Raw genomic sequence first — 230,686 nt, 5'->3', positions numbered from 1 at the left:
AGCCCGCCATGTGATGTCGTGAACGGCCATTGTGCTTTCAAATGTATTTCTCGTTCCACTGCCCAGTTCCCGCAAAATAAATTCCTCATGCTCAAGCTCTTTCGGAGCAACCGTTAATCGTTTTGAGAACGGATGAGTTTTTCCACAAATGAGCACCAGTGTATCCTCGGCAAAGGGCTTGCTTATAAGGTCGGCTAATGTAAGATCGCCTTCAACGAGCCCCAGATCTAATTTATCTCCCATTATTAGCTTTTCGATAGATGTAGTGTTATCCTCAACCACTTCAACCGAAACATTCGGCAGCAATTGTTTAAAGGAGGAGACAAGCTTCGGCAGCACATATGCGCCGATTGTGACGCTGACGCCAATTCTAAGCCTACTGTTGTGGTTAAGAGAACGCATTTCAGCTTCAGCGTCACTGTGCATCCGTAAAATATGGCGAGCATATCCGAGCAGCTTTTCTCCAGCATGGGTCAGGTATAGCTTTCTCGCCAAACGCTCAAACAGTCGAACATTGTAATGCTGCTCCAGCTCTGCTATTGCTTGGCTAACAGCAGGCTGAGACATAAAAAGCGCATTAGCTGCTGCTGTCATATTTAAATGATCGCATACCGCGATAAAAATTTGAAAATGTCTTAATGTCATATTTCGGCTCCTCTATCCGTTAAACGGTCGTAAGCAATTGCTACTGAAATACCCTCCGTCCAAGGATATTCACTAGTAATCTATAAGTAATTACTTATTATTACAATCATAACGATATATTTTACTTATTTCAAGCTGAGCCGTATGCTAGTGGTACATACGTGATGGGGGTGTACAAGATGACTGTTCAAACAGAATCTACAAAAAGCTCAGCTTTAACCGATTCATCTCTGGCATTATCTGCAAGGGGGGACGCTGCAAAAAAGCAGCGCAGCTTTGCCGAGAAGCACTCATTATTGCTTGGGATCGGCTTTACACTTGCAGTTTCAGTAATCGGCTGGGCCGCTTCGCTGCTTCCTGGCTTTGATCGGCTTGGGCCATTGGCTTGCTCAATTGTTTTAGCTCTCTTATACCGGTATTTTTGCGCGTATCCAGAAGCACTGCGTCAAGGCATTCAGTTCAGCTCAAAAACATTACTTCGACTAGCCATTATCTTGTTCGGCTTGAAGCTGGATATTCATCTTGTACTGAATGAGGGGCCAGGCTTGCTGCTTAAAGCAGCACTGGTCATAGTGTTTGCAGTCTTGCTTACAACATTGTTAGGCAAGCTGTTTAACACAGATCCTGCTATTACGTTGCTGCTTGGCATTGGTACTGGCATTTGTGGGGCCGCAGCGATTGCTGCTGTTTCGCCCATTTTGCGAACGAAGGATGAAGAGACAGCTATTGGGGCAGGGATGATTGCTTTAATTGGCACTATATTTGCAGTTGGCTATACGTTGCTGAGACCGCTGCTTCCGCTGGACGATCTTGAGTATGGGGCATGGTCAGGCATCAGTTTGCATGAAATTGCTCATGTCGCGCTTGCCGCAGCTCCGGCAGGGCAGGAAGCGCTTGCCGCGGCATTGCTCGCCAAATTAAGTCGGGTATTATTGCTTATCCCGTTTTGTTTCTTACTATTGGCTTGGCAAAAAAATCGACGAGATGGAGCGGAAAGGAAGGATGTAAAGCTGGAGTTTCCCTCGTTTTTGCTAGGCTTTGTTGCAGCCAGCCTGGCGGGCAGCTATATCTTTGTTGACGATATCGCTATTCCGCCGACGATTATGAATGGCATATCAATTGTTACAACGCTCTTGCTGTCAATGGCAATGGTGGGACTTGGTCTGAATGTAAACTTAAAGCAGCTGCGCACCAAGGCTTTGAAGCCTGTGCTGGCGATGCTGCTTACATCGGTGCTTCTATCTGTATTAACTTATCTATGGCTGTGAGCTCTTCTTTACAATTTCCAGAAAAGCACTCATTTGTGGTGAAATCCAGCGCTCGGGATGGTAGCATGCATAGATCATGCGCGGCTCATCTATGCCGGACAAAGCGGCGTAGGCTAATTTGCCCGAAGCGATTTCTTCCTCAATCGCCATATGCGATATAAAGCTGACGCTGTTTCCTAGCAAAAGCGTGCGTTTAATCGTCTCCAGAGAATCCAGCTCCATCCCGTTTGGCAGCTGAATTTGCTGGGTTTGCAGCCATTGCTCGGTCATTTTGCGTGTAGTGGATTCAATGCCATGAAACAGAAACGGATAAGCGGCAATTTGCTCAGGTGAAATGCTATGTTCAGCGGCGACAGCTTGGGCTAGTGGGTGATTGGCGGCAAAGGCGACAACCAGCCGATCCTCGCAAATCGCCTCGCATTTCAAGCCGTCAGTATGATCGGTTTGCTGCGCGGCAATAAAGCCGAGATCGATTTGCCGCTCGGACAGCATTTGCCGGATGACAGGAGCTGTGCGAATCGTCAGCTTAATTTCGACCTCCGGGTACGTCTCGCGAAAACGATGAATCCATCTCGGCATCAAATATGTTCCTGCCACGTAGCTCGCTCCGATATGAAAGGTTCCTCGCTCCGGAGAGCGCTGCTCGGCCATAACCCTTCCTGCCTCAAGGCCAAGCGAACGAATTTTTTGCGCATAGTGCAGCAGCGCTTTACCCGCGCGTGTTAGCTTGTACTTCCCGCCATATACCTCGAATAGCGGCACACCGTATTGCTCCTCCAGGCTTTTCATATGAAAGGTGACCGTAGGCTGCTTGACGCCAAGTGCTTCTGCTACTGCCGTAATTTTTTTATGCTGATCCAACAAAACGATAATATCGAGCTTTATAAAATTCATTGGACACACCCTCCGATCCATATGCTTGGATTATAGAAAAAATCTATGAAGATGTAAAGATATTAATAGTTTATTTAATATACATTTAACACTATGAAAATATCTCGCTGATGATTGGCGTCTAAGCTAGTACTAAGGCGTGTCTGAAAATCCGCTCAGTGGCCCCTTTCACCGCCTTTTCGCCCCTGCTTCGTTCCGTTTGCTTGCCGTACGCCCGGTACGCCTTCCCAAACGCGCCTTGCATGGAACGAAAATTCGGCAAAATGGGCTGTCCTCGGAGTTCTCAGACACGCCCTAGCAAGACGATATGAGATAGGAGTGAAGCGCATGGAGGTGGAATTGCGCGGCGTTAGCAAAGCCTTTGACGGGACAACTGCACTGCAGCCAATCGATCTGACGATTAGCTCAGGGTCCTTTACAACCTTGCTGGGACCTTCCGGCTGCGGCAAAACGACTTTGCTGCGATTAATAGCCGGTCTGGAACGGCCTGATCGTGGATCGATTCGAATTGGCGATAAGCTCGTTTTCGATGCCGAGCGCGGGATTTATATGCCGCCGCAGCAAAGAGAATTGGGCATGGTGTTTCAAGATTTTGCCTTGTGGCCGCATATGACAGTTTATGAGAATGTCGCTTTTGGCTTGAAGGCTCGCGGACGAGGCAAGGAGGCTTCAGCTCAAGTAGCCAGAGCGATTGAAGCGGTTCGTCTGCAAGGCTTTGAAAAAAGGTATCCGCATCAGCTTTCTGGCGGACAGCAGCAGCGTGTGGCGTTCGCACGGTCGATCGCTTCCCAGGCGGGGTTAATTTTATTCGATGAGCCGCTAAGTGCGCTTGACGCATTGCTGCGGGATGAGATGAGGGAAGAGCTTGTGCAAATGGTGCGCGAGCTCGGCGTAACAGCCGTCTATGTGACGCATGACCAGACGGAAGCGATGTCGATGTCCGACACGATCATTGTGATGCGGCAAGGCGAAATGCTTCAGCGCGGCAAGCCAGAGGACATTTATCATACGCCTGTTCATCCATTTGTTGCCCGCTTTGTCGGCCGCTCCAATTGGATAGAAGCGGACAGACAGCTGGTAAGGCCAGAGCATGTTCAATGGACTGCGCAGCCTGAAGCTCGTACTTTCACTGGAGTTGTCACGCGTGTTTCATATTTGGGAGATCGCTACGAGGTGACGATCAAGCTTGCCAACGACAGCATTTGGACCGCTTATCATCATGAGCGAATCGCAATTGGCGATCAGGTTCAAGTAGCGGTAGCCAAGCAGCATATTCACTCGTTGGAATCAGCGAGCGATCTCGAAGCCCCATCAGTCAAGCAAGAAGAGCAATACCAACTCAAGGAGGTTATTAACCGATGAAAACTGTAAATCATACACCAATGAAATTTGTATCCTGGCAATGGACGTTAGCAGTACTGCTGCTGCTTAGCAGCCTGCTGACTGCTTGTGGCGGAGCAAACAATTCAAACAGCAACATTGGGAATCAAAACGGAAGCAATGCCGCAGCAGGAGAAGCAACTCCGGCAGCGAACAATGGAAACTCTTCGCAAGAGCAAACGCCGACAGCACCTTCCGGAAAGGTTGTTGTCTACACAGCTGGACCAGAAGGATTGGCTGCCAAAATTAAAGAAGGCTTTGAGGCAAAGTACGGAATTACTGTTGAACAATTTGATGGAACGACAGGCAAGGTGCTCGGACGCCTGGAAGCTGAAAAAAGCAATCCGGTAGCAGATATCGTTATTTTAGCGTCCTGGCCGTCTGCGATGGCGATGAAGCAGGAGGGCTGGACACAAGGTTATCCTGAAGCAGCCAATGTGGACAAGCTTCAGCCGGACTGGGTTGACAGCGATTATCATTTGTTTGGCTATAGCGCTTCTGCTCTAGGTATTACGTATAATACGAAGCTCGTTTCCGAGCCGCCGACTGATTGGTCTGATCTTACTGATCCGAAATGGGCTGGTGCGGTAAATATTCCAGATCCTTCTTTGTCAGGCTCTGCTTTGGACTTCATTTCAGGCTACTTGAATGATAAAGGCGAGGAAGAGTGGAGCTTCTTCAGTCAGCTTAAGGAAAATGGCGTAGCGATGTCCGGTGCAAACAAAGAAGCATTGGACCCGGTTATTACTGGTGCGAAAAGCATTGTAATGGCAGGTGTCGACTATATGGCTTATAGCGCCAAGGCGAAAGGCGAGCCTGTAGACATTGTGTATCCGGCAAGCGGAACGGTTATTAATCCGCGTGCGGCGATGATTATGAAAACTTCTCCGAATCTTGACAATGCGCGTCTGTTTATCGATTATTTGCTGTCTGATGAAGCACAAGCGCTTGTTACAGGCGCCTACCTGCTGCCTGGCAGAGCGGACATTAAAGCAGACAACCGCACCAACACTGAGGATATTAAGCTGCTGGACTATGACTGGAACTGGATGAGCGAGCAAGGCGAAGCAATTAGTGCAAAGTTTTTGGAGCTGTTCAAGTAAACGATGAGCAAATCATATCGTGGGGAACTTCGGTTCCCCGCAACCTCTTGGCTTATGCTGCTGGCATTTCTACTGCTTATATTGCTAGTAGGGGTGCCTTTAGTTATGGTGCTGCTGCACAGCCTTTTTCCAGACAGTGTATTTGATATGCTCGCTCCATTCAAGGTACTGTCCAATCCAGGCTTATTCTCTTACTTTTGGAATTCCATTGTGCTCGGAGCTTGGGTTGTACTTGGCTCAACCTTGCTCGCGCTGCCGATGGCCTTTTTATCTGCCAGAACGACAATCGGCCGACATGCCTGGCTCGATGTTGTGCTGATCATACCTTTTATGACACCGCCGTATATTGGCTCGATGGGCTGGATTCTTTTTATGCAGCGCCGCGGCTTTGCAGAGCAGCTATTTCCTGCAGCAGCGAAGCTGACGCCTCACTTTTTCAGCTTATTCGGCATGGTTGCCATCATGAGTCTGCATTTGTTTCCGTTTCTCTACTTAATTTTGCGCAATGCGCTGCAGCGGATTGGCGGTTCACTGGAGGAAGCGGGCAGCGTACATGGCGGCGGCGTATTTTATATGCTGCGTCGAGTCGTATTTCCATTGCTGCTAGGCAGCTATGCGATGGGTGCGTTGTTGATCTTTGTAAAAACAATCGCAGAATTTGGAACACCTGCGACCTTTGGCCGGCAAATTGGCTTTTATGTGTTGACTAGTGAAATTCATCGCTATACGTCCAACTGGCCGATCGATTTTGGTACGGCTACCTCGCTTGCCTCGGTGCTGCTCGGAGCCTGCCTTGTGTTTTGGTATATTCAAAATATAATCAGCCGCCGCTATCAGTACAATACGCTTGGCGGAAAAGGCATGCGCACCCGCATCCTGCCGCTGCGCGGCTGGCGGGCTGTTTTAGGCTGGGGCTATACAATCGGCTTGCTGCTTTTATCAATAGCGATCCCTTATTTTTCAATTATTGCGACCTCGCTGCAAAAGCTTAGAGGAGATGGGCTGGCCTGGCATAATGTGACGTTGGCCCATTACGGCGAGCTGCTGCGGCCAGGCTCCAAGGGCTGGCAGGCGTTAATGAACAGCCTCGGTCTTGCTGGCATCGCGGCAACCGTAGCGGTGCTTATCGGCTTATTTCTCGTGCTGCAAATGGGCAGCATGAAGCGCTGGACCGAGCGCGGGCTTGATATGCTCAGTCTGCTGCCGAACACGGTACCAGGCATTGTAATCGTAGTCGGGCTGATTCTGTTCTGGAATGCGCCATGGATGCCGCTGCCGATTTATAACACGTATTCGATGGTCGTTCTAACCTATGTTGTCTTTTATTTGCCTTATTCGGTGCAGTATATTAAAGCTTCCGCCAGCCAAATAGACGGCAGTTTGCTTCAGGCGGGCAAAGTGTTTGGCGGCAAGCCGCTTTATATTTTTCGCAGAATTGCGCTCCCTCTACTAGTGCCTGGCGTGCTGGCAGGCTGGATGATGACGTTCACGATATCAGCCAGAGAGCTGGTCGCTTCGCTGATGGTGCTGCCGCCTTCGATGCAGGTAACGGCTACGTATATCTTTAGCCAATTCGAGCAGGGAGAGGTTTCGCTAGGCATGGCCATGGCTGTTGTCTCTGTCGGCTTTACAACGCTTGTGCTCGTTATTATGAATCATCTGGGGGCTGACAGAAAGTGAGGAAGCTTATGCAAGAGCAAGTTAAGATAGACGTTTGGGGAGGAGCGGGAGAGCATGGCAGAGCCTGCTATCGCGTACAGGCAGGCGAGCACTCTGTTCTACTCGATTGCGGTGGCAAAAAGGAGCAGGGCGGTCTCTACCCGAGCATCGTTCCGGAGCAGGCTCAAGCGCTGCAGGCTGTGTTTCTCTCGCATGCGCATGAGGATCATATGGCTGCGCTGCCGCTGCTGCTCAAGCATGGCTATGCCGGAGACATTTGGCTGACAAGAGAGACGCATCGTCAGCTGTTCAAATACGCCAATGCCTGGCGAAACTACGTTGAAAAGCACGGGAAAACACTGCCCTATGCTTATTCCGACTGGGACCGGCTGAGCTGCCGCTTCCTTGATGAAGAGGCTGAGCAGGGAGAGTGGCTGACCATTAAGCCTGGACTTAAAATGTGCTGGGGGCCGAGCGGTCATTTGCCTGGCGCGGTTTGGCTGCTGCTGGAGCTGGAGGGCCAGCTCATTTATTATTCTGGTGACTACAGCAGCGAGTCGGCAGTGCTGCAGGCTGCTTTGCCTGACCAAGCACTGCTCGCAGGCCGAAAGCTTGCGGCTGCGATTGTTGACGCCGCATACGGTGCTGCGCAGTCCAGCCAGCAGTCGCTAGTGCAGGAGCTGCTGCTTAAAATAGATCAGGTATATCAGCGCGGCGGTCATATTTTGCTGCCTGTGCCGCTATACGGAAGAGGTCTTGACCTGCTGCTCGTGCTAAATGAGCAGCTTGCGCATATTCCACTTGCTGCTGAAGCCTCGCTAGTGAAGGAATGGGAGCGGTTATTGCAGGCAGAGGATGCTTCTTTATGGCTGCGGACTGGCAGCCAGGCCAGGCTTCGCCATGCGCTGAGCAAGGTGCGTACTGTTGCAGCGGCGGAGGAGCGGCAAAAGCTTGTCACAGATGAACCGCCGCATATTATATTGGCGCCTGACGCGATGATGCTCGCTGAGCCAGCCAGCAGCTATGGAAAGCTGCTGATGGACGACGCTCAACATGCTATTTTGTTCACTGGTCATGTCAGTGCGGATGTGGCTATGCCGGCAGCGATGAAATGCGAGGCTGCCAGCTATCTGTATAAGGTTCATCAAGGCTTGCCGGATGTTCAGCGAATGCTTGGCGAGCTGAAGCCGCAGCAAGTGCTGCTTGTGCATGCGAATGCAAAGGCGACTGAGCAGCTGGTGCATGAGCTGAAGCAGCTAGGCTTCGGTGCTCAATCCGAGCACTTTTTTTTGCCGTATCGGCAGTCATAAAATTTACCTAAAACCTGTAAAAATAATGATAACTGTTGTATAATAGTACTAATTCACTAAGCGGGGCAGGACAAGTCTGCCATCAGAGCTCAAGCTGAAGATAGCGAAGGAGGGAACAGTTCCATGTACATTCAAACCAATATAATGGCTAGCAACATACTGAGAAACTATCAGATGCACCAAGCCTCATTTGCCAGATCGATGGAACGGCTTTCCACAGGCTATCGCATTAATAGAGCAGCTGATGATCCAGCTGGCCTGGCCATATCGGAAAAAATGAGATTTCAAATCAACGGAATGAAGCAAGCATCGAGAAATATTCAGGACGGCATTTCCTTGGTGCAAACGGCGGAAGGGACAATGAATGAAGTTCACGCGATGCTGCAGCGGATGAACGTGCTGGCCAATCAAGCGGCCAATGGTACGTATGACGATACGCAGCGGGCGATGCTGCAGCTGGAATTCAATCAGCTGCGCGAAGAAATTTTTAGTATTACTGGCGGAGCTAATTTTAACGGGATACCCCTGTTGAATGGAGATAAATCACTTGATCCAGACAACAATAAGCATGGCTTAACCTTGCAGGTCGGCAGCGGTGCAGGCGATACTATGGTGATGGATATGCCGAATGTACTAGCGTCATTGAGCGGCATCGCCGATTTGGATATTTCCACGGCAGAAGGGGCGCGAGGTGCGCTGCAGTCGTTGAAGGATGCCGTAAACAATGTGTCGATGGATCGCGCCAAGCTTGGTGCTTATCAAAACCGCCTGGAGCATCGCTACAATTATGTAATGAACAATATCGAAAATTTAACCGCAGCAGAATCTCGGATAAGAGATGCAGATATGGCGGAAGAGATGACCACTATGATTCGTTCACAAATGATGATGCAGGTATCTACTTCACTGCTTGCTCAAGCCAATGCGATGGCAAGAAACATATTAAAGCTGCTGGAGGCAATATAGCATTAATGCCGCCGTTGTCAGGTCTTGATTCGGATCAAGAAGCTGGCAGCGGCTTTTATTTGCTTAGGGCGTGTCTGAAAGCCCGCTCAGACACGCCCTAGGCATGCAAACATGCTTTGCAAATTTCAGATTGACAGCGTTTATTGGTGATGACATAATAACGTTGACGATGAGCTGCAGCTAGAGCCATTAACATCAACTCATTTTTGTATGCGCATACATTTCATATTTTTCTCGTCGTCGATGCTATAACAAATGATAGGGAGAGTTGATAATGAAGAAAATGGCAAAGCAGTTATGTAAGGTGTTATTATTTTTTGTGCTACTTGTGCAAACGTTTGCGTATTCCGGGCTTGATGTAAATGGCGGACAGTTGAATTACGCCCAGGCCGCGGCAGTCAGCGATTATGGCTTGCCGGCGAAAACGGATGAAGGCGTTATTCTGCATGCGTGGAATTGGTCGTTCGATGCAATCAGAAGCCGTTTGCCGGAAATTGCCGCAGCAGGCTACAAGTCGATTCAAACCTCACCGATTCAAGGGACTAAAGAAAATACAATGAACGGCAGCAGCTGGTGGGTGCTGTATCAGCCTATTAATTTCAGCATCGGCAATGCGCAGCTAGGCTCAAGAGAGCAGTTCAGACTGCTGTGCGAGGAAGCAGAACGTTACGGCATCAACATAATAGTTGACGTTGTAGCCAATCATACGGCTAATGCAGGAGGTGGTTCACTGCAGTACACGCCTGCCTATAACGTAGATCCGTGGCTGCGCAATAATTCTAATTTTTGGCATGAGGCAAGAGGCGTCGACAATTGGAATGACCGCTGGCAGGTGACGCAGTGGGGCATCGGGCTACCGGACTTGAATACAGCGAATCAACAGCTGCAGACCAGCATCATCGCCTTTTTGAACGATGCGATAGCGCTTGGTGCAGACGGCTTTCGCTTTGATGCTGCCAAGCATATTGAGCTGCCATCAGATCCATATGGCGCATCGAACTTTTGGACGAATGTGCTTGGCTCGCTCAACAATCGCTCCAATCTGTACATCTATGGTGAAGTGCTGCAGGGTGGAGCCGACGCTTTTGCGCAGTATGCGAACTACATGGATGTTACGGCTTCCTACTATGGCAACAATATTCGCCATGCAGTCGGCTTCAACAGCAGCAAAAACGTCAACCTCGCCAAAGATTTTAATGCTGCTGGCGTAGCGCCCTCCCGACTGGTGACCTGGGTAGAGTCGCATGATACGTATGCCAATGACAGCAATGAGTCTACCTATATGAACGAATGGCAGCTTAAAATGGGCTGGGCAATGGTCGCTTCAAGAGCGCAAACGGTTTCGCTGTTTTTCAACCGTCCTGCGGGCAATGGGAAATTTGCCGCGAGTTTGGGAAATGCGGGTAATGATTTGTGGAAGGACCCGGATGTAGTTGCAGTAAACCAATTTCATAATGCAATGGCGGGCGAGGGAGAATATGTAAGAAATCAAGGCAATGAAATTCTGCTGGTTGAACGCGGCACGAAAGGCATAACGATCATTAATCTTGGCGGCGATGCTTATATTGACCAGCCAACCAATCTCGCGAGCGGCACCTATTCGAACAAAGCGACTGGCGGCGGCAGCTTTACAGTAGCAGGCGGCCGAATTACTGGAAATATTGGCGGCGGAAAAATAGCTGTTCTATACGAGCAGCAGCAACCGGAAACACCTGACCCGAATGCGGCGATCGTGGTGCATTATTATAAACCGGCAGCGTGGGGCACTCCAAACATTTATTACTATGATGATTCTACAGCTCCTGTAAAAGAAGGAGCTGCTTGGCCGGGCACGGCGATGACGAATCAAGGCAATGGCTGGTATTCGTATACGATCAAGGGCTGGGATCGGGCACGAGTAATTTTCAACAGTAACGGACAGCAAACGCCAGCCGCTCAGCAACCAGGCTATTTGCTCGCTAACAACGCATGGATTAAGGATGGAACCGTCAGCTACACGGCGCCAGAGGAGCAAGAGGAAGAGGCCAATGTCACCTTCCATGTGCAAAATGCGACGACTATGCTCGGACAAAACATATATCTGGTTGGCGACATCGCTGAGCTGGGCAGCTGGAATCCGCAGCAAGCTGTTGGTCCGGGCACTACGACGAATTATCCGACGTGGAGCTTTACGGTCAGCCTTCCGGTAGGAGAGACAATCCAGTTTAAAGCGATAAAGAAGGATTCGAGCAATCATGTCATGTGGGAATCGGGCTCAAACAGAAGCTATACTGTAAGCGCTAGCAATCCAAGCGTTAGCTTCAGCTTTAGACATTAGCTAGCGGTATGGAAATAAGCTTTAGTTCTGCTGGTCATAAGCTTAAATAAGCGATAAAATAAGGCATACAAGATATTTATAAAATTGGGAGAGTGGAGGGCGGAGCATGACTTTACAGCAATTGAAATACGTGCTCGAGGTGAACAAGCATGGATCGATGAATGAAGCGGCACGGCACCTGTTTATTTCTCAGCCGAGCCTGTCCAACGCAATCAAGGAGCTGGAGAAGGAGCTATCCATTACGATCTTTGAGCGGACCAACAAAGGGATTACGTTGACGCAGGAAGGTGTGGAATTTTTAAGCTATGCGCGCCAGGTTGTCGAGCAGGCGGAGCTGCTGGAGATGAAATATTTGAATGCCGCACCGTCGCCGCAGCATTTTTCCGTCTCGACCCAGCATTATGCATTTGCAGTAAATGCCTTTGTACAGCTTGTGAAAGAGCATGGTCAGCAAAAATACGAGCTTGCGCTAAGAGAAACGAAAACGTATGAAATTATCGAGGATGTTAGAACGATGCGAAGCGAGATCGGCATCTTGTTTCTAAATGATTTCAACCGCAAGGTCATATCCAAGCTGCTGCGCGATGCGAATCTTGAATTTCATACGCTGTTTGTCGCCACGCCGCATGTCTTTATTAGCATATACAACCCGCTTGCCAAGCGCACCTCCGTCACGATGCAGGATTTGGAGGAATATCCGTATTTGTCGTTTGAGCAGGGGGAATACAATTCCTTTTACTTTTCAGAGGAAATTCAAAGCACCGTATCCCGGCCGAAAAGCATCAAGGTTAACGATCGGGCTACACTGTTTAATCTGTTGATCGGCGTCAACGGCTACACCATTTCGTCAGGCGTGCTCAGCAAGGATCTAAACGGCAATGAAATTATTCCTGTACCGCTGGAGATCGACGATCATTTGGAAATTGGCTGGATCGCCCATCGCAATGTGACGCTGTCTATTTTGGCAGAGGCATATATTGAAGCGCTCAAGCAGCAGGTGGAGCAGGAAAAATAATGTTCGGGCATAAAAAAACGGGATCGGCGTCGTAGATTGGCGCTATCCCGTTTTTGCATGTTTATATGGCTGACACCGCTCTTATGGCAAGCCAAACTTAGCTTATTGCGCGGAAGCCCGCTTAAACTGGCTGCTGTACAGCTCGTAGTAGCGTCCTTTAGCAGCAAGCAGCTGCTCATGCGTACCGCGCTCAATAATTTGTCCTTGATCTATAAATAGAATCTGATCAGCCTCGCGGATCGTGCTAAGCCGATGGGCAATGACAAAGCTCGTTCTGCCCTGCAGCAGCTTGGCCATCGCTTGCTGAATATGCATTTCCGTTCTTGTGTCGATATTGCTCGTCGCTTCATCGAGAATAAGAATAGCAGGATCAGCCAGCAAGGCGCGCGCAATTGTAATAAGCTGGCGCTGCCCTTGGCTAAGATTGCTGCCTTCCGCTGCAAGTACCGTCTCATACTGCTGAGGCAGCTCGACAATAAAGCGATGCGCATTGGCTGCTTGAGCCGCTTCAATAATTTCTTGCTTCGTTGCGTTCAGCCTGCCGTAGCGAATGTTTTCATAGATTGTGCTGGAAAACAGATGCGCATCCTGCAGCACAATGCCAAGCTGTGAGCGCAGCTGGTCCTTATTGAATTGCTGCAGCGGCATGCCGTCAATCAATATACAGCCGGACTGAATGTCATAGAAGCGAGTCAGCATATTAATGATCGTCGTTTTTCCAGCGCCTGTCGGTCCGACAAGCGCGATTGTCTGTCCAGCCTTGGCGTGCAAATTAATGTCCTTCAAAATCGTCGTATGCTCGTTATAGCCAAACGAGACATGCTCGAAGGTTACATCGCCAGTTATCCGCTGCGTGTTCGCTTCCGCTTCTGTTCCATATTCATCCTCTGTGTCGATTACTTCGAAGACACGCTCCGCTCCTGCAATACCCGATTGAATCATGTTGAACTGATTGGCCAGCTCATTGATTGGCCGCTGAAACTGCTTGGAATAATTAATGAAGGCGACGATGACGCCGACTGAGGTCCATTCCTGGAACGCCATCCAGCCGCCAACTGCTGCGATAATGGTGAAGCTCGTATGATTGAGCACATTCATTACAGGGCCAACAAGCCCGGCATAGATTTGAGCTTTAATACTGGCTGAGGTAAGGCGTTTATTTTTATCGGCGAACTGTCTGGCAGCGTACTGCTCGCGCTGCGCCAGCTGAATGGCCTTCTGACCGGCAATTGTTTCTTCAATAAAGCCGTTCAGCTCGCCAAGCTGCTTCTGCTGCTCCGAGAAATGCTTTCTCGTAAAGGAAGCAACGTATTTCGTGAACAGCATGACCAGAGGTATCGTTACCATACATAGAAGCGTCAGCCACACATTCATATAAAGCATGAATGCGACCGATCCAACTAACGATATAATGCTGGAAATGATGCCCGTTGTGCTTTGATTAAGGCTGGCGGATACATTTTCAATATCATTGGTCGTGCGGCTCATCAGCTCGCCATGCGTCCGGCGGTCAAAAAATGAAACCGGCAGGCGCTGCATCGCTGCAAACAGCGTTGTACGCATGCGCTGAACCGCCAGCTGCGCTACCTTGACCATTACCTTTTGCTGCAGCCACGTAAACCATGACGCCCCGCCATACAGTAGGAGCAGCAATGCAGCGAGCTTCATCAGACCATGCCAGTCGCCCTTCATAATAAACATATCAATCGACAGTCCTAGCAAATAAGGTGTAACAAGATTAAGCAGTGTTGCAATAATGGTAAAGCTGATCACGGCAACGATGCCGCGCTTGTAATAGCTTAAATAATGCCACAGTCTTTTGATCGTGCTCCAGCTATTGACAGGCTTCGCTTTTTCCATTCGATTAGCCTGCGCCGTATTGCCGCGCATGCTGAAATCCGGGGGAGCAGAAGTTTTATTAGACATAGCTAGCCTCCTCGCTGCCAAGCTGAGACTGATAAATTTCCCGATATTCCGCCGATTGAGCAAGCAGCTCTTGATGGGTGCCTTGCGCTGCAATTTTTCCTTGATCAAGCAGCAGGATGTGATCGGCGTCAAGCACCGAGCTTATTTTTTGCGCTACGATAATAACGGTGCTATGCTTCATCAGCTTGGCAATGCCTTGTTGAATGCAGGCTTCGGTTCGCATATCAATTGCACTGGTGCTGTCATCGAGGATAAGCAGCTTAGGCTTGGCTAGCAGCGCGCGAGCGATTGCAATCCGCTGCTTCTGACCGCCTGACAGATTGACGCCGCGCTGTCCGAGCGTTGTATGATAGCCTTGCGGAAAGCGTGCAATAAATTCATCTGCCTGAGCGGCGCGGGCTGCAGCGATAATTTCCTCCTCTGTCGCATCAGGCTTGGCCAGCGCGATATTTTCCGCTATCGTGCCCGTAAACAGAATGCTTTCCTGCAGCACATAGCCAATTTGCGAGCGCAAAGCTGCCAAAGAGTAGCTTGTCACTGGCCGATGATCGATATAAAGCTCGCCCTCAGTGGCTTCATAGAGTCTTGGAATTAAGGAAATCAAGGTTGATTTTCCTGAGCCTGTGGCGCCGATAATCGCCAGCTTTTGCCCGGCGTTGATCGAAAAGCTAATATGCTGCAGCTGATAGGCGGTTGATTGCTCCTCATAGCGAAACGACACATTGCGGAATTCAAGATGCCCTGCAATAGCCTCCTCGACGCTTCCCGCATCCTCGATCTCGGAGCTTGTGCGCAGCACCTCGACAATGCGGTCGCTGCTCACCTTAGCAGCGCTTAATCGCACCAAATGATTGGCTACCGCCGAAATTGCAAACAAAAGCTGTGTCACATAGTTGATATATGCGACGAGCAAGCCGATCTCAAATGAGCCGTTAATAACGTCGCGGCCGCCCAGCAGCAGCACAGCGACGATGCTGACGTTTAAAATGATGGACAGCAGCGGACCGTTAAGCGCAATCAGCGTCTGCGCCTTAATGCTGTAATCGGTAAAGCTTTCGTTTGCTTGCCCAAAGCGCTCCTCTTCATACTGCTGACGGACAAATGCTTTGGCTGCGCGAATTCCAGTCAAATTTTCCTGCAACACCGTATTCATGCGGTCGAGCCTGCCCTGGACCTTGGAAAACAGCGGCATCGTTGCTTTAATAATGAGCGCCATTACGATAAATAGCAGCGGAACGGCAATGGCGATAATAACCGACAACTTCAAGCTGATATATACCGCCATAATTAAGCTGCCCACTAACAGAAGCGGAGAGCGTACAAGCACGCGCAGCAGCATTTGCACCATGTTTTGCAGCTGTACAACATCGTTCGTCAATCGTGTAATAATCGAGCCGGACTCCAGCGTGTCCATATTGCGGAAGGAAAATGCCTGCACCTTGCCAAAAAGGTCACTGCGCAAATCGGCACCGAAGCGCATGGATGCGATCGAAGCGAAAATTGTGCAGCCTACTCCGCCGATCAAGCCAATCAGTGCAGCTCCTATCATCATTAAGCCAGAGCTGATAATGTGCGACTGATCTCCGGCAACAATTCCTTCATCAATAATGCTGGCCATCAGCATCGGCTGCAGCAGGTCCATCGCAACCTCAATGACCATAAGCAGTGGAGCAAGCAAGGCGGCCACCCAATGCGGTCGCAAATATTGAAAAATATGCTTCATGTTCAATTCCTTTCTCTAAAGTTCAATGCTACCGTTCGTTTGTTCTTAACTATTTTACTATTAAAACAAATATAGTTGTACTGAAATTGTGCAAGTAGTGTAAATCTTCATGAATGAAGTGTATTCAGCCTGAGCCGTTCATTTACTACAATGAAAAGAAAATAGATTTGATGGTAGGAGATTGGAGGCAAAGCGAATGAGGAAACCGATTATAGGGGTTCTGCCGCTTGTGGATGAATTTAAGTTCAGCTACTGGATGCTGCCTGGCTATATGAAGGCGATAGAGGAAGCGGGCGGGATTCCGATTATGCTTCCATTAACGAGCAATTCAGCAATATTGGAGCAGCTGGCGACAGGGCTCGACGGCCTGCTGTTTACAGGAGGACATGATATTAACCCGGAGCTGTATGGGCAGGAGGCGACCCCGGCCTGCGGCACAATTATTTCAGAGCGGGATGAGATGGAAAAGCGGCTGTTTCAGCTGGGACATGCGCTTGATTTGCCAATGCTCGGCATTTGTCGCGGCATTCAATTGTTCAATGCATTGCTGGGCGGGACATTATATCAGGATTTGCCAAGCGAATTTCCTTCCGAGCTTGTCCATGCGCAAAAGCCGCCGTACCATATCCCGGCGCATGAGGTTAAGCTGGAGCGCCGCAGCAGCTTGTATCGCCTGCTAGGCATAGATAAGCTGAAGGTGAACAGCTATCATCATCAGGCGATTCGCAGTCTTGCTCCCGGCTGTCAGGTGATGGCGCGGGCAAGCGATGGGATTATTGAAGCGATTGAGCACCCGGGGTATCGCTATTTATTGGCTGTTCAATGGCATCCCGAATTTTCATACGAGCATGACGAGGCGAGTCAAAAGCTGTTTGCGCAATTTGTGCAGGCTGCAGGCTCGGCTAAATAATCGAGCTTAATATGAGGGCTTGTTCAGATTGTCAGTTTTACTGACTTTTTGAGCAAGTCTTTTTTTGTATTGCCGCAGCAATCGTTTTCGTTATGCACTACTTTCAACAAACTTTCAGCTTGTCATAAGCTGCTCTTCAGCAACATGCCCTAAGCTAAGCATATCGCAAATGACAGAAAAGGGAGCTTGCAGCAGTAGAAATGACCTGCCGCTGCAGCTTAGCAAGGGAGGACGAGGTTATATGAAGCGCAAGTGGATCTATATCGCCTGCTTGCTGGTGCTGCTGATCGGCATTATTTTGTACGGATTAGCCAAGCGCTATCTTATTCCGCAGGTCGAGCTGGATCTTGATCAGCAACAGCAGGCACAGCAAAATGATTCAGACCAGTCGAACGAAGAGAATCCGATCAATCAATCGCAGCAGGAGCAGGCCGAATACGATGACTGGAGCTATCAGGATGAGCATATCCAGATTCAAATTAGCCAGCATGAGCAAGGGAGCGGGGACGATCGCATTACCTATTATGTTGCTGATGTGGAGCTCAGTGACGCCGCTTATTTGCAGACGGCGCTTGCCCATAACCAATTTGGCCGCAACATTGTTGATTACACCTCGGCGATTGCTGCTGATCACGCTGCGATACTGGCAATTAACGGCGATTACTATGGCTTTCGCAGCGACGGCATCGTCATTCGCAACGGACTTTTGCTGCGCGATAAAGGTGCTCGCACAGGCATGGCTATTTATAAGGATGGCACTGTTCAAAGCTACGATGAAACAAAGGTAAGCGGCGAGCAGCTGATCGCTGACGGCGCTGTGCATACCTTTTCATTTGGCCCTGTGCTAGTCGAGAACGGAGTTGCTAATACGGATTTCGATCATGTCATGATTGATACGAATTTTGGCAACCGTTCTATTCAGAATGCGAACCCGCGCACAGGCTTCGGATATATTGCGCCAAACCATTATGTATGGGTTGTCGTGGATGGGCGCAAAGAGGGCTATAGTCGCGGCATGACGCTGAATGAATTTGCTCAGCTGTTTGAACAGCTGGGTGCGCAGCTTGCCTATAATTTGGACGGAGGCGGCTCGTCTACGCTGGTATTTATGGACAGTGTAGTCAATAACCCGCTCGGTAAGCAAAAGGAGCGCGAGGTTAGCGATATTATTTTTATCGGTCAATCTGCAGCAGAGGGGGAGTAGGCGATGATTGTAATTATCCCGGCATATGAACCGGATGACCGGCTAATCGAGCTGTGTACGCGGCTGAAACAGCTTCCGCATGAGGAGCTGTTGATCGTCGACGATGGCAGCGGAGAAGACTATCGGCATATATTCGCTGCTTTGGCCGCACAGGGCTGTACCATTTTAACGCATACGCTCAATCAGGGAAAAGGCGCTGCACTTAAAACCGCATTTCAAGAGCTGCTGCAGCGCCAATATGATGGTGTCATTGTATGCGCCGATTGCGATGGCCAACATGCGCTGCATGATATTATGGCAGTGGCAGCGGCGGTTAGCGCGCCAAAACAAATTGTGCTTGGCACAAGAGTGTTTGTCGGGGCTGTGCCGTTTCGCAGCCGCTTTGGCAACCTGTTTACGGCTGCCATTTATCGTTATGTTACGGGTATTGCGATCAACGATACGCAAACCGGACTGCGCGCTTGCTCAGCCTCGCTGCTGCCATGGCTGTGCAGCATTAAAGGCGATCGTTTTGAATATGAAATGCGCATGCTTATGCAGGCTGCCGAGCAGGGCGTCGAAATGGTGGAGGTCACGATTGAAACGATCTATCTGGAGCATAATAAATCCTCACATTTTCGTCCAATAAAGGATTCATTGCTTGTCTATTGGCCTATTTTGAAATTTGCGGCTGCTTCGCTAATCAGCTTTTTACTCGACTTTGTCGTGCTGCTGGTGCTGTATACGCACACGGATCAGCTATTGATTTCGGTAATGATTGCGCGTGCGATCAGCTCGTTATGCAATTTCACCTTAAATCGTCAGCTTGTTTTTTTGCAGGGCAAGAAAAGCTCGCTATATTCCTCTGTATGGAAATACTTTAGTCTGGTCATTCTTAACGTATTGTGCAACTACGCTCTGCTTTATGTGCTGACTGCTTGGCAACTTGTGCCGTTCGTACCTGCCAAGCTCGCTGTGGAGGCCCTACTATTTCTTTTTAGCTATTGGGTGCAGCAGCGGTATATATTTCGTACACGCTCATAGCAATGTGGCGTTGGCAGTGCTATAATACGAATACTGTCATTTTAGTTTAAGAAGGAGAGACTGAATGTTTACAATTAAGGAATATACGGTTGAGACGGTTGCTGATCCATTCAAAATTTTAAGCGGTGAGCGTTTTGAATTTTTAATTGATCTTGAGGTAGAGGAAGATGATGAGCTGCATCATGAGGCAGGCGTTAAGCTGCGCGTTATTTATGCAGTGGAGAACGGAGCGGGCCGCATCGTAAAATATGAATTTTTAACAGCCGACACAGGCAAATATATAGACATTGAAATGGAAGACGACGAGCTTGCAATGGTTGCGCAGTTTTGCGATGAAAACTATGGACAAGCCTGAATACCGGCTCAATTGCATTGCATTGCATTGCATTGGAACTTCAAGCCCCACTTTGTGGGGTTATTTTTTATTGCAAAATAAAAGACGCTTCGAGATTAATATTCGAAGCGTCTCGACAGATGAACATCGGAACCGTATTTTTCTTCCAGCAATGAAAATTGCTGCTCGATAAACTGTCGCAATTCCTTCAAGCGCGAAGTCATCGGTCGCAATGTATCAATCTTTTGTCCATTTACAATGACATCATAAACGATCATTTTATTCCCTCCTCCTTTAAGCTTATGCTCAGTATAGAGGCGGATTGTTAAAAGGACATTAAATTGACGTCAAAAGGATGTAAATTATTGCTGCTTTGCTCTTGTTGGTTTAGGCGGTTTATTGCGCTTCTCCTTAAATCGCGGAGCAACGTAGTTGCGCTTGCGGTCCCGGTAAAAGGTCCAGCCGGCGATAAAGCCTGCGCCAGCAGCAAACATAATCAGACCTAGTAAAAATTTGCCCCATTCAAAGCTGGACCTTACAGCATCATCTCCAAATGAGCTCCAATATAGAAATAACGAATCCTTCATTTTAAGGAAGCCGAAGCAGGCGACAATGCCAGGAATGACGAGCAGCAAAATGGCAATTAGTCGTTGAGTAATTAATTTCATGGACGAGCTCCTTCTTATCATTAATTCAATTCTCCATCAATTGACACTATCGTACCATAAAAAGCTAGCCTTTTTAATACTATACTAGAAATGTGCGTGATGGAGCAAAAAGAGGTACAATAAGGAAATGGTTCATGATCTTTATTGTATTTGAATTTGTATGATCTCTTATATGATGGAGGGTTTTAGGATGGCGATTCAGGTTGATGTTGCAATTTTGGGCGGGGGCCCTGGCGGATATACAGCGGCAATCCGAGCTGCGCAGCAAGGCAAATCAGTAGCGATTGTGGAAATGGACAAGGTAGGCGGGACATGTCTGCACCGCGGCTGTATTCCGAGCAAGGCGCTGCTAAGGAGCGCAGAGGTTTATCGCACCATTTTAACCGCTGCCGACTACGGGGTGGAGCTGCAAGCGGATGTAAGCGGCTTTCAATTCAGCTCGGTGCAGCGTGTCAAGCAGGATAAGGTAACGCAGCTATACAAAGGGCTGCAAGGGTTAATGAAGCGCAATGGCATTCAGATGATTAAAGGAAAGGCGCGGGTTATCGGTCCTTCTATTTTTTCACCGCGCAGCGGAGCGCTCGCTGTAGAGCTGGAAAATGGAGATATGGAATCGGTTGTTGGCCAGCAGCTTATTATCGCTACAGGCTCAAGACCGCGCAATATTGCTGGCTTGGAGCCTGATGGCATTCGTATTTTAAGCAGTGATCATGCGTTGGAGCTGGACAAGCTGCCTGACAGCATGTTGATTGTTGGCGGCGGCGTAATCGGTGTGGAATGGGCTTCGCTGCTGCATGATTTTGGCGTCAAGGTGACAATCGTCGAGCTTGGAGCAAGACTGCTGCCAGGCGAGGATGCGGAAATATCATTGGAAATGACGCGCCAGCTTACGAAGCGCGGCATTCGCGTCTTGACGAGCGTGCAGCTTGAGGTGGACAGCTTCGTTGCAACAGATCAAGGCTTTACCATTTCGGCGCAAACCGCTGAAGGCAAGGTTGTGCTGGAAAGCAGCCAGATGCTGGTTTCGATCGGACGGATTGCCAATTGCGACGATATCGGGCTGGAAAACACCGATGTTCGCATAAAGAATGGCGTGATAGCAGTTAATGATTTTGGTCAAACCTCCGAGCCGCATATTTATGCGATTGGCGATGTCATCGGCGGCGTTCAGCTTGCTCATGCGGCGGCGCATGAAGGCATTATTGCTGCTGATCATATTTGCGGCAAGTCCGTCATTCCAGTCGCACATCATCAAATTCCGCGCTGCATCTATTCTTTTCCGGAAATTGCCTCATACGGCTACACGGAGGCGGCAGCGATCGCGGCAGGCTATGAATTGAAAAAAGCAAAGGTGCCGTTTGCCGCAGTTGGCAAGGCGGTCGTTTCAGGGCATACAGAAGGATTTGTGAAAGTAATTGCCGATAAAGCAACGGATGATATATTGGGCGTACATATTATCGGCGAGCATGCCACGGAGCTCATTTCCGAAGCGGCGCTGTCAGGCTGGCTTAATGCCGCGCCTTGGGAGGTCGGAGCAATGGTTCATCCGCATCCGGCGCTATCGGAAGCAATTGCTGAGGCGATGCTTGGCGTGGATGGCCGTTCAATTTCATTATAAATGTCACATATTAATTTGTGGATCATAGGAGTATAATAGAACTATGACGTGGTATTAGTACCAGGTTTTAATTTGTTAGAAGAGGAGGAAGATAATATGTCTCTATTGTCTTCGACAGGTCAGCAGGAAAAACATCAGCGATTGGGTTTGAACGATGAAACCTTGGTTGCGATGTATACGCAAATGCTCACAGCAAGAATGTATGATGAGCGAATGATGTTAATGCAGCGAGCAGGTAAAATCAACTTTCACGTGTCTGGAATCGGCCAAGAGGTTGCACAGGTTGCTGCTGCCTTCGCGCTTGATCGAAACAATGATTATTTTCTTCCTTACTATCGTGACTATGGCTTTGTGCTTTCGGTTGGCATGACCTTGCGCGAACTGTTTTTATCTGCTTTTGCCAAAGCGGAGGACCCGAACAGCGGCGGCAGACAAATGCCAGGACATTTCGGCAGCAAGCGGCTTAGAATTGTAACGGGCTCCAGTCCGGTTACAACTCAGGTTCCTCATGCAGTAGGCTTTGCACTCGCGGCAAAAATGAAGCAAAAAAGCTTTGTCAGCTTCGTTACATTTGGCGAGGGCTCAAGCAATCAGGGAGATTTTCATGAGGGCTGCAACTTTGCTGGCGTGCATAAGCTTCCTGTCATTTTGATGTGCGAGAACAATCAATACGCAATCTCGGTTCCTGTACATAAGCAGGTAGCGGGTAAAATAGCAGATCGCGCGCTTGGCTATGGCTTTCATGGCGAGCGTGTCGATGGCAACGATGCACTGGAGGTGTATCGCGTCATTAAGGAGGCGCGCGAGCGTGCGATTCGCGGCGATGGCCCGACCTTGATTGAGGCGATGATGTACCGAATTTCACCTCATTCCACATCCGATAACGATTTGGCGTACCGTACGAAGGAAGAGGTTGATCATTACAAAGCGATGGATGGGCTGCCAAGATTCAAGCTGTATTTGCAGGAGCTTGGTCTATGGAACGAGGAACTGGAGCAGCAGCTGCGCGAGGAAATCAAGCGCCAGCTCGATGATGCCAGCAGCTACGCTGAAAAAGCGCCATTCCCTACGCCTGAATCAGTGCTTGACCATGTGTATGCTGATGATCGCAAGGAGGCGAACCGATAATGCCAACGATGAACTATATAGATGCCATTACTTCAGCGATGAGGGAAGAAATGGAACGCGACGATAATGTGTTTGTGCTTGGAGAGGATGTTGGCGTCAAGGGCGGCGTGTTTACAACAACGAAAGGCCTGTATGAGCAGTTCGGCGAATTAAGGGCGATGGATACGCCATTGTCTGAATCGGCAATTGCAGGCGTTGCGATTGGTGCGGCAATGTACGGCATGCGTCCGATAGCGGAAATGCAGTATTCTGATTTTATGTTCCCGGCGACGAACCAGATTATAAGCGAAGCGGCGAAAATTCGTTACCGCTCCAATAATGACTGGAATTGCCCTGTCGTAATTCGTGCCCCGATTGGCGGCGGCGTGTTTGGCGGCTTGTATCATTCGCAATGTCCAGAGTCTGTATTTTTTGGTACGCCTGGCTTGAAAATTGTGGCGCCGTATCGTCCATACGATGCCAAGGGCTTGTTGAAGGCGGCAATTCGCGACGAGGATCCTGTCCTTTATTTTGAAAACAAAAAAAGCTATCGTCTCGTAAGCGGCGAAGTGCCTGAAGATGATTACATTGTAGAAATCGGCAAGGCTAATGTGCTGCGCGAAGGCGACGATATTACTGTTATTGGCTACAGTCTGCCGCTGCGCTTTGTCGAGCAAGCAGCTGAGGAGCTGGCGGAGGAAGGAATTAGCACGCATATTCTCGATCTGCGTACGATCCAGCCGCTCGACAAGCCAGCAATTATAGAGGCGGTCAGACGTACAGGCAAGGTGCTTATTGTCCATGAAGACAATAAGACGGGCGGCGTTGGCGCTGAGGTAGCGGCGATTATTGCCGAAGAGCTGCTGTTTGAGCTGGATGCGCCGATTATGCGCCTGTGCGGTCCTGATGTGCCGGCGATGCCAATCAATCCTCCAGGCGAGAAGTTTTTCTTGCTGAATACAGAAAAGGTTAAGGCAGCCATGAAGCAGCTAGCTGAGTTTTAATCCTGCCTATCCTGTAAGGAGTTGAACGAAAATGAGTGTTATAACTGAAATTAAATTGCCGCAGCTGGCTGAATCTCAGGTGTCTGCGACGATTGACCGCTGGCTGAAGCAGCCCGGAGAATGGGTTGATGTCTACGAGCCTATCTGTGAGGTCAATACAGACAAAGTTAACGCAGAAATTCCGTCTACAGTGGCAGGCAAGCTGACGAAAATATTGGTTGGAGCGGGCGAGGATGTGCCTGTAGGGACGGCGATCTGCATTATTGAAGCTGAAGGCGGCGAAGAGGAAGTGAAAACTGACGCGCCGGCAGGTGCAGGTGCTGAATCTGCCAATGCTGCTTCTGCCAGTGCTGCTTCTGCCAGCTCAGCTTCTGTCAATGCTGCGAGTGCTGCTGAAGTAAGATCTACATATGCAGCAGGTGCAGGCGATTCTCAGGCTGCGCCGCGAGCTGTGCAGCCGCAAGCCTCGGAAGCTGCTTCCATGCGCAACCGTTATTCGCCAGCAGTGCAGACGCTGGCTGCGCAGCATGGCATCTCGCTGGATCAGGTTCAAGGAACAGGCATGGGCGGCAGAATTACGCGCAAGGATGTGCTTGCATTTGTTGCATCTGGAGCACAGGAGGTTCGCAAGCCTGAGGATATGCAGGACAATGCTTCGATGCAGGTACGCTCTAGCGGCATCCATTTGTCGGAAATGCCGCGCATACCGAAGATTGAAATCGATGATGCCTACGTGCAGGGACGCGGCGAAACCTATATTGATGTAACGCCGGTACGCAATACGATTGCACGCAATATGCGGCAAAGCGTTAGCGAAATTCCGCACGCATGGACGATGATCGAGGTCGATGTCACCAATCTCGTACTGCTGCGCAACAAATACAAGGACGAATTTAAAAATCGCGAGGGCGTTAACTTAACCTATTTGGCTTTCCTGATTAAATCGGTCGTCAATGCGATTCGCGATTTCCCGATTATGAACTCAGTTTGGGCAGTTGACAAAATTATTGTGAAGCGCGACATTAACATTTCGCTGGCAGTCGGCACAGAGGATTCGGTGATGACGCCAGTTATTAAAAACGCTGACCATAAAAATGTTGCGGGCATCGCCAAGGAAATCGAGGAGCTGGCGCGCAAAACGCGCGAAGGCAAGCTGACGCTGTCTGACATGCAGGGCGGAACCTTTACGGTAAACAATACGGGCTCATTTGGCTCGATTTTATCTTACCCGATTATTAACTACCCGCAGGCTGCGATTTTGACATTTGAGTCGATTGTGAAGAAGCCGGTTGTTATCAATGATATGATTGCTGTGCGTTCGATGGCTAATATTTGTTTATCGCTTGATCATCGCATTCTTGACGGCGTCATTTGCGGACGGTTTTTGCAGCGCGTGAAGGAAAATTTGGAAAGCTTTAATCTGGAAAGCTCCATATACTGATATAATAAAGGTATTGTTGAAACAAAGGAGTATACAATCATGACAGAAGCGAAAGCAAGCACTACACGCAACATGTTGGACGCTCGTTATATCGGTATGCTTGACTATAAAGAAGCATGGGATTTGCAAAAAGCATATGTGCAGGAAATCGACAAGGGGGAGCGTGCGGAAACGCTGCTCCTTCTTCAGCATTCACCGACCTATACGCTCGGCTCGGATCGCCATCCCGAGCATTTGCTGCTGGATGAAGAGACGCTCAAAAAGCGAGGCATATCCGTGTATAATATTGATCGCGGCGGTGACATTACTTATCATGGTCCAGGGCAGTTAGTTGGCTACCCGCTTATTTATCTTGATGCAGCAGGCCTCGATTTGCATGGCTATTTGCGCAAGCTTGAAGCGGTCATTATCGACTGGCTGGCGCAATACGGGATAGAAGGCGGCAGAAAACCGGCATATACTGGCGTATGGGTGGGTGATGAAAAGATCGCGGCGATCGGTGTGAAATTCAATAAAGCGAAGCAAAGACGCGGATTTATTACGAGCCATGGCTTTGCGCTCAACATTAAGTCGGGTATTGCCGCTGAAGGCTTTAGCGGAATTGTCCCATGCGGGATACAAGAGTATGGCGTCACTTCATTTAACGATATAACGAAAATGAATATGACTGTGGAGGAAGCTGCGGCACAGATTGCGCCGCTATTCAAACAACGCTTTAATTTTGCCTAGGCAGGCCCCGTCTTACATGAAGATGGAGCCGATACCTGCAAATAATGTAGTGATGAGAAGTGCTGCTGCGACGATAATAGCAACGATTTTTATTAGTTTTTGCTGACGCATAGTTGTACATTCTCCTTTCAAATTGGATGGAATTGAACATTACAATTTCTATTGTATACGAAATTGTGGAATGGAGGAAACAAAATGGTACAAGAAAAACGATTAGTTCAACAATTTTTCGAACTTGTTCAGGTCGACAGCGAGTCAGGCAATGAAGCGGAAATTAGCAAGCTGCTGAAGCAGCGTTTGCAGGAGCTGGGGTTAACGGTTACCGAGGATAATGCGAAGGAAATTACCGGCCATGGCGCGAACAACTTATTTGCGGTGCTGGAAGCGAGTGCGGATGCTGTGGAGCAGCCGACGATTTTATTTACATGTCATATGGATACTGTTACGCCTGGCAACGGCATAAAGCCGCAGCTGGACGAGGACGGCTACATTCGATCAGATGGGACTACGATTTTGGGAAGCGACGACAAGGCGGGAATCGCAGCGCTGCTTGAAGCGATTCAGGTCGTTAAGGAAAGCGCCAGCCCGCATGCTCGCGTGCAGGTAGTCATTACGGTCGGCGAGGAGTCAGGCTTGCTTGGCGCACGCGCCATCGATCCCGCCATGCTGGAGGCTACATACGGCTATGCGCTGGATTCTAATGGAGACATCGGAGATATTGCTGTAGCGGCTCCAACACAAGCGCATATCGTCATTGAAGTTTTCGGGAAATCAGCTCATGCCGGCGTCAGCCCGGAAAAAGGCATCAGTGCGATTCAGGTTGCCGCCAAAGCGATCAGTGCAATGAAGCTGGGGCGAATTGATGAGGAAACGACAGCGAATATTGGGCGCTTTGAAGGTGGCGGCCCAACGAATATCGTGTGCGACTATGTCAAGCTTGTTGCAGAAGCGCGCAGCATTAAGCAGGAAAAGCTGGACGCTCAAGTTGCCCATATGAGGCAAGCAGTGGAGGAAACGACAGCTAAATTTGGCGCAACCTCAAATTTTAAAAGCAATATTGTGTATCCGGCGTACTGCCATACCGATGACAGCGACGTTGTCAAGCTGGCCAGCCGCGCCATCACTGCAATTGGCGCTACACCACGCACCTTCCATTCTGGAGGCGGCAGCGACGCGAATATCTTTAACGGCTTGGGCGTACCAACGGTCAATCTCGCGGTTGGCTATGAGCATATCCATACAACCAACGAGCAGATTAAGGTGGAAAATTTGGTGAAAACGGCAGAGCTTGTCGTTGAGCTTATGAAGCAATCGGCTCAATTTAAAGCTTAACGATTGAGCTTCGTCAAAAACAAACAGGCACTTTATGGCTGGCTGCAGCCAGACGGCTAGCTTTTTTTACGGCTTGTGCGACCCGATAGATATTGTGTAACGGTCGCCTTGCCGCCGTCATCCTGCAGCAGCGCATGAAGTGTTTTTTTTATTTCGCCTGCTTTTCCAGACAGTGTCATTCGATTTTGATGGATATGTTGCTTGATCATATAGGCTCGCTCCTTTCATTTGTTCCAGCTTATGATTGGAGGAGCGGCATTATGTCAGCTTGTCCGAAAAAGCAGTTATTTTAATGCAGTAACGAATTGGAGGAGAATTTTATATGGAAAAGCGCAGTGAGAAAATTTGGCATGAGCCTACGTTAGCAACAGAGCATATCTTTAAAGGGAAAATAATCGAGCTCCAAGTCGATACAATTGAGCTGCCTGACGGCAGAACAGCAACGCGCGAAATAGTACGTCATCCTGGTGCCGCTGCGGTCATTGCTTTGCATGAAGGCAAGCTTATTGTCGTTGAGCAATATCGCAAGCCGCTCGGCAAAACACAAATTGAAATTCCTGCCGGCAAGCTTGACCCGAATGAAGAGCCGCAGCTTGCTGCTGTTCGCGAGCTGGCGGAGGAGACGGGCTATGTGGCCCATTTTGTCCAGCTGCTGCAAAAGTTTTATACTTCACCAGGCTTTGCGGACGAGCTGCTGTACGTCTACTTTACCGATCAAGTTACAGCAGGCGAACAGCATTTGGATGAGGACGAGGATGTCATCGTAAGGCTGATTACGCTGGAGGAAGCAGACCGCTATATTGCCTCAGGCCAGATCAGCGATGCAAAAACGCTGCTTGCTGTATACGCCTGGAAGCTGCTGCAGGCTACAGGCAAGCTGCAATAATCATTTGTGCATGAATCGTTTTGAATGACAAGTACGAATTGCGTGCCTGCCTGCGGCTGCTGCAAATATTACTTCGCCATGCATAAGCTCTATCAATCTAGCATAGTAGTAAAGAAGAAGCTAGATTACAAGGAGCGAGTGCAATGCAAAATCAGTGGAGTAAGTGGATTTACTTGGCGATCGTCATGCTTGCGGGGGCAATATGCGGCAGCATTTTTCTGCAGGCTTTGCCAGCTGCGCAGCAGGAGGAGCTGAATCAGGGGCTGGTCAGCTACGTGGCTTGGATGAACCAGCCCGCCGCGGTCGATCAATCGATGCTTTTCTGGGACACCTTTTTCAAGCATGTAAAGTGGGCTGCAGCGTTGATTGTGCTCGGCATTTCGATGATCGGCATACCTTTCATCGTCGTGCTTGTTTTTATGAAGGGCTTTCTGCTGGGCAGCTCCATTTATATGCTCGTACAAGCATTCGGCAGCGAAGGGATATGGCTCAGTCTGTTTACGATTGCGCCGCATAATATGATTACGCTGCCCGCTATTATTGTGTTAAGCGGAGCTGCATTGTCGTTTGCCGGTTTTTTGTTCAATCAGCGCATACGCAAGCAGGGTGGCGTTATGTCGGAGCAGCTTATCAGCTTCTCAACCATCGCGATGGCGATGCTGCTGCTGCTCGCTTGTGCGGCGTTAGTAGAGGTCTATGTGTCGCCGCTGCTGTTAAATTGGTACGCCGCAGGCGGCTCGTCATTATGATCGCTGCCAGACCAGCAATGGTCGGTTAAATCTTGCAATAACGTTTGACTTCTACCTGAAAAAGCTAATATAATGAAAACATATTTTAGAAGATGTTCAAAAAGCGAGATTTTTGAACATATCCCTAGTAGGAGATGTAGGTAGGAGGACATTAATGGAAGCCCAAATTGATAAAATTAAACAGCAGCTTCAAGCTCAGGGCTACAAGTTAACTCCGCAGCGTGAGGCGACACTACGGATCTTGCTTGAGAACGAGGAAGATCACCTTAGCGCAGAAGATGTTTTCCTGATGGTGAAGGAGATTGCCCCAGAAATTGGACTGGCAACTGTGTATCGCACCTTGGAATTGCTAACAGATCTACATATTGTTGAAAAGCTGAATTTTGGCGATGGTGTAGCAAGATATGATCTGCGTGGCGATACGAATCATCACCATCATCATCATTTAATCTGTGTGCAATGCGGCGTCGTAAGCGAAATTAAGGATGATTGGCTGCTTCCGCTTGAAGAACGCTTGCAAGCGCAATTTGGATTTGAAACACTGGATCATCGGCTCGATTTTCATGGCATATGCAAAAACTGCCGTGAAAAGAACGATCAGAAATCATAACAGGCCCTGCTTTTCCACCTAATGGGATTGCAGGCCTTTTTTCTTAGCGCCTGGGCGTGCCAAGCATCATAATTTGCATGTGGACAACATATGGTCTAGTAACATGTGCAAAGAAGGAGGCTTTCAAATGCCAGCGATGAAGGAATTGGTAGGGCGCTTTCTGTTTTTTTTGCTTTTTGTTGTATTATTAGTTGTAGTGACAGCAGCCTATCAGTGGCTGCATAGCCTTTTCAGCTTTGGTTCGCCATATGATATGCCAAGCGGAGATGCTGTCAAAGTGTTTCATAGCGGCAGCACTCTTGAACAGTACAGCATACCGGATCGACTGATTTGGTTTTTTCGTTATGGTGAATAAAATTTGGGAGCATGGCAGCAATAAGCAGTAAGCAGTAAGGAGTGGCAGGATGCACGAGCAGTTTTACGAATATTTAAATGTTTTGAAGCATGAGCGAAAGCTTTCCGTCAATTCCTATCAGTCCTATGAGCGTGATTTGTTGAAGTTTTTCGGGTATCTCGAGGATCAGGCGGTTACGAGATGGAGCGGCGTACATAAGCATCATTTGCTGAAATATGTAAATACTTTAAAGGAAGCGGAGCTCAAGCCTTCCACCATTGCTCGCCATATTGTGTCGATTCGCGCATTGTTTCATTATTTAATGCTGCAGGATCATATCTCGTATGACCCTACCATTTATCTTGAGTCCCCCAAGCAAAAAAAGCAGCCGCCTCGTACGATTACGCAAGAAACGACAGAAAATTTGCTGAATGCGCCAGACACCTCAAGCGCAAGTGGTTTGCGTGATAAGGCGATGCTAGAGCTGCTTTACGCAACAGGCATTCGCGTTTCTGAGCTAGTTGCGCTCAATATCGAGCAGGTTCACTTATCGCTTGGCTTTTTGCAATGCATCAGTCCAAGCGGCAAGGAGCGCATCGTTCCATTCGGCAGCTACGCCAAGCAAGCTGTGGAAGCGTACTTGAGCAAGGGCAGAGAGCAGCTTGCTACAGAACGAACCACGCCAGAGGTGCTGTTTTTAAACCATTTAGGCACGCGCATGACTCGTCAAGGCTTCTGGAAGCTGCTGAAAAAATACGGTAGCGAAGCGGGGATCGAGGAAGAACTGACACCCCATACACTGCGCCATTCCGTAGCTGCCCATTTGCTGCAAAATGGAGCAGACGTGCACGCAGTACAGGAGCTGCTTGGCCATGTAGATATTTTAACAACGATGAAGTATGCGAATTTACCGAGAAAAGCGATGAAGGACGCGTATAAAAACGCACACCCCCGCGCTTAAATAAAAGGAAGAGGTAGTTTAAAAAGTCCGAAGTTGATTACGAAGCTTAGCGTTGCAGCATAGTCGGCATCGAATATGGCAGGCTACCGAAAGCTGCGGTGCTCACGTAGCTTATGCCTTCGCTGCGCTCCTCGCTTTCTAGTATCCGGCCATCTTCTCGGTACTGAACTCCGAACTTTTTAAACCACGATTGGAAGATGTTGTTTAAAAGCTGGACTTTGATGACGATGCGATTGCGCTGTAGCTTAGTCTACAGCGAATCTTGAACGCTAGCGAAAGATTATGCTTCCGAGGTATGTTTCCTGCGGAAACATTTAGGTGCTCACGTAGCTTGTGCTACGCTGCGCTCCTCGCTTTATACTAGCGTCCAAGCTTCTTGGTCCTGCCATAAAAAAAGCTACAGCGAAGGAGCAATGCATACCGAAAAACGGAGTGTGTCGCCTTTAACATCGTAATACAACCTATAAATATTCAAATAAGAGCATTGCGATTTAAAAAGCGACTTGAGGATGCATTGCTCCGGAGCGCTGAAAAACGGAGTGTGTCGCCTTTAACATCGTAATACAACCTATAAATATTCAAATAAGAGCATTGCGATTTAAAAAGCGACTGGAGGATGCTTTACTCCGTAGCGCTGAGGATGAATTTAATTTTGATAATAAAGGAGCAGCCTGTTATGAAGTTTAATCGTGTAGCAGTAATCGTGTTGGATAGTGTCGGGATTGGCGAGCTGCCGGATGCAGCGGAGTTTGGCGATGCAGGCAGTCATACGCTGGGGCATATTGCCAGGGAATACAGCATGCAGCTCCCTCATTTGCGGGCGCTTGGTCTGGATCGCATCGCGCCAATCCATAACTGGCAGCCGGATGAGGCTGCGCCAGCCAAAGCGTATTATGGAAAAATGGCAGAGGTGTCTGTTGGCAAGGATACGATGACGGGCCATTGGGAGCTGATGGGGCTGAAAATTGAGAAGCCGTTTCAAACTTTTCCAGATGGATTTCCACAGGAGCTGCTTGAGGCGTTTGAGCAGCGCACGGGTCGGAAGGTAATTGGCAATAAAGCGGCGAGTGGTACAGCTATTATTGAGGAATTAGGCGAGCAGCAAATGGAAACGGGTGCATGGATTGTTTATACGAGTGCTGACAGCGTCTTCCAAATCGCTGCGCATGAGGAGATCATTCCGCTTGAAGAGCTGTACAAGGCTTGTCAAATTGCCAGAGAGCTTACGATGGAGGAACGCTTCTCGGTTGGACGAGTAATTGCTCGTCCTTACGTTGGGCAGCCAGGCAGCTTTACGCGGACGCCGAATCGCCATGATTATGCCGTGAAGCCGCCTCAGCCAACGGTGTTGAATGCGCTGCAGGACGCAGGGCTCGATACGATTTCTGTCGGGAAAATATACGATATTTTTGATGGCGAAGGCATTAATCAATCTAATCCGACGAAAAGCAATGCTGACGGTATTGAAAAAACGATTGCGCTGCTCGATACGAATTTCAAGGGCTTGTTGTTTACGAATCTTGTAGATTTCGATTCGTTGTATGGCCATCGCCGCGACCCGATTGGCTACGGCCAGGCGCTTGAGCAGTTCGATCAAGCAGTTCCAGCGCTGCTGGAGCGAATTGGCGAGCAGGATCTGCTCATTATTACTGCCGACCACGGCAATGATCCAACGCATCCAGGGACAGATCATACGAGAGAATATGTTCCGCTGCTCGTTTATAGCCCGGCATTCCAGGCGCCAGCACATTTGGAAACTCGAGCAACATTTGCTGATCTGGGTGCGACGATTGCACAAAATTTTGAAGTTGCGGCTCCGCCAACGGGGACAAGCTTTTTACATCTATTGCAGTAGGGCTGAAGCCGTTTCATTACATACTTAGGAGGAGAACTATGAGTCAAAGCAAGCAAATTAAAGAAGCAGCGCAATATATCGAGCAGAAGCTGAGCATCAAGCCGGAGATTGGATTGATTCTCGGCTCAGGTCTGGGAGTTCTCGGCGACCATATTGAGAATCCGATTATTATTCCGTATGAGCAAATTCCTCATTTTCCTGTATCAACGGTTGAAGGACATGCCGGCGAGCTAATGATTGGCACGCTGTCTGGCCGACAAGTAGTGCTAATGCGAGGTCGCTTTCATATGTATGAAGGATATGGACCTGAAACGACTGCCTTTCCAGTTCGTGTCATGAAGGCGTTGGGCGTACAGGCTTTAGTTGTAACGAATGCTGCAGGCGGCATCAATGAAAAGTTTGCTGCAGGCAACTTGATGCTTATTTCCGACCATTTGAATTTGACAGGGAAAAATCCGCTGATCGGGGCTAATGATGCTGCGCTTGGCGCACGTTTCCCGGATATGTCGGAGGCATACAGCAAACGCTTGAGAGCGGTAGCCAAAACGGTTGCTGCTGAAAAAGGCATCGAGCTGGTAGAAGGCGTATATGCAGGACTGCTGGGACCTTCCTATGAAACGCCTGCGGAAATTCGCATGCTGCGAATTTTAGGTGCAGATGCAGTAGGGATGAGCACCGTTGCAGAAGTTATTGCAGCTCGCCACAGCGGCATTGAGGTTATAGGGATTTCCTGCATTAGCAATATGGCGGCGGGCATTTTGGATCAGCCTTTGTCGCATGAAGAGGTTATGGAAACGACAGATCGGGTAAAAAATCAATTTTTAGAGCTTGTAACGTCATTAATCGCCAAAATATAATGTTTTTGTCACAGAATGTTCACAGATTAGCTGCCCTAATGTGACAACCTTCGTACCGTTAGTCGTCGTATAATGTCCTTAATCTAGGGTGTTTTGTAATTTGATAGGTGAGGATGGTTATTGAAGGAAATGGACAGTCAACTGAATATGAAAATCGAGATGTTACGCAAGCAAATGGAGATGACAGCAGCGCAAAAAGGCAGTCTTTTGCACAAGGACGTCATTGCGATTAGTCAGCTATTGGACGAGCATGTACTACGAGCACAGTACATGAAGAAAAAGATGCCGCTGTACGAATATGCGCTGTAAGCCTTCACCTAATCACTCATAAGCACAAACTGGAGGAAACGATGAGAGCCGTAGATTTCATTCAACAGAAGCGCGATGGGAAAGAGCATTCCGCTCAAGAAATTCACGAGTGGATTGAACGATATTGCAAGGGTGAAATACCTGACTATCAGATGTCGGCATGGACCATGGCCGTCTATTTTAATGGCATGACGGACAAGGAAGTAGCTGCGCTGACGCTGGCGATGGCCAAGTCAGGAGATCAGGTCGATTTATCTGCGATCCAGGGCATTAAAGTGGACAAGCATTCGACAGGTGGTGTCGGCGATAAAACAAGTCTTATTATCGCTCCGATTGTTGCAGCAGTCGGAGTACCAGTGGCAAAAATGTCGGGTCGCGGACTTGGACATACTGGAGGTACGATTGATAAGCTTGAATCGATCGAAGGATTTCATACTGAGCTGACTCAGAAGCAATTTGTCGAGCAAGTGAATTCAATTGGTGTCTCCTTAATTGGTCAGAGCGGGGATTTGGCTCCTGCAGACAAAAAGCTGTATGCATTACGCGATGTAACAGCGACAGTAGAATCGATTCCTCTCATTTCAAGCTCTATTATGAGCAAGAAAATTGCAGCTGGTGCAGATGCAATTGTGCTTGATGTGAAGACGGGAAATGGTGCATTTATGAAGACGCTAGAGGACAGCATCGAGCTGGCCCAGGCGATGGTCTCAATCGGTACTGAGACAGGCCGGGAAACAGCCGCTATCATTAGCGACATGGATCAACCGCTAGGCTATGCAATCGGCAATGCGCTGGAGATTAATGAGGTCATTGCGACGTTAAAGGGTAATGGACCTGTTGATTTGACAGAGCTATGCTTGACGCTGGCTGCGCATTTGGTCGTGCTGGGTAAAAAGGCTGCAGATCCAGACGAGGCAAGACTGCTCGTTGAGCGCGCATTGCAAAGCGGCGAGGCGCTTGAGAAGCTTCGTCAGCTCATTGCAGCTCAAGGTGGCGATGCAGCGGTTGTGGACGAGCCTGAACGGCTGCCGCAAGCTGCATTCACTTATGAGGTGAAATGTGAACGTGATGGCTATGTTTCAGCAATTGCCGCCCAAACGCTAGGCTTGGCGGCGATGAAGCTGGGCGCTGGCCGCGCGACCAAGGAGGATGCAATCGATCATTCGGTTGGCATTGTTCTTGGCAAAAAGGTTGGAGAAAAGGTGTCGCAAGGTGATGTGCTTGCTATTATGCATGCCAATGCTGAGCTTGATCCACAGCATGAAGCTGTGCAGATGACGCTATCCGCATTTGCCATAGCAGAGCAAGCTCCAGCTGTGCGACCGCTGCTGCAAGCCATTGTAACGAAGGCTGGCGTGCAGCGATTGTTGGAGTAGACGGCAACAGCGAAGGAGTAAGCATTCGAAAACGAAGTGCTGCATAGGCAAGAAGCAGGGCGTCCGGATGGTCAGGTTTAACTGACTTTCTGGACGCCTTTTTGCTATGCACATAAAACCAATTGGCAAATCGCACACTGATACAAAGGAGGATTTGCTAATGACACAACTTAAACTCGAAGCAAAGGCGGTTGCGCTGCTCGAAAAGAAAATAGAACTGATACGCACTGCAAAAGGAGCGATTTATTTAGTAGGGCCTATTCAGCTGCCGGTCAATTTATATGATAACATCGTTATCTTTCAATGGTACTGCTGGCTGAATTGCGATGAGGTAACGGAGGATTATGAACGAATTATTGAAAAGCTGTCGTCGTTGACGCTGGCTGAATTTCAACAGTCGAGCGTGCTCGCTTACGGGGATTTTGCACATGCTGATGACGCTCTCGTGCGCTTTCATTCGATATGCCATACTGGAGATATTTTCGGCAGCAAGCGCTGTGATTGCGGCTTTCAGCTTAAGCAATCGATGCAGAAAATTGTCGACCACGGCGATGGTGCGCTGTTTTACTTAGCCAATCATGAAGGACGCGGAATCGGCTTGTTCAGCAAAGCGATGGCTTATGTCCTCCAGGAGAATGGCTATGATACGGTAGAAGCGAACGAAGCGCTTGGCTTTGTCGATGACTCGAGAAACTATTCTGATGCCATTCAAGTATTGAAGGCGTTGCGCACAAAGCCGGTAACCTTGCTTACAAATAACCCGCGAAAGCTGGAAGCGCTAAAAGAAGCGGGCATGCCGTTGGCAGGACGTACCGCCCTATGGGGCGATGTGTCCAAGTACAATGAAAAATATATATCGACAAAAAGGAATCGCTCTGGCCATATGGGAGAAGACGAAACCTGCTGCAATGACTAGTTACTGTGCAGCTTAAGCAATTTCCTGTTTAACCCTAATACGACCAAACTATGGAATAAAAAACGATGAGCACGTCAATAATAAATAAGTAAGAATAAGAGAGACTATTCATAATGAACCAGCTTGAGAAGTTTAGGAGGGACATTAGTTGAAGAAATTTACAGTTACAATGTTAGTCATCAGTATGTTGCTCATTCAGTTTGCTAGCGCGCAAACGGTTATGGCCGAGGAATCCAATACGCCTAATGCCGCAGAAAATAAGGGCAATGCTGGGCCGGCACTAGCAAATAGCGCAGTTTCAGCGATTGTGATGGATGCCGATAGCGGTACGGTTATCTTCGAAAAGAATAGCCATCAAAAATTGCCGCCGGCTTCGATTACGAAAATTATGACGATGCTGCTCGTTATGGAAGCAGTTGACCAGGGCAAGCTTAAGCTGTCCGATATGGTATCGACTAGCGAAAGAGCTGCCTCGATGGGCGGGTCTCAAATTTTCCTTGAAGTAGGCGAGCAGATGACCGTCGAGGAAATGCTAAAGGGAGTGGCGATGGCGTCGGGCAATGATGCTTCTGTAGCGCTGGCAGAAAAGCTTGCCGGCACGGAGGAGCAGTTCGTTGCGATGATGAACGAACGCGCCAAGCAACTGGGCTTGAAAAATACTCATTTTATGAATTCCAACGGGCTTCCTGTAGAAAATCATTATTCCAGCGCTTATGATATTGCGGTTATGTCGCGAGAGCTGATGAAATATGATTTAATTCGTTCCTTCACTGGAAAATACCAGGATTATTTGCGCAAGGATACAGAAAAGCCGTTTTGGCTTGTCAATACGAACAAGCTGGTTCGTTTTTATGATGGTGCCGACGGTATTAAAACAGGCTATACAAGCGAAGCAAAATATTGCTTGTCAGCTTCCGCTATGCGGGATGGCATGCGTGTAATTGCGGTTGTGATGGGGGCGCCGTCCACCAAGATCCGCAATGCGGAAGTTACGCAAATGCTCGATTACTCATTTGCCCAATATATGAATTACCCGCTTATTAATAAAGGCGAGGTAATCGGTTCGCTCGAGATTGAAAAAGGGATGGAGCGCAAGCTTGACATCGTTGCGCCGCAGCCGTATAGCGTGCTTGTTAAGCGTGGCAGCAACACCGATCAGATTCACTATGTGCTTGATATGGATGAATCGATCAAGGCGCCGGTTATTGAAGGGCAGCCAATCGGCAAGCTTATGATTTATCAAGGCGACTCGCTCGTTAAGGAATATGAGCTGCTGTCTCCGGCTACGATTGATCGCAGCAACTGGTGGAGATTGCTGAAGCGCTCGACAAAAAGCTTGTTTCACTAAAATTTTTATATAGTTTTGACGCTTTTCTTCTAGTTTTGTCAACGGGCAGGAAATATCAATTTCGCTGTTGAATCCTTACTCTATCATCTTATGCAGCTATTGCTTTGACACCAACCAAACAAAGAGGAGCTGAGCGAGTCGTGAGTGTGATAGCGAATATTGAGCGCAATCAAAATGCTATAATTGTCCGTTTAAGCGGCGAACTGGACCATCACAGTGCTGATCGAGTACGAACCCTGATTGAAGAAGCGATGATGAAGGATAATGTAAAGCATCTCGTTATGGACATGCAGGAGCTGACCTTCATGGACAGCTCCGGTATCGGCGTCATATTAGGGCGGTACAAGCAGGTAAAGGCAAAAGGCGGGAAGCTGATCATTTGCAATGCAAATCGTTCAGTCAATCGCTTGCTCGAGCTGTCAGGCTTGTTCAAAATTATCGAACGGCATGACGATGAAAACAGTGCGCTTTCAAGCCTGGAGGTGGTATCATGAGCGTCATTAATAAGTTTTCTTTAACCTTTAGTGCGCAATCCTGCAATGAAAGTTTTGCCAGAATGGTTGTGGCCAGCTTTGTTGCATATCTTGATCCGACGCTAGAGGAGCTGGAGGATTTGAAAACCGTTGTTTCAGAAGCGGTTACGAACTGTATCATTCATGCCTATGACAGTGATCCGACCAAGGAAATTCTAATGAACGGGATAGCCGAGGACGGAAAGATTACGATCGAAATAATCGATCATGGCGCTGGCATTGAGGATACAGAGCTGGCTCGCACACCGTTGTTTACAACGAAGCCTGATGAGGAACGATCAGGGATGGGCTTTACCATTATGGAAAATTTCATGGATCATTTCGAAGTCAGCAGCACGCTTGGCGGCGGTACAAGAATTACGATGATGAAGCGCATTGCATCAAAAAAAGCGCTCTTTAACTAGGGCATAGGGGTTGAACCTCATGAATGTGGATATGAAGCAATCAGCCCAGCCTTATCTGGACGACGCTGAGGTTAAACGCTTGATTGCACTGTCGCAGGCAGGCGATATGAGCGCAAGAGATCGGCTCGTCAATTCTAATATTCGGCTCGTTTGGTCAGTCGTACAGCGCTTTATGAATCGCGGCTACGAGCCTGAGGATTTATTTCAGATTGGCTGCATTGGGCTATTGAAGTCGGTAGATAAATTCGATTTAAGCTATGACGTGAAATTTTCTACTTATGCGGTACCGATGATTATCGGCGAAATTCAACGCTTTCTTCGTGATGATGGGACGATTAAGGTTAGCCGTTCACTTAAGGAGATGGCTAACAAGGTTCGCAAAATGAAGGATGAGCTATCGAAAACGATGGGACGTTTGCCAACGATTTCTGAGGTAGCTGAGCGATTAGGAATTACACCAGAGGATGTCATCTTCGCGCAAGAGGCCAACAAGCCTCCAACTTCCATTCATGAGACTGTGTTTGAGAATGACGGAGATCCAATCACGCTAATGGATCAAATTGCCGATGAATCGCAGGAAAATTGGTTTGACAAAATGGCGCTTGCTGAAGCGATTGAAGGCTTGAGCGAGCGAGAGCGCACAATTGTCTATTTGCGCTATTTTAGAGACAAGACGCAGTCCGAGGTGGCCAGTCGCCTGGGGATTTCCCAGGTACAGGTGTCGCGTCTTGAGAAAAAAATATTGAAGCTGATCAAGGACCAGATTGCTTTGTAGGAAAGACAGCAGTGGTCAACGCAAGTTCGTGAAAAGAACGTATGTCGCTTATACAAGAAGAGGGCTTATTCAGATCGTCAGTTTGCTGACTTTCTGGACAAGTCCTCTTTTTTCTGTATAAAATTACAAATTTGCTCAGCATAAATGATAATATAATCTATGGAGATAGAATTTGGTAATTAACGGGGAGGGAAGACATGAAAAAGTCCGATCGAATCTGGAGATGGTCTGGCTTCGTAATTGGAAAGTTGTCCGGTGCTGGATTTGCCTTTTCTTTGTGCGCGCTATATATTTTGCATTCTTCAAGCTATGACATGTATGAATTTTCAGAGTATTTATCCTATCCTCTTCTTTGGATCATACTTTATGTTTACGGTGTCATTTGTTCCTTTGTTATAGACTTGCTAGCATTTCGCTTTCCTAGAATAATTGGAAGGTTGAAAGTTGTCTTGTACGTTTTGGCGGGTTTTTCCTTCTTTTTTATTCAGGGAATTAACGTTTACACTGTCGTAGCGGGTATCGTCGGTGCGTTGTGTGCTTTGTTATTTTACGGTGGAACCATCTTGTCACATCAAAATCGCCTTTTTAAATATGGATTTGCTTTTGTGATTCCGCTTGCTATTATGATTATTTCAACCATTGATTTTACAGAAAAGAAGGGTTGGCAAGAGACAAGAACAGATTCAACTTACGAAGCCAGCTTCGGATACTTTAATGGTAAGCATGAAATTCCTATTGAGGTTGAAAGAGGAGAAACTCTTACCTTTAGCGTTTCAGTATTAAATAAAAATGGTGGTGGTCACGGCTACCATATCCGAACAGATGGTCATCCCAGGGTTGCAATGAGAGAAGCAGGTGCTGATCAGTTGTCGTTTCGTTCAGAGGAAGGTGGAACATATCGAATTGTCGTAACTGGTGATCATTTAAAAGGTTCGATACGGATCAATTGGGAAGTCTCAGGTGGAAAGTAAAGGGGCGTGCATGCAAAAAGCTATTAAAGAAGCTTGCTCAGAACAAATTCTGGCATTTTTATTATGCGATAAACGATCTTTATAAAAATAATAAAGATCTGTAATAAATACAGATCTTTATTATTGCAATCTAAAGTTCCATTAATAATTTTACTGAATTTTTTAAATCACTGTCAAATAATTCTTTCTGATTTGCATTAATATCGACCCAATACAACATGAGAACATTATTGTAACTATAAACAATTACCTCGTGTTCATTTAAGTTCATTTTCTCTAACTCTAATCGTCCAGCTTCTTGGTCTTCTTTAGAGTTATATATATATACAGTTAGTAATTCCTTAAAAATTGAATCCGCCATTGGTCTTCCGATCCTAAATGATGTAGGCTCTTCCCCATTTAAAATTAAGCGCGCATAATCTAAGAGATCATTGGGGAGTAACTCTAAATTACTCTTTTTAACAGCTTCTTTGACCTCATTCAAGGTTAAATTTTTTGATGTATCACTTCGTTTGTTTTCATTTCCACAACCTACCATCATTATTGTAAAAATCAAACTCAAAAGCCCTATTAGAATATATTTAATCCTCATCATCTCGCCCCCTTATATTATAAAAAACGTTAAATAGATGTATTATGTTTCAACGTTCCTTAAATTTCAGTATAAGAATACATTGTGAAAAGTATGTAAAGCAACGTCGTCGTTTCTAGATATGTTTAATCTATAGTACACAGATAAATGTATTAGCGTTCAATTGATCATTCTACGCTACATGCAACAAGGCAGTTGGTGTTCACTAAACTAGTGTACATATGCTGGTTATGAAAAATTCCTACAGCACAATTTTTTAACCTTTTCTAGAATTTAAATAGCAATTGCTACTTTCTTCCGTTTCAATGAAGGGATCGTCATTCACTTGTTCAACTTTTCAATAAGTCTGTAGTCATATCTGTTTCGACTTAACAGCAAAACTTTTTATGCCATGTTTTCTTTTTCTCGGCTAATGCTTGACAACAGCGAGTACTATAGGGCTTTCAACAAATATCTAGCCATTTTGGGTATATAAATAAAAGACCTTAAATCAACATTTTGATTGAATTAAGGTCTTTTAAGATTATTGATACATATATTATCTTAAGGCTTCTGGTTTTTTTCTATTCTTTGCAGCTTCTGAAATTTGTTCTTTAAAGTCGTTTACACCTAAATGATTATCTGATTTCATTAAAGTTGATAATTTATCTGACTTAGAGGTCACTATTTGGTCGTTCACTACTTGAAACTTACCTGCATTTCCATTAAGTGGCCAATATCCTTCTTCCGGATGCTTTTGAAGTAAAAAGACATACTCTTCGCCTATTGACACTAATGAAGAGTCCTTCTCATTTCCATGTTGTAATAATTTTATCTCTTTTTCAACAATCTCACCATCAATGACCTCCGAAACTTGAATTATTGCTGGTGTGACTGGAAATTCAAAAGGTACTTTAGTAGGCAATCCAGAATCTTGGATATATGTTTCCTTTTGTTCAATTACCTTACCGACTACAACTGCATCTACAAAATACATATATTCTTCTAAATCAGTTGTTGGGATCTCTGAACCGAAATGGTGCGCTTGATCCTCTTGCTTTGATTGAAAAGAATATACAATAAACGCAGCGCTAACACCAACAAGTATACTTAACAAGATAGGATAAATTTTTTTGATATATAGACTCATTAGCTCATCACATCCTTTTATCTAATACTTACCATTTATTTGACCTGCATCATAAGTAGTTACCGTATTAGTTCTTTTTGCATTACCCTGCAGATGCATAACTGAAGTAGAACTTGACGTTGTATGTTTTAATCCTGCAACGTGACCAAGCTCGTGAGTAATAGTTCCTGAAGCTTGTGCGTTATTTCCAGTAGGGTAATACTCCTCACTAAAGTACACACCTGCATAATCAGCACTAGTACATAAAAGGTCTGGATCGCCTGCGTTTGTATTACATGCACTTCCACCACTAAATAATTGTGCCCAACCATACCAACTTCCCCAGCCATTCCTCTTCCAAGTGTCTTTGTCAACTGAGTACATGTCAACTGTTGAAGATGAAAATGCTGTAGTTGTTATATTTACACGAGCAGTACTTGAATTCCAATTTGAAATTCCAACAGAATAACGATTGCCCCAGTCACCAGTAAGATAAGTATTACTTGTTTTCAATTGTACCGTTTTATTCGTAACATGAGACCAGTTAAGATTGAAAGTATCTGCTATTGCTGTCGTTGCTATAACAAATGAAATAATTGAAATTGAAAATAAAAATAGTAATCTTGGAAACTTAATCGCTTTCATTAATGCACACTCCTCCATTAAATAAATTAAGGTTTTTTGAATGATTCACACAATTCTCCTTTCTTTTTCAAATGATAAATTATGACTTAAAGAGGTTGTCCCGATGACTGTTTTGGAATTTTTTAACCCCACACCTACAATTTACCATGAATCACAATAAATCCTCGCGATTAATAACGAAGCTGATTAATATTATCTTAAGTGTAGTTTTTATCGCATTAAATTTTACAGTTATGATATAAAAACGACAAGTCATGAAAAAAACTATTTATTTTTACGCATCGTTTATTATGAATATGATGTAAATGGAAATTTACTAACCGTACGACAAACAGAGCAGTAAAAATAAGTATTGAAGAAACAATATACCCTTTAAAAGGAGCAAGTCGATTATGGTCCAACACGGCCATAATCGACTTGCCTTTTTGTTGTTGTTCAGGAAATTTTGCAGTGTAAGAATTGTGAATAACCATGTAGAAATAACTTACGGTAAGACGGCAAATACGTACATTTTAGCGTTGAAGGGTGTTTGTCCCACACTTAATTTTATCATCGCTCATATTGATAATAATTACCATTCCAATGAATGTTGCGTGTAGGCATGTATTACGGACATGCCCTGCGCATGCAGCGAACCGAGCATGGAATTGGTACGTCAGGTTATTCGCCTCGGCTAATGCTGAGAGCTCAATAGAAGTAAAGGAGAATGGTTTGTATGTCAAGCGAAGAACAACATGTACTGAACTTGCAGGAAGCTGGTCCAACAGGCCCTACCGGTCCAACGGGTCCTACTGGACAAAGTGGCTTAAATGGACAGAATGGTTATAACGGAGCGACCGGCCCAACGGGTCCGACAGGCGCAGGAGCGCCAGGGCCAACCGGTCCGACAGGAGTACCAGGTAACACCGGCCCAACGGGTCCGACAGGCGCAGGAGCGCCAGGTCCAATCGGTCCGACAGGAGCACCAGGTAACACCGGCCCAACGGGTCCGCAGGGAGATACAGGTCCACAAGGTCCACAGGGAGATACAGGTCCACAAGGTCCGCAGGGAGATACGGGTCCACAAGGTTCGCAGGGAGATACGGGTCCACAAGGTCCGCAGGGAGATACGGGTCCACAAGGTCCGCAGGGAGATACGGGTCCACAAGGTTCGCAGGGAGATACGGGTCCGCAAGGTTCGCAGGGAGAGACTGGGCCAACGGGCCCGCAGGGTCCAACCGGAACGGCCGGGTTCGGCAAAACCTACACGTTTCCTGATTACACAATAGATTTAACGCAGGGCTATGATACTCCGCAGACTGTGTTTGATCAGTCCTTTGCAAGTGATCTGGTGGAAGGGCAAAAGTATAAAGCAGAGCTATTTTGTTATTTCGACCCGTCTCCTAAAAACAGCTATAGTGGTCCATGGACTACTCAGATTCAATTTTACGGTTTGGATGGTCTTAATCTATACTACCAAACATTTTATATAGATTCTACTTGGAATGGGGGCTTTTTAGTATTCACTGCTTGGGGAACCTTTACTCAAAGTCAAAGCACTAAGCTGAGTTTTACGGTTTCTACCGGGGTTCATTCTGAGAATCTTGATAGTGTAGCTGTAAGACAAGTTCGTTTAGCGATAACTCCTGTATCGCAATGATCCAATTCGAAATGGCAGACAGCATTGGTGTGCTTTATTGTGTTGGCTTAGAGAGCTCGATTGCTGGCTGTACCGTCCCCCAATTGTTAGAGTTGATCTGGCAATTGGGGTGTTTTTTTCTTTCCTTTTTGTTTTCGTCCTGCCAGCGAGAGGATAAAAATCCAGGCTTTGCTCATACTAAGATGAGGTTATCCACATTTTAGAGGAGGAGTGCCTATGGCTGTTCCATCGACCTCTATCTACCTTCGCCTTAAGAAGCGAATCAGTATAGGCAAGTTTCAGGAAGTGAAGCTTAGCGATGCCGCCCATGTTTTAGTAGAGGATAAAACGATTGAGCGGCAATTGAAAAATATGGTGGTATACAAGCATCGACAGCAGGATGGCAACCGCTGTGTCATTGATTTGCTGCAAATTATCGATTTAATCAAGCGGCGCTGGCAGCATGCCCAGATTGAAGTATACGGCGATCCGCAAATACTGGTGATGATTTCTGAACGGGTTGGCAAGCCGCGCTATTTGCTGCTCGTTATTTGCTGGCTGCTGCTGTTTTGCGGCTCTGGCTTGACGCTTATGAATTTCCACGCCGATGTCAATATGAAGGATACTCATATCCGTATCGTAGAGCTTATTACAGGGGAGCATGTCGATCATCCGCTTTGGTTCCAAATTCCGTATTCGATAGGTGTTGGGGCTGGCATGGTGCTCTTTTTCAATCATATTTTCAAAAAGAAATTCAATGAAGAGCCCAATCCGTTGGAAGTGGAAATGTTTATGTACCAGGAAAATGTAAATACCTACGTTATTGCAGAGGAAATTCGCAATCGAGGCAAGCGGGAGCGGCAATCTGTAGGGGAGGAGGGCTATGATTAATGCAGCTTTAGTCGCGACTACCGTGTTCTTAGCGCTAGCTGGCGGGATCGTCGTCGGTACGAGCTTTGTCGCCTTGCTCGTCATATTTGACTTGATTCCCAGACTTGCCCAGCTTTCAAATGCCTACCACCTGTCCTTTGTATTCGAGGCTGCTGTCATTAGCGGGGCGCTATATTTTACGGTTGCTGATTTTTTCGACCTCGGCATCAAGCTGCCTTATGTTGCAACCAGTACGCTGTCAGGCTTATTCAACGGTATGTTTGTCGGCATGCTGGCAGCGGCGCTGACCGAGGTTATGAATGTGCTGCCGATATTGGCCAAGCGCTTGCGGCTTTCGGCAGCGATGGTCGCTTTGATGATGGCCATGGTGCTGGGAAAGTTAACGGGCTCGCTTGTTGACTGGCTATTGTTCCAATGGTAGGCCAGAAATGTTTATAAAAGAGGAGAGGTGTTCATGATGAAGGATCAGGATCAACAGCAACCAACGGAGGGGCATTCATCATTTCATCCATCGCAGCTGTCTTCACAGTCTATTGAAGAGCAGGAGCTTGACCCTAGCCGCTCTGGCTACCGCAATATTGTCGAGAAGGGCGTTTGGCTTTCTCCAGAGAAGGGGCAGGCAGGAGAGCAGGGGGATCAGGAAAAGCAGCAAGGGAGCCAGCAAAAGCAAGGGCAGCAGAAGGATCAGATGCAAACTGCGCCCAAGGAGCCGATTCCTACCTCGCTCGATGAAATTTTGCAGCGGCTTGAGGCAGATATCGGCTATAAAACAAGCTTTGATATTGCGGTCAGAGAAATGAAGATTGGCCATACGCGGATTGCGATGCTGTCTATGAGCGGGCTTGTTAATTCGTCCATTATGCTGGAGGTGCTGAAGCGGCTGTCGTTTTTGCAGGCGCATCAGATTGCAGCAGATGCGTTGGAAAGCTTCTTTACATATTATATTCCATCTGCGCAGGTGCGTAAGGAAGATGATTGGCACTTGATTCTGGCATCGGTTATGGGCGGAGAATGCGCCTTGTTCGTAGACGGGGAGCCTGTTGCGCTGGCGATAGAGGTGCGCAACTTCCCGGCTCGCGGTCTGGAGGAGCCTTCACTGGAAAAGGTCGTTCGCGGCTCCAGAGACGGCTTTAATGAGACTTTGATGGTAAATGTGTCGCTCGTGCGGCGCAGATTGAAGGACCCGAAGCTGCGCTATGAGCTGCTACGCGTAGGGGCGCGGACGAAAACCGATGTCTGTATCGCTTATATCGACGACATTGTCGACAAGCAGCTGCTGCAGGAGGTTAAGCGCAAGATTGAAATGATCAAAATTGACGGCTTGCCGCTTGCCGACAAGCAGCTTGAAGAAGCAACGATTAAGCGCGGCTGGAATCCGTTCCCGCTCGTCCGTTATTCCGAGCGTCCGGATACCGTCTCTTCTCATTTGCTGGAAGGTGCAATTGCTATTTTTGTCGATACATCGCCAAGTGTCATGACGCTGCCTGCAACCTATGCCGATTTGATGCAGCATGTGGAAGAAAACAGGCAAACGCCGCTCGTTGGTTCTTATTTGCGATGGGTAAGGTTCCTTGGTATAATTAGCTCCTTGCTGCTGCTGCCGCTTTGGCTGCTGTTTGTGCAGTTTCCGGAATACCGGCCAGAGTTTTTGAACTTTCTCGGACCTAAGGAAACAGGAGCAATTCCACTGGTGCTGCAATTTTTAATAGCAGAAATCGGGGTTGACCTGATGCGGATGGCATCCGTTCATACGCCAACCTCGCTGGCAACGGCCATGTCGCTTGTCGCCGCAATTCTCATTGGCGATATCGCTGTGCAGACAGGGGTATTTGTCAATGAGGTCATCCTTTATATGGCCGTTGCGGCAGTCGGCATGTTCGCCACACCGAGCTATGAGCTCGGACTCGCCAATCGTCTCGTAAGGCTGCTGCTCATTATAACTGTAACAGCGTTTGGGCTTGCAGGCTTGATCATTCCAGCGACAGTGATTACGGTCGCCCTGGCGATGGAGCGCTCTGTCAACCGCCCATACCTGTGGCCGCTCATTCCTTTTGATCTAAAATCTGCTATAAATATTCTCATTCGCAAGCCAGTGTTGTATAATCGTACTCGACCAAATATTATGAAGCCGCAGCAGTCGGAGCGGATGCCAATCGATGATGAACAGAAACAGGATAATGATGGCACAAACTAAAAAATACAAACTAGTTGCGAAAATATCCATTTCGTCATCATTTCGATTTAAGGTATACTGTTAGTAATGATAAAAATGGGTCTATCTATATCGATAGAGGAAAGATGAGGGGAAAATGTATTTACACGGAACAAGTAAAATTAATGATAACGGTCACTTGGAAATCGGTGGCGTAGATGTTGCAGATTTGGCAGCGAAATTCGGCACGCCACTATACATTGTAGATGAGGCGCTTGTGCGTCAGCGCGCGCGCGAATATGTAGATGCATTTACTAAAACAGGCTTGAAGTTTCAGGTTGCTTATGCCAGCAAAGCTTTTTCTGTAAAAGCAATGTGCGTGTTGGCCGAGCAGGAGAACCTGTCGCTTGACGTCGTTTCCGACGGCGAGCTGTATACAGCTATTCAAGCAGGCTTCCCGGCAGAGCGCATTCACTTCCACGGCAACAATAAAACCGAGGAAGAAATTAATATGGCGCTTGAAGTGGGGATTGGCTGCTTCGTAGTGGACAACTTCATCGAGCTTCATATGCTGGATGAGCTTGCAGCTAAGAAAAATAATGTTGTGAACGTATTGCTGCGCATTACACCGGGCGTAGAGGCGCATACACATGACTATATTTCTACTGGACAGCAGGACTCCAAGTTCGGCTTTGACCTTGGCAATGGCTCTGCGCGCGAGGCAGTGGTGCAGGCTAGCCAGCTGGCCAATTTGAAGCTGCTTGGCGTTCATTCTCATATCGGCTCGCAAATTTTCGAGGTAGAAGGCTTCCGCATGGCTGTTGAGAAGGTTACACAGTTTGCTGTTGCAATTCGCGACGAGCTGGGCATTCTATTCTCGGTCATCAATGTTGGCGGCGGTTTCGGCATTCGCTATGTTGAAGGCGATTCTCCATTGCCGATTGCTGAATATGTAAATGCGATTGCCGATGCGATCAAATCCAACTTTACGGCAGCAGATTATGCATGGCCTGAAATTTGGGTTGAGCCAGGCCGCAGCATGGTTGGCGATGCAGGTACGACGCTTTACACGGTAGGCACAAGCAAAAACATTCCTGGCGTGCGCAAATATTTGGCGGTTGATGGCGGTATGACAGATAATCCGCGTCCTGCACTTTACCAATCGCAGTATGAAGCGGTTTTGGCTAACCGTGCTAATGAGGAAGCGACAGAACTCGTATCAATCGCGGGCAAATGCTGTGAAAGCGGCGATATGCTGATTTGGGATTTGAAGCTGCCAGAAGCTAAAACTGGCGATTTGCTGGCTGTATTCTGTACAGGCGCATACAACTATGCGATGGCGAGCAACTATAACCGTATTCGTCGTCCAGCGGTTGTGTTTGTCAAGGATGGTCAAGCAGATCTCGTTGTTCAACGCGAGTCGCTTGACAATATCGTATGCAATGATGTAATTCCTGAGCGTCTGCAAAAATCTTCACTTGCGAAATAGGCTGGAAATTGGTAACGTTATGTTATCAGAAGAAGAAAGGTAGATGTGATGAATGGCAAAACAAGCGAAAATTAAATTAGCTGCAGGCGGCGAGGTTGTACTTGACCTATTTGAGAAGGATGCACCGAACACGGTTGCCAATTTCGAAAAGCTTGCTAACAGCGGTTTTTATAATGGTCTGATTTTCCACCGTGTCATCCCTGGCTTTGTCGCGCAGGGTGGTTGTCCTGAAGGACGCGGCACTGGCGGTCCAGGCTATACAATCAACTGTGAAATCAATCCGAACAAGCATGAGCGCGGTACGCTGGCAATGGCGCATGCTGGCCGCAACACTGGCGGCAGCCAGTTTTACATTTGTTATCAGCCGCAGCCGCATCTGGACGGACAGCATACTGTTTTTGGCAAGGTTGCCAAAGGCATGGAGTTTGTTGATGCGCTGTCTAATGGCTCGCAAATGGAAACAGTTGAAGTTTACGAGGTTTAATGTTAAAGTAATAACAATCGAATAATAAGCAAGCTCCTTCGGGGTCGGGTGAAAGTCCCAACCGGCGGTGATCTGTGAGAGAAGCAGCAACGCTTCTCTCACGTAAGTCCGTGACCCAATTTATTGATAACGATGAATTGGCTGATCTAGTGCAAGTCTAGAACCGACAGTAAAGTCTGGATGGGAGAAGGAGAATTTTTTGACAAAGCTGCTTCGTAGGCTTTTTTTCGCATACGGATAAAGCAGGCTTATTTTGTGTATGATATGTGCACAATTTCACAAGTGACATAGCGCCTTTATTTTAAAATACAGGTGGATCTATGTTTGTTTGTTGTCGAAACTTTTACGTTCTCCCCCCGAATGGCAGTTTGCCGTTTGGGGGTTTTTTGTTGTGATCGAAGTGATCAATGACGAATACTACATGGATTTGGCCATCTCAATGGCAAGTAAAGCGATCGGTCAAACGGGAATTAATCCGGTTGTTGGCTGCGTCATTACGATGGATGGCAGTATTGTCGGAATGGGCGCGCATTTGCAGCGGGGAGAAGCGCATGCCGAGGTCCAGGCTGTAAAAATGGCAGGAGAACGAACGATAGGCGCAACTGCTTACGTCACGCTGGAGCCATGCAGCCACTTCGGAAAAACGCCTCCTTGTGCAAATTTGCTTATTGAACGCGGCATTAGCCGTGTCGTTGTAGCCGCACTGGACCCGAATCCGCTCGTGGCGGGAAGTGGCATCAAGGTATTACAGCAGGCGGGCATAGAAGTGAAGGTAGGTGTGCTTGAGGCTCGCGCCAAAAAGCTGAATGAAATATTCAATCACTACATTACGACGAAGCGGCCTTTCGTAACCTTGAAATCAGCCTCCACTCTGGACGGGCGGCTAGCTACGAAAACGGGGAGCTCGCAATGGATTAGCGGCGCTACAGCACGCGCTGAGGTACACACGCTGCGCCATCAGCATCAAGCGATTATGATTGGCGTCAATACTCTGCTGCAGGACGATCCATCCTTGACAACGAGACTCGAGGTGGAAGCAAAGCAGCCAATCCCGATAATTGTCGATGCCAAGCTGCGGACGCCTGCGAGCGCCAAAGTAATTCAGCATAGCGGACAGCGGGCAATTGTGCTCACAACCGAAGCTGCAAGTCGCGATCACGAACAACAGCTGCAGCAATATGGCGTTACGGTCGTTCGCTGTGGTGCTGGCGAGCAAGTCGATCTTCACGCAGCTATGCAATGGCTTGGCGAGCATGAAATCAGCTCGATTTTGCTGGAGGGCGGCGGCAAGCTTAATGGAGCGATGCTGCAAGCAGGCTTCGTAAACAAGCTGGTGCTTTACTATGGAATGAAAATTGTCGGCGGCGCCGATTCGCCTGCGCTCTTCGATATGGCGGGTGTTGAGCTGATGCAGGACGCTTATACGCTGGAAGAGGTAGAAGTGGCGCAAGTTGGTGAAGATATTCGTATTATCGGCTACCCGCGCTATTCAAGCAGCCAGCAATAGCGCAAGCAAGGGGGAAGTGATATGTTTACAGGTTTAATAGAAGAGATTGGCCATATTAGCCATGTAACGAGCAAAGGGGAAGCGATGCTGCTCACTGTCCAGGCGAGCAAGGTGCTTGAGGAGGTGAAGCTTGGCGACAGTATCTCGGTTAATGGAGTTTGCTTGACTGTTACTAGCTTCAACAGCTCCAGCTTCACTGCTGATGTTATGCCGGAAACCTACCGTCGCAGCTCGCTGTCCTCGTTAAAAAAGGGCGGAGCCGTTAATCTTGAACGAGCGATGCAGATCGGCTCCCGCTTCGGCGGACATATTGTGCAGGGGCATGTGGATGGCTTGGCAACGATCAAGTCGAGCTACGAGGATAGCAACGCTGTCGTTTATACGCTGCAGCTGCATGATCGTGAGCAGCTGCGCTATATTATCCCGAAGGGCTCCATTACGATAGACGGCATCAGCTTAACCGTTGTCGATGTTGCAGAAGAAGCGGTCACTGTATCGATTATCCCGCATACATTGGCGCAAACCGCGCTGCAATACCGCAAGCCAGGAGAAATTGTTAATATCGAATGCGATATTATCGGCAAATACGTTGAGCATTTGCTAGGCTTTCAAGCTAGAGAGGCAGGCAAGCAATCGAAGCTATCGGCAGCATTTTTGCAAGAGCACGGCTTTATGTAAACTGCGAGGAGGAGTGAAACAGCATGGAACAAGAGCAAATTGTGTTTGACAGTATCGAGCAGGCGCTTGAGGATTTAAAGCAAGGGAAGCTTGTAATCGTCGTTGATGATGAGGATCGGGAAAATGAAGGTGATTTGGTAGTGCTGGCGGAATTCGCAACAGCGGACGCGATCAACTTCATGATCAAGGAAGCAAGAGGCCTTGTCTGCGCGCCAATTACCGAGGAGCGGGCTGCAGAGCTGGATTTGCCGCCAATGGTCAATCATAATACCGATTACCACGGAACGGCCTTTACCGTTTCGGTCGACCATAGCTCGACTACAACAGGAATTTCTGCCCATGAGCGGGCGATGACGGTGCAGGCGCTGATTGATGAGCATACGAAGCCGCAGCATTTTCGCAGACCGGGCCATATCTTTCCGCTCATCGCCAAAAAAGGCGGGGTGCTGCAGCGTGCAGGCCATACGGAAGCGGGAATTGATCTTGCGCGATTGGCTGGCTCCAAGCCCGCTGCTGTCATCTGCGAAATTATTAAAGAGGATGGAACGATGGCGCGGCTTGATGACTTGATCAAGTTCAAGCAAGAGCATCAATTAAAGCTGATTACAATTAAGGATCTTATCTCATATCGCAGCCATACAGAGAAGCTGGTCAATCGCGAGGTTTCCTGCAAGCTGCCGACTGACTTTGGCGAGTTCCGCATAGTTGCCTATACGAATGTGCTGGACGGCAAGGAGCATGTGGCGCTTGTTAAAGGAGAAATTGATTCCAGCAAGCCGGTGCTGCTGCGTGTTCATTCCGAATGCTTGACGGGCGATGTATTTCATTCGCATCGCTGCGACTGCGGACCGCAGCTTGAAGCTGCTTTGCAGCGGATTGAGCAGGAAGGCAGCGGCATTGTGCTGTATATGCGCCAGGAAGGACGCGGCATTGGCTTAATTAATAAGCTGAAGGCGTATGTGCTGCAGGAGGAAGGTCTTGATACGGTAGAGGCGAACATAAAGCTGGGCTTCCCGGCTGATTTGCGGGAGTACGGCATCGGCGCACAAATTTTACGAGATTTGGGCGTTAAGCAAATTCGCTTGCTTACGAACAATCCGCGCAAAATTAAAGGGCTGGAGGGCTATGGCCTTGAGGTTGTCGAGCGCGTTCCGATTCAGCTGCAGCATAATAAGGACAATGAGAAGTATCTGCATACGAAGCAGGAAAAGCTTGGCCATATGCTAAATTTTTAAGATTTCTTATAAAAGTAATGCTTTTATCGCAAATAATTATTAAAATAAGAAAGGAGAAATTAAAATGGCATTTGTATACGAGGGCAATTTAATTTCGCAAGGATTAAAATATGGAGTTGTAGTTGGACGTTTCAATGAGTTTATTTCCAGCAAGCTGTTGTCAGGCGCGCTTGATGCATTCAAGCGTCATGGCGCAGAGGATGCGGACGTTGAAGTTGCGTGGGTACCGGGAGCATTTGAAATTCCGCTTATTGCGCAAAAGATGGCTGAAAGCGGAAAGTATGATGCAGTAATTACGCTTGGTGCTGTTATTCGCGGCGCAACGCCTCACTTCGATTATGTGTGCAACGAGGCGGCAAAAGGCGTTGCAGCGGTTGGCCTGAAAACAGGCGTGCCGACTATTTTCGGCGTGTTGACGGTTGATTCCATCGAGCAGGCGATTGAGCGTGCGGGAACGAAAGCAGGAAATAAAGGCTATGAAGCTGCCGTTACAGCAATTGAAATGGCAAACTTGACGAAGGTGCTGCAAGCCTAGTTGAGTGAAGTAACAGGAGGTTGAAGCGTGTCGGTACTTTATAAGCTGGATTCTTTCGAGGGTCCGCTCGATTTATTGCTGCATTTGATTGATCGGGCAGAGATCGATATCCATGAAATATCCATAAGTGAAATAACGACGCAGTATATGGATTATTTGCATGCCATGAAGGAATTGGAGCTGGACATAACAAGCGAATTTTTGGTGATGGCCGCTACGCTGCTTAGCATTAAAAGCCAGCAGCTATTGCCAAAGCCTCCTGTATTTGAGCATGAATATGAAGAGTGGTATGATGAAGGACCTGATTTGCGGGAAGAGCTTATCCAAAAGCTGATTGAATATCGCAAGTTTAAGCAAATCGCTGAGGAGCTGAAGGAGAAAGAGTTCCAGCGTTCGCTTGTTTATTCGAAAGAGCCTGAGGATATGACCGTATATATGAAGGAGCAAATCGTAGATCCGCTGCAAGGGATAGAGCTGTCTGATATCGTTAATGCCTTTCAGAAGGCGTTGAGACGGGCAAGCCGTCGAGATATGATAGCTACTGTGCAGCGTGATGAAATATCGGTCAAGGATCGCATTCGCGATATTGTAGAGGTGCTGAAGCAATTTGAAACGGTACGCTTCTCGAAGCTGATTCGCGATCATATGGCCAAGCATGAAATTGTCGTGACGTTTTTATCTATTCTTGAATTAATGAAGATGAAGCATATCCGTTGCTATCAGCACGGACTCTTCGACGATATTGTGATCCAGTGGAGAGGAGAAGGGGCTGTAGATGGAATTTCAGAAATTGAAATCGATTATTGAGGGACTTTTATTTATGGCAGGTGATGAAGGGCTGACCAAGCGCCAGCTTGCCGATATTATGTCCATCGATGCGGATTATGCTGAGGAGCTGGTGCTTGATTTGCAGCGCGATCTTGAGCGAGAGGAGCGCGGCGTGCAAATTGGCATTATTGCCGGAACGTATCGGCTGACGACGAATCCTGATCATGCCGAGTATTTCGAGCGGATGGCGTACACGCCTACCAGAGCGCAGCTGTCGCAAGCAGCGCTGGAAACGTTGTCGATCGTTGCATACAAGCAGCCGATTACCCGTGTTGAAATTGAAGAGATTCGCGGTGTCAAATGCGAACGGGCGATTCATACGCTCGTTGCCAAGGATTTGATCGAGGAGGTTGGCCGAGCTGATGCGATCGGGCGGCCGATCTTGTACGGCACGACTAAAGCGTTTCTTGACAGCTTTGGCCTCGCCTCTATTAAAGAGCTGCCGGAACCGAAGGAGGTTTCGCTTGAGGATGAGGATTTGGAGGAGCAAACACAGCTATTGTTCGAGCGCTTTGAAGGACGTCAGATGACGCTGGATGAAGTTAAGGACTAATTTATTCATAATCATTCATATTCTACATAAGACTGGTTCATACTATGGTCGATGTTTACAAGCAATTGCCTTTGAAAGCTGATGCTTATAATGCATAAAGCTTTAGAAGTCGTTCAAAAAGCCGAACTTTTTGAACACGCACTGGGAGGTTCTGTATGCTTTCTTTTATTGTAAACGACTGGCTGTTATGGATCGGTCTTTTTTTTATAGCTATAGTTGCCATATTATGGTTTACGGATGTGAATATTGAGCTTTCTGCTCGCCGCAGGAAAGAGGATGATGAAGCGAAGGCAAAGCTTACTGCGCTGTTTGGTTTGGTTTCCTTTACATTTAAAATGCCGCAATTTCGCTTGAATCGTCGCGGGATTGGAATAAAGGTCAATAAGCCAAATGGTTCGGATGACAAGGTAGAGCTTGAGCTGCGGGAGGCGATTACGCAATATCAAATTTGGAACGAGGCCATTTCGATTGTGCGCGAGTTTAGACAATGGTTCATAAAGCTGTTGAGCAAAATCGAGCTGTCTAACTGGAAATGGCGCAGCGCAGTCGGGACAGGAGAAGCGATGTCTGCGGCGATAAGCTGCGGCATGCTATGGTCAGCCAAAGGCTTATTGTTTGGCAATTTGTCGCGCTATGTAAAAGTGATGGACACGCCAGAGGTGGAGATTGAGCCTCGGTTTCACCAAAAGATATTCGAAAGTGAATGGTCCTGCTCTTTGAAGCTGAAGGTAGGTGCGCTCATTATTGCCTCAAGTTATTTGCTGCTGCATGCGACAGCCTTTCGTAAAACGAGGCATTTGTGGAAAACACTTATTTCGAAAGCATAGCCAGAACTTTCCCCTAATGAAGACCGCTAATAACGAGCACACTATATGCGCAAATACTTTTTTCATCAAGGAGTGAATGACTGTGACTGCAAATAATATAGAGGGCTTGGTTGGCGTTTCCTTAGGTCAAATTAAAGAGATGCTTGGTATTAATACAATTGTTGGCGATCCGATTCATACCCCTTCAGGCGACACGATTCTGCCTATTTCACGCGTAGGTGTCGGCTTTGTTGCGGGCGGCAGCGAGCTGCGAATGGATCAGGAAGCAGATCGTGAGCATGCGTTGAACAGCTCTTCCATGCCGTTTGGCGGTGGTAGCGGCGGCGGGGTTTCGATTACACCAATTGCATTCCTCGTTGTTGGGGCACAAGGAGTTAAGGTTGTGCCGCTTGACAATCAAACGCATTTGATTGATAAAGTAATCGATACAGCGCCAGCGATTATTGACAAAATGTCTAGCATGTTCGGCTCAAGCTCAGCTTCCAATGCTTCCTCGGGCTCAGCTACGTCTGGCTCCAGCAGCACCAGCATGCAAAATATGCAAAACAGCAGCATGCAAAGCGGCAGCTCGGACCCAAGCCTGCAATAATCTTTGCTGCTCGAATGAGATCACGAATAAAATTACGAATAAAATAAGTGAAAAAACTTTAGCGCATAGTGAGCCTGATTCACTGTGCGTTTTTTATTTGGTTTTTATTATGGGCTGCAGCTAACGGCAGCTTATTCATAAGAAAGCAGATTAAGGAAAGCAGTGAATGCTCGTCTACAATGGCAAGACCTTGCATATACTAAGACAAGACCTATGGGAGCATAATCAAAGAGATCATGAAAAGTTTAGACGATGCTTCCGAAGTACTTTTCATGTACATGGGAAGCATAATCAAAGAGCATCATGAAAAGTTTTAGGAGGACAACTATGAACAAGCAGCTAAAGACGATGATTGCCTTTATAGTAATAAGCTTATGTATATCAAGCAGCCTGGCCGGACAGACAGCGGTATATGCTTCACCGCCTTCTATTGGAACTAACGCATATGCTTCAGCCATTATTGATGTACAATCCGGAAGGATTTTATATAGCAGCAATGGTGATGTTGAAACAAGAATTGCAAGCTTGACAAAAATTATGACGGCTATTGTAGCGATCGAGCATGGAAATTTGGCGGATAAGGTAACGGTATCGCGACGGGCAGCAGGCAAGGAAGGCTCATCGATTTATTTAAAGCTGGGCGAGGAGATGACGCTGTCAAATTTGCTGTATGGCTTGATGCTTCGCTCAGGCAATGATGCTGCTACTGCCATCGCAGAGCATATCGGCGGCTCGGAGGCAGGGTTTGTGTTCCTGATGAATCAAAAGGCGGAGGAGCTTGGCTTGACGCATACACAATTTCGCAACCCGCATGGCTTGGATGCTGATGGACATTACTCGTCAGCTAATGATTTGGCCAAATTAACCGCCTACGCGTTGAAAAATAAAATTTTTGCGGAAATTGTGAAAACCAAGTACAAGCAAGCGCCAAACCCGTACGAGAAATGGAATTATACATGGCGCAACAAAAATAAAATGCTCAATATGTATGAAGGCGCAGATGGCGTAAAAACGGGCTACACCAAAAAAGCGTTTCGCTGTCTTGTAAGCTCCGCCACTCGAAATGGACAGCAGTTGGCCGTTGTGACGCTTAATGACGGGGATGATTGGCGCGATCACCAGAAGCTGCTGGATTGGGGCTTCAAGCATTATCCGCTGTCGCATTTGGCAGAGGCAAAGCAGCTTGTTCCTGGCAGCAACCTGGTTTATGGCACAGGCTTTAGCTACCCGCTTGAGGAATCCGAGCTTGATAAGGTGAAGGCAACGGTAGCTTTACTTGACCAACGCAGCGTCCATTACAGCCTTGGGGAAAGAGGCCGCATGAATTTTTACCTCGATGGCGAGCCGATTGGCACAGTGCCATTGTATGAGAAAGGAAGCGCGCGCATTAAAATGCTCGACAGTCGCGCTGCGGAGGAAAGCTTTACACAGTTCCAAAAGCTGAATCAACAGCAGGAAGGCTGGTTAAATAAGCTGAAAAGCTGGTTCAAATAATTTTATATAACCACTGTACGATCATGTAGGGGGAGGCATGACGATGGTCAATTGGATATGGCTGTTTTTAATCGTAATTAGTGTTGTTTTTGGCTTGATTAACGGGGATATGGATGCGATCACGCAAGCTGCATTTGATGGAGCGAAATCCGGTGTAACCATCAGCTTTGGCTTGATCAGCATTATGGTGTTTTGGCTTGGCATGATGAAAATAGCGGAGGAAGCGGGATTGCTGAACAAGCTGTCTCGCTTGCTCTATCCGTTTGTGCGCTGGCTGTTTCCGGATGTGCCAAAAAATCATCCTGCACTGGGCTATATTATGAGTAATTTGAGTGCAAATTTGTTCGGCTTGGGCAATGCGGCAACACCTATGGGGATCAAGGCAATGCAGGAGCTGCAAAGCATCAATCCAGACAAGCATACTGCGACACCGGCAATGTGTACGCTGCTCGCTTTAAATACATCAAGCATTACTATTGTGCCGACAACACTAATCGCGATTCGCATGAATTATAATTCGGCAAATCCGGCTGAAATTATCGGGACGACGCTGGCAGCTACCTTTATTGCTACTGGAGCTGCAATTTTGGCGGATCGCTGGTATCGAGCTCGAGACAAGGGACCGCCAGTTACATATCCATCTGCAACCAGCAGCTCCCCTAATATCGGGGGTGAGGCGCATGGTTAATTTGTTCTCGCAAATTTCGGCCTATATGATTCCAGCAATAATTGTTTTTATTCCGTTGTATGCGATGGTACGCAAAAAGAAGCCGGTATATGAGCTGTTTGTCGATGGGGCCAAGGATGGCTTCGACACTGCCATAGGCATAATCCCTCATCTGGTGGGCATGATGGTTGCAATCAGCATGTTTCGCGCTTCAGGCGCGATGGATGCGATGCTGATGGCAGTAAAGCCGCTGTTTGACTGGTTTGGCATCCCTAGCGAAGTGTTGCCGCTTGGCATATTGCGGCCGATTACAGGCGCAGGCTCACTCGCCTTTACCGCTGACCTGATTGCGACACATGGCCCGGATTCAATGATCGGCAGAATAGCTTCTACCATACAGGGCAGCACAGATACTACACTTTATGTGTTGACCGTATATTTTGGAGCGGTGGCGATTCGCAATTCAAAATATGCTTTGAAGGTAGGCTTGTTTTCAGATTTAGTCGGTTTTGTCGCCGCAATTGTGATCTGCATGCTTGTATTTGGATAGCCTGTCTTGTGCTTTTATCCAGTAATCGTTATGATGGTAGATGAGGTGAACATAGTTGGAACGATTGCAAAAAATATTAGCCCAAGCGGGCGTTGCTTCTCGGCGAAAATGCGAGGAGCTGATTTTGTCAGGAGCCGTTGAAGTCAATGGAGAGCCTGTCACAACTCTAGGAACAAAAGCAGATCCAGCAGTGGATGTCATTACGGTTAATGGTCGGCCAATTCGCAGTGAGAAAAAAATATATGTCATGCTGAATAAGCCAAAGGGTGTTATAACAAGCGCCAAGGACCCGCAAGGCCGCAAAGTGGTATCGGACTTTTTGCCGGGCATTAAGGAAAGAGTGTACCCCGTTGGTCGATTGGATTATGATACAGAAGGCTTGCTGTTATTGACGAATGATGGAGAGTTTGCCAATTTGCTTACTCATCCCAAGCATCATGTGCCTAAAACGTACCTTGCAACTGTTAAAGGCGTTCCGCATGGAACAGGTCTCGAACAGCTGCAAAAAGGGGTCATGCTGGAGGATGGGATGACTTATCCTGCAGATGTGGAATATCATGACGTCAATATGGACAAGAATGAAGCTACAATCCGCATTACGATTCATGAAGGCAGAAATCGTCAGGTGCGACGAATGTTTGAGGCAATCGGACATAAGGTGACCAGGCTAAAGCGTATCCGCTTTGGCGAGCTTGGTCTGGAAGGGCTGCCGCGCGGAAAATTTCGTCATCTTTCAGAGCAGGAAGTAAAAATGCTGCTGAATGAGGCACGTAAGTCACATAAAGTTCAAAAATAAGAAGAGACGACGGCATATCGTGCCGTCGAATTTTCGTTATAATGATAATGGGCTGCGTGTGCACTAACTTAGTAGCAAGGTGTGATACATAGTGGGTAAAAATCGTAAAAAAGTACAGGTTGTTGTCCTGCTGCTGGCACTGCTGCTTGGCGGCTATGCGATTGTTCAAAGCTTTACGTCAAATGACAGCGGTTTAGTGAAAGAAGGACAACAGGTGCCGGAATTTCGCCTTGCAAACCTGCAAGGAGAGCCTGTTGCATTGGAGGATTATGTAGGGAAGCCCGTAGTTATTAATTTTTGGGGTACATTTTGTGAACCGTGCATAAGAGAAATGCCATCTTTTGAACGCCAACACGAGCAGTGGAAGGACCAAGGTGTCGAAATTTTGGCGATTAATCTAAGCGAGGACACGCTTACAGTATCAAATTACGTGAAGAAGCTTGGCGTAACCTATACGATACTGCGGGATGTGAACCGAAAAACGGAGAAGCGTTATGGGATTCGTTCATATCCGACCACCTTTTTTGTCAATCGCGATGGAACATTATCCTCTGTATTTGTCGGAGAAATGAAAGAGTCTCAGATCGAGGAGCGAATTTCAAAGATCGTACAGCAATAGTATATGCTTTCGAAGTACTTTTCATGTACGTAGAAGCAGCATCAAAGAAGGTTCATGAAAAGTTTAGTCTGATCTTTCGAAGTACTTTTCATGTATATAGAAGCCGTACCAACGAAGGGTCATGAAAAGTTTTAGGAGGTTGTTCCGTGCTATTACCAGTAAACACCAAATGCGAATGCGGTCATCAGAATGCGGTCGGAACTGTGCTGTGTGAGTCATGCGGCAAGCCGCTTGAGAAGGAGCTGCTGGAGTCCAACGAGCCGCTGGAGATGCGCTATGATGGTGTGGCGAGACGATCGCAAAAAGCTAACCCGGATTATCTTGATAAGATATGGAACTTCTTTTCATCCGTTAAAATTGCCATCTATCTCATCATTATTACGTTTGTAGGGGCGATGCTGGGAACAATTTTTCCTCAGGCCTCAACCTTTATTTCCAGTACGTTTGATCCAAGCGTTTATTATGCAGAGCAGTACGGCTTGCCCGGAAAGATTTATTATTTTCTAGGTCTGCATCGAACCTACACGAGCTGGTGGTTTATTACACTGCTTGTCATGATTGCTACATCGCTTGTTATTTGCAGTATCGACCGTGTGCTGCCGTTGTATCGGGCGCTTAGCAAGCAGCAAATTCGCAAGCATCACGCCTTTCTAAAACGGCAAAAAGCGACCTACAGCACGACGCTTGCGGAAGATGAGGCAGAGTGGACGAAGCAGTATGGACAAGCATTGCGCAAAAAAGGCTATAAGGTGTTTGTCGACGAATCGGGTACAGCATTGCTGGCGGAGAAAAATCGTTTCAGCCGCTGGGGGCCGTATATTAACCATATCGGGCTCATTCTGTTTTTGCTGGCTGTGCTGGCGCGCAGTATTCCCGGCTGGAATGTTGACCAATATGTAAGTATTGCGGATGGCGACACTGTTCCGATTGTAGGCACCAATTATTATGTGAAAAGTGAAGGATTTAAAATCGAGCTATATGAAAATGAAGAGCTTCCTGAAGAACTGAAGGATAGCGGTCGCATCAAATCGTTCAAGACAGAGGTTGTGCTTTATGAGTGCTCGGCGAACTGCAATGATGACTTTGAACAACCGACGCTGACAGAGGTGCATCAGCATACCATTCTCGTCAATGATCCGCTTCGCTATAAGGAGCTGAAGCTGCATCAATTCGATTTTAATTTGACGCCGCGCATTAATGCGGTTTCTCCGATGGTTGTCAATGTGCAGACAGGGGAGAGCTACGGCCCATTTCATCTGAAGATGGTGGAGCCAGAGCTTCACTATGAGGTTGGTCCATATACGTTAGAGCTGATTGATAAATATATGGATTTTGCTATTAATAGCGAAGGCGAGCCGATTACATTGAGCAGCAGTCCGAATGCACCGGCCTTTATATTTAACATTAAAGGCCCGGGGCTTGCCGAGGCTGGAGAAGTATTTATGTACTTCCCGCTGGAAAAAGACAAGGTTCGCTTCTCTCAGGATACGATTAATCGCGAGCTGGCCAATAAAGTAGCGATCAAGGTGGAAGGGATGGAAAACGTAGATTTCTCAGCGGCGACCACCCACTTGAATGTGCGAATTGACAAAGCAATTAAATATTTATGGATTGGTGCCGTAATTAGTATGATTGGCCTTGTGATGGGGACGTATTGGCAGCATCGCAGAATATGGCTGCGCATCGATGATCAGCAGCTGACCTTGGGAGCTCACACAAATAAAAACTGGTATGGCTTAAGAGCGGATATTGCTTATGCATTAAAGCATTGTGGCATTGAGCTGGATCCGAAAAGTCTTGACAATGGGGGACATAAAGGATGAATTGGTTAGAATTTAGTAGTTCAAGCCTAGGTGTTGCATTTTTTCTGTATGTATTTGCAACGATCTTTTATATGGTTGCAATCGCAGGAAAGAAATGGGGCAAAAAAGATCCGAAGCTGCATGAAGCACGCTGGGGGAAAATAGCGTTTATTACTTCGACGCTTGGTCTTGTGGCACATTTGCTGTTCTTCTTTACACGCTGGATTGGCAGTGGACAAATTCCTACGAGCAATATGTATGAGTTTATTACGCTGCTTGGCATGACGATCATGATTGCCTACACGATCATTTACTTTATTTACAAAAAGCTGCTGCTAGGCATGTTTGCTTTGCCACTTGCGATTATTGTAATCGCTTATGCATCTGTATTTCCGTCTGACGTACAGCCTTTAGTTCCGGCGCTGCAGTCACATTGGTTAAAAATTCACGTCACAACGGCTGCGCTTGGCGAAGCATTTTTCGCTGTAGGCTTTGCCGCGGCTTTAATGTATTTGCTAAGAACAATTGACTTTAAGGATAAAACGAAAAACGGCAAGCGCGCACAGCGCTGGCTTGAATTTACGCTAATTTCTATTCTTGTCGTTATCGGCTTTATTATCGCTGCATTTGGCTTTAAAGGAGCCGGCTATACGGCAAGCTTTCAACAGGAAAATGCTTCGGTATCCCAATTAGGAGAGATTTCTACAACTACTGAAACAGTAGAGTATACAATGCCTCCTATTTTCAAGCCGTACAATAGCGAAGCAATCGAAGTAACCCCGTTTTTAGGCATGACGGACGGCTTGTTTGAAACACCATCCTGGTTCAACGGTGTCAATTCTGGCCGCAAGCTGAATACGGTAGTGTGGTCGATTATTGTTGGGCTGCTGCTTTATGGTATAATTCGAGTTATTATTAGAAAACCGCTTGGTGCTGCGATTCATCCGGCGCTTGAAGGGATTGACCCGGATGATCTTGATGAAATCAGCTACCGGGCGATCGTAATTGGATTCCCGATCTTTACACTGGGCGGCCTGATCTTTGCGATGATATGGGCAGAAGAAGCTTGGGGGCGCTTTTGGGGATGGGATCCGAAAGAGGTTTGGGCATTAATTACGTGGTTATACTATAGTGCTTATTTGCACTTTAGATTATCACGCGGCTGGCAGGGCAAGCCGTCTGCATGGCTTGCTGTTATCGGATTTGTCATCGTATTGTTTACGCTTGTCGGTGTCAATCTATTAATAGCCGGCATGCATTCTTATGCAGGTGTTGAATAATAAAGCGAATGGATTGAGAGGGGTGCAGGTCAATGTCAGATTATTTTAACAGGATTCTAGTCGTTGATGATGAGGAACGGATACGCCGCTTGTTAAAAATGTACCTTGAGAAGGAAGGTTATGAGATTGAGGAAGCAGAGGATGGCGAGACAGCGCTAAGCCTGGCGATGAATCGCGATTATGCTCTTATATTGCTCGATGTTATGCTTCCGGGAATAGACGGCATCGAGGTTTGTACGAGATTGCGTCAGGTTAAGGCTACTCCAATTGTTATGCTTACGGCAAAAGGAGAGGAGATGAATCGCGTACAAGGCTTCGAGGTTGGAGCAGACGATTATGTCGTTAAGCCTTTCTCTCCACGAGAAGTGATCTACCGTGTCAAGGCGATTTTGCGCCGCTCATCGGCTACAGCCTTTTTGACGAAGGAAATGAATACATCGAACAGCATTGTATTTCCGCATCTCATTATTGAGCATGATGCTCATCGCGTAACAGCAGGTGGACAAGAGGTGAGCCTGACTCCGAAGGAATATGAGCTGCTTCATTATTTGGCTATCTCTCCTGATAAGGTGTTCTCGCGTGAAGAGCTGTTGAAGGATGTTTGGAATTATGAGTTTTTCGGTGATTTGCGAACCGTAGATACACATGTTAAACGGCTGCGTGAAAAATTGAATAAAGTTTCAACCGAAGCGGCAAGCATGATTACAACCGTTTGGGGTGTTGGCTACAAGCTTGAGGTGCCGAAGTAAATGAAATGGCTGCGAAAGCTTTTTAACATGCTCTGGCATAGCGTGGTCGGCAAGCTGTGGGTTACGATTATGGTGCTCGTTGCAGTCGTGCTCGTTATTCTTGGCGTATTTTTGCTGCAATATATCGATGTTTCCTTCGATGAAAACGCCAGCGACATCAAGATGCTGTTTATTATAACAGCGATTATCGGCTTTTTGCTGTCCACGTTTTTTGCGTTCTTTCTATCAGCGAAGCTGCAGCAGCCATTGCTGCAGCTAAAAGATGCAGCCGTGTCGATTTCAAAAGGAAATTACTCGACTAGAGTTCATATTATGTCCTCGGATGAAATTGGCCAGCTTGCTGTAACCTTTAATGAAATGACTGAAAAGCTCGAGAAGCTGATTCATGATTTGAATCATCAAAGCAATCATTTATCTAATGTGCTGCGCAGCATCGGTGACGCGGTTATAACCTTTGATGCTAACGGCGAGGTCATTCTTACAAATCCGCAGGGACATATGCTGCTGCAGCAATGGCAGTCGATTGAGGATGAATGGATTGTTGAGGAAGGCTTGAACTATCCTAAAGTGCCTGCGCCTTTGCGGGAAAATTATATTAAAGTGCTTCATCATGGCAAGGATTGCACGGATAAGCTTCATGTGCAAAGCTATGTATGGTCGGTCGTATTTACTCCGCTTATGTCGGGGGAGAAAATGCGAGGGGTTGTCGCAGTTATACGCGATGTCACTGAAGAGCACAAGGTTGATAAAATTCGTCGTGACTTTGTTGCGAACATTTCGCATGAAATTCGCACACCATTGCAAATGCTGCAAGGCTACAGCGAAGCGCTGCTGGATGATATTGTCGCCTCGCCGGAAGAACGGCAGGAGCTTGTTCAAGTCATCCATGACGAGTCAGTGCGAATGGGCCGTCTCGTTAATGATTTTCTTGATGTGGCTCGCATGGAAGCAGGTCATATGAATATGAAGCATCAGCTTGTTGATGTTAGTCAATTGCTTGTGCGCGTTGCCAGAAAGTTTTCGGTGTACGCCAAGGAACGCGACATTGAGCTCGTATTCTCACCATCTAGCGAGCAGCTTGTGCTGCAGCATGCCGATGAGGATCGCTTGGAGCAGGTCGTAACCAACCTGATCGACAATGCTTTTCGCCATACAGATGCCGGCAAACGAGTTTTCATTGAATCTTCAGCGGTAACTCTCAATCAGCAAGCATTTGTGCAGCTGAAAATTAGAGATGAGGGGCATGGCATCCCGGCAGAGGACATCCCTTATATCTTCGAGCGCTTCTACAAAGCGGATAAAGCGCGCAAGCGCGGCTCGAGCTCGGGTACAGGGCTTGGACTCGCGATCGTAAAAAATATTATCGATCAGCACCAAGGCAACATTGCTGTCGACAGCATGGTCGGGCAGGGGACTAGTTTTACTCTCCTGCTTCCAGTAACAATCCACGAAACCATTTAGAAGATGTTTAAAAATTGGACTTTGATGACGATGTAACGCTTTGTTGAGTATTCGACGTCGAATCTTGAACGCTAGCGAAAACTGCGGTGCTCACGTAGCTTTTGCCTACGCTGCGCTCCTCGTTTTCTACTAGCGTCCAAGCTTCTTGGTCCTGAAAGCCCAATTTTTAAACTTCGATTGAAAGAAGATGTTTAAAAATTGGACTTTGATGACGATGCAACTTCTCTGTAGCGGATTCGACGTCGAATATGGCACGCTAGCGAAAACTGCGGTGCTCACGTAGCTTTTGCCTACGCTGCGCTCCTCGCTTTCTACTGGCATCCAAGCTTCTTGGTCTTGCCTTCAAAAAAGCTACAGCGGAGGAGCAAAGCATCCGAAAAACGAACGTGGGTCGCCTTTAACATCGTAATGCAACCTTAAAAAATATAATAAAAGCATTACGATTTAAAAAGCGACTGGAGGATGCTTTGCTCCGGAACGCTGAAAAACGAACGTGGGTCGCCTTTAACATCTTAATGCTACCTTAAAAAATATAATAAAAGCATTACGATTTAAAAAGCGACTGGAGGATGCTTTGCTCCGGAGCGCTGTAATCGACCAGATTGGACAGTTTTTGTTGTTTATCGAGGGTTAGTTCCAGCAGGATAAATTGAATTGCGTCGAGATAGACAGGAAAAAGTGGAAAGATATTGTTTAACGTGGAACAAAACAAAGCACCAGAGGCGCTGTAAGCCGCTCTGGTGCTTTTTAAGTTGTTGGATTATAGAATGACTTCCTTTGCAGTAAGAAGCTCTGGAAGGTCTGTTAATTGCTTAAGAACTTCTTTTGGTGTGCCTTTGTCAACGCGCAGCACCATAATTGCAGAGCCGCCTTCGTCTTGACGTCCAACCTGCATTGTTGCGATGTTGACATCGTTGCTGCCAAGCAGTGTGCCTACGCGGCCGATAATGCCTGGCTTGTCGTTATGAGAAATAAGAATAAAATGACCAACTGGCGTCAAGTCGATGTTGTAGTTGTCAATTTGTACGATGCGCGCGCCATAGCCAGCAAGCAATGTTCCCGCTGCGGAGCGAGTTTCCTTGTTCGTACGCAACGTTACAGTTACCAGATTAGTAAAGGTATGTGCAGCGCGGGATTTGTTTACGACAATATTGACAGAGCGCTGCTTCGCAATATGCATGGAGTTGACTACATTAACTGTATCCTTGCCTAGGTAGTGAGATAGCACACCGCGAACAATATAGCGAGTTAGCGGCTGTGTATCAACCTCGGACAGCTCGCCAGAGTAGCTGACTGTAATGTCTTCTACAGCTCCTTCTGTGCTTTGTGCAATGAAGGTGCCAAGCTTTTCGCCAAGCTCAAAATATGGCTCAAGCACTTTGCGCACCTCTGCAGGGATCGGAGGCATATTTACAGCATTCATAAATGGCTCGTCACGCAAAATGTGCAGCACTTGCTCAGAAACGTCGATCGCTACATTTTCTTGAGCTTCAATAGTGGAAGCGCCAAGATGAGGCGTAACGATAATTTTTGGATGATTCAGGAACGGATGATCAGCAGCAGGCGGTTCTGCTTCAAATACGTCAAATGCTGCGCCGGCAACAATGCCAGTATCAATTGCTTCCACAAGCGCGCCTTCGTCAATAATACCACCGCGCGCGCAGTTAATAATGCGCATGCCGCGTTTCATCACTTCAAATTGTGCTTTGCTGATCATATGCTTAGTCTCAGGAGTTAATGGTGTATGAACCGTCATGAAATCCGCATTGCGCACAATTTCATCAACCGTTGCCAGTGTAATGCCTTGCTGTTGGGCACGCTCCTCAGTCAGGAACGGATCATAGCCCATAATGTTCATGCCAAATGCTTTAGCGCGCTTTGCAACCTCGCTGCCGATACGACCCATACCTAAAACACCAAGTGTTTTATTGCGCAGCTCAACGCCAAGGAACGATTTGCGATCCCATGTGCCTTCAGTTGTTTTTTTGTAGGCTTGCGGAATGTGGCGAGCCAATGCCATCATCATAGCAAATGTATGCTCACAGGTTGTAATTGTGTTTCCGTCAGGCGCATTAATGACAATAACGCCAAGCTTTGTTGCTGCTTCAAGGTTAATATTGTCCACGCCGACTCCAGCACGACCGACAACTTTAAGCTTTTTGCCAGCTTCCAATATTTTTTCAGTTACGGTTGTTTGACTACGTACAAGCAAAGCGTCGTACTCGCCTATAATCGATACTAATTCATCCTCAGATAGACCAGGTTTCTTTTCAACAATGATATCTGGCGCATCAACTAGCTGTTGAATACCTTGGTCGCTTATCGGATCAGATACTAGAACTTTAAACATGACAATAACTACCTCCTGGATGTGCGATAAATGATCGCGATTAGTATAAGAAGATGTTCAAAAAGCCCAACTTTGATGACGATGTAGTCACAAGTTGCTTAGTCGGCGTCGAATATGGGGTTCAGCCGAAATGTACGGTGCTCACGTAGTAGGTATCTACGCTGCGCTCCGTCATTTCTAAGCTTCACCCCATCTTCTTGGTCCTGAAAGCCGTGCTTTTTGAACACTCACTATAAACAGAAAAACTCTCGTGCCGCATCGATGAAGGATGTGGGCGAGAGTTTCATCAACGAACATAACGGTCATTCTTATTCTATAGCAAGAGCACTCATAAAATCAATGCTCTGAGCAGAACAAAAAACGAAATTTCGATATCAAAACACGAATTTTGTTGTGAATTGCTCACAATTGTCACATTGCTTTGGCTAGTCGACTTTTGGATAGAAAAATGGAATTTGTGGTAAAAATTCCTCTGTGTACAATTTGCTGCGATGCAAATTATAATCGCCAGGACGTACTGCGCTTGTATTCAGCAGCAGCGTAATGACATCTGCAACGCTTGAGATCTCCATGGATTCCGCTTGTCCAGAGGCGATAAAATGATCGATGCTGCCCGTTAAATCATGCGGCAAATAGTCGGCAAATATTTTTTTGTCCAGTACGTAGCTAGCGATAATTTCATTTTTAACCAGCAGCGGATAGTCGCTCCATGCCTCGAAGCTAATGTTAACATTTTTGTCGATTTCGCTTGGAATGTTCGGATCTATTGATGCTCCCCATTGCAGCATTGAATTGTAGAAATGCTCTTGTCCCGTTAAAGCTTGAGAGACAGCAGCTATGTATGATTCATTGTTTTGCAATGTATTTATAATATCCTCGTAGCTTTCAGCTTTCTTTCTTTGCAGGGCAGAGGCTACCTTTTCAAACTGGTTCAAGCTGCGGATATAGCTTTGCTGAGCTTGACCTAGCAAACCTGCATGCTGTAAGTTAAAGCTTGCAGCTTCCTCTGCTTTTTTACTTGCTTGACCTTCGATTTCCCTGTAAAGTGAAGCTACATTGCTTATTTCATCATTGGCGATTTTGCCTAGCGCTTCAGTCCAGCTAAGCTGAAATTCCCGGTACGGAGAATAGACAGTCAAGTAGAAGGTGACGAGATCCTGCTGCTGGTAAACATATTCCGAAGCGGGAGTTTCCGGCTCCATTAAATGAGCATATTTTTGTTCCATTTTTTTGCTGCCTAGATTTAAACCGAAAAAAAATGCAGCAACAGCAAATACAAGCATAACTAGAAATAAAGTGCTAAACAGCATGGCATTGCGAGAAAATCTTTTGTCCATTTGATTGCTCCTTTTATGTCAATAGTTGATTATACGTAGATCGGAAGTGGAACGGTGAAGAAATTTAAAATAAAATTTAGAAAAATACAATTTCGCCAAGTGTCGATAAATGAGCTGGATGATCGCGTATTATTGCTGAACTTATACCTTACCCAAGCGCTTACTCTTATTATCGGTTTAATATGGGTATTTTTTCAACAGCAAAATCTGTTTTCATTATTATCGATTCCAGATTCGATAGCAAATGTTTTTTTATGGGGTGGAGGATTAGCGCTGGCAGCTGTAGCAGTGGATTTGCTTTTATCGCGCTTTGTGCCGGAGGAGCTGTCTGACGATGGCGGCGTTAATGAAAAAATATTTGCCAATCGTCCAGTCTGGCATATTGCGCTCATTTGCCTGGTTGTCGGATTTTGCGAGGAATTGTTGTTTCGTGGAGCTGTGCAGCATGCGTTCGGTCCATACTGGACGAGCATTATTTTTGCCGTAATACATGTACGCTATTTAAAGCACTGGATTCCAACAGGTCTCGTATTCTGCATTAGCTATGCGTTAGGATACATTTATATAAAAACGGGTACAATTTGGGCGCCGATGTTTGCACATTTCCTGTTTGATTTTATAATGGGATTAATGATCAAATATAGGAGGGAAACATAAGCAACGATGAGTAGAAAAGAAAAGTTCAGTCGAAGCGCGCGGAGGAGAAAACATCACGAGACTGGCAATCCTATTCATAATGAGCTAGAGGAGCAAGAAAGCAAGCTTCCGCCTCGAGCGAAGAAACATCCCTCCAGTAAAGCGAAGCTTACAAAGCTTTATTATAATGTCGTGTTTGTATTGTTTGTCGCGCTTGTTATTTTTTTGCTGTGGTATGGGAATAGCTATTACTCGTCTACAAATGGAGAAAACTAAGTCATTTTTGCCTAAACCTAACTTGTATGAATTGCTGCCAGGGCGGTCAACCTACATGTGAAGTCTTAATAAAAGAGAGGTGTTCAAGGTGAGAATGACCAGCTTTATTGTAGGCAGCGTGCTCGGTATGGCGGGCGCTATGGTGCTTATGCAGCGCAAGCCGAATATGGCAAAGGCTGTTCAAAGCGCGATGACGGATATGAAGGGCAATATGGTCTCGAAGGCCGTCTCTAAATTTACCAAAAGTAATCAAAGCCAATCGCAAATGGGCCAGCAGCAAAAAGCTAAAGCAAACGGCCAAGCGCAGTCTGCAAGCAATCATCAACATCATCCAACCAATCATCAAATGAGTGTCTCCATGATTGAAGGCATAATTGATAGCGATCCTCAGCTGCAATCGGTTGTGGAGGAAATAAAAAGCGATTCAAAATCAGTACAGCATTAACCAATAGAAGCAACTGTATTGAGCTGACTCACCAGAGTCAGCTCGTTCAATCTTTAATATTTGAAACGAATTAATAATTTGGGCGTATTAGCTTGTAGCCTGTATACATATTTTTTGTGAAAGTAGTGCAATAGCAAGCAAGACATGTTAAAGTAAACATATGGCTATTGTATGTAGAATTGGTCACAAACTAATTTGAAATACATAAGCTATAGTCAGATGCTGCAAAGGAGGATCCTGTCATGAAGATCGAAAGACTGGGTCAGGACAAGATAAGGATTTTCCTGACTTACGACGATTTGTTGGAGCGGGGTATCCAAAAGGAAGACATGTTACGAGAGCCTCCGAAGCTACATGATCTTTTTATGGAACTTATGGAGCAAGCTTACAATGAGCTTGGTTTCGAGGCTAGTGGCAGACCATTGGCTGTTGAAGTGTACGCAATGCCGGCACAAGGCATGTTTGTTGTTGTGACACGAGGCAAGCGTGGCAGTGATTCTGTTGACGGCTTTGGTGAGGAAGACGATTTGGACGATGATATTTATGACCTCGATGTTACGATGGAGCATAGCGATATCATTATGTATTCTTTTAACGATTTTGAGCATGTCATCTCGGTATGTAAAAGTTTGAAGGCTTCTCAGCTGACTGAGGGCGGAACATTATATTCCTATAACAATAAATGGATATTGTCTATTGAACCATCAGATATAGAAGCATCAAGCTTTAACTCTGTAGTGGCAGTGCTTGCTGAATACGGTGATGCCACCTCAGTAACCTATGCTATGCTTGAAGAATACGGAAAAGTCATAATGGCTGAAGAAGCTGTGAGCCAAATTTGCACTCACTTTCAGTAATATACGTACGACAGGAAAAATTAAAGAACATTGACTACAAAAAAGTCAATGTTCTTTTTTTTATTTTTCGTTATAATGTAGCTATAGGGAACTCTAAATTTATGTACCGCTTCTTGGTGCGCAATGAAAGCAGGAAAGTGAATGGTAATTTTCTCCATTTTGACAGCAGCATTAGCGCCAGGTTTATCTTTGCTTACTTATTTGTATTTAAGGGATAAGTATGAGGCTGAACCGATTCATATGGTGTTGAAGGTATTTCTAATCGGTATATTCCTCGTTGTACCGATTATGGTATTGCAGCGCGGCGTGGAAATATGGCTTGGCGAAGGCAACTTCGTAATGGCCTTTATTCAATCATCGGGCGTAGAAGAATTTATTAAATGGTTTGTTTTGTTCCATCTGCTGTACAATCATACAGAATTTGATGAGCCGTATGATGGAATTTTATATGCTGGAGCACTATCGCTTGGCTTTGCGACAACTGAAAATTTGCTTTACTCCATTTTTATGCCGGCAGATTTTGGCGCGATGCTGCTGCGTGCGCTGCTTCCTGTATCGGGGCATATGCTGTTTGGCGTCATTATGGGCTATTACCTGGGCAGGGCGAAGTTTTCCGCCAGCCGCAGCAAAAAGAAAATGTTTTTGCTGTTATCGTTAACCGTGCCGCTTATTTTGCATGGCTTGTATGACTGGATTATCGTCACGCGCGAGCATGATTGGATCTTTGCCATTGTGCCATTTATGCTACTGCTGTGGGTATTTGGTCTATCCAAAATGAAATCGGCGCATATCAAATCTCCTTTCCGTTATGTTCGGCCTAAGGATGAGATTAATTTATAGTTTATTCGTCCATACTATATCTGAATATGTTTTGAGATGTTTGAGGAGGATATAGCATGGAAAGAGTAAAGGTGCTCATTCGCTGCCGAGTGTGCGGAGAAAAATATATTCTTCGAGGCCGCAAAGAAAAAGACAGCTATGAGACAGGCTTTAAAATGTGCGTTTGCGATAATGCAGAAGATCTGGAAATCGAAGAGCATCCAATGTGAGCAATTCATGTATAAAGCTTCCTTCATCAATCCAAACTAAGCATAGATTGGAATTGAAGGGAGCTTTTTGTATGTACAGACGGCTAAGTATGATAATGTTTCCGCTTATGACGGTTTTGTTTATAGGAGCGCTGTATTGGGGATATCAGGAGCATCAGGAGAAAAATTCTGTGCTGCTTAAGGCGGAAAATAGCTATCAGCGAGCATTCGGTGATTTGACCTATTATGTTCATAAGCTAAATGATCAGCTAGGCAATACGCTTGCTGTTAATTCGACTTCATTGGATTTCCACCGCAAAGGCCTGGTTAATGTATGGCGCATTACGAGCGAGGCGCAGCACGCTGTCAGCCAGTTGCCGTTGAGCTACGTCCCATTCGCCAATGCTGATAATTTTTTGTCGCGCGTCTCTAATTTTGCTTATAAAACAGCAGTACGCGATTTAAATAAGCAGCCGCTAAGCGACGAGGAATTTAAAACATTGCGATCACTGTATGACAGCTCAACGAAAATTTCCACGCAGCTGGGCGATTTGCAAAACAATATTATGAGCAGCAGCCTGCGCTGGATGGACGTAGAGCTTGCACTTGCTGCAAATGAAGAGGAAACGACAAATCCAGTAGTAAGCAGCTTAAGAACGGTAAATGAGGACGCTACCAAATACGCGGAGCTCGATTGGGGGCCTGCGGTGAACAGCATGTATACAGATGAAACGATAGAAATGCTGAGCGGCAGTCCAATTACCGCAGAGGAAGCGGCTGAGTTGGCGGCCAAATTTGTTGGTACGGAAGTGTCAAATATCGACATTACGGAAAATGGCCAGGAATCGAGCTATCCTACCTTTACAGCAACCGTCAAGGATGATGCTGATGGAGACAAAAAGCTTACGATTACAGCAAAGGGCGGTAAGCTGGTAACCTTCTCGCATTATCGCGATGTGCAAGGCACGAAGCTGTCGCTGCAGCAAGCGGAGGAAAAGGCGGGCGAATTTGCTGAACAGCACGGCTATCATAATATGGAGGCTGTCAGCTATGATGAATATGATCATACCGGTACCTTCACCTTTGTCCATGAGCTTGACAATGATACGCTAGTTTATCCGGATAAAATAACGGTTAAGGTTGCGCTGGATGATGGAGAAATTGTCGGCTTTCAGGCAACAGAGTATGTTACTAACCATCGAGAGCGGCAAATTGGCGAGCCCTCGGTAAGCTTGCAGCAAGCGCGCGGCGCCTTGAATCCTGAATTGCAGGTACAAGAGCAGAGAATGGCGATTATAGACGGCGATCTTGGCGAGGAAGTGCTGTGCTATGAGTTTACCGGAGAAATTAATGAGCAAATTTATCGCATTTATATTAACGCTGAGACTGGTTTAGAGGAAACGATCGAAAAAATGAGCCGCGCTGATCAAAAAGTGTCCAGTTAGCTAGAAGTTCATATAGCTCCTCCTGTACGTAAGTGGTATAATAGCCATTGCGGAGGAGGAGTTTTTATGCTTGTGCCAAAGGTAAGCCAGGTTGTCTATTTTCAGCTTAAAGATGATGCATCGGATGAGCCTGTGGAATATAAAACAAGAGTGGCTGATGAAGACGAAAGCTCGCTCATCATTGAGCTGCCTATCAACACAAAAAATGGACGCTTGAAACGACTACATATAGGCGATGCGCTGCACGCTTCCTTTATTACCAATACCGGGGTAAAGCATTTTTTTGAAACATATGTGACTAATGTTAAAGAAGGCGAGCTGCCGTTTTTTGTTATTGCCAGACCTACAGAGGAATCGATGACCTCGATTCAGCGCCGTAATTTTTTTCGCATCGACATCGAAGTGGATCTCGCTGTGCAAACTGAAAAGGGACAGCGCTACGTATATAGAACGTCCGACATAGGCGGGGGCGGCGTCTCATTTATTATTGATCGCCACGAGTCCTTCGAGCCAGGAGAAAAGCTTGGCTGCTGGATCGTGCTGCCACATCGCAACGGAAATATTGAACATAGCTGCTTTCAGGCGGAGGTGCTGCGCCAAAAAGAACTCGAGACGGGACGCAAGATGGTCATGGTAAAGTTTGATGAAATTGCAGAGCAAGAGCGTCAGCGCATTATTCGATTTTTATTTGAGAAGCAAATTCAATTTCGCGACCGCTAAACGTTGGGCTATGAATAATTGCTAATTTGGCGGAAAGGATAATATTATCATCCAGGTTAAGTAACAGGAGGGTATGATGGATCCTTGGCGAAAATATAGAAAATGGATTGATCAATACAGCTTGCTTGCATTAAAGATAGTAGGAATCAGCTTGCTTGTTTTGTTTCTGATTCAAGGTCTGATGCAATTTGACGCGGTACGGCTGCTGCTTGTACCGACAGAGCATTGGGAAGGTAGACCGCTGCTAGAGCCATAGTTTTGCATCAATATTGGAACTGTGGTATAATATTTAACGATAATTGCAGGCTCTGCCTGCTTTTTGTTTGGCTTCATCTTGAGAGGAGTTGCCCATTGCTATGACGTTGACGAAAGTTGATCGCATCAACATTGCGATCGATGGTCCTGCAGGAGCTGGCAAGAGCACAGTAGCCCGTCAAGTCGCTGCACAGCTTGGCTACGTGTATGTCGATACAGGAGCGATGTATCGTGCGGTAACACTGCTGGCGCAGCGGAAAGGGATCGAGCCGTCTCAATCGGAAGCGCTGCGAGCGCTTGTTCGTGACATTGATTTGCAGCTCATACCAACAGCAGCAGGACAAATGATAATGCTACATAATGAAGATGTGACAGAGCAGCTGCGTTCGAGAGAAGTAACCGCTCAAGTTTCACACTACGCTTCTAATGAGCATGTTCGTACAAAATTGGGAGAAATGCAACGCCAGCTTGCTGAGCAAAAAGGCATTGTGATGGATGGCCGCGACATCGGTACCCATGTATTACCTAACGCCGAGCTTAAAGTTTTTTTAACAGCCTCGGTCGAGGAGCGGGCAAGACGAAGACATCGGGAATTGACAGAAAGCAATTATGTGCCTCTTAAGCAGCTGGAGGAAGAAATCGCTGCCAGAGACAAGCTTGATGAGACAAGAGAAATAGCGCCGCTAATTCAGGCTGGCGATGCAATCCTGCTGGATAGCAGCCATATGAATATTGAAGAGGTGGTCGCTTACATTGTGAAGCTCAGTCAATCCAAGCTCATGGAGGTAAGTCAGTAGATGTCATATACGATTTTCAGATTTTTATTACGCGTTATTTATCGTCTGCTGTTTCGGCTTAAGGCAGTCGGAACAGAGCATATCCCAGCTGAGGGAGCCGTTATTATTGCATCCAATCATATCAGCTTGCTGGACCCGCCGGCAGTAGGCGTATTAATCAAACGAAAAGTGCATTTTATGGCCAAAGAAGAATTGTTCAAGGTCCCGGTGTTCGGGCCGTTGATCAGATCATTTGGCGCTTATCCGGTCAAACGCGGCGGAGTAAGCATCGACGCGATCAAATCATCGATCAATTTGCTTAAATCAGGCATGATGGTAGGGATTTTCCCGGAAGGCACGCGTCAAAAGGCAAATGATCCAGATGCCGCTGCAGGCGCGAAAAAAGGAACTGCGATGATCGCTTTGCGCAGCAACGCAACGGTTGTACCAGTCGCGATTGTTGGCAACTACAAGCTGTTCCGCCGTACAACGATTGTTTACGGCAAGCCTGTTGATATTAAGGCAGTAACAGCCGAGGAAGGCAAAGATATTTACGAGGCTGTAACGGAAGAAATTATGCGGCATATAAACAAGCTAAAAGCTTCAGTGTAGTTTTAATGCTGAATACCTTCCAATGGGTTGATGTATTGAGCTTTAAAAATATAGTGGGTAATGAATTGAGGAGGTTATTTTCATGTCAGAAGAAACTAAAGTTCAGGATTCTGCAGTGGAAGAATCCAATCAGGCTGCGCTTGATCAAATGGTCTCATTGAAGAAAGGTGACACTGTTAAAGGCACAATTGTAAAAATTGAAGACAACGTAGCATACGTAAGCGTTGGATATAAATATGATGGAATCATTACTCTTCGTGAACTGTCATCTGTACCCGTTGAGCAAGCTACTGACGTTGTCAAGGTAGGTCAAGAGGTAGAGTTGAAGGTTCTATCCATCAATGACAGCAAGGAAACGATGACGCTGTCCAAGCGTTTGGTAGACAATGAAAAGGGCTGGGATGACATCGAGAAGCATTTTGAGCAAGGCGATGTGTTCGAGGTTATTGTTGCAGACGTCGTAAAAGGCGGCCTGGTCGTGGATGTAGGGGTGCGAGCATTTATTCCTGCATCTATGGTTGAGCGTCATTTCGTTGAGGATTTCAGCGATTACAAAGGTCGTACGCTGCGCGTTATCGTCAAAGAGCTTGATCGCGAAAACAACAAGGTCATTTTGTCGCAAAAAGATGTGCTAGAAGCAGAATATGAGCAAGAAAAAGCTGCCAAGCTGGCATCCTTGCAGGTTGGCGAGGAGCTGACAGCAACTGTGCAACGCATAACTCCGTTCGGTGCGTTTGTTGATATCGGCGGCGTTGACGGACTTGTGCATGTATCCGAAATGGCTTGGGAGCATGTGAACAATCCAGCTGACGTTGTAAGTGTTGGGCAAGAGGTTAAGGTGAAGGTGCTTAAAGTTGAAGCTGAGAAAGGCAAAATCAGCCTGTCTATTAAAGCGGCTCAACCAGGACCTTGGGAAAAAGCAGCTGGGCAATTTAATGTCGATGATGTAGTTGAAGGAAAAGTGAAGCGGATCGCGACTTTTGGAGCGTTTGTTGAGATTGCTCCTGGCGTCGAAGGGCTTGTACACATTTCTCAGCTAGCTTATCGTCATGTTAATTCTCCATACGAGGTTGTTAAAGAGGGTCAAGAGGTTCAAGTGAAAATTCTTGAGTTCAATCCTGCTGACAAGCGTGTGAGTCTTAGCATTAAAGCTACGCAAGAGGCTCCTGTTCAAGAGGACGCGGAAGCTGAAGTCCCAGATATGAAGGAAATCAATAACCCTGATGTAAGCTTAAACGGCAACAATATGAGCTATTCCTTGGCAGAACGCTTTGGCGATAAGCTTAGCCAGCTTAAGTAAGCAGAAGCTTGATGTGTTGAAGCCTCAACCTGGTGGATGATGGAACCGGGTTGAGGCTTTTTGCTTGCCGAGCAATAATTGCGCTTTAAACCGCACATATTATGTAGGGGTGATCGCAATGATTGACGGTTATTGGACAGCGCTTTCGACAATTATGCTGTTCATCTTGTTACTGACAGGCTGGGGAGGCTGGATCAACAAGCGGCTCAAGCTTGTGCTGCTGCTTCCATCTATCGCATTTATATGGCTTGCAGGCTTTAACCAATGGCATGTTCAATTGGAGCTTGGCAATAAAGTATTGTTGATCAACCTGTCCTTTGCCGCGGTTAGCCTTCTGCTGCTCATATACGTTTTGCTTCAATCGCCCAAGCTGGATATTCAGCTCATCGCGCTCTATACCGCAGTGCTGGGGCTTGGCTTGACGATGGTGCGTGCCTTCATTATGTTTTCTCCCTGGGCCGGAGCCCATATTCCTTACTGGTATGTGCCGCTGCTTGGCGGCATTTTGCTAGGCTTGCTTAAGCTTAGCGTTGCCGAGCTGGCGTTCATTACATATGGGGGGACGGCTTTGGCCGAAATATTGCTTATATGGCAGCAGCGCGGTGAATATAAAGGAGCGATCGCCAATCTGCAGTGGTGGGATATGATCGCTTTATCCTTGCTAAGCATCATCGTCGTAAAATTAATTGCGGCAATGCTGCATAAAATAACGTTGCTTTTTGCACAAATGCTTGGAAAAAGGATGAAAAGTTAGCCATTTTCATGCTTTTTTGCTATGATGGGTAACGAAAGCATGATTAATATCTGTTTTATGAAAAACTAAGGAGTGGAATTTACCGTATGGCAAAACCCGTAATCGCAATTGTCGGGAGACCAAATGTGGGCAAATCAACGATTTTTAACCGCATTATTGGCGATCGACTTGCAATTGTTGAAGATAAACCAGGTGTTACGCGTGATCGGCTGTATGGCACGGCTGAATGGAACGGCAAGCCGTTCAGCATTATTGATACTGGTGGTATTGAAATCGACGGCGAGGACGAAATTATGCGCTCAGTGAAAGCACAGGCTGAGCTGGCAATCGCTGAAGCCGATGTCATAATTTTTATGGTGGACGCGAAGGCTGGCATTACGCATGCAGATGAAGAGGTTGCGCAAATGCTTTATCGCTCCAACAAGCCCGTCGTACTGGCCGTCAATAAAGTAGACAACGATAACCGCCAGGAGGACATCTATGAATTTTACTCACTCGGCTTTGGCGAACCGATTGCGATTTCCGGAGCGCATGGACTGGGCATTGGCGACTTGCTTGAAGCAGCGACCACGCTCATGCCAGAGCCTGAGGAGGATGAATACGAGGACGATGTCATTAAAGTGGCTTTAATCGGCCGTCCTAACGTCGGAAAGTCATCACTTGTCAACGCGCTGCTTGGCGAAGAGCGAGTGATTGTCAGCAATATCGCCGGAACTACGCGCGATGCAATTGATACGCCGTTTGAGGTTGACGGTCAAAAGTATGTACTGATTGATACCGCAGGCATGCGCAAGCGCGGCAAGGTATACGAATCTACGGAAAAATACAGCGTTATGCGTGCGATGAAGGCTATTGAGCGTGCGGATGTTGCGCTCATTGTTATTAACGGCGAGGAAGGCATTATCGAGCAGGATAAGCATATAGCCGGTTATGCGCATGAAGCGGGCAAAGCATCGATCTTTGTTGTGAACAAATGGGATGCAGTAGAAAAGGACGATAAAACGATGCAGCATTTTACAACGAGCATTCGCGACCAGTTTCTGTTTATGACCTATGCGCCAGTTGTATTTCTGTCTGCAAAAACGAAGCTCAGATTACATAAGCTGCTGCCTGTAATCAATCATGTATCGGAGCAGCACGCGATGCGCATCCCAACGCATTTGCTAAATGATATCGTTTCTGACGCGGTGGCAATGAACCCTGCGCCTACAGATAAAGGCAAGCGCCTGCGGATCAACTACGTGACTCAGGTTGCGACGAAGCCTCCAACGATTGTTTGCTTTGTCAATGATCCGGAATTGATGCATTTCTCCTATGAGCGCTATCTCGAAAACAAAATTCGAGCAGCGTTTGATTTCGAAGGCACACCAGTGCGCATCTATTCTCGCAAAAAATCTGATCAGGACTAGGGGAGAGAGCATTGTTATCATTATTAGCGATTGTGATTAGTTATCTAGCAGGTTCGATTTCTTTTAGCATCGTTATTGCCAAGCTAGTTAAAGGCATTGATATTCGCAATCATGGAAGCGGCAATGCAGGCGCAACGAATACGCTTCGCGTGCTCGGCATTGGCCCGGCAATTCTCGTGCTTGCACTTGATTTGCTGAAGGGGATGGGCAGCGTTGCGCTTGCACGCATCGTATCGGAGCAGGATTGGCTGCCGGTCGTATGCGGACTTGCAGCGATTATCGGTCATAACTGGCCGATTTGGTTCAAATTCAAAGGCGGCAAAGGAATCGCCACCGCAATTGGCGTTTTGTCGGTGCTCGTATTCATCCCTGCCCTGATCGCGGGAATTATTGCGATTTTAAGCATTGTTTTTACCCGATATGTATCGCTTGGCTCTTTGATTTTTACGTTTTTGACGCCAATCTTTGTTCTATTCCTGCAATTCAATTGGGCGAATTTGATCGGAACCGTTATTATTTGCATTTTTGCATTCATTCGTCATCGCTCGAATATCGTGAAGCTTTGGAATGGAACTGAGAATAAGCTAGGAAGCAAGAAAGGAGCTTAGTGCTATGCCGAATCCACAGATGAAAGGAAAAGCGGCGGTGCTTGTTGCAGGAAGCTGGGGAACCGCGCTTGCATACGTGCTTGCCTGCAATCATTACGAGGTTACAATGTGGACGCGCACCGAGGCGCAAGCAAAAGAAATTAGTACACAGCATCATAATGAAAAATATTTGCCGAATCGCGTACTGCCTCCCAACATTACGGCAACGACTAATATGCAGCAAGCGTTAAGCGGGGCCGAGCTGACGCTGTTTGCCGCGCCATCAAGCGCTATGCGTCAGGTGGCGAAGCAGGCTGCGTCCCATGTAGAAGCGGGAAGCATTGTCGTGCATGCGACAAAGGGCTTTGAGCCTGAAACGCTAAAGCGCATGTCCGTTGTATTGTCCGAGGAGCTTGGCCGGGCGCAGTCAGAGATTGCAGTAATTTCAGGACCTTCTCATGCCGAGGAGGTTATTCTGAAGCTGCCGACAACCGTTGTTGTTGCGGCGGAGCAGGAGGAAGTAGCGGAGAAGGCTCAAGAAGCGTTTATGAATTCCTCGTTCCGCGTCTATACGAATAATGATGTGGTAGGGATTGAGGTTGCCGGTGCGCTGAAAAACATAATCGCGCTTGCGGCTGGCTTGATTAACGGGCTGCAGCTCGGCGACAATGCCAAGGCTGCTCTGCTGACCAGAGGCCTGGCAGAAATTTCGCGGCTGGGTGTGGCAATGGGTGCCAGCCCGCTCACATTTATTGGCCTGGCAGGTGTTGGCGATCTTGTCGTCACGGCGACAAGCCAGCATAGCCGCAACTGGCGAGCCGGCTACATGCTCGCTGACGGCACGCCGCTCAATGTGGTGCTGGAACGAATGGGTATGGTTGTAGAAGGCGTGAAAACGACGCGTGCGGCCTTCCAGCTGGCAGCGCAGTATGGCATCGAAATGCCGATAACAGAGCAGCTCTATGAGGTACTGTTCAATGATCAGCCGCTTGATCGGGCAATTGAGGTATTGATGGGGCGCACGAAAACGAATGAAATGAACAACTAGGATAGCTAGGCCTTTGCTTGGGTAACCAGATAGCTTATCTCCACATATGATGTACTGAAATGTGTAGATGAGGAGGTAAGAGCATGTCGAAGGATTTATCCAAAGAGGTTCTGGGCGCCATCAAACGTAAAACCGGCAAAAACATTTCAGCAAATTCTGTAGGTAAGGTAGCGAGCACTGTTCAACCAAACACCTTGGAAAATGAAGCAGAGCTGAAAAAGCTAATTAGACGAGTGGCTGATATGGCCAACATTAAGCTGTCTGACGCCAAGCTCAATGATGTTGCCAAAACGATTCAGTCGAGCGGTATGAAGTCGTCTAATCTCGAGGCCCTAATGAAAATGATGATGAAATAAGGCTGAATGTTGCCGCATAGGAGCGTTTTCTCCACAAGGAGGAAGCGCTCCAGTCATGTATGCTGCCTGTGAGCTTTGTCACATTCTAGCAGTGATGCTATAATAGACAGGAATAGCTACTACATAATGGAATAGGGGAAATTAGATTCATGGATCCAATGACGAAAATGTGGGTTTCATTAATAGGCATCGGCTTGATGGCAATTGCAGCATTTTTGATTACGTTTGCACGCTACAAGACGAAGGGTGTTATTAAATTTGTGCTGTCATTAATCGCATTTTTCAGCTTGATAATCGGATTTTTTCTAGGAGTAATTTCAATTATTTAATATAGAACGCAGAGCAGGAGTTGTACACTATGATTGAATTGACTGGACGCAGCATTACAAAAAAGGTTGAAGCCGAGGAAGGGTTAACCATACTCGACCATGCCATAAAGCATAAGGTGGATTGGAGCTTTTCTTGTACGCGAGGCACCTGCGCCAGATGCCGCTGTTTAATCGTGGAAGGCGCAGAATACCTGGAAGATATAACTGATGAGGAATGGGATCGTTTGGAGCCTGAGGAGTTTGATGAGGGCTACCGCTTGGGCTGTCAGGCAGTTGTAGCGAGCAAGGATGCCGTTATCGTTGCTCGCAACAAAACATATTTTTAAAATTGAGAGTTCAAAAAGCGCGGCTTTCAGGACCAAGAAGATGGGGAGAAGCTTAGAAATGACGGAGCGCAGCGTAGATACCTACTACGTGAGCACCGTACATTTCGGCTGAACCCCATATTCGACGCCGACTAAGCTATTTGTGACTACATCGTCATCAAAGTTGCGCTTTTTGAACTTCCTCTAAAGAATTGATTTTGGAGGTGTTCCTGATGGAAGCTGAAGTAACGTTTCTGCCGCTCGCTCGTTCTGCCAAGGTTCGCTCAGGCACAACTGTTTTGCAGGCAGCTCGCAAGGCTGGAGTGGCGATTGCAACTCGCTGCGGCGGCAACGCCTCCTGCTTTATGTGCAAGGTGCAAATTGAAGATTGGAGCAATCTGGCTCCGATGAAAGACAATGAGCGCCGCAAGCTTGCTGGCCTCGAGCAGTCTAACACAAGATTGGCCTGTCAGGCAGTACTGAAGCAGGGGCATACGGTTGTGCAGCTACCGCCGGATCCGTTTCGCGCAGCGATTGCCAGGCAGCTTCAACGCCAGCAGGAAGAAGATACTTTATGGTAGGGGTAAATGAATATGAGAAATAACCAGGGAACAATAAACCTGCTCAAGCTGTCGATTACAGCTACGCTGCTTACGCTGCTGCTTTCCGGCTGTCTCTACCCGCAAACCGACTCGTCTCCGACTGACGTCGTGTCGAAGGAAGCAATCCGCAATGTACAAGCAGCTGTTGATCAATATTTGGCCGAAAAGTCGGTTCTGCCTATTCATAATAGCGATTCCACGGTAGATCGCTACGAAAAGTTTCGCGTTAATTTTGATTTGCTGAAAAAAGAGAGCTATGTAGAGCATTTGCCAAGTTCATCCTTTGAAGGCGGCGGCAATTTTTATTACTTAATCTTAAACGAGGAAACCGATCCGGTCGTTAAAGCGCAAAACATCTATTTAACGCAAAAGGTCATCGATTTGCAGCGCAAGGTTGATGACTACAAGAGTCAGCACGGTAATTTGCCTATGACGGACAAGCTATATGATGGCTTCTACGGCATTGATTACAAAGCACTGAACATGAAAACGCCAGAGGTGCATAGTCCATACTCAGGGAGCATCGCTCAGCTTATGCTAAGCGAAAGCGGAACAGTCTATATCGATTATGCAAGTGATATTTACCAAGCGATGCTTGCTAATCCTGAACTGGAAATAAGCGAGGAACAGGATTTGCGAGCGCTGCTTATCGAAAAAAGCGACTATGTGCCGGTTAAGGGGGCTGTGTACAGGCTACTAAACAATGAACCAGTCCCAATAGAGCGGTAGTTTAAAAAGTCCGAAGTTGATTACGAAGCATGGCGTTGTAGCATAGTCGGCATCGAATATGGCAGGCTACCGAAAACTCCGGTGCTCACGTAGCAAGTGCCTACGCTGCGCTCCTCGCTTTCTAGTATCCAGCCATCTTCTCGGTACTGAACTCCGAACTTTTTAAACCTCATTGGAAGGGGTAGTTTAAAAGCAGGACTTTGATGACGATGTGTTGCGTTGTAGCGTAGTCGACGGCGAATCTTGAACGCTAGCGAAAACTGCGGTGCTCACGTAGCTATTGCTCTACGCTGCGCTCCTCGCTTTCTACTAGCGTGCAAGCTTCTTGGTCCTGCACTCAAAAGCTACAGCGGAGGAGCAAAGCAATCCGAAAAACGAAGTGTGTCGCCTTTAACATCGTAATGCAACCTTAATAAATATAATAAAAGAGCATTACGATTTAAAAAGCGACTGAAGGATGCTTTGCTCCGCAGCGCTGCCTTGATGAAGATGCGTTGCTTCCTAGTGGATTTGACATTGAAGATTGAACGCTATGTTTCTTAGTTTTTTAGCATTGCTTTATACGCGCTGCTGCCCTTTGGGTGGCGGCGCGTTTTATTTTGCTGCCCAATCATAATCTGTCAAGGCTAAGAATATAACGATAGAGTGATACATATATTTCAGTCTTGGAAGAGAGATAGCCGGAAAATTAAAAAAATCCCAAGCTATCGGAATATTTGGACAAAGCAGACATAAGATATTACAAGTCCAATAAGTATGTACGAGTTGCGTCGCTGGCCTGCCCTTTTGTCCGGTGGATGGCGGCGAACCGGAAAATCAATTGGGAGGGGATATTCAGTGAATAAAGTAGATATTTTCAAGGACATTGCCGAAAGAACTGGCGGGGATATTTACCTCGGAGTCGTCGGTGCAGTCCGTACAGGCAAATCAACCTTCATTAAAAAATTTATGGAGACCGTGGTACTTCCCAACATTCCAGTAGAGTCAGAGAGAGTCCGCGCCGTTGATGAGCTTCCGCAGAGCGCCGCAGGTAAAACAATTATGACGACTGAGCCCAAATTTGTGCCGAATCAGGCGGTGCAATTGCGAGTGTCCGAGGGCTTGGAGGTTAATGTAAGGCTCGTGGATTGCGTAGGCTATGCAGTCGATGGAGCTAAGGGCTATGAGGATGAAAACGGCCCGCGCATGATTACAACTCCTTGGTTCGATGAAGCGATTCCATTTCAGGAAGCAGCAGAAATCGGCACACGCAAAGTAATTCAGGAGCATTCTACATTAGGTGTAGTCGTTACGACAGATGGCACGATTGCTGAGATCCCTCGCAGCTCATATGTGGAGGCTGAGGAACGCGTTGTAGAGGAACTGAAAGAGGTTGGTAAGCCATTCGTGCTAATTGTCAACTCTACTAAGCCTCGCAGTGAAGAAACGCTGGCGTTGCGTCAGGAGCTTCAGGAGAAGTATGATATTCCGGTTATTGCCTTAAGCGTTGCAACGATGAATGAGGAAGAAGGATTGGCTGTACTGCGCGAGGTGCTCTATGAGTTCCCGGTTCATGAGGTCAATGTTAATTTGCCAAGCTGGGTAATGGTGCTGAATGAGCAGCACTGGCTGCGTTCCAACTTTGAAAATTGCGTGCGCGATACTGTCAAGGATATTCGCAGATTGCGCGATGTTGACCGCGTGGTCGGTCAATTCATGGAATATGATTTTATTAGCCGCGCTGGACTTAGCGGCATGGATATGGGGCAAGGAGTTGCCGAAATTGACTTATACGCGCCTGACGAGCTCTATGATCAAATTTTGATGGAAGTCGTAGGCGTAGAAATTCGCGGCAAGGATCACCTGCTTGCACTTATGCAAGAATTCGCGCATGCGAAAAAGGAATACGACCGCTTTGCAGAAGCGCTGGAAATGGTAAAAACGACTGGCTACGGTATTGCTGCACCTTCGCTTGCTGAAATGGCGTTGGATGAGCCAGAGCTGATCCGTCAAGGCTCGCGCTTTGGTGTAAGATTGAAGGCTACCGCGCCATCTATTCATATGATTCGCGTTGACGTAGAATCTGAGTTTGCACCAATTATCGGCACAGAAAAGCAAAGCGAGGAGCTTGTTCGCTACTTGATGCAGGACTTTGAAAACGACCCAATCAAAATTTGGGAGTCTGACATTTTCGGACGCTCGCTGCACAACATCGTACGAGAAGGCATTCAGGGCAAAATCGCCATGATGCCGGACAACGCACGCTACAAGCTGCAAGAAACATTAGGACGCATCATTAATGAAGGCTCGGGCGGACTAATCGCGATCATTCTATAGTCAATAAGCATCCACAACGAAAAGTTGGGCGGAACATTCCGTCCAACTTTTTGTTGTTCAATTTAATAAAGAAAGCAGCGAAGCCCATACCCGCAACTTTCAAATAAGCTGCAAGACGCTATAGCGGAGGAGCGCTGACTTTATCCGTTCAGCCAGTTAAAGCGAGAGTGATGCTTGTTCAAATAAGCAAATTCCAAATTAAGCAGCACAGGAAATAGCAGGCGCCCGTTCATTTCAAGCGGTGCCGCGACTTGCTTGAATGGAATTCTGTAACGCTTGCATAAACAGCTTAGCATTTGCTCGGTTGCTAAAGTAGCCGCATGGGTGAGCCCGAATTTTTCAGCGTGGTTGACAATATGGCTTATCATATAGGTCTCCAGCTTTCCACGATGTGATGCCAGCACACCGAAACCGTCTACAAAAATGGTAGTCCTCTGATTAAGCTCTGGATAGGATAAAAAGAGCATCTTCTTCAATTTGTCCACATGATTAAAAGGAATTAGTTCTAAAGTTCCTAGCACTTTCTCCTCATCCGTACTATGCTCAATAAATATGATCATTTTTGCTTCAGGACTCGGATATTCCATTTTATATCCTAATTCATCCCAAATCTGTCCTTTTAGCTTAATAAATTGGCGAAGCTGCAGCATAGATTTGACATGAATGTAACTGTAGTTCATTGGATTGCCTCCCTGAAAACTTTACATCTTACAGCATATGTACAAACCATTCAACTTGTTTCGTACAAATGTTTAATTACAATACTTGTTTTTGTACTTGCCATGTATTACTATGGTTTTATTGTAAAAAGGTATATATTTCTAGAAAACGGTCATTATGAGTGATAATAGGGTACGTTAAGGAGGTGAAGAAATGAATAAAACAGATCTAATCAATCAGGTTTCAGAGCTTTCTGGACTTTCTAAGAAGGATGCAGGCAAAGCGGTTGATGCTGTGTTCGGCGCAATCAGCGAGGCATTGCAAAGCGGAGATAAAGTTCAACTAGTAGGCTTTGGAAATTTTGAGGTTCGTGAACGCCAAGCTCGCAAAGGTCGCAATCCACAAACTGGAGAAGAAATCGATATTGCAGCTAGCAAAATTCCTGCCTTCAAGCCTGGCAAGCAGCTTAAAGACATGGTTGCCCAATAAATAATTTGAAAAGCTACAGATCCATTATGCGACCTGTAGCTTTTTTATATGATATAATTGCACAATGCAGAATAATCCAATATAATGCTTTGAGAATGCTTGTATAGAGAAAGCGAGGGAATGAGATGGAGCAACAGACAGGCGATTACATTGTCATTAAAGCGAAGGACGCTGGTGTTACCGTTATGGGTTTAACACGAGGTCAAGACACTCGATTCCATCATACTGAAAAATTGGATAAAAACGAAGTGCTCATTTGTCAATTTACCGATCACACTTCTGCCATAAAAATTCGTGGCAAAGCACAAGTAATGACACGGTACGGAGTCGTACATACAGATGAATAAACGATTGTAGAATCGTAATCCCAGTGCCATTGCTGGGATTTTTCTGTATAAACTGTTGGATTAGCGAATATTGTGTACAAGTTAGCCGTAAACTGTATTAGAGGAAGTTCAAAAAGCTGGACTTTGATGACGATGCATCGCTTCGTGGTTTAGTCGGCGGCGAATCTTGAACGCTAGCGAAAATTCCGGTGCTCACGTAGCTTTTGCCTACGCTGCGCTCCTCATTTTCTACTAGCGTCCAAGCTTCTTGGTCCTGAAAGCCCAGCTTTTTGAACCTCGATTGGAAGAGGAAGTTCAAAAAGCTGGACTTTGATGACGATGTAACTTCTCTGTAGAGGATTCGGCGGCGAATCTTGAACGCTAGCGAAAATTCCGGTGCTCACGTAGCTTTTTGCCTACGCTGCGCTCCTCATTTTCTACTAGCGTCCAAGCTTCTTGGTCCTGAAAGCCCAGCTTTTTGAACCTTTTATTGAAAAGAGGAAGTTCAAAAGCAGGACTTTGATGACGATGCGGTTGCGTTATAGTGGAGTCGACGTCGAATATGTCACGCTACCGAGTGCCATCTTCTTGGTCCTGCACTCAAAAAGCTACAGCGGAGGATGCTTTGCTCCGGAGCGATGTGATGTTTTTATTTAAGTTGATGAGAGTGAGCGATCGATTATGAAGCAAGGATTTGCTTTAGTTAAGGGGATGTTGGCGGCGCTGATTGTGATGCTGCTTGTTTTGTCTCTTAGCCGCTATCTTGATCTTCCTGCCTCGCGTGATGAGCATTTGGCAGCGATGACCTATCATAAGCGCGAGCCGCTTACTAATGAAAATTTGGTCGATGTGCTGTCCGAGCATATTAATACGAGCACGTTAAAGGCGATCAGGCTGCAGCATGAGAGGATCGACGTGGATCTGCTGCTGCATAGCGATCAGCCAGTTCACGAGCAAATTTATGATACGGTTCCGCTCTACGTTGCTTTAGCGTTTCATTATGGCAGCAACATTGAGCAGCTGTCGATTACGGTGCTGCGTGAAGGCCGAAAACATGGAGAAACGCTGCAGCTAATGCAGCTGACGGTACGCGGCGACGATGCTTGGCTGGAGCAGGGCGTGCAGGCGCTTGAAGGGGTTGCCTGGCTAGAGCAGCCGCTGTGGATTGAGCGATTGCGCATTCATAAGTCGATATTGTGGCAGCAGCATTATGAAGTGTAAATCCAGTCATACGGCTGTCACAACCTTTCTAGGAATAGAGACGAATCTATGCTATAATAATTTTTATTGTAAAGAGGAATGTTACCTATTTTTGTTCGGAGGCTTCATCAATGAAAAAATACCGTGTAGCTGATGCTGCCGCACCTTATGTCCAATATGATATGATTCACCTACATACTGAGCTTCCTGCATATGCGGAGCCCAGATTGCAGTTGCTATTCGGTGCCCTTAGAAGCTCGAAGCAAAGCAGAGAGCGTTCAGAGCTGTTCAATCTAGTGACAGCTTTGGTTCAGCTTGGAATGGATACACATGATCTTATCGATACGGAAACAGGACAACGGACGGAGAAGCAAATGCGCTCCAGGCAACTTAAGATTTTAGCAGGCGATTATTTTAGCGCAAGATTTTACCAGCTATTGGCTGCCGCAGGCGAAGTAGAGCTGATCGGCTTGTTAAGTAAAGCGGTTGCAGATGTTAATCGCTTGAAGATTACGCTTTATGAAAAGGTGCAAGCGGCCACGCTAACCGCGGAGGAATATCTAAGTAGCAGAATAAATCTTAAAAGTGAGATGTTCTTGCCTTTTTATCGTTATTTTGAGGAGCCGCTGGCGGAAATATGGCAGGAGCTGCTGCATTATGTTTCTCGCTTTGAAGTAATTTATGAGGAGCTGAAGGACAGCGTCACTGCCGGCGGCTTTGCACGCAGCTTTGCATATTGGTCGTTGCTCGGTGCAATCAGTCCCGCTGAGGAGAAAAGCTTGCTGAAGCAGGACAATTATGAGCATTTGCTTGAGAAGCACAATATACGCCGCTATTTGATGGATACGCTGCATACCGTATACGATGCCGTGCATAAGCTGCTGGAGAGCGAGCATTTCACAGAGCTAAAAAAAGAGCTTCATCATTTGATGGAGGAAATGGCGTTGAAAGTGGCTAAATATTCTATGAAACGAGTGGAGGCACAATGAGTTCGAATTCTATGCAAAATTCCAAAAGTCATGTACATGACCTGTTTGAAAATATTGCACCGAAATACGATAAAATGAACGACATTATGAGCTTCAGACAGCATAAGGTGTGGCGTAAAAAAACGATGCAGCTTATGAATGTTCAGCCTGGGCAAACTGCGCTGGATCTGTGCTGCGGAACTTGCGATTGGACGATTGATTTGGCGAGAGCAAGCAAAACAGGGAAAATTATCGGTCTTGATTTCAGTGAGCAAATGCTTGCTATTGGCAAGCGTAAAGTAGTGGAAGCAGGCCTGGATGCGCAGGTTGAGCTTGTTCAAGGCAATGCAATGGAGCTGCCGTTTGCTGATAATTCATTTGATTATGTAACAATAGGGTTTGGCCTGCGCAACGTTCCGGATTACAAGCAGGTTGTTTCCGAAATGCTGCGCGTCGTTAAGCCAGGCGGAAAAATTGTATGTCTGGATATGTCCAAGCCGCAAGCTCAGCCCTTCAAAAGCATTTATTACTTTTACTTTGAGAAGATTGTTCCGTTGCTGGGCAAAGCATTTGCCAAGCGTTTTGCCGCCTATAAATGGCTGCCTGATTCGCTGCAGCTGTTTCTTGATGCCAAGGAGCTTAAGGCTTTGTTTGAGCAGGTAGGAGCCAAGGAGGTATATGTGAAAAACTTCTTCCTGGGCGTTGCAGCGCTGCATATTGGGAAAAAGTAAGCAGCTTATGCTGAGCAATGATCAGTCGCAACAGTAAGGGTGAGGACATGAAGTTATTGGAAATCTACGCAAAAATGAAAGGCGATATCAACAAGATTGAAACAGAGCTCGAGCGTGTCGTGATGGACGAGCAGCCACTGCTTTCAGAAGCAGCACTGCATTTGCTCAAAGCGGGAGGGAAGCGAATTCGCCCCGTTTTTGTGCTGCTTGGCGGTAAATTCGGCGAGTACAGGCTGGATGATCTGAAAAAGGTTGCCGTCACGCTGGAGCTGATACATATGGCTTCACTGGTGCATGATGATGTAATTGACGATGCAGAGACGAGACGAGGTCAGCTAACCGTAAAGTCCAAATGGGATAATCGAGTCGCGATGTATACAGGCGATTACATCCATGGACAAGCGTTGTCGCAAATTGCGCAAATTTCCAACCCTAAGGTGCATCAGATGCTTTCCAAAGCGCTGGTTGAAATGTGCATCGGGGAGATGGAGCAAATTCGCGACTTTTTCAACACTGAGCAATCCGTACGTCATTACTTGCTGCGCATTCGTCGCAAAACCGCGCTGCTGCTGGCAATTAGCACACAGCTCGGCGGGATTGTAGCGGGCTGCAGCCCGCAGCATTACAATGCGCTGTATCGTTACGGCTACAATGTTGGCATGGCATTCCAGATTCGTGACGATTTGCTTGATTTGTACGGTACTGAAAAACAGATTGGCAAGCCGCCGGGCTCAGATATTCGCCAAGGAAACATTACACTTCCGGTCATTTTGGCATTGCAGGATATTACGGTGCGCGAGCCGCTGCTTGCTGAAATTAAACGAATTCATCACGAGGGCAGTGGAGCAGACACAAGAGCTGCAATCGAATACGTGCGCAGCAGTGCCGGAAGCCAGCTGGCAGATGAGCTGGCTAATCGATATATCGCCAAGGCGCTAACCATTTTGGAGGAGCTGCCTGCCAATTCAGCACGCAAAAATCTCGTAGAGATTGCTCAGTTTGTCGGCAAGCGGAATTATTAATGAGCGTTCAAAAAGCACGGCTTTCAGGACATCGTCATCAAAGTTGCGCTTTTTGAACTTCCTCTATTAATGAGTAGAACATCCTTTATATACTAGACGCTCTAAAGGAAGGGACACGACATATGGATAGAACATTTTTAATGATTAAGCCTGATGGTGTTCAGCGCGGCTTGATAGGCGAGCTTGTAGCTCGCTTTGAGAAAAAAGGCTTGAAGCTTGTTGCAGCAAAATTTATGAAAATAACGCCTGAGCTGGCCGAGCAGCATTACGGCGAGCATAAAGGCAAGCCATTCTATGAGCCATTAGTAGACTTTATTACATCAGGGCCTGTTTTTGCTATGGTGTGGGAAGGCGATAACGCAATCGCCTTGACGCGTGCCATGATTGGCAAAACGAATGCCGTTGAGGCAGCGCCGGGCACGATTCGCTCGGATTACGCAGTACATACGAATTTTAATCTTATTCATGGCTCGGACTCACCTGAAAATGCTGCTAGAGAGATTCAAATATTTTTCAGCGAGCATGAGCTGATTGACTATGAACATAGCATTCAGCGCTGGATTTAGGCTGAACACGGGGGCATGATGATGTCGGACGATTTGGACTTTATTCGATTTATAGAAAATATTAAGAAAAAAACAGCGATTGATTTATCGTTGTACAAGGAAGCTCAGATGAAGCGGCGCTTGACGACGCTTCGGCTAAAGCATGGGCATACGACGTTTGAATCGTATTTTCAGGCGCTTGTCGCCCAGCCTGCAATGATGGATGAGTTTCTTGATCGCATGACGATCAATGTCTCGGAATTTTGGCGCAATCCCCAGCGCTGGGAAGTGCTGCGCAGCAAATTTTTACCCGAAATGATCAGTCAGTACGATAAGCTGAAAATATGGAGCGCGGCTTGCTCGACAGGCGAGGAGCCCTATACGCTGGCGATGATTCTCGATCAGTTGAGTATGCTGCACAAAACAGAGCTGCTCGCTACTGATCTTGATCAAGGCGTACTGGCAAAAGCACATCAAGGCTTCTATCTCGACCGCTCGGTGCGGGATGTGCCGCCTGTCTTTCTCAACAAATATTTTCATGAGGAAGAAGGCGTATACTCCGTAGTCGATTCGCTTAAGCGGGCAGTCAAATTCAAGCAGCACAATATGCTGTACGATCCATTCGATTCCGGCTTTGATCTGATCGTATGCCGCAATGTGATGATCTATTTTACAGAGGAAGCAAAGAATGAGCTGTATCATAAATTCGCCAAGGCATTAAAGCCGGGCGGTATTTTGTTCGTTGGCAGCACCGAGCAAATTTTTACACCGTCGCAATACGGCTTTGAAACGGCAGATACATTTTTTTATCGCAAATTATAAGAGCAATCATAACATCGTTATTATGGCGAGCGCCGAGGCAAGAAACAGGTCTGCTCGCCTTATTTGTTGCACCCTGTATTTTCTTGTCAAACTAGCAGGGCTGTACTATAATGAGCAAAGATATTTACGGCTTTACAATGATCGCAGGAAAATTGTTCTGCATGTTTAAGGAGGAGCTAGTTTTGAGTTTACGTTATTTGACAGCGGGTGAAACCCACGGTCCTCAATTGACCGCCATTATAGAAGGATTGCCTAGCAATTTGACGCTTGATTTTGAAGAATTGAACTTTCAGCTGCAGCGCCGTCAAAAGGGTCATGGCCGCGGCCGCCGCATGCAAATCGAAAAGGATACGGCGGACATTGTCGGTGGCGTGCGTCACGGTAAAACAACAGGCGCTCCGGTAGCGCTGGTCGTCGTTAACAATGACTGGAAGCATTGGACCAAGGTGATGAATATCGAGCCGATTGAAGGCACGGACGAGACGAAGCGTCGCGTACATCGTCCACGTCCAGGTCATGCTGATTTGAACGGCGGATTGAAATACAATTTGAAGGATTTGCGCAACGTGCTGGAGCGTTCCTCTGCGCGTGAAACAGCAGCGCGTGTTGCTGTAGGCGCGGTTGCCAGACAGCTGCTTGCCGAGTTCGGCATTAAGGTTGCCGGTCAAGTTATTCGCATCGGTGAAATCGAAGCGCCGCAGCATAATTTGCCGATTGACGAATTGATTGCGCGTACTGAAGAATCGTCTGTACGCGTCGTTGACAAGGAAACGGAAGAGAAAATGACCGCCTATATCGACCAAATTAAACAAGAAGGCGATTCAATCGGCGGCATTGTTGAATGCATTATCGAAGGCGTGCCAATCGGTCTAGGCAGCCATGTGCAGTGGGATCGCAAGCTGGATGGAAGAATTGCGCAAGCGGTTATGTCGATCAACGCATTCAAAGGTGTTGAAATCGGCATCGGCTTTGAAGCAGCGAAAATTCGCGGCTCACAGGTGCACGACGAAATTTTGTATACGCCGGAAAAAGGCTATCATCGCGCAACCAACCGTCTTGGCGGTTTTGAGGGCGGCATGACAAACGGAGAGCAAATTGTAGTGCGCGGGGTAATGAAGCCGATTCCAACGCTTTACAAGCCGTTGCGCAGCGTTGATATTGATACGAAAGAGGAGTTTACTGCTCAGGTTGAGCGTTCCGACAGCTGTGCCGTGCCGGCTGCAAGCGTTGTAATGGAGCATGTAGTGGCATGGGAGGTTGCGCGTGCGTTCCTTGAAAAATTCGGTGGAGATTCAATCGAGGAAATTCATGCTAACCTTAAAAACTATCAAGAGCAATTGGAGAGATACTAATATGCGTCAGCTTAACGTAGAGCTTGGCGAACGCTCCTATCCAATCTATATCGGGGAGGGCCTCCTGGATGAGGTCTCTTCTTATTTCGTAAAGCATGGCATCAGCCAAAAATCTCCACTGATGATAATTACGGATGAGAAGGTCGCCCCGTTTTATCTCGAACATTTAACGGAGCGCCTGAGCGCAGGCGGCTTTAAGGTGGTCAGTGCGATCGTAGCATCAGGCGAACAGTCCAAATCGCTGGCGAATTTGGAGCTGCTCGTAACTAAGGCGCTGGAGGGCGGTCTGGATCGCAAGTCGGCGATTGTTGCGCTCGGCGGCGGTGTAGTAGGGGATCTTGCCGGATTTGTGGCAGCCTCTTATATGCGCGGCGTGAAGTTTGTTCAAATTCCGACGACGATACTGGCGCATGACAGCAGTGTAGGCGGCAAGGTTGCGGTCAATCATCCATTGGCTAAAAATATTATTGGCGCTTTTCATCAGCCTGAATTCGTGCTGTATGATCTTAAAACGCTGCAAAGCTTGCCTGACCGCGAAGTAAAGGCAGGACTGTCGGAGGTCGTCAAGCACGGCTTGATCTGGGACAAGGAATTTGTAGATTGGTGCATTGCCAACGCTGGTGCAATGGTCAGCAAGCAGCCTGAGGCGCTCGGCTATGCGCTGTATAAAGGCTGCGGCGTTAAGGCGCAGGTCGTCTCTGAGGATGAAAAGGAATCAAGCTTGCGCGCGATTTTGAATCTCGGTCACACGATTGGTCATGCATTGGAGGCTGTCGCGGGCTACAATGAGCTGCTGCACGGTGAAGCGATCTCCATAGGGATGATTGGCTCCGCCAAGCTAGGCGTGCGCTATGGCGCATCTGAGGACCTTTTGCGCGTTACGGCTTTAGCGCTTGAAAGCTGTGGTCTGCCAACACGCATTCCGGCTCATTATGATACAGATGCAATATTGGCAGCGATGATGCACGATAAAAAGTTTTCTGAAGGAACGGTAGTATTTGTAGTGCCGGTTGAAATCGGCAAGGTTGAAATTAAGCCGGATGTGCCGATTCAATGGGTGCGTGAAATTATCGAAGAGCTTAAGCAGGAGGATTGAAAATGACAGTTCGGGGAATTAGAGCGGCAGCTACTGTTGAAGCGAATGAAGCGAATGAGATTAAGGCGGTCACGCTTGAAATGGTAACGAAGCTCGTTCAGGAAAATGATGTAAACCCAGAAGACATTGCCAGCGTATTGATTACGGTAACGAATGATCTCGACGAAGCGTTTCCTGCGCAAGCCATTCGCCAGCTACCAGGTTGGGAGCTGGTGCCGCTTATGTGTGCGCTGGAGGTGCCTGTGAAAGGCAGCCTGCCAAAATGCGTACGGCTTATGGTGCTGGTCAATACGGAAAAAGCTCAGCAAGAAATCAAGCACATCTATTTGGGTGGAGCAAAGGCGCTGCGCCCGGATTTGGCGAAGTAAGGTTGGCATTGACAGTGCCTGGCGCGATAGAGTATAGTAAGTGTCAGATGAGTAGAGTTGAGTTAGATGAGATAGGTTTATGAGATGAGTTTTAGAAGGATAAGTATATGCGCATCACTATTGCAGCAGTTTGTTTGCAGTAGGGCATGTGCTGTTGTTTTTGTACTTATTTTCTATTTGATCTTATAATGTCAACGGCTCCCGCTCATAGCGGGGGCCTTTTTTGTTACATAAACCTGCTCGCGACGATTATAGACAAGGCAGAGAGCCTGGAAAGTGAGAGTGTTGCCGATGAATACGGAATTAAAGCAAGTGATTGCAATGGCAAGCAAGTACAATCTTATTCCAATTGTACGACGAGTGATGGCTGATACAGAAACACCAATTCGCTTGTTTAAGCATTTTGCGAAAAAAGAGCATGCGTTTTTGCTGGAGAGCGTCGAGGGCGGAGCAAAATGGGCACGCTATTCCTTTATCGGCAGTGATCCATTTTTAATGCTGTACGGCAAAAACGGCAATATGGTGCTGGAGCAGCAGGGGCACAAGCAGATTGTTCAGGAGAAGCCGCTCGAGCTGCTGAAAGCAAGGCTGCGAGCATTCCGTACGCCGGCTATCGCTGAGCTTCCGCCATTCACAGGCGGAGCGATTGGATTTTTCGGCTATGATTTGCTGCAGTATTACGAGAAGCTTCCAGCCCATCGCATTGATGACATGGATATGAACGACATTCAGTTCATGTTCTGTGATCAGGTTATCGTATTCGATCATTTGAAGCAACAGCTTTTGCTCGTGAGTAATGTTCATATAGCAGAGGGAGCAACGGATCGCCAAATCGAGGCTTCATACGATGCCACCTTGGCGAGAATCGATGGGCTCATTAAAGAAATTCGTCAGGTCAATGTCGCCACAGACATTCCAAACGGCACGCTCGACATGGACCCGGAGCTGGGCGACATTCAGTCAAATGTAACGAAGGAGCAATTTATTCGCAACGTTAACCAAGCAAAGGAATATATTCGCGCTGGCGATATTTTTCAAGTCGTGCTGTCACAGCGCTTTAATATTGAAACAACAGTTGATCCGCTGCATGTGTATCGCGTGCTGCGCGTCATGAATCCATCGCCTTATATGTACTATTTGAAGATGGGCGAGCAAGTTATCGTCGGAACATCACCAGAGGCATTAGTAAAGGTTAACAATGGCAAGGTGGAGACTCGTCCGATTGCTGGCACCCGCCCGCGCGGCAAAACGGTGGAAGAGGATAAGCAGCTTGAGCAGGATTTGCTAGCTGATGAGAAGGAAAAAGCAGAGCATTTGATGCTAGTCGATCTTGGCCGCAACGACATTGGCCGCGTTGCCAAATACGGCACGGTACGCTGTGATTCCTTTATGGAAATTGAACGCTATTCGCATGTGATGCACATCGTTTCCAATGTGTCGGGCGAGCTGCGCGAGGATAAAGATTTCTTCGATGCCTTTATTTCCTGCTTGCCTGCCGGCACCGTATCGGGAGCTCCAAAGCTGAGAGCGATGGAGATTATCGCAGAGCTGGAAAATGAGGCGCGCGGCGCATATGCGGGAGCAATTGGCTATCTTGGCTTCGCAGGCTCGATGGATGCGTGCATTACGATCCGCACCATTATTTTCAAAAACAATCGCGCTTATGTACAGAGCGGAGCGGGGATTGTGTGGGATTCCAATCCGGAGAGTGAGTACATGGAAACCGTCAACAAGGCAAAAGCGATGCTAAAGGCAATTCGCGCCGCTGAGCTTATGTTTTCTCCGGCAGGGCAAGCACAGTCTGCATCAGCATTAAATTCGGATTATGAGCTGGTTGAATAGTCGATAAAAGGTTGAGGAGGTAAGAGGATGAGTGAGCAATTAAGCATGCAGGGAGCAATCAACAAGCTGGTAAATGGCATAAGCTTGACCAGGCAAGAAGCGCAAGATATGATGCGGCAAATCATGAGCGGAGAGGCGACTTCTGCACAAATTAGCGCGGCTGCAATCGCATTGCGGATGAAGGGTGAAACGAAGGATGAAATTGCAGGGTTGGCCGAGGTAATGCGCAATTTCTCGGCGCATGTCGAGAATAGCCATAACGGTCTGCTGGATACATGCGGTACGGGCGGATCAGGAATTAGCAAATTCAACATTTCCACTGCTTCTTCGCTTATTGCCTCGGCAGCAGGCATTTCGGTCGCCAAGCATGGCAATCGCGCAATGTCTGGAAAGAGCGGCAGTGCGGATGTGCTGGAGGCATTAGGCGTCAATATCAACATTACGCCGCAGCAAGCGAAGGAATGTCTTGAGGATGTCGGTATTTGCTTTATGTTCGCGCAGCTCTATCACCCGTCACTGAAATATGCCGCTGCGCCGCGCAAAGAAATCGGCACGCGCACGATCTTCAATATGCTCGGGCCGCTTACCAATCCGGCGAATGCCGATCGCCAATTGCTGGGCTTGTACGATGCAAGCAAAACAGAGGTTATTGCCGAGGTGCTGCATGAGCTGGGCATCGTGCGGGCGCTCGTTGTAAGCAGCGACGACGGACTGGACGAGATTAGCATTTCCGCGCCAACGAAGGTTTCCGAGCTGAAGGACGGCAAGGTTACGACCTATTCGATTACGCCAGAGGAGCTTGGTCTCACTCGTTACCCGCTGACGGAGGTATATGGTGGCGAGCCGGTGGTCAACGCGCAAATTATCCGCGATATATTTGACGGCAAGCGCAAAGACGGGTATCGTGAAATCGTACTGGCTAACGCTGGAGCCTGCATTTATTTGGGAGGCCTTGCGGACAGCCATCGTGAAGGAGTGCAAATTGCTGCTGAGATTATTGATTCTGGCAAAGCAGCGCAAAAATTAACGCAACTTATCGAGAAGACGGGTGAAGTAAGCAATGTTTCTTAATCGAATCGTTGAAACGAAAAAACAAGAGGTTGCCGAGCTGGCAAAAACGTTGAATAAAGCTGAAGCGGAGCAAGCTATTGCGCAATTGCCGCCATGTCGCGGCTTTGAGCAGTCGCTACGCGAAGGAAGCCGCAACCGCGAGCTCGCTTTAATTGCCGAGGTGAAGAAGGCTTCACCGTCCAAAGGGCTTATCCGCGATGATTTCCATCCAGTAGAGCTCGCACGCGCATATGAATCAGCGGGTGCGGACTGCATCTCGGTGCTGACAGACGTGCAATATTTCCAAGGCAGCAATCAATATTTGACTGATATTGCGCAAGCGGTTAAGCTGCCGCTGCTGCGCAAAGATTTTATTATCGACGAGCTGCAAATTTACGAGGCGCGACTGATTGGCGCAGATTGCATTCTGCTCATTGTTGCGATTTTATCTGATCAGCAGCTGAGCGATTATTATGATCTGGCGAAAAAGCTGGGCATGGATGTATTGGTTGAGGTGCATGATGAAGCTGAGCTGGAGCGGGTGCTCAAGCTTAATAAAGCGACGCTGATTGGCATTAACAACCGCAACTTGCATACGTTTGAAACGAGTCTGGAAACGACAGCGAAGCTCATTAAGCGAATGCCGCCTCATGTACTTAAAATTAGCGAAAGCGGCATATTAAGCCGTGAGGATTATCAATATGTGCGAGCTGCTGAAGCGGAAGGGCTGCTCATTGGCGAGCATTTTATGCGCCAAGGCGATGTAGCGGCTGCGATCGAGCAGCTTATGGGCAAGGTGCTGCGATGAGCCAGACGAAAAAGCCGAATCAAGCTCCGAGCATTAAAATTTGCGGCTTGCGCGACGAGTCAACGATTGCGACGATGAACGGCTTGCCGATTACGGAGGTCGGGCTCGTCTTTGCCCCAAGCAAGCGTCAGGTGACAGTGGAGCAAGGGGGCAGACTGGCTGAAGCCATTAAAAAGCTTGCTTGCCGCGACGGCTTGGCGCCCCGCGCAGCAGGTGTGTTTGTCAATTTGCCGCTGCAGGATATGATTGAGCTGCTGGAGCAGGTACAGCTTGATATTGTACAGCTGCATGGACAAGAAGCGGTGGACTATTATCGTTCCCTTAGGGAAGCTTATCCACAGCTGGCGCTTTGGAAGGTTGTATCCATTAAAGCGGAGACGGCTCAGCCGGACAAACAGCAAATTATAAATGAGCTTGCGCCCTTTGTTCCTTATATCGAGCGGCTATTGCTTGATGCGCCGGGCGGGGGCACAGGCAAGCCGTTCAATTGGCAAGCGATCTCGATCTATAAGGAAGCAGCGCAGCAGCTGGGTAAGGCACTCGTTGTGGCGGGCGGTCTGCATGCTGGCAATGTAGGCGAGCTGCTGGGGCGCTACAGCGTAGATGGGGTAGACGTCTCCAGCGGTGTTGAAACGGACGGCGTAAAGGATAGCGACAAAATAACCGAGTTTGTTAGAAAGGTGATAGAGGCATGACACAATTACCAGATTCCAATGGACGCTTTGGCCCATTTGGGGGCAGATATGTACCGGAAACATTGATGAACGCCCTGCTTGAGCTTGAAGAAGCTTATTTGCATTATAGCAAGCAGCAGGATTTTAAAGACGAGGTGCTGGATTTGCTGTTCCGCTATTCGGGCAGACCAACCTCCTTATATTATGCGAAAAATTTAAGCGAGAAGCTTGGCGGCGCTAAAATTTATTTGAAGCGCGAGGATTTGAACCATACGGGTGCGCATAAAATCAACAATACAATCGGACAAGGTGTGCTTGCCAAGCGAATGGGCAAAACAAAAGTTATTGCGGAGACAGGTGCAGGACAGCATGGTGTTGCCTCTGCAACGATCGCGGCGCTGCTTGGTCTGGAATGCAAGGTGTTTATGGGCGAGGAGGATATGAAGCGCCAGCAGCTTAATGTATTCCGCATGAATTTGCTGGGCTCGGAAGTTGTGCCGGTTACAAGCGGCACCCGCACGTTAAAGGATGCCTGCAATGAAACGTTGCGCTATTGGGTTAGCAACGTCAATGATACGTATTATATTTTAGGCTCGGCTACGGGACCGCATCCTTATCCGATGATGGTGCGCGACTTCCAGCGCATTATTGGCGACGAATCGCGCGAGCAAATTTTGAAATACGAGGGCAAGCTGCCTGATTATGTTGTAGCTGCGGTTGGCGGCGGCAGCAATGCAATCGGCATGTTCTATCCATTTATTGAGGATGAAGGCGTTAAGCTGCTGGGTGTTGAGGCTGCCGGTCGCGGCGTTGACACAGCGGAGCATGCTGCAACGATGACCAAAGGGCGTCATGGCGTATTCCAAGGCTCGATGAGCTACGTGCTGCAGGACGAGCACGGACAGGTGCAGCCAGCGCATTCTATTTCGGCGGGGCTTGATTATCCGGGGATTGGTCCTGAGCATTCCTATTTGAAGGATTCTGGCCGTGCGGATTATGTGCCGATTACAGACCAGGAGGCGTTGGACGCTCTGCAGGAGCTTTCTCGCACCGAAGGCATTATCCCTGCGCTTGAGTCGGCTCACGCGATTGCGCAAACGATTAAATTAGCTCCGACCCTCAATAAGGATCAAGTCGTTGTTGTCAGCCTGTCGGGACGAGGCGATAAAGATGTTGAATCGATTATGGGATACCTTGGAGGGAACTAGAATGAACTTAATTGATCAAAGGTTTGCAGAGCTGAAGCAACAGCAAAAAACAGCGTTGATTCCGTTTATTTCCTGCGGAGATCCTACGCTTGACGATACGATTGACATTATTAAGACGCTGGAGGAAGCGGGAGCCGATATGGTTGAGCTCGGCGTGCCGTACTCTGATCCGCTTGCCGACGGGCCTGTTATTCAGCGCGCTTCCGAGCGGGCGCTGCAGCATGCTGTAACACTTAAGGATTGTATTGAGCTGGGCAGCAGACTGCGCCAGCAAGGCGTCAAGCTGCCGCTTATTTTATTTACGTACTACAATCCTATTTATCAATTTGGCTTGCATGCATTTTTCGAGCTGCTTAAGCAGCATGACATTAGCGGATTGATTGTGCCGGATTTGCCAATTGAGGAGGATCAGGAGCTGCGTCAGCTTGCTGAACACAACAATATTCACCTCATCCCGCTTGTCGCGCCAACATCGAATGAGCGCGTTACACGCATTACAAAGCAAGCGAAAGGCTTTGTCTATTGTGTTTCTTCATTGGGCGTTACCGGTGAGCGCTCCGACTTCCATGCGGAAATTGACCAATTTCTAAATCTGGTTAGAAGCGCAAGCGATGTGCCGATTGCAATCGGCTTTGGCATTTCCTCGCGCGAGCAGGTGGCTCGCTTTGAGCAAAAATGCGATGGTGTCATTGTCGGCAGTGCGATTGTACGCACGATCGAAAGCAATGTGCCGCTGCTGCGCGACCCGGCTACGAAGGCAGAAGGACTGGCCAACATCCACCGCTTTGTTGCAGAGCTTAGAGGCTAAATAAAGCAAAGCCTATAGCTATAAACCAAGTGTGCAGAACCGGCAATGATCTGTTTATTCCCAGTATACGGCCATTATAAGGATAAAGTGAAGCGCAAGCTGCTGCGGGTTAGCCCCGCCAGCTTGCGCTTTTTAAATGCAGAACCATCTGATATGTAAAGATTTGCTTTAAATGCAGCCGCAGTTGTGAGAAAATAATAAAAAGCAGTCGTTAATTAACGCTTTAAAGTAACTATGATAAGAGGTGAACGGCTCATGCAGCCAAAACAAAACATTATGCACTTACCTGTTTATCAGCCAGGTAAGCCAATTGAAGATGTAAAGCGTGAATTGGGTTTGGACGATGTGATTAAGCTCGCTTCCAATGAAAATCCGATCGGCTATTCTCCTAAAGCAAAAGCAGCAATGCTTGATGAAATAGATCGATTAAACATTTATCCAGACGGAGCAAGCGTTGAGCTGACAGCTGTTCTTGCGAAAAAGCTGGGCGTTGCGGAAAATCAGCTTATTTTCGGCACAGGATCAAGCGATATTATTTTAATGATTTGCCGTGCTTATTTGACATCTGCAGACGAGACGGTAATGGCAGATGAAACGTTCTCGCAGTACAAGCATAACTGCGAGGTTGAAAATGCAAAAATTGTTGAGGTTCCGTTAAAGGAAGGCAAGCATGATTTGGATGCGATGCTTGAGGCGGTTAATGAGCGCACGAAGGTGCTGTGGATTTGCAATCCAAACAACCCGACTGGCACAATTGTTGAGCATGAGGAGCTCGTTCAATTTTTAACCAAGGTGCCGGGCCATGTGCTTGTCGTGCTGGATGAAGCATATTGCGAGTATGTAACGGATGAGCAGTATACAGACGGCACGAAGCTGCTTGAGCAATTTCCTAACCTGGTCGTATTGCGCACATTTTCTAAGGTATACGGCTTGGCTGCGAACCGTATAGGCTACGGAATTGGGGCTGCGCCTGTTATTAGAGCAATCAATCAAGTGCGCGAGCCGTTCAACACTGGCCGCTTGGCGCAAGTAGCTGCAAAGGCCTCTTTGCTCGATGACGAATTTCTGACTCGCAGTCGCGCTGCAAATTCGGCTGGACGGGATTATTTGCACGCGCAGTTTGACCGTATGGGCCTGCAATATTTTGAAGGTCATGGCAACTTTATTATGGTCGATGTACGAACACCGTCGATGCAAATATTTGATCGTTTGCTGCGCAAAGGCATTATTATTCGCGCTGGCTGGAAGCACTACCCGAATTCAATCCGTGTATCGGTTGGAAACGAAGAGCAAAATGCCAAGTTTATTCAAGCTCTTGAGGAAGTGCTGACAGAATTGGCGGTGCTACAGTAGGAAATGAAAAAAGTTGCGATATTTGGTGTTGGGCTTATTGGTGGTTCAATTGCACTTTGCTTGAAGGGACAGCCTGATGTAACTGTAGTTGGCTATTCCAATCGCGAGTCATCAGCGAAAAAGTATGTACAGCGCGGGGTAGTCGATTATGCAACGACCTCAGTCGAGGAAGCTGCATTGGATGCTGATTTTATCTTTTTATGCGTGCCAGTCGGCCTTATGGATGATTATATTAGTCAGCTTTGCAGGCTGCCGCTCAAGCAAGGCTGCATTGTAACCGATGTTGGAAGCACGAAGGCGTCCGTCATGGCCTCTGCCAAAGCCTTTGCCGGCACGTCTGCCGTCTTTATTGGCGGCCACCCGATGGCAGGCTCAGAGCGTTCAGGCGTCGAGGCAGCGTCAGGAAGGCTGCTGGAGAATGCGTTCTACGTACTGACGGCAGATGCAGACACACCTGCACAGGCAATTGCTGATCTGGAGCAGCTGCTCTCCTATACACGCGCACACATTGTAAAGGTGGATGCTCGTCAGCATGACACGATTGTCGGTGCGATCAGCCATTTGCCGCATATTATTGCGGTTGCGCTTGTCAATCAAGTACGGCAGTACAATGAAAGCAACGGCTTGTACGAGCTGCTGGCTGCTGGCGGTTTTCGTGATTTGACGAGAATTGCTTCTGGCGATCCGCCGCTCTGGCGCGATATTTTGCTGGACAATAAGGAAGTGCTGCTCAAGCTGATTACTGACTGGCAAATAAGCATTGATCAATTCCGCGTCATGCTTGAAAATAATGACGGCGAAGCTATTATGCGTGCTTTTCAGGAAGCAGGGGCGTTTAGAGGGAAAATGCCGGAGCGTCGCAAAGGCATTTTGCATGCTGTCTACGATTGCTATGTCGATGTGCCTGACCATCCAGGGATTGTTGGCTCAATTGCTTCAGAGCTCGGAAAAGCTAATATTAACATAAGCAATATTCAAATTATTGAAAGCCGCGAGCAAATTCCAGGCGTGCTTAAGCTGAGCTTCCGTACGCAGGAGCAGCTTGATGAGGCGATAGAGCTGCTGGGCAAAAATGGCTACCACGTAGAATTGTAACCTCAGAGCCGCGGTATAACAGCGCTGTATAAATGCGACATAAACGAGCAGGTTGTTTCACGAGCTATTGTGAGACAGCCTGCTCGTTTTCTTTTGGCTAATTTTTCTAATATAGAGAATAGTGAAGTCTCGACAACAAACGATTTTTTAGAAAAAAAAAGACCACTCATATGAGTGGTCTGTGTTCAATTCGGAACACAATTGTTATTGGATAGGAGTGGAGAGAAACCATACTGTACTTTTATTATATGTATACGCTTCCACTTTGTCAATAAGCGCTTTCATTTTTTTGCGAAATATATTTATGAGCATTTAGCCTTTTAAAGCTGTGCGTGCTTTCGCTTAGAGCGTTTCTGTACAAAAGTATAATGTGAAGGGTTAAAGACTGAAGTTTGTAAGGTGTTTTTTAGATATGGGTTGAATTACAATATTAGTAAATAATTCATTTTGGTGGTTTTTGTTAAACTTTAAGGATCAAAATTCATTAAGTGGAAAAGTACAGAAAAGGAGGGAGATCGAGTATTGCTTACTCAATTCTTATCTAATTTTCTATTTATCGTTTTCTTCATTTCCGGTGTATCAAAGCTACTATCTATACGGTCATTTCAAGTAACCATCAATCAATTTGGCATGTTGAGACGTTCAACTCGACTCATATCATGGGCAGTTCCTATGTTGGAGATCTTAATTTCGTTTATGTTTCTAGGGAAACATGCAATTGCTACGTTAGGAGCAGTTCTTGCTTTGGTTTTAATGCTAGCATTTTCAATGATCACTTTTATTGCACTGAAAAGAAAAATTGATTCCTCCTGCAACTGCTTTGGAAAATTAATGAATAGCAAATTTGGATTAGGAACTGTACTCCACATTATTGTTTTAAGTCTGGCAGCATGTTATGTGCTTATTTATCCGAAAACGATTGAATTTAGTTTAAAGGAAACTATTTCAAGTATGCTTATTTCGGTTGGCATCGTTGTTATGTATAGTTTGATTTTAGAGTTCAAGGATGCGTCCCGGATGAATTAAATATACGCATTTTGCATAACCAAGAACTCCCAAGAGTACAACATACAGTGAGATATGAGAAAAGGGGTATTTCTATGTATTTATTTTGGATTTCTTACGGGCTGAATTGGTGTATTGTTGTTTTACTTTGGATTATGTATATGAAGGGGAAAAGTAGTCGTTCGACTAATCCAGATCCCCAAGCACTAGCAGAAAAAAATTTGATTGGCTCTATATTTCCAATACAAATATTTAAAACAGTCGATCAAAGATTTGTCAGTACAACGAGCAGAGAATATACGGTGCTTTTTTTTGTTACACCAGAGTGCGATGGCTGCAAAAAAATAATAACGGAACTTGAAGGAATCTCGGGTATTGACCAAGACAATTTAATTATGATTAGTTTTGGCGAGGAATCAGATGCCAAAGCGTTAGTAGAGAATTTAAAAATCAGGCAACCAGTCACTGCCTATGATTTCAAGTACGTAGAATTATTTGGCGTTAATATGCTGCCATATGCCGTAATTGTTAATGCTAATGGGATTGTCATAGCAAAAGGAGAAATTGATTTTCCAAGTTCTTTGGCAAAAATGATAGACAATCTACCCTCATTTTGATTGAATATGCGATTGTTTAAATGTGGGAGGTGTAAGCATTGCTTATAAAACTTGAAGTCTTATGTTTATATCTATTTTTCAAGTTTAAAATTCGTCGTAATGGATACAACGAAGTACGCAAATATTTGGTTAGCAGCAATAGCAAGTCTTATAAAAGTCTTGACAAAAAAGCCGAAGCTATTATTTCGGTTATAAATTCGAATATTGATGCTTATGAAAAATCAAATATATGCCTTTATAAGAGTCTTATTGGTTATTTAATGCTTAACCGTCGAAACTACAAGGTTAACATTAAAGTTGGAATAAAATTCCCTCCTTTTGCTTCACATGCATGGTTAGAGCATGATGATAAAACAACTATTTTTGGAGAAGATTCAGATCGTTATTTAACACTAAACTAAGTTCACAGTTTTTGGGGTTAGGAAATATATTGTAAAGGATTTGAGGACTAATGAAATTTCGTAAACCTACTTTAACGCGTATTGGAAATTTTTCTGAATTAACTCAGGGAAGTGGCAGGAGCAAAACAGAGTCTAGTAGTGCATGTTCAATTGGCTTTGGTGGTGTGAGTTGGTGTAAAACAACTTATAGCTATTACAGCTAATCACTTTGTTTTCTTTCGTCTTAAGGCAATAATTTGATTTTATCCTAACCCCAATTTTTCCTGAAAGGAATATATGCATAATGAAAGCACATACAAAGATTATTAATTTTTTGGTGTTACTTATAAAGGTATCACACCCATCAATAATTTTAGCTTTAATTATGGGTATTATTTTACCGTTATTGCAAGTAAGAGTTTTAGTGCTTACCTCAGAGTTCATCGATGTTTTGGTAGCAGAATTTGAACAAAAACATTTACTAAATAGTAAATTAATTATGCTGCTTATCGTTATATGCTCTTTGTTTGTAACAGAATGGATTTTGCGTCTTTCATTAGATTTTTCAAGAGAGAAAATGATGCAGAATATAAAAGAGCATATTATTGAAACCACACATAAAATGAGTTTCTTAACGTTTGAAAGTGAAGTTGTAAAAAGAAAATTATCGGTCATTAACGGCAGATTAACTAATTCACTGCCAATGATTTCAAATGGTTTAATTGACGGAATTACTTTATCAATACGAATAATTTCATTGGTAGCTATCATTAATCATTTATTGGGATTTGCTATTGCAGCTTTATTAATTATTGCATTTATTCCAATTATAATTATTAAGATAAAAGTTGCACGAAAGGGAAGAGATTTAGATTGGGCTAATTCGTCTAATCTAGAGAAAAGTAATTATTATAAGGGAGTACTTTTGAATACTCAATTAGCAAATGAGCTGTATTTATATAAGTTGAAAGATTCCTTAACAGCCCAATGGAAAACCTATAGAGCATTATCGTTGGAAAATGAAAACACACACTTTCATCGATTAAATAATCTTAATCTTGCCAGCCAACTTATACTACTTACTTGCATTTGTTTATTTATAGTTATGATACCTTTAAGCAAACATAGCATCCTCTCTATAGGGAGTGTATTTTTTCTAATAGGTGCCAGCCAACAGATTTTTAATGCTGTTCAACGTATCGTAGATGTAATGATCTCTTTAATTGATGGAATTGAATTATACGAATCAATTAATTTATCTGTATATGTAGAAACAAGAGAAAAGAAAGTAGTGACTGATCAAAGTATCGCACTAGATCCTATTATTCAATTGGACCGTGTATATTTTAGATTCCCTCACGCAAAATTTGATGCCTTGTCGAATTTATCATTAAAGATTAACAAAGGGGAATTTGTAGCGATTGTTGGTGCCAATGGATCTGGTAAAACAACTCTGTTTCACATTTTGCTTGGATTGTATAAAAACAGTAATGGTAAAGTAAGCGTTAATGGTGAAAACCCCTATGAATATACTACCAATGATCGTTCACAGATGTTCACAGCTGTATTTCAGGACTTTACTAGATATTATGGATTAACGATAGATGAAAATATTAAATTGGGTCGCGAGGTATCTTTAAATGAAAAAATAGACTTTACATTTTATGATACTGAACTAAAAAACACAATTGTAGGAAATTCATTAGGCGGTGTTGACTTATCGGGAGGGCAGTGGCAAAAAATAGCAATAGCCAGAGCGCTTTCATCCAATAGCGAAATTGTTTTGATGGATGAGCCAACAGCATCTTTAGATCCAATTATCGAATATGATTTATTTAATCAGCTGTTAGGTTATTTTAGAGAAAAAACGAGTATTATTACTACACACAGAATGGGAATTAGTATGCTGGCAGACAAAGTTGCTGTATTGGATAAAGGTACAGTTGTAGAATTTGGCACTCCAACAGAGCTGCTGCAGAAAAATGGATTGTTTAGCCAAATGTATCATGCTCAAGCAGATTTGTATAAAGATTTGGGAGGGATGAAAGCATGATTGCCTTCTTGAAGACATTTAAGCGAGCAGTAGATCGTTTGGATCGTAATAAATATCAAGTAATTGTTGTGATTTTAAGCAGTATTATTATTGAAGCGACACTTCCCTTAATATCAATTTTGCTTATTAGTAAAATTGTAACGATGTTAGTAAGTCCACAGATAAGTCCTCAAGTCTATATTCATATCTTATACTATTTTATTTTGACGATGCTGCCTCATGGGATTGCTTATGCTAGAGAAAAGTATCTGGTTGGTCTTAGAAGCTTACTAACCGTCAAGATGGAAAAATCATTACTACATAAAGTATTATCTACTTCGATTCCTACCCGTAACAGTATTGATTTCTCTAATTCATTAACTAGGTCAGAATATTCTTTAGTTCCAGGACAGATTATGAACCTTATAAAATTCACGTCAGAAGCAATGGTTGGATTGATAACATGCTTGGTTGTTTTAATAAATCTTTTTGTCATCCATTGGTCAATTGCAATTGTAATAGTAGTGTTGTTTTTTGTAACAGATCGCTTTTTATATAAATCTAATGCTAATTACTGGTCATTAATCTTTGGGCAATCGCTAAAACATCGAATGACTCAGAGCATTGAGTCTTCATTTTTATCTGACAACGGGAATAAAGAATTAAGAATACTTGGTCATTTTGGTTGGCTAAAGGAAAAATGGAAGGCAACGTATAAAGATTTGCTTCGTGAAAAATGGCTTGGGTATGTAAAAAGTCAAACGACGCTATCATCTTTGAATTTTACGCTATCATTAATCCCACTTATTGTAGCCCTATTATTGACACACTTTTTAAATCAGCAAAGCACAGTGCAAGTCATTGTACTATTTAAAAGTCTTGAAGTAATTGTAGGTTATTTCTTTGGTTTTACGAACGACTTGCGTGCATCCAGAGAAGCAATTATTCAATTTACAGAAACTGATAAGTTTTTAGAAGCTGAATATGAAAAAGATCAAAGATGCTTCCTTGCAACTAAGAAAACTTCCAGCATCGAAATGAGTTCTGTGTCCTTCAGATATCCAAATACAGAAAATGATGCATTGAAGAATATATCTTTGTCTATAAAGGCAGGAAATATCGTATGCGTTGTAGGTGAGAATGGATCTGGGAAAACTACGCTCGTTAATGTAATGCTTGGTTTATATCCGGCTCAAACTGGTAATATTCACTATGATGAGGGGAGAGTCGAACTGCCATTAGCATCAAGTATGTTTCAACATTTTTTAAAGCTAAAGACAACCCCGAGAGATAATATTGTTTCCGGAGATGTATCAGATAGGGACAATAATCAACGATTGGAAAGAGCGATTAAAAAAGCAAGCGCAGAATTTATTTATATGAAGGGGGTAGATATTCAACTTGGCCATCAATTTGGAGGTATTGAGTTATCTGGGGGTGAATGGCAAAAGCTTGCTTTAGCTCGAGCAATGTATAGTGAGCATAACTTAGTAGTGTTTGATGAACCCACCTCAGCGATCGATCCATTAACAGAACAACAGCTTTATTCAAAAATAATAAATGAAATGAAAGGACACACCATTATTTTAGTTTCGCATCGTTTATCAGCGGCAACAATATCTGATGTAATCATTGTTATGAACAATGGAGAAATACAGGAGGTAGGTACACATTCTGAACTCATGAACAAAAAAGGGAAGTATTACGACATGTTTACGAAGCAGGCACAGTCATATCAAATCATAAATGAAGGGGCGGTATAAATAATTTGTTGAACTCTGAAACAGTAAAGGTTATCGAGCAATTCAAAATGCTAGAAAAACTAGAAGAACAAAGCCAAAACTACTTAAAGCAGATTCTGCCGATCGGTAATGCCATCGTTCTTAAACTTACAAAGGCATGTAACTTAAGATGTGTATATTGCTACTCATGCGGTGGAGAAAATAATGATTTGATGAAAGTGGAAACAGCACTAAAATTAATTGATCAAGTCGCATATGCCAATAAAGGACCAATTAGTGTCGCCTTCCACGGAGGAGAACCTCTGCTTGCAAAAAAGGCACTAAAGAGTATTGTCTCAGCTGTATTAGCTCGTCCTTATGCATATAGAATCAGATTTATAATCCAAACGAACGCTACTCTGATTGACAAGGAATGGGCAGATTATATTAAAAAAATGCGAATATTGACAGGAGTAAGCTTAGACGGCATTCAAGAAGTGAATGATTCATTAAGATATGATATACATGGAAAAGGCTCTTTTAATCATGTAATAGGAGGAATGAACCATCTTAAAGAGAACGAAATTCCATTTGGGCTTTCAACAGTACTAACCAGGAAAAATATAGATAATGTCATTTCAATTTTAGAATTATGTAAGGAATATAAGATCAGAAATGTAAGATTCGATTTATTTTTGCCTTTTGGTTATGGGAAAACTCATGATCTTGCACCAGAGTTGGATGAATATCTTGAAGTTAATAAGCAGATGATAGCATGGTTAGTTGAGCATAATAAAAATAACCCTGATCTCTCTATCACTGAGTCCAATTTACAGGGGATTCTTCATAATTGTGTAAATAAAAACGAAAGAGGCTCAATGTGTACTTCTTCTCCATGCGGAGCTGGAGTAGAGCATATAGGCTTGGGAGCTAATGGAGATGTATATATTTGTGACTTGCTTTACGGAGAAGGCAATTACAATTTAGGTAATATTAACGAAAAATCCTTATATCAAATATGGGTAGAAAAAAAACATATATTTGAACGTTTTCAAACTCCTCATACTGAGAGAGTAGAAAAATGTTCAAAGTGTTCAATCAACACAAGTTGCTTTGGTGGTTGTCCTGCACAAGGAATTTCTTTTTACGGCGAAGCTGCTTGGAGCCGAGAAAGTGTACTTTGCGGATATTATGAAAAAATAATTCCGTATCTCTATAGCTTGCTTGATTCGGGAATAGCTCCAGAATTACTAGGGGTGACCTCAAAAAGTAGCTGTAGAATATGTACATCATAAAAACGATAGAAACGATGTGATAAAATGCGATATGCAATATCTGAAACAATTAAGAAAACAGAAACTGATAACGAATTAATTATTCTTGATATTACATCTGGAGAATTTTATGGATTAAATGATATTGGAAAAATTATTTTTAACTTTATCGAACAGGGGAAAAATAATGAAGAGATATTGTTTTCTTTAAGTCAGATGTTTGACATTGCTTGTAACAACATTAGATCAGATGTAGAGGAATATTTAAATTATTTAGCTGACATAGGAATCATTAGGCCACTATTCGAAAGCTAGAGCGTTACTTCTTAATTAGTGAGGTATAAAAATGTTTAATTATATTATTTATAATAAGGTAGTTGAAAGCGAAATTGAGCTCCCTTGCAATCAGTCTTCTTACACTTTAGGCTGTAATAACGATAAAACTATTGTTATTTACTATAAGCGAGATAGTCTGTGTGAATTTGATAGTATAGGCTTAGTAGCAGAGAAGCATGCTGGCTATATAAGAAGCTATGCGGTTAATGATGGTATTTTAATCTGTGCTTCTGCATCTATAAAGATACACATCAATCAGCAAGGGACGACCATAACTGTTGATGCTCCGGCAGACAAGCTAAATGAATGTAAGTTATTTATCATAGGAATTGTTTTTTCAATATGCTTAATTTTCCAAAATATTATTCCCTTACATGCTGCTGGATTAGCCTATAACGAAAAAAGTTTTGGTTTAATGGCGTTATCAGGTTCTGGAAAATCGACAACACTAATGTCTCTACTAAAAAATGGATTTAATTTCATCAGTGATGATGTATTGCCGCTTTCAACGTCTACTAACGGGACTAAGGTTTACCCTTCTAAATCTATCCCAATAAAGCTTTGGAAAGAAACTTTGGAATATTTTGATATAGAATGGCAAAACAAAAATAACATTATAGATAATATTGATAAGTTTTGGGTTGATGTTCAACCTAACCAAAAAATAATGAATGAAACCAACTTATCGGTTGTATTTTTATTGCATCCTTTAGTGGATTTATGTGGTGATAATGTTGAAATACATAAAGTTAGTCCATTTCAGGGTATCTCGATGTTAATTGAGAATACACATGGTCTATGGACTCTCCCTGCTTCTTACCATAATTCTTTATATCAAAGCTACTTTAATCTCATATCCACAGTTCCTATCTATATCATTCGCTATGAAAAATCATATAGAAATTTATCTAGAATCAAAGAAACAATAATTACAACACTTGAAGCGGGGAGAGGATAGCAGATGTATTTTTTTTGTGGTTGTCTCCAATTTAGCTCACAGCAATCAATTGATAGAACTCGTTTTTTTGAATCTATGGTAGAAGAAGGGGACTTGCTGCTCGGACAAAATTTTAACATCGGTTCAAAAATGTTTAATTATCGAGATAGTCATATATTACTAACAGTTAAGCAACCTGATTTTCACATTAGCAAGTCTGCAATTGCTTACAGTGAACAATACATAATTGCAGTAGATGGATTAATCTATGAAATTGATGGCACTGAGTTAACAGGAGCAGCAACCAATATAGCGAGTATAATTCTTAAACTAATTGAAAACGGCGGTATAGAAACACTAAAAAGGGTAAATGGTGATTTTGTTATAACTGTAATTAAGCGGAAGGAACAAGTTCTATATCTGTATAGATCACCATTAGGAGTTAGACCAGCAGTTTACTTTTGGGAGAGAGGAAGTGAAGTGATATGGTCTTCTTCCTTGAATCAGTTAGTAAAACATCCTGTAGTCGTACCTACTTTCAATTATGATTATATTATAGATTACTTTACTACTCCTACAAGAACTAATCTGAAAAACACGCCTTACAATAATATATTTCATGTTATTCCAGGTGAGTGTGTCAAAATCGATGTAAGTAATGTGATTTCAGAATTTATAAAAAAACCAGAGTTAATTTCATTATCAGGCAGAGATAATAATTCGATTCTTGAGCATTTTAGAGATACATTTTTTAAATGTGTTGAGAGTAGATTAAACAACTCAAATGGCGAGATTAGTATCGCTCTAAGTGGAGGCATTGATTCATCGGCTATTGCCTGTGCAGCACAGCGAATTATTGAAGATAAAGGTAAGGATATCAAATTGACGTTGAATCATATTTTACATCCGGGGGAGGGGAATGAGCTACCTTATGCACAAGAGGTTGCAAATAAATTGGGTTTAGAATTGAATGTTACACTAGTAGAATCAACGGGGATGTTTGAAGATATAGATTTGAACCAGGGCACTCTGTTATTAGAACCTAGCGATGCAATTTTTGGTTCATTAAATGTAAAAAGAACATCAAATGAGAAAGCGATTATTAATATGACAGGAATGGGAGGAGACCAGATTTTATCAGGTAATCCTCATTATATTCTTGGACTCATACAAAGAAAACAATATTCTAAAAGTTTTAAAGTAATGCGTGAAGTTTCCAAGGAATATCAACAGAATCTATTATATGTAATGTTTACAACGGTTTTGAAACCACTACTTAATAAACCTTCGTACGGTCATGAGTTGATGTTTGGAATGAATTATCAATTGTTTACTCCTTCTTTTATGCAGAAATTGAAAAATTCATCTTTTAGGTTTGATGTTTCCACATCCCTACCAACCGATACCCAATATGATGTAGAGCGTATCATTTGGAATGAGCAATGGGTTGGTTTAGATGGCTTTCATGTTTGCAACGAGCGACATCCATTTTTAGATATGAGATTAATTGAGCTATGTTTATCTTTGCCCTACAACTACAAGCAAACTCTAAGAAACAATAAAATAATATTAAAGGAAGCTTTGAAAGATATTATGCCCCCAGCTATATACCATCGTATAGGAAAATCTCCGCACTACGGATCTATAAATGAAACGTTGATAAGGTCTAATTTGTTAGAAGAGATACTTAAGAAATCAATGCTTATTAAGTTAAACGTTGTAGATCCAACAAAATATAAAGAATTATTGGGTTATTTTACTTACGGATCGCTTCAAGATCCTGTAGGGATATTAAGAGTATTGGCCATAGATATATGGTTAATAATGAATTCCAATTTAATTACTTGAAAAAATTGAAATGAGGGTAGTAATGACTAAACAGAAAATAAATGATCTACTACAAAAAATATTGGACTTTTATTTACTTAAGCATGGTGAACCAGCTAAAGATAATAGTGAGCTTGATGGAATGTTATTAAAAGCATTAATGAAACATAAACTGATAGGGAGAATAGATACCGCCAACATACAGAAGCTAGAAAATGGCGACACCTTAGGTTTAGAATTTTTTCTTGAATTACTAATTGAAAAACGTACTATAGAGACAACTTTTGAGAAGCATTTATGTGCAATTCAAGAAATTATCCAACAGTTTAAATTAAGAGGCATCAACGAATTTCCAATAGTAATTAAGGGAGTTTCTGTTTTTGGACTAACCAATGTTACTGATAGTATAAGAAGAAGTGGTGATATTGATCTAATCTATTCTGATACAGCGTTATTAGAATCTGTATTATTAGAGCTTGGGTATAAAAAAAAGGAAAAATTTAGTGATCATGAATATTGTGAAATGTATAATGAGGAAATGATTATTGAGATACATAATTATATTCCGATAATGAATTATTCAGAGGCGAGCAAGAAAAAGGCCAAAAATGCATATTCGCGTAATACTAACATTTTTTTTGAATTGTCTAGTATAGAAACTGAGAAAATTTATTATGATGACATTATTCATGCAAGGCAATCATGTCATTTATTTGATGAGGAACTAATTCTAAATGTACATTATCAATTAATAATTCTTAGTGCTCATATTTTTAGAAACTTTGTAAGTTCACAATTCAATTTTGCATCTAATATTATCATTGCTGAATTGCTTGATATTATTGATCTTCTAAATCATAGTTCATTTAGAATGGAACGTTTTGAAACTGTTGTAAAAGAAACAAGTAGCAGTCATTCCATTCAATTTGTAGGTTACTTGTTAGAAAGATTATTTGGAGAGCCAAGGTTTAAGGAGCATTTTTCGAACAATACTGACAAAATTACATTATTCCCCAAAATTTTGCAATGGTCAGGCGCGATGTACATTCCGTTGAAGACGGAAGAATTTATTTATTATAGTTTACACGAAATGATAGAAAATTTGGTGATTGAAGAAGTTCATCTTGATTTGCATCACCGAGAAAATGATATTTCTAATATTCAAAGATACAATTCACATGGTTTGCAAAATATAAAAGCGGTTACTGTTAAGCTTGATAATAGTGCACTCATTTTTGTAATAAAACTGATGGATTCTACTATTGACCAACGGTATGAAGTTTTTGAGATTTTTATTGCAGGGGAAAGATGTTGTTTCATACTTGAAGATGACGTAATAACAGATGAGGAGAAGCCCGTAGGTTGCTCATGGATTTTATTGGATAACTGTACTATCATGATTTCAATACCTATTGTACTAACAAATGTTTATAAGAATTCAGAATATTGTCTTGTTATTAGCGTTTCGAGATGGGGAACTGGTCCGGTATCAACTTTTCTTCCTATAAAGCTATTGAGGAAAGAAGATTAAACTCAATTTTATAATTAGGACTTGAGAATATGTACAGTCGATAGAAAATTGTAATTATTCTGCTCTCACTATCGTGTTATTGCTACCGTGATAGAGATAAAATAGTAGGGCATTGTCAACAATCTGAAACCACTCATTGAGTGGTCTTTTTTTGCCTCTTTTTTCGATCATGTGTTATCCTATAAATAAGTGTGCTTTTTTTCTATCTTTTCTTTCTATGAAAACTATTTTCAAAGGCAACAACAATTATTTATGAATATATGAGCGGATGACGATGAATAAATATAGATTCATAACGATAGCAGTACCGAAAACGCAACTTTTAGCTCCAAGTGAAGTATATGTATATGTACCTCCTTGGGATAAATTGCAGGTGGAGGAGGTTCGCCTGTTATGACTGATTCCCAGCTTATACGAGAGATTAAGGATGGCAATGTCGAGCTCTACTCGGAGCTGATGAATCGCTATCAACGAAGAATTTTATCCTTTATTTATCATATGCTGAAAAGCGCCAAGCTAGAGGCAATCGCAGAGGATTTGACATCTGAAACGTTTTATAAAGCTTATAAAAGCTTGCATACGTTTCGCGAAATCGATGCGACCTTTTCGACGTGGCTGTATACGATAGCAAGAAATACGGTGTTGAGTGAGCTTCGCAAGCGCAAGGCAGCTACCGTTTCCATAGAGGAAGTTAATATTGAACCGATGGTTTCAGGAGAGGCGACGCCTGAGCAGCAGCTTTTGTTAAATGAGCGAATGCATCTTGTGCGCAGAGCGATCGATCAATTGCCTGAAAAGCAGCGGGCCGCTATTATTTTACGTGAATACGAACAATTGGACTATCAAGAAATCGCAAACATACTAGGACAGTCAGTCAGCTCAGTCAAGTCATTGCTGTTTAGAGCAAGAGCGAGTATAAAAGTTCAGCTGGAGCCTTATATCGTTCAAGACACTGGTGGTCATGACTTAGAAAGGATGAATCGGAAATGAATTGTAAACAAGTAGATGAACTTCTTCATAAGTATTGGCAGCTAGATGAAGAGAATCCACTCCGAATTGAAATTGAAGCGCATTTGTTTGACTGCGAGCAATGCGCTGCCAAATTAGATTTGGAAACAATTGCATTTCCAGTTCTTGAATGCGAGGAGTCGACCGCCCCTTTTTCGTCTGAGCAAAGCCAGTCCATCAGCAGTACGGTGATGAACCGCATTTATGAGGAAGAGTCGTGGTTCATGCCGATTTCCACCAAACGTTATCAGTTTACGAAAAGCTTTCGCCGCAATGTTTCGATTATTATTGCAAGCTGCTTGGCGATGTTTTCCTTAGCGCTGTTTGTATTTGTTTATGATTATTACGACTCGGCTTCCTCCGTGCAGAAAACGACAATATCAGGCTTGGTAGATGTGGCCAATGCCGCCGCAACAACTCATATACATACTTCTATTTACAGCAGCTCAATTCCGGTTGCGAGCATAAGTGAGCCGATTGTGATGCAGGTTGTTCCTACTTTTCCCCAGTATTATGTTGCGCTATCCTTTGTAGGGATTGTGTTGACGTTGTTAGTAATGAGCTGGTTTACAAGAACCAGACAATGAGAGGATGTTTAAAAAGACTGGACTTTGATGACGATGTGGTTGCGTTGTAGCGTAGTCGGCGGCGAATATGTCACGCCACCGAAGGCTCCGGTGCTCACGTAGCAATTGCCTACGCTGCGCTCCTCGCCTTCTAGTATCGTGCCATCTTCTTGGTCCTGAAAGCCCAGTTTTTTAAACTTCGATTGGAAGGGTTGTTTAAAAAGACTGGACTTTGATGACGATGATTGGCGTTGTAGCTTAGTCGACGTCGAATCTTGAACGCTAGCGAAAACTGCGGTGCTCACGTAGCAAGTGCCTACGCTGCGCTCCTCGTTTTCTACTAGCGTCCAATCTTCTTGGTCCTGAAAGCCCAGCTTTTTAAACTTCATTGGAAGATGTGGTTTAAAACACTGGACTTTGATGACGATGTAATTGCGTTGTAGCTTAGTCGACGGCGAAGATGTCACGCTACCGAAGGCTGCGGTGCTCACGTAGCAAGTGCCTACGCTGCGCTCCTTGCCTTCTAGTAGTCGTGCAATCTTCTTGGTCCTGAAAGCCCAGTTTTTTAAACTTTGATTGGAAGGGTTGTTTAAAAAGACTGGACTTTGATGACGATGTAGTCGCGTTGTAGCGTAGTCGGCGGCGAATCTTGAACGCTAGTGAAAACTGCGGTGCTCACGTAGCATTTGCCGCGGCTAGCGCTCCTCGTTTTCTACTAGCGTCCAAGCTTCCTGGACTTTCATTCAAAAAAACTGCAATGAAGAAGCTACAATCGCTTCGTAGCATACGCAACAGCAAAGAGGGCCCCAGCGGAGGAGCAAAGCAACCGGAAAACGAAGTGAGTCGCCTTTAACATCGTAATGCAACCATTAAAAATTAAAATAAGAGCATTACGATTTAAAAAGCGACTGAAGGATGCTTAGCTCCGGAGCGCTGAAAGATGGCAATCAAAAAGCCCTGCTAGAGGAAGCTACAATCGCTTCGTAGCGTACGCAACAGCAAAGAGGGCCCCACCGGAGGAGCAAAGCAACCGGAAAACGAAGTGAGTCGCCTTTAACATCGTAATGCAACCATTAAAAATTCAAATAAAAGCATAACGATTTAAAAAGCGACTGAAGGATGCTTAGCTCCGGAGCGCTGAAAGATGGCAATCAAAAAACTCTGCAATGAAGAAGCTACAATCGCTTCGCAGCGTACGCAACAGCAAAGAGGGCCCCAGCGGAGGAGCAAAGCATCCGAAAAACGAAGTGAGTCGCCTTTAACATCGAAATGCAACAATAAAAAATATAATAAGAGCATTACGATTTAAAAAGCGACTGAAGGATGCTTAGCTCCGGAGCGCTGATTTAAAAAGCGACTGAAGGATGCTTAGCTCCGCAGCGCTGAAAAGCCGGATTTGCTTATGAACTTACTAAATGATTAAGGTGGATATAGATCATGCTAATCGGATTGGTGCGTCATGGAGAAACAAGCTGGAATGCTGTTAAGCGTATTCAAGGGCAAACAGACATTCCACTTAATGAAAATGGAATCAGGCAGGCTAAGCTGCTGGCAGCGAGGCTGCAGGCGGATGATCGTATTTGGGATTATGTTATTACAAGCGATTTGCAGCGGGCGGCGGCCACTGGGCAATTTATTGCTGATGCGCTTGACATACCTGTATTGCCGCCTGATCAACGCCTGCGTGAGCGGTATTTTGGCGAGGTGGAAGGAACGACGTTAGAAGAGCGAGTTGAGCGCTGGGGCGAGCAGTGGAAGGAGCTGGAGCTTGGCGCGGAGTCTGATGAGCTGATGCGTGCAAGAGGCCTGGAATTGCTTGAAGAGCTCTATGGACGATATCCGAAGGCGAACATTTTATGCGTTTCGCATGGCAGCTTCATCGCTCAGCTTCTACTGGCGATTTTTCCGGAAATTGAGGATCAGCGAATTGACAATCTATCCTATTCGATTCTGCGACGCAACGCGGATGGTTGGGAATTACTGCAGCATAATTGCACGAAGCATTTGAATGCTGCCGATTTGCAATAATCGGGGCGAAGCGGCAAAACAGGTGGTTGCTTTATGCAACCGCCTGTTTGAATTGGGCAACAAATGTTGCCCGCTTTTAAAAATTACGTTATCATTATGGTCATGTCTTTTTGATGAGAATTATTACAGGAAATGAGGATTTTAGCATGTCTGTTAGATTGGAGCAGGCTCGCACCATACAGCAGCAGGGCGCGCTTTCGTTGCGCGATGCGCTTGGCGAGCTTTCTAAGGATGCACTTACGACTATACGAAAAAATGCATCTGTAAAAAATGTAAGTAAATTAAATCGTGAGCAACTCGTTGATGCGTTAGTCGAACAATTGCCGCAAAGCTTATCAGATGAGCTGCCAACACTTCTCGCTATGATGGATGAGGAGCGGGTAACACTGCTTGAGCATGCAGCCGCTAAAAACGGCTTGGTTGCGCTTGGCGAGGGCTGGACGGAGCTGATGACGCAATATTGGCAGGAGCTGGGGCTTCTATTCAAACGTACGTCTGATCAGCGTGAAGTAATGGCTATGCCAGTGGAGCTTATCCCGGTTGTGAAGCAGCAGTTGTCTAAGCTTGACCGCAAGCATATTGCGCTTAACACAACCTATCTAGCTGTTGTTAAAGGCATGATTTATTACTACGGAGCATTAACGCATGAGCAAGTAGGAGATATGACGGCGCGCTATCCGATGTTTGAGCAGCTGCAGGCTCCATATATGCATATTATTATTAACTACCGCCATTATCGTGCTGATCTTGGCTTAAATGAGAGCATGGTGCATCATTATGCCATTCCTGATCCATCATTAATCGTGCGCGAGCAAAGCAAACGCGAGGATTTAAGCTTTGCCAGCTTTACGGTGCATCAGCTGCAGCAGGCAGGCAAGCCGCATTTTACTGACCGTACGGAGGCGCATCGCTTGCTTGTAGAAGCATTAATGCAGCAGTTCAAGCTGCCTCAGTTTGAAGCGACTGTCGTAGCCGACCAATCCGAATTTGGCATTCGTGCAGGCTTGCAGCTGCAAGAGCTGATGGAATACGTGCGCCGTGAACTGCAGCTAAACGATGATCATCTGCAGCAGCTTTTGCCGCGACTTATTATTATGTTCAATAACACACCGCAATGGTGCTTAAAGGGCTATTGCTCGGCACAGCTGTCGAAGGATGCTCAAGCAGTTAAGTCCGAAGAACCAGCTAAACCACCAGTCCAGTTAGGTCGCAATGACGTTTGTTACTGCGGCAGCGGCAAAAAATATAAAAAATGCTGTATGAACAAGCATTATTAAACTTACGTATCGTCCTTTCTGAAATGATAGCAAGCTAGCTTTCATTTACAGAAACGGGCGATTTTTTTATGCACAATTAAGCCCTTCTTCAGTTTCAGCTGCAGGAATAATTTTGACCAATAGTATGAAAGCTTGAAAATTACCAATACTATGACTACAAGATTGATTGAACAACGAGATTACTATTGACAGGAGAGGAGACGATATGAATTTATCTGAAATGCTTAGCTATGCCGACATTACACAGCTTTCATCGATTGCGAGACAGTATGGATGTGAGTGCAGTGGTCATTCCAAGCATGAATTAATTCAATCTATTCTGTCCAATGTGCATCGAAAAGAAGTGATCTATCATTCGCTTGAGCAGCTGCAGCTGGAAGAGCTAAGGTTTTTGAACTATTTATTGTTCGAGAATATCGAGGCGTTCAGCCTTGAGGACTTGCTGGCTCGCGTCCAGCAATGCCGCTTTGACACCGAGCTGCAGACGCAAGCTCAAGCTGTGAAGAAGACAGAACTGCAGATGCAAGCTCAAGCTGTGAAGAAGACAGAGCTGCAGGTACAAAATCAGGCAGCAAAGAAGGCAGTGACCGCCCAGTCCGGCAAACGGAAAAAGGGCAAGGCAGCAGCTCCGCCAGAGCCGCCTAGCCCGCGCGAAATGATCGCTCGCTTCAAAAGTCAAGGCTGGCTATTTAATGGCCATCGCGCGCATGATCGTTATTTGTTCCATGTTCCTGTCGATTTCAAGGAAAGCTATCGGCAATCGCTGCTAAGCAAGCTGCAAAAGCAGGCTGCATATTGTGAAGCGCCGCCTCATATCGAGGATGAAAGCGGCAGGCTGCTTGAGGATATGGGCATGATGCTGGACTATATCGCCAAGCATCAGCCAGGTGCGGCAGCGGATGGTGTTCTGCATCGCCGTGCTGTGCAGCAGCTTAATGAGGCATGCAGCATTAAGGATGAGCTGCCAGGCAAAGGGGCATGGAAATTCGGCTACGGCAAAGGCTTCGGAGAGCTGCCAGAGCGGATGACGCTAATGTATGATTACATGTGGAGCAAGAAGTGGATTTTGCTGGAGCAGGACCGCATTGTCATCAACGAGACAATTGCACCCAAGGAGCATATAATGCCAATAGGCGAGCTGAACAATATCGTGCTCCATTGGCTGAAGCGCTATCGCACGCCGATCCCAAATGTTCGCGCCTTAGTCTACTGGCTCATCATCCTTTCCAGCAGCTGGTGCAGCTTGCAATCGCTTGAGCGGTTGCTGCTGCCATTGATCAAGCCATACTATTTTGATTCAGCCGTACATGTTTTGCATAAGCGTCTCGTCAAGCCGCTGAAGCATTTTGGGATTTTACAGGTTGGTTATAGCGAGCATGACGGTATGGTGCTGCAGGCAACCCATTATGGAAGAAGACTGCTGTCAGAGCTTTATACGTAGCGTTGACAATCGGGAGGCTCACTGGTAAAATTTCACTACATTTTACAAGGAGCTGATCTCATGCTTATTCCATACCAAGCGAAATATCCTCAGCTTGCTGCTGATGTTTATGTTGCTGAAGGCGTTAAAATTGTTGGTGATGTGCAGATTGCTGCAGAAAGCACAATTTGGTTCAATGCAGTGCTGCGCGGAGATTTGGCCCCCATTATTGTTGGAAAGCGCTGCAACCTTCAGGATGCAGTTGTGGCACATGTTAATACTAATCAACCGCTCATTGTCGAGGAAGAGGTTTCTGTAGGTCATAGCGCCATTATCCACGGCTGTACGATTGGCAAGGGCAGCTTGATCGGAATGGGCGGCATTGTCCTTAATGGAGCAGAAATAGGTGAATATGCTTTAATAGGAGCGGGTGCTGTCGTTACGGAAAATAGCAAAATTCCGTCCTATACTTTATCACTCGGAACGCCAGCTAGGGTTGTTCGTGAACTTAATGATGCCGACCTCGAACGAATGAAAAGAACAATGGAAAGCTATGTATTCAAAGGATACGAGTATAGGAATCAATAGCACCCCAAGTGGAGGTGTTTCGTATCGATAAAATGAATATACAATATGAAGCGATGCTTGGTCTGACAGCAGAATTGATACTGGATGAAGCGATTCGCAATTACCAGCGCGATAAGCTGCAACGGGCAATTGACGAAGCATTGGCTTCAGGAGATGAAGAGCAGTTTTATGAGCTTACAAAAAAGCTTCAGGAGCTAGAGCCATAAGAAAGTGTTCAAAAAGCCGGCTTTTTGAACATCCTCTATAAGCAAAAATAGCAGGCCGCCAAAGAAAACATATAGTGTGATTGCAAAAAGCTTGGCTTTTTGCAATCCTTATATAGTATTTGGCGGCTTTATTATGTATGATGGAATAGGAATGAAGGCATGCTCTCGAAAGCTGCCGTCCATAACCTGAGAACGATGATCATGAAAGCGCATGAATGGTTTAGGAGGAGAGCAAGTTGAAGTTTAGCGAGATCGAAGCAGAGCAGTGGGAGGAGCTGAGGCCTTATCTGGACACATGCCTGCTGCCGGTAACAGGGATGACTGGGGCTGAATCGCCGCTGGAAGCAACCCAGTGCCTTGAGGATTTGCGAGATATTATGGATTTGATTGAAGTGCCGTACCGCGGCAGAGTTGTAACCTACCCTGCATTGCATTATATGAGCGAGCCAGAGCATTTTCAGCAGGCACTAAGCAGCTATTGCAGCAGACTTAAGCAGCAAGGCTTCAAGTATATTATCTTGATTACGGCAAAAACTAATGTAAGGTTTCAAATTAGTGAAGCAGATTTGTGGATAACACCTGATGAGGATGGAAATTTGCCATCTGACGCTGATATAAATTCAAAAATTCGCGAGCTGTGGCATTCATAACCTTACATAAATTATCGTTTCATGTATAATTTGGTTTATATGAGGGCAAAACAATTGCAATACTGTGTCAATTGTGACAAAATCATAACAAATTATTGAACGACATTTCCTTATTGTCGCAAATGTCCTGCCAAATTCTTGACGGTATTTGGTAGCTAGGCTATTATATTTATGTCCTAGTTCGTCATATGGTTTTGCATACGGCAAGACGGAAGAATTGGTTGGCAAAGGGGGTTAGAACAGAAAATGAGTAACCATGAACATCAAGATTCGAAGCATCAACCAGCCCAACGTAACGAGATGTCCCGTCGTCAGTTTTTATCTTATACACTTGGCGGCACAACAGCGTTTATGGTAGGCGGTGCGGTGTTGCCGATGGTTCGCTTTGCAGTAGATCCATTACTGGCTAAAGGTGGCGGCGCTACGCTAGTAAAGGTAATTGAAGAAAGTAAAGTTACCGAAGAACCTCAAGAAGTGAAATTCAAGGTCAGTCAGGTTGATGGCTGGTACAAGAGTGAAACTGAGAAAGTGGCCTGGATTTCCAAAGACGCGAGTGGAAAGGTGTTTGCGCTTTCCCCGGTTTGTAAACATTTGGGATGTACAGTATTTTGGAACACACATGGAAGAAATGAGTATGATTGCCCGTGTCACGATGCACGCTATTCCAAAGACGGTAAAAATATTACCGTTGCGAACTCACCTCTTGACGAATATGAGGTAGACATTCAGGATGGCGTTGTATATCTGGGCGGTATTATACCAAACACTAGAGCATAGGAGGGCGTAAATTAGATGTTTAAAAGTATTTACAACTGGATAGATGAACGTCTTGATATTACGCCGCTTTGGAGAGATGTTGCCGATCATGAGGTGCCAGAGCACGTTAACCCAGCACATCACTTCTCAGCTTTCGTATATTGCTTTGGTGGCTTGACGTTCTTTATTACAGTAATCCAAATTTTGTCGGGAATGTTCCTGACGATGTATTACGTTCCAGACGTAATTCATGCTTACGCAAGTGTTGACTACCTGCAGCATCAAATTCCTTTTGGTAAAATTGTTCGCGGTATGCACCACTTCGGAGCAAGCTTAGTAATCGTAATGATGTTTTTACATACACTGCGCGTTTTCTTCACTGGCTCCTACAAAGCGCCTCGTGAAATGAACTGGGTAGTTGGGATGCTTATCTTCTTTATTATGTTGGGTCTAGGCTTTACAGGATATTTGCTTCCTTGGGACAACAAAGCTTACTTCGCAACTAAAGTAGGTGTTGAAATCGCCGCGTCTGTACCTTATATAGGCGATTACATCGCTTCCTTCTTATACGGTGGAGACATTGTAGGTGCGCAAACGCTGACAAGATTTTTCGCAATTCACGTATTCTTCTTGCCAGGCGCTTTGATTGCAATGCTTGCAGCGCACTTTATTATGATCAGAAGACAAGGTATTTCCGGTCCACTATAATAGAAGGGAGGCTGTAAAGATGGCACACGGTCATAAATCAGATGAAAAAGTTGTCTACGTTGGCGATTCTCGCGTAAAGAAATCAGGTCGCATAGATGGAACGCCACCAGACTACACTGCTTTTCCGGGCAAATCGGAAGCCTTCATTCCAAATTTCCTTCTTAAAGAGTGGATGGTAGGCTGCGTCGTGTTGGTTGGTTTCCTGGTATGGGTAATGGCTGAGGCTGCTCCGCTAGGTTATCCGGCGGATCCGACTAACGCTTCCTTTATTCCGATGCCAGACTGGTATTTCTTGTTCTTGTATCAATTTTTGAAATACCCTTACGTTTCGCAGGATTATGTCTTGCTTGGTACAATCGGTGTTCCAGCGATTATGTTTGGCGCGCTATTGCTAGCTCCTTTCCTTGATACAGGCAAAGAGCGTCGTTTCTATCGTCGTCCGATCGCTTCTTCCTTAATGCTGCTTTCGCTTGCTGCTGTTACGTACCTTACCGTTGTATCCTGGTCTCATTATCAGGATCAGCTTGAAGAAAAAGGGATTGTACCAGAGCATCATGAGCGTGCTGAAAAGGTGCGTGAAGCGCTTGAGCGTGGTGAAGAGCGTCCAAGCTTCTTGAAAACAGATGCGACACCAGCTCTTATTGAAGCTGATGATCCTGCATTTTCGATTGTCGAAGCACAATGTATTAGCTGTCATGCTGCTGATCTAGGCGGTGGAGCTGGTCCATCCTTGATCGGGATTGGTAATCGCTTAAGCTCTGAGGAAATCGCAGAAATTATTACACATGGTACAGAGGGCGGTATGCCTGCATTTGAAGGTATGATTTCTGATGAAGAGATTACTCAGATTTCAGAGTGGCTGGCGAAGCAAACGCAATCTTAATAACACATTTGCTCAATAAGACCCTGTCGCATTGCGACCGGGTCTTTTTTGAAGAAAGGAATTTGCGATGAAGCTTTCTTTTTTTTTCAGCTCGGCATTTTTACTTAATCGACATTTTTTGTGGCTACTGTTTATCGTTAATTTCGCCGGGACGATATACGGTTATATGTGGTATGAAAATCAGTTGCTTTGGACGATAGAGCAGAAGGAAAGCTGGATGCTGCCGTTTGTTCCCGACTCGCCAACGGCCAGCTTGTTCTTCTCGCTTTCCATTCTTTATTTGTTATTCGCACCACAAGGCAAAAGCCCGTTTGTTCGTTGGGCACAAATGATTATCAATGCGCTTGCTGTCGTCTGTTCAATCAAGTACGGCGTCTGGGCGACTGCAATCATTATTGCTGGAGCGTTGCAGGGGGAACCGCTAAATTGGCAAAGCTACATGCTGATGGCTTCACACTTGGCTATGGCGGTTGAGGTTACCCTGTACGCGAGATTTATGAAGCTTGGCACAATCAGCTTTTTACTGGCGACAGCGTGGCTGCTGCTGAATGATACGATGGATTACACCTTTGGCATCTACCCTTGGCTGCCTTCAACGCTGCAGGATAATGTTGACGCTGTAAAGCTGTTTACTTATTTATTGTCGCTGACCAGCCTTGTTATTGGCTACATTAGCTGGAAAGCAGCAAGGAAACAAGCATAACTTGTCCGCCATCCCCATATGATGAGAATAGGGGGGATGGTTATGAGATTTCGCACTTGGATTATGGCGTGTCTTTGTGTATGCTGCATTATTGGAACTGCGGCTACAGTGTTCGGCAAAGACTTGAGCATTTTGCCTAATGAGCACAGCGCCGCCGAGAAAAGACTGGTAAAGCTTGAAAACACCATTGCCGAGCTGTATAAGCAAAGCAATGATTACCATAAGCAAGAGGTATTCCGTTTGCTGCAAAGCTTGAAGCATCAGCTGGACGAGCCTGAGCTGCTGCAATTCGGTACGGCTAATGCATGGATAATGATGAAGTCCGATGTGCTTGCTGCGGAAAAGGCGCTGGTTGCCGGAAAGGCAGGCATTGTTTGGCGCGAGCCGGTTAACCGTTTGCGACTTGCAGTGGACGCCTTGCTGCAGGCTGAGCATGGGCCGTGGCTGCAATATGAGTCATTAATGCTTGATGATTTGCAGTCGATTCGCAGAGCAAGCCGTTCCAGCCAGACACATGCTCCGGAGATGACAGCGATCTATATAGAGAAACTGTTTGAGCGGATTGGCAGAATGGAGGTCGCTGCTTATATGGTTGGCGATGAGGAGCAAATGAATCAGCTGCTGAAGCGCTCTGAGCTGCTAAAAAACTTTATGATTCTGCATCCGGACGGCTGGACTCAGGAGCAGCAAAGCCGCTTAATGGCTATTGTCGATCATCTCGAGCTGTCTGTGCACGCTTTATTTGCACAAGCGGAGGAGACCATTACCGTTCCGGCTGTTTCAATGCCGACGGGCATTAATCCAACGAGCTTTGCGCTTTTTATCGGCGCAATTATTTCGGGCTTTCTAACTTTTGCCGGCTACCGCAAATACAAGCAAGAGCCTTATGGGGTGAAGGATTGGAGAATTTGACGCTAGTCCTCATCCTCCTTAAAGCCTTCACCAAGCACCTCTTGCACTTCATGAATAACGATAAAAGCGCCAGGGTCGATACTGCGTACAAGCTGCTTCAGACGATGAGTCTCTGAGCGCTGTACGACACAGTATACGACCTTTTTTGTTGTGCCGGAATATGCACCTTTAGCGGGCATAATTGTAACGCCGCGATCCATCTCTGCGGTTATTTTTTCTGCAATTTGCTCGCCTTGATCGGTAATAATGGAAAACGCCTTGGCGATATAGCCGCCATTTTGCATGAAATCAATCATTTTGGAGGCAATAAAAACCATAACAAGCGTATACAAAATTTTGTCCAGTGAAATATAAAAAACGGAAATCCCAATAATGATCGTATCCGCGATTAAAATGATTTGTCCCATGCTATAGCCTTTCCAGCGCGACAAAATTCTCGCGACGATATCAATTCCGCCCGTTGTGCCGCCAAAGCGGAACACAATGCCAAGGCCTGTGCCAAGCGTGACGCCAGCATAAAGTACAATTAGCATGGAGTCATAGCCCTGCTCAAATGAAATAATGCTCGACAGGCGATCGTAGCTTTCGAATAAAGCTAAAAAAGCAGATAGCGCCAAGGAGCCGTATATCGTGAACACCATTTTTTTGCTGCCGAGTATTTTCCATCCGACTAAAAATAATGGAATATTGATGACAAGTGTTGTAATCGACATCGGAAGCTGAAAAATATAGTTGAACAGTACAGCGATGCCTGTCACGCCCCCTTCCATAAGCTGATTGGGGATAACAAAGCATTGCAGGCCGAATGCGTAAAGCGCCGCTCCAATTGTAATCGGGATTACTTGCTTCATAATTTGCAGCCATTTTTTATTCATCATCATCATTCCTTTACTGGCAAAGCTATAGGTAGTATACGTTACTTTTCATCGCAAAAAACATTGTTTTCTTAATAGTGATACGGTAACATATAATTGAAACGTTAGTTCTGGAAAGGAAGTTAAATATGACTGAAAAATCACTTGCGCAAATCCAGCGTGAAGTTGACCAATACATATCACAGTTCAAGGAGGGCTACTTCAGCCCGCTTGCTTTAGTAGCCCGCTTAGCTGAAGAGGTAGGCGAGCTGGCGAGAGAAGTGAATCATTCGTACGGCGAGAAGCCGAAGAAGCCAGATGAAGCAGACAACTCGATCGAGATGGAACTGGGCGATATACTATTTATTTTAAATTGCTTTGCCAACTCATTAAATATTGATTTGACCAAGGCTCATGACCAGGTTATGAACAAATTCAACACACGTGATGCCAACCGTTGGACAAAAATAGAAAGTGAATAGGTGAGAATATGACAATAAAGGTAGCAGTAATCGGTGCAAGCGGCAGAATGGGCAAGGAAGTTGTTAAAATGGTTTTGAATGATGAAGCGCTGCAGCTGGTAGCAGCTGTTTCCCCTTCGCAAGCAGGGGTTGATGCAGGCGAGCTGGTAGGCATGAAAGCAACCGAAGTTACAGTCGTAGCTTCATTGGAAGAAGCGATCAATCGTGCCCAAGCTGATGTTATGGTTGACTTTACAGTGCCGGATCTCGCATATGAGCACGCAAAGCGGGCAATAGAGGCTGGCATTCGCCCAATTATGGGAACAACAGGCTATACGCCTGAGCAAATTGCCGAGCTCGATCAGCTTTGTCAAGAGCATCGAATTGGCGGCTTGATTGCGCCTAACTTTTCAATCGGCGCTATACTAATGATGAAATTCGCTCAGGAAGCGGCTAAATATATGCCTCATGTTGAAATTATCGAATACCATGGCGATCAAAAGCTGGATGCGCCTTCAGGCACCTCAATCAAAACAGCTGAATTGATTGCGCAAACCCGCCAGGAGCTGCGTCAAGGCAATCCGGCCGAGAAAGAGACAATCGAAGGAGCACGCGGCGGCTATTATGAAGGCTTCCGTATTCATAGTGTACGCTTGCCAGGCGTTTTTGCGCAGCAGGAAGTTATTTTCGGCGGAAATGGGCAAACCTTGAAAATTCGCCATGATTCATACGATCGCGCTGGCTATATGCCTGGTGTCAATCACGCAGTTAAAAAGGTGATGGGCTATACAGGGCTTGTTTACGGCTTTGAGCATATTATGGATTAATCTAACTTTATATCGCAGCTAAAGAGGAGAATGGTTATGTTGAATATTGCATTTATCGCACATGATAGAAAAAAAGAAGAAATGGTCAATTTTGTAATTGCATATGAGCATGTGTTTGTACCTCACAAGCTATATTCAACGGGGACAACGGGCACGAGAATTATGGAGCAAACGGAATTGCACATTCATCGCTTCTGCTCTGGACCGCTCGGTGGCGATCAGCAAATTGGCGCGCTTGTTGCTGAAAATGAAATGGATCTGATCATTTTCCTGCGCGACCCGTTAATGGCACAGCCGCATGAGCCGGATATTACAGCATTGCTGCGTTTATGCGATGTTCAAGGTATTCCTGTAGCGACTAATATTGCGACTGCTGAGCTGCTCGTTAAAGCGGTTGAGCGCGGAGATTTTTCATGGCGAGAGCTTGTTCACAAATATAAGCCGGGAGTAGAAGGATAATGGAGCAGCTTGACATTTTAGTGTTCGGAGCTCATCCGGATGATGCCGAGATCGGAATGGGAGGAACCATTGCCAAGCATGCAGCGGCAGGCTATAAAATAGCAATTTGTGATTTAACACAAGCTGAAATGTCATCCAATGGCACCGTAGAGCTGAGGCAGCAGGAAGCTGCCCTTGCCTCTGCGGTGCTTGGTTTATCATTTAGAAGCTGCTTAAAGCTGCCTGACCGCGGCTTGCGGATGGAAAAGGCGCATATCGATCCAATTGTAGCAACGATTCGCAAGCATCGTCCGCGCATTGTATTTGCGCCGTATTGGGAGGATCGCCATCCGGATCATATCATGTGCAGCAGGCTGGTTGAGGAAGCGATTTTCAATGCCAAATTAAGAAGGTATATGCCCGAGCTGCCAGCATGGCAGGTTGAGCAGACGCTGTTCTACTATATTAATGATGTACATAACGTAGCATTAATGACAGATATTAGCGAAGTTCAGCATCTGAAGGAACAGGCTTTGCGCGCATATGCTTCACAATTCAATACTGCAGCTACACAAGATGGAGTGGCAACTCCGCTTACAAATGGCTATGTTGAGCGCGTAGCGGCAAGAGACTCGCTGCTTGCGCAGCCGAAGGGCTGGCAGTATGCTGAAGGCTTTGCAGTAAAAGGACCTTATCCAATTGCGATGCTATAGAACTTTGTGTAATCAGGAGGTGCGTCACCCTGACGCGTAAACTTAAAATAGGGATAACCTGCTACCCGACACTCGGGGGCTCTGGAGTTGTTGCGACTGAGCTTGGCAAGCTGCTTGCCGAACGAGGTCATGAAATTCATTTTATTACGCATAGCGTACCATTCCGCTTGGGCAAGTTTCACAAGAACATTTATTTTCATGAGGTCGAGGTAAACGATTATTATGTGTTCCGCTACCCTCCTTATGATCTTAGCCTGGCAAGCAAAATGGCCCAAGTTGCGCAAATGCAAAATCTCGACTTGATTCATGTTCATTATGCAATTCCTCATGCGGTTTGTGCGTATTTGGCGAAGCAGATGCTGAATAATGGCTTAAAAACGGTTACAACGCTGCATGGCACCGATATAACGGTGCTGGCGCAGGATGAGTCGCTCAAGGACTTGATTCGTCTGGCGATCCACCAAAGTGATGCGGTTACAGCGGTGTCGCAGGATCTAATTCGGGAAACGCGACAATTGCTAGATATTGCTACGCCGATTGAGCTAACTTATAACTTTGTTGACAAGCGTGTATACTATCCACGCGATATTACTGGACTTCGTCAAGATTATGCTGCGCCAAATGAGAAAATTTTGATGCATATATCGAATTTCCGACCAGTAAAGCGCGTATCGGATGTCGTTGATATATTTGAAAAGGTACAGCGCAAGCTGCCAGCCAAGCTGTTGCTAGTTGGTGAAGGACCGGAGCTGACAAAAATTCAATGCAAAATTAAAGCGATGGGACTAGAGCATAAGGTTCTGTTTTTAGGAAAGCAGGAGGATGTGGCGCAAATTATATCGCTTGCTGATGTTTTGCTATTGCCTTCCGAGAAGGAAAGCTTTGGCTTGGTAGCACTGGAAGCGATGGCTTGCGGTGTGCCGACAATTGGCTCCATGGCAGGAGGCATCCCTGAGCTTGTCACACATGGCGAGACAGGATTTTTATCACCAGTTGGCGATATAGACGCGATGGCGGAGCATGCAGTCAAGCTGCTTAGCGATGACAAGCTTTATCAGACATTTGTCGCTGCTTGCATTGAACGTGCTCACACAGAATTTTGCAATGATCGAATTACGCATGAATACGAGAGCATTTACTATAAGGTGCTGGGCCTTGAATCGGAAATCAAGCCGTTCTCTTATGATTTATGTCGCTCTTAGTAGGTGAAGCGCATGACACAGCAAATTAACCCACGACTTATTCAGCCTGCTATGAGGGAGGCATGTTCGGTGCTGGACATCCTCCTGCATGCAGGCTTTTCCGCCTTTTTTGTAGGCGGTGCAGTACGAGATACATTGCTCGGCAAGCCTATTCATGATATAGATATTGCGACAAGCGCCAGACCGGAGCAGGTGCTGGAGCTGTTTCCCCGCAGCATACCAACCGGGTTGCAGCATGGAACGGTAACGGTTGTTCATAAGCATAATAGCTATGAAGTGACGACCTTTCGCACAGAGTCAAGCTATAGTGACTACAGACATCCCGGGCAAATTGCTTTCGTTGACGAGCTTGAGCAGGATTTGCAGCGAAGAGATTTTACAATAAATGCGATGGCAATTGACCGGCATTGGAAGCTTTATGATCCGTATGGCGGGCAAAGTGATTTACATAACCGCATTTTGGCTACAGTAGGCTCAAGCAGCCAACGCTTTCAGGAGGATGCGCTGCGCATGCTGCGCGCACTCCGTTTTGCCGCTGCTTATCGCCTGCGTATAGACGAGCAGTGTCAACAGGCGATTTGGCAGCACGGCGAGCTGCTGCAGCATATTGCGATGGAGCGGGTTGCATATGAGCTGGGAAGGCTGCTGCAAGCCGATGAACTGCATCCTAATTTGCACATGCTGAAGGAAAGCAGGCTGCTGCATTTTACGAAGGAAAAGCTGCTGTTGGCGAATGGCAGCTTGCGACAGCTGCCATCTATCGCTTCGCGGGCGGAGAGCACATGCTGGGCGCTGTTATTTCTTCATTTTGGTTTGAGCAGCGGACAGGCTGCCCATGATATGAGGAGGCTGCGGCTTAGCAAGCGGCTGCAAGGCGATGCAGGCACGCTGCTGAAGCTTTGCGAGTGGCTGCAGCAAGCCGTTGAAGAAACGGATGCAGCTGCTCAGACTAATAACAGGCCTGGACTGGCTGACGAGCTGAAGCAGCAATGGCTGCAGCTGCTGCTGCAATATCCGCTTGAGCTGCTTGAGCTATGGCTGGAGCAATTTCAACCGTTTTCTACTCAGGTAAAGCTGCTGCAGCAGCTTCATGAATCATTGCCAGTAAAGAGCGTCAAGCAGCTTGCTGTGCAAGGTAAGCAATTGCTTGATTGGAGTAATAAACCGGCAGGACCATGGCTGAAAGCGCTGCTGGAGCAGTTGTTCATAGCAGTTGCCAGCGGCAAGCTTGGCAACAATAAGCAGGAGATCGAGAGATTTGTAAAAGCACAGAATGAGGATGATGCAATCAATGAATAATAATGAGCGGCTTATTCAATTGCTAACGGCCTCCGACCAATTTATTTCGGGGGAAAAAATTAGTGAGGAATTGGGGATTAGCAGAACAGCAGTTTGGAAGCAAATAAAAAAGCTAGAAGCGCAAGGCTATGAAATCGAAGCGATTACGAAGCAGGGCTATCGTCTGCTCTATGCGCCAAGTCCATTCCAGGCTGACAAGGTAGAGCAGGTACTTGCCGGTCATCGCTTTGGGCATACGATTCATTACTATGACGCCGTTTCCTCTACCCAAACGATTGCTCGCGAGCTTGCTGAGCAGGGCGGAAAGGAAGGCATCGTTGTGCTGGCGGAGCAGCAGCTGCAAGGAAAAGGCAGAATGGGACGCAACTGGCATTCGCCCTATGCAAAGGGTGTATGGATGAGCATTATTTTACGGCCAGCAACGCCTATTCAGCTGGCGCCGCAGCTTACATTGCTAGCGGCAGTTGCTCTAACGAGAGCGATTCGCACTGTCACTGCGCTTGAGGTCGGCATTAAATGGCCCAATGATATTTTGCACCAGGGCAAAAAGCTTAGCGGCATTTTGCTTGAATCGGCGGCGGAGGAACAGCAGCTTCGATATGTTATTGCCGGGCTCGGCATAGATGTGAATCTTGGAGAGAAAGATTATGATCAAGAGCTGCTGCAAAAAGCGACCTCGCTGCGAATTGAAAGCGGCAAGCCGCAGCAGCGGGAAAAGCTGGTGGAAGCGATTATGCTTGAGCTCGAGGCGTTATTCAATCTTTACGATCAGAAAGGCTTCCAGCCTATTGCTGAGCTGTGGGAGAGCTATGCCCTGTCACTTGGCAAGCGGATTAGCCTAACGACGCCACAGGAGCAGTTTGAAGCCGTTCCGCTTCGTTTAACCGCGGCTGGCTCAATTGTAGTCAGAATGGATGATGGCAGCGAACGGGAAATTTATTCTGCAGAGATGGGTGAAATAAAGCAGTAATTTACGAGCTGGCTATTTTCTGCTACACTAGGTCTACCAGGCAGTATTCGTAAGAAACTGCACTGATTTGTGTATATATCTAAAATGAATATTTAGAATGCACACTCTGCTCAGAGCCGAAGGGACCGAGACAGAAGGAAGCATTACTAGCAATCGTTTCCTTTACGTTCGAGGACCTTTTTAGCGATGGCTAAAAGGTTTTTTTGTGCTGACCAACAACTAAAGGAGCTGAATGAATTGAAAAAAAGACTGACGATTTCTGCAATGGCGAAGATGAAAGCAGAAGGTATGCCGATTTCGGTGTTGACCGCTTATGATTATCCTGCCGCCAAGCTCGCTGAGGAAGCAGAGGTAGATGTAATCCTTGTTGGCGATTCATTAGGAAATGTCGTGCTTGGCTACGACACTACAATTCCCGTTACGCTTGAGGATATGATCCATCATGCGCGAGCTGTGGCACGTGGAGCACAGCATACCTTTATTGTAACCGATATGCCATTTATGACGTACGGTGTAACGATAGAGCATACATTAACGAATGCAGCACGCATTATGCAGCAGGCTCAGGTGCAGGCTGTCAAGCTGGAGGGTGGTGCAGAAATTACCGCTCATGTGAAGGCGCTGGTCGATGCTGGTATACCCGTAATGGGCCATATTGGCTTAACACCGCAAGCCGTTCACCAGCTTAGCGGCTACAAGGTACAGGGCAAGCTGGAAAAAGATGCAAAAAAGCTGCTTGACGATGCGCTTGCCTTGCAGGAAGCGGGGGCATTTGCCATTGTGCTGGAGCTTGTAACCGAGCAGCTTGCAAGCTATATTAGCGAGCGACTGGAAATTCCAACGATTGGCATCGGTGCCGGACGCGGCTGTGATGGTCAAGTACTTGTGTATCATGATATATTGCAATACGCATCACCGCATGTTTCAAAACGATTTGTGAAAAGCTATGCAGATGTCGGGACGACAATTCGTGATGCAATTAGTCAATATGTGCAGGACGTGAAAAGCCGCCAATTCCCAGCTGAGGAGCATGCCTTTCAAGGCGAGGCAGGCACACTGGATTCATTATATGGACATGGCTCAGCTTCTGCACAATCAAAAGGAGCCAACAACTCATGAACATTTGTCGTACGAAGCAGCAGCTGAAGCTGGCTGTTAAAGAGGCAAAGGGACAAGGAAAAACGATCGGCTTTGTTCCAACAATGGGATATTTGCACGAAGGGCATGCAAGCTTGCTGAGAGCTGCAAGAGAAGAAAATGATATCGTAGTTCTTAGTATTTTTGTCAATCCAATGCAATTCGGACCTAATGAAGATTTGGACCGCTATCCAAGAGATGAGCAGCGTGATGTAGCGCTTGCGGCACAATGTGGTACAGATATTGTTTTTATACCATCCGTTCAGGAAATGTACCCGAGCAAACCGTTGACCTCCATTAAAGTCGCAGAGGTTAGCGAACGATTATGCGGCGCCTCGCGCCCCGGACATTTCGACGGCGTTGGTTTGGTCGTAAGCAAGCTGTTTCATCTAGTTGAGCCGACACGGGCATATTTTGGCTTGAAGGATGCCCAGCAGGTTGCTGTTATCGAGCAAATGGTTGCTGATTTGGATATGAATGTCGAAATTGTTCCGTGTCCGATCGTGCGCGAGCCTGACGGCCTTGCACTAAGCTCGCGCAATGTGTATTTATCGGCGATACAGCGGAGTGAAGCTACTGTGCTGAGCGAGTCGCTAAGCGAGCTTGCCAATGCACTAAAGCTGAACGGCGCAATGACACCAGCGCAATGCATTGAGCTCGTAACTGACAACATAAAGGAGAAAACCTCTGGCGACATTGATTATGTTGAGCTGCTGGAATATCCTGCATTGATGCCAGTACCTGCACACGAGGGCTTGCTTGATGCTTTGGCAGATCGCAAATTTATTGTGGCACTAGCAGTGCGTTTTGGCAGTACAAGATTGATTGATAATGCGTTATTCCATGTAGAAGAGGTGATCGAACGTGTATAGAACGATGATGAAATCGAAGCTACACCGTGCGACAGTGACAGAAGCGAATTTAAATTATGTGGGCAGCATTACAATAGACGAGGAGCTAATGGAGGCTGCCGATTTGCTGGAAAATGAAAAAGTGCAAGTTGTCAACAACAACAATGGCGCTCGTCTTGAAACCTATGTTATCAAGGGAGAACGCGGCAGCGGAGTGATTTGCTTGAATGGAGCAGCTGCGCGCTTGGTACAGCCGGGAGATCATGTTATTATAATTTCATACAGCTTAATGACCGAGGAGCAAGCTCATTCGTATAAACCGACAATTGTCGTGTTGGATGCAAATAATAAGCCCGTTCAATATATGAATGGTGAAATTCACTCAACCATACTATAATCAAGTTAATCCCTTCATTATGTAACAGCTGCCATGCTGAATGAAAACAGAGCTTTCAACAAAAAATGACCGTACACTCCAACAACTTTAAGAAGGCGGGATGTGGAATGATCAATGAACTGTTTTCATCCATGCATGAACTTCTTGACTACATTATTGAGCATTACAGTAACGCAGACGATGAGCTTAAAGCTGAATTTTGCTATCGTGTGCAGCAGCTGAAGGAGACCAATGATTTATTGATGGATCATTATGTATCGGTTGAAGAAAAGCTCGTGCTGTTTTTTGAGCTGTATCGCTGCTTGCAGGAGGAAGCTGTGCAGCAGGCTGCTGAAGCAGAGGCTGCATCGACGAATGTGACTGCAGCAGATTCATTGCCCAAGCGTCAGTCATCAGCTCAGCACGACATACCGAAGCAGCCGCAGCCGCAATATCCTGCTGGCATTACTGCCTTATATCACGAGTCTGAAGCGGCAAGCTGCAATGAATGTGATTTGTTCATTTCTCCCGAGCATGAGCTGGCTTTGGATCAGGCACAGGGCTATTATAAGCTGTTTATGTTTGCAGAAGCTGCACGGATTTTGCAAACCATTATAGCGGAACAGCCTGAATGCAATATCGCTCGCATTTATTACGGAATGAGCTTGATGCATTTGCGCAACTGGAGTGAAGCGCAAAGGCAGTTTCAATTATTAACGGTATTAAGTGATTTTCCCAAATGGCTTGCACTCAGCTACAATGCACTCGGCTGTATACAAGCAATCAAGCTTAATTTAAATCAGGCAGAGCTGCTGTTCAAAAAGGCTTATCAGCTTTATCCGCAGTTTGAGGATCCACTTAAAAATTTGCAAAGCTGTGTGGAGTCGCCTCAGCATCTGTCATTATATTTTGGAAGCACGGAATTGTGCTGTATGTGAGAGGAACGGTCTAGGAATGAAATATGCCATTTTGGATTTGGAGACAACAGGACATAGCGTGTTGGACCAAATTATACAAATTGGGCTGGTCGTTGTATCGGATGAGCTTGAAGTCGTCGATACGTTCAGCACATTTGTAAAGCCAACAGTTGAAATTCCAGCCTTTATCACTAATTTGACTGGAATTACCGAAGCTGATGTTCAAGATGCTCCTGATTTGAATGACGCGCTGCTTGAAGTGATTCCACGGATTGATGACGCCGTTCTCGTTGCTCATAACGTTGGCTTTGACGCCAATTTTCTAAATCATGCCCTTGATCAATGCGGTTACCTTCCGTTTGCCGGAAGGAGACTTGATACTATGGAATTATTGCGTATTTTATTCCCTTCCATTACTTCTTATCAATTAGGAACGGCAGCCGAGCAGCTTGGCATCGTCCATGAGCAGCACCATCAAGCAGATGCTGATGCTATGGCAACAGCCCAAATTTTCATCCAATGTGTTCAAAAGCTTCGTTCCCTGCCGCTGCTTACTTTGCAGCGGCTATCTTCATTTTTTGATGAGAGCCGCGATTTAGGCTGGTTTATGAAATACAATGTGGGACTCGCCGAGCAAGCAGTGCTGTTTGATTCTGCTGAATATGATTATTATCGGCAGTTTGCACTAAAGGCCAAGCCTTGGCAAGAAGAGGCTTCAGTACGTGAAGCTGAGAATGCAAACAACTATTTTGAGCAATCTAAAAGCTTTTCCCAATACATTGAGGATGTACAAGCTCGCTTTCAAGAGCTTTATGCCAATTATGAGCAGCGAAAGCCGCAAATGCAGATGTTCTCTGATGTATTTGATGCGTTAAGCAATCAGAAGCATTTATTGATAGAAGCTGGTACCGGTACCGGTAAATCGCTTGGCTACTTAATTCCGGCGTTGTATTACGGCATTCAGGCGGAAGAAAAAATTGTTGTCAGCACGCATACGATTAATTTGCAGGAGCAGCTCAGACATCGCGATGTTCCGCTGCTTAACGAAGTGCTGCCCTTTCCCATTCGCGCTTCACTGCTGAAGGGACGCAGCAACTATTTATGTATGCGAAAATTCGAGCACAAGCTTAATTTGCTTGACTTTGTTGCGCCTGTTGATGATCCGATTACAGCAGCGCAAATGGTCGTTTGGCTGACTGAAACGGAAAATGGCGACCAAGAGGAGCTTAATTTGGGACTGCGCGGTCAAGATTTTTGGGGAACAGTAGCTAGCGACGCAGATTCCTGTCTCAATCGCGCCTGTCCATGGTTTAAGCGCTGCTACTATCATCGCGCCAAGCATGAAGCAAATATTGCTGATGTTTGCATAACAAATCATTCGATGATTTTTACGGACATTCAAGCTGATCATCGTCTATTGCCAAGCTACAATTATTTAGTGCTGGACGAGGCGCATCATTTGGAAGAAGTGGCGAGCAAGCATCTTGGCAACCAATTGAATTATTTTTCGTATATTCATGCAATGACTGCGCTGTATAAGGATATGAGAAGCGGGCTGCTGCCTTCATTGCGCGTACGGATTGCAGAGGATGGCGATGACCATCTGGCGGCCTGGAACGAGACAATAGACAGCGCTTATCCGACCCTGCAAACGATTAAGGAATATTGGGATAAGCTGTTTGAATATATGTATGAGGTCGTTTGCAATGAAGCTGAGCAGTCCAATGAACAAGCGGCTGATCAGGCAGGAGCGCTTGTGCTGCGTCTTAATCGCAATAAGCTGCCGCAGCAGTGGAGCAGTATTGTTGAAAGCGAAAATGAGGTTTATGTTCAGCTGAATCGCTTCGCCAAGACGCTTGAGAAGCTTGCTTCTGACATTAAGGAACGACTTGATGATGATTTGGTGTTGAATGGGCTGCTAACGGATCTGGGCGGTGTTGTACGTGAGCTGAGCACGATCAAGGATGAGCTTAGACAATTTATCGAATTCAAAATGGAAGATTATGTATACTGGATTGAAGGTGCGCAAGCATATAAGCATCGTTCATTACAGCTGCTTTCCTCGCCGGTTGATGTTTCCAATCTGCTGAAAAAATATTTGTTTGATGTCAAGGATAGCGTTGTTATGACCTCCGCTACATTGTCGATTCAGAAAAACTTCACATATGTGAAGGAGCAGCTTGGCTTGGAGGGATACAATGAGAGCGGCAGATTAAATGAGGTTATTTTGGAGTCGCCGTTTAATTATCGGGAGCAGGCGCTCGTTATTATCCCGCGTGATTTCCCGGTGCTTAAAGGGGCTAATATTCCAGCCTCCTATCTTGACAAGCTTGTTCATTCACTTAGCGACAACGCCTTGCAGCTCGGCGGTAAAATGCTTGTGCTGTTTACCTCCTATCGCATGCTGAAGCAGGTATATGATCCGTTGAAGGACATTTTGGAGCCCCAGCACATTACTGTACTTGGGCAAGGCATAGACAGCAATAATCGAACAAAGCTGACAAGAAGATTTTTACAGCAAAAAAATTCAATTTTGTTAGGTACAAGCAGCTTCTGGGAAGGCGTGGATATTCCCGGTGAAGCGTTGCAATGTCTTGCTATTGTTAGATTGCCATTTCAGCCGCCAAATCATCCATTAATTGAAGCAAAATCCGAGCTGCTTATTCGCCAAAACAAAAATCCGTTTATGAAGCTGTCGATACCACAAGCCGTCATTCGCTTCAAGCAAGGCTTTGGCCGCCTGGTTCGCACAGCGAGCGATAAAGGAATTGTAATTATTTATGATACTCGTGTCATCGAAGCCTATTACGGCAAGCATTTTCTATACTCCTTGCCTGGACCAAAGATTGAAACGATGCATGCAGATCAGATGATGCAACGAATGGAGCAGTGGCTGGCGGAGTAAGCCTCTAGCGCTATATGAGGATGTTCACACGCACTAAAAGACTGTTTTTAGGAGGAGCATGATATGAAGCAAACGAAAATTTCGGATGCGGTCGTCAAACGATTGCCATTATATTTGCAGGTGCTGAATGAGCTTAAAGCTCGTGAAGTAAAAACAGTCTCCTCGCAGGAGCTAGGTCATTTATTGGATTTTAATCCTGCACAAATTCGCAAGGATCTTGCTTATTTTGGCGACTTTGGCCGCAAAGGGATCGGCTATGAGGTCGATTATTTGATTGAAAAAATACGCCATATTCTTAAAATTAATCAGACGATTTCAGTTGCCTTGATCGGAGCGGGCAATTTGGGACATGCGTTATGCAATTACAATAAATACAGCAAGGACAATATGCAGATCGTTGCCGTTTTTGATGCGCATGAAGCCAAGGTTGGGACTAAAATTAACAATTTGGTCGTGCAGCCTATGGAAGAGCTGGCTGACACGATCAAGCAGCAAAAAATTAGAATCGGAATTATAACTGTGCCTGCACAGGAAGCGCAAAACGTAGCGAATCAGCTTATTGCAGGCGGCATTGAAGGCATCCTGAATTTTGCTCCAACAATATTGCGAGCGCCAGACGAGGTTCGCGTGCAGCATGCAGATTTTACGAAGGAGCTGCTTAGTCTGGCCTATTATTTGAATCATAAAGAGGAGGGCTACGATGAGTCAGATATGGATTAAAAACGGCGCATTCATTACGATGGCTGCTGGAGAGCCGCAGCTTTTAACCGGACATATGGTTGTGGATCAAGGCGTCATCTCCTATATTGGTGAGCAAGCGCCGCAAGTGAGCGAGCAAGCTGACATTATAGACGGCAAAGGCTTATTATTTATGCCGGGTCTGGTCAATACGCATGGACATGCGGCAATGTCGCTGCTGCGCGGTTTTTCTGATGATTTGAATTTACAGGTTTGGCTGCAGGAGAAAATGTGGCCAATGGAAGCCAAATACGAAAACGCCGATACAAGAGCAGGCAGCGATTTGGCAATCGCTGAAATGCTGCTTAGCGGTACGACAACCTTTGTCGATATGTATGATCGAATGGACCAGGTTGCGCAAGCAGCTGTGGATGCAGGAATTCGTGCCTTTTTGACGCGAGGCGTCATCGGCTTATGCTCTCCAGAGGAGCAAACCGCCAAGCTGGAGGAAGCGATTAGCTTCGCCAAGCAATGGAACGGTGCAGGCGACGGACGAATTCGCACGATGCTGTCTCCGCACGGCCCTTACACATGTCCGCCAGATTACATTCAGCGCATTATTCAGGCAGCCCATGATCTTGATTTGCCACTTCATACGCATATGTCGGAAACGAAAGCAGAAGTGCAGCAAAATATTGATCAATATGGCAAGCGTCCAGCTGCACATCTTGACGAGCTAGGCTTTTTTACAAGACCTGCTTTGCTCGCTCATGCTGTTCATTTGACGGATGAGGAAATCGAATTGCTGGCACGCAGAGGCGCGTCAATTTCTCACAATCCGATTAGCAATTTGAAGCTAGGCAGCGGTGTGGCGCGCGTGCCTGAACTGCTGCGCGCGGGTATCAAGCTATCACTTGGTACGGACAGCGTCGCCAGCAACAATAATCTTGATTTGTTTCAGGAAATTCGTGCTGCTGCACTGTTACATAAAGGTGTTAATGGCGATCCAACTGCTGTTCCGGCCTATACAGCTCTTCAGCTAGCTACCTCCTTGGGAGCGCAGGCGATCTGGCATGATCATATTGGCTCGCTGGAAGCAGGCAAAGCAGCTGACTTTATTGCAATCAATATCGATCAGCCTCATTTCTTCCCTCGTACGGATCTAGTGTCGCATCTCGTATATGCAGCAAATGGCCGAGATGTTCAGCATGTATGGGTGGCAGGCAAGCAGCTGGTGAAAAATAGAGAGCTGTTGACTATGGATGAGGAGAAAATACGTTTCGAAGCACAGGCGGCTTACGAGCGTTTATTGGTTTAGCATGAGAGCGATTGAAAAAAAACGTCCGCCATTAATGAATCGAAGACGGTGGATTACATTAATTATTGTGCTGATCATCTTGTTAATCGTCGGCATAACCTTATTTTATCGATCCATTCATCGTGAGCTTTGGCAGGAAAAAAGCGAAGCCGAGCAAATCATTGAGCAAAGTGAAGCTTATAATTTGGAAACGTTGGAGTCACTTAACAAGTATGTATGGGAAAATCCATACTGGATTTTATTGGCTGACACAACAGATACAGCGACTAAAACGTATTCGGTCTGGTCAGGCGATCAGCAAATTGCCAAGCTTGCCTACGCCGATGCCGTGTCACAGGAAGATATGCAGGCCATTGTGCAGTCCTCTAAAGCGAATGCTGAAAGCATAAGGCTTCAGGTCGGATATGCATTCGGACAGCTTGTATGGGAAGTTAAATATAAGGACAGCGAAACTACCCACTCTAAAATAGCCTTTTACAGTTTGGCAAGCGGCAGCTTTATCGATGAATATACAATACCTAAGGAAGCGAGACCTTAATGGCTCGTTTCCTTTTTTTATATAATTCATAATGATAGCAAAAATGATATACTATTTGATATATGATGGATATATCAATCTAAACAGATAGAGGTGTTAACATGAGAGAAATGAAGCTCAAACCGTTCATAATTGCATTTGTTGTCGTTCTTGTGTTGCTTGTAGGCGGGAGCTTTACGTATCAATATGTTGCACAGGAAAAGCCGATGCAAGAAAAGCTGGACAAGCTTGTCTATTCCAATATTTTGCTGCCTGTTGAGAAGCAGGATGGCTCATATCATTTAACAATGGAAGTCGTTAAAGATTGCAAGCTGCAAGAAGCGATGGAGGAGCTGAAGCAAGCGGTACAGGAGTACGATTTAACAGAGGAAAACTATGATGTACAGCTGCTTAACAAATCCAGCGAGCTGCAGGACGTTTGGCAAGGACAGCTGTTTGCTATAGCTGAAATTATGGCTAATCAGCAATATTCCGAGCTTCCGGAGCTGATGCAAACGATTGAGAAGGAGCATCCTGATGTGCAGGCAGATGCAAGTATGGACGAGAAATATGTATATATTACGCTGTTGAAGGACGGTCAGCGCTTTGATAAGCTGCTGCCGCTTGATGGCGGCAAAATGGAGGTGTGGCAGGATGCGCAATAGTATAAAGGAAATCGCATTGGGCTCAATCGCCGCCATGATTGTTTTTGTATTAGGCTATACGGTTCATATTGGTGCTGCTGCTCTGGCACTGCTGCTGTTTGCTGTTATCTTTTTTATTAATCGCAGCTCAAAAGCGGTTGCCGGATTGGCAAGCTTGAAAAATAAAAAGAGCAATCGAATACAACGCATTACCTTTGATGAGGTTGGCGGACAGGATCATGTCAAGCAGGAGCTGCAGGAGGCGCTTGATTTTCTCGTCAACCGCGAGCAAATTGCCGAACGCGGTATTCGCATTATGAAAGGGATTTTGCTGACTGGACCGCCGGGAACGGGGAAGACACTGCTTGCAAAGGCTGCAGCCAATTACACGGATAGTGTATTTATTGGAGCCTCTGGTAGTGAATTCGTCGAAATGTACGTCGGTACAGGCGCGAATCGCATACGCGAGCTGTTCCAGAAGGCACGCAATGAAGCAAAGGCAAAAAACAAAAAAAGCGCGATCATTTTTATTGACGAAATCGATGTCATTGGCGGCAAGCGCGATGGCGGGCAGCAGCGGGAATACGATCAAACGCTGAACCAGCTGCTGACGGAGCTGGACGGAATTTACCATGACGCCGACGTTCATATTTTGCTTATAGCAGCAACGAACCGCAAGGATATGCTTGACGATGCGCTGCTAAGACCTGGACGTTTTGACCGCCATATTGAAGTGGCATTGCCGGACAAGCGCTCAAGAAAGCATATTTTGCAGCTGCACGCCGCTAACAAGAGGCTCGCAGACGACATTAACTTTGACGAGTTGGCCAAGGATACGTATCAATTTTCCGGAGCACAGCTTGAGGCTGTAATGAACGAGGCTGCCATCTATGCGATGCGCGAGCAATTTGAAGTTATTCAGCAGCAGCATATTCAAGCTGCGATCGACAAAGTATTGCTAGGAGAGAAAAACAACCGTGAAGCGAGCAAAGAGGATAAAATCCGTATTGCGCGCCATGAGCTTGGCCATGCCATAATGGCAGAGGTTACGACACCCGGCTCCGTAGCACAGGTGGTGCTGTCACCTCGCGGCGGGGCGCTAGGTTTTGTGCGGCATACACCACTGGCTGATAAATACTTGTATACGAAAACAGAGCTTGAGCACAAAATAATGGTAACGCTTGGCGGGGCTGTAGCTGAGGAAATCTTTTATGGAGAACGAAGCACTGGCTCACGCGGCGACTTCGATCAAGCGCTTAGCATTGTCAAGACGATGGTGGAGTCTGGCTTAACAAGCCAAGGAATTATTAACTCGAGCATGATGACTGCAGATCGTTGGAGCATAATCAGCAACGAGGTTTTGAATGATTGCCTGGCCCAAACGAAGCAGCATTTGAGCGAGCGCATTGACATTTTTGAACAAGCTTTGCCTGTATTGCTAGAAGAGGAATTTTTAAGTGGTGACAATTTTCGCAATATTTTAAACAACTAGCTTTAAAATGCGATAAATTTGTAACAATTCGCATAATAGCGCTTACCTCATCTACAAAATATCTTAAAAACAGGTATAATAAGAGTGAATACAAATAAGGGAGAAACTAATACCTATGATTAAGAAAGTTGGAGTTGTTGGAGTAGGGACGATGGGGCAAGGCTTGGCTGAAATGCTGGCTAAAAACAGCCTGGATGTTTATATTCTGGAGAAATCCCAAGATCGTCTTGAGCATGCAATGCACATGATTGAAGTCAGCCTGGACAAACAAATAGAAAAATGGGCGATTACTTCATCAGAAAAAAAATTGATTATTTCTCGCATTAATCCTGTTACAGATATGGAAAAGCTGTCAGGCTGCGAGCTTATTATTGAATCAATAAATGAGGAGCTTGAGGATAAGAAGGAAGTTTTCAAGCAATTGGATCAAATCACCTCGCCTTCCACGATTTTGGCAAGCAACACCTCCTCGCTGAGCTTAACGGAGATCGCAAGCGTAACACGTTCGCCTGAACGTGTTATTGGCATGCACTTTGTTCATCCTGTCGCCACCGTAAATGTAGTTGAAGTAGTACGCGGCTTGAAAACCTCTGAGCAAACCGTTGAGGCGATGAAGGAATTTGCCGATGTCATTCAAAAGAAAGCAGTAATGGTGTTCGAATCGCCTGGATTTGTAACAACACGTCTGATCTGTCTGTTTATTAATGAGGCGCTGCATGTGCTTGAAGAAGGGGTTGCTACGGCAGAGGATATCGACCAAGCGATGCGCAACGGTTATTCATTCAAATACGGCCCATTCCAAATGGCCGATCATTTTGGATTGGACTCTGTACAAGCGGCTCTTGAAAATATGTTTCGTGAATACGGCGAGTTGAAATATCGTCCGTCCTTCGTGCTTAAGAAAATGGTGCGCGCTGGACAGCTCGGTGTAAAAACAGGCATGGGCTTCTTCAAATATGACACGGATGGAGATCGAATTTAATGAAAGTACTCGTAATTAATGCAGGCAGTTCGTCAATTAAATACCAGCTTTTTGATATGATTCATGAAAGTGTGCTAGCCAGCGGTCGCGTTGAACGAATCGGCATGGATTCCTCGATCGTGACGCATGAGCCGGCAGACAAAGAAGAAGTCGTAGAAGTAAAAGAAATTTTGGACCATGTTGCAGGCGTTAAGCGCGTTATTGAGATGCTGACGCATGAGGAATACGGTGTTGTAAAATCGATGAGCGAAATTGACGCTGTCGGTCACCGCATCGTGCATGGCGGCGAAACATTTAAAAATTCAGTTATCGTAACCGATGAAGTAAAAAGTGAAATTAAACGTCTATTCGAGCTTGCACCGCTTCATAACCCTGCACATATGATGGGGATTTTGGCGGTTGAAGCGAACCTTCCAAATGTTCCGCAGGCCGTTGTTTTCGATACAGCCTTTCACCAAACGATGCCTAAAAGCTCATACCTGTATGCAATACCAAAAACGCTATACAAAAAGCATAAGGTTCGCCGCTACGGCTTCCACGGTACTTCGCACGCTTATGTTAGCGATGTAGCAGCGAAAACGCTTGGCAAGGACCTTGCTGCACTAAAAATGATTACATGCCATATCGGAAACGGCGGCAGCTTGACTGCGATATTGAATGGCGAATCATTTGATACGAGCATGGGTATGACACCGCTGGAAGGCTTAATGATGGGGACGCGTTCAGGCGACCTGGACCCGGCGATTGTGCCGTTTGTCATGAACAAGGAGGAGCTTACACTCAACGAAGTCAACTCGATGCTGAACAAGCATAGCGGTTTGCTTGCCGTTTCCGGGTTAAGCTCTGATATGCGCGAAATTACCGATGCGATGGCGGACAATGAAGACGCCAAGCTTGCTTTCGATATGTACGTTTATCGTGTGAAAAAATATATCGGCTCGTACGCTGCTGCTATGAACGGCCTCGATGTGGTCGTATTTACTGCAGGCGTTGGTGAAAACTCGGTCGTGCTGCGCCAGTCAGTATGCGAAGGGCTGACTTTCCTTGGCATCGAAATCGACGAGGAGCTTAATAAAATTCGCAGCAAGGAGCCGCGCGTTATTTCCTCTGCCAACTCTAAAGTAACCGTGATGGTTGTTCCTACCAATGAGGAGCTCTTAATAGCGCGCGATACGTATAATCTCGTTAAGTAGAAATAAAGGAGGGGGAAGGGCTTGACCGACCATGTATGGAAGGCCTACGCGCACGGTATGAATGTGGTGCTGAGCGAAGGCGGAATCTATGTTCACTCCTTGCTGCTAAAAAGCTATCGTGCTTTAGGCATGTCCCATGCTGAAGCGATGCTTATGCTGCAAATTATGCAAGCCTCCATGGTTGAGCAGCATCCTTTCCCGACTCCTGAGCAGCTTGCCTCTGCAATGGGAGCTGAGGTCGAAGAGGTAACAGGATGGCTGCAGCGTTTAATCAATGAAGGTTTCCTGAGCATTGATCATGAAACGGTCAATGACCTGATCGTGGAGCGCTATAACTGGTCAGGCTGGGTGCTGAAGGCAAGCACATGGCATGCCCAGCAGCTAAGAGCCAATAAGCAGGCTGATCGGCGCAAGCTGCAGGTCATTCAGCAGCAGGACGATGTAGCCAAGCTGTTCCATATGTTTGAACAGGAATTTGGCAGACCGCTTTCGCCAATGGAATATGAGACGATTAGCGCCTGGTTTGATCAGGATCAATACTCTGAGGAGCTGATCACACTTGCGTTGAAGGAAGCGGTATTTGCTGGCAAGCTGAGCTTCCGCTATATTGATCGCATTTTAATTGACTGGTCACGCCATCGTGTCACGAATGCGGAGGAGCTGAAGGCTTACCGCAATCAATATTATAATAAAAACCTTTGAGCGCCATGTTGGCAAGGCTGGCTTAGCCTTGTACAACGCACTCGAAGGTTTTTTTGTTGGCAAAAAAGGCTGCTTAACAAATTGCGAGCAAATGATGTACAATGGAACAACTAGTTTGCTTTGAAAGCGATACACATTACAGGAGGATTAACATGGAAGCAACTTGTCACGTAGTTATTGTTGATGATGAGGTGCTGGTACGCCAGGGCATCAAGCATTTGCTGCAGTGGGAGCAGGAAGGCTTTCTCATTGTCGGAGAAGCCTCGAATGGACAGGAAGCATTAAAGCTGATTGAGCAGCTGCAGCCTCACATCGTTATTACCGATATTGTTATGCCGCAAATTGATGGCGTAGAGCTGACCAGCCTAATTAAGGAACGCTATCCTGATATAGAAGTGATCGTGCTAAGCAGCTTTAGCGAATTCCATTATGTACGCGATACGTTTCAAAAGGGTGTTGCAGATTATATATTAAAGCCGAAGCTAGAAGCTGAGCAGCTGCTGACGATTCTGAAGCGGACTGCGCAGCGGATTCCTTCCTTGAGGCTTGCAGAGGGCGAACGCTCTGGCCAGCCTAATGTCAGCACGCTGCTGGATCGCTTAATGTCAGGCTACGACGCAGCAGATTCACAGACGGATATACAACAGCTTTTCGCCTACCCAAGCTTCCGCTTGTTCGGAGCAGACTTAAAATACGGTCGCACCCACGCTGCCATTAAGGAGCAGCTGCTGCAAAGATTGAATGAAATGTTCGCGCCATTTATGCATCAGCTGCAGCATCATTTGCTGCCTACAGAAGAAAGTGCAGTCGTTGTACTGCTCAACAGCAGTGAAGCGCAGTGGGAGAGCATGATGCCGGCGATTCGCGCACTGTCCAATTCTGTGCGGCTGCAGGAGCAGCATGTCGCCTGGGTGCTGGGCGACAGCTTTCGCTCAATTGCCCAGCTGTATGAGCAGTATTATGAGCAGTTTGTAAAGCTCGCTGCCTATCGCTACTTTTTGCCGCGTGACAAAACACTGATTATTCGGCATGAGCTGCCGAAGCTGATTGAGCAAGAGCCAGAGTTTAATATGAGCTTGTTTATGGAGCAGCTGCAGCAGCGCAGACTGGAGGAAGCAATCGAAATATTGCATCACTATATGGCTGCTGCGGCAAGCTATTATACGCTTGATGTGTTTGCCTTCAAATCTCTGCTTGGCAATATTATATTTAATATGATCATTATGCTGGGCAAGCTTGAAATCAATACGAAGCAATTGGAGGCGAGCAAATACAGCTATTTCCGCAGCATTAATGAGTCTACCCATGTGACGGAGGCAATCCTGCAGGTACAAGCTTTTATGGAGCAAATGAGAGAGGCCGTCAGCTCTAGCCGCTTCGCTGCAGCCAATCCTAATCTGGCGATGATCATCAGCTATATTCAGCAGCATTATATGGAGCCGATCAGCTTAAGTGATGTCGCCAACCATTTTCACTTTAATCCGTCGTACCTATCGACATTGTTTTCCTCGCATCATGGCGAGGGCTTTAGCGAGTATTTGAATCGGGTGCGCGTCGACAAGGCGGCAGAGCTGCTGCAAACGACTGATATGGCAATCTCGGATATTAGCGTTCAGGTTGGCTATTCCGACCATAGCTATTTTACGAAGGTTTTCAAGAAGCTGAAGGGAATGTCGCCCAGTCAATTTCGCAAAAGCTATATGATGCAGTAGAGGAGCCAGAAACATGAGACTGAAGCGAATAGCCGAGAAGCTCAAATATCATAATCTGTTTATTAAAATGTTTTCGATTACGCTGGTCAGCATTATAACCGTTGCAGTGCTGACGTGGTTTGTTATGATCCGCATCTCCGAGCAGGTGTTTATGGATACGTTCAGCATTACGAATGGGAAAATTATGACGCAAATTCAAACAAGCGCCGAAGCGATGAATTATGCCGTCTCCATGACTGCCAGCAACGCCAATATAAGCGGTGAAATCAAACGCTTTCTGACGAGAGGACAATTTACGACGATAGAAGCGCTCAGCAGTCACTATAAGGTGACGCAGGAGATGAAGCGTCTCCAGTCCACGCTTGCTTCTTATCCGATCGCAATGGTCGTGATCGGCAATAACGGCAATCGCCATGCAACCGATACGACGTTCTGGCCGCCAACCTACAAGGGGTTGAACGAGCATTTCATTACCGAGCAAACGATTCAATCGCCGCGCAAGCTGCATTATCATATCGATATGAGCACTTTGGACGGACAGCAAAATGAGCAAGCGGTCATCGTTGCTTCCAAGGCGATGTATGAGCAGCTAAGCGGCGAAATCTATGGCGTTCTATATTTTGCAATCAAGGAAGCAGAGTTCAAAAAGAATTATTCGGGCTTTACAAGTGAAGGTAATGATGTGCTGCTGCTGAATCGTAGCGGTATCGTTGTGTCGTCCAACGTGACAAGCAAGCTGGGCACGACTGAACAGGAGCTGCTGGACTATGCGAAGCAAATCGAGCAGCAGGGAGAGAAATATATTAACGTTGATTGGCAAGGAAAGCAGTATTTAATACTGTCGACCTACTTGCCTACCTATGATCTTTATTTGGTTAATACGATCGACAAGCGCGTTGCTTTATCGCAAATGTTAGATGTGAAAACGCTGACGTTAATTATTGCAGCGATTGTGTTCATTTCGCTAATCATTGTGTTTATTGTATCACGGCGCATTACCCGCTCGCTAACGTTGCTGGCGCGGCAAATGTCTCGTGTAACGAAGCGGAATTTTGGAAATTACATCGTCGTTTCCGGCAGCAATGAAATTAAAGAGGTTGGCAAAGCTTACAATTTAATGCTGGACGAGCTAAATGAATATATTGCCGAGCTGCTAAAGTCGCAAAAGGAGCAGCGCAATGCCGAGCTGTCGGCGCTGCAAATGCAAATTAATCCGCACTTTCTGTACAATACGCTTGCCTCGGTAAAAATTCTTGTACAGCAGGGCAATAAGGATAAGGCTACTGCGACAATTAACGCACTAATTGAGCTGCTGCAAAACACTATCGGCAATGCCAGCGAAATGATTACCGTAAAGCAGGAGCTTGTCAATTTAAAAAACTATGTGTTTATTAATCATGTACGCTACGGAGAGCAAATTAAGGTGAACTACTTTATTGATGAGCAGTGCTACGACTTTGCCATTCCGAAGCTCATTATTCAACCGTTTATCGAGAATGCCTTCTTTCATGCATTTCGTGGACAGGCAGACGGTTACATTTACGTAATGATTTCACGAGAAGGCAGCAATCTCGTATGTGAGATTGTCGACGATGGCGTAGGCTTTGATATGGACTGGAACGAAAGCATGCCGGCAAGCAAAAATTCTTCTCATTTCTTTTCTGGCATCGGAATCCGCAACGTAAATGATCGACTTGAGCTGCTGTATGGCGAAGGCTATGGCGTGCAAATTCATAGCTCGAAGGGAGAAGGAACGCGCATTAAATTGTTAATTCCAGTATCTGTATCTAAAGAAATTACCAAAACATAAAAAAAGTAATAACAGAAGCATCACGCTTCGTTCAGCCCCTTCAATCAAGTATAGAAAAGACTAATCGGGATAAAGATATTGCTAACGAGCACCAATTTTGAGTTGCTATAATGAAATCGTTAGCCGGCAAACGCTTTCAGTTTTTTTCAATCGTACTGTGAATATCAAAAAGGGGCTGAATGTTATGAAAAAATTACTAACGGTATTGCTAGCGAGCTTTATGCTGCTTACAGCGTGCTCAAGCAATACGAATAATGCGAATCAAGGAGAGGGGAATACTCCTTCTGGCTCAAATGGCTCAAAACAAGAGATAACGGTATGGGCATGGGATAAAGTGTTCAATATCGGTGCTATGGAATTCGCAAAAAAGGTGTATGCTGAGAAAAATGCTGATCTAACTGTAAATCTTGTTGAGAATGCACAAAATGATATTATTCAACGCTTGAATGCAGGTCTTAACTCCGGTACTACAAAAAGCTTGCCTAACATTGTTTTGATTGAGGATTACCGTGCGCAAAGCTTCCTGCAAGCTTACCCTGATGCATTTTTTGCGCTAGACGAGTTCATTAACCCGTCTGATTTCGCAGATTATAAAATCGGACCAACAAGCTTTAACGGCAAGCAGTATGGTGTGCCATTCGATTCTGGCGTAGCGGGCCTATATGTTCGTACTGACTATTTGCAAGAGGCTGGCTATTCCGTTGATGATCTTCAAGATATCACTTGGGATCAATACATCGAAATCGGTAAAGCTGTTAAAGAAAAAACAGGACACGATATGCTGACTCAGGATCCTAACGATCTTGGCTTAATTCGTATGATGATTCAATCCGCTGGTTCCTGGTATTTGAAGGAAGACGGCAAAACTCCATATTTGAAAGATAACGCAGCGCTAGCAGATGCGCTTGAAACATACAAAAAACTGATGGATGCAGGCATTGTCAAAGTTATTTCTGACTGGAGCCAATTTGTTGGCGCGTTCAATAGCGGCGATGTTGCATCTATTCCAACAGGTAACTGGATTACAGCTTCTGTAAAAGCTGAAGCTGAGCAATCTGGCAAATGGGCAATCGTACCATTGCCGACTCTTGCTAACACTGAATCTTCTGTACATGCTTCCAATCTGGGCGGAAGCTCCTGGTATGTATTGAATGTTGACGGCAAAGAAGCTGCGGCTGAGTTCTTGAAGGAAACATTCGGCTCCAACGCTGATTTCTACCAAACACTTGTAACGGAAATCGGTGCGATTGGTACGCTGAAGGCTGCTGCTGAGGGCGAAGCATATTCTGCGCCTGACGAGTTTTTCGGAGGCCAAACAACGATCTCTGACTTTGCTTCCTGGACTGAGCAAATTCCTAACGTAAACTACGGCATGCATACGTATGCAATTGAGGATATTATGGTTGTTGAGGTTCAGAACTACATGAACGGCGCTGATTTGCAAACCGTTCTAGGCAATGCACAAACTCAAGCCGAATCACAAATTCGTTAATTGCAGTCGGTTGTCAAGCAGTAACAGATCAGGGCTTCCATACGGTCTTCAGCCAAAAGCTGGAGACCGAGCCCGGCTGTTTTGCAGCCGAAGAAAGGAGCAAAAACAGTGAGTACAGCGAAGAAGGGCATGAGTATTCAGCGCAAATCCAATTTGACTGGTTGGCTGTTTGTAAGCTTGGCTGTCATTATGATTGTCGTTTTTTATTTTTATCCGATGCTGCAGGCGTTGCTGCTGTCATTCAAATCAGGTACGGGGATGAACCTCGAATTTGTCGGGTTGGATAATTACAAGCGCCTCTTTACCGACACAACGTTCAGAACAGCTTTAACGAATACATTTATATACTTAATTGTGCAAGTTCCGATTATGATTATTTTGGCGCTGTTCCTTTCTGTATTATTGAACAACAGCCAGCTACGATTTAAAGGCTTTTTCCGTACTGCAATCTTTTTACCAGCGGTAACTTCTCTTGTTGCCTATTCCGTAATTTTTAAATATCTATTCGCAACAGATGGCTTGGTGAACAAGTTTCTGATGAATTTGCATCTGATCCAAACACCGATCGCCTGGATTACTGATCCGTTCTGGGCGAAAATTACGATCATTATCGCCATCACTTGGCGCTGGACTGGCTACAATATGATTTTTTACTTGTCGTCGCTGCAAAACATTGACAATTCGATTTATGAAGCGGCTCGCATTGACGGCGCTTCGGCAACGCGGCAATTTTTTGGCATTACGATTCCATTGTTGAAGCCGATCATTTTATTTACGTCCATTACATCGACAATCGGTACGCTTCAGCTATTTGATGAAGTTATGAACATTACGAAGGGCGGACCAGGAAACGCGACAACGTCGATTTCTCAATACATCTACAACCTATCGTTTAAATATTCATCTGACTTTGGATACGCAGCTACAGTGTCGTACTCAATTGTAGTCATCATTATCATTCTTGCATTTTTGCAGTTCAAATTGGCAGGTGACGATAAATGAGTAAGCTTAAAAAATTGGGAATGTATTTGTTTTTGTCGGTTTCGGCGATTATTTCAATCTTCCCGTTTCTATGGATGATTACAAGCGCAACGAATATTTCGGCTGATGTGACAAAAGGGAGAATCATTCCAGGTACGCATTTGTTTGATAATATTAGAAATTTGTTCGAGTCGGTTGATATTTCAACGGCATTGCTGAACTCAGCTAAGGTTTCGGTGTCCACTACGATTATTTCGCTAGTTATTGCGTCGCTGGCTGGCTTTGGCTTTGAAATTTATCGCAGCAAGGCAAGAGATGCTGTATTTTCTATTTTGCTGCTGTCGATGATGATTCCATTTGCAGCGATTATGATTCCGCTGTTCCAAATGTTCGCCAAGATTTCCAATACAGCTCCGGCAATTGGGATCGATACGCTGTCAGGCGTTGTGCTGCCGACTGTTGTTACAGCGTTTCTTATCTTTTTCTTCCGGCAAAATGCGAAAATGTTTCCTAAGGATTTGCTGGAAGCGGGCCGTATTGACGGCTTGAGCGAGCTGGGATTGTTTTTCAGAGTATTTGTGCCAACGATGAAAACGACTTATGCAGCAGCTGGGATTATTACCTTTATGTCCAGCTGGAACAACTATTTGTGGCCTTTGATTGTGCTGCAATCACCAGAAAATCAAACTGTACCACTTTTAATTTCTACACTAGGCTCAGCATATTCACCTGATTATGGCGTTATTATGACAGCAATCGTAATCTCTACGATCCCGACTGCGTTAGTATTCTTCTTTATGCAGAAGCATTTCGTAGCAGGTATGACAGGTTCTGTAAAATAATCGGCGATAAAAGCCATGCATTGCTGCTTAGCAGTAGACAATGCCTGGCTTTTATAGTATGTATAAAGTAATGCATAAAGCAGAGTATTTAGTAGTTAACATTATAATAAATCCATTTTGGAGGTAGAAACATGACGACTACACAACCATCTCTAAATTGGCTGGCAGATCCTTCGGTATTCGCGGTCAATCGCATTAAAGCACACTCAGATCACAAATATTATGAAACCGTGGAGGAAGCTGAAGCCAGAGGAGAGATGAAGCTGCGCCACAGCCTGAACGGCTCTTGGAAGTTTTGCTACAGCAGCAAGCCTGCGGATCGTCCCGCACAATTTTTTGAGCCCCAATATGATGTAGCAAGCTGGGATTTTATTCAAGTGCCTGGACATATTCAGCTTCAAGGCCATGGCAAGCCGCAATACGTCAATACGATGTATCCATGGGATGGCATTCATGAGCTAAGACCGCCACAGGTTAATATGGAGGATAACCCTGTAGGCAGCTATGTAAAAACGTTTACAGTGCCGCAGCATATGCAGGGCAAGCCATTATTTATATCATTTCAGGGTGTTGAATCGGCATTTTACGTATGGTTGAATGGCCAGTTTATCGGCTATAGCGAGGACAGCTTTACGCCATCTGAATTTGAGCTGACGCCATATCTTCAAGCTGGTGAAAACAAGCTGGCAGTAGAGGTTTATCAACGCAGCACAGGAAGCTGGCTGGAGGATCAGGACTTTTGGAGATTTTCAGGCATTTTCCGTGATGTTTACTTATATACCGTTCCAAAGGTTCATATTCGCGATTTGTTCGTCCATGCCAGCTTAGATGATTCCTATACGCAAGGCGTACTTTCCGTGGATGTATCATTGCTGAATGATGCGCAGGCCGAGCTTGAGTTTATTTTGAAATCAAATTCGGGAGAGCAGCTTGCTCGCCTCGTACAGTCAATTAGCGGGCAGTCAACGGTAGCGCTGGAGCCAGGAGAGGTGCAGCCATGGAGCGCAGAGGCTCCGAATTTGTACAGCCTTTACATTTTAGTTCGCAATCAAGCAGGCGAGCTGGTTGAGGTGCTGCATGAGCGGATTGGCTTCCGTCGCTTTGAAATGATTGACAAAATTATGCATCTTAACGGCAAACGCATCATTTTCAAAGGCGTAAATCGCCATGAATTCAATGCTCGTCGCGGACGCGCTATTACAAAAGAGGATATGCTGTGGGATATTAAAACGATTAAGCAAAACAATTTGAACGCCGTTCGTACATCCCATTATCCGAATCAATCGCTATGGTATGAGCTATGCGACGAATACGGCGTATATTTAATCGATGAAATGAATCTGGAAACGCATGGTTCGTGGCAGAAGATGGGCGCAGTCGAGCCTTCTTGGAACATTCCGCTGCATCATAAGGAATGGAACGATATTGTCATGGATCGCGCTATCTCGATGCTCGAGCGCGATAAAAACCATCCTGCAATTTTAATTTGGTCGCTGGGCAATGAGTCGTATGTTGGCGAAGTGCTGCTCAATGTTGCCAACTACTTCCGTTCTGCAGACAGCTCGCGTCTTGTTCACTATGAAGGTGTCGTCTATGATCGCAATTTTGCCGATTGCACAGATATGGAATCTCGCATGTATGCGCGGCCTGCCGATATTGAAGCTTATTTGAGCGATAATCCGAGCAAGCCGTATATTAGCTGCGAATATATGCATGCAATGGGCAACTCGGTTGGCGGTATGCATAAATATACCGAGCTAGAGGACAAGTATCCGATGTACCAAGGCGGCTTCATTTGGGATTATATCGATCAGATGCTGGTGAAGAAGGATCGCTACGGCAAGGAGTTTCTCGCTTATGGCGGAGATTTTGACGACCGCCCTAACGACAACAGCTTCTGCGGCAACGGTATTGTGTTTGCCGATCGCACTGTAACGCCTAAAATGCAGGAGGTTAAATTCCTCTATCAAAATATGAAGCTGACTGTCGCGAAGGATTCTGTTATCGTCCGCAACGACAATTTGTTTATTGGCACGGAGCAGTATGAGCTAGTCATAAGTTTGGAGCATGAAGGGAAGCTGCTTGAGCAGCAGCGCATGCAGCTCGATGTTCCAGCAGGCGAGCAGCGCCAGCTGTCTGTTCAATGGACGACCGAACCGGCATATGGTGAATATGCAATCACGGCGTCGCTTGTGCTGCGCGAAGCGACACTTTGGGCGGATAAAGGGCATGAGATCGCATTTGGCCAGCATATTTTTGTTGCTGCGCAGCAATCTGTTGAGCTAGCGGCTAAAACGTTCCGTGTAGCGGTAGGCGATGTTAATATCGGCATGCATGGGAAGGATTTCAGCATTATTTTCTCCAAGCAGGCAGGCACATTGATTTCAGTGCAGTACGATGGACGGGAAATGATTGCGCAGCCGCCACATGTGCTGTTCTGGCGTGCAACAACAGATAATGACAAGGGCTACAACCAGGGCTATGAACGGGCACAATGGTTTGCAGCAAGTCTGTCTCGCAAATGTGTCGGGGTTGAGCTTGAAGAAAATGAGCATAGCGCGACTGTCAGCTTTACGTACCAATTCAGCATTAGCAAGGAGCTTGTGGTGAAGGTCGCCTATACGGTAACCGAGGGTGGAGAAATTGCCGTAAAAGCAGACTATTCCGGAGCGAAGGACTTGCCTACACTGCCAATCTTCGCGCTTTCCTTCAAGCTGTCCGCTGACTATGATCAGCTTGACTGGTATGCAATGGGGCCTGAAGAGAACTATATTGACCGCGCGTTTGGCGCTCGTCTGCAAGCGTTCCAGACTCGTGCCGGAGATGTAACGCCGTACTTGGTGCCACAGGAATCTGGCAATCGCACTGGTGTAAGAAGAGTAGCAATTACGAATCCGCTGCAGCAAGGTATTGTCATTACTTCGCCAGCAGAAGCGCCGGTCGAATGCCGCATTTCGCCTTATACTGCGTTCGAGCTGGAAAATGCGCTGCATCAATATGAGCTGCCTGACGTGCATTACACCGTCGTAACGGTTGCAGGCAAACAGATGGGAGTAGGGGGAGACGACAGCTGGGGTGCGCCAGTTCATCCTGAGTATCATATCCCAAGCGACCAGCCGCTTAGCTTCGAATTCAAGATTGAAAGAGCATAGGCTGGATTCAGAGCCATAGACTCATGGCTCTGGACTTTATAGCTCTGGACTTATAGCTCCAGACTTATAGTCTGGATTTACAATCATTAGGCGTCACACATTTGGCGAATGAGATGCGCTGCGGCACAGAGGGGTCTTTTGCAGATCTTGCTGTGCCGTAGTTGTTTTTAGTCGCTAAGGTGTTGGATACGAGCCGGTTAGTCGCTAAGGAGCTGGTTAAGAGTCGGTTGGTAGTCGTTATGTTGCGTATACGAGCAAGTTAGCAGCTAAGGAAACTGAGTAACGCTATTTGTCACAAATGGAGCCAATCTCTATTCTAAGGAATATACAGCGTCTTATTAGGCGGTTTTCACCGTAATTAAAGCAGTTTCCCGTCTTTAAGATCATCAATATTCGTTAGAATTCCAATCGGCTCAAGCTGATCATTTAACGTTATCCAGATTCTTTAAAACCAGGACAAAAACCACAGATTACTGGGAGGTCGGGCTTTGGTTAATTTAACGAACGAGCAGGATATTATACGCCTTGTTGAAAAGGATGAGTGGATGCTGCAAATATTGCGTCATGCCAAGTCGCTGCAGCTCCCTGATTGGTGGGTTTGTGCAGGCTTTGTCCGCTCCAAAGTTTGGGATACCTTGCACGGCTTTACCGAGCGGACAGCATTAGCCGATGTGGATGTCATTTTCTTTGATCCGGTTACTGCGGACGAGCAGGAGGAGAAGCTGCTGGAGCAAAAGCTAAAAGCGCTTGATCCGACAGTTCCTTGGTCAGTGAAAAATGAAGCAAGGATGCATCTTGTTAATGGTATCGCGCCGTATGAATCAGCAGTTGATGCGATCTCAAAATTTCCCGAAACCGCTACAGCTTTAGGATTGTCATTAGACCAAAATGAACAGGTCATTCTGGCAGCACCTTGCGGCGTTGAGGACTTGCTGAGTCTGCAGGTTAAGCCAACCCCATATTTTGCAGCAAATACGCAAAGAATGAGTGTTTACAAGCAGAGAGTGGTTCAGAAAAACTGGAAAAGCAAATGGCATCGCGTAGAAGTTTTCTATTCGAGCAACTAACTATAGTTTTATGAAAAAGCCGGCCGTTCGTTTTGTTCTGAATGGACAAAACAACGGCTGGCTTTTTTATATATGTGAAAAGTTCTACTCAGTTGGCAGCCCCTTCTTCAGCATTTCCAGGCGATAGACGTACTCGAAAATAAACTCAAACGATTCCAGATGTCGTTTCGCTTCAAACGCGTTTGCGCCCCAAGCGTATACGCCATGCTTGCGCAAAATGATGCCTGGCACAATCGGGTTGAGCGATTCGGTAATTTCAGGAATGATCGAAGGAATATGCGCGAAATTGTTCACAATCGGAATTTCCAGCTGGTATTCCTCTTCCCAAATGTTTAAGCCCTTGATCAGCTCTACACCGTCTACAGGTACAGAGCGGCGATGCCAGAAGTATTCCGAGATAACGTTGCTGAATACGGAGTGAATGTGAAAGATTGCCCCGGCGCCTGTCAGGCGGTAAATTTCACAGTGCACGAGTGTTTCTGCAGAAGGGCGCTGATTAGTCGCTTCCACAGGCTGCGCATTTTGGTCTACAAATAAGAAATCCTCAGGTGTATTTATATATTTGTCTTTGCCGCTGGCCGTAATGCCAAAGTAAAATTGCTCGGGTGAATAATCACCAACACGGATCGACAGATTGCCTGCTGTGCCCGGAAACCAGTTGCGCGCGGCAAAAGCATCCTTGATCTCGCGCAGCTTAATAAGAACCTCTTGCTTGTCCTGCAAGGAAATTTGGTCAAAACTCATCGTCAACTATCCTTTCTGTTTCATAGCTTCAATGATGTCGTAGAAGGTGTCGAATTCCGTATGCGCTATGCCAAGCTCACGGCATTTTTCGGTCAAATGAGAGCGGGAGAATACACGGTCCGCCAGCTTTGCTCCTTCAAAGTCCGTTACACTGTCGCCAATAATAATTCGTTCATATTCGTCAGCAGGGAATTGTCTCATTACAGTTGGCTTGCACATGCCGCAATCGTTGTCGCATTGCTCATCGCATGGATACGGCCATAAAATTTCAATTCGCTCCCGGGAAAAATCACTTTTATTGCAATAAATATGATGCTCGTCGATATCAAATGCCGCCAAAATTGGATATACAAAAAAATCAATGCCGCCGCTTGTTACATAAAATTCAATCTGCTCCTGCTTGCAATAGCTTACAAACTGGGCGAAGCCATCACGGATTTTCGCATTCTGAATGCCGAATTCAACGACTTCCTTTTCCATTGAAGCAGGAAGGAGGCGAAATAACGAGCCAACGCCTTCCTTAATCGAAATCTCTGTTGAAATCGTTTTTTGCACAAGCTCTTCCCAGCCCGCAGGCTTAAAATGCTTAATGATTGCCACTATATTATCGTTTACTGTAATCGTTCCGTCAAAATCGCAAAACACGATTTTTTTCTTAGCTGTTGTCATTTTTTAATCCCCCAAGCTTGAATTGCGCTTGCCAGTTCCTGATGGTCAGCTTGCTTGGCAGCTTCTTCAAGTGGAGTCCCTTGCAAGCAAGCGGAAATCGCTTGATGGAAGGCTCGTCCTCCAGCAGCAGTTCCCATTGGATGACCGTGAATGCCGCCACCTGCATTTACGACTACATCTTGACCAAAATCTTTCATAATAAGCGGTACAATTCCCGGGTGAATGCCGGCAGAAGGAACTGGCATACTTTGTTTTAAATGATGGAAAGGCTGCTTCAGAGCAGCATCAATCGCCAGATTTTGCTCCTTAGGCATTACGACCGATCCGTATGGCGAAGGGAATAGCACAAGATCTGCACCAGCCAAACGATTAAGCTTGCCCAGCAATACAGAAGGGCTCATCCCGTAGTGTGCCGAAGGATAGATCGCGCCCGCCAGCGCAGGATGGGAAGCGATTGGCACATTGATCTCAGGATCGCTGCTTAGCTCATGCAGCACATCAAAGCCGTAGGATAATGTATTGAAAAGCAGCGCATTAGCGCCAGCTGCGATTGCTTTTTTCGCTTGCTGAGCTAGCTTGCTCGTCGGGCCAGTCAGATTGACCGCATAAAGCAGCTTCTGTCCGGTTACTTCCTGCGCTTGTCTGGCGGCCTCCATGCAAACCTCAACCCGTTTCTCAATCGGCGTCAGCGGGTTTTCGAACAATATTTCATCGTCCTTAATCAGATCAACTCCGCCAAGCGCTTGCTGATAAAACTGCTCGCGCAAAGCAGCCAGATCGTAGCCTACAACCGATTTGAAAATACTCATTAAGAGCGGACGGTCGTGTACGCCCACAAGATCGCGCACCCCCTGCAAGCCAAATGCCGGGCCAGGAAATGCCGATGCAAAATCTTCAGAAACGTCCAAATCGAGCAGCTTAATCCGTCCGTCCATGGAAAGCTTGCCGAAAATAGTAACGAGCAGGGCAGGAATATCACGACTGAAATTAATATCCGGATATCCGATTTTAATATCGGCATAACGCTCGCCAGCTGCTGCCTGCTCCGGTTCATGAACATCTATTGAAAGCACCTTGCCTAAATGCTTCTCCATCGAAGCCTTCTGTGCTTCCGGAAGCTCGGTCCAGCTTCCAACCGTTAAGCCGACCGCGATCGACAATGCTTTTTTATTGAAATCTGCCTTATCATCGTAGGCACGATATGTTGCAACACACATGCTCATGCTAGATATCCTCCTCTATCGTACGGCCAATTTCTGCTGCACGCTCGGCACAGCGCTTAATGCCTGCAAGAATCGCTTTCTGCAAGCCTCCTGCCTGCATCGCTTCAAGCGCAGCCTGCGTTGTGCCGTTAGGCGAAGTAACCTTGCGGCGCAGCTCGGCAGGCGCTTCTTGCGTTTGCTGCACCATCGTTGCCGCGCCAAGCGCCGTTTGCGTGACAAGCAATTCAGCCTGCTCGCGTGTAAAGCCAGCCTGCTCGGCACCTGCAATCATGCTTTCCATTACATAATAAAAATAAGCAGGTCCGCTGCCAGAAATACTCGTAACCGCATCCTGCATCGACTCATCAATTACAAGGCTGACGCCGATTGAATCAAACATCGTTTCCGCAATAAAGCGCTGCTGCTCAGTTACAGCAGCAGAATAGCTAATGCCTGTTACCCCTAAGCCGATGGTGCTCGAAGTGTTAGGCATTGTTCGTACAATCGCCATTTCACTGCCAAGCAGCTTTTGAATCGCTGAAATGCTAAGGCCGGCAATCACGGAAATGATCAGCTGATTTGGCTTAAGCAGCGGCTTTAAACCGCGCAGCGCAGCTGCAGCATCCTTCGGCTTCATCGCCAAAAAGATAATATCCGCCTGCTGCAAATACTGCTCATTGCTTTTGCCTTGCATAGCCGTTTGCACACCGTATTGCAAATGAAGCTGCTGCTGCCGCTCCTTATTGGAGCGATTCAGCATAGAAATGTGCTTGCTGGAAACAAGCTCTTTATCCAAAATACCTCTCGCAATCGCTTCCGCCATCGAGCCTGCGCCATAAAAGCAAATAAACTGCTCCGATAACATACCCGAAAACTCCCCAGACATGGCTCAATCCTCCTTATAATACGCACGCTAAAAATATTTACATAGATGGTTTTAAACTACCCTTAAAATAAAGATTTAAAAAGCAGGGCTTTTAGGACCAAGAAGCTTGGACGCTAGTAGAAAACGAGGAGCGCTGCGTAGGCCAAAGCTACGTGAGCACCTACATGTTTCCGCAGGAAACATACTTCGGAAGCATAATCCCTTCGCTAGCGTTCAAGCTTCGCCGCCGAATACGCCCCAACGCCCAACATCGTCATCAAAGTCGGGCTTTTTGAACTACCCCTTCCAATCGAGGTTTAAAAAGCAGGGCTTTCAGGACCAAGAAGCTTGGACGCTAGTAGAAAACGAGGAGCGCAGCGTAGGCACAAGCTACGTGAGCACCGCAGTTTTCGCTAGCGTTCAAGCTTCGCCGCCGAATACGCCCCAACGCCCAACATCGTCATCAAAGTCCAGCTTTTTAAACTATCCTCTGATTTGGCCGTTGCCTGTTATCATGTATTTGGTACTCGTCAACGCCGGCAATCCCATTGGGCCACGGGCGTGCAGCTTTTGCGTGCTGATGCCGATTTCGGCGCCAAAGCCGAATTCAAAGCCATCTGTAAAGCGAGTAGAAGCATTATGATAGACAGCTGCAGCATCGATGCTTTGCAAAAATTTCGCAGCATTTTGCTCATTCTCCGTTACGATGCACTCGGAATGCATGGTGCCGTACTTGGCGATATGCTGTAGAGCTTGCTCAAGATCATCAACAATTCGTACATTTAATATATAGTCATTATATTCAGTTGCATAATCCGCTTCTGTTGCTTGCTTGGCAGTTGCAATAAGCGCTTGAGTCCGTTCGCAGCCGCGAATTTCCACGTTTGCCTCTTGCATTGGCGCCAGCAGCTCAGTCAAATGCTTGTCAGCAAAGGCTTGATGGACAAGCAGCGTTTCCATTGAGTTGCATACAGAAGGGCGTTGCGCCTTGGCGTTCAGGGCAATATCTTTGGCCATTTGCAGCTGTGCGCTTTCATCAACGAACGTATGGCAAATGCCTGCTCCTGTTTCAATAACAGGCACCGTTGCATTTTCAACGACTGTGCGAATCAATGACGCACCGCCGCGTGGAATAACAACATCAAGCAAGCCGTTGGCCTTCAGCATTTCGTTAACAGAGGCTCTGTCGGAATCCTCAATAAGCTGAATCGCATCGGCTGGCAGCGCGGTTGAGGAGAGGGCGCTGCGCATAATTTCGACGATTTTGCGATTGGAAGCGATAGCTGCCGAGCCGCCTCTTAGTACAACTGTATTGCCTGTTTTCAAGCATAAGCCTGTTGCATCAACCGTTACATTAGGACGAGCCTCATAAATCATGCCAATGACGCCGAGTGGAACACGAATTTGCGTAATGCTCAAGCCGTTTGGACGCGTAAACTGAGCAAGCTGCTCACCTACAGGGTCCTCAAGCGCGACAATTTGCCGCAAGCCTTCAGCGATGCCTTCAATTCGCGCATGATTCAGCGCAAGGCGATCCAGCAGCGATTCGCTCGTACCGTTGTTGCGCCCGGTTTCAAGATCGATTGCATTTGCTGCAATAATGTCATCGGCGTTGGCGATCAGCGCATCTGCCATCGCGATTAGCGCTTCATTTTTCTGTTCAGTTGTCACTTGGCTAGTAAGAGCCGCCGCTTGCTTGGCAAGCAGCGCTTTTTGCTTCACTTCAGATATCGTGCTCATCATCATTCCTCCTAAAACTTTTCATGATAGCTTCCGGATATACACTTCTCAGTAAAATGAAAAGTTGCATCGGAAGCATAAGCTAAAACTTTTCATGATAGAAATATATAATTCTAGCTTAGCGTAATCCATTCATCGCGGTGAATAACCTCGATTCGCGGTACATCCACACGCCGCTCGACTTCCTCGGAGGAAAGTCCAGCAGTTGCTTTCAGCTGCCAGCTCGCGTAGTTGACTACACCGCGGCCGATCAGCTTGCCATCCTGCGCAACCACCTGCACGACATCTCCGGGATAAAATTCTCCCTCACAGCTGACGACACCTGCTGGCAGCAAGCTTGAATGCCGCTCCCGCAGCGCCGTTACTGCGCCTTGATCCACCATAATCGTGCCGACCGGAGTAGAGTGGAAGCCGAGCCATTGCTTCTTCATTGATAGCGAATGCTGCGACGTATCAAAATAAGTGCCGCGTCCATTTCCGTCTACAGCCTGCAGCAGCTCACCATCATATTGCACTCGGCCAATAAACGTTGTAACTCCACCGCGCATGGCGATGCGCGCTGCTTCTATTTTGGAGCGCATGCCGCCTGTGCCAACAGCGCTGCCGGCTCCGCCAGCAAGCTGAACGAGCTCCTCGGATATTTGATCAACGCGTTCGATTTTCGTTGCATCCGGATTTTTGCGAGGGTCAGCGGTATACAACCCATCCATATCGGTAATGATGACAAGCTTGCTGGCCTTCGTCATCGTCGCAACGAGCGAGGAAAGATGGTCGTTATCGCCAAATTTCAAAATGATTTCGGCTGTTGATACCGTATCATTTTCATTAATAATAGGAATAATACGCTGTGAAAGCAGCTCTTCTATCGTCATGAGCGCATGATTAATCCGTTTGCGATTGGAGAAGTCATTGCGCGTCAGCAAAATTTGTGCTGTAACGATGCCATATTGGGCGAACGCCTCTTGATAAGCCTGCATAAGCAGCGCTTGGCCTACTGCAGCCGCAGCCTGCTTTTGATAGACAAGCTTCGGCCTGCTTTCATAGCCGATTTCGCGGAAGCCAGCGGCAACCGCACCTGATGTAACGAGCATCACTTGTTTATTCTGCTTGTAAAGCTGTGCCAGCTCGGAAGCAAAAAAATGAATATTAGGCTTATGCAGGCCGCCTTCGGATGAGGTAAGCGAGCTGCTGCCAATCTTAACTACAATACGTTCCATCGTCCCCACCTAATCTATAATATCATTTTCGTCAAACGATAATAAAAAAGACCTTCGTCCTTTATAATAAAGGACGAAAGTCGTTAACTCCCGCGGTACCACCTTTTTTGGCATAGCAATGCCCAGCTCATTTGCCTGGTAACAGAGGCGCTGTCCGAAAACTCGGCCGCTAGGAGATAGGTTTCGGCAAGAGGCTTACGGTAAATTCTTACAGCCTGTGGAATTTACTCTCTGTGCAAAGCGATTCTTCCTACTGGTCTCTTCAACACGTTTCATATGTGATTGTTACTAGAATAGCATGAAATGGCTTGGTCTGTAAAGAAATCACAAGCCTAATTGCCTTTGAACAGCGACAGCTTGCCGATGCGATGAATCGCTTCCTGCAGGCGTTCCTCGCTTGTGAGCAGCCCTAGACGCACATAGCCTTCGCCTGTGCTGCCAAAGCCATTGCCAGGTGCGACCACGACACCAGCCTGCTCAAGCAGCAAATCTGCAAACTGAGCTGATGTATAGCCCTCAGGCACAGGCAGCCAGCAGAAGAAGGAGCCGCTTGGCATATCAGCCTTCCAGCCAATTTCGTGCAGTGCCTGGAATAGTGCATTGCGCCGTCGCTCATAGGTCGCCGTCAGCTCCTTGACGCATTGCTGCGGGCCCGTTAGCGCTAACGCTGCTGCTTCTTGAATGCCGCCGAACAGCGAGCAGTAATAATGATCCTGAATCAAATTGATCTGCTCGATGATTTGAGCATTGCCAAGCGCAAAGCCAACACGCCAGCCGGCCATATTATAGCTTTTGGACAGCGTATAGACTTCAATTCCGACATCCTTGGCGCCCTTTGCTTGCAGGAAGCTGACAGGGCGCTTGCCGTCATAGCCGATTGTGCCGTAAGCAAAATCGCTTGTAATGATAATGTTATGCTTGCGAGCAAAGGCAATCGCTTCATCATAAAATGTCAGGCTTGCTGTTGCGCCTGTTGGATTGTTCGGATAGTTCAAAAACATCAGCTTGGCCTGATCTGCCACTTCCGGATCAATTGCAGAAAGGTCAGGTAAGTATTGATGCTGAGCCGTAAGCGGCATGAAGTGCATTATTCCACCTGCAAGGGCAACGCCTGACCAGTAATCGGGATAGCCAGGGTCGGGCACTAGGCAAATATCGCCAGGATTGAGGAAGCATTGGCTTATTTCTACAAGTCCGGTCTTGCCGCCAAATAAAATGGCAACCTCATGTGCTGGATCGAGCTCAACACCGTAATCCTCCTTATAGCGCTGCGCTACCGCTTCCTTCAAGAAAGGATAGCCGCTAAAAGGAGGGTATTTATGATATAAAGGATTCACTGCAGCCTGTTGCAGCGCTTCTACAATATGAGCAGGAGTAGGCTGATCGGGATTGCCTTGTCCAAGATTAATAATATCCTTACCCATTGCAATTTGCTTATTCGCTTTTGCGACAAGCGTTGAAAAAAATTGAGTGGGCAAATCCGTCATACGGGCTGCGGGCTCAATTTTGATTTGTTGCTCAGTTGCCATATTTCTCCACCATCCACGCATCAATATTCATGAAATAACCAATAGAACTAATGTAGCATGAATGGAGCGAGAAATGAAGTAGGTTCACACCATTCCAAGCCATTTAATCGGGAATTGAAAGCTGTTTGATGAACGGGGCAACGTCTTCATGGATATGGAAAAAGAAAGGGCGTTTTTCTTCATCAAAGACGAGCAGCAGCGGCTCTTCGTTCGTGTCGCGGTAATAAAACAGAAAAATTTCCTTTACTTTTAGCTTAATATGCCCGACATTAAGCTCCTGCACTGGCTCAATTGGAACTCGGACGATGTAGGTGGCTTTCATATTCGGTTGAACCTCAGGCGCCAGGCTTGTAATATCCGCCAGCCATTTTTTAGCTTCCGCCTGGAATTGCGGACTATTCGCTACCGAAAGCACAACGCGAGACTTGGCGACATCAAACACCTGTACCTGATTGTTTTGGTTCGCAGTTTGCTCGGTCATAAATTGTACGGGTATGCTTTCCCAGTCCAGCTGAGCAGGAAGCTGATTTTGCTCCGGTACCGCCGCATTGGAAGCAGGAATATAAGTGGCGAAAAGGGCGAGCATAAGCACAGTTGACATAAGCCATTTCACAGTGAATCACTCCTCTAAAATCGTTTTGTCTTGTTTTGTATGAGACAGCTCTGACAGCTCATTGAACTTGACTTTGCTTAGCTTACCCATCTTGACATGTCGTCATGACGATGTATGATAAGGGAAATGTACCAATCTATAGGAGGCACTTCCGCATGAGTCAAATCTTGAAATTTGCCATTATTCAAATGAATATAAAGGTGGGCGATGTTGCACACAATACAAATACATTGCAAACAAAATTAATGGAGGCTGTTTCAGGCGAGGTTAAGCCAGATGTTGTTATTTTCCCTGAGATGTGGAATACAGGCTATGCTTTGACTGAAATCGACCAGCTAGCTGATGAAAACGGGCAGCAGACGATTGAGCTTCTTTCGCGCTTCGCCAAGCAGCATCAAATAAATATTGTGGCAGGCTCGGTTGCGCAAAAAAAAGAAGGCGGCGTATATAATACGATTTTTGCCTTTGATCGTGAGGGACAACTGATTAATGATTACTCCAAGCTCCATCTGTTTCGGCTAATGGACGAAGAAAAGTATTTGCAGGCAGGAGACAAGCTTGGTTTGCTTGAAATCGATGGCGTACAGGCGGGCATGTTGATTTGCTATGATATTCGTTTTCCAGAGCTGGCTCGTTCGCTTGCCTTGCAGGGAGCGCGCGTACTGTTCGTTCCAGCGCAATGGCCGAAGCCGCGCTTGCAGCATTGGCGTACGCTGCTAACCGCCCGCGCCATCGAAAATCAAATGTATGTGGTTGCTTGCAATCGGATGGGCGTAAGCGGTGAGAGTGAGTTTTTCGGTCATTCAATGGTCATTGATCCGTGGGGCGAAATTATCGTGGAGGCAGGAGAGGAAGAAACGATCCTGTACGGTGAGATCGATCTTGCGCTCGTTGAAAAGGTGCGTTCAACGATCCCGATTTTTGAGGATCGCCGGCCAAGCTTCTACGAGACGGTTATTAAATAGAAGCAAGTCAAAATCAGGGATAGAAGGGGGGCTTTAAGCAAAAACAAGCCCCTAAAATAAATGCAACTGCGAAGGAGCGAAGCAATATCGAAATAGTGCGCTACGCGTCATCCATCTTCGATTCAAGCTCTTTTAGCAGTTCATTTTCATTAATCGTTTCCTTTAAAGTAGTGATGAACGCTTGCGCAGCCTTCGATAAATAGCGTCCTTTGCGCGAGGCGATGACTAGCGTACGCGTTGGACGCGACTTGATTCGGAGATAAACCGGCGTATAGTTGGTAATCGTCGTCCGCGTCAGCATGTTAGGGACGAAGGCAATTCCCATTTCGCCTGCGACCAGAGCCTGAACGGTTTCAATATTTGTGCTCTCAAAGACGATGTTTGGCGTGAAGCCGGCATTTTCACAGAGCTCTACTGTAATTTGCCGGAAGCCCTGACCGCGCTTAAGCGCAATAAATGGCTCATCCTTCAGCTCGAGCAGATCAATCGGCTCGCGAACAGCGGCAAGTCGATGATTTTGCGGTACAGCGAGACAAATTTCCTCTTCCATATAAGGCTCGCAGCTTAAGTTGGCATCTATTAGCGGCAGCGTCAAGAGACTGACATCAGTTCCGCCGCTCGCTGTCAGCTGCTCCAGCTTTGCTGTTGTTTCCTCTACTAGCACGACCTCGATTTGCGGATACTGCGCACCAAAGCGCGGCAGCACCAGCGGCAAAATATGTGCGCCTGTAATGGGCAGCGTACCGACTACAAGCTTGCCTTTGCGCATTTGCGCCATATCGTCCATTTCCTGACGCAATTGCTCGACTGCATCCAATATTTCCTGCGCCTTGCCGACAAAAACCTCGCCCGCCTCGGTTGGCTCCACGCTGTTCGTCGTGCGGCGAAACAGCATGACATTCAGCTCCTGCTCAAGCTTTGACAGCTGCTGGCTTAATGATGGCTGGGCAATATGCAGCTTCTCGGCTGCGCGCGAAAAGTTTTTTTCCTTGGCGATTTGAATGACATAGTTTAGTTGGCGTAATTCCATAGCAATCTCCTTTTATACTAGATTAGCAAAACTAATTGAGAAAGATTATCAAATTCAATAAAGCGTCAAGCTTTAATAGGATTTGCCTATAGCGTCTATAGTTATTATATCTTAGAATTATGAAAAAAGACATGTTATGATTACATTAATACAAAGTACGCGTTGCGCAGCAATGCTAGAATCGATAGAGGTGAGTTTAATGGCGAAAAGAACGATGTTCGAAAAAATTTGGGATAATCACGTCATTCATTCAGAAGAGGGTAAGCCAAGCATTTTGTATATTGACTTGCATCTTGTTCATGAGGTTACATCCCCACAAGCATTTGAGGGGCTTCGCCTGTCAGGACGCAAGGTTCGTCGTCCGGATCTAACATTTGCAACAATGGACCACAACGTTCCTACATTTGATCGTTTTAATATTAAGGACCCGATTTCCAAGCAGCAAATTGATACGCTAACAAAAAACTGTCAAGATTTCGGTGTGAAATTGTACGATCTTAACACATTGGATCAAGGGGTCGTGCACGTTATGGGACCTGAGCTTGGTCTGACTGCACCAGGCAAAACAATTGTATGTGGCGACTCTCATACATCTACTCACGGCGCTTTCGGTGCTTTGGCATTCGGTATCGGAACTTCCGAGGTTGAGCATGTGCTTGCTACGCAATGCTTGCAGCAATCCAAACCGAAAACGATGGAAGTTCGCTTCGTCGGCAAACGTAAGCCAGGCGTAACAGCTAAGGACTTGATTCTTGGCGTTATTGCGAAATACGGTACAGATTTTGCAACAGGCTATGTTATCGAATATACAGGTGAAGCAATTCGCGAGCTTTCTATGGAAGAGCGCATGACGGTATGCAACATGTCAATTGAAGCTGGCGCTCGCGCTGGTTTGATTGCACCTGACGAAACAACGTTCAACTACTTGCGTGGTCGCGAGTATGCACCGAAAAACTATGAAGAGGCTGTTAAAGTATGGGCAGAGCTTAAAACAGACGAAGGCGCAACCTACGATACAGTTGTAGAATTCGATGTTGATTCGCTTGTGCCGCAAGTAACTTGGGGTACTAGCCCGGGTATGGGTACTGACATTGAGTCTGCTGTTCCTAACCCGGCTGATATGGCAACAGAAAACGAACGCAAAGCTGCTGAAAAAGCGCTTGAATATATGGATCTTAAACCAGGCACACCGATGACAGACATCGCGATCGACTACGTATTCATCGGCTCTTGTACCAATGGTCGTATTGAAGACCTGCGCGCTGCAGCAGAAATCGCACGCGGCTACAAGGTTGCTGACAATGTAACTGCAATCGTCGTTCCAGGCTCTGGACGCGTTAAGGTTCAGGCTGAAAAAGAAGGTCTTGATGTCATTTTCAAGGAAGCAGGCTTTGAATGGCGTGATGCAGGATGCTCCATGTGCCTAGCGATGAACCCGGACGTGCTTAAGCCAGGTCAACGTTGTGCATCAACATCCAACCGTAACTTCGAGGGTCGTCAAGGACGTGGCGGTCGTACGCACCTAGTATCTCCAGCTATGGCTGCAGCTGCTGCAATTAAAGGACATTTCTACGATGTTCGTAAATGGGATATTAAAGCGCCAGTAGCGAACTAATCGCTCATAATAGAGAGGGGTAAAGTGAAATGGAAGCATTTATTAAACATACAGGTATCGTAGCGCCAGTTGACCGCGTCAACGTTGATACGGATGCGATTATTCCAAAGCAGTTTTTGAAACGTATTGAACGCAGCGGATTCGGACAGTTTTTGTTCTATGAGTGGCGTTTTGATGAGGAAGGCAATATCAATCCTAACTTTGAGCCTAACAAGCCTCGTTATAATGGTGCATCAGTCTTGATTTCTCGTGCTAACTTTGGCTGCGGATCTTCTCGTGAGCATGCGCCTTGGGCAATTCTTGACTACGGATTTAAAGTCGTTATTGCGCCATCATTTGCAGATATTTTCTACAACAACTGCTTTAAAAATGGCATTTTGCCGATCAAGCTTAGCGAAGAGCAAGTAGAGGAGCTTTTCCAACGTACAGCCAAGCACGAAGGCTACTCCTTGAATGTAGATTTGGAAAACAAGGTGCTGACAGACGAGCATGGCTTGAAGATCGAATTCGATCTTGACGAGCATCGTCGCCAATTCCTGCTGCAAGGACTTGATGATATCGGCTTGACGCTTCAGCATGAAGCATTGATTTCGGCATATGAAGAAAAACGTGCTGCCCTAGTTGTTAACAACTAATCAGCAATTTGAAAAAGCTAATAAGCGAGCGCTGCTGCTCGCCTATTAGCTTTTTTAGCTTTTTCAACTTTTTTAATATGGAATTTGCTAGAATATTGGTAGCGTTTCAATTGGTAAATTATTTGTTGAGCAAGCGCAACTTTTGTTGGATTATAGCGTCTAATCATTTGAAGCTTTATAGCACAGATTAAATCAGTCGGGGTGGGAAATGAAGAAGATTATTAGCAGTTTGTTTATTGTCGCAGGTTTATTCGTATTGTTAGGTTATGCTGGAGTTGTAAGTGCTTCAACCACACCCAAGCTTTTTATGGATGGAAAGCAGCTTGTAACTGACGTTGATCCAATTATTAAGCAAGGGACAACCCTGGTGCCGCTAGCGGTAATTTCGAGAGATCTTGGGTATGAGGTCAAGTGGGACAACAAGGCACAGCAAGCGACCGTGCTTGACAAGGAGACGTCAATCAAGCTAACGATTGGTCAAAAGGTTGGCTATGTCAACGATAAAAGCTATGAGCTTAGTCAAGCGCCCAGCTTGGTGAAAAACAGAACGATGGTTCCGATTCGCTTTGTTTCGGAGGTGCTCGGCCTTAAAGTAGAGTGGAAGCAGAAAACGTTTGAGGTGCTGCTGACAAGTCCTGTAAAGCCAACACCAACGCCTACGCCGACCCTACCACCGACCCCAACGCCAACTCCAGCTGTTCAGGAGGCTACCGTTACTGGCGTTGTGCTTAGTGAGGAAGGAAATCTTCACATTGGGTACACTGGCACGTTGGGTGATCCGAAGGTTATGCTATTGCCAGCGGATGCCAACAATCCGGCGAGATTGGTCGTTGATTTGAACAATACGGGCTATACATACGAGCTTGCCAACAGCTTCATTAAAGGTCAGACCGAAGTAACGTTAAACGGCTACGCGTCGATGACGGGCTATCGCTTCTCGCAGTTTTCCAGCAATCCGCTTGTTGCACGAATCGTTGTGCTGTTGAATGATGGCGTCAACTATCAAGTAAGCAGATCGAGCAGTGAAGTGCTGATCAGCTTTAACGGCGAAGTACATGAACAACCGAGTGATCCTTCAGGTACATCCCCAACACCTACGCCGACTCCAACGCCACCAGCAACGGGCGATTCCGTCTATCATATCGTGCTGGATGCCGGACATGGCGGCAAGGACCCGGGAGCATCGAATGAAAGCTTGGGGCTGATGGAGAAGACGTTTACACTCAGCCTGACATTAAAGCTGAAGCAGCAGCTGGAGCAAAATAGCAAAGTAAAGGTGCATTTGACAAGATCGGATGATACTTATCCAGAATTGTCGGAGCGTGTTGCCTTTGCCCAGAACATTCCGGGAGTGGGCAAGAAGGCTGATGTCTTTATTTCCATTCATGCCAACAGCTTTAAGACCAATCCAGCAGTAAACGGCACTGAGACCTATTACTACAAGGAAAACAGCAAGCAGCTTGCGCAAACCGTGCATAGCGCGATGATCAGCTCATTAGGCTTGGCGGATCGCAAGGTGAAGACAGCCGGCTTTAAGGTTATTAAAGAAACGACGATGCCTGCTGTATTGCTTGAGGTCGGCTTCCTCAGCAATACTTCGGATGCTAAAGTTTTATTTGATGAAGAAAAGCAAAATAAGCTGGCCAAGGATTTGGCGGCAAGCTTGTTTCAATATCTGAACGTTTAATATTTTGCTAGATTTGTAGATTTAAAACGACATCATCGTTGAACAATGCTATAATGGATATAGTTTCGCGGGTCACACAACGTGTTGGCCCGCGTCTATAATTATAAATGATGTAGGAGGCATTCGATGCTTAATAATACGACATGGAAAAAAATTATGACTGGGGCACTTGCATTTACGCTAGTAAGCGGAGTAGCACTGCCAGTGTTGACCAAGCAGGCGCCAATTGTCCAGGCAGCCGAAGCGACAGGCATTACGCCATTTAAAGATGTTCCTGCTGGACTGTATGCTGAGAAGCATATATATCGCCTATCCTTGCAGCAAATTGTTAAAGGCTATGAAAACAAGGCAACGGGAGAATTTACGTTCAAGTACAACAATACGATCAGCCAGGAAGAAGCAGTTATTATGGCGATTCGTTTTGCAGGTCTTGAAAGCGAAGTCAATAAAAATCAATTAATCGTCTTCCAGGATGGCTTCTATGTTAAAGAAGATTATAAGCCATACATAGAGCTTGCATTTGAAAAAGGCTTGCTGAACCGCGAAGAGGAATATGCGGCAGCTGCAGCAAAGCCTGAGGAAAAATGGGGGGCTAAACCAGCTTCTCGTGAATGGGTAACAAAGCTGATCATTAATACGATTGGTGAGGAAGATAAGGCACAGCAGCTAGCTACTGCTCAATCGGCGTTTGAGGACAAGGCAGAGATTGACAGCAGCTATTTGGGCTATGTTAATGCTGCAGTAGAGCTTGGCTTGATTAAAGGCTATACAGAAACAAAGTTTGCTCCCAAATCCCCAATTAACCGCGCAAGCTTTGCCACGATACTGAGCCGCGCGCAAAAGGATTTTCCGATTGAGGCCGCTGGTCAGCATTATGGCATCGTTACTGCGTTGACTGCCAACTCCATTACCGTTTATGAGGATGGCGTGGAAAAAACGTACAGTATTGATGCATCCACAGGATTTTACAGCAGCGATTCTGATTTTGCTGTCGAAAAAAGCCGTATTGAGCTTTATACAGAGGTTGCAGTGATCGAACTGAACGATCAGGCAAAATTTATAGAAACGCAAGGCTCAACACGATATATCGAAGAAACGACAGCTCCGGTAGGCAGAATCAATACCAATGAAAAAATCATCTATATTTGGGTTAATGACAACCCGGTTGCAGTTCCATATGATGACAGTACCATCGTGCGAGATTCCGCTGGCAACCAGCTAGCTATTACGAATCTTAGGGAAGACAGCAGAATAAAAATTATTCGCGATACGTTCCGCGCTACGCCTAAGGTTATCTCGATTGAGCTAATTACGGAAGGCGAACAAGCAACAAGTACTGTTACTGGCACATATGTATCCTACATTACGTCCAACAATATGATTACGATCAAGACGGACAGCGGGCTTGTAAGCAAGTACTTGTCAAAAGCACCAACGGTCACCATTCCATATGTGAAGCATGCAACGCTTGATCAGCTAATCGCCAATGCAGACAAGGTTGTTTTAACGATGAATGGCAAGGATGAGGTTATCGACATTTCTGTGCCGTCTGTTGACCTTAAAACGCTGTATTTGCCTTCTATCGTCAGCTATGATCCAGCCAAACAGCTCGTTACTGTACTGGATGCGTCAGGCTTGAAGGCTGAAGCGCTATTCCTTACAGATGCTACACGCTATATGATCAATGGCGTGCTGGTTAATCGCAATCATTTGAGCATGAATCCGCTGGAATGGAAAGGCTTGACCTTGCGTTATGTTGAAGCTGACGGCAAAAAGAATATCGTTTACTTTGATATGATGTCTGAGGTGGATGGACTCGTTACGGATGTAAACTATTTCGATGAAATTGTCGAGCTGCAGCTTGCAGACGGAACATTGACTCAATTGAATTATAAAGGCGCGACCTTCGAAAGCTTGACCAAATCGAATTTGACGCCGCTTGATTTGAAGAAGGGCGTAAATGTAACGGCAGATTTGTCTTCCAAGGATGGATCGGTCGTAAACTTCCGTTTCTATGAGACGCATCAAGCAACGATTTCGGCGATCTCAACAGCAACGAAGCAAGTAACGTTCAAGCTGGACAACAAAACGTATTCAGTGCTTTATGATGAGGCTCAATTCGTAGATGCTTCGGGCAAAACGATTGCCTTCACTGAGCTTAAAACGAATAAAACGATGATCGTTGGCTTCTCCGGAAATCGCATTGTACGCGCCATTATGCAATAATTTTCCACCATTTAACGCAATATTTTGTGAAAACTGCCCGTTTTGGGCAGTTTTTTTATCGTTATAGACAATTGTTACTTGCCTAAGGGCTTGTTTTTCGCTAAACTTTGAACGATGGTGATGAAGTGGAGGCTTATGGATGAATGCAAAGCAAAAAATGAGACATGTCCTGGACGTACTTGCACAGATGTTTCCTGATGCCCATTGTGAGCTCAACCATAGCAATCCGTTTGAGCTGACGATTGCTGTGCTTTTATCAGCACAGTGCACGGACGAAACGGTGAATAAAGTTACAGTGAACCTATTTCAGAAGTATAAAACTCCCGCCGATTATTTATCTGTGCCGTTAGAGGAGCTGGAAAACGATATTCGACGAATTGGCTTGTTTCGCAGCAAAGCGGCAAACATTCAAAAGCTGTGTCGAATTGTAATTGATAAATATGATGGCGAGGTTCCGAATACACATGAAGGGCTAGTGGAGCTGCCGGGCGTGGGACGCAAAACTGCCAATGTTGTAATGTCCAACGCATTTGGTGTACCTGCAATCGCAGTAGATACGCATGTTGAGCGCGTTTCAAAACGGCTTTCCTTTGCCAAGCCGGATGATACAGTGCTTGTAGTAGAGCAAAAGCTGATGAAGCTTGTGCCGCGTGAGGAGTGGACGATTACTCATCACAGGCTAATCTTTTTTGGACGCTATCACTGCAAGGCGCAAAGTCCACAATGCCACATTTGTCCATTAATTGATCTTTGCAAAGAAGGTCAAAAGCGCATGAAAGCTGCTGAAGCCAGCAAGGTAAAACGAAAAACTACAAAAAAATAAGAGGATGATTGAAATGAAATGCATTTCCGTGTACACGAACAATTTTGAACAGTTTTCTGATATTTACGAGCAAGTGCTGGAAGCAGCTCCGCAAGAAAACGAGGATATTGTTATTGAAGGGATTACAGTTTGCGGCTCCGGGCATGTTCCCGTGCAATACATTGACCGTATGCGGCAGAAGCCAGAGGTTGTGGTCATGAAGGAAAAAGCTCGTGATATTATGATTTTGCAGCATGGAAATGTGTTTGAAATTTGCTTGCCGTCTGAAGAAGATGAAGTGAACGAATAGTTGCGAAAATGAGGAGATAGGCATAATGGTGACTGACAATTTGCTAGAGAAGCTAGATAAAATCTCAAGTGAAATGTCCTCACATAATGATCAGATTCATGCTCAAAAGCTAAATGAGCTAAATAGTAAGCTGACAGCAGGTCGGCTTACTATTGCTTTATGTGGACATTTTTCTGCAGGAAAATCGACGCTGTTAAATACGCTTTGCGGCGCGCGGCTGCTGCCGTCAAGCCCGATTCCAACAAGCGCAAATGTGGTAACGATTGCGTATGGAGAGGAAAGCAAGGCGGTTGTGGAGGTATCCAGTAACGGTGAGCTGCGCTATGATGAAGTCGCGATTGACCAATTGGATGCATACTGCAAGGATGGAGAAATGTATGTCTCGGTTCAGCTGCAATACCCGAGCCCGCTGCTGAAAAGCGGCGTCGTGCTGCTTGATACGCCAGGCATCGATTCGACCGATGCAGCGCATAAGCTGGCAACAGAATCTGCGCTTCATATGGCGGACGTCGTCTTTTATGTGATGGATTACAACCATGTTCAGTCAGAAATTAATTTCTCGTTCGCCAAGGAGTTGCGCGAATGGGGAAAGCCATTATATTTTATTGTCAATCAAATTGATAAGCATCGTGAGGAAGAGCTTAGCTTTGAGCAGTACGAGCAAAGCGTGTATGATGCTTTTTTAGCATGGCATTTGGAGCCGGCAGGCATTATTTATTTGTCTTTGCGCCAGCCCAACCATCCCCATCATCAGTGGGAAAGCTTGCTTAAGCTTATCACGGACCTGCAAAAGCAGCAGGAGAAGCTGACGAAGTACAGCGTATGGAGCTCGCTTGAGCATATGACGCAAAGCTTTTTGGCAGAGCAGCTTGCTGCAATTGAGCCGCAGAAGGAACGATTGCTGCAGCAAATAGGGGGCTTGGAGGCGCTGCACAGCCTGGAGCAGGAGCAGCAGCAAACACAGCAGTCGATCAAGCAATTAACCGAGCAGATTGAGCAATATCCAGTTGTGCTGCGTAAGGAAGTAGAAGGGCTGCTTGACAATGCCAATATTACACCTGCTGCTTTACGGGATTTGGCGCAGCTCTTTTTGGAGACGCGCAAGCCGGGCTATCGTGCAGGACTGCTTGCCTCCAAGCAAAAAACAGCGGCGGTTCAAGCAGAGCGCATGCAAGCATTTTTCGTGGAGCTCGCCAAGCTTTGCGAAGCGGCGATTCAATGGCATTTGAATGGTTTGCTGCGGCGTGCTGCCGAGGAAATTGGCTTTGATCGCGAGCAGCTGGAGAGCTTGCTGCAGCAGCTGGTGCAGGCGGCGCCAACCGAGCAGCTGCTGCTTGATAGCATCAACCCGGGAGCAGTGTTCGGCAATGAATATACGATGACCTACAGCAAGGATTTGGCGGCTGCTATTAAAGGGCGTTACCGCCGAGCAGCGCTATCCATCATTGATGACCTGTGGCAGCATGCGCGCATCGCACAAGAGCAGCAGCTTGCTCAGTTGCAGGCCGAGCATGCGCAAAACGCTGAAAAACTGACATTCACCCAGCAATATCGGCAATTGGAGCAGGAGCATGAACGCTATGCAGCTCAGCTGCAGCAGTGGCTGCTGCCAAAGCAGCCGATGCCTGAGCTGCCTGAGCCTGCCAAGCTGCAGGAAGGCGTTAGCGATGGCATCAGCTTTGTCGAGCAGAAGCAGCAAATTAATTTGAGCGCATTGTCAGAAGCGGAAGCGCGGCAAGCCGCTGGCAAGCCTGCTGGAGAGCAGCTTAACCGCGAGCAGCTGGTCAATGCTTTGGAGCAAAGCTCGCTGCTGCTAGCCGGGATAGAGGGCATGGAGCAGATGGTGGAGGAGCTGCAGGAGAAGGCGCGCCGTCTTGAAAACCGCAGCTTTACGATTTCATTATTTGGCGCCTTCAGCGCAGGCAAATCATCTCTGGCCAATGCATTAATTGGCGAACGGCTGCTGCCAGTCAGTCCGAATCCTACGACGGCGGCGATTAATAGCTTGCTGCCGCCAGACGCCGAGCATGCTCATGATACAGCGACGATTTACATGAAGCCGCATGAGCTGATGCTGGACGATATTTCTTATTCCTTGAAGCTGCTTGGCTATGAGCTGTCAGAGCAGCAAAGTCAGGATCAGGCCTATCTGTTTAAGCTGATTGATGCGATCAAGCCGGAGTCGATCCACAGCAGCGGCAGAGCGCACTACAGCTTCGTCAAGGCGGCTCGCCAAGGCTGGGAGGAGCAGCAGGCATGGCTGGGCAAGCAGCGCACAGTAGATCGTCAGCTCTATCAGGCGTATGTTGCCGAGGAGCAGCGCTCCTGCTTCGTAAGTGAAATTAAATATTATTACGATTGCATCCTAACAAGAGCGGGCATCGTGCTCGTTGATACACCGGGAGCCGATTCCGTAAATGCTCGCCATACAGGCGTTGCCTTCAACTATATTAAAAGCACGGACGCCATTTTGTTTGTGACGTACTATAACCATGCATTTTCCCATGCGGACAGCCAGTTTCTCGATCAGCTTGGCCGCGTGAAGGATCAATTTGAGCTGGATAAAATGTTTTTCATCGTCAATGCGGCTGACTTGGCAAGCAACCAGCAGGAGCTGCTGGGCGTGCTTGAGCATGTCGAGCTTAATTTGAATCGTCACGGCATCATTAAGCCGCGCATGTTCCCTATATCCAGCCTCAATGCGCTTGAAGGGAAGCTTGGCGGTGATGAGCAGCTGCAGGAAGCATCGGGCATCGTCAGCTTCGAGCGGGTGTTCCAATCCTTTATACACGATGAGCTTGGTGCTCTAGCCATGCAGTCTGCGCAGCAGGAGCTGAGCAGAGCTGCTAACGTCGTCGTACGCCTGCTGGAAGGGGCGCGGACGGCGAAGCAGGATGCTGCCGGGCAGAAGGCAAGGATTGAAGCGAATTTGGCTCAGCTGGCTGCTCAGGTTAGCAAGGAAAGCGCTCAGCCGCTGCCTGGTTTAATGAAGCAGGAAATCGAGGAGCTGATATACTATATTGTGCAGCGAATCGGCTTCAGATTTGGCGATTTCTATCATTATGCTTTTAACCCTGCCGTGCTTAAGGAAGACGGCAGAGCATTGTCGCAAGCCGCTTGGACGTCATGGCGCGAGCTGGAGCGGTCCTTGGCGCTGGAGCTGCAGCAGGAGCTGCTGGCTACGACGCTGCGTGTAGAGCGGACGCTTGATCAGGAGATCCAGAAGCAGGTGCAGGCAATAGCTGCGGAGGCTGCCAGTCAGCTAGCCGGCTATCAGGCGCCGAATGCACAGAAGTCGGAGCTGCAGCAGCCAGATCAGCCTGCGGACTGGAAGCAGGAGGACGTAACGCAGAAGTGGTTGTCAGGGCGGATTAAATCGCCGAAGCAGTTTTTTGAAGGCGATGGCAAAACAAAGCTCAGAGCAGAGCTTGAGGCCTATATTTTCCCGAATATGGAGCAGTGGATGAAGCAGGTGCAAGCTAGCTGGCAGCAGCACTATGAGCAGCAATGGCAGCTTGCCTTGAGTGCGCAGCTTCAGCGCCTGGCGCAAAGCATTGAGCAGTATGGTACTCAGCAGATCAGATTGCTAGAGGATGAATCGTATGTATCCAAGCTTGAGGCTGTTCATGCCGGGATGCAGCAATTGCAGTCAATACATTAACCGAAAAAATAATCAATCTCAATTTGTGATGAAGCTTCGATTTTTCATACAGAAAAGTCGAAGCTTTTTTTTGCCTGATTTGTGTGAGATTGTGCAAAAATGAAGGAATTTGAGCATAAAAGCGAATGAATGCCATCATTTGAGAGTAAAGCATCATATTGTTCATTCATTTGCCACAAAAGGAGTCTACATGCAATCTAATCCATCAGAATGCTGTTTGCTCATCAACAAGGGAGTTGTTAATATTCTTTCATATCTAAAATAAGTGAGGAGTGACCATCTTGGAAATTCTGAGGCAGCTCAAACGATTCTATGCATCAGAGAAGAAGTTTATTGTCGGAACAATACTTTTTCTTGTACTTGCAACTGGAATTGGTCTGGTTCAGCCTTACCTCGTAAGTTATCTGATTGACTCCGTAATTATTCCAGAAAATTATGAATTGGTAGCACCTGTTGCGCTTTCCGTAGTAGGTGTCGTCTGCTTGAAGGCATTAAATCAGTTTTTGCATGGTTTTTGCGGAGGCAGACTTGGAAACCGTGTTGCAACAAAAATGAGAAACACGCTTTATGAAAAATTGAATACGCTCTCCTTTCAGTACTATGACAAAGCGAAGACAGGAGATCTTATGTCTCGCCTGACCGCTGATTTGGAAGCGATTCGCAACTTTATCGGCTTTGGCTTAGCCCAATTGCTGAATGTATTTTTTATGGTCGTACTGGGCGGAACAATGATGCTGGTGCTCAACTGGAAGCTGACCTTGATTACATTGCTTCCGGTGCCGTTGCTCTTGTTTCTGGCCTTTCGCTTTGAAGGACAAATTCATCCGATCTTTCGCGAAACGCGCAAAGCGATGAGCAACCTGACGACAGCGGTGCAAGAAAATATTACAGGCGTTCGTACCGTTAAATCATATGCGCAGGAAGACTTTGAAGTGAATAAATTTTCCGAGCGCAGCGAGCAGTTCCGCAGCAACCAAATCGAAGCCTCGACCAAGTGGGCGACATTTTTCCCGATGATGGAAACTGCGGCGAATTTGTGTGTTATTGTGCTGTTCGTTGTAGGCGGTATCATGGTTATAAACGGTGGCTTCTCACCAGGAAACTTCGTCGCGTTTTTCAGCTTGATCTGGTACATTATCGGACCGATGTGGGGACTAGGCTTCCACATCAACAACTACACTCAGTTCAAAGCATCCGGTGAACGCGTGTTAACGCTGCTGAACGAACCGATTCACATTAAAAATGAAGGCAAAGCGCTTAAGCTGGATGCCAGCAGCACAAAAGGCGATGTCAGCTTTAATGATGTAACCTTCAACTATCCGGACAAAAAGCCTGCTATTCAAAATATTTCGATTAACGCTCCAGCAGGTACGGTAATCGGCTTGCTTGGCCCAACCGGCGCAGGTAAATCAACGATTATTCAGCTGCTTATGCGCGCCTATGACGTGAAGCATGGCTCGATTACCGTTGATGGCGTGAATGTGAAGGATCTTGATGTTCAATCGCTAAGATCGATTATTTCACCGGTATTTCAGGAAACCTTCCTGTTCTCGGCTACGATTCGCGACAATATTGCTTACGGCATTGCTAATGTAACGGATGAGCAAATTGTTGAGGCAGCCAAGCTTGCCAAGGCGCATGACTTCATTATGGAGATGCCGCTGGGCTATGATACCGTAGTCGGCGAGCGAGGCATGGGCTTGTCAGGCGGACAAAAGCAGCGGATTGCGATTGCACGCGCCTTTATAAAAAATCCGAAAATACTCATTCTCGATGATGCGACAAGCGCGGTAGATATGGAAACGGAGCATGAAATTCAAGCTGGCTTCAAGCAGCTGATGGCAGGCAGAACGACCTTCATCATTGCCCATCGCATATCATCTTTGCGCTTTGCCGATGAAATTATTGTGCTCGATCAAGGACATATCGTACAGCGCGGCACACATGATCAGCTAGTGCATCAGCCTGGGCCTTATCGCGAGACGTATAAAATTCAATTTGCCGATTTTCCAGGCGAGCTTGAGGTTGCGGCTGGACAAAAGGAATAGCCCAGCTTTTGCTCAAGTGCGGAACAAATTAAAGGAACGAGCCATTGGAACGAGTTACAATTAGCTTAGCCACTGGGACGCAGCTTTGAACAAATAAGTTTTTAGGAGGTGGAGGCAGCTTGGCTAATAAAGCAACTGCTGACAGAGCGGTCAAACGAGATCGCTTTGTCTATACCGATGATGATGTAATCGAAAAGAGCTTTAACTGGGAACAGATGCGAAGGCTGTACACGTATATGAAGCCGCATAATCGCGAGCTGATTCCTGTACTTATCGTGATGGTGATTGGCACGCTGACACGGTTGGGAGTGCCGCTATTAATCTATTATGCAATCGACCATATTATTTTGCCGGATACCGGCTCAGGCAATACGACTCATCTGTGGCTGCTAGCTGCGCTGATGCTGGGCATGTACGTCGTGCAAATGATTGCTACTCACTTTCGTATTAAGCAAACAAATATTATCGGGCAAAAGGTATTGCTCAGCATCAGAAGTCATATTTTCACCCATATTCAAAAGCTGAGCTTCCGTTTTTTCGACAAGCGCCCGGCTGGTTCTGTACTAGTACGCGTAACGAATGACGTAAATGCGCTGCAGGATTTGTTTACGAACGGCGTAGTGAACCTGTTGATGGATATTATTCAGCTAATCGGCATTATCGTTATTTTGCTTGTTATGAACTTCAAGCTTGGTCTTGCCGTAATGGTGACAGTTCCGATTATGTTCTTCGTATCGACCTCGCTGCGCAAAAAAATTCGCTTCGCGTGGCAGGAAGTGCGGATGAAAAACTCGCGCATCAACTCTCACTTGAATGAGAGCATTCAAGGGATGAAGGTAACGCAAGCCTATGTGCAAGAGAAAAACAACATTGAGTTTTTCAGACAAATGAATGAGTCAAATCTGAAGTCCTGGAATCGCGCTTCAGCGCTGAACCAAAGCTTTGGGCCGATTATTGAGGTAACGGCAGCGATCGGAACATGTATTTTGTACTGGTACGGTACGCATCTCATTAAAAATGATGCTTTTACAGTCGGCTTGCTAGTTGCATATTCGACCTATATGGCTCATTTCTGGGATCCGATCAACCGCCTCGGCCAGCTTTATTCGCAGCTGCTCATTGCGATGGCGTCGTCGGAGCGAATTTTTGAATTTATTGATGAGCAGCCAACGGTATCGGAGAAAGAGGATGCAAAGCCGCTGCCGCAAATTCAAGGTAGCGTTCGCTTTGAAAATATCGTATTTGAATACGAGAAGGATCGTCCAGCTTTGAAAAATATTTCGATAGACGTCAAAGAGGGGCAATCGATCGCGCTTGTCGGTCATACCGGCTCAGGTAAAAGTACGATTATTAATCTGCTGTGCCGTTTCTACGATCCGGTAGAAGGTCGCGTATTGATTGACGGCATCGACATCCGCGATATTACGCTGGAAAGCTTGCGCAAGCAGGTTGGTCTGGTTATGCAGGATACATTTATTTTCTCGGGCACGATTCGCGACAATATCCGCTACGGCAAGCTGGATGCTACGCATGATGAAATTGTGCGAGTGGCCAAGGCCGTTAATGCCCATGACTTTATTATGAGCTTGCCGGACGGCTACGACACGCAGGTCGAGGAGCGAGGCAATATGCTGTCAATGGGGCAGCGTCAGCTTCTGTCCTTTGCACGCGCGCTGCTGTCCAATCCTAAAATTCTTATATTGGATGAAGCGACAGCAAGCATCGACACCGATACGGAGCTGAAAATTCAAGAAGCGCTTAAAGTGCTGCTTAAGGGCCGGACTTCCTTTATGATCGCCCATCGCTTGTCAACCATTCGCAATGCGGATGACATAATTGTGCTCGATCATGGACGCATCGTAGAGCAGGGCAATCATGAACAGCTTATGGCGCAAAAAGGGGTTTATCACGGACTTATTCAAGCGCAATATCGCTTCGTATAATCGCGTTAATTTACAATATTTCATGCAATAGCAAGCAAGCTATAGCAAGAGCCTTCAGAGCAAGTCGCGACGAGTGTATTAATTCGTTCGGCGTTGCCTGAAGGTTCTTTTTGTTGGACATGCAAATGCTTGAAATTCGACTTGGTGATCCTTTATCGCACCAATCGAAGCAGCCCCTTGAATTGATTCAACTATTCGCTTATTCGCTGCTCCTTACGGTTCACTTGCCTCAGCAAATAATTCCTTGAGCATCTTATCCTTATGATTCAAAAACTCCTTCATAATCAGAAAATGATCGGTTTCTTCAAGCATCTGAACTTCGATGCCATCCGGCGTTAGATTGTATATAATCGAATCCGGATACGCCATGAGGATCGGGGAATGAGTTGCAATAATAAATTGGGAGTTTTGCAAAACAAGCTCATGGATTCGTGTCAGCATCGCCATCTGTCGAAGCGGCGACAAGGCGGCCTCCGGCTCGTCGAGGATGTATAGTCCTTCCCCTCCGAACCTATGAACGAAAGTGGCGAAGAACGATTCTCCGTGAGACTGCTCGTGCAAGGACTTGCCGCCATACGAATCTTTAATAGGAGGTCCGAAAGAAGGCTGGCTGTCCAGCTCATCAATCGTCGTGGCGAGATTGTAGTAGCTTTCTGCCCGGAAGAAGAAGCCATCCTTCGGACGTCGCGGACCTTTGATCAATTGGATGTAGTCAAATAAGCTCGAATGGGTAGCACGAGTCGAAAATGAAAAGTTCATCGTCCCGCCTTCAGGATTAAACCCCCATGCGACGGCAATGGACTCCATTAGTGTAGACTTGCCCATGCCATTTTCGCCTACGATATAGGTTACCTTAGGATGAAAACTCAGCGTAGTGAGGCTGCGAATGACTGCCAAATCAAAAGGATAACGATTGTAATCGGGAATTTGCTGCTTTTTGAGCTGAATTTGTCGTAAAAAGGGATGCTGTACATTCAATTCGGTTCCCTCCCATTTATGGAATTATCCGCTTCTTTAACCTTACCTTACGCGCGAGTCTCATGCAAACTAGCGACTGAAAACGCGCGGCTAAATTTAAAAGTTAGTTGATTTTTACTGTCGAAACCTCAATAATGAAAGAATAATGATCGAAACGTTTTAGGAGGAATAAAGTTATGTATGGTGCGCCTTATTCAAGTCAGGCAAAGAAAATGCTGCTGCTTGGCTCTGGTGAGCTGGGCAAAGAGGTAATTTTGGAAGCGCAGCGTCTCGGGATAGAAACGATTGCCGTGGACCGTTATGAGCATGCGCCGGCGATGCAGGTTGCGCACCGCTACCATGTGGCGAATATGCAGGATGGAGCAGCGATTCGGGCAATTATTGAACAGGAAAAGCCAGATTACATTGTGCCTGAAATCGAAGCGATTGCAACCGATACACTTGTTGAATTAGAGGCGGAAGGCTACCATGTTGTACCGACTGCACGCGCAGCAAAGCTGACAATGGATCGTGAAGGCATTCGCAGGCTTGCTGCTGATGAATTAGGGCTGCCGACGGCGCCTTACCGCTTTGCCGATTCGCTTGACGAATTGCGTGAGGCTGCAAATGAGCTTGGCTTTCCATGTGTGATCAAGCCATTAATGAGCTCGTCTGGCAAAGGCCAGAGCATTTGCCGCAGTGAAGCGGAGATTGAGCAGTGCTGGACATATGCGATGGAAGGCGGACGGACGCAAAAGGGGCGGATCATCGTCGAGGGCTTTATTGCATTTGAATCCGAAATTACGCTGCTTACCGTTCGTTCAGTATCAGGGACAAGCTTCTGCAATCCAATCGGACATGTGCAGCGCGATGGCGATTATATAGAATCATGGCAGCCGCATGCGATGAGTGAAGCTCAGCTTATTCAGGCGCAGCATATTGCGCGAACGATAACAGACGAGTTGGGCGGTTACGGCATTTATGGCGTCGAGCTGTTTCTTACAAAGGACGGCGTGCTGTTTAGCGAAGTGTCGCCGCGCCCGCATGATACAGGGATGGTGACAATGGCCTCGCAGGATTTATCGCAATTTGCACTGCATGTGCGTGCCATTTTGGGCTTGCCAATTCCGACGATTAGACAGCTCACGCCAGCAGCAACGCATACACTAAAAGCAACGGAAGAGCTGCAAAGCTTTACGATTGGCGGCTTGGAGGAAGCATTGGCAATCCCCAATACATCCGTGCGCATATTCGGCAAGCCGGAAACGAAGCTTGGGCGCCGTATGGCTGTCGCACTATCCAGTGCTGACTCAGTCGAGGAGGCGCGGGGCATGGCGGCTAAAGCGGCAGGATGCTTAATGATAAAAAGATCAGAGTAAGCAGCTAGAACAATGAGCGGCTGCGTCTGGTTAAGTGGTCTAGTCTGGCTATGTCTAGCCAAGTTTGGCTAAGTTTGATTTTGTCTGGCTAGTCTAGCTATGTCTGACTAGTCAGGGTGTGTCTGGTTAGTCTTTCTGTGCCTAAGGAAGCTGGATAACGTTATTTGTAGCAGATGGAGCTTTTCTCAATTCTAATGAATATAGAGCGTCTTATCGAGCGATTTTTACTGAGTTGGAAGCATTTTGCTGCCCTTAACGCTATCAATATTCATTAAATTTCATATACTCAAAATATGAAAGTTTAACGTTGTCCAGATTCATTAAATCTGTAACGATAACCTAACCTTGCAGGGCTTTCTGAAAAGCCTTGTGTACTATAAGCAAGCAGGTGATATAAAATGGGTAAAAAGCAAAAGAAAAATACGGCGCAGCGCATCTATGAATCGCGGGAGCCCAAGGGCAATGAAGCAAATGCTGGCGGAGCAAGCTTAAAGGAGCTGCTCAATGCCGATACGCTGGCCAAGCTGAAGGCACAGGCCGAGCAAGCCAAGCAAGCGGAGCAGGCCAAACGTGAAGAAGAAGCTGCTCGCAAGGCAGAGCAGGAGCGGGCTGAGCGCAAGCGACTGGAAAACGATTTTAACTATCTGCTGGAGCATTCAGACCCTAACTGGAGCAAATATAAATAATAACTAGAATGATGATGGGTTGCTCAGAAAGTCAGTGAAAACTGGCATTCTAGGCAGCCCATCTTTATGCTTGAGGTTTAGCACTACAGCGCTCCGGAGCAAAGCAACCTCCAGTCGCTTTTTAAATCGTAATGCTTTTATTTTAAATTTTTAAGGTAGCATTACGATGTTAAAGGCGACCCACTTCGTTTTTCAGATGCTTTGCTCCTCCGCTGGTGCTTTTTTGAGGGCAAGATCAAGAAGCTTGGACGCTAGTAGAAAATGAGGAGCGCAGCGTAGATACCTGCTACGTGAGCACCGGAATTTTCGCTAGCGTCCAAGATTCGCCGCCGACTACGCTCCAGCGCAGATCATCGTCATCAAAGTCGAGCATTTTGAACTACCGCTCCAATGAAAGTTCAAAAAGCTCGGCTTTCAGGACCAAGAAGATGGCGTGCTAGTAGAAAACGAGGAGCGCAGCGTAGGCACCAGCTACGTGAGCACCGCAGTTTTCGCTAGCGCGCCATATTCGCCGTCGAATTCACTGCAAAGCATTACATCGTCATCAAAGTCGTGCTTTTTGAACATCCGCTCGAAAAAGAGGAACGTTTTCTGGGCTACTGTCATACCCTACTTAAGAACAGAAAGGGAGGATGATCAGGATGCAAATTGCTGTACGTCCAGGCGATTCGCTATGGGGCTATAGTGTGATGTTCGATGTGCCGCTGCAGCTCATTTTAGATAGCAATCCTTCACTCGGAACGACTTTGCAGGTAGGAGACCTGGTTCAAATTCCTGGCTATATATGGCATGAGTATACAGTTGTAGCAGGGGATACGCTTTGGAAGATTGCACGGCAAAACAATATTCCGCTGAATTTGCTGCTGCAGTCCAACCCTACACTGGAAACGGAGCAACTGCAGATCGGCACGAAAATAATGCTGCCGCATCGTGTGACGGGGCGCGTTATAAACGGAAATAAAAACTACACATATGATCAGCTGCTTCAGGATATTGAGCGGCTTCGTCAAGTTTATCCAAATTTGACTACACAAAGCATTGGCAGCAGTGTGATGGGTAAAGATATTATTGAGCTGAGAGCGGGCAGCGGTCCAAGCGAGATTCATTTTAACGCAGCAATGCATGCGAATGAATGGATTACTGCTGGCGCGCTTATGCAATTTATTAACGATTTTATGCTGGCTGTTACGAATAGTCAGCCGTTAAATGGACAATATGTGTATCCGTTGTACAGCATGAACACGATTTCGTTTGTGCCTATGGTTAATCCGGACGGCGTCAATCTGGTTATTAACGGAGCGCCTGCAGAGGAGCCTTATCGCTCACAGGTGCTGCAGATCAATGGCGGTTCAACGGATTTTTCAGGCTGGAAGGCTAATATTCGCGGCGTAGACCTTAACAAGCAGTTCCCTGCGTTGTGGGAGGTCGATGCTGTCAAGGGTCCGCAGCAGCCAGCTCCGCGGGATTATTCGGGCGAAGCGCCGCTCACAGAGCCAGAGGTGCAGGCGATTGCGGACTTGACAAGGGAGCGCAGCTTCAATCGCGTTTTGGCGCTGCATACCCAAGGAGAAGAGATTTATTGGGGCTTTCAGGGGCTCGAGCCGCCTGAATCAGAGCTTTACGCACAGCGTATGGCGGCTGCCAGCGGTTATCAGGCTGTACGCAATGTAAACAGCACAGCAGGCTACAAGGATTGGTTTATCCAGGATTGGCGCAGACCTGGCTTTACAATTGAGCTGGGCTCCGGGCAGAACCCGCTGCCGCTATCCCAATTCCCGAGTATATCGCAAGCGACAACTGCAATATTGCTTGAAGCAATGAAAAGTGCCTATAGCTAGGGCGTGACTGGGAACTCTGAGGACCTAAAGGACAGAATAGCAAGCAAACAGGCTATGGAGCGAAGCTGATACAGCCTGCTTGCTTGCTAAAAATTTAAAAATCATATAGAATGTTTGTTCGTATCAAGATACGCTAAGAAATTGGTCGAAAGCACTATTTTTGTGCATAAGCAAATCTTAATGTTTGCTATATTCGCCAATTTCGTACTATATTGTAGGTATGCTCGCTTTACGTGGACAAGTATTTACTCTAAAATACTTAAAGATATGACAATGACTGGTTATTGATTGGGGGAAGATCATGGCAGAGCAAATCGATCTTTTTAAGGAAGCAGAAAAAGAAAATCAATACGGTGCAGATGATATACAAATATTAGAAGGATTAACGGCAGTACGAAAACGTCCGGGGATGTATATTGGCAGCACAGGAAATTCCGGGCTGCATCATCTTGTATGGGAAATCGTCGACAATGCGGTTGATGAGCATTTGGCTAAATTTTGCACGGCTATTGATGTTACAATACATAAAAATGGTTCAATTACGATTTTGGACAATGGACGCGGCATTCCGACTGCGATGCATAAGTCTGGCATTCCTACACCGCAAGTTGTATTTACGATTTTGCATGCTGGCGGCAAATTTGGCGGCGGCGGCTATAAAAAATCAGGCGGCTTGCACGGTGTAGGCGCTTCCGTGACCAATGCGCTCTCGGAGTACCTGGAAGTAGAAATATTTCGCGAAGGAAAAGTTTATAAGCAGCGCTTTGAATATTGGGTAGACAAGAAAGGAAAAGAGCATGTTGGCGAGCCGGTAACGGGACTGGAAGTGATCGGCAACAGCAATCGCACAGGTACAAAGGTTACGTTCAAGCCCGATATTCGGGTGTTCCAAAACGGCATTTCCTTCAATTATGATACGCTGGCAGAACGGCTGCAGGAAATCGCTTTTCTTAATTCCGGCCTGAAGGTGACGATTAAGGATGAGCGTACGGGCTCGCAGGATGTATTTCATTATGAGGGCGGCGCAAGCCAATTTGTTGAGTTTTTGAACGAAGGCAAAACGGTGCTGCATGAGGTTATCCATTTTGCAGGAGAAAAGGATGATATTGAGGTTGAAATCGCCTTTCAATACAATGATGGCTATACCGAAACGATTGCATCCTTCGTAAACTCGATCCCGACTCGCGGCGGCGGTACGCATGAAACGGGCTTCAAGGCAGCCTATACGCGCGTAATGAACGACTATGCGCGCAAGGTCGGCATATTGAAGGAAAAGGATAAAAATCTTGATGGCAACGATTTGCGTGAAGGCATGATCGTCGTAATCAATACTAAAATGGCCGAGGTCGAGTTTGTCGGACAGACGAAGGATCAGCTCGGCAGCTCGTCTGCGCGCGGTGCAGTGGATACGGTAGTAACCGAGCGGATGAATGTGTTCCTTGAAGAAAATCCGCAGGTTGCACAATCGCTGCTGAAAAAAGCGGTGCAGGCAGCGAAGGCTAGAGAGGCTGCCCGCAAGGCGCGCGAGGAAATTCGCTCTGGCAAGAAGCGCAGCGAGAGCTCCAACCTTGGCGGAAAGCTGACGCCTGCACAATCGAAGGATTATAGCCGCAATGAGCTGTTTATCGTTGAGGGCGACTCCGCCGGCGGCTCAGCCAAGCAAGGGCGTGACTCCAAGCATCAGGCGATTTTGCCGCTAAAGGGCAAGCCGATGAATCCGGAGAAGGCAAAGCTTGCCGATATTATGAAAAATGATGAGTATCGCGCGATCATTTCGGCGATCGGCGCTGGAGTTGGCTCGGAGTTTGCCGTAGAGGAGAGCAACTACAGCAAAATTATTATTATGACGGATGCCGATACCGACGGCGCGCATATTCAAGTGCTGCTGCTGACGTTCTTTTATCGCTATATGCGTCCGCTCATTGACAATGGACGTGTCTACATCGCTCAGCCGCCGCTTTATAAAATTACGAAGAAATCCGGCAAGCTGAGTACGGTTCGCTATGCGTGGACTGATGAGCAGCTGCAAAATTATGTGAAGGAAATGAAAGGCTACGAGCTCCAACGCTACAAAGGTCTTGGTGAGATGAACCCTGACCAGCTGTGGGAAACAACGATGAATCCAGATACACGAACCTTGCTGCAGGTGCAAATTGAGGATGCGGCTAAGGCAGAGCGCCGCGTGTCCACGCTAATGGGCGACAAGGTTGACCCTCGCAAGCGCTGGATCATCGAAAATGTTGACTTTACAGAATATGATGAGTAAGCGAGTGCTTCCGCAAGAGCAGCCAATGACGGCGTGGAAGCTATACGATACCAAGTATTAGGAGCGAGATAGATGGATACATTAGAGCAGTTTTTACCGGCGTTTCTCGAAGAGGTCGTAGGAGACCGCTTCGGGCGCTATTCCAAATATATTATTCAGGACCGCGCGATTCCCGATGTGCGCGACGGCTTGAAGCCAGTGCAGCGCCGCATTCTGTACGCGATGTATGATGCAGGCAATACACCGGACAAGCCGTATCGCAAGTCGGCGAAAACCGTCGGCGATGTGATGGGTAACTATCATCCGCACGGTGACTCCTCAATCTATGAGGGCATGGTAAGGATGGCGCAGCCCTGGAAAATGGGTCATCCGCTTATTGATGGTCATGGAAACTGGGGCTCGCAGGATGACGACCCGGCAGCGGCAATGCGTTATACCGAGGCGAGACTGTCCAAAATTGCGATGGAGCTGCTGCGCGATATTGAGAAGCGCACCGTGTTGTTCAAGGACAATTTTGACAACACCGTCAAGGAGCCTGTCGTGCTGCCTGCCCGCTATCCCAATTTGCTCGTTAATGGCGTAAGCGGGATTTCAGCAGGCTTTGCTACAGAAATTCCGCCGCATCATTTGGGCGAGGTGATTGACGCCAGCATCGCTTACATGCGCAATCCGAATATTACGCTTGATGAAATGATGACGATTGTGCAAGGCCCGGACTTCCCAACGGGGGGAATTATAATGGGCGGAGAAGGGATTCGAGAAGCCTATGAGAAGGGCAGAGGCCGAATCTATATTCGCTCCAAAACGAGCATTGAAACGCTGCGCGGCGGCAAGCAGCAAATTGTCATCACTGAAATTCCGTATCAGGTCGTCAAGTCGCGGCTCGTAACCGCTATGGAAAACATTCGTCTCGAGAAAAAGGTTGAGGGCATTGCCGAGGTGCGGGACGAGAGCGGACGCAATGGCTTGCGAATCGTGGTCGAGCTGAAAAAGGATGCCGATGCGAACGGAATTCTCGCTTATTTGCTGAAGAAAACCGATCTGCAGGTTACATACAATTTCAATATGGTGGCAATTGTTAATAAAGCGCCGCAGCAGCTTGGTCTGATCGGCATAATATCCGCTTATGTGGAGCATCAGAAAGAGGTTGTAAGCGAGCGTACGAAATACGAGCTGGAGAAGGCAGAGGATCGCGCTCATGTGCTGGAAGGTCTCGTCAAAGCGCTAAACCTGCTCGATGAAGTAATTGAGACGATTAAAGCGTCAAAAAACCGTGCGGATGCAAGCGATAACCTGATCGCCAAATTCCAGTTTACTGAGCGCCAGGCTGATGCGATCTTAACGTTGCAGCTGTATCGCTTGACGAACTTGGAAATTACGAGCCTGGAAAAAGAGCATGGCGAGACGCTGAAGAAAATTAAATATTTGCGTTCCATTCTCGAAAGCGAGAAAAAGCTGTTGTCCGTTATTGAGAAAGAGCTGACGGAAATTAAAACAACCTACAGCATCGACCGCCGTTCAGAAATTCAACGCGAGATTGAGGAGCTCAAAGTAAATCTTGAGGTGTTGGTCAACGCCGAGGATGTGCTCGTTACATTTAGCCATGAGGGCTATGTGAAGCGGACAAGCATGCTGTCCTATACTCGCTCTGGTGGAGAGCTAGACAGCGCCGGCGTGAAGGAAGGCGACGTTATTACGCACTGCCTGTCTGTCAACACACTCGACAATTTGCTGCTGTTCACCAAAAACGGGCAATATTTCCTGCTGCCGGTGCATCAGGTGCCGGAGTTCAAATGGAAGGAAAACGGTACAGCGATTGTCAACATCATTCCGCTGCCGAAGGATGACAGCATCGTCTCGATTATTCCGGTCAAGGACTTGAATGCGGAGCAATCGGTGGTGTTTGTCACGAAGCGGGGCCAGGTTAAGCGCACCGAGCTTAAGGAATACGCTACGAGCCGCTCAACGGCAATTGTCGCCTGCAAGGTGGCTAACGGGGATGAAGTGATCACCGTGTCCTTGAGCGACCAGTCACAGCAGCTTATGCTCGTTACGGCGCAGGGCATGTCAATTCGTTTTTATGAAAATGAAGTCAGCAGCATGGGACGGGCTGCAGGCGGCGTAAAAGGGATTCAGCTTAAGGATGATGATGAAATTATTGCCGCGCTGTGGGTAGACAATGACGAGGGTGAAGTGCTCGTTGTGTCGGATATCGGCTACGGCAAGCGAACGCTGCTGCTCGATTATCCGATACAGGGACGGGGCGGCAAAGGCGTTCAAACCTTTGAATTCAAGCAAGGCAAGCGTGTTCGCAGCAATGGAGAGCGGCTGTTTGCAGCGTTCTACTGTCGCGAGCCAATTGAACTTGCCGCATTTACGACTAAAGGTGTCAAGCATCTGATTAACTCCGAGAAAACGATTATTGAAGATCGGAAAGCGACTGGCAAAAGCTTGTTCGCGCTCGATAAGGACGAGCAGCTGCTGCAGCTGTTTTCAGTGACGGAGCGCATCCACCAGCCGAATACCGAGGCTTGACGATTTACTAGCATTCTGTGCTATGGAATGACCGGATAAGGGAAAGCTTTAACGGTCGTTTCAAACGCAGAATGCTTTTTTGTATAAAAATTTTAAGCAGACAAGCAGCAGATGGCAAATTTGGTCAAATATCGCAGCAGCTTTCGCTATTTTATGTAGCTTTGTAGAAAACGCGTTCGCAATCTATCATATTTTATCGTAAACTATTAATTGCATTAATCTTTCTTTCGACAAATAGGATCAGTATAATTAAACATAGATAAACTTGTCAGAAAGTTGGTGGAGCATTGATCGCTGAAGATTTTTCTAAACTGTGGAACAAGCTTTCTCGAGATTGGAAGCTTACGCTGGAGCAAGAATTAGCCCCATTGACCGAAGGACAGCTACATATTTTGGAGCTATTGCTGGAGGCTGAAGCGATGAAGCCGTCCGATCTAATCCAGCATTTATCGACGACGCCTGCTGCCATTACAACGATATTGGATCGTATGGAACGGAATGAATTGATTACTCGGGAACGAGATGAGCGGGATCGCCGTGTGGTATGGATTCATGTCACTGAAAAAGGCTTCGCCGAGGCGGTCAGAGGCTCGGCTATTCGCAAATCGATTATTGAGCAATCGCTCGATCGCATATCCTCCCATAACCAGCAGCTGCTCGTTTATTTGCTGGGCAAGGTGGCCAGCTCCTCGTAGTTTTCAGCAGAGAAAGACATCATAAAGGGGTAGAAGATGACAACCGGCAAACTCAATCATAAACGCAATTATATTTGGCAGCTACTGACGGTATATTTGGGCTTTATCGTATTTGGCTTGTCAGAAAATATAAAAGGCCCAGCTATACCGCGGATGCAGATATCCTTCCAGCTTGATGAAGCGCAAATTGGAACGCTGCTGTCGCTCAATTCGCTTGGCTATCTTATCGCATGCATGTTCACTGGGCTGATGGTGCGCAAAATCGGGATCAAGGCGACCTCGATCATTTCCTTCGCTTCAATGATGCTCGCCGGTGTATTGATCTGGCTTTCCTACAGCTACGGCTGGCTTGTTGGCTCTACCTTCCTGTTGTATATTGGCAACGGGATGCTGGAAATCGGTCTTGCCATATTGGCGGCTCGCATCTTTACGCGCAATACAGGCACGATGATGAACCTTGCTCATTTTTTCTATGGCTTAAGCTCAATCATTGCGCCATTGCTAGCAACCGGGTTAATGAGTCTTTCGATAGCCGGACATACGATCGACTGGCGCTTCATGTACTTTATCGTACTTGCTTTTTCACTTATTCCAATCATACCTGCTCTGTTGGGCAAATTTCCGGGCGATGAAGTGCAGCCGCATGAGCGAAAATCGTTTCGCACGCTCATGAGCGACCGCAGCTTGTGGCTTTTGGTCGGGATTTTAACGTTTGGCGTCATTTCAGAGCTGTCTGTTGGCGGCTGGCTCGTTAATTTCCTTGAAAAGAGCTATCAATGGAGCACAGTATCTGCTTCTGGCATGCTTTCCTCGTTTTTTATCGGATTTTCGTTGGCGCGCTTGCTGCTGGGGCCGATTATCGACCGCATCGGCTACACGCTGTCAGTCATAATCGTCTCGCTCTTCGCAGCTGTATGCACCTTTATCGCAGTGCTGGGCGGCGAGAGCTTAGCGATTTTCTTCGCCTTGGCGGGAGCAGGTGTTGCGCCAATTTATCCTACGGTAATGGCGTTTATTTCCAAGCGCTACCCGCAGGACAGCGATGTTGTCATCAGCTTTATTGTTACCGTTATGGGAGTTGGCACAGTAGCGGGGAATTATATAATCGGAGTAATTGTTAATGTCGTTAAACAAATGTTTGGCGGGGAGACGCAGCTTGCGATAATGCGCGGCTACCAGGCAGGCTACTTGTTTATTGGCTTCTGTGCGCTGCTCTGCGGCGTGCTCTCGATCGTCCTCTATCTCCACTTGAAGCGCCGAAGTGAGCTCATCTAGGCTGGCTGACGGCTGTGAGGCGCGCGATTGTGAGGTAATAATAGATAATATAAAGTGCAAGGGCTGCTCGCAAAGCATCGTAATCGCTTTGTGAGCAGCCCTTGTTTGTCGTTGGCATATGGTTGATCAGAGCAAGCTGCCTGGCTTGGCTGCGGGTTCGGTCTCTGACCTTCATCGGTTAGGCTGGTTACAGCTTAACCATTATTGCTTGAGCATTGAGGTCAGTCGCTTTGTGAGCATGGCAAAGTCTGCCTCTAGCGTTTCGTAGTCCTCTTCCTTCAGCAACGCATCATCCTTGGCTGCCAAGGTAGCCTCTACAGGGAGTACGCGGTAGCGGAAGTTCTCATCCGGCTTGTAGCGATGCACCCAGGTAGGCGTGACGGTAACCTCTTTAAACTCGATGAGGCCTGTGTCGTAATGCTTTCTCAGGTCTACACGGAAAATTGCTCCGTAGTCTTTGGAGTCGCCTCGTTGATTGGATATAAAATTGCCCATGGAATAAATAATCAAGCCTTGGCGCTCCAGCCCCTGATCATCGGTGTAGCTGACCATCTCATATGGCTGCAGCACATGGGGATGTGAGCCGGCAATAATGTCAGCGCCTGCAGCGATCAGCTCGCGAGCTAATGTTTTTTGCTCCTCTGATGGCTCAGTCTGATATTCATTGCCAAAATGCAGCGCAATCGTCACCACTTCGGCGCCATCTCTGCGCAGCCTTTTAATATCATTCAATATTTTTTCCTTATCGATTAAATTGACGATAAATTCCTTGCCCTCAGGAATCGGTATGCCATTGGTTCCATATGTGTAAGAGAGAAAGCCCATTGCAATATCATTATGCTCAATAATAACGCTTTGCTCGGCTTCCTCCATATCGCGTGCCGAGCCAACTGTTGCAAATCCGATTTCCTGCACATGATCAAGCGTGCGAATAGCACCTTTTACGCCTTTGTCCAGCGTATGATTGTTGGCTGTCGACAAAATATTGAAGCCGCTATGCCAAAGCGCTTCTGCCAGCTCAACAGGCGCGTTAAAGGCAGGATAACCTGTATAGCCATAATCCTTGCCTGCCATTGGTGTTTCCAGATTAGCCATTTTCCAGTCGCCTTCTGCTACAATATCTGCGATTGGCGCAAATACAGCGTTAAAGTTATAGCTGTCCGTTGCTTTATCGTATGCGCCTGGCAGCTGCGGCGTATGACTCATAATATCACCGACACCAATCCAGACTGCGTCTGTAAACTGCGGTGTAATGGGAGTAGGCGTCGCGGATGGTTCAAGTGATGCGACTGGTGTAAGGGAGCTGTCATCCGGCTCCTGCGTTGCCGGTGGCTGAGTGGCGCTAAGCTGATTGTTCGATTGGGGCTGCTGATCATTGAGCAGCACAAATATGCCAATGGCACCCGCCACAGTTAATGCAAGCAAAATGCCGTTCAGCAGCCAAAGCGCTTTGCGCCTGGAAGATTTTTTTCGTTTCAAACCAATCACGTCCTTTAATAAATGTCGAGCGATGCTTTGAGGCAAATCATGCAGTTGAACAGTTTAAATGGCCGACATCTATGTATGCCATAACATAAGCTGCCGCTTAAGGCGCAAGCGACTCATTAAGCGGCAGCGGAAGCTTTATTCTATCTGTTTCATCAGCTGCATCGTCAAGCATACCAGCGAGCAGCCTGCTGCAGCTGCTGCTCCGTAAAATGCGACCAAGGCGCCATCTTATCGTCTGGCATCGATGTAAACAGCATGTCCTGCTTGGAAATCGGATGAGGAACTGTAATGCTGGTTGACCATAAAGCGATTGAAGCATGCGTTTGCGGCTTGCCGGAGCTGCGGCCGTATTTGACATCGCCGACAAGCGGATGGCCGATAAACGCCATTTGCGCGCGAATTTGATGTGGTCGGCCTGTATGCAGCAGGATTGCAACGAGACTGTGCCCTTGGCTGGAAGCAATGACGCGATAGCTTAGCTTGGCGTCTTTGGCTTCGGCAGCTGGCTGCTCGAATACCGCGACTTGATTTTTTTTGGCATCCTTGCGGATATAGTGCAAAAGCTCGGCTTCTGCTGCTTGCGGCGTCCCTTGTACGACGCAGATGTACGTTTTGCCGAATTTACGCGTCCGCACTGCATCGGACAAGCGCGAGGCGGCCTTTGATGTTTTGGCAAAAATCATAACGCCGCCGACAGGGCGGTCAAGACGATGGACTAGTCCAAGAAAGACGTTGCCAGGCTTATTGTAGCGCTGCTTAATATCTTCCTTGAGCAAAGTCAGCATATCGGCATCTCCGGTCTCATCCTCCTGCGAGGGAACGCCAGGAGGCTTTACGACCACAATAATATGATTATCCTCGAATAAAATCGGCAGCATCATTCATTGGACTCCCAGCGGCCTAATATGCCGCATGGCAGTGCCAGTCCAGAGCGAGTGATCGGCAGCCCGATTTCTCCGCAATGAATTTGCCCGCCAAATTTGCTTCCCATGCTCATCGTCAGCAAATGCTGCAGCACAGTAGGGGACAAGCCAGTCGTATAGGAATTGATCAGCATAAAGAGCGGCTTGTCGCTCAATATCGTCATACAGGTTTGCAGAAACGGGAACAGATTTTCCTCCAGCTTCCACGTTTCGCCTTTTGGTCCGCGTCCATAGGATGGAGGGTCCATAATGATGGCGTCATATTGACGGCCGCGGCGCTGCTCGCGCTGCACGAATTTGAACACATCATCGGTTATGTAGCGAATTGGCGCTTCCTCCAGGCCCGACAGCACAGCATTTTCTTTAGCCCATTGCACCATGCCCTTGGCAGCATCGACATGGCACACCTCTGCGCCCGCTGCGGCACAGGCAACCGTAGCTCCGCCAGAGTAAGCAAACAGATTCAAGACGCGGATTGGCCGCTTAGCGCTGCGAATTTTGTTCATCATCCAGCTCCAGTTGACGGCTTGCTCCGGGAAAAGACCAGTATGCTTGAAATTGGTAGGCTTAATATGGAAGCGCAGCTCGTTGTAGCTAATGGTCCAGCGCTCAGGCATTTGCTGATTGCGAATTTGCCATTGCCCGCCGCCTGAAGAGCTTCTATGGTAATGCGCGTCTGCATTGCGCCACTGCGCATCCTCATGCTCGATCGGCCAAATAATTTGTGGATCAGGACGGCGAAGGATATAATTTCCCCAGCGCTCCAGCTTATCTCCTGCTCCAGTATCGATGACTTCAAAGTCTTTCCATTGATCGGCTATATACATTCAGTTAATTCCTTCCTAATCGCTTCTTGTTATGATATCATCGCTTATTATAACGAAGCTGCGCGAGTGAATCAATGTAATGGATTATATTTAAATGAGAAGGGTGATTAAGAATGCTTCGTTTTGAATGTGAGTGCGGCAATAAAACCGCTTTTTTTGCGACAAGTGATTACGATGAGCATGGCAGAGAGGTGCTTGATCTTGAGGATGACGATTGTGTCAGCTATGAAATTGGCGAGGCAAGCGTCATGTTCAAGTGCAAATTTTGCGGACATCGCTATTTGCTGCCAAGCTTTGTGGAGTTCAAATAAGCTTGCACATACATACGGGTATAGCCTGAGCGCATGAGCATATGCGAATTTGAAAAAAACTAGGACTGATCAGTCCTAGTTTTGAAAAGCGGGAGGTGAAACGATGAGTGCGAGAAATCGAGAGCAGCTGATCCATATTGCTGCACGGCTTTTTTTGAGCAAGGGCTTCAAATATACAAGCATTGAGGATGTCGTAGAAAAGAGCAAGGTGTCACGCTCTAACCTGTACTACCACTTCAGCAGCAAGGAGGAGCTGCTGTATGCAGTAGTAGACTTTTGGGGCAATCGCTATGAGTCTGCGCTGGAGATCTCGCTAGGTCAACGCGAGCTTGGCGCACAGCAGCGGATTGAGAGCTTCATCCAGTTGCTGCTGCAGGAAATTGAAGCGCGCGGCAATAAAGGGCACTGCCCATTCATCGCAATGTACCAGCAAAGCCCGACGGAAGCGAAGGATGTGCACCAACGCATTCAGCAGTTTTTTACTTGCCTGCACCGGCTAATTGCCGAGTTGATCGCCCAAGGGATGGAATCGGGCGAGTTTCGCCCGCATATTCCGGCTGAGCAAGCGGCTACGCTGTTTGTGTCATCGTTGGAGGGCGGGCTGGCATTGGCGGAAACGATGGAGGATATTAGCATTGTACGCACAACGTCAGATGCCTTTTTTGCAATTCTGGGCTAAGCTGTGACTATGGCTACAATGCGAAATTCTGATCGGCGATATTGAATAACACCTGCAATCGAATCCTCCGCAGCCAGCTTAGCGATGGCCCGCGGAGGATTTTTTGTGTTCATAATGCTCTTTACAACAGAAAGCGCTAATTCGCGGCTGACTGTAATCAGCTTGAATTAGCGCTTTATGTTGCAGTTGTTCAAAGCATGAGGCAGCGGTCAGTCTGGCTGCTTTATTGCTCCTTTATTTTCAGCATTGCTTCCCACAGCGAGGCATCCTCATAGCCAAGACGCCATGCTGCAACGCCAGCCAGATCATATTTCTTGGCAAGCTTGACGCGAGCAAGCACAGTTTCTGCTGTCTCCGCCCAGAATACATGGGTGTAGCCATTTAAAGTGTACGTATAGCGGTATTGGCCAGCCTTTTCATCATAGGTGCCCACAGCCTTATTTTTGGCAATATGAGCTGGTAGATCCTTCATGATCAGTGTTTTGTTGTCGACCAGCTTGCCATTGCTGTCAATACGCCATTCACGGGAATAGAACGGAATGCCCAAAATAAGCTTGCTGCGAGGAATGCCATATTCCAGCTGCTGCTTAATTCCTTCCTCGGCCCAGCTTAGACTGCTCACCGAGCCGGCTTCCTCCGAGCCAGTCCAGTGTTCATCGTATGCCATCACGACTAAATAGTCGACGATTTTGCCAATTGCCTCATAATCATAGGCAGTCAGATGGTTCCAGCGGACATCGCCGCGCAGCAGATCAATCGAGACAGTCAGCTTTTTGGCATGAGCAGCCTTAGTGAGCTTCTCCACAAAGCTGGTATAGGCATTGCGGTCGGAAGCGGCAATGCTTTCAAAGTCAAGATTGACGCCTTTTACCTTGTTTTTAACGAGGCTGTTCATTAAAGCATCAATAAATCGCTTCTGAGCCTCTTCATCCGCTAAAAATTTGGTCGTCACCGCTTTATCAAATTCATTGTGTACAAGCGGAATAACATCAACGCCTTTGGCAGCCAGCTCTGCAACAAGCGCAGGATTGGAGCTGTCATTCAGCCCGCCCGAAGCGTCGAGCAGGGTATACCAGGTCGGCGAAGTAATATCAAGCCCTTGCGTATTGCTTACATGGCTTTGAATAGTAGACGTGGAGCTGGAGCCGTTCCAGCCCATGTAAATAAAGCTTTTCGCTTCTGACCAAAGCTTGCGTCCATCGGCGTTTTGCACCGTTGAGTTGGAGAGATTCTTCGCGTAGCTTAACGCGCTGCTTAACGAGTGGAATTGCTTTACGAGCTTATCTCCTTGATAGACGGACAAATAGTGTACGCTGCTCCAGAGCAGCTGGTCCTGCAGCTTGACCTCGGCAGCGTGCAGCGACTTTGCTGTTTTTACTGCGGCATCCAGTGTCGAATGCTTTTTAGCTAGCTTGCCTTGGCTGTAAACTTCATAGATTAATAGATTTTGATGCACAGATTTGCCTGTTTCAGAATTGATGACCTCACTGTTGCTCAATTTGTTGGCAGCTTCGATCGCATCCTTGAGAAAGGAGTACGCTTTTCCGTTCACGGCAGGCTGCCCGTCAATATGAATGATGTATTTGCTTTTTTGAGCACGCTGCTGCTTCACCATTTCGTCAGTCAAGTTGTCCCATACCCATTGCTTCGAGTTTACGTCGATAATATGAGAATTTGACCATTTCCTGGCTTCTTTTTTGGCATCCTCCAAGCTGTAAAATTGCCAGCCATCCATCGTTTTATCGCCTTGATAAACGATGTAATTTGCAAAGTTTTCATAGGCCCAGCCAACATTTTGCAGTTCTCGGACATAGGAGTTAATATTCGCGGAAGCTACCTTTTTTGCTTCTGCCAAAGTTTCAAACTCAAGCTTGGCAGATGATGCACCCTCTATGTATACCTTGTAGCCAGGAAAATTGTGCCAAACCCATTCGCGATTGTTTATTTTTTCAACATGACTGTAGCTGTAATATTTAGCGTAGGCAATTGCTTGGTTTTGTGTGACAAACTCCTTTAATGGCTTGTCGTTTTGATAGACGCGGTATTGTGTCATATTGGCTGCGTCAGCGTGCTGCTGTGGCGAAATAAACGATAAGCAAAGTAGAATGATTGCCAGCAACATGGTCGATAATCGTTTCAAGTATCCCATCACACTCCTATAATAGTTTTTAGCCTTCTCGTGCATGCAGGCTATTATCTAGTATAACGCGAAAAATGGTAAGAAGTAACGTGGTAGATTGTGAGAATAGTAGTATATTTGGGAATTCGGAGAGTAAGTGGTAGTTTATGGAATGTCGTTAGCTTCGTAGAAAAAAAGCGCCCTCGGCAATATGCCGAAAGCGCTTCGTTCATGCGATTATAAAGGTTATCTTCATCCGGTTGAGAGCTATGCTCTCGCCTCTGCCCAAAATTGTTCTGCTTCTTCATCTATGCCAAGCATAATGTCGGAGCGGAATACGCGCAATCTATACTCGGAGTAAAAATATTGCTCTAACGCTTCCATAATGTTAGCTTGAAGCAAATATTGCGAGCGACCATTTACCCAAACCTCAGCAGTATAGCCGTATTCCTCTTCCCAAGAAAGCTGAACCTCTACATCTGTAGGCTTAACGCCGCGGCGATCAGCCATGTTCAAGCAAATCGCATTAATAATTTCATCCGTGTAGATACGCATCGTTAGAACTGACCTCTTCCATTACGATCTTCTTCATCGCGATCACGATGGTCGAAGCGATCATTGCGATTAAAGTTAGGGCCAGCTGCAGCAGGCTTTTTGTTGTTGCGAATGTAGGTCCATGCCGCTCTGATCACCATAATGATGGCGACAATCGCAATAATGTTAATGAGCAAGCCGAAGATTTCACCGAAAGCTCCCATATTGGCAAACATGCCGCCAAACAATAGACCTGCTAGTCCACCAAGCGCCATCCCTTTCAAGAAGGAGTTGCCGCCAAAAAGACCGCCACCTTTAGTTGTGGCAGCTGCGCCAGTACCGGTTTTAGCTGCTGTTCCTGAAGTAGCGCCAGTATTGGACTGCTGAGTGGTAGAATCTTTTTTCTGAGTAAAGCTTTGCTTGTTTGACTTGAAGCCTCCGCCACGCTTCGCATCAGCAGTATCGCTGCTGAATCCGATGCTGAGCGCAAGGAACACTGTCATAACCAGCGTGAGTATAAACCCTTTTTTCATTGATCTTGTCCCTCCTGAAAATTTGCTTAAGGTTGCTATAGTTAAGCATTACGTCTATTATAAAGTTTGGTTTCACTTTTTCCTAATTTTCTTTAAAATTATTTTAATAAAAGAACATGATGAAGGTGATGTTTTGAAATACCCGAATGCCTATATCGAATATTTAATACAGTTTCACGCAACGCGCGACTATTTTGAATGCCATGAGCTGTTGGAGGAATATTGGAAGGAGCAGCCGCAGGATCCGCTGAGCGAGTTATGGGTAGCCTGCATTCAAATTGCGGTAGCACAGTATCATGAGCGCAGGCGTAATTACCGCGGTGCTCAGCTCATGTATCAGTCTGCACTGAAAAAGCTGGCTGTGCATGACAGCGGACAAATCGGCCTCGAGCATGAGCGGCTTGCAGCGCTGCTGGAAGCTAGAACGGCTGCCTGCAAAGCGGAAGCGGAATATGTTGATCTCAGTCTGCCGATCGCCGACCAACAGCTGCTCGCCTTTTGTCAGCAGCTGGCAGAAGCTCGCGGCCTCGTATGGCTGCAAGCAAGCAGCGCGCTTGCGGAGGATGTTATCCATCGTCATGCAAGGCGCGATCGCAGTGACGTAATTGCCGCACGAGCTGCTGCGCTGGCGCAAAGACAGCAGGCTGCTGAAAATGGGAAGGGATAGACTGGCTAACGATGCATGTGCCTCAAATCCATTTCTGCAAATGAGCCAAGCAGAGCATGCACGCAAGCAGTTGAGGAGCTATTGCACAAATCGCAAATGCAAGGTGTAAATTTGCGAGTCGCTTTTTAAGCTGAAGCTGTTTTTATGCGGAGCATAGTCGATGTTCATATGCTCCTCGTAATAGACCTTATGTCTCGGCTCGAAATAAAAGCTTAGCGGATCGGCTTCGCCGGCACGGTCATCGACCGTTGGCTCGTCAATTAGCGTCAAGGTCGGTACGCCGCTGACTACACAGCCGCAGCCCTCGGTATCGTGAAGAAATTTTAATTGCTTGTTCGTTTGTTGCAGAATGGGTGTCAAGTAGTCTACTGCAGCGGCAGTAAAGGAAATACGCATCTGTTCATCACCTTTGTTATTTTTGTGCTTAATCGGTTATAGTTGATTATAGATATAGATGTAGAGTTAGGCAACCTTATGTTGAGCGGCTTGACACCGCATGAAATTCAATAGGGAAAGGGAGATCGAGCATGACCGTTTTGCAGCAATTTCGCGATATTAATCAGAAAATCAAGCAATATGAAGAAGCGCTTGCCGTCATTTACTGGGATTTGCGAACTGGCGCGCCGCGCAAAGGGATGGATATTCGCTCTGAGGTGATCGGAACGCTGTCGTCCGAAATGTTTCGCTTATCCACCTCGCAGGAGCTGGGACAGCTGCTGACTGAGCTGGAAAGCGAGCACAACTGGGAGCAGCTGGATGAGCTGAATCGCAGACTCGTTCAGGAAACGCGCAAGGAGTATGATCGCAGCGTAAAAATCCCGCCTGAGCTGTATCAAAGGTATGTCGTGCTGACTGCACAGGCAGAAAACAATTGGGAGCTATGCAAGCAAAACAATGATTATGCCAGCTTCCAGCCATATCTCGAGCAAATTATCGAGCTGACCAATCAAATGATCGACCTGTGGGGAGTAAAGGAAACGCGCTACGATACATTGCTCGATCAGTATGAGCCAGGTATGACCGTGCAGCAGCTGGACCAAATTTTTGGCGAGCTGAGAGATGAGCTGGTTCCGCTTGCTGAGCAAATTGCCAGCAGCCCGCATCAGCCGCGCACCGATTTTCTTGAAGGCCAGTTCGATATTGCTGCGCAGAAGGAATACAGCTTGTTTATTTTGAAGCAAATGGGCTTCGACTTTGATGCCGGACGGCTTGACGAAAGCGTACATCCGTTTGCGACTGGCTTGAACCCTCATGACGTGCGGATTACGACTCGTTATTTGGCAGACGATGTGACGAGCGCCTTGTTCGGCACGATTCACGAAGGCGGTCATGCGCTTTATGAGCAAAATATTAGCGAGCAGCTTGTTGGCACAACGCTTTGCACAGGCACATCGATGGGGATTCACGAGTCGCAGTCGCGTTTTTGGGAAAATGTAATCGGGCGCAGCCGCCCATTCTGGAACCGATACTATCGTGATTTGCAGCAGCGTTTCCCGCAATTGGCGGAAATCGATGTCGACACCTTCTACCGCGGCAACAATATTGTTAAGCCGTCGCTAATTCGAATAGAAGCTGATGAGCTTACGTACAACCTACATATTATTATTCGCTATGAAATCGAGAAAATGATCTTTAATGAAGGGCTGCAGGCGAAGGATTTGCCGCGTGTCTGGAATGAAAAATATAAGCAGTATTTGGGCATCGAGCCGCCAAGCGATGCAGAAGGCGTGCTGCAGGATGTCCATTGGTCGGGCGGAGCATTTGGCTATTTCCCATCCTATTCGCTGGGCAATATGTATGCGGCGCAATTTATGAATACGCTGCAGCAGCAAATGCCGGATATTTGGCAGAAGGTTGAAGCGGGTGAGCTTCATCCGATCAAGGATTGGCTGGCTGAACGTATTTATCAGTATGGACGCTTGAAGTCGCCATCCGAGCTGGTCGAGCAAATTACGAATGAGCCGCTTAATCCTGCGTATTTGGCGCAATATTTGAAAGAAAAATATACGGATATTTACAAGCTGTAATCAATTGCATATCAAGTACAGGCAAAAAGTCTCTGCACGCACTGGCTCCCAAGAATCGGGGCCTTGCTCAGAGGCTTTTTTCCTTTAAATACGCACCACCTTATTTGTAAATGAATAGGCTATACCACCACAAAAGTCCTATCTCTTCGCAGCATTAGTCCATTTGCGCAGGGACAAGGTCAACTAGTTACATGTCGAGCTGACACATGCTTGTGAAGTTGTCCATCACAGCAGCTACAGCAAAAACAAAAACAAAGATGGAGGAGGGATTACTATGAAAACTGGCAAGACACTTCTTGTCGTGCTGGTCCTGATTCTCGCTGGCACACTGGTGTTAAGCAGCTGTGGCAAAAGCAGCAATGAACATACAGTCGTGCGGATCGGCGAGGTAACACGTTCTTTATTTTATGCGCCGCAATATGTGGCGATCGAGAAAGGCTTTTTTGCCGAGGAAGGAATTGACGTTGAGCTGACCACTACACCAGGCGGCGACAAAACGATGACCTCGCTGCTGTCCAACGTAATTGATGTTGCCTTGGTTGGCTCGGAAACCTCGATTTATGTAACGCAGCAGGGCAGCGATGATCCGGTGATTAATTTTGCCCAGCTAACGCAAACTGACGGCACCTTTCTCGTTGCCCGCGAGCCAAGCGACAGCTTTGATTGGGAGAGCTTGAGAAATAAAACATTCCTTGGTCAACGCAAAGGAGGCATGCCGCAAATGGCGGGAGAGTTTACGCTGAAAAAGCATGGGATCGATCCGCATGGCGATCTTGAGCTCATTCAAAATGTTGACTTTGCCAACATTGCGCCTGCCTTTTCCTCGGGCACCGGTGAATTTGTCCAGCTGTTTGAGCCGACAGCTTCTATTTTTGAAAAGGAAGGGATCGGTTATGTCGTCGCTTCTTTCGGTGTGGAAAGCGGATTGCTGCCATATACCGTATTCATGACGAAGCAAAGCTATATTGACAAAAACAGCGATGTTGTTCAAGGCTTCACCAATGCTGTATATAAGGCGCAGCAGTGGGTAGAGGAGCACTCTGCGGCGGAAATTGCCGAGGTCGTTGCCCCGTACTTTGACAACGTGGACCTCGATATTATGGAAAGCTCAATCGCCCGCTACAAGGAGCAAGGCTCCTATGCGACAGACCCGATCGTCGATCAAGCGGAGTGGGACAATTTACTGGACATTATGACGAGTGCAGGCGAGCTGACCGAACGAACCGAGCATAGCGAAATCGTCAATACTTCATTTGCAGAAGAAGCAATCAAGTAGCAGCCTGCGATAAGGAGACCTGCTCATGAACAAAGAAAAGGTACTGGAACTTAAAGAACTGTCACATATTTACGTTAATGCGTCTGGTGCCCATCTTGCTGTCCAGCATATTAATCTTGTTGTCTACAAAGGAGAATTTATTAGCCTCGTCGGTCCGAGCGGCTGCGGCAAAACGACCATTCTAAATATGATCGCCGGCTTGCTGGCCCCTACCTACGGCGAATTGAAGGTCATGGGCGAAACGATTTCCTCGCCTTCGCCCCGCCTTGGCTATATGCAGCAGCAGGATTATTTGTTCCCTTGGCGCACCATTATGCAAAATGTGATGCTGGGCTTGGAAATTAGCGGAAAAGCCGATGCAAAGTCAAAGCAGAAAATTGTGTCGCTGCTGGATGAGCTTGGCTTGGAGCAATCTGCTCATAAGTATCCGCATCAGCTGTCGGGCGGCATGAGGCAGCGAGTCGCTTTGGCACGGACGTTAATTACCGATCCTGACTTGCTGCTGCTGGATGAGCCGTTTTCAGCGCTTGATCTCCATATTAAAATGCAGCTCGAGGAGCTGGTGCAAACGACGCTGGGTCGTTTAGGCAAAACGGCTATTTTAGTCACACATGATTTGTCTGAGGCGGTAGCAATCAGTAATCGTGTTGTCGTGCTTGGCAGAAACCCTGGCCATATACGCAAAATCATCACGATCCCGCGCGAGCTAAAAGAAGCTGGACCGATTGAAGCGAGAAAGCATCCGCTTTACCAGGCTTGCTTTGATGAAATATGGCATGAGCTGGACGAAGAGATGGAAAGGGAGGAGGGGTAGCATGAACGTGCCAATACAAGCACTTCATAAGCAATATAAAGAAAAGATGCGCCGTAAAAGCTTGCTCGTGCTGCTCACGCAGATTCTGCTGCTAATCGGCTTTATTGGATTATGGGAATACAGCAGCAACGCGCGGCTAATCGATCCGCTCATATTCAGCTCGCCCAGCAAAATCGCCAATCATCTGTACACATCGTTGCTGGACGGCAGCATGCTGCCGCATATTGGCATCACAGTTGCTGAAACAATTGCCGGCTTTCTCTTGGGAACATTGCTCGGCACGCTCATTGCTGCGCTGCTGTGGTGGTTTCCGTTTGCAGCCCGCGTCGCTGACCCTATACTCGTTGTGCTGAACAGCATGCCCAAGGTTGCGCTCGGTCCGCTGCTTATCGTTGGGCTCGGGCCAGGCTTCGGCTCGATTGTGGCGATTACGCTGCTTGTTACAGTAATCATTACAACGATAAACATTTATAATCGCTTTCGCGAAACGGAAGAGGGCTTGCTCAAGGTGGCGGCCCTGTTTGGCGCTACTCGCTTCCAAAGCTTCTATTATGTCATATTGCCGGCAGCATTTCCCGTTATTATTTCTACGCTAAAGGTGAATGTCGGCCTTGCCTGGATTGGGGTCATAGTTGGCGAGTTTCTTGTTGCGCGTATTGGACTGGGCTACTTGATCATTTACGGCTTCCAGGTATTCAATTTCACGTTGGTGCTGTCGACGCTTGTCGTGATTGCTTTTGTCGCGACATTTATGTATCAGGCTGTCAGTATGTTGGAAGGGAAGGTCACATCTGGCTGGAAAGATCGCTAAGGAATCGTTATACTAGTGACATATACTAACGTAGGAGCTGCAACTATGGGGATACGTGTCATTAAAACAGCGATAGCCGCAATATTGGCCATTTATGTCGCAAATTATTTTCAGCTGGAATATGTGCTCTCGGCGGGCATACTGGCTATTCTCGGCGTCGAGGTAACAAGGATGAAGGGCATTACGAAAACCGTTGCCCGCTTTGTTGCCTCGGTGCTCGGCTTGGCCTTTGCTTCGATTATTTTTGTGCTGCTGGGCTTTTATTACTGGACAGTGGCGATTTTTATTTTAGTCTCATTTCCGATCATGTCCCGCTTTCAGCTAAAGGAAGGCATTGTGACGAGCTGTGTTATCGTATTTCATTTATATGGTGCTGGCGAGGTGACGCCTGGCTTGATCTGGAATGAAATTTGCCTGCTGCTGGTCGGATTAGGCTCGGCAACGCTCATTAATATGGTGTACATGCCTAAGGATGACCGCGAAATACAGCAGCTGCGCGAAACGATCGAGCAGAACTACTACCACATTTTTAACAAGCTGGCGAAGACGCTGCGCGATCCAAGCTATGTGTGGAGCGGTGCAGAGCTGCTGGAGGCAGAGGCGGCGATAAAAAGAGGAGCGGAGATCTCAGTGCGCAACAAGGAAAATCGCTTCTGGGATTACGATTCGTATTGGTCGACTTACTTCTCGATGAGAAATCAGCAGCTGGAGGCCATTGACGATATGATGGAAATGGTCGCATACATACACGGCAAGCTCGAGCACAGCGAGCGGATTGCCGAGCTGCTGGAGCAGCTGGCCGAGGATACGCGCTCAGAGGTATACGTTGGCACGGTCAAGGTGAAGCTGCAGCAGCTTAGCGAGCAGTTTCGCGCGATGGAGCTGCCCAAAACGCGCGATGAATTTGAAATTCGCGCCACCCTGCTTATGCTGATGCATGAGGTGGGGAGGTACTTGGACATAGCACAAAAATTCAAGCGCAAAAAGGTAGAGGGGGAAGTTTAAAAAGCCGACTTTGATGACGATGCTGAGCTTCGTAGTTGAATCGACGGCGAATCTTGAACGCTAGCGAAAACTGCGGTGCTCACGTAGCTTTTGGCCTACGCTGCGCTCCTCGTTTTCTACTAGCGTCCAAGCTTCTTGGTCCTGAAAGCCGACTTTTTAAACTCTCATTGGAAGGGGAAGTTTAAAAAGCCGACTTTGATGACGATGTGATGCGTTGGGGCGAACTCGACGGCGAAGATGTCACGCTACCGAACGCTCCGGTGCTCACGTAGCAGTTGGCCTACGCTGCGCTCCTCGCGTTCTAGTATCGTGCCATCTTCTTGGTCCTGCCCTCAAAAAGCTACAGCGAAGGAGCAAGCATCCGAAAAACGAAGTGAGTCGCCTTTAACATCGTAATGCAACCTTAAAAATTACAATAAGAGCATTACGATTTAAAAAGCGACTGGAGGATGTTTGCTCCGAAGCGCTGATTTAAAAAGCGACTGGAGGATGTTTGCTCCGAAGCGCTGATTTAAAAGAGCTTATTCTATTCACATTTTTTGCGATGTGTCATAGGATAAGCTCTTTTTTCATATGATGGAACTAGCATGTAGAAGGAGATTCGGGTCGAATTCGGATGGGCGTTGATGTAGGCTGCGACTCCGTCATACATACTTGACGTGCAAGTTCAAGAGGTTCGGAGCGATAAAATACCTTTTGAAGAAAAATAGTTTGGATTTGTAGGACTACAGTAATCAACAAACGCCTAGCACTTGCATACACTTAAGTGAATGATTGTATGGAGGAGGTTAAGTCGATGACCAGAGGAAATAAACAGCTACGTTGCAGAGAAATTATTACGAAGGCTGTTTGCGGGAAAGGTCGTAAGTTTAGTACATCCACTCATACTATCACCCCACCGCATCGTCCTACGAGTATTCTCGGTGCATGGGTGATAAACACAAAGTATGAGGCGGTCAAATCAAGTAATGGTGTTGAAGTAATCGGTACTTATGACATTAATATTTGGTACTCGTACAACAACAATTCACAAACGGATGTCGCGAAGGAAAGCGTTCAGTTTGTGGAAAATGTACCTTTATATTATCTCGATCCGAAGCATCGCGCTTCCACGACAGAAGTATTCGCAGAGTCCATTACAGAGCCAAACTGTATTGAAGCGAATATTTCTGCCAACGGAAACTCGGTAGTTGTCCGTGTGGAGCGTGAATTTGCTGTTGAAATTATTGCGGAGACAAAGGTATCTGTTGCGGTTGTGCCTGGTGGCTGCCCGGACCCGGATGGCAAAGACTTCGACTATGAAGGCGAGACAGAAGAGTTTGACGACTTGGATGAATTGCTGGACGAAGAAATTTAGTATCTTAGTAACAAATCTGTTATATCATATGTCGATACACGACAAACTTGAGGGCGGAAGCCCTCTTCGTTTTTTTATGGACGAAAACCTATGTGAAGGATGCCTGGTCTATGAGCAAACATTTATGGCTGCAAAAGCAGCAAGGAGAAGCCCGGCTTCGCTTGCAGGAGCTGGCTGATTTGTTTGAAGGCAAGGCGCTGATGGCTTTGCTGAGCAAGGCGGAGAAGCAGGGGCTGATGGACTCTTCAGCTTCAACAGCTCAGGCAGAACCAGAAGCTCAGGCAGAACCAGAAGCTCAGACAGCTCCAACAACTTCAGTAGCTCCTGCCTCCTCAGCGCCTGGCAGCGAGCCGCTCGTTCTGCTCCAGAATGATGCAGGCGCAGGCTACTGTCTGGAACGGGCGAGCATTAATGCTGGCTTAAAGCGTTTGAGGGATATGACGCAGCAGCAGAAACGTCAGCGCTGGCAGGCTGCAAGGCTGCGAATTGATGAGCAGCTCCGCGACGAACGGCTTTATCTGGTGCACTGCATCGATCATTGCCTGCTTTGCTGGCGCCGAGTAGATGCTGATCTAGGGCCGCTAGGAGAGCCGCACGCTGTGCTGCGGGATGCGCAAGGGATGATTGAGCATGATGAGCAGGAGCTGCCTGAGGTGACGTTGAGGGCGCTAGAGACGGCAGCAGCGCGGGCGCTTTATGCGCTGTGGCTTGATGTCGGATCAGTGCTTGTTGCGATAAGCGGAACAGGCAGCCTGGCGATTCGCGATGCATGGTCGATCGAGCAGCAGCAGCCGCTAGATCGGGCAATTCTGAACGAATCGCTAAACCGCTGGCTGGAAAGCTGGGAATTGGATCGCGAGCAGCCGTTCAGGCTGGGGGCAGATCCCGAGCTCATTTTCGTAGATGAGTCGAACAAGCTTGTATCAGCCTCCAGCATACTTTTGGATTACACAAGCGAGGAAATCGGCATTGACGCGCTGCTTTACAAAAATAAGCTGATCTATCCGATTGTTGAGCTGCGTCCCCGCCCTGCAAGCCATCCTGCGAGACTGTTTGCAACCTTGCATAGACTTTTGAAGGAGCTCAATGAGCTCGCAGCTGAGCAGAATCTGCGCTGGCAGGCAGGCGCTATGCCCATCAAGGGAGTGGCGCTTGGCGGCCATCTTCACGTAAGCGGCATTCCGCTTACGCCGAGGCTGCTGCGGCTGCTAGACGTCATGCTGGCATTGCCATTTGCTGCTCTGGCCGATGAGTCGGGCAAAGCACGCAATGATAAATTTGGCGGTCTGGGCGATTATCGCAAGCAGTTTCACGGCGGCTTTGAGTACCGAACGCTGCCGAGCTGGCTTGTGTCACCCGCGCTGACCAAGGCTGCCATATACGTCTGCTGGCTTACGGTTGAGCAGCGCTTTGCTTTAGCAGAGCGCCTGCACAGTGACGATCTGCGGGCAGTTGCAGAGGCCTATGCGCAAGGAGCGCGCGAGCAGCTGTGTGCACTGGCGCAGAAGTATATTGAGCTGCTGATCTCGCTCACCACCGATAGGCGGCTTGTGGAAGGGGTGCAGCCGCTACAGCGGGCGCTGCAGCAGCGCAGCACCTGGAATGAGCAATCAGATATTAGGCAGCGCTGGAAGCTGGCAGAGAGAAGTCTGGAGCGTGAGGAGCAGCCGAAAGCTTAAGGAGTTGCTTTGAGCAGCGCTTTTGCCGTTTGTTTCCATGGAATAGCTTGACAACCTAACAACTGTTAGATAAGATGAGCTTATCTAACAGTTGTTAGTCTATTCTGGGGAGGAGAACGGAATGACCGCCACTGAACAAAGCACAAAACAAAAAATTGTTACAGCCGCCTTAGATTTGTTTAGTCTCAACGGCTTTACAACGGTATCTGTTCGAGACATAGGCAGAGCAGTAGGAATAAAGGAAAGCTCGATTTACTATCACTATAGCAACAAGGAGCATATTTTGCAGACGATTCTGCATGAGGCAGAGCAGCAGACTGAGGCTCGCAAAGCAAGCTTTGTCGATGCGCTGCAGGCTGGCGCGAAGGTCGAGCGCGAAAGCTTTGCGTATGCAGGGATTGTGTATGTGGAGCATTATTTGCTGGAAGAGAGGATGTACAAGCTTATTCGCATGCTTACGATTGAAAAGCAAAGAAATGAGCTGGCTGCAGCACTTTTCCATAAGCTGATGTTCACCTGGCCGCTTCAGCATCAGGAGCAAGTTTTTCGCTACATGATGGACAAGGGGCTGATCAGACAGGACGATGCTAAGGCGCTGGCTGCGGAGTATCAAGCGCTTATCCTCTTCGTATTTCAACGCTATTTTGCTGGCAGCGGTGAGGTGACAGAAGCAAGCAAAGCTGCAGCTCGGCAGGAGCTGACTGAGTTGCTAGACAGATTTTATATTCGGTATGCCTAAAGGAGGCACAGCGCAATGAAAAGATATCGAACGAAACAAGCTGAGCGCAATATTTTATCCAGTTATGATCGCTTGCTTGATGAATGGGGCGTCGAAGTTGCTCAGCTCAATGTGCCGACTCAATATGGCAGCACGCATATTAATGTATTTGGTAGCTCTGAAGCGCCTCCTGTTCTCCTGTTTCACGGTGTTGCCGACGACTCTGCACTGATGTGGCTTTATAACGCAGCAGGCCTTGCTCCGCATTTTCGGATTTATGCGGTAGATACGCTTGGCGGCCCGGGTAAAAGTCTGCCTGGAGAAGGCTACAATAAAAGCTTTGATATCGCAGTATGGATAGATGAGCTGCTTGACGGTCTGGGGCTTAATCAGGTATATATGGCTGGCGTTTCCCATGGCGGGTATTTGGTGCAATATTATACGCTTATGAGAAATGAGCGCGTAATAAAGGCAGTGGCGCTGGCCTCCAGTGTGCCTGCTGAGCAATCTGGCAATACGATGAGCATGATGCTGAAAATTTTTATGCCCGAGGCGCTAATTCCAACAAAGCGCAACATTCAAAAGTTGTTACTAAAGCTGACCGGAGAAAACAGTGCAGCCTTTACTGGCAATCCGCTTATAGTGGAGCATTTTACTTATTTGCTGCGAGGCTACAATAATATGTGCATGCGCCATCATAAAATAGTTAAATTTTCTGATGAACAAATTGATATAATTAGGCCAAAGCTGTTATATTTGCTTGGCGAGCAAGACCCGTTTGCAATAATGGGAGGGCAGGCGCTGCTGCGGCAATACGGTATGAGCGCGCGCTACTTCCCTAATGCGGGTCATGGGATTAATCATGAAATAGCCGATGCTATTAATGATGAGTTAATTGCTTACTTTAGCGAAAAATAGAAAGAGCAGTCCACAGCCAGAGATGGCAAGTGGTATCATATACAAAAAAACAGAAGGGTGATCGTGCCTGTAAAGGGCAGGCGGTCATCCTTTTAAATTTGCAAAAAAACTCGTATCGTCGAACTACTCATGTTAAAATAGTAGAATCTGATCATTTATTGTCGATGGAGGGCTTTATTGTGTCCATACATATACTGACTCAAGGAAAAGAACCTTCACAAGTAACGCTTTCCTATTATGATTATTTGGAAGGAAGCGAGTTGGAGCTGAGGGTAAATATGCTGTTTAATGCAAGCTGCCTGCTGTCAGCGGCCAGCAACCTGCAAACCGTAGCCTTTCAATTCAATGAAAAACGAATATGCCTTAGCCGGGCTGAGTTGGAATCCTGGTACGGCCGTGCGCTGACGAATGAGCTTACTGAATATATGATTTTGAAGAGGATGGAGAAATTAGTCATAGAAGGCAACGATCTCCCTCTCTAAGAGGTAGTTTAAAAAGTCGACTTTGATGACGATGTAATGCGTTGGGGTGATCTCGACGGCGAATCTTGAACGCTAGCGAAAGCTGCGGTGCTCACGTAGCATTTAGCCTACGCTGCGCTCCTCGCTTTCTACTATCGTCCAAGCTTCTTGGTCCTGAAAGCCGACTTTTTAAACTTTCATTGGAAGGGGATGTTTAAAAAGTCCGAAGTTGATGACGATGATGGGCGTTGTAGTGGAGTCGACGGCGAATATGTCACGCTAGCGAAAAGATTATGCTTCCGAAGTATGTTTCCTGCGGAAACATTTGAGGTGCTCACGTAGCTTATTGCCTACGCTGCGCTCCTCGCTTTCTAGTATCGTGCCATCTTCTTGGTCCTGAACTCCGAACTTTTTAAACTTTCATTGGAAGCGAGGTTGTTTAAAAAGCCGACTTTGATGACGATGTGATTGCGTGTAGCGTATTCGACAGCGAATCTTGAACGCTAGCGAAAGCTACGGTGCTCACGTAGCATTTTGCCTACGCTGCGCTCCTCGCTTTCTACTATCGTCCAAGCTTCTTGGTCCTGAAAGCCGACTTTTTAAACTTTCATTGGAAGAGATGGTTCAAAAAGTCCGAAGTTGATGACGCTGCGGTTACTTCGTAGTGTACTCAACAACAAAAAAGCTACAGCGGAGGAGCAAAGCATCCGAAAAACGCAGTGTGCCGCCTTTAACATCGTAATGCAACCTTATAAATTTAAATAAAGAGCATTACGATTTAAAAAGCGGCTGGAGGATGCTTTGCTCCGGAGCGCTGAGGATGCTTTTGCTCCGTAGTGCTGATTAATATGAAATGGGAGGGAGTCGAGTGGCGACCTATACACCGATGATACAGCAATATTTGGAGATTAAGAGAGGGGTTCCTGATGCCTTTCTTTTTTTTCGATTAGGCGATTTTTATGAGATGTTTTTCGATGACGCGGTTTTGGCGTCGCGAGAGCTGGAAATTACTTTGACTGGCCGTGATGGCGGCGGCGCTGAGCGTATTCCGATGTGTGGCGTGCCGTATCATGCAGCTGATAATTATGTTGCGCGTTTAATTGAGAAGGGCTACAAGGTTGCAATTTGTGAGCAGGTTGAGGACCCGTCGCAAGCAAAGGGTGTTGTTCGTCGTGAAATTGTACGAACGATTACGCCTGGTACTGTCATGGAGGAGAAAACGCTAAGCGGCAAGGGCAACAACTTTATCGGAGCGGTTGTCGTTGAGCATGGCGTGTTCGGCATAGCCTGCAGTGATTTGTCAACGGGCGAGCTATATGTAACCTCATTGCCAGGTGCACTTAGTACGCTGCTGGATGAAATTAATATTTACAATCCGTCGGAGCTGGTCGGTGATGCCGAGCTGCTGGAGCAGCTAAAGGAAGCGAGCAATTGGTCACGCAATGTGCCGCTTACGAGCTGGCCGATGTGCGAGGAGCAGGCGCTGCAGGAGCAGTTTTCTGCGGAGCAGCTTGCGTCCTTGCACGGTGTGCGCCGACGTGCGGTTAAGGTGCTGCTTGGCTATTTGGCGCATACGCAAAAGCGCAGCCTCAAGCATTTAACGATATTAAATAGTTATGAGCCGCAGCAGTTTATGATATTGGATTACTATACGCGCCGCAATTTGGAGCTGACTGAGACGGTGCGCGACCGCAGCAAAAAAGGCTCATTGCTTTGGCTGCTGGATCGCACGCAAACGGCGATGGGCGCGCGGCTGCTGCGCCGTTGGATAGACAAGCCGCTGCTAAGTCTTAAGGAGATTGAGGCTCGCCATAGCGCGGTTGAGGCGCTCTATCAAAATATGATTTTGCGCGAGGATTTGCGCAATGAGCTGAAGCCGATCTATGATCTGGAGCGTTTGGTCGGACGAATTTCCTATGGGAATGCCAATGCCAAGGATTTGCATGCGCTCAAGCTGTCATTGCGCCGTGTGCCGCAGCTCGTTGAGCTGTGCCGTCATGCGTCGAACCCGGTGCTGGCAAAGCTTGTTTCGTCGCTTGATGCCTGTGAGGATATTGCTGATTTAATTGATACTGTACTGGTGGATGATCCGCCATTGTCGCTGCGCGAAGGCGGCCTTATTCGAGCTGGCTATGATGAATATCTCGACCAGCTGCGCGAGGCGAGCAGCAACGGCAAGCGCTGGCTTGCGGACCTGGAAAATAGAGAGCGCCAGGCAACAGGCATTAAAACGTTGAAAATCGGCTTTAATAAAGTGTTTGGCTATTATTTGGAGGTGTCCAAGGCCAATATTGGCAGTCTGCCGGAGGGCCGTTATGAGCGCAAGCAAACGCTGGCGAATGCAGAGCGCTATGTGACGCCCGAGCTGAAGGAGAAGGAGCGGCTGATTCTCGAGGCGGAGGAGAAAATGGTAGATTTGGAGTACAGCCGTTTTCTTGAGCTACGCGAGCATTTGCTAACGCATTTGGCGCGCCTGCAGAAGGTAGCTGCGACCGTTGCCGAGCTTGATGTCTATCAAAGCTTGGCTGTTGTTAGCGCAGAGCAGCGCTTTGTGAAGCCGCGAATGAGCGAAGGCTATGATTTGAAAATTGAGGAAGGCAGACATCCCGTTGTTGAGGCGATGATGGAAGGAACGCCGTTTATCGCCAACGGCACGGCGCTAAGCCGCGCGGAGCATTCCATCCTGCTTATTACGGGGCCGAATATGGCCGGCAAAAGTACATATATGCGTCAGGTAGCGCTTATTACGATAATGGCGCAAATTGGCTGCTTCGTGCCAGCGCAGTCTGCAACAATCCCGCTAACAGATCGCATTTTCACGCGAATTGGCGCAGCCGATGATCTGATCGGCGGGCAGAGCACATTTATGGTGGAAATGAAGGACATTCAAATTATGACCGAGCAAGCGACTGCAAGCAGTCTGGTCATTATTGACGAGCTTGGGCGCGGCACTTCAACTGCAGAAGGGATGGCGATTGCGCAGGCTGTCATTGAGTACGTGCATGGCAGCATCGGCTGCAAGGCGCTTGTTTCTACGCATTTTCATGAGCTGGCGCATTTGTCGGAGTCGCTGCAAGCCTTGACGAATGCACGCATGGCTGTAGAGGAAAGCGGCGATCACGTTACCTTTTTGCGCAAGCTCGTTCCGGGTGCGGCGGATACAAGCTACGGAATTTATTGCGCGCAGCTGGCTGGCTTGCCGAATGAAATTATTACACGTGCTTATTCCTTGCTTGATTCAGAAATCAAGCAGCAGCATGCAGCGGGAATTAGCTTGACTCGGACAGGCAGCCAACAGGCAGCACAGACGTCGGGTGTATCCTTAACTGGCAGCTCGCAAGCAATGCCGCAGCAGGTTAAGGAAGCGACACAGCCACTTGAGCTTGGCAAGGAAGCGCCGCAACAGGCTGCTGCTTCATTCTCGGCTGCCGAACAGGACGCAGAGGAGTTTGATTTGCCGTTTGATCTCGGTGAAAAATCAGTCACCGTAAGCGGAGGGCTGCTGCCGAAGGTGGAGCAGGCTGCGCATGCAGCGCTGCAGCGCCAGGAGCTGCAAGCAGCGGCACAAGAAACTGCTTCGCAAGAAGCTGAGCGAGAAGCGATACAAGAAACTGCGTCGCAAGAAGCTAGGCAAGAAGCTTTGCGAGCAACAGCACAGGAAGCCGCTCCGTCAGAAGCTGTACAAGCCAGCGCTCAGGGAGTGGCCGTGCAGACCGTGCAACCAGGGGAAGTGGTTCAGCTTTCGATTTTCGAGGAGGCTCCATCGCCTGTCGTGCCTGCCAAGCCAAAGCTGCAAGCTTCTGAAGAGCAGGTGCTTAAGCAATTGAAAAGCGTCGATTTGTTTAATTTGACGCCGATGCAGGCGATGAATCTGCTTAATGAGTTGAAGCAAAAGCTGCGTTAATTCAAATAAGATCGCAATTACGATATAAGTGATGGTGAGAGGAGGCTAACCGATGGCAAGAATCAAGCTGCTTGATGAGCAACTAGCGAACCAGATTGCCGCAGGCGAGGTAGTAGAGCGCCCATCGTCCGTTGTAAAAGAGCTTGTGGAAAATGCGATTGATGCAGGCAGTACAACGATTGATGTGACGATTGAAGAGGGAGGATTAACTTTCATTCGCGTAGTCGATAATGGTGATGGGATCGAGCAGGAGGATATGCTAACCGCATTTGAACGCCATGCCACCAGCAAAATTGCTGCGAGCAGCGACTTGTTCCGCATTGCCAGCTTGGGCTTTCGCGGTGAGGCGCTGCCTAGTATTGCGGCGGTGTCGAGGGTCGAATGCATCTCCTCTGTTGAACAATCCGGTCTTGCGCAGCGAATCGTCATTGAAGGCGGCAAGCTGCTTGCCAATGAGCCTTGCAACGCTCCAAAAGGAACGAGCATTACAGTTCGCGATCTGTTCTTCAATACGCCTGCGCGCCTGAAATATATGAAAACGGTGCAGACTGAGCTGGGCCATATTTCCGATTATATGAACCGGATTGCGCTCGCTCACCCTGGCATCGCGATTACGCTGAAGCATAACGGCAATGTGCTGCTGCGCACCCTTGGCAGCGGGGATCGTTTGCAGGTCATTGCCGCTATTTATGGAACAAGCGCTGCCAAGATGATGCTGCCAATTGATGGCTCCGATCCCGATTATGAATTGATCGGCTACATTTCCAAGCCTGAGCTGACAAGAGCCAATCGCAATGGCATTACAATCATTGTCAATGGCCGCTATATTAAAAGCATTTCCTGCAACAATGCGCTGCTGGAAGGTTATCATACGCTGCTGCCGATTCATCGCTTTCCGTTAGCTGTATTGGAAATTCAAATGCATCCTGCACTGCTCGATGTCAATGTTCACCCGTCCAAGCTGGAGGTGCGCTTCAGCAAGGAACAGGAGCTAAAAGCGCTGATCCAGTCGGCAGTGCGCGACAAGCTTGGCAATGTTCGCTACACGCCTGGCCTGGATGCGCTGAAGAAGCGGGAGCGCTCAGGACCTGAGCTGGTTCAGGGCGCAATATCATTCCATGTAGCTGACGGGGCGTCTGCCTATTCAAGCGGGGCAGGCAGGGAAGGCAGCAAGCAAGGAGCAGGTTTGTTTTCCGCAGGCAGCAGTAGCGCCTCGTCTTCGGCTCGACCGTTTGCGCAAGCAGGAGACGCCTCGTGGCGAGCTGGCTCTAGCCCATATCAAGAAAAGCCTCAAGAGAGCATACCAAAGGATGCCGCCGAGCGGCTCTATGCCAAAGCGAAATCTGGTGAACAAGGGGACTTGCAAGCTGAAGCTGCTGCGAACGAGAAATATTTAACGTCATTAACAAATGGGAATAGCTTTGCTGATCCAGAGCAACATGCCCGAGGACAATATGCATCAGAGCTGACCAATGCACAAGCGCAGTATGCGTCAGAGCTGACCAATGCACAAGCGCAGTATGCGTCAGAGCTGACCAATGCACAAGCGCAACATGCATCAGAGCTGACCAATGCCCAAGAGCAATATGCGACAGAGCTGGATAATCAGGATGGTGTGACAGCCAGAATAACGCAATACGGCAAGCTGGATTCGGAGGAAGCTTCCGGCGGCTTCAATTCCATTGAAGCTGCAGCGGACAGTGCGACTGCAGCATTTCCCGAGCTGCACTGGATTGGTCAGCATCATGGCACCTATATTATTGCACAGGCTGAGGACGGCCTATATTTGATCGATCAGCATGCCGCGCATGAGCGGATTAATTATGAGTACTATCTCGTCAAATTCGGCCAGCCGCAGCAAGCAAGTCAGGAGCTGCTCGTTCCGATTACGATGGAGCTAACGCCTGGCGATGCTGCCAGCTTAAAGGATTTGCTGCCGTTTTTGGAGCAGGCCGGGGTTTATATGGAACCATTCGGCCAGCAAACGTATCTTGTTCGCGCATATCCGCAATGGCTGCCTCAAGGTGAGGAAGCCGGTATTGTAGAGGAAATGGTGGAGTACGTGCTGCAGCACCGCAAGCGGATAGACCTGTCGAAGTTTCGTGAGGAGGCGGCCATTATGTGCTCCTGTAAGGCGTCGATCAAGGCCAATGACCGCATGACGCGGGAAGAAGGAGAAGGGCTGTTGAAGCGGCTTGCGGCTTGCAAACAGCCGTACACATGCCCGCATGGCCGCCCCATTATTGTTCACTTGTCCACCTATCAGCTTGAAAAAATGTTTAAGCGGGTGATGTCTTGATCATAACAACTTCACAAGCACCGGATGACAGGCTGCTCGGCTATGCCAAAAAGCTGGCAGCAGAGCTGCAGGCGCAGCTTGTGCCGCGCAGGCAAATGAGCGTTCGCAAGCTGATGCAGCGCTCTAATAGTCCGTATATGCTCGTTGCCACCGAGCATGAGCTGCGTCTTTACGAGCGCGAGCAACTGGACAAGCCGCTTGTGTATCATCCAAGCATGGCCTTCGTCAAGCTGAAGGGAATGCTGCAAGGTGCCAGGGAGAAGCTGATTGAATATAGCGGCTGCCGCGCAGGAGATGTTGTGCTGGACTGCACAGCAGGCTTGTGCAGCGACAGCCTTGTTTTCTCAATGGCGGTCGGTGAAACCGGCAAAGTAATTGCGCTGGAAAGCGAGCTGCCGCTCTATATCGTGGTGCGCGAAGGGCTTAAGCACTATAGCGTGGAAATACCGATCATTGAGCAGGCGATGCGGCGCATTGAGCTGAAGCTTGCCAGCCATAAGCAATTTTTGGCTGCGCTTGATGATAAAAGCGTTGATATTGTATACTTTGATCCTATGTTTCGCCAGCCGCTGCACGAATCGAGCGCGATCGGCGCAATTCGCAGCATGACCAACAACGAGCCTTTGACTGAGGAAGTGATCGAGCAGGCGAAGCGAGTTGCTCGCAAATGCGTGCTGCTTAAGGAGCACAGCATGAGTAATGAATTTGAACGGCTGGGCTTTACGCGCTGTGAAAGCGGACAAGGCCTGCGCGTGGCGTATGGAAAAATTGAATTGAGCTAGGACGATAAACGCCCTTGGGCATGTACGGAACTTGCTCAGCGGCGCCCTGTTCATGCTCGCCCAAAGCAAGCAAGCGGCAGGGGAACTGCAAGCGAAATGATAACGAGATGCGAAAGGAAGTGAGTCCAATTACGAATCAACATCAATCATTGTCTGGCGAGCAAGCGAAAACGCCGCTGCTAGTGCTTGTTGGACCTACTGCAGTTGGCAAGACTGCGCTAAGCATCGAGCTAGCCAAGCGTTATCATGCGGAAATCATTTCGGGAGATTCCATGCAGGTCTATCGCGGCATGGATATAGGAACGGCAAAAATTAAGGAAGAGGAACGAGAAGGCATTGTTCATCATTTGATCGATATTTGCGATCCGGAAGAGGCGTTTTCCGCCGCAGATTTTCAGGCGCGTGCCAAAGCGCTGATTGAGGATATACATTCAAGAGGAAAGCTTCCCTTTGTCGTAGGCGGCACAGGTTTATATATTGAATCGCTTTGCTATCAGTATCAGTTTGTTGAGCAAGGCTCTGATGAGGTGTTTCGCCGCGAGATGGAGCAGTTTGCCGAGCAGCATGGCAATGAAGCGCTGCATGCCAAACTGGCAGCGATTGATCCGCAGGCGGCGATGCGGCTGCATGCCAATGATGTTCGCCGCGTTATTCGGGCGCTGGAGGTTTTCCATGTAACCGGTCAAACCTTTAGCGAGCATCAGCAGGGTCAGGAGCGCAAGCAGGAGAAGCAAAGCCCATATAATTTAATTATATTAGGTCTGACACGCGATCGCGCCAAGCTATACGAGCGAATAGAGCAGCGGATTGATCAAATGCTGGAGGAGGGCCTTGTTGAAGAGGTCAAGGCCTTGTTAGCAAGGGATTTGCCGATGCATGCCGTACCGCGGCAAGCGCTTGGCTATAAAGAAATGATCGCGTATTTGCAAGGCGAATACAGCTACGAGCGGGCGGTAGAGCTGCTAAAAAGAGATACACGACGCTTTGCCAAACGCCAGCTTTCCTGGTTCAGACATATGCAGAACCTTCACTGGATTGACATGGATGAAAATTTTGAGGAGATTTTACATTCAATTCATGCTATAATAGCAGGAAAGTTTCAAGGTCATCTTGAATATAGTACTAATCAATCTTTAAGTAGACGGGGGTAACGTCCAAATGAATAAATCTATCAATATTCAAGATACATTTTTGAATCAGTTGCGCAAGGATCAAATTCAAGTTACCGTATTTCTGATGAACGGCTTTCAAATTCGCGGCCTGATCAAGGCATTTGACAATTTTACGATCATTATCGAAGTGGAAGGTCGTCAACAGATGGTCTACAAGCATGCGATTTCTACTTTTGTGCCACAGCGTAACGTGACATTGATGCAGCAGGAGCTTGGTCAGTAAAACAGACGATCGCCCTGACTGAAACTTTTTTCATTTAAGTTCGTCTATGTAAATAGCGGCATGCAGGAGCAACCTTGCTTAGGCTCGGTTGCTTTTGTTGTTTAGTTGTTTGTTGATTGCTTGTTTGTTGGATGCTTATGTATTGCTTGCTTATGAATGAAAGCCGCCGCATTTATTGACGGGCACCAAAGATGTCTACAGAGAGATTGAAGTGATTAGGAGGGGTCATGATGAGTGAACATACGAGCCGAGGCAGCAGTAGTAAAGCTCAAGACCGAAGTCAGCACAATCAGAGCAAGAAGCCACGAAAGAAAAAGAAAAAAAGCGGTAAGGTTTGGTTTTATAGTATTTTCTTTGCGATTGTATTTGGAATTGTAGCAGCGATTGTAGGCTATTCTGCGATTATTATTAACGGTGAACGCCTCCTCGCTCAGCACGGAGACAAGCTGAACTTTGGCGAAGCCTCAATCATTTATGATGCTGAAGGAGTGGAGATTGCCCGCCTTTACGATGTCAATGAGAATCGCGAGGTAGCCGAGTTTTCAGAAATACCGCAGGTCGTGCTTGATGCATTTGTCGCGACAGAGGACAGACGCTTCTATGAGCATTCCGGGCTTGATTTTATTTCGATCGGGCGCGCAGTGGTGAAGGATATTATCGCTCGCAGTGCTGTGGAGGGCGGAAGTACCATTACCCAGCAGCTGGCGAAAAACGTATTTTTGAGCGCAGATAAGACGCTGTTCCGTAAAGCGACTGAAGCATCGATTGCAGTTGCGCTGGAAAATCAAATGTCTAAAGAGCAAATTTTAACGATGTATTTGAACCGCATTTATTATGGCCGAGGCATTCATGGCATTAAAGCAGCGGCAGAATACTACTTTGATACAGAGCTGGAGGATTTGCAGCTATGGCAGGCTGCTACGCTGGCGGCAATGCCGAAAGCGCCAAACCGCTACAATCCGATCAGCAACCCTGAAGCTTCCTATGAGCGCAGAGCAGTTGTGCTGCAGCTCATGTATGAGCAGGAGTACATTACGAAAGAGGAAATGGAGAAAGCGAAGGCTGTCCAATATGTGCAGCCCGAGCATGGAGAAAAATACAATAATGCGAAATATACAGCCTTCGTAGATTATGTCGTTGAAGAAGCCGTTGAGAAAACAGGCTTAACCGAAGAAGAGCTTCGCGTTGGCGGATACTCTATTTATACGACCTTGAACGCAGCAGCTCAGGATGCGATGGATGAGCAGTTTGCTAATCCGGAAAATTTTGAGGAAAGTGTTGATGATGAGCTGGCACAGGGCTCAATGATTATTATTGATCATCAAAATGGCGAAATTAAAGCTTTATCAGGTGGTCGCGACTATGTGAAAAAGGGCTGGAACCGGGTAACGAAGAAAAGACAGCCAGGTTCATCCTATAAGCCGCTAATCGCTTATGGCCCTGCGCTGGAAAGCGGAAACTTTACGCCTTCGACAACTTTGAATATCGATCGCACCTGCTTCGGCAACTATTGCCCATCTGACAAGTGGGGCGCAACCGCAGTTTCGATGCAGCAGGCGCTGCAGGATTCACGAAACTTGGCGGCTGTATGGCTGCTTAATGAAATTGGTCTTAAAAAAGCAGACGAATTTGCCACAAAGCTGGGTGTAGGACTTAAAGATAGCGAATATAATTTGGCAAGTGCGCTTGGTGGTCTGGAGCAAGGCTTTTCGCCGCTGGAGATGGCAACAGCTTACAGCATTATCGCCAATGACGGTAAAACGGTTGATCCGCACACTATTCGCAGCATTAAAGGAAAAAAATCTGAGGTTGAGATTTACTCGTATAAAGCACCAAAGACTGAGCAGCTGATCAAACCGACGACAGCCGCGTATTTGACCCAAATGATGCAGAAGGTTGTTGAATCTGGTACGGGTAAATCTGCGAAAATCGACCGTCCTGTAGCGGGTAAAACAGGAACGACACAGCACGGCATACCTAACCATAAAGGCAATGAAAACCGCGATGTTTGGTTTGTAGGCTATACCGCGGAATGGACAGCAGCAGTATGGATGGGCTATGACAACACGGATGCGAAGCATCTTCTTAAGAAAGGCAGCTCTCAGGCTGCATCGATGTTCGCCAAGGTTATGAAGCCGGCACTGGCTTCCATTCCGAAGCAAAGCTTTGAGCCGATTGAGGAGAAGCCGGTCGAGCCTGAAAAGCCTGTGATGGGAGCACTGTCCTACACATTTGACGAGGAGAATATTAAGGTTACTTTGAACTGGAGCGTCGCCTATGAAGGAGACGTTGTGTTTGAAATATTCCGTGCTGAGCAGAATAGTGGAAACTTTGTCCATTTCGGGGAAACAGAAGGAAAATTGACGCTTGAGGATATGAGCGTGTTCCCTGGGCAAAACTATCAGTATTACGTTGTTGCGCATGACCTGGAAAATAATATTTCCAGTGAGCCATCCAATACCGTTTCGATCGATATACCGGATATGGAGCTGAATGTTCCTGAAACGCCGATGGACGATGGAGGCACGGATGATGATTGGGTCGAAGGAAACCCGTATCCTCCAGATAATGAGGTGACCCCAACCCCGCCGCCATCTACAGAAGCACCTCCGGAAACAATGGAGCCAACTCCACCAGCTTCGACCGATCCTGGGTCGACGAATGAGCCGATTACAACGCCTGATGGCGAGCAAGGCTCCAACAATGAAGGAGACGGCGGCTTAATTGATGAGCTGCTAAACTCGGCAGGCAATCATGCAGGCAATAACGGTGGCAATCGCGCTGGCAACAACGGTGGCAATCATGCAGGCAACAATGGCAGCAATCATGCAGGAAACGGCATGTAAGTAACGAAAAAAGCCGAATAATCAATCAAGTGAGCGCCTGAAGGAATTCTGGCGCTCTTCTTGTCGAAAATCTTGGATATTGCTTCCGACTATGATAAGCTTTAAATATGGTGTTGACTGAGAACAAGAAAGGTAAGCAGATTATGAAAAGAAAATTTTCGGATCGCGCGAATTGGAGAAGAATTATTCGCAAGAGCTACTCCTGTATGCAGATAGATCAGAAAGAATTCCACGGCATTCTTACCTTTTATCGTATCCATGAGCTGAGAGATCCTTTATACAAGGTATATGGTGGTAAGGAGCTGTGTCTGGCTGATGAGGGATATGTATGGATGCAGCATTTCCCCAAGGGAGAGCATTTTGTAGTGACAACGATGTTTGATCGCGATGGCAAGGTAGTACAGTGGTATATTGATGTATGCAAAAACCAAGGCTTGACCGAGCAGAAGGTGCCTTGGTTTGATGATTTATATTTGGATGTTGTCGTACTGCCAAGCGGCGAAGTTTTTCTGATGGATGAGGATGAGCTTGAGGAAGCTTATCAAGCTGGTGAAATAAGCTACAAGGATGTGCAGCTGGCGCAAAAGACAGCCTCGCGTCTGCTGTCCATGATTCGCAACGGCAAGTTCAGATTTTTTACACTCAGCATGAAGCATAAGCGTTTATACGATAAGGCGTGGGAGTTGAGCGAGTCATGAGCAAACGTTCAGCTTCGGCTTCCCCAACACAGGGAAAGCCGAAGCAAGCGCCGGCTGGAAAGGCACAATCGACGGCTAAAGCTGGGCGGAGCAAATCGCAGCCTTCGGCAAGTAGTAAAAAAACAGAACGCAACAAAGAGTTTGATGATTTCTTCAAGGAAACTGCAGCAGGCTCGGCTCCTGCTTCGACGGCTACGGCCAAAGCTGCTGGCACACCGACTGCAAAAAGCGAGAAGAGCGGAAAGCAAGCAGCAAAGCCAAAGTCAAAGCCAAAGTCAAAGCCAGCTGCTGCTAAACGGAAAAAACGTAAAAAGCAGGATGGTCGGCTTAAGCCGCTTAAGCTGCTGTTTCGAGCGGCGCTGCTCGCTGCTTGCGCTGTGTTGATTTGGTGCTTGTATGCTTATTATGTCATTATTTTTCATGAACAGCAGCCATTGCAAAAGGCAGATGCAGGCATCATTCTTGGGGCGGCGCTTTGGAATGAGCAGCCGAGCCCTGCTTTGAAGGAACGGCTTGATTACGCTATTGAGCTGTATGAAGAAGGACTTGTAGATTACTTAATCCTTAGCGGCGGCAAGCCTAACTATTCCCGCGGATTAAGCGAGGCAGAAGGGATGCAACGATATCTTGCCGATGCGGGTATACCGCAAGACAAGCTGCTGTTGGAAACACAATCTCGCGATACGTATGAAAATGTTGAGTTCAGCAAGCGAGTAGCTGAGAAGCATGGCTTAAGCTCGTTAATGATTATTTCCCATCAATATCATACGAAACGAGCGGAGGATATAGCTGCTTATGTTGGCCTCAAGCATGTACAAACAGCAGGGACCGATACGAAGGTGCTGAATGAAAGCTACCATTATACAAGAGAAATGCTTGCTTATACGAAGTGGCAGCTCAACAAGCTGTTGATGCCGCTTGGACTGATGATTTAATTGCTTATTGCTGGCTCATCCATTTAAAGTGATTTATAGTACGAAATCTTCTAATATGTCTGTACTAGCTAGAATACACTTTTACTACGATTCGTTTGCTCAGCTTGGGAAAGGAAAGGTGATGCATAGCATGAGTAGTAAAGTAGTCGCTAGTGAATCTCAATTACATACAAGACCATCGCGGCAAATTAATGTAGTGCTTCGCAATTATGAGCCTACACCGATTATACATGATCCCCCTTTTCAGGAAGAAAGAGCGCTGCCTGAAGAGAAAACGGGAACGCATCATCTGTTTGCGGAATTTGAAGAGCAGCTTAACAAAATGATTGGCATGGAGCAGGTCAAGGCGATTGTCTACGAAATTTATGCGCTGCTGCAGGTTAGCCGTATGCGGCAGGAGATTGGCTTAAGCCAATCGTCACAGGTGTACCATATGATTTTCAAGGGCAATCCTGGAACAGGGAAAACAACGATTGCCCGTATCGTTGCGAAGCTGTTTCAAAAGATGGGAGTGCTGTCCAAGGGGCATTTAATTGAAGTGGAGCGGGCTGATCTTGTTGGAGAATACATTGGGCACACCGCTCAAAAGACGCGAGAGCTTGTAAAAAAAGCGATGGGCGGTGTATTATTTATCGATGAGGCGTACAGTCTAGCTAGAGGTGGGGAAAAGGATTTTGGCAAGGAAGCGATTGATACGCTTGTCAAGCATATGGAGGACTCGAAAAATCAATTTATTTTAATTCTTGCGGGCTACCCGTTTGAAATTGAGCAGTTTTTGCTGACGAATCCTGGACTTCCTTCGCGCTTTCCGCTTATTATTGACTTTCCAGATTATACAATCGACCAGCTGATGGAAATTGGTGAGCTGATGGTGAAGGAAAGAGATTATGTGCTGTCGCAGCATGCCGCCTTTAAGCTAAGGCAGCTTATTTTGCAGGCAAAGCAAAATGAGCATTTTTCATTCAGCAATGCGCGCTATGTGCGTAATTTGCTGGAAAAAGCGGTAAGGCAGCATGCCGTTCGCTTAATGAATCAATATCCACGAGGGACGCCGAGCAAGACAGAGCTGATGAATATTCGTTCTGAGGATATAAAGTAAAAGTAGACATATAAGGGCATCTCTACCCGAGTAGAGGTGCCTAATTCATGGCTTGAGGTGACATAGACGATGCAGCAGGGGAACAATGAAGCCTGGCAGCAGTTGGAGCAGCTACTGCAGGAAACTGAGGCTGAAATTAGAGAAGCTTTATATGCGGTTGACACAATTAGTGAGCGCAATCAATGGAAGGTTATTGAAGCGTTCAAGAAATATAAGGTAAGCGATTATCATTTTGCAGGCTCAACAGGCTACGGCTACAATGATCGTGGGCGCGAGGTGCTTGATCTTGTATTTGCTGAGACGTTTGGCGCGGAAAAGGCGCTTGTACGGCCTCATTTTGCTTCTGGCACGCACACGATCAGCACAGCTTTATTTGGCGTGCTGCGTCCCGGCGATGAGCTGCTGTACATAACAGGCAAGCCGTATGACACACTGCATAAGGTGATCGGCAAGGAGAAGGATGGAAGCGGCTCGCTTGTCGATTGGGGCATTAGCTACGAAAGCGTAGCATTGCTCGACGATGGACAGGTTGATTGGCAAGGGGTAGCCGATGCTTTGAAGCCGAATACGAAGGTGATCGGCATTCAGCGCTCGCGCGGCTATGACTGGCGCGCTTCATTTACAATTGAGCAGATTAAGCTCATGGTTGAGCGAGTTAAGGAGCTGGCGCCGAATTGTGTAGTTTTTGTGGACAATTGCTATGGTGAGTTTACCGAGCTGCTTGAGCCAACCGAGGTCGGCGTCGATTTAATGGCAGGCTCGCTTATTAAAAACCCTGGCGGCGGCTTGGCAGAGACTGGCGGCTATATAGCTGGCAGAGCCGATTTGGTTGATGCTGCGGCATATCGCCTTACAGCACCCGGGATCGGAGCCGAGGTAGGAGCTATGCTGGGAACGTTACGCGCGATGTATCAAGGCTTGTTTTTAGCGCCGCATCTTGTCTCACAAGCTGTGAAAGGAAGCATCCTTGCCGCAGCAGTATTTGAGCGGCTTGGCTTTGAAACGAAGCCAAAATGGCATGAGAAGCGAACAGATCTGATTCAAGCTGTCAGAT

At 46.6% G+C, this 230,686-nt stretch carries 220 protein-coding genes and 1 riboswitch (2 of these 221 running past the window's edge); of the genes, 187 read left to right on the top strand and 33 right to left on the bottom strand.

What is annotated here, in order from left to right; genetic code table 11:
* Positions 1-645: the 5' portion of a LysR family transcriptional regulator gene (locus tag KJS52_RS04385; protein ID WP_213513470.1), read on the bottom strand. It extends 237 nt beyond the left edge of the window; the window shows 645 of its 882 coding nt (coding positions 1-645); its start codon is at positions 643-645; its stop codon lies beyond the left edge, outside the window.
* 179 nt (positions 646-824) lie between these two features.
* On the opposite strand from KJS52_RS04385, the gene KJS52_RS04380 reads away from it, so the two are divergent.
* Positions 825-1,913 (top strand): YeiH family protein, encoded by a 1,089-nt coding sequence (locus KJS52_RS04380; protein WP_213513469.1) that lies wholly within the window; start codon positions 825-827, stop codon positions 1,911-1,913.
* On the opposite strand, the gene KJS52_RS04375 is transcribed toward KJS52_RS04380, so the two are convergent.
* Positions 1,902-2,807, bottom strand: a complete 906-nt coding sequence (locus KJS52_RS04375) for a LysR family transcriptional regulator (protein ID WP_213513468.1) — start codon at positions 2,805-2,807, stop codon at positions 1,902-1,904. The two genes, KJS52_RS04380 and KJS52_RS04375, sit on opposite strands and share 12 nt — an antisense overlap.
* 327 nt (positions 2,808-3,134) lie before the next feature.
* Here KJS52_RS04375 and KJS52_RS04370 point away from each other — a divergent pair, with 327 nt between their 5' ends.
* The 7 genes from KJS52_RS04370 (at position 3,135) to KJS52_RS04335 (ending at position 12,557) form a co-directional block, all read left to right on the top strand.
* On the top strand, positions 3,135-4,169 hold the full coding sequence (locus tag KJS52_RS04370; RefSeq protein ID WP_213513467.1) for an ABC transporter ATP-binding protein: 1,035 nt from the start codon (positions 3,135-3,137) through the stop codon (positions 4,167-4,169).
* Positions 4,166-5,290 carry an ABC transporter substrate-binding protein gene (locus KJS52_RS04365; RefSeq protein ID WP_213513466.1) on the top strand — a complete coding sequence of 375 codons (1,125 nt, stop codon included), beginning with the start codon at positions 4,166-4,168 and terminating at the stop codon, positions 5,288-5,290. The genes KJS52_RS04370 and KJS52_RS04365 overlap by 4 nt, the downstream gene beginning before the upstream one ends.
* 3 nt (positions 5,291-5,293) lie before the next feature.
* On the top strand, positions 5,294-6,970 hold the full coding sequence (locus KJS52_RS04360; protein WP_246563112.1) for an ABC transporter permease: 1,677 nt from the start codon (positions 5,294-5,296) through the stop codon (positions 6,968-6,970).
* 8 nt (positions 6,971-6,978) lie between these two features.
* On the top strand, positions 6,979-8,259 hold the full coding sequence (locus KJS52_RS04355) for an MBL fold metallo-hydrolase (RefSeq protein WP_213513465.1): 1,281 nt from the start codon (positions 6,979-6,981) through the stop codon (positions 8,257-8,259).
* A 123-nt stretch (positions 8,260-8,382) separates the two neighbouring features.
* Positions 8,383-9,225 carry a flagellin N-terminal helical domain-containing protein gene (locus KJS52_RS04350; RefSeq protein ID WP_213513464.1) on the top strand — a complete coding sequence of 281 codons (843 nt, stop codon included), beginning with the start codon at positions 8,383-8,385 and terminating at the stop codon, positions 9,223-9,225.
* Between the two features lie 274 nt (positions 9,226-9,499).
* Entirely contained in the window at positions 9,500-11,542 is a 2,043-nt protein-coding gene (locus tag KJS52_RS04345) for a carbohydrate-binding module family 20 domain-containing protein (RefSeq protein ID WP_246563110.1), read from the top strand.
* A 106-nt stretch (positions 11,543-11,648) separates the two neighbouring features.
* Positions 11,649-12,557, top strand: a complete 909-nt coding sequence (locus tag KJS52_RS04335) for a LysR family transcriptional regulator (RefSeq protein WP_213513463.1) — start codon at positions 11,649-11,651, stop codon at positions 12,555-12,557.
* A 102-nt stretch (positions 12,558-12,659) separates the two neighbouring features.
* On the opposite strand, the gene KJS52_RS04330 is transcribed toward KJS52_RS04335, so the two are convergent.
* Together KJS52_RS04330 and KJS52_RS04325 are read right to left on the bottom strand one after the other, a co-directional pair.
* Positions 12,660-14,483: an ABC transporter ATP-binding protein gene (locus KJS52_RS04330; protein WP_213513462.1), complete on the bottom strand. Its 1,824-nt coding sequence runs from the start codon at positions 14,481-14,483 to the stop codon at positions 12,660-12,662.
* A complete protein-coding gene (locus KJS52_RS04325) occupies positions 14,476-16,206 on the bottom strand; it encodes an ABC transporter ATP-binding protein (protein ID WP_213513461.1) in 1,731 nt (576 codons plus the stop codon). Before KJS52_RS04325 ends, KJS52_RS04330 begins: the two co-directional genes overlap by 8 nt.
* Positions 16,207-16,402: 196 nt before the next feature.
* Here KJS52_RS04325 and KJS52_RS04320 point away from each other — a divergent pair, with 196 nt between their 5' ends.
* The 4 genes from KJS52_RS04320 (at position 16,403) to KJS52_RS04305 (ending at position 19,698) form a co-directional block, all read left to right on the top strand.
* Entirely contained in the window at positions 16,403-17,116 is a 714-nt protein-coding gene (locus KJS52_RS04320; RefSeq protein WP_213513460.1) for a gamma-glutamyl-gamma-aminobutyrate hydrolase family protein, read from the top strand.
* A gap of 241 nt (positions 17,117-17,357) precedes the next feature.
* Entirely contained in the window at positions 17,358-18,320 is a 963-nt protein-coding gene (locus tag KJS52_RS04315) for a phosphodiester glycosidase family protein (RefSeq protein ID WP_213513459.1), read from the top strand.
* Between the two features lie 3 nt (positions 18,321-18,323).
* The gene (locus KJS52_RS04310) at positions 18,324-19,343 is read left to right on the top strand and encodes a bifunctional glycosyltransferase family 2/GtrA family protein (protein WP_213513458.1); all 1,020 of its coding nucleotides are present in this window, start codon (positions 18,324-18,326) and stop codon (positions 19,341-19,343) included.
* A gap of 64 nt (positions 19,344-19,407) precedes the next feature.
* Positions 19,408-19,698 (top strand): DUF6509 family protein, encoded by a 291-nt coding sequence (locus KJS52_RS04305; RefSeq protein WP_213513455.1) that lies wholly within the window; start codon positions 19,408-19,410, stop codon positions 19,696-19,698.
* A gap of 95 nt (positions 19,699-19,793) precedes the next feature.
* On the opposite strand, the gene KJS52_RS04300 is transcribed toward KJS52_RS04305, so the two are convergent.
* Positions 19,794-19,955: a hypothetical protein gene (locus KJS52_RS04300; protein WP_213513453.1), complete on the bottom strand. Its 162-nt coding sequence runs from the start codon at positions 19,953-19,955 to the stop codon at positions 19,794-19,796.
* A gap of 84 nt (positions 19,956-20,039) precedes the next feature.
* Positions 20,040-20,345, bottom strand: a complete 306-nt coding sequence (locus KJS52_RS04295; RefSeq protein ID WP_213513451.1) for a DUF2627 domain-containing protein — start codon at positions 20,343-20,345, stop codon at positions 20,040-20,042.
* Positions 20,346-20,535: 190 nt separating this feature from the next.
* Between KJS52_RS04295 and lpdA the strand changes: the two genes are divergently transcribed.
* The 6 genes from lpdA to KJS52_RS04265 all read left to right on the top strand — a co-directional run bounded on the left by lpdA (position 20,536) and on the right by KJS52_RS04265 (position 27,576).
* The gene (gene lpdA / locus KJS52_RS04290; RefSeq protein ID WP_213513449.1) at positions 20,536-21,963 is read left to right on the top strand and encodes a dihydrolipoyl dehydrogenase; all 1,428 of its coding nucleotides are present in this window, start codon (positions 20,536-20,538) and stop codon (positions 21,961-21,963) included.
* Between the two features lie 96 nt (positions 21,964-22,059).
* Complete coding sequence (locus KJS52_RS04285) at positions 22,060-23,091, top strand: thiamine pyrophosphate-dependent dehydrogenase E1 component subunit alpha (RefSeq protein WP_213513447.1); 1,032 nt, start codon at positions 22,060-22,062, stop codon at positions 23,089-23,091.
* The gene (locus tag KJS52_RS04280) at positions 23,091-24,074 is read left to right on the top strand and encodes an alpha-ketoacid dehydrogenase subunit beta (RefSeq protein ID WP_213513445.1); all 984 of its coding nucleotides are present in this window, start codon (positions 23,091-23,093) and stop codon (positions 24,072-24,074) included. Before KJS52_RS04285 ends, KJS52_RS04280 begins: the two co-directional genes overlap by 1 nt.
* A 31-nt stretch (positions 24,075-24,105) precedes the next feature.
* The gene (locus KJS52_RS04275; RefSeq protein WP_213513438.1) at positions 24,106-25,515 is read left to right on the top strand and encodes a dihydrolipoamide acetyltransferase family protein; all 1,410 of its coding nucleotides are present in this window, start codon (positions 24,106-24,108) and stop codon (positions 25,513-25,515) included.
* A 39-nt stretch (positions 25,516-25,554) separates the two neighbouring features.
* A complete protein-coding gene (lipB, locus tag KJS52_RS04270) occupies positions 25,555-26,244 on the top strand; it encodes a lipoyl(octanoyl) transferase LipB (RefSeq protein ID WP_213513436.1) in 690 nt (229 codons plus the stop codon).
* Between the two features lie 195 nt (positions 26,245-26,439).
* Entirely contained in the window at positions 26,440-27,576 is a 1,137-nt protein-coding gene (locus KJS52_RS04265) for a M20/M25/M40 family metallo-hydrolase (protein WP_213513434.1), read from the top strand.
* Positions 27,577-27,632: 56 nt separating this feature from the next.
* Here the strand turns inward: KJS52_RS04265 and mciZ are convergent, their stop codons facing one another.
* Entirely contained in the window at positions 27,633-27,785 is a 153-nt protein-coding gene (gene mciZ, locus KJS52_RS04260) for a Z-ring formation inhibitor MciZ (RefSeq protein ID WP_213513433.1), read from the bottom strand.
* Between the two features lie 113 nt (positions 27,786-27,898).
* Here mciZ and KJS52_RS04255 point away from each other — a divergent pair, with 113 nt between their 5' ends.
* The 15 genes from KJS52_RS04255 (at position 27,899) to KJS52_RS04185 (ending at position 40,460) form a co-directional block, all read left to right on the top strand.
* The gene (locus KJS52_RS04255; protein WP_213513431.1) at positions 27,899-28,462 is read left to right on the top strand and encodes an NUDIX hydrolase; all 564 of its coding nucleotides are present in this window, start codon (positions 27,899-27,901) and stop codon (positions 28,460-28,462) included.
* Between the two features lie 143 nt (positions 28,463-28,605).
* On the top strand, positions 28,606-29,211 hold the full coding sequence (gene spoIIM / locus KJS52_RS04250) for a stage II sporulation protein M (protein WP_213513429.1): 606 nt from the start codon (positions 28,606-28,608) through the stop codon (positions 29,209-29,211).
* Positions 29,212-29,365: 154 nt separating this feature from the next.
* A complete protein-coding gene (gene fur, locus KJS52_RS04245; RefSeq protein WP_213513428.1) occupies positions 29,366-29,821 on the top strand; it encodes a ferric iron uptake transcriptional regulator in 456 nt (151 codons plus the stop codon).
* Positions 29,822-29,948: 127 nt separating this feature from the next.
* Positions 29,949-30,176 (top strand): DUF4227 family protein, encoded by a 228-nt coding sequence (locus tag KJS52_RS04240; RefSeq protein WP_213513426.1) that lies wholly within the window; start codon positions 29,949-29,951, stop codon positions 30,174-30,176.
* A gap of 49 nt (positions 30,177-30,225) precedes the next feature.
* On the top strand, positions 30,226-31,116 hold the full coding sequence (locus KJS52_RS04235; RefSeq protein ID WP_213513424.1) for a site-specific tyrosine recombinase: 891 nt from the start codon (positions 30,226-30,228) through the stop codon (positions 31,114-31,116).
* 676 nt (positions 31,117-31,792) lie between these two features.
* The gene (locus KJS52_RS04230) at positions 31,793-32,971 is read left to right on the top strand and encodes a phosphopentomutase (protein WP_213513810.1); all 1,179 of its coding nucleotides are present in this window, start codon (positions 31,793-31,795) and stop codon (positions 32,969-32,971) included.
* A 38-nt stretch (positions 32,972-33,009) separates the two neighbouring features.
* A complete protein-coding gene (locus tag KJS52_RS04225) occupies positions 33,010-33,828 on the top strand; it encodes a purine-nucleoside phosphorylase (RefSeq protein ID WP_213513422.1) in 819 nt (272 codons plus the stop codon).
* Between the two features lie 129 nt (positions 33,829-33,957).
* Positions 33,958-34,137, top strand: coding sequence for an aspartyl-phosphate phosphatase Spo0E family protein (locus KJS52_RS04220; RefSeq protein ID WP_213513420.1), 180 nt, complete (start codon positions 33,958-33,960; stop codon positions 34,135-34,137).
* A 41-nt stretch (positions 34,138-34,178) separates the two neighbouring features.
* The gene (locus KJS52_RS04215; RefSeq protein WP_213513419.1) at positions 34,179-35,513 is read left to right on the top strand and encodes a pyrimidine-nucleoside phosphorylase; all 1,335 of its coding nucleotides are present in this window, start codon (positions 34,179-34,181) and stop codon (positions 35,511-35,513) included.
* 160 nt (positions 35,514-35,673) lie between these two features.
* The gene (locus KJS52_RS04210; protein WP_213513417.1) at positions 35,674-36,429 is read left to right on the top strand and encodes a GTP cyclohydrolase II; all 756 of its coding nucleotides are present in this window, start codon (positions 35,674-35,676) and stop codon (positions 36,427-36,429) included.
* A 169-nt stretch (positions 36,430-36,598) separates the two neighbouring features.
* On the top strand, positions 36,599-37,777 hold the full coding sequence (locus KJS52_RS04205; protein WP_213513809.1) for a D-alanyl-D-alanine carboxypeptidase family protein: 1,179 nt from the start codon (positions 36,599-36,601) through the stop codon (positions 37,775-37,777).
* 140 nt (positions 37,778-37,917) lie between these two features.
* A complete protein-coding gene (spoIIAA, locus tag KJS52_RS04200; protein ID WP_213513415.1) occupies positions 37,918-38,271 on the top strand; it encodes an anti-sigma F factor antagonist in 354 nt (117 codons plus the stop codon).
* Entirely contained in the window at positions 38,268-38,714 is a 447-nt protein-coding gene (gene spoIIAB, locus KJS52_RS04195) for an anti-sigma F factor (protein ID WP_213513413.1), read from the top strand. Before spoIIAA ends, spoIIAB begins: the two co-directional genes overlap by 4 nt.
* Positions 38,715-38,733: 19 nt before the next feature.
* Positions 38,734-39,489, top strand: coding sequence for an RNA polymerase sporulation sigma factor SigF (gene sigF / locus KJS52_RS04190; protein ID WP_213513412.1), 756 nt, complete (start codon positions 38,734-38,736; stop codon positions 39,487-39,489).
* 197 nt (positions 39,490-39,686) lie between these two features.
* Positions 39,687-40,460 (top strand): hypothetical protein, encoded by a 774-nt coding sequence (locus KJS52_RS04185; protein WP_213513411.1) that lies wholly within the window; start codon positions 39,687-39,689, stop codon positions 40,458-40,460.
* Between the two features lie 130 nt (positions 40,461-40,590).
* Here the strand turns inward: KJS52_RS04185 and KJS52_RS04180 are convergent, their stop codons facing one another.
* The 3 genes from KJS52_RS04180 to KJS52_RS04170 form a co-directional block, all read right to left on the bottom strand.
* Complete coding sequence (locus KJS52_RS04180) at positions 40,591-41,052, bottom strand: hypothetical protein (RefSeq protein ID WP_213513409.1); 462 nt, start codon at positions 41,050-41,052, stop codon at positions 40,591-40,593.
* 538 nt (positions 41,053-41,590) lie between these two features.
* Positions 41,591-42,181: a hypothetical protein gene (locus KJS52_RS04175; RefSeq protein WP_213513408.1), complete on the bottom strand. Its 591-nt coding sequence runs from the start codon at positions 42,179-42,181 to the stop codon at positions 41,591-41,593.
* A 21-nt stretch (positions 42,182-42,202) separates the two neighbouring features.
* On the bottom strand, positions 42,203-42,805 hold the full coding sequence (locus tag KJS52_RS04170; RefSeq protein WP_213513407.1) for a zinc metalloprotease: 603 nt from the start codon (positions 42,803-42,805) through the stop codon (positions 42,203-42,205).
* Positions 42,806-43,520: 715 nt separating this feature from the next.
* Here KJS52_RS04170 and KJS52_RS27640 point away from each other — a divergent pair.
* The 23 genes from KJS52_RS27640 to KJS52_RS04055 all read left to right on the top strand — a co-directional run bounded on the left by KJS52_RS27640 (position 43,521) and on the right by KJS52_RS04055 (position 65,609).
* Positions 43,521-44,444: a collagen-like domain-containing protein gene (locus tag KJS52_RS27640; protein WP_213513406.1), complete on the top strand. Its 924-nt coding sequence runs from the start codon at positions 43,521-43,523 to the stop codon at positions 44,442-44,444.
* Positions 44,445-44,660: 216 nt separating this feature from the next.
* Positions 44,661-45,314 (top strand): stage V sporulation protein AA, encoded by a 654-nt coding sequence (locus tag KJS52_RS04160; protein ID WP_213513404.1) that lies wholly within the window; start codon positions 44,661-44,663, stop codon positions 45,312-45,314.
* Positions 45,307-45,735: a stage V sporulation protein AB gene (locus KJS52_RS04155; RefSeq protein WP_213513402.1), complete on the top strand. Its 429-nt coding sequence runs from the start codon at positions 45,307-45,309 to the stop codon at positions 45,733-45,735. The genes KJS52_RS04160 and KJS52_RS04155 overlap by 8 nt, the downstream gene beginning before the upstream one ends.
* A 33-nt stretch (positions 45,736-45,768) precedes the next feature.
* On the top strand, positions 45,769-47,508 hold the full coding sequence (locus KJS52_RS04150) for a spore germination protein (RefSeq protein WP_213513401.1): 1,740 nt from the start codon (positions 45,769-45,771) through the stop codon (positions 47,506-47,508).
* Between the two features lie 115 nt (positions 47,509-47,623).
* Positions 47,624-48,955 (top strand): diaminopimelate decarboxylase, encoded by a 1,332-nt coding sequence (lysA, locus tag KJS52_RS04145; RefSeq protein WP_213513399.1) that lies wholly within the window; start codon positions 47,624-47,626, stop codon positions 48,953-48,955.
* 52 nt (positions 48,956-49,007) lie between these two features.
* Positions 49,008-49,439, top strand: coding sequence for a peptidylprolyl isomerase (locus tag KJS52_RS04140; RefSeq protein WP_213513398.1), 432 nt, complete (start codon positions 49,008-49,010; stop codon positions 49,437-49,439).
* Positions 49,440-49,469: 30 nt separating this feature from the next.
* A riboswitch (FMN riboswitch) is annotated at positions 49,470-49,635 on the top strand.
* Positions 49,636-49,830: 195 nt separating this feature from the next.
* A complete protein-coding gene (gene ribD, locus KJS52_RS04135; protein ID WP_306433564.1) occupies positions 49,831-50,946 on the top strand; it encodes a bifunctional diaminohydroxyphosphoribosylaminopyrimidine deaminase/5-amino-6-(5-phosphoribosylamino)uracil reductase RibD in 1,116 nt (371 codons plus the stop codon).
* 21 nt (positions 50,947-50,967) lie between these two features.
* The gene (ribE, locus tag KJS52_RS04130; RefSeq protein ID WP_213513396.1) at positions 50,968-51,624 is read left to right on the top strand and encodes a riboflavin synthase; all 657 of its coding nucleotides are present in this window, start codon (positions 50,968-50,970) and stop codon (positions 51,622-51,624) included.
* A gap of 23 nt (positions 51,625-51,647) precedes the next feature.
* A complete protein-coding gene (locus KJS52_RS04125; RefSeq protein WP_281425546.1) occupies positions 51,648-52,859 on the top strand; it encodes a bifunctional 3,4-dihydroxy-2-butanone-4-phosphate synthase/GTP cyclohydrolase II in 1,212 nt (403 codons plus the stop codon).
* Positions 52,860-52,923: 64 nt separating this feature from the next.
* Positions 52,924-53,394: a 6,7-dimethyl-8-ribityllumazine synthase gene (gene ribH, locus KJS52_RS04120; RefSeq protein ID WP_213513394.1), complete on the top strand. Its 471-nt coding sequence runs from the start codon at positions 52,924-52,926 to the stop codon at positions 53,392-53,394.
* 27 nt (positions 53,395-53,421) lie between these two features.
* Complete coding sequence (locus KJS52_RS04115) at positions 53,422-54,201, top strand: segregation and condensation protein A (protein WP_213513392.1); 780 nt, start codon at positions 53,422-53,424, stop codon at positions 54,199-54,201.
* A complete protein-coding gene (scpB, locus tag KJS52_RS04110; RefSeq protein WP_213513390.1) occupies positions 54,170-54,775 on the top strand; it encodes an SMC-Scp complex subunit ScpB in 606 nt (201 codons plus the stop codon). The genes KJS52_RS04115 and scpB overlap by 32 nt, the downstream gene beginning before the upstream one ends.
* Positions 54,776-54,930: 155 nt before the next feature.
* Positions 54,931-55,602 (top strand): DUF2953 domain-containing protein, encoded by a 672-nt coding sequence (locus tag KJS52_RS04105; protein WP_213513388.1) that lies wholly within the window; start codon positions 54,931-54,933, stop codon positions 55,600-55,602.
* Between the two features lie 82 nt (positions 55,603-55,684).
* A complete protein-coding gene (ytfJ, locus tag KJS52_RS04100; protein WP_213513386.1) occupies positions 55,685-56,191 on the top strand; it encodes a GerW family sporulation protein in 507 nt (168 codons plus the stop codon).
* Between the two features lie 327 nt (positions 56,192-56,518).
* A complete protein-coding gene (locus tag KJS52_RS04095) occupies positions 56,519-57,685 on the top strand; it encodes a D-alanyl-D-alanine carboxypeptidase family protein (RefSeq protein ID WP_213513385.1) in 1,167 nt (388 codons plus the stop codon).
* 43 nt (positions 57,686-57,728) lie between these two features.
* A complete protein-coding gene (locus KJS52_RS04090) occupies positions 57,729-58,373 on the top strand; it encodes a nucleoside recognition domain-containing protein (RefSeq protein WP_213513383.1) in 645 nt (214 codons plus the stop codon).
* Complete coding sequence (locus KJS52_RS04085; RefSeq protein WP_213513382.1) at positions 58,366-58,902, top strand: spore maturation protein; 537 nt, start codon at positions 58,366-58,368, stop codon at positions 58,900-58,902. Before KJS52_RS04090 ends, KJS52_RS04085 begins: the two co-directional genes overlap by 8 nt.
* 55 nt (positions 58,903-58,957) lie before the next feature.
* Entirely contained in the window at positions 58,958-59,698 is a 741-nt protein-coding gene (locus KJS52_RS04080; RefSeq protein WP_213513381.1) for a pseudouridine synthase, read from the top strand.
* Between the two features lie 91 nt (positions 59,699-59,789).
* Positions 59,790-60,317 carry a redoxin domain-containing protein gene (locus tag KJS52_RS04075; protein ID WP_213513380.1) on the top strand — a complete coding sequence of 176 codons (528 nt, stop codon included), beginning with the start codon at positions 59,790-59,792 and terminating at the stop codon, positions 60,315-60,317.
* 146 nt (positions 60,318-60,463) lie between these two features.
* Positions 60,464-62,140 (top strand): cytochrome c biogenesis protein ResB, encoded by a 1,677-nt coding sequence (gene resB, locus KJS52_RS04070; protein WP_213513378.1) that lies wholly within the window; start codon positions 60,464-60,466, stop codon positions 62,138-62,140.
* Positions 62,137-63,399 (top strand): cytochrome c biogenesis protein CcsA, encoded by a 1,263-nt coding sequence (ccsA, locus tag KJS52_RS04065; protein ID WP_213513377.1) that lies wholly within the window; start codon positions 62,137-62,139, stop codon positions 63,397-63,399. Before resB ends, ccsA begins: the two co-directional genes overlap by 4 nt.
* Before the next feature lie 32 nt (positions 63,400-63,431).
* Positions 63,432-64,148: a response regulator transcription factor gene (locus KJS52_RS04060; protein ID WP_213513374.1), complete on the top strand. Its 717-nt coding sequence runs from the start codon at positions 63,432-63,434 to the stop codon at positions 64,146-64,148.
* Positions 64,149-65,609: a HAMP domain-containing sensor histidine kinase gene (locus KJS52_RS04055; protein ID WP_213513371.1), complete on the top strand. Its 1,461-nt coding sequence runs from the start codon at positions 64,149-64,151 to the stop codon at positions 65,607-65,609.
* A 760-nt stretch (positions 65,610-66,369) separates the two neighbouring features.
* Here the strand turns inward: KJS52_RS04055 and serA are convergent.
* Both serA and KJS52_RS04045 read right to left on the bottom strand, forming a co-directional pair.
* Complete coding sequence (gene serA / locus KJS52_RS04050; protein ID WP_213513370.1) at positions 66,370-67,959, bottom strand: phosphoglycerate dehydrogenase; 1,590 nt, start codon at positions 67,957-67,959, stop codon at positions 66,370-66,372.
* Positions 67,960-68,384: 425 nt separating this feature from the next.
* Positions 68,385-69,296 carry a hypothetical protein gene (locus KJS52_RS04045; protein WP_213513368.1) on the bottom strand — a complete coding sequence of 304 codons (912 nt, stop codon included), beginning with the start codon at positions 69,294-69,296 and terminating at the stop codon, positions 68,385-68,387.
* A 54-nt stretch (positions 69,297-69,350) separates the two neighbouring features.
* On the opposite strand from KJS52_RS04045, the gene KJS52_RS04040 reads away from it, so the two are divergent.
* The 21 genes from KJS52_RS04040 to spoIVA all read left to right on the top strand — a co-directional run bounded on the left by KJS52_RS04040 (position 69,351) and on the right by spoIVA (position 86,081).
* Complete coding sequence (locus KJS52_RS04040) at positions 69,351-69,953, top strand: CPBP family intramembrane glutamic endopeptidase (protein WP_213513364.1); 603 nt, start codon at positions 69,351-69,353, stop codon at positions 69,951-69,953.
* Positions 69,954-70,296: 343 nt separating this feature from the next.
* Positions 70,297-70,653 carry a hypothetical protein gene (locus KJS52_RS04035; RefSeq protein WP_213513363.1) on the top strand — a complete coding sequence of 119 codons (357 nt, stop codon included), beginning with the start codon at positions 70,297-70,299 and terminating at the stop codon, positions 70,651-70,653.
* 242 nt (positions 70,654-70,895) lie between these two features.
* Complete coding sequence (locus KJS52_RS04030; protein ID WP_213513359.1) at positions 70,896-71,510, top strand: genetic competence negative regulator; 615 nt, start codon at positions 70,896-70,898, stop codon at positions 71,508-71,510.
* A gap of 141 nt (positions 71,511-71,651) precedes the next feature.
* Positions 71,652-72,350, top strand: coding sequence for a glutamic-type intramembrane protease PrsW (gene prsW / locus KJS52_RS04025; RefSeq protein WP_213513354.1), 699 nt, complete (start codon positions 71,652-71,654; stop codon positions 72,348-72,350).
* Between the two features lie 56 nt (positions 72,351-72,406).
* A complete protein-coding gene (locus KJS52_RS04020; RefSeq protein ID WP_213513353.1) occupies positions 72,407-72,559 on the top strand; it encodes a hypothetical protein in 153 nt (50 codons plus the stop codon).
* Positions 72,560-72,630: 71 nt separating this feature from the next.
* A complete protein-coding gene (gene ypeB / locus KJS52_RS04015; RefSeq protein WP_213513352.1) occupies positions 72,631-73,983 on the top strand; it encodes a germination protein YpeB in 1,353 nt (450 codons plus the stop codon).
* Positions 73,984-74,049: 66 nt separating this feature from the next.
* Positions 74,050-74,703: a flagellar brake protein gene (locus KJS52_RS04010; RefSeq protein ID WP_213513351.1), complete on the top strand. Its 654-nt coding sequence runs from the start codon at positions 74,050-74,052 to the stop codon at positions 74,701-74,703.
* Between the two features lie 76 nt (positions 74,704-74,779).
* Complete coding sequence (locus KJS52_RS04005; protein ID WP_213513349.1) at positions 74,780-74,959, top strand: hypothetical protein; 180 nt, start codon at positions 74,780-74,782, stop codon at positions 74,957-74,959.
* Positions 74,960-75,059: 100 nt separating this feature from the next.
* Positions 75,060-75,755, top strand: a complete 696-nt coding sequence (gene cmk, locus KJS52_RS04000; RefSeq protein WP_213513348.1) for a (d)CMP kinase — start codon at positions 75,060-75,062, stop codon at positions 75,753-75,755.
* On the top strand, positions 75,756-76,346 hold the full coding sequence (locus KJS52_RS03995; RefSeq protein WP_213513346.1) for a lysophospholipid acyltransferase family protein: 591 nt from the start codon (positions 75,756-75,758) through the stop codon (positions 76,344-76,346).
* Between the two features lie 82 nt (positions 76,347-76,428).
* Positions 76,429-77,646 carry a 30S ribosomal protein S1 gene (gene rpsA, locus KJS52_RS03990; RefSeq protein WP_213513345.1) on the top strand — a complete coding sequence of 406 codons (1,218 nt, stop codon included), beginning with the start codon at positions 76,429-76,431 and terminating at the stop codon, positions 77,644-77,646.
* A gap of 118 nt (positions 77,647-77,764) precedes the next feature.
* A complete protein-coding gene (locus KJS52_RS03985) occupies positions 77,765-78,400 on the top strand; it encodes a hypothetical protein (protein ID WP_213513344.1) in 636 nt (211 codons plus the stop codon).
* An 86-nt stretch (positions 78,401-78,486) separates the two neighbouring features.
* The gene (der, locus tag KJS52_RS03980; protein ID WP_213513343.1) at positions 78,487-79,809 is read left to right on the top strand and encodes a ribosome biogenesis GTPase Der; all 1,323 of its coding nucleotides are present in this window, start codon (positions 78,487-78,489) and stop codon (positions 79,807-79,809) included.
* 11 nt (positions 79,810-79,820) lie between these two features.
* Complete coding sequence (gene plsY, locus KJS52_RS03975; RefSeq protein WP_213513342.1) at positions 79,821-80,417, top strand: glycerol-3-phosphate 1-O-acyltransferase PlsY; 597 nt, start codon at positions 79,821-79,823, stop codon at positions 80,415-80,417.
* A 19-nt stretch (positions 80,418-80,436) separates the two neighbouring features.
* Positions 80,437-81,444, top strand: a complete 1,008-nt coding sequence (locus KJS52_RS03970; RefSeq protein WP_213513806.1) for an NAD(P)H-dependent glycerol-3-phosphate dehydrogenase — start codon at positions 80,437-80,439, stop codon at positions 81,442-81,444.
* A gap of 83 nt (positions 81,445-81,527) precedes the next feature.
* On the top strand, positions 81,528-81,800 hold the full coding sequence (locus KJS52_RS03965) for a stage VI sporulation protein F (protein ID WP_213513341.1): 273 nt from the start codon (positions 81,528-81,530) through the stop codon (positions 81,798-81,800).
* Between the two features lie 149 nt (positions 81,801-81,949).
* Positions 81,950-82,129 carry a DUF2768 family protein gene (locus KJS52_RS03960; RefSeq protein ID WP_213513340.1) on the top strand — a complete coding sequence of 60 codons (180 nt, stop codon included), beginning with the start codon at positions 81,950-81,952 and terminating at the stop codon, positions 82,127-82,129.
* 29 nt (positions 82,130-82,158) lie between these two features.
* Positions 82,159-82,455 carry a 2Fe-2S iron-sulfur cluster-binding protein gene (locus tag KJS52_RS03955; RefSeq protein WP_213513339.1) on the top strand — a complete coding sequence of 99 codons (297 nt, stop codon included), beginning with the start codon at positions 82,159-82,161 and terminating at the stop codon, positions 82,453-82,455.
* Between the two features lie 212 nt (positions 82,456-82,667).
* Positions 82,668-83,015 carry a 2Fe-2S iron-sulfur cluster-binding protein gene (locus tag KJS52_RS03950; RefSeq protein ID WP_213513338.1) on the top strand — a complete coding sequence of 116 codons (348 nt, stop codon included), beginning with the start codon at positions 82,668-82,670 and terminating at the stop codon, positions 83,013-83,015.
* Positions 83,016-83,027: 12 nt separating this feature from the next.
* Positions 83,028-83,765, top strand: a complete 738-nt coding sequence (locus KJS52_RS03945; protein ID WP_213513336.1) for a YphF family lipoprotein — start codon at positions 83,028-83,030, stop codon at positions 83,763-83,765.
* A gap of 837 nt (positions 83,766-84,602) precedes the next feature.
* Positions 84,603-86,081, top strand: a complete 1,479-nt coding sequence (spoIVA, locus tag KJS52_RS03940) for a stage IV sporulation protein A (protein ID WP_213513335.1) — start codon at positions 84,603-84,605, stop codon at positions 86,079-86,081.
* A 140-nt stretch (positions 86,082-86,221) separates the two neighbouring features.
* Here spoIVA and KJS52_RS03935 read toward each other — a convergent pair whose 3' ends face one another.
* On the bottom strand, positions 86,222-86,761 hold the full coding sequence (locus tag KJS52_RS03935; protein WP_213513333.1) for a hypothetical protein: 540 nt from the start codon (positions 86,759-86,761) through the stop codon (positions 86,222-86,224).
* A 193-nt stretch (positions 86,762-86,954) separates the two neighbouring features.
* On the opposite strand from KJS52_RS03935, the gene hbs reads away from it, so the two are divergent.
* From hbs to KJS52_RS03775, 32 genes are all read left to right on the top strand, one after another.
* On the top strand, positions 86,955-87,230 hold the full coding sequence (gene hbs / locus KJS52_RS03930; protein WP_213513332.1) for a non-specific DNA-binding protein Hbs: 276 nt from the start codon (positions 86,955-86,957) through the stop codon (positions 87,228-87,230).
* 125 nt (positions 87,231-87,355) lie between these two features.
* Positions 87,356-87,577, top strand: a complete 222-nt coding sequence (mtrB, locus tag KJS52_RS03925) for a trp RNA-binding attenuation protein MtrB (RefSeq protein ID WP_213513331.1) — start codon at positions 87,356-87,358, stop codon at positions 87,575-87,577.
* Positions 87,578-88,237: 660 nt separating this feature from the next.
* Complete coding sequence (locus KJS52_RS03920; RefSeq protein ID WP_213513330.1) at positions 88,238-88,777, top strand: hypothetical protein; 540 nt, start codon at positions 88,238-88,240, stop codon at positions 88,775-88,777.
* Between the two features lie 110 nt (positions 88,778-88,887).
* Positions 88,888-89,745 carry a heptaprenyl diphosphate synthase component 1 gene (locus tag KJS52_RS03915; protein WP_213513329.1) on the top strand — a complete coding sequence of 286 codons (858 nt, stop codon included), beginning with the start codon at positions 88,888-88,890 and terminating at the stop codon, positions 89,743-89,745.
* A gap of 11 nt (positions 89,746-89,756) precedes the next feature.
* Positions 89,757-90,455, top strand: a complete 699-nt coding sequence (locus tag KJS52_RS03910; protein ID WP_213513327.1) for a demethylmenaquinone methyltransferase — start codon at positions 89,757-89,759, stop codon at positions 90,453-90,455.
* 47 nt (positions 90,456-90,502) lie between these two features.
* Positions 90,503-91,477: a polyprenyl synthetase family protein gene (locus KJS52_RS03905; protein WP_213513326.1), complete on the top strand. Its 975-nt coding sequence runs from the start codon at positions 90,503-90,505 to the stop codon at positions 91,475-91,477.
* Positions 91,478-91,599: 122 nt separating this feature from the next.
* Positions 91,600-92,043, top strand: a complete 444-nt coding sequence (gene ndk, locus KJS52_RS03900) for a nucleoside-diphosphate kinase (RefSeq protein WP_213513325.1) — start codon at positions 91,600-91,602, stop codon at positions 92,041-92,043.
* Between the two features lie 21 nt (positions 92,044-92,064).
* Positions 92,065-92,844, top strand: a complete 780-nt coding sequence (locus KJS52_RS03895; RefSeq protein ID WP_213513324.1) for a CheR family methyltransferase — start codon at positions 92,065-92,067, stop codon at positions 92,842-92,844.
* 182 nt (positions 92,845-93,026) lie between these two features.
* Positions 93,027-94,196 (top strand): chorismate synthase, encoded by a 1,170-nt coding sequence (aroC, locus tag KJS52_RS03890; RefSeq protein WP_246563106.1) that lies wholly within the window; start codon positions 93,027-93,029, stop codon positions 94,194-94,196.
* Between the two features lies 1 nt (position 94,197).
* Positions 94,198-95,292 (top strand): 3-dehydroquinate synthase, encoded by a 1,095-nt coding sequence (gene aroB, locus KJS52_RS03885; RefSeq protein ID WP_213513322.1) that lies wholly within the window; start codon positions 94,198-94,200, stop codon positions 95,290-95,292.
* A gap of 2 nt (positions 95,293-95,294) precedes the next feature.
* Positions 95,295-95,660: a chorismate mutase gene (gene aroH, locus KJS52_RS03880; protein ID WP_213513321.1), complete on the top strand. Its 366-nt coding sequence runs from the start codon at positions 95,295-95,297 to the stop codon at positions 95,658-95,660.
* Positions 95,661-95,951: 291 nt separating this feature from the next.
* A complete protein-coding gene (gene trpE, locus KJS52_RS03875; RefSeq protein WP_213513320.1) occupies positions 95,952-97,502 on the top strand; it encodes an anthranilate synthase component I in 1,551 nt (516 codons plus the stop codon).
* 27 nt (positions 97,503-97,529) lie between these two features.
* Positions 97,530-98,573, top strand: coding sequence for an anthranilate phosphoribosyltransferase (gene trpD, locus KJS52_RS03870; protein ID WP_213513319.1), 1,044 nt, complete (start codon positions 97,530-97,532; stop codon positions 98,571-98,573).
* The gene (gene trpC / locus KJS52_RS03865) at positions 98,563-99,360 is read left to right on the top strand and encodes an indole-3-glycerol phosphate synthase TrpC (protein WP_213513318.1); all 798 of its coding nucleotides are present in this window, start codon (positions 98,563-98,565) and stop codon (positions 99,358-99,360) included. The genes trpD and trpC overlap by 11 nt, the downstream gene beginning before the upstream one ends.
* Positions 99,357-100,055 carry a phosphoribosylanthranilate isomerase gene (locus KJS52_RS03860; RefSeq protein ID WP_213513316.1) on the top strand — a complete coding sequence of 233 codons (699 nt, stop codon included), beginning with the start codon at positions 99,357-99,359 and terminating at the stop codon, positions 100,053-100,055. Before trpC ends, KJS52_RS03860 begins: the two co-directional genes overlap by 4 nt.
* The gene (gene trpB / locus KJS52_RS03855; RefSeq protein ID WP_213513315.1) at positions 100,052-101,242 is read left to right on the top strand and encodes a tryptophan synthase subunit beta; all 1,191 of its coding nucleotides are present in this window, start codon (positions 100,052-100,054) and stop codon (positions 101,240-101,242) included. Before KJS52_RS03860 ends, trpB begins: the two co-directional genes overlap by 4 nt.
* Before the next feature lies 1 nt (position 101,243).
* Positions 101,244-102,050: a tryptophan synthase subunit alpha gene (gene trpA / locus KJS52_RS03850; RefSeq protein ID WP_213513313.1), complete on the top strand. Its 807-nt coding sequence runs from the start codon at positions 101,244-101,246 to the stop codon at positions 102,048-102,050.
* 255 nt (positions 102,051-102,305) lie between these two features.
* Positions 102,306-103,403: a histidinol-phosphate transaminase gene (gene hisC / locus KJS52_RS03845; RefSeq protein WP_213513312.1), complete on the top strand. Its 1,098-nt coding sequence runs from the start codon at positions 102,306-102,308 to the stop codon at positions 103,401-103,403.
* A gap of 3 nt (positions 103,404-103,406) precedes the next feature.
* Positions 103,407-104,498, top strand: a complete 1,092-nt coding sequence (locus KJS52_RS03840; RefSeq protein ID WP_213513311.1) for a prephenate dehydrogenase — start codon at positions 103,407-103,409, stop codon at positions 104,496-104,498.
* Between the two features lie 522 nt (positions 104,499-105,020).
* On the top strand, positions 105,021-105,524 hold the full coding sequence (locus KJS52_RS03835; RefSeq protein ID WP_213513310.1) for a MauE/DoxX family redox-associated membrane protein: 504 nt from the start codon (positions 105,021-105,023) through the stop codon (positions 105,522-105,524).
* 74 nt (positions 105,525-105,598) lie between these two features.
* Complete coding sequence (locus KJS52_RS03830) at positions 105,599-106,120, top strand: thioredoxin fold domain-containing protein (RefSeq protein ID WP_213513308.1); 522 nt, start codon at positions 105,599-105,601, stop codon at positions 106,118-106,120.
* 38 nt (positions 106,121-106,158) lie between these two features.
* Positions 106,159-106,521, top strand: coding sequence for a lasso peptide biosynthesis B2 protein (locus KJS52_RS03825; protein WP_213513307.1), 363 nt, complete (start codon positions 106,159-106,161; stop codon positions 106,519-106,521).
* A gap of 50 nt (positions 106,522-106,571) precedes the next feature.
* Positions 106,572-106,724 carry a lasso RiPP family leader peptide-containing protein gene (locus tag KJS52_RS27870; protein WP_213513306.1) on the top strand — a complete coding sequence of 51 codons (153 nt, stop codon included), beginning with the start codon at positions 106,572-106,574 and terminating at the stop codon, positions 106,722-106,724.
* Between the two features lie 80 nt (positions 106,725-106,804).
* Positions 106,805-108,553: an ATP-binding cassette domain-containing protein gene (locus tag KJS52_RS03815; protein ID WP_213513305.1), complete on the top strand. Its 1,749-nt coding sequence runs from the start codon at positions 106,805-106,807 to the stop codon at positions 108,551-108,553.
* Positions 108,550-110,295, top strand: coding sequence for an ATP-binding cassette domain-containing protein (locus KJS52_RS03810; protein WP_213513303.1), 1,746 nt, complete (start codon positions 108,550-108,552; stop codon positions 110,293-110,295). Before KJS52_RS03815 ends, KJS52_RS03810 begins: the two co-directional genes overlap by 4 nt.
* Positions 110,296-110,300: 5 nt before the next feature.
* A complete protein-coding gene (locus KJS52_RS03805) occupies positions 110,301-111,548 on the top strand; it encodes a radical SAM/SPASM domain-containing protein (RefSeq protein ID WP_213513302.1) in 1,248 nt (415 codons plus the stop codon).
* Between the two features lie 24 nt (positions 111,549-111,572).
* Positions 111,573-111,842, top strand: a complete 270-nt coding sequence (locus KJS52_RS03800; protein WP_213513301.1) for a PqqD family protein — start codon at positions 111,573-111,575, stop codon at positions 111,840-111,842.
* A 31-nt stretch (positions 111,843-111,873) separates the two neighbouring features.
* The gene (locus KJS52_RS03795) at positions 111,874-112,821 is read left to right on the top strand and encodes a hypothetical protein (RefSeq protein ID WP_213513300.1); all 948 of its coding nucleotides are present in this window, start codon (positions 111,874-111,876) and stop codon (positions 112,819-112,821) included.
* A gap of 75 nt (positions 112,822-112,896) precedes the next feature.
* On the top strand, positions 112,897-114,648 hold the full coding sequence (locus KJS52_RS03790; protein ID WP_213513299.1) for an asparagine synthase-related protein: 1,752 nt from the start codon (positions 112,897-112,899) through the stop codon (positions 114,646-114,648).
* A gap of 22 nt (positions 114,649-114,670) precedes the next feature.
* Positions 114,671-116,158 (top strand): nucleotidyltransferase family protein, encoded by a 1,488-nt coding sequence (locus KJS52_RS03785; protein WP_213513297.1) that lies wholly within the window; start codon positions 114,671-114,673, stop codon positions 116,156-116,158.
* Positions 116,159-116,551: 393 nt separating this feature from the next.
* Complete coding sequence (locus KJS52_RS03780) at positions 116,552-117,148, top strand: RNA polymerase sigma factor (protein ID WP_213513295.1); 597 nt, start codon at positions 116,552-116,554, stop codon at positions 117,146-117,148.
* On the top strand, positions 117,145-117,753 hold the full coding sequence (locus KJS52_RS03775; RefSeq protein WP_213513293.1) for an anti-sigma factor family protein: 609 nt from the start codon (positions 117,145-117,147) through the stop codon (positions 117,751-117,753). Before KJS52_RS03780 ends, KJS52_RS03775 begins: the two co-directional genes overlap by 4 nt.
* An 8-nt stretch (positions 117,754-117,761) precedes the next feature.
* Here KJS52_RS03775 and KJS52_RS03770 read toward each other — a convergent pair whose 3' ends face one another.
* Positions 117,762-118,121: a hypothetical protein gene (locus tag KJS52_RS03770; protein ID WP_213513291.1), complete on the bottom strand. Its 360-nt coding sequence runs from the start codon at positions 118,119-118,121 to the stop codon at positions 117,762-117,764.
* Between the two features lie 1,048 nt (positions 118,122-119,169).
* On the opposite strand from KJS52_RS03770, the gene KJS52_RS03765 reads away from it, so the two are divergent.
* From KJS52_RS03765 to KJS52_RS03715, 11 genes are all read left to right on the top strand, one after another.
* Positions 119,170-119,760, top strand: coding sequence for a histidine phosphatase family protein (locus tag KJS52_RS03765; RefSeq protein WP_213513289.1), 591 nt, complete (start codon positions 119,170-119,172; stop codon positions 119,758-119,760).
* Between the two features lie 146 nt (positions 119,761-119,906).
* The gene (locus KJS52_RS27635) at positions 119,907-121,037 is read left to right on the top strand and encodes an SEC-C metal-binding domain-containing protein (protein WP_281425545.1); all 1,131 of its coding nucleotides are present in this window, start codon (positions 119,907-119,909) and stop codon (positions 121,035-121,037) included.
* Between the two features lie 205 nt (positions 121,038-121,242).
* Positions 121,243-122,478 (top strand): hypothetical protein, encoded by a 1,236-nt coding sequence (locus KJS52_RS03755; protein ID WP_213513287.1) that lies wholly within the window; start codon positions 121,243-121,245, stop codon positions 122,476-122,478.
* A 60-nt stretch (positions 122,479-122,538) separates the two neighbouring features.
* Positions 122,539-123,045 carry a gamma carbonic anhydrase family protein gene (locus KJS52_RS03750; protein ID WP_213513285.1) on the top strand — a complete coding sequence of 169 codons (507 nt, stop codon included), beginning with the start codon at positions 122,539-122,541 and terminating at the stop codon, positions 123,043-123,045.
* A gap of 23 nt (positions 123,046-123,068) precedes the next feature.
* Positions 123,069-123,251: an IDEAL domain-containing protein gene (locus KJS52_RS03745; RefSeq protein WP_213513803.1), complete on the top strand. Its 183-nt coding sequence runs from the start codon at positions 123,069-123,071 to the stop codon at positions 123,249-123,251.
* Between the two features lie 236 nt (positions 123,252-123,487).
* A complete protein-coding gene (locus KJS52_RS03740; RefSeq protein ID WP_213513283.1) occupies positions 123,488-123,901 on the top strand; it encodes a DUF2487 family protein in 414 nt (137 codons plus the stop codon).
* A gap of 246 nt (positions 123,902-124,147) precedes the next feature.
* Entirely contained in the window at positions 124,148-124,678 is a 531-nt protein-coding gene (locus KJS52_RS03735; RefSeq protein ID WP_213513281.1) for a Rieske 2Fe-2S domain-containing protein, read from the top strand.
* 15 nt (positions 124,679-124,693) lie between these two features.
* Positions 124,694-125,365, top strand: a complete 672-nt coding sequence (gene qcrB, locus KJS52_RS03730) for a menaquinol-cytochrome c reductase cytochrome b subunit (RefSeq protein WP_213513279.1) — start codon at positions 124,694-124,696, stop codon at positions 125,363-125,365.
* Positions 125,366-125,384: 19 nt separating this feature from the next.
* The gene (locus KJS52_RS03725; protein ID WP_213513277.1) at positions 125,385-126,248 is read left to right on the top strand and encodes a menaquinol-cytochrome c reductase cytochrome b/c subunit; all 864 of its coding nucleotides are present in this window, start codon (positions 125,385-125,387) and stop codon (positions 126,246-126,248) included.
* 67 nt (positions 126,249-126,315) lie between these two features.
* Positions 126,316-126,951 (top strand): DUF1405 domain-containing protein, encoded by a 636-nt coding sequence (locus tag KJS52_RS03720; protein ID WP_213513275.1) that lies wholly within the window; start codon positions 126,316-126,318, stop codon positions 126,949-126,951.
* A gap of 42 nt (positions 126,952-126,993) precedes the next feature.
* Positions 126,994-127,863: a sporulation protein YpjB gene (locus tag KJS52_RS03715; RefSeq protein WP_213513274.1), complete on the top strand. Its 870-nt coding sequence runs from the start codon at positions 126,994-126,996 to the stop codon at positions 127,861-127,863.
* 2 nt (positions 127,864-127,865) lie between these two features.
* On the opposite strand, the gene KJS52_RS03710 is transcribed toward KJS52_RS03715, so the two are convergent.
* A complete protein-coding gene (locus KJS52_RS03710; protein ID WP_246563104.1) occupies positions 127,866-128,738 on the bottom strand; it encodes a YitT family protein in 873 nt (290 codons plus the stop codon).
* A gap of 128 nt (positions 128,739-128,866) precedes the next feature.
* On the opposite strand from KJS52_RS03710, the gene KJS52_RS03705 reads away from it, so the two are divergent.
* The 27 genes from KJS52_RS03705 (at position 128,867) to KJS52_RS03575 (ending at position 159,395) form a co-directional block, all read left to right on the top strand.
* Positions 128,867-129,199, top strand: coding sequence for a nucleotide pyrophosphohydrolase (locus KJS52_RS03705; protein WP_213513270.1), 333 nt, complete (start codon positions 128,867-128,869; stop codon positions 129,197-129,199).
* An 8-nt stretch (positions 129,200-129,207) separates the two neighbouring features.
* A complete protein-coding gene (gene dapB, locus KJS52_RS03700) occupies positions 129,208-130,005 on the top strand; it encodes a 4-hydroxy-tetrahydrodipicolinate reductase (RefSeq protein WP_213513268.1) in 798 nt (265 codons plus the stop codon).
* 36 nt (positions 130,006-130,041) lie between these two features.
* Positions 130,042-130,464: a methylglyoxal synthase gene (locus tag KJS52_RS03695; RefSeq protein ID WP_213513266.1), complete on the top strand. Its 423-nt coding sequence runs from the start codon at positions 130,042-130,044 to the stop codon at positions 130,462-130,464.
* Positions 130,464-131,156, top strand: a complete 693-nt coding sequence (gene bshB1 / locus KJS52_RS03690) for a bacillithiol biosynthesis deacetylase BshB1 (protein WP_213513264.1) — start codon at positions 130,464-130,466, stop codon at positions 131,154-131,156. The genes KJS52_RS03695 and bshB1 overlap by 1 nt, the downstream gene beginning before the upstream one ends.
* Before the next feature lie 29 nt (positions 131,157-131,185).
* On the top strand, positions 131,186-132,358 hold the full coding sequence (gene bshA / locus KJS52_RS03685) for an N-acetyl-alpha-D-glucosaminyl L-malate synthase BshA (protein ID WP_213513802.1): 1,173 nt from the start codon (positions 131,186-131,188) through the stop codon (positions 132,356-132,358).
* A 12-nt stretch (positions 132,359-132,370) separates the two neighbouring features.
* On the top strand, positions 132,371-133,657 hold the full coding sequence (locus tag KJS52_RS03680) for a CCA tRNA nucleotidyltransferase (protein ID WP_306433563.1): 1,287 nt from the start codon (positions 132,371-132,373) through the stop codon (positions 133,655-133,657).
* On the top strand, positions 133,650-134,627 hold the full coding sequence (locus KJS52_RS03675) for a biotin--[acetyl-CoA-carboxylase] ligase (RefSeq protein WP_213513262.1): 978 nt from the start codon (positions 133,650-133,652) through the stop codon (positions 134,625-134,627). Before KJS52_RS03680 ends, KJS52_RS03675 begins: the two co-directional genes overlap by 8 nt.
* Positions 134,628-134,864: 237 nt before the next feature.
* Positions 134,865-135,746 (top strand): 3-methyl-2-oxobutanoate hydroxymethyltransferase, encoded by an 882-nt coding sequence (gene panB / locus KJS52_RS03670; RefSeq protein WP_373871333.1) that lies wholly within the window; start codon positions 134,865-134,867, stop codon positions 135,744-135,746.
* Entirely contained in the window at positions 135,743-136,636 is an 894-nt protein-coding gene (panC, locus tag KJS52_RS03665) for a pantoate--beta-alanine ligase (RefSeq protein WP_213513260.1), read from the top strand. The genes panB and panC overlap by 4 nt, the downstream gene beginning before the upstream one ends.
* Complete coding sequence (gene panD / locus KJS52_RS03660) at positions 136,629-137,012, top strand: aspartate 1-decarboxylase (RefSeq protein WP_213513258.1); 384 nt, start codon at positions 136,629-136,631, stop codon at positions 137,010-137,012. The genes panC and panD overlap by 8 nt, the downstream gene beginning before the upstream one ends.
* A 107-nt stretch (positions 137,013-137,119) precedes the next feature.
* Positions 137,120-137,929, top strand: a complete 810-nt coding sequence (locus KJS52_RS03655; RefSeq protein WP_213513257.1) for a hypothetical protein — start codon at positions 137,120-137,122, stop codon at positions 137,927-137,929.
* Between the two features lie 16 nt (positions 137,930-137,945).
* A complete protein-coding gene (dinG, locus tag KJS52_RS03650; RefSeq protein WP_213513256.1) occupies positions 137,946-140,813 on the top strand; it encodes an ATP-dependent DNA helicase DinG in 2,868 nt (955 codons plus the stop codon).
* Positions 140,814-140,876: 63 nt separating this feature from the next.
* On the top strand, positions 140,877-141,533 hold the full coding sequence (locus KJS52_RS03645; RefSeq protein ID WP_213513255.1) for a redox-sensing transcriptional repressor Rex: 657 nt from the start codon (positions 140,877-140,879) through the stop codon (positions 141,531-141,533).
* Positions 141,514-142,809 (top strand): amidohydrolase, encoded by a 1,296-nt coding sequence (locus tag KJS52_RS03640; RefSeq protein ID WP_213513254.1) that lies wholly within the window; start codon positions 141,514-141,516, stop codon positions 142,807-142,809. Before KJS52_RS03645 ends, KJS52_RS03640 begins: the two co-directional genes overlap by 20 nt.
* 1 nt (position 142,810) lies before the next feature.
* A complete protein-coding gene (locus tag KJS52_RS03635; RefSeq protein ID WP_213513253.1) occupies positions 142,811-143,347 on the top strand; it encodes a hypothetical protein in 537 nt (178 codons plus the stop codon).
* 101 nt (positions 143,348-143,448) lie between these two features.
* Positions 143,449-143,991 carry a hypothetical protein gene (locus KJS52_RS03630; protein WP_213513251.1) on the top strand — a complete coding sequence of 181 codons (543 nt, stop codon included), beginning with the start codon at positions 143,449-143,451 and terminating at the stop codon, positions 143,989-143,991.
* Positions 143,981-145,462 (top strand): AAA family ATPase, encoded by a 1,482-nt coding sequence (locus tag KJS52_RS03625; RefSeq protein ID WP_213513249.1) that lies wholly within the window; start codon positions 143,981-143,983, stop codon positions 145,460-145,462. Before KJS52_RS03630 ends, KJS52_RS03625 begins: the two co-directional genes overlap by 11 nt.
* A gap of 115 nt (positions 145,463-145,577) precedes the next feature.
* Positions 145,578-146,444 (top strand): 3-hydroxyacyl-CoA dehydrogenase family protein, encoded by an 867-nt coding sequence (locus KJS52_RS03620; RefSeq protein ID WP_213513246.1) that lies wholly within the window; start codon positions 145,578-145,580, stop codon positions 146,442-146,444.
* Entirely contained in the window at positions 146,444-147,637 is a 1,194-nt protein-coding gene (locus KJS52_RS03615) for an acetate/propionate family kinase (RefSeq protein ID WP_213513245.1), read from the top strand. Before KJS52_RS03620 ends, KJS52_RS03615 begins: the two co-directional genes overlap by 1 nt.
* A 21-nt stretch (positions 147,638-147,658) precedes the next feature.
* The gene (locus KJS52_RS03610) at positions 147,659-148,339 is read left to right on the top strand and encodes a DnaD domain-containing protein (RefSeq protein ID WP_246563102.1); all 681 of its coding nucleotides are present in this window, start codon (positions 147,659-147,661) and stop codon (positions 148,337-148,339) included.
* Between the two features lie 152 nt (positions 148,340-148,491).
* On the top strand, positions 148,492-150,051 hold the full coding sequence (locus KJS52_RS03605) for a response regulator transcription factor (protein WP_213513244.1): 1,560 nt from the start codon (positions 148,492-148,494) through the stop codon (positions 150,049-150,051).
* Between the two features lie 13 nt (positions 150,052-150,064).
* On the top strand, positions 150,065-151,861 hold the full coding sequence (locus KJS52_RS03600) for a sensor histidine kinase (RefSeq protein ID WP_246563099.1): 1,797 nt from the start codon (positions 150,065-150,067) through the stop codon (positions 151,859-151,861).
* Between the two features lie 184 nt (positions 151,862-152,045).
* Positions 152,046-153,353 carry an ABC transporter substrate-binding protein gene (locus tag KJS52_RS03595; protein ID WP_213513243.1) on the top strand — a complete coding sequence of 436 codons (1,308 nt, stop codon included), beginning with the start codon at positions 152,046-152,048 and terminating at the stop codon, positions 153,351-153,353.
* A gap of 129 nt (positions 153,354-153,482) precedes the next feature.
* On the top strand, positions 153,483-154,355 hold the full coding sequence (locus KJS52_RS03590) for a carbohydrate ABC transporter permease (RefSeq protein ID WP_213513799.1): 873 nt from the start codon (positions 153,483-153,485) through the stop codon (positions 154,353-154,355).
* Positions 154,352-155,176, top strand: a complete 825-nt coding sequence (locus KJS52_RS03585) for a carbohydrate ABC transporter permease (RefSeq protein WP_213513242.1) — start codon at positions 154,352-154,354, stop codon at positions 155,174-155,176. The genes KJS52_RS03590 and KJS52_RS03585 overlap by 4 nt, the downstream gene beginning before the upstream one ends.
* A gap of 131 nt (positions 155,177-155,307) precedes the next feature.
* Entirely contained in the window at positions 155,308-158,328 is a 3,021-nt protein-coding gene (lacZ, locus tag KJS52_RS03580) for a beta-galactosidase, LacZ type (RefSeq protein ID WP_213513241.1), read from the top strand.
* Positions 158,329-158,873: 545 nt separating this feature from the next.
* Complete coding sequence (locus KJS52_RS03575; RefSeq protein WP_213513798.1) at positions 158,874-159,395, top strand: nucleotidyltransferase family protein; 522 nt, start codon at positions 158,874-158,876, stop codon at positions 159,393-159,395.
* Positions 159,396-159,479: 84 nt separating this feature from the next.
* Here the strand turns inward: KJS52_RS03575 and mtnB are convergent, their stop codons facing one another.
* From mtnB to KJS52_RS03535, 8 genes are all read right to left on the bottom strand, one after another.
* Complete coding sequence (mtnB, locus tag KJS52_RS03570) at positions 159,480-160,139, bottom strand: methylthioribulose 1-phosphate dehydratase (protein ID WP_213513239.1); 660 nt, start codon at positions 160,137-160,139, stop codon at positions 159,480-159,482.
* 6 nt (positions 160,140-160,145) lie between these two features.
* Positions 160,146-160,808: a 2-hydroxy-3-keto-5-methylthiopentenyl-1-phosphate phosphatase gene (locus KJS52_RS03565; protein ID WP_213513238.1), complete on the bottom strand. Its 663-nt coding sequence runs from the start codon at positions 160,806-160,808 to the stop codon at positions 160,146-160,148.
* A complete protein-coding gene (locus KJS52_RS03560; RefSeq protein WP_213513237.1) occupies positions 160,805-162,031 on the bottom strand; it encodes a 2,3-diketo-5-methylthiopentyl-1-phosphate enolase in 1,227 nt (408 codons plus the stop codon). Before KJS52_RS03560 ends, KJS52_RS03565 begins: the two co-directional genes overlap by 4 nt.
* Before the next feature lies 1 nt (position 162,032).
* Positions 162,033-162,896, bottom strand: coding sequence for a pyrroline-5-carboxylate reductase (gene proC / locus KJS52_RS03555; RefSeq protein WP_213513236.1), 864 nt, complete (start codon positions 162,894-162,896; stop codon positions 162,033-162,035).
* A 462-nt stretch (positions 162,897-163,358) separates the two neighbouring features.
* Positions 163,359-164,618 carry a glutamate-5-semialdehyde dehydrogenase gene (locus KJS52_RS03550; RefSeq protein WP_306433562.1) on the bottom strand — a complete coding sequence of 420 codons (1,260 nt, stop codon included), beginning with the start codon at positions 164,616-164,618 and terminating at the stop codon, positions 163,359-163,361.
* Between the two features lie 110 nt (positions 164,619-164,728).
* Positions 164,729-165,832 (bottom strand): glutamate 5-kinase, encoded by a 1,104-nt coding sequence (gene proB / locus KJS52_RS03545; RefSeq protein WP_213513234.1) that lies wholly within the window; start codon positions 165,830-165,832, stop codon positions 164,729-164,731.
* Positions 165,833-166,164: 332 nt separating this feature from the next.
* Complete coding sequence (locus tag KJS52_RS03540; RefSeq protein ID WP_281425544.1) at positions 166,165-167,361, bottom strand: pyridoxal phosphate-dependent aminotransferase; 1,197 nt, start codon at positions 167,359-167,361, stop codon at positions 166,165-166,167.
* 103 nt (positions 167,362-167,464) lie between these two features.
* On the bottom strand, positions 167,465-167,974 hold the full coding sequence (locus KJS52_RS03535; RefSeq protein WP_213513233.1) for a hypothetical protein: 510 nt from the start codon (positions 167,972-167,974) through the stop codon (positions 167,465-167,467).
* A 155-nt stretch (positions 167,975-168,129) separates the two neighbouring features.
* On the opposite strand from KJS52_RS03535, the gene KJS52_RS03530 reads away from it, so the two are divergent.
* Positions 168,130-168,939, top strand: a complete 810-nt coding sequence (locus KJS52_RS03530) for a carbon-nitrogen family hydrolase (RefSeq protein WP_246563095.1) — start codon at positions 168,130-168,132, stop codon at positions 168,937-168,939.
* A 100-nt stretch (positions 168,940-169,039) separates the two neighbouring features.
* Here the strand turns inward: KJS52_RS03530 and KJS52_RS03525 are convergent, their stop codons facing one another.
* On the bottom strand, positions 169,040-169,969 hold the full coding sequence (locus KJS52_RS03525; protein ID WP_213513232.1) for a LysR family transcriptional regulator: 930 nt from the start codon (positions 169,967-169,969) through the stop codon (positions 169,040-169,042).
* 199 nt (positions 169,970-170,168) lie between these two features.
* Here KJS52_RS03525 and leuC point away from each other — a divergent pair, with 199 nt between their 5' ends.
* Together leuC and leuD are read left to right on the top strand one after the other, a co-directional pair.
* Positions 170,169-171,584 carry a 3-isopropylmalate dehydratase large subunit gene (gene leuC, locus KJS52_RS03520; RefSeq protein WP_213513231.1) on the top strand — a complete coding sequence of 472 codons (1,416 nt, stop codon included), beginning with the start codon at positions 170,169-170,171 and terminating at the stop codon, positions 171,582-171,584.
* A gap of 29 nt (positions 171,585-171,613) precedes the next feature.
* Positions 171,614-172,219 (top strand): 3-isopropylmalate dehydratase small subunit, encoded by a 606-nt coding sequence (gene leuD / locus KJS52_RS03515; protein ID WP_213513230.1) that lies wholly within the window; start codon positions 171,614-171,616, stop codon positions 172,217-172,219.
* 17 nt (positions 172,220-172,236) lie between these two features.
* Here the strand turns inward: leuD and KJS52_RS03510 are convergent, their stop codons facing one another.
* Complete coding sequence (locus KJS52_RS03510) at positions 172,237-172,386, bottom strand: hypothetical protein (protein WP_213513229.1); 150 nt, start codon at positions 172,384-172,386, stop codon at positions 172,237-172,239.
* A gap of 41 nt (positions 172,387-172,427) precedes the next feature.
* Between KJS52_RS03510 and KJS52_RS03505 the strand changes: the two genes are divergently transcribed.
* From KJS52_RS03505 to KJS52_RS03475, 7 genes are all read left to right on the top strand, one after another.
* Positions 172,428-173,906 (top strand): N-acetylmuramoyl-L-alanine amidase, encoded by a 1,479-nt coding sequence (locus KJS52_RS03505; protein ID WP_213513228.1) that lies wholly within the window; start codon positions 172,428-172,430, stop codon positions 173,904-173,906.
* Between the two features lie 126 nt (positions 173,907-174,032).
* Positions 174,033-176,132 (top strand): S-layer homology domain-containing protein, encoded by a 2,100-nt coding sequence (locus KJS52_RS03500; RefSeq protein ID WP_213513227.1) that lies wholly within the window; start codon positions 174,033-174,035, stop codon positions 176,130-176,132.
* A gap of 139 nt (positions 176,133-176,271) precedes the next feature.
* Positions 176,272-176,955, top strand: coding sequence for an endonuclease III (gene nth / locus KJS52_RS03495; protein ID WP_213513226.1), 684 nt, complete (start codon positions 176,272-176,274; stop codon positions 176,953-176,955).
* Positions 176,956-176,968: 13 nt separating this feature from the next.
* Positions 176,969-177,244 (top strand): NAD/NADP transhydrogenase alpha subunit, encoded by a 276-nt coding sequence (locus tag KJS52_RS03490; protein ID WP_213513225.1) that lies wholly within the window; start codon positions 176,969-176,971, stop codon positions 177,242-177,244.
* A gap of 25 nt (positions 177,245-177,269) precedes the next feature.
* Positions 177,270-180,905, top strand: a complete 3,636-nt coding sequence (locus tag KJS52_RS03485) for a dynamin family protein (RefSeq protein ID WP_213513224.1) — start codon at positions 177,270-177,272, stop codon at positions 180,903-180,905.
* Positions 180,906-181,186: 281 nt separating this feature from the next.
* Positions 181,187-182,953, top strand: a complete 1,767-nt coding sequence (locus KJS52_RS03480; RefSeq protein ID WP_213513223.1) for an ABC transporter ATP-binding protein — start codon at positions 181,187-181,189, stop codon at positions 182,951-182,953.
* 119 nt (positions 182,954-183,072) lie between these two features.
* Positions 183,073-184,896, top strand: a complete 1,824-nt coding sequence (locus tag KJS52_RS03475) for an ABC transporter ATP-binding protein (RefSeq protein ID WP_246563093.1) — start codon at positions 183,073-183,075, stop codon at positions 184,894-184,896.
* A gap of 213 nt (positions 184,897-185,109) precedes the next feature.
* Here KJS52_RS03475 and KJS52_RS03470 read toward each other — a convergent pair whose 3' ends face one another.
* Positions 185,110-185,874, bottom strand: a complete 765-nt coding sequence (locus tag KJS52_RS03470) for an AAA family ATPase (protein WP_213513222.1) — start codon at positions 185,872-185,874, stop codon at positions 185,110-185,112.
* Positions 185,875-186,050: 176 nt separating this feature from the next.
* Between KJS52_RS03470 and purT the strand changes: the two genes are divergently transcribed.
* The 7 genes from purT (at position 186,051) to KJS52_RS03435 (ending at position 196,527) form a co-directional block, all read left to right on the top strand.
* Positions 186,051-187,232: a formate-dependent phosphoribosylglycinamide formyltransferase gene (gene purT, locus KJS52_RS03465; RefSeq protein ID WP_213513221.1), complete on the top strand. Its 1,182-nt coding sequence runs from the start codon at positions 186,051-186,053 to the stop codon at positions 187,230-187,232.
* Between the two features lie 398 nt (positions 187,233-187,630).
* Positions 187,631-187,918, top strand: coding sequence for a YqkE family protein (locus KJS52_RS03460; RefSeq protein ID WP_213513220.1), 288 nt, complete (start codon positions 187,631-187,633; stop codon positions 187,916-187,918).
* Between the two features lie 641 nt (positions 187,919-188,559).
* Entirely contained in the window at positions 188,560-189,756 is a 1,197-nt protein-coding gene (locus KJS52_RS03455; RefSeq protein WP_213513219.1) for a M14 family metallopeptidase, read from the top strand.
* A 301-nt stretch (positions 189,757-190,057) separates the two neighbouring features.
* Positions 190,058-192,022, top strand: coding sequence for a DNA topoisomerase IV subunit B (gene parE, locus KJS52_RS03450; RefSeq protein WP_213513218.1), 1,965 nt, complete (start codon positions 190,058-190,060; stop codon positions 192,020-192,022).
* Positions 192,023-192,094: 72 nt separating this feature from the next.
* Positions 192,095-194,557 (top strand): DNA gyrase subunit A, encoded by a 2,463-nt coding sequence (gene gyrA / locus KJS52_RS03445; protein WP_213513217.1) that lies wholly within the window; start codon positions 192,095-192,097, stop codon positions 194,555-194,557.
* 368 nt (positions 194,558-194,925) lie between these two features.
* Positions 194,926-195,252 (top strand): MarR family transcriptional regulator, encoded by a 327-nt coding sequence (locus tag KJS52_RS03440; protein ID WP_306433561.1) that lies wholly within the window; start codon positions 194,926-194,928, stop codon positions 195,250-195,252.
* A 36-nt stretch (positions 195,253-195,288) separates the two neighbouring features.
* Positions 195,289-196,527 (top strand): MFS transporter, encoded by a 1,239-nt coding sequence (locus KJS52_RS03435; RefSeq protein WP_213513215.1) that lies wholly within the window; start codon positions 195,289-195,291, stop codon positions 196,525-196,527.
* 201 nt (positions 196,528-196,728) lie between these two features.
* On the opposite strand, the gene KJS52_RS03430 is transcribed toward KJS52_RS03435, so the two are convergent.
* From KJS52_RS03430 to KJS52_RS03420, 3 genes are all read right to left on the bottom strand, one after another.
* Positions 196,729-198,006: a CapA family protein gene (locus tag KJS52_RS03430; protein ID WP_213513214.1), complete on the bottom strand. Its 1,278-nt coding sequence runs from the start codon at positions 198,004-198,006 to the stop codon at positions 196,729-196,731.
* A 173-nt stretch (positions 198,007-198,179) separates the two neighbouring features.
* Positions 198,180-198,896, bottom strand: a complete 717-nt coding sequence (locus KJS52_RS03425) for an RluA family pseudouridine synthase (RefSeq protein ID WP_373871331.1) — start codon at positions 198,894-198,896, stop codon at positions 198,180-198,182.
* Positions 198,893-199,765: a class I SAM-dependent methyltransferase gene (locus tag KJS52_RS03420; protein ID WP_213513213.1), complete on the bottom strand. Its 873-nt coding sequence runs from the start codon at positions 199,763-199,765 to the stop codon at positions 198,893-198,895. The genes KJS52_RS03425 and KJS52_RS03420 overlap by 4 nt, the downstream gene beginning before the upstream one ends.
* 113 nt (positions 199,766-199,878) lie before the next feature.
* On the opposite strand from KJS52_RS03420, the gene KJS52_RS03415 reads away from it, so the two are divergent.
* Both KJS52_RS03415 and KJS52_RS03410 read left to right on the top strand, forming a co-directional pair.
* A complete protein-coding gene (locus tag KJS52_RS03415) occupies positions 199,879-200,076 on the top strand; it encodes a hypothetical protein (RefSeq protein ID WP_213513212.1) in 198 nt (65 codons plus the stop codon).
* Positions 200,077-200,179: 103 nt separating this feature from the next.
* Positions 200,180-200,755 carry a TetR/AcrR family transcriptional regulator gene (locus KJS52_RS03410; RefSeq protein ID WP_213513211.1) on the top strand — a complete coding sequence of 192 codons (576 nt, stop codon included), beginning with the start codon at positions 200,180-200,182 and terminating at the stop codon, positions 200,753-200,755.
* A gap of 223 nt (positions 200,756-200,978) precedes the next feature.
* Here the strand turns inward: KJS52_RS03410 and KJS52_RS03405 are convergent, their stop codons facing one another.
* The 3 genes from KJS52_RS03405 to KJS52_RS03395 all read right to left on the bottom strand — a co-directional run bounded on the left by KJS52_RS03405 (position 200,979) and on the right by KJS52_RS03395 (position 203,941).
* On the bottom strand, positions 200,979-202,895 hold the full coding sequence (locus KJS52_RS03405) for a glycosyl hydrolase family 18 protein (protein WP_246563091.1): 1,917 nt from the start codon (positions 202,893-202,895) through the stop codon (positions 200,979-200,981).
* Between the two features lie 246 nt (positions 202,896-203,141).
* Positions 203,142-203,429 (bottom strand): YxcD family protein, encoded by a 288-nt coding sequence (locus KJS52_RS03400; RefSeq protein WP_213513209.1) that lies wholly within the window; start codon positions 203,427-203,429, stop codon positions 203,142-203,144.
* A gap of 2 nt (positions 203,430-203,431) precedes the next feature.
* Positions 203,432-203,941, bottom strand: a complete 510-nt coding sequence (locus KJS52_RS03395; RefSeq protein ID WP_246563088.1) for a hypothetical protein — start codon at positions 203,939-203,941, stop codon at positions 203,432-203,434.
* 133 nt (positions 203,942-204,074) lie between these two features.
* On the opposite strand from KJS52_RS03395, the gene KJS52_RS03390 reads away from it, so the two are divergent.
* Positions 204,075-204,608 (top strand): DUF309 domain-containing protein, encoded by a 534-nt coding sequence (locus KJS52_RS03390; RefSeq protein WP_213513208.1) that lies wholly within the window; start codon positions 204,075-204,077, stop codon positions 204,606-204,608.
* A gap of 78 nt (positions 204,609-204,686) precedes the next feature.
* Here the strand turns inward: KJS52_RS03390 and KJS52_RS03385 are convergent, their stop codons facing one another.
* Positions 204,687-205,004: an iron-sulfur cluster biosynthesis family protein gene (locus KJS52_RS03385; RefSeq protein ID WP_213513207.1), complete on the bottom strand. Its 318-nt coding sequence runs from the start codon at positions 205,002-205,004 to the stop codon at positions 204,687-204,689.
* Positions 205,005-205,135: 131 nt separating this feature from the next.
* On the opposite strand from KJS52_RS03385, the gene KJS52_RS03380 reads away from it, so the two are divergent.
* From KJS52_RS03380 to KJS52_RS03285, 20 genes are all read left to right on the top strand, one after another.
* Entirely contained in the window at positions 205,136-206,635 is a 1,500-nt protein-coding gene (locus tag KJS52_RS03380; RefSeq protein ID WP_213513206.1) for a carboxypeptidase M32, read from the top strand.
* 274 nt (positions 206,636-206,909) lie between these two features.
* Positions 206,910-207,911 (top strand): ABC transporter substrate-binding protein, encoded by a 1,002-nt coding sequence (locus tag KJS52_RS03375; protein WP_213513205.1) that lies wholly within the window; start codon positions 206,910-206,912, stop codon positions 207,909-207,911.
* A 25-nt stretch (positions 207,912-207,936) separates the two neighbouring features.
* Positions 207,937-208,725, top strand: a complete 789-nt coding sequence (locus KJS52_RS03370; RefSeq protein ID WP_213513204.1) for an ABC transporter ATP-binding protein — start codon at positions 207,937-207,939, stop codon at positions 208,723-208,725.
* A gap of 1 nt (position 208,726) precedes the next feature.
* A complete protein-coding gene (locus KJS52_RS03365; RefSeq protein WP_213513203.1) occupies positions 208,727-209,536 on the top strand; it encodes an ABC transporter permease in 810 nt (269 codons plus the stop codon).
* A gap of 45 nt (positions 209,537-209,581) precedes the next feature.
* Positions 209,582-210,541: an aromatic acid exporter family protein gene (locus KJS52_RS03360; RefSeq protein ID WP_213513202.1), complete on the top strand. Its 960-nt coding sequence runs from the start codon at positions 209,582-209,584 to the stop codon at positions 210,539-210,541.
* Positions 210,542-211,337: 796 nt separating this feature from the next.
* Positions 211,338-211,898: an outer spore coat protein CotE gene (locus KJS52_RS03355; protein ID WP_213513201.1), complete on the top strand. Its 561-nt coding sequence runs from the start codon at positions 211,338-211,340 to the stop codon at positions 211,896-211,898.
* Between the two features lie 110 nt (positions 211,899-212,008).
* On the top strand, positions 212,009-213,577 hold the full coding sequence (locus KJS52_RS03350; protein WP_213513200.1) for a putative amidoligase domain-containing protein: 1,569 nt from the start codon (positions 212,009-212,011) through the stop codon (positions 213,575-213,577).
* A 121-nt stretch (positions 213,578-213,698) separates the two neighbouring features.
* Positions 213,699-214,316, top strand: coding sequence for a TetR/AcrR family transcriptional regulator (locus KJS52_RS03345; RefSeq protein ID WP_213513199.1), 618 nt, complete (start codon positions 213,699-213,701; stop codon positions 214,314-214,316).
* A gap of 15 nt (positions 214,317-214,331) precedes the next feature.
* Complete coding sequence (locus tag KJS52_RS03340) at positions 214,332-215,213, top strand: alpha/beta fold hydrolase (RefSeq protein ID WP_213513198.1); 882 nt, start codon at positions 214,332-214,334, stop codon at positions 215,211-215,213.
* A 179-nt stretch (positions 215,214-215,392) separates the two neighbouring features.
* The gene (locus tag KJS52_RS03335) at positions 215,393-215,695 is read left to right on the top strand and encodes a hypothetical protein (RefSeq protein WP_213513197.1); all 303 of its coding nucleotides are present in this window, start codon (positions 215,393-215,395) and stop codon (positions 215,693-215,695) included.
* Positions 215,696-216,542: 847 nt separating this feature from the next.
* Positions 216,543-219,578: a DNA mismatch repair protein MutS gene (mutS, locus tag KJS52_RS03330; protein ID WP_213513196.1), complete on the top strand. Its 3,036-nt coding sequence runs from the start codon at positions 216,543-216,545 to the stop codon at positions 219,576-219,578.
* 52 nt (positions 219,579-219,630) lie between these two features.
* Complete coding sequence (gene mutL, locus KJS52_RS03325) at positions 219,631-221,877, top strand: DNA mismatch repair endonuclease MutL (RefSeq protein WP_213513195.1); 2,247 nt, start codon at positions 219,631-219,633, stop codon at positions 221,875-221,877.
* A complete protein-coding gene (locus KJS52_RS03320) occupies positions 221,874-222,659 on the top strand; it encodes a class I SAM-dependent methyltransferase (RefSeq protein WP_213513194.1) in 786 nt (261 codons plus the stop codon). Before mutL ends, KJS52_RS03320 begins: the two co-directional genes overlap by 4 nt.
* 107 nt (positions 222,660-222,766) lie before the next feature.
* Positions 222,767-223,810, top strand: a complete 1,044-nt coding sequence (gene miaA, locus KJS52_RS03315; protein WP_213513193.1) for a tRNA (adenosine(37)-N6)-dimethylallyltransferase MiaA — start codon at positions 222,767-222,769, stop codon at positions 223,808-223,810.
* Positions 223,811-223,817: 7 nt separating this feature from the next.
* Positions 223,818-224,054, top strand: coding sequence for an RNA chaperone Hfq (gene hfq / locus KJS52_RS03310; RefSeq protein ID WP_213513192.1), 237 nt, complete (start codon positions 223,818-223,820; stop codon positions 224,052-224,054).
* Positions 224,055-224,284: 230 nt separating this feature from the next.
* Positions 224,285-226,900 carry a PBP1A family penicillin-binding protein gene (locus KJS52_RS03305; RefSeq protein WP_213513191.1) on the top strand — a complete coding sequence of 872 codons (2,616 nt, stop codon included), beginning with the start codon at positions 224,285-224,287 and terminating at the stop codon, positions 226,898-226,900.
* 143 nt (positions 226,901-227,043) lie between these two features.
* Positions 227,044-227,598, top strand: coding sequence for a ribonuclease FAU-1 family protein (locus KJS52_RS03300; RefSeq protein WP_213513190.1), 555 nt, complete (start codon positions 227,044-227,046; stop codon positions 227,596-227,598).
* Positions 227,595-228,533 (top strand): YdcF family protein, encoded by a 939-nt coding sequence (locus KJS52_RS03295; RefSeq protein WP_213513189.1) that lies wholly within the window; start codon positions 227,595-227,597, stop codon positions 228,531-228,533. The genes KJS52_RS03300 and KJS52_RS03295 overlap by 4 nt, the downstream gene beginning before the upstream one ends.
* A gap of 130 nt (positions 228,534-228,663) precedes the next feature.
* Positions 228,664-229,632, top strand: coding sequence for an AAA family ATPase (locus tag KJS52_RS03290; protein ID WP_213513188.1), 969 nt, complete (start codon positions 228,664-228,666; stop codon positions 229,630-229,632).
* 69 nt (positions 229,633-229,701) lie between these two features.
* A protein-coding gene (locus tag KJS52_RS03285; RefSeq protein WP_213513187.1) for a methionine gamma-lyase family protein crosses the window boundary here: on the top strand, positions 229,702-230,686 show its 5' portion. The gene runs 281 nt beyond the window's last position; only the first 985 of its 1,266 coding nucleotides appear in the window; its start codon is at positions 229,702-229,704; its stop codon lies off the right edge, out of view.

It is taken from the genome of Paenibacillus montaniterrae (genome assembly GCF_018403185.1).
GTDB classification, from domain to species: domain Bacteria; phylum Bacillota; class Bacilli; order Paenibacillales; family Paenibacillaceae; genus Pristimantibacillus; species Pristimantibacillus montaniterrae.
This window is presented reverse-complemented; position numbering and strand designations above follow the sequence as displayed.

What these genes read in the sequence shown, in the direction of transcription:
- KJS52_RS04380 (WP_213513469.1), top strand. Translation starts at nt 825, where the DNA reads ATGACTGTTCAAACAGAATCTACAAAAAGCTCAGCTTTAACCGATTCA.
- KJS52_RS04375 (WP_213513468.1), bottom strand. Translation starts at nt 2,807, where the DNA reads ATGAATTTTATAAAGCTCGATATTATCGTTTTGTTGGATCAGCATAAA.
- KJS52_RS04370 (WP_213513467.1), top strand. Translation starts at nt 3,135, where the DNA reads ATGGAGGTGGAATTGCGCGGCGTTAGCAAAGCCTTTGACGGGACAACT.
- KJS52_RS04365 (WP_213513466.1), top strand. Translation starts at nt 4,166, where the DNA reads ATGAAAACTGTAAATCATACACCAATGAAATTTGTATCCTGGCAATGG.
- KJS52_RS04360 (WP_246563112.1), top strand. Translation starts at nt 5,294, where the DNA reads ATGAGCAAATCATATCGTGGGGAACTTCGGTTCCCCGCAACCTCTTGG.
- KJS52_RS04355 (WP_213513465.1), top strand. Translation starts at nt 6,979, where the DNA reads ATGCAAGAGCAAGTTAAGATAGACGTTTGGGGAGGAGCGGGAGAGCAT.
- KJS52_RS04350 (WP_213513464.1), top strand. Translation starts at nt 8,383, where the DNA reads ATGTACATTCAAACCAATATAATGGCTAGCAACATACTGAGAAACTAT.
- KJS52_RS04345 (WP_246563110.1), top strand. Translation starts at nt 9,500, where the DNA reads ATGAAGAAAATGGCAAAGCAGTTATGTAAGGTGTTATTATTTTTTGTG.
- KJS52_RS04335 (WP_213513463.1), top strand. Translation starts at nt 11,649, where the DNA reads ATGACTTTACAGCAATTGAAATACGTGCTCGAGGTGAACAAGCATGGA.
- KJS52_RS04330 (WP_213513462.1), bottom strand. Translation starts at nt 14,483, where the DNA reads ATGTCTAATAAAACTTCTGCTCCCCCGGATTTCAGCATGCGCGGCAAT.
- KJS52_RS04325 (WP_213513461.1), bottom strand. Translation starts at nt 16,206, where the DNA reads ATGAAGCATATTTTTCAATATTTGCGACCGCATTGGGTGGCCGCCTTG.
- KJS52_RS04320 (WP_213513460.1), top strand. Translation starts at nt 16,403, where the DNA reads ATGAGGAAACCGATTATAGGGGTTCTGCCGCTTGTGGATGAATTTAAG.
- KJS52_RS04315 (WP_213513459.1), top strand. Translation starts at nt 17,358, where the DNA reads ATGAAGCGCAAGTGGATCTATATCGCCTGCTTGCTGGTGCTGCTGATC.
- KJS52_RS04310 (WP_213513458.1), top strand. Translation starts at nt 18,324, where the DNA reads ATGATTGTAATTATCCCGGCATATGAACCGGATGACCGGCTAATCGAG.
- KJS52_RS04305 (WP_213513455.1), top strand. Translation starts at nt 19,408, where the DNA reads ATGTTTACAATTAAGGAATATACGGTTGAGACGGTTGCTGATCCATTC.
- KJS52_RS04300 (WP_213513453.1), bottom strand. Translation starts at nt 19,955, where the DNA reads ATGATCGTTTATGATGTCATTGTAAATGGACAAAAGATTGATACATTG.
- KJS52_RS04295 (WP_213513451.1), bottom strand. Translation starts at nt 20,345, where the DNA reads ATGAAATTAATTACTCAACGACTAATTGCCATTTTGCTGCTCGTCATT.
- lpdA (WP_213513449.1), top strand. Translation starts at nt 20,536, where the DNA reads ATGGCGATTCAGGTTGATGTTGCAATTTTGGGCGGGGGCCCTGGCGGA.
- KJS52_RS04285 (WP_213513447.1), top strand. Translation starts at nt 22,060, where the DNA reads ATGTCTCTATTGTCTTCGACAGGTCAGCAGGAAAAACATCAGCGATTG.
- KJS52_RS04280 (WP_213513445.1), top strand. Translation starts at nt 23,091, where the DNA reads ATGCCAACGATGAACTATATAGATGCCATTACTTCAGCGATGAGGGAA.
- KJS52_RS04275 (WP_213513438.1), top strand. Translation starts at nt 24,106, where the DNA reads ATGAGTGTTATAACTGAAATTAAATTGCCGCAGCTGGCTGAATCTCAG.
- lipB (WP_213513436.1), top strand. Translation starts at nt 25,555, where the DNA reads ATGACAGAAGCGAAAGCAAGCACTACACGCAACATGTTGGACGCTCGT.
- KJS52_RS04265 (WP_213513434.1), top strand. Translation starts at nt 26,440, where the DNA reads ATGGTACAAGAAAAACGATTAGTTCAACAATTTTTCGAACTTGTTCAG.
- mciZ (WP_213513433.1), bottom strand. Translation starts at nt 27,785, where the DNA reads ATGATCAAGCAACATATCCATCAAAATCGAATGACACTGTCTGGAAAA.
- KJS52_RS04255 (WP_213513431.1), top strand. Translation starts at nt 27,899, where the DNA reads ATGGAAAAGCGCAGTGAGAAAATTTGGCATGAGCCTACGTTAGCAACA.
- spoIIM (WP_213513429.1), top strand. Translation starts at nt 28,606, where the DNA reads ATGCAAAATCAGTGGAGTAAGTGGATTTACTTGGCGATCGTCATGCTT.
- fur (WP_213513428.1), top strand. Translation starts at nt 29,366, where the DNA reads ATGGAAGCCCAAATTGATAAAATTAAACAGCAGCTTCAAGCTCAGGGC.
- KJS52_RS04240 (WP_213513426.1), top strand. Translation starts at nt 29,949, where the DNA reads ATGCCAGCGATGAAGGAATTGGTAGGGCGCTTTCTGTTTTTTTTGCTT.
- KJS52_RS04235 (WP_213513424.1), top strand. Translation starts at nt 30,226, where the DNA reads ATGCACGAGCAGTTTTACGAATATTTAAATGTTTTGAAGCATGAGCGA.
- KJS52_RS04230 (WP_213513810.1), top strand. Translation starts at nt 31,793, where the DNA reads ATGAAGTTTAATCGTGTAGCAGTAATCGTGTTGGATAGTGTCGGGATT.
- KJS52_RS04225 (WP_213513422.1), top strand. Translation starts at nt 33,010, where the DNA reads ATGAGTCAAAGCAAGCAAATTAAAGAAGCAGCGCAATATATCGAGCAG.
- KJS52_RS04220 (WP_213513420.1), top strand. Translation starts at nt 33,958, where the DNA reads ATGGACAGTCAACTGAATATGAAAATCGAGATGTTACGCAAGCAAATG.
- KJS52_RS04215 (WP_213513419.1), top strand. Translation starts at nt 34,179, where the DNA reads ATGAGAGCCGTAGATTTCATTCAACAGAAGCGCGATGGGAAAGAGCAT.
- KJS52_RS04210 (WP_213513417.1), top strand. Translation starts at nt 35,674, where the DNA reads ATGACACAACTTAAACTCGAAGCAAAGGCGGTTGCGCTGCTCGAAAAG.
- KJS52_RS04205 (WP_213513809.1), top strand. Translation starts at nt 36,599, where the DNA reads ATGTTAGTCATCAGTATGTTGCTCATTCAGTTTGCTAGCGCGCAAACG.
- spoIIAB (WP_213513413.1), top strand. Translation starts at nt 38,268, where the DNA reads ATGAGCGTCATTAATAAGTTTTCTTTAACCTTTAGTGCGCAATCCTGC.
- sigF (WP_213513412.1), top strand. Translation starts at nt 38,734, where the DNA reads ATGAATGTGGATATGAAGCAATCAGCCCAGCCTTATCTGGACGACGCT.
- KJS52_RS04185 (WP_213513411.1), top strand. Translation starts at nt 39,687, where the DNA reads ATGAAAAAGTCCGATCGAATCTGGAGATGGTCTGGCTTCGTAATTGGA.
- KJS52_RS04180 (WP_213513409.1), bottom strand. Translation starts at nt 41,052, where the DNA reads ATGAGGATTAAATATATTCTAATAGGGCTTTTGAGTTTGATTTTTACA.
- KJS52_RS04175 (WP_213513408.1), bottom strand. Translation starts at nt 42,181, where the DNA reads ATGAGTCTATATATCAAAAAAATTTATCCTATCTTGTTAAGTATACTT.
- KJS52_RS04170 (WP_213513407.1), bottom strand. Translation starts at nt 42,805, where the DNA reads ATGAAAGCGATTAAGTTTCCAAGATTACTATTTTTATTTTCAATTTCA.
- KJS52_RS27640 (WP_213513406.1), top strand. Translation starts at nt 43,521, where the DNA reads ATGTCAAGCGAAGAACAACATGTACTGAACTTGCAGGAAGCTGGTCCA.
- KJS52_RS04160 (WP_213513404.1), top strand. Translation starts at nt 44,661, where the DNA reads ATGGCTGTTCCATCGACCTCTATCTACCTTCGCCTTAAGAAGCGAATC.
- KJS52_RS04155 (WP_213513402.1), top strand. Translation starts at nt 45,307, where the DNA reads ATGATTAATGCAGCTTTAGTCGCGACTACCGTGTTCTTAGCGCTAGCT.
- KJS52_RS04150 (WP_213513401.1), top strand. Translation starts at nt 45,769, where the DNA reads ATGATGAAGGATCAGGATCAACAGCAACCAACGGAGGGGCATTCATCA.
- lysA (WP_213513399.1), top strand. Translation starts at nt 47,624, where the DNA reads ATGTATTTACACGGAACAAGTAAAATTAATGATAACGGTCACTTGGAA.
- KJS52_RS04140 (WP_213513398.1), top strand. Translation starts at nt 49,008, where the DNA reads ATGGCAAAACAAGCGAAAATTAAATTAGCTGCAGGCGGCGAGGTTGTA.
- ribE (WP_213513396.1), top strand. Translation starts at nt 50,968, where the DNA reads ATGTTTACAGGTTTAATAGAAGAGATTGGCCATATTAGCCATGTAACG.
- KJS52_RS04125 (WP_281425546.1), top strand. Translation starts at nt 51,648, where the DNA reads ATGGAACAAGAGCAAATTGTGTTTGACAGTATCGAGCAGGCGCTTGAG.
- ribH (WP_213513394.1), top strand. Translation starts at nt 52,924, where the DNA reads ATGGCATTTGTATACGAGGGCAATTTAATTTCGCAAGGATTAAAATAT.
- scpB (WP_213513390.1), top strand. Translation starts at nt 54,170, where the DNA reads ATGGAATTTCAGAAATTGAAATCGATTATTGAGGGACTTTTATTTATG.
- KJS52_RS04105 (WP_213513388.1), top strand. Translation starts at nt 54,931, where the DNA reads ATGCTTTCTTTTATTGTAAACGACTGGCTGTTATGGATCGGTCTTTTT.
- KJS52_RS04095 (WP_213513385.1), top strand. Translation starts at nt 56,519, where the DNA reads ATGAACAAGCAGCTAAAGACGATGATTGCCTTTATAGTAATAAGCTTA.
- KJS52_RS04090 (WP_213513383.1), top strand. Translation starts at nt 57,729, where the DNA reads ATGGTCAATTGGATATGGCTGTTTTTAATCGTAATTAGTGTTGTTTTT.
- KJS52_RS04085 (WP_213513382.1), top strand. Translation starts at nt 58,366, where the DNA reads ATGGTTAATTTGTTCTCGCAAATTTCGGCCTATATGATTCCAGCAATA.
- ccsA (WP_213513377.1), top strand. Translation starts at nt 62,137, where the DNA reads ATGAATTGGTTAGAATTTAGTAGTTCAAGCCTAGGTGTTGCATTTTTT.
- KJS52_RS04060 (WP_213513374.1), top strand. Translation starts at nt 63,432, where the DNA reads ATGTCAGATTATTTTAACAGGATTCTAGTCGTTGATGATGAGGAACGG.
- KJS52_RS04055 (WP_213513371.1), top strand. Translation starts at nt 64,149, where the DNA reads ATGAAATGGCTGCGAAAGCTTTTTAACATGCTCTGGCATAGCGTGGTC.
- serA (WP_213513370.1), bottom strand. Translation starts at nt 67,959, where the DNA reads ATGTTTAAAGTTCTAGTATCTGATCCGATAAGCGACCAAGGTATTCAA.
- KJS52_RS04045 (WP_213513368.1), bottom strand. Translation starts at nt 69,296, where the DNA reads ATGGACAAAAGATTTTCTCGCAATGCCATGCTGTTTAGCACTTTATTT.
- KJS52_RS04030 (WP_213513359.1), top strand. Translation starts at nt 70,896, where the DNA reads ATGAAGATCGAAAGACTGGGTCAGGACAAGATAAGGATTTTCCTGACT.
- prsW (WP_213513354.1), top strand. Translation starts at nt 71,652, where the DNA reads ATGGTAATTTTCTCCATTTTGACAGCAGCATTAGCGCCAGGTTTATCT.
- KJS52_RS04020 (WP_213513353.1), top strand. Translation starts at nt 72,407, where the DNA reads ATGGAAAGAGTAAAGGTGCTCATTCGCTGCCGAGTGTGCGGAGAAAAA.
- ypeB (WP_213513352.1), top strand. Translation starts at nt 72,631, where the DNA reads ATGTACAGACGGCTAAGTATGATAATGTTTCCGCTTATGACGGTTTTG.
- KJS52_RS04010 (WP_213513351.1), top strand. Translation starts at nt 74,050, where the DNA reads ATGCTTGTGCCAAAGGTAAGCCAGGTTGTCTATTTTCAGCTTAAAGAT.
- KJS52_RS04005 (WP_213513349.1), top strand. Translation starts at nt 74,780, where the DNA reads ATGGATCCTTGGCGAAAATATAGAAAATGGATTGATCAATACAGCTTG.
- cmk (WP_213513348.1), top strand. Translation starts at nt 75,060, where the DNA reads ATGACGTTGACGAAAGTTGATCGCATCAACATTGCGATCGATGGTCCT.
- KJS52_RS03995 (WP_213513346.1), top strand. Translation starts at nt 75,756, where the DNA reads ATGTCATATACGATTTTCAGATTTTTATTACGCGTTATTTATCGTCTG.
- rpsA (WP_213513345.1), top strand. Translation starts at nt 76,429, where the DNA reads ATGTCAGAAGAAACTAAAGTTCAGGATTCTGCAGTGGAAGAATCCAAT.
- KJS52_RS03985 (WP_213513344.1), top strand. Translation starts at nt 77,765, where the DNA reads ATGATTGACGGTTATTGGACAGCGCTTTCGACAATTATGCTGTTCATC.
- der (WP_213513343.1), top strand. Translation starts at nt 78,487, where the DNA reads ATGGCAAAACCCGTAATCGCAATTGTCGGGAGACCAAATGTGGGCAAA.
- KJS52_RS03970 (WP_213513806.1), top strand. Translation starts at nt 80,437, where the DNA reads ATGAAAGGAAAAGCGGCGGTGCTTGTTGCAGGAAGCTGGGGAACCGCG.
- KJS52_RS03965 (WP_213513341.1), top strand. Translation starts at nt 81,528, where the DNA reads ATGTCGAAGGATTTATCCAAAGAGGTTCTGGGCGCCATCAAACGTAAA.
- KJS52_RS03960 (WP_213513340.1), top strand. Translation starts at nt 81,950, where the DNA reads ATGGATCCAATGACGAAAATGTGGGTTTCATTAATAGGCATCGGCTTG.
- KJS52_RS03955 (WP_213513339.1), top strand. Translation starts at nt 82,159, where the DNA reads ATGATTGAATTGACTGGACGCAGCATTACAAAAAAGGTTGAAGCCGAG.
- KJS52_RS03950 (WP_213513338.1), top strand. Translation starts at nt 82,668, where the DNA reads ATGGAAGCTGAAGTAACGTTTCTGCCGCTCGCTCGTTCTGCCAAGGTT.
- KJS52_RS03945 (WP_213513336.1), top strand. Translation starts at nt 83,028, where the DNA reads ATGAGAAATAACCAGGGAACAATAAACCTGCTCAAGCTGTCGATTACA.
- KJS52_RS03935 (WP_213513333.1), bottom strand. Translation starts at nt 86,761, where the DNA reads ATGAACTACAGTTACATTCATGTCAAATCTATGCTGCAGCTTCGCCAA.
- hbs (WP_213513332.1), top strand. Translation starts at nt 86,955, where the DNA reads ATGAATAAAACAGATCTAATCAATCAGGTTTCAGAGCTTTCTGGACTT.
- mtrB (WP_213513331.1), top strand. Translation starts at nt 87,356, where the DNA reads ATGGAGCAACAGACAGGCGATTACATTGTCATTAAAGCGAAGGACGCT.
- KJS52_RS03920 (WP_213513330.1), top strand. Translation starts at nt 88,238, where the DNA reads ATGAAGCAAGGATTTGCTTTAGTTAAGGGGATGTTGGCGGCGCTGATT.
- KJS52_RS03915 (WP_213513329.1), top strand. Translation starts at nt 88,888, where the DNA reads ATGAAAAAATACCGTGTAGCTGATGCTGCCGCACCTTATGTCCAATAT.
- KJS52_RS03910 (WP_213513327.1), top strand. Translation starts at nt 89,757, where the DNA reads ATGCAAAATTCCAAAAGTCATGTACATGACCTGTTTGAAAATATTGCA.
- KJS52_RS03905 (WP_213513326.1), top strand. Translation starts at nt 90,503, where the DNA reads ATGAAGTTATTGGAAATCTACGCAAAAATGAAAGGCGATATCAACAAG.
- ndk (WP_213513325.1), top strand. Translation starts at nt 91,600, where the DNA reads ATGGATAGAACATTTTTAATGATTAAGCCTGATGGTGTTCAGCGCGGC.
- KJS52_RS03895 (WP_213513324.1), top strand. Translation starts at nt 92,065, where the DNA reads ATGTCGGACGATTTGGACTTTATTCGATTTATAGAAAATATTAAGAAA.
- aroB (WP_213513322.1), top strand. Translation starts at nt 94,198, where the DNA reads ATGCGTCAGCTTAACGTAGAGCTTGGCGAACGCTCCTATCCAATCTAT.
- aroH (WP_213513321.1), top strand. Translation starts at nt 95,295, where the DNA reads ATGACAGTTCGGGGAATTAGAGCGGCAGCTACTGTTGAAGCGAATGAA.
- trpE (WP_213513320.1), top strand. Translation starts at nt 95,952, where the DNA reads ATGAATACGGAATTAAAGCAAGTGATTGCAATGGCAAGCAAGTACAAT.
- trpD (WP_213513319.1), top strand. Translation starts at nt 97,530, where the DNA reads ATGAGTGAGCAATTAAGCATGCAGGGAGCAATCAACAAGCTGGTAAAT.
- trpC (WP_213513318.1), top strand. Translation starts at nt 98,563, where the DNA reads ATGTTTCTTAATCGAATCGTTGAAACGAAAAAACAAGAGGTTGCCGAG.
- KJS52_RS03860 (WP_213513316.1), top strand. Translation starts at nt 99,357, where the DNA reads ATGAGCCAGACGAAAAAGCCGAATCAAGCTCCGAGCATTAAAATTTGC.
- trpB (WP_213513315.1), top strand. Translation starts at nt 100,052, where the DNA reads ATGACACAATTACCAGATTCCAATGGACGCTTTGGCCCATTTGGGGGC.
- trpA (WP_213513313.1), top strand. Translation starts at nt 101,244, where the DNA reads ATGAACTTAATTGATCAAAGGTTTGCAGAGCTGAAGCAACAGCAAAAA.
- hisC (WP_213513312.1), top strand. Translation starts at nt 102,306, where the DNA reads ATGCAGCCAAAACAAAACATTATGCACTTACCTGTTTATCAGCCAGGT.
- KJS52_RS03840 (WP_213513311.1), top strand. Translation starts at nt 103,407, where the DNA reads ATGAAAAAAGTTGCGATATTTGGTGTTGGGCTTATTGGTGGTTCAATT.
- KJS52_RS03830 (WP_213513308.1), top strand. Translation starts at nt 105,599, where the DNA reads ATGTATTTATTTTGGATTTCTTACGGGCTGAATTGGTGTATTGTTGTT.
- KJS52_RS27870 (WP_213513306.1), top strand. Translation starts at nt 106,572, where the DNA reads ATGAAATTTCGTAAACCTACTTTAACGCGTATTGGAAATTTTTCTGAA.
- KJS52_RS03815 (WP_213513305.1), top strand. Translation starts at nt 106,805, where the DNA reads ATGAAAGCACATACAAAGATTATTAATTTTTTGGTGTTACTTATAAAG.
- KJS52_RS03810 (WP_213513303.1), top strand. Translation starts at nt 108,550, where the DNA reads ATGATTGCCTTCTTGAAGACATTTAAGCGAGCAGTAGATCGTTTGGAT.
- KJS52_RS03800 (WP_213513301.1), top strand. Translation starts at nt 111,573, where the DNA reads ATGCGATATGCAATATCTGAAACAATTAAGAAAACAGAAACTGATAAC.
- KJS52_RS03795 (WP_213513300.1), top strand. Translation starts at nt 111,874, where the DNA reads ATGTTTAATTATATTATTTATAATAAGGTAGTTGAAAGCGAAATTGAG.
- KJS52_RS03790 (WP_213513299.1), top strand. Translation starts at nt 112,897, where the DNA reads ATGGTAGAAGAAGGGGACTTGCTGCTCGGACAAAATTTTAACATCGGT.
- KJS52_RS03785 (WP_213513297.1), top strand. Translation starts at nt 114,671, where the DNA reads ATGACTAAACAGAAAATAAATGATCTACTACAAAAAATATTGGACTTT.
- KJS52_RS03780 (WP_213513295.1), top strand. Translation starts at nt 116,552, where the DNA reads ATGACTGATTCCCAGCTTATACGAGAGATTAAGGATGGCAATGTCGAG.
- KJS52_RS03775 (WP_213513293.1), top strand. Translation starts at nt 117,145, where the DNA reads ATGAATTGTAAACAAGTAGATGAACTTCTTCATAAGTATTGGCAGCTA.
- KJS52_RS03770 (WP_213513291.1), bottom strand. Translation starts at nt 118,121, where the DNA reads ATGAAGTTTAAAAAGCTGGGCTTTCAGGACCAAGAAGATTGGACGCTA.
- KJS52_RS03765 (WP_213513289.1), top strand. Translation starts at nt 119,170, where the DNA reads ATGCTAATCGGATTGGTGCGTCATGGAGAAACAAGCTGGAATGCTGTT.
- KJS52_RS27635 (WP_281425545.1), top strand. Translation starts at nt 119,907, where the DNA reads ATGTCTGTTAGATTGGAGCAGGCTCGCACCATACAGCAGCAGGGCGCG.
- KJS52_RS03755 (WP_213513287.1), top strand. Translation starts at nt 121,243, where the DNA reads ATGAATTTATCTGAAATGCTTAGCTATGCCGACATTACACAGCTTTCA.
- KJS52_RS03750 (WP_213513285.1), top strand. Translation starts at nt 122,539, where the DNA reads ATGCTTATTCCATACCAAGCGAAATATCCTCAGCTTGCTGCTGATGTT.
- KJS52_RS03735 (WP_213513281.1), top strand. Translation starts at nt 124,148, where the DNA reads ATGAGTAACCATGAACATCAAGATTCGAAGCATCAACCAGCCCAACGT.
- qcrB (WP_213513279.1), top strand. Translation starts at nt 124,694, where the DNA reads ATGTTTAAAAGTATTTACAACTGGATAGATGAACGTCTTGATATTACG.
- KJS52_RS03725 (WP_213513277.1), top strand. Translation starts at nt 125,385, where the DNA reads ATGGCACACGGTCATAAATCAGATGAAAAAGTTGTCTACGTTGGCGAT.
- KJS52_RS03720 (WP_213513275.1), top strand. Translation starts at nt 126,316, where the DNA reads ATGAAGCTTTCTTTTTTTTTCAGCTCGGCATTTTTACTTAATCGACAT.
- KJS52_RS03715 (WP_213513274.1), top strand. Translation starts at nt 126,994, where the DNA reads ATGAGATTTCGCACTTGGATTATGGCGTGTCTTTGTGTATGCTGCATT.
- KJS52_RS03710 (WP_246563104.1), bottom strand. Translation starts at nt 128,738, where the DNA reads ATGAATAAAAAATGGCTGCAAATTATGAAGCAAGTAATCCCGATTACA.
- KJS52_RS03705 (WP_213513270.1), top strand. Translation starts at nt 128,867, where the DNA reads ATGACTGAAAAATCACTTGCGCAAATCCAGCGTGAAGTTGACCAATAC.
- dapB (WP_213513268.1), top strand. Translation starts at nt 129,208, where the DNA reads ATGACAATAAAGGTAGCAGTAATCGGTGCAAGCGGCAGAATGGGCAAG.
- KJS52_RS03695 (WP_213513266.1), top strand. Translation starts at nt 130,042, where the DNA reads ATGTTGAATATTGCATTTATCGCACATGATAGAAAAAAAGAAGAAATG.
- bshB1 (WP_213513264.1), top strand. Translation starts at nt 130,464, where the DNA reads ATGGAGCAGCTTGACATTTTAGTGTTCGGAGCTCATCCGGATGATGCC.
- KJS52_RS03680 (WP_306433563.1), top strand. Translation starts at nt 132,371, where the DNA reads ATGACACAGCAAATTAACCCACGACTTATTCAGCCTGCTATGAGGGAG.
- KJS52_RS03675 (WP_213513262.1), top strand. Translation starts at nt 133,650, where the DNA reads ATGAATAATAATGAGCGGCTTATTCAATTGCTAACGGCCTCCGACCAA.
- panC (WP_213513260.1), top strand. Translation starts at nt 135,743, where the DNA reads ATGAACATTTGTCGTACGAAGCAGCAGCTGAAGCTGGCTGTTAAAGAG.
- KJS52_RS03655 (WP_213513257.1), top strand. Translation starts at nt 137,120, where the DNA reads ATGATCAATGAACTGTTTTCATCCATGCATGAACTTCTTGACTACATT.
- dinG (WP_213513256.1), top strand. Translation starts at nt 137,946, where the DNA reads ATGAAATATGCCATTTTGGATTTGGAGACAACAGGACATAGCGTGTTG.
- KJS52_RS03645 (WP_213513255.1), top strand. Translation starts at nt 140,877, where the DNA reads ATGAAGCAAACGAAAATTTCGGATGCGGTCGTCAAACGATTGCCATTA.
- KJS52_RS03640 (WP_213513254.1), top strand. Translation starts at nt 141,514, where the DNA reads ATGAGTCAGATATGGATTAAAAACGGCGCATTCATTACGATGGCTGCT.
- KJS52_RS03635 (WP_213513253.1), top strand. Translation starts at nt 142,811, where the DNA reads ATGAGAGCGATTGAAAAAAAACGTCCGCCATTAATGAATCGAAGACGG.
- KJS52_RS03630 (WP_213513251.1), top strand. Translation starts at nt 143,449, where the DNA reads ATGAGAGAAATGAAGCTCAAACCGTTCATAATTGCATTTGTTGTCGTT.
- KJS52_RS03625 (WP_213513249.1), top strand. Translation starts at nt 143,981, where the DNA reads ATGCGCAATAGTATAAAGGAAATCGCATTGGGCTCAATCGCCGCCATG.
- KJS52_RS03620 (WP_213513246.1), top strand. Translation starts at nt 145,578, where the DNA reads ATGATTAAGAAAGTTGGAGTTGTTGGAGTAGGGACGATGGGGCAAGGC.
- KJS52_RS03615 (WP_213513245.1), top strand. Translation starts at nt 146,444, where the DNA reads ATGAAAGTACTCGTAATTAATGCAGGCAGTTCGTCAATTAAATACCAG.
- KJS52_RS03605 (WP_213513244.1), top strand. Translation starts at nt 148,492, where the DNA reads ATGGAAGCAACTTGTCACGTAGTTATTGTTGATGATGAGGTGCTGGTA.
- KJS52_RS03600 (WP_246563099.1), top strand. Translation starts at nt 150,065, where the DNA reads ATGAGACTGAAGCGAATAGCCGAGAAGCTCAAATATCATAATCTGTTT.
- KJS52_RS03595 (WP_213513243.1), top strand. Translation starts at nt 152,046, where the DNA reads ATGAAAAAATTACTAACGGTATTGCTAGCGAGCTTTATGCTGCTTACA.
- KJS52_RS03590 (WP_213513799.1), top strand. Translation starts at nt 153,483, where the DNA reads ATGAGTATTCAGCGCAAATCCAATTTGACTGGTTGGCTGTTTGTAAGC.
- KJS52_RS03585 (WP_213513242.1), top strand. Translation starts at nt 154,352, where the DNA reads ATGAGTAAGCTTAAAAAATTGGGAATGTATTTGTTTTTGTCGGTTTCG.
- lacZ (WP_213513241.1), top strand. Translation starts at nt 155,308, where the DNA reads ATGACGACTACACAACCATCTCTAAATTGGCTGGCAGATCCTTCGGTA.
- KJS52_RS03575 (WP_213513798.1), top strand. Translation starts at nt 158,874, where the DNA reads ATGCTGCAAATATTGCGTCATGCCAAGTCGCTGCAGCTCCCTGATTGG.
- mtnB (WP_213513239.1), bottom strand. Translation starts at nt 160,139, where the DNA reads ATGAGTTTTGACCAAATTTCCTTGCAGGACAAGCAAGAGGTTCTTATT.
- KJS52_RS03565 (WP_213513238.1), bottom strand. Translation starts at nt 160,808, where the DNA reads ATGACAACAGCTAAGAAAAAAATCGTGTTTTGCGATTTTGACGGAACG.
- KJS52_RS03560 (WP_213513237.1), bottom strand. Translation starts at nt 162,031, where the DNA reads ATGAGCATGTGTGTTGCAACATATCGTGCCTACGATGATAAGGCAGAT.
- proC (WP_213513236.1), bottom strand. Translation starts at nt 162,896, where the DNA reads ATGTCTGGGGAGTTTTCGGGTATGTTATCGGAGCAGTTTATTTGCTTT.
- KJS52_RS03550 (WP_306433562.1), bottom strand. Translation starts at nt 164,618, where the DNA reads ATGATGAGCACGATATCTGAAGTGAAGCAAAAAGCGCTGCTTGCCAAG.
- proB (WP_213513234.1), bottom strand. Translation starts at nt 165,832, where the DNA reads ATGGAACGTATTGTAGTTAAGATTGGCAGCAGCTCGCTTACCTCATCC.
- KJS52_RS03540 (WP_281425544.1), bottom strand. Translation starts at nt 167,361, where the DNA reads ATGGCAACTGAGCAACAAATCAAAATTGAGCCCGCAGCCCGTATGACG.
- KJS52_RS03530 (WP_246563095.1), top strand. Translation starts at nt 168,130, where the DNA reads ATGAGTCAAATCTTGAAATTTGCCATTATTCAAATGAATATAAAGGTG.
- KJS52_RS03525 (WP_213513232.1), bottom strand. Translation starts at nt 169,969, where the DNA reads ATGGAATTACGCCAACTAAACTATGTCATTCAAATCGCCAAGGAAAAA.
- leuC (WP_213513231.1), top strand. Translation starts at nt 170,169, where the DNA reads ATGGCGAAAAGAACGATGTTCGAAAAAATTTGGGATAATCACGTCATT.
- leuD (WP_213513230.1), top strand. Translation starts at nt 171,614, where the DNA reads ATGGAAGCATTTATTAAACATACAGGTATCGTAGCGCCAGTTGACCGC.
- KJS52_RS03510 (WP_213513229.1), bottom strand. Translation starts at nt 172,386, where the DNA reads ATGATTAGACGCTATAATCCAACAAAAGTTGCGCTTGCTCAACAAATA.
- KJS52_RS03505 (WP_213513228.1), top strand. Translation starts at nt 172,428, where the DNA reads ATGAAGAAGATTATTAGCAGTTTGTTTATTGTCGCAGGTTTATTCGTA.
- KJS52_RS03500 (WP_213513227.1), top strand. Translation starts at nt 174,033, where the DNA reads ATGCTTAATAATACGACATGGAAAAAAATTATGACTGGGGCACTTGCA.
- nth (WP_213513226.1), top strand. Translation starts at nt 176,272, where the DNA reads ATGAATGCAAAGCAAAAAATGAGACATGTCCTGGACGTACTTGCACAG.
- KJS52_RS03490 (WP_213513225.1), top strand. Translation starts at nt 176,969, where the DNA reads ATGAAATGCATTTCCGTGTACACGAACAATTTTGAACAGTTTTCTGAT.
- KJS52_RS03485 (WP_213513224.1), top strand. Translation starts at nt 177,270, where the DNA reads ATGGTGACTGACAATTTGCTAGAGAAGCTAGATAAAATCTCAAGTGAA.
- purT (WP_213513221.1), top strand. Translation starts at nt 186,051, where the DNA reads ATGTATGGTGCGCCTTATTCAAGTCAGGCAAAGAAAATGCTGCTGCTT.
- KJS52_RS03460 (WP_213513220.1), top strand. Translation starts at nt 187,631, where the DNA reads ATGGGTAAAAAGCAAAAGAAAAATACGGCGCAGCGCATCTATGAATCG.
- KJS52_RS03455 (WP_213513219.1), top strand. Translation starts at nt 188,560, where the DNA reads ATGCAAATTGCTGTACGTCCAGGCGATTCGCTATGGGGCTATAGTGTG.
- parE (WP_213513218.1), top strand. Translation starts at nt 190,058, where the DNA reads ATGGCAGAGCAAATCGATCTTTTTAAGGAAGCAGAAAAAGAAAATCAA.
- gyrA (WP_213513217.1), top strand. Translation starts at nt 192,095, where the DNA reads ATGGATACATTAGAGCAGTTTTTACCGGCGTTTCTCGAAGAGGTCGTA.
- KJS52_RS03435 (WP_213513215.1), top strand. Translation starts at nt 195,289, where the DNA reads ATGACAACCGGCAAACTCAATCATAAACGCAATTATATTTGGCAGCTA.
- KJS52_RS03425 (WP_373871331.1), bottom strand. Translation starts at nt 198,896, where the DNA reads ATGATGCTGCCGATTTTATTCGAGGATAATCATATTATTGTGGTCGTA.
- KJS52_RS03420 (WP_213513213.1), bottom strand. Translation starts at nt 199,765, where the DNA reads ATGTATATAGCCGATCAATGGAAAGACTTTGAAGTCATCGATACTGGA.
- KJS52_RS03415 (WP_213513212.1), top strand. Translation starts at nt 199,879, where the DNA reads ATGCTTCGTTTTGAATGTGAGTGCGGCAATAAAACCGCTTTTTTTGCG.
- KJS52_RS03410 (WP_213513211.1), top strand. Translation starts at nt 200,180, where the DNA reads ATGAGTGCGAGAAATCGAGAGCAGCTGATCCATATTGCTGCACGGCTT.
- KJS52_RS03400 (WP_213513209.1), bottom strand. Translation starts at nt 203,429, where the DNA reads ATGCGTATCTACACGGATGAAATTATTAATGCGATTTGCTTGAACATG.
- KJS52_RS03395 (WP_246563088.1), bottom strand. Translation starts at nt 203,941, where the DNA reads ATGAAAAAAGGGTTTATACTCACGCTGGTTATGACAGTGTTCCTTGCG.
- KJS52_RS03385 (WP_213513207.1), bottom strand. Translation starts at nt 205,004, where the DNA reads ATGCGTATTTCCTTTACTGCCGCTGCAGTAGACTACTTGACACCCATT.
- KJS52_RS03380 (WP_213513206.1), top strand. Translation starts at nt 205,136, where the DNA reads ATGACCGTTTTGCAGCAATTTCGCGATATTAATCAGAAAATCAAGCAA.
- KJS52_RS03375 (WP_213513205.1), top strand. Translation starts at nt 206,910, where the DNA reads ATGAAAACTGGCAAGACACTTCTTGTCGTGCTGGTCCTGATTCTCGCT.
- KJS52_RS03370 (WP_213513204.1), top strand. Translation starts at nt 207,937, where the DNA reads ATGAACAAAGAAAAGGTACTGGAACTTAAAGAACTGTCACATATTTAC.
- KJS52_RS03365 (WP_213513203.1), top strand. Translation starts at nt 208,727, where the DNA reads ATGAACGTGCCAATACAAGCACTTCATAAGCAATATAAAGAAAAGATG.
- KJS52_RS03360 (WP_213513202.1), top strand. Translation starts at nt 209,582, where the DNA reads ATGGGGATACGTGTCATTAAAACAGCGATAGCCGCAATATTGGCCATT.
- KJS52_RS03355 (WP_213513201.1), top strand. Translation starts at nt 211,338, where the DNA reads ATGACCAGAGGAAATAAACAGCTACGTTGCAGAGAAATTATTACGAAG.
- KJS52_RS03350 (WP_213513200.1), top strand. Translation starts at nt 212,009, where the DNA reads ATGAGCAAACATTTATGGCTGCAAAAGCAGCAAGGAGAAGCCCGGCTT.
- KJS52_RS03345 (WP_213513199.1), top strand. Translation starts at nt 213,699, where the DNA reads ATGACCGCCACTGAACAAAGCACAAAACAAAAAATTGTTACAGCCGCC.
- KJS52_RS03340 (WP_213513198.1), top strand. Translation starts at nt 214,332, where the DNA reads ATGAAAAGATATCGAACGAAACAAGCTGAGCGCAATATTTTATCCAGT.
- mutL (WP_213513195.1), top strand. Translation starts at nt 219,631, where the DNA reads ATGGCAAGAATCAAGCTGCTTGATGAGCAACTAGCGAACCAGATTGCC.
- miaA (WP_213513193.1), top strand. Translation starts at nt 222,767, where the DNA reads ATGCGAAAGGAAGTGAGTCCAATTACGAATCAACATCAATCATTGTCT.
- hfq (WP_213513192.1), top strand. Translation starts at nt 223,818, where the DNA reads ATGAATAAATCTATCAATATTCAAGATACATTTTTGAATCAGTTGCGC.
- KJS52_RS03305 (WP_213513191.1), top strand. Translation starts at nt 224,285, where the DNA reads ATGAGTGAACATACGAGCCGAGGCAGCAGTAGTAAAGCTCAAGACCGA.
- KJS52_RS03300 (WP_213513190.1), top strand. Translation starts at nt 227,044, where the DNA reads ATGAAAAGAAAATTTTCGGATCGCGCGAATTGGAGAAGAATTATTCGC.
- KJS52_RS03295 (WP_213513189.1), top strand. Translation starts at nt 227,595, where the DNA reads ATGAGCAAACGTTCAGCTTCGGCTTCCCCAACACAGGGAAAGCCGAAG.
- KJS52_RS03290 (WP_213513188.1), top strand. Translation starts at nt 228,664, where the DNA reads ATGAGTAGTAAAGTAGTCGCTAGTGAATCTCAATTACATACAAGACCA.